The following is a 230,686-nucleotide window of genomic DNA, read 5'->3' as shown; positions in this document are numbered from 1 at the left end:
CTTTATGTTTCTCCGCTATACATTGGGCAATGATCTTGAAAACATTCTGCACAACCCAACGATCAAGCGAAGTCATCAGGCCATAACGTTCCGCTGCCGGAATGAAACTGTCGGGCAATATCATGCGCCCGGCTTCGTCATGCAGGCGCAGCAGAATTTCAATATGCCCGCCCCCTTGTTCGACATGTCCAAGGGCCGCAATTTCCTGGGCGTACAGACAAAAACGGTCTTCCTCCAGCGCCATGTGCAGGCGCTGCACCCAAGCCATCTCACCGAAGCGCAGGGAGAGTTCCGAGTCGTCGGCGTGATAGACCTGAACCCGGTTGCGGCCTTTTTCCTTGGCCATGTAACACGCCATGTCAGCGGCGCGCAGCGATGTTTCGAGGGTGGTGGGCTGCTGAGTGATATGCACCAGCCCGATGCTCACGGTGGTCACGAACGGCCGGCCCTTCCAGACGAAATGCAGGTTCTGCACGGTCTGGCGCAGGCCCTCGGCGATTTTCTCTGCCGCTTCCGGCGAACAGTTCTCCAGCAGGATGCCAAACTCGTCGCCGCCCAGTCGCGCCAGGGTATCGCCCTCGCGCAAACCCGATTGCAACAGCGCACATATATGCCGCAGCAATTCGTCTCCCGCCGCGTGGCCGCAGGTATCGTTGACCAGCTTGAACTGATCCAGATCGAGGAACATCAGCGCATGACGCCCCGGCTGCCGCACTAGGTTATGCAGCACCTGCTCCAGGCGATATTCGAATTCGCGGCGGTTGGCGAGACCGGTCAAGGCATCATGGGTCGCCTGCCAGGACAAATTGGCGATGTATTGCCGCTCCTGGGTCATGTCGTGCAACACCAGCACGGTGCCGCTGACCTTGCCGGCATTGCGGATCGGCGCGCCGACCAGTGTGACCGACACCGTGCTGCCATCCAGGCGCTGAATCAATTTGGAATGTTCGCTGCCACCGCTGAGCTGACCACTGAGGATGTGTTCGATCAGCGTAAAGCCATCGGCCTGGGCGTTTTCGTCCAGCAGATTGAACAGCGCTGCCAGGGGCAAACCTGTCGCCTGCTCAGCCTTCCAGTGCGTCAACGCCTCGGCGGCCGGGTTCATGTAGGCAATTGCGCCGTCGACATTGGTGGTGATCACGCCATCGCCAATTGATTGCAGGGTGATTTGCGCACGTTCTTTTTCCAACTGAAGTGCATCGGCGAATGCATGGCGCTGCTTGAGCAGTTTGTGTGTGCGCATCAGGGCCAGGACAATCAAGCCCAGCGCGGTGGCGAGGTTGATCGCCAGCAACAGCCGCAGGATCATCCGCGAGCCTTCGCCCAAGGCATCGCTGAAGGCCTTCGCCGCCGGTGTCACACTTTCGTTGATGACGAATATCTGATCCTTCCAGCGCCTGATATCGGCATCGGTGGCCTGGTCGGTGGTGATGCGCTGACGCATTTCCTGAGCGATGTCATCGAGTTGCACCAGATACGCGTCGCCCACCCGCCAGAGGTCAATGGCTTTCTCGTGGTAACTGAAGTGCCGGAAATTCAGGTACAGCCAGATCACACTATTGATGTCATCCGGGTGGTTGCCGCCTTTGAGGATCGCCACGCGCGCGGCGTCTAATTTCGGCGGCTGATGATCCAGCGCCACACGCAATTCATGGCCCCCCTGAGGCACGGCAATCGCGTTCTTGTATTTGCTGAATATCGTCTCGTCGTGACTGTCCGCGTAGAGATTGAGGTAATAGATGGCGTCTTTCTGGCCCTTGGACCAGAGGCTTTCGCCGGCAACGTAGCCGCGCACCGCCGACAGAACGTACAGGCTGACACCGCCCAGCAGCGCCTGAAACAGCACGACGGCGATAAATGGCCAGACGATGCCCAACAACCGTGGCGTTCCGAGAGTACGCGCTTGATTCATGAGGTCCCTTGTTTTAGCACAGCCAGATCATCATCCAACGTGATCGCTACAGCTAGACTAGGGTGCGTTCTCGATCCCGGCAAGCGGGAAGCCCTTTCTATGGGCAAGTGCCAGTAAATAACGGTTTTCATTGAGAGGCAGACACACCGCGCGACACAGTTCCTGGAGCAAAACCGCCATCACCTAACTATGTACCGCTCTCTACTGTTTGTTTTCACTTGAAATCGGCCAACGACGCCATCCCATCAGAGCGATGTGCAAATCAACCGACAACCAAGAGAAGCGATTACATGCAATCGAACACTTCAAACCCGCCGTCACCCTCCGAGGCTGAGTTACATGCAGGCCAACTGGAGGATTACGAACTTCTGCTCGCAACCCTGCGCGAAACACCGGTAAATATCCTTTGGCCCGTTTTGTCACTAAAACCTTTTTCACCAATCACCAAGGTGAGCGCAGACGGATTAAAAGCGTTATGGCAAGTGCTGCGCGATCGGGATTACATCGATATGTGCACAAGGCTTGAAATAAAACACGGTGATCTATCCGTCGCGTTCACGGAAGGCAAGTATGTCTACCAGACTTGGAAAAACACAGGACATAAAGTCACGCTGGAGTTGACCGAACACGCCAAATGGCAGCCTCTGAAACTGCGGATTGAGCGGGCAGCAGCATTACTGGGCGGAGTGTTGAATTCAAACCGCACCATTGGCTTCGAAAGAATGTGCGTCTTTTACGGCATTGCATTGACTTCGAGAGATCCGCAAAAAGTTCAGGCCACGATAAAGGTCGTTCGAGACAGAATCTCCAGCCATCGTTTGAGACTGGAGGACGAGTTTGAAGCCCTTGATCTGAAGTCCCTTCCCACAGAAAAGGATCCGGAAACGTTCGCGACTATCCAACAAGCTGACACTCCAGTCGATACGCAGTTACTCCATAGAGGCCGGGCCAGCTCCGAAATAGTCGATGCGGTTAATCAATTTCTGCCGGAGAACGTTACTTCACCGTTGGCGTACCTTGCCAAGGACGTTCTTTCTAACGCAACGATTGAACAAGTACGCGCAACGCCGAGTGTGTATCTCGAAAAAATACTGCAGAGCGCGGAGGCTCAAAAACTGGGAAACACCTTACTGACGACAATGGATTGGTACGGCGGAAGAACCGGTGAAGAGACTTCTCCTTACATTCGCACCAGACTGATAGCCAACGCGCTGCAGCATTGGCTTTGTGCACAAACCCTGGATTCCAGCGACTTGATCGCTGGTTACGACTGGCAAACTCACGTGAATTGGGGAAAGAGCTACCAGGCTATCCGCGAGGCATTTGAAGCCCATTTATTCACGTCAAAACTGGCATCGTCGGACAAAGAGGCCGTGGTCATTTCGCGGTTGTTTTTGTCCCGATTCCCCTTTGAATTTCGTGTCCGCGATATTCAGGCGGATCTTGCCTACCGGAGCACGGCTGTCTGGGTCAATTTCCTCAATGGAGTCAATTTCGTCAAAGCCGTAGCCCCCGAATTGCTGGACAGGCTGAGCTTCCAGCAGTTGGTCAACTTGCCCATGTACCGGGCCGAAGTGGCAACGACGGAAGAATTGAACCTCCTCAGTCGCACCAGGCTGCTTCCAACACTGGATTGGGCCGTCACCCATGGTTTCATCCCGCAAAAAAAACTCGAAGGTTACACGCAAGCCGACATCGAACGAGCCTGCTCCGAACTGGAAAAACACTCGAACGAGGTCAATCAAGCGGTTATCCGGATCAATGAAGAGCCCCCCAAACGGCTGTCCATTGCCAAGGCTGAAGTACAAACACTGTTCGGAACCGAAGCCTTCAATACCGACGGACGCAAACTGGCCAGGTATGACGAGTTGGCTTCGATCGGCTTTCGCGACACACCGCCACTCAGGGATAAGGAATACAAGTATTACTCGTTCGCCGATGTCTTGGCGTCCGGTATGTTCGACGATCAGAAAATATGGATTGTGACTGAAGCCGACGGCGAGACCTTAAGTCCGAAATGGATCAGGATGGACAAGGACCGGTACTTAATAGCCGATCGGCCGTGGCCGGTTCCCGGCCCTAGCGTTGAAGGTCGTCAAAAAGTCCTGTCACCGTTTACCGAAATCCCCGATGTCCCTGCGCTGTTTGACGACGCCTTCAAGCGGTATCTGGAAAAGATAACAACGGCCTACCAGACATTGATCAGAACGCTGTTAACTTCACTTCCGCATGCCGACCGCCTGGCGCTGGAGGTGGGTGAAGTCAAGATTTACAGCCTGCGCAAAGAAACCCGCAAAGTCGCCGCCAAGGACGAGACGCCCAACATTACGTTGCCGCTCAGAGCGCGCAATGGCGTGATACTGCAAGCGACCCAAACAAACGAGCCCACCGGGGACGAAGCCGCCGTTTCCGTCAGCACTTTTTACGAGCTTTTTCCGAAAGCCGGGGTGATACGTCGACTCGAAAATTTTGATGCGACGTTGTTGATTCCCCGGATCGGAGCGATGGCAACCACCTCCAATGGGGCCTATGTTGATGTCATCCGCGACAGGCATTTACCCTTCGACTGGGACGCGCATTCGAACGGCACCCTGCCCAAGGCAACGGCCTTCTGCGAGGCCATCATCGATCAGCTGCCACCGTCTCTCAGCGCCAGTTCCGAGATCACAGACCAACATCGGCGCGCCCCATTAACCCTGTCGTCCAGCCGTTCAATGGATATCAGCCGTCACATAGCAACCGAACTCCTGTTCGTTGACCCGCAAAAGTTGCGCACGCTTGCGAAGGGACAGACCAAGTTTGAACTCGAAGAAGCTCGACGTAGAAAGACACTCCAGCTCGCAAAGAAGTTTGTACCGTTCTGGGGCCCTGTCGAAGACCTGATGTCAGGCGACAAGAACCGCATCGCGCTGGGTATAGTCGGCCTGTTTTTTGACGTGATTTCGTTCGCGATCCCCATTGGCAAATTCGTCACGGGTTCGGTCAGACTGATCAACAACGCAGGCCGGCTGGCCACACACGCAACGCTTCCTTCATTTGCAACGCTGACAAAAACGCTGCTGGTATCGACGCTGCAAGCCTTGAACCCGCTTGAGATTATTCCGGCGCTGCTCAAAGGACTGGGAAAAGCAGTGCGGTACATTTACAAAGCCGTCACGGTCAACTTCAACGATTTCATGGGAACAATCCGCTACTACGAGTATGTGCGCAGCTTGCCGCAGTTGTATGATGCCGGACGCTGGAAGCCTGCAACGCTGGGAGATCAGTTAGCCAGCATCAAAGACATAGACGATGTGCAAATACGCAACATCGGCGCCTCTGGCAAGACCGACTGGCGTCTGGTCGATCCATTGTCCTCCAAGCCCTATGGTCCTCCGTTAACAACTCGCGCCAGTGACTTCTCACCCGGACAATCGCACTACCGCCCCCTGGAAGGCCGCAACCAGCAATCGGTTGTGGAGCTAGCCAAGACTCGCCATGTACGCGAAGTGCTTGAAGTGGACGGCCGGACAACGCTGTTTATCGATGACGTACCGTACCGGCTGGAGGGTGACACGCTACGCCGCGCTGACTTGATTGACATGAGTGATTCGCTGAAGTCGATACCTTGCCGGCCACGGCGCGCACCGGGAGCAGACGTGTGCACGACCAGTTATGTGACGCGAGACCCTGCCCCGACACCCGCAGTCGGTACGTTCGATGAAACCAAGGGATGGGCCACCTGGTTTGGCGACAGAATTTACACACCAGGCGCTGCCGATGCACCCCTGACAAAATTTTCGTTGGCCACTCACACAACACTCGACGCGACGATGGAGTTTCGCAAAGGCATTTACGGGCGTGTCAAAGTCAACGTGACCGAAAAAGGTGTCACCGATACCTTCCACTCCGGAGCCATCATCGTGGACTCCATAGACGGTTCGAAACGGTATGTTTTCACACGTCTTGATGCGGGGGATTTTTACGTTGCCGAACTGGCAAATGGGCAAAGCCTGCGTAACGCACTGACCTTCAAGCAAGCGTCAACCTTGCCCGCCGAACTGCGTCGCGAGTTGATGGTGGTGTACACCGGGTCGTTGAATGCCAACAATATGGCGAGGATTTATGGTGTGGGTCGGGTTGAGCGCGCTCTACAAGCGATGGACAACATCGCCATTCCCATCGGAGGCCCTGCCAATCCGCCTGATACGCTCAAGTTGATCAAGGTCGATACCAGCCCCGGCGAGGCCGTGCTGTTCGATCACTCGACCAGAATGATCGTCCGGCACTCCACCGATGGCGCAACGACCTGGTCAGCGTCCAGGAATGCTCCGGAAAGTGTCCGTGAAACGACAGCGCAAGTAATCAATACACTGTTTCAGAAAACCGTCATCACCCTGGAATCGTCGGTTCAGGGCGGGCCGAAGGCGTTGAAAATCGATGGCGTCATGTTGGAATTACAGCAACGCATCAGCGCCATTCATAGTAGTGAATTGGGCAAGCCGCGGAATGTTGCATTCGCGGAAATCAAGACAAGACAGGGCATTCGGGAGGTTTATGTCAGCGTTTCCGGCAGACAAGGTGACACCCATTACCTGCCATTGTTTTCCAGAAGCAGAGACTCGAACGAGGTGATCATCGACGGCACGAGCTATTTCAACATTGATCACGGTGCCCACTTCCCGCAGACATCGCTGAGCGTGTCCGCTTCCGGCAAGTTGCGAGCGATTCCGCACACGATCAAAGACGTCGAGAAATACACCCCCGAACTCACCCAACGCCCTACTTCACTGGACACCGAGAGCAAACTCATCGGCGTCATACGCCAGAAATATCCGGACTCTCAGGAGCTTGAGTCAATCACCATCGCCACCACCATGGCCCCGTGCGATTCGTGTTCAATCGTCATGAAGCAATTCGGTTATGACGGCAGTCCGGAGGCCTTGAACGTGATCTGGAAGTAGCCGCGCGGCACTGATCAGTGCTGCTGCAAATGCCCATACAGCTTGGCGTACAAACCCCCATCAGCAATCAGTTGCTGATGGTCGCCATCCTCGGCAATCTGCCCGCCATCGAACACCAGCACGCGGTCGGCCTGCTTCACTGCCGACAACCGATGGGCAATGATCAGCGTGGTGCGGTGGCTCAGGAACCGCGCCAACGCCTGGTGCAGGTTGTATTCGGTGGCGGCGTCCAGCGCCGAGGTGGCCTCGTCGAGGATCACCACTTTCGGTTCGGCCAGCACCATCCGTGCAATCGCCAGGCGCTGGCGCTGGCCGCCGGACAATCGCACGCCGGAACGCCCGACGATACTGTCCAGACCGTTGGCCAATTCCCGAACCGTGTTGTCCAGTTGCGCAATTTCCAGTGCCTGCCAGCAGGCTTCGTCGCTGCGCTCACGGCCCATGGTCAGGTTGGCGCGAATGGTGTCGTTGAACAGCGCCGGGTGTTGCAGAACCACGGCGACATTCTCACGAACCGTTTCCAGACCGATTTCCTGCTGGGTCGAACCGCCAAAACGAATCGTCCCGGCGAGTGGCGTGTACAGGCCCAGCAGCAATTGCACCAAGGTACTTTTACCACCGCCGCTGGCGCCGACAATCGCGACTTTTTCACCGGGAGCGATGGACAGGTTCATCTGGTTCAGCACCAGCTCGTCGCCATAACCGAAACTCAATCCCTGAACCTCGATGCCGACGGTTTCGCGACCGTTGAACGGGTCGACGCCGCCCGGATATTCCGGCTCATCGGCCCTTGCCAGTAGCTCGTTGATCCGCGATAGAGCACCACCGGCGGCGTAATAGGCGTATTGCAGATTCAGCAGCTGTTCCACCGGGCCGATCATGAACCACAGGTAGCTGAACACCGCGAGCATCTGGCCGATGGACAGGTCGGAGAACAACACCGTGAGCATGGCGGCGGCGCGGAAAATATCGATGCCGAACTGGAACAGCAAACCGCTGGCACGGTTCGAGGCATCGGTTTTCCACTGCGAAGTCACCGCGTAATCACGGACCTCTCGCGCCCGCTGGCCGAGGCGCCCGAGGAAGAAGCCCTGACGGTTGCCGGCGCGCACTTCCTGGATGGAATCGAGGGTTTCGGTTAACGCTTGAGTGAAGCGTGAGGTGCTGTCGTTCTCGAGTTTCTTCAGGTGTTTGACCCGCTTGCCCAACAACACCGTGGCGTAGATCACCAACGGGTTGAACAGCATGATCAGCAACGCCAGTTTCCAGTGCATCCAGATCAGAATGCTCGCCGTACCGACCAGCGTCAGCATGGCCACGAGGAAACGGCTGAGGGTTTCGCCGACGAATTTGTCCAGCGTATCGAGGTCAGTCACCAGGTGCGTGGTGACCATGCCGCTGCCCAGGCTTTCGTACTCGCCCAGCGAGATGCGCTTGAGCCGTTCGATCAGCCGTATGCGAATGCGGTAGACGATGTCTTTGGCCAGCGCCGCAAACAACTTCGCCTGCACCACGTTGAACAGCAAGGCGCCACAGCGAAGCAACAAGGTCACCAGCAGCATCAGGCCGATGTAGCCCGCCGCTTTCTGCCAGCCTTCGGGTAGCGCGAGGTTCATGACTTTCAGCGCGGCATCGCCATGACCCAGCAGCACTTCATCCACCAGCAACGGCAAAAGCAAGGGGATCGGCACGCTGCACAACGTTGCCAGCACGGCCACGCCGTTGGCGATCCACAGTGATTTCTTGTGATGCAGGGCCAGTCGGCGGATTTCCGCCCAGCTCAGGCGGTCGACACGTGTAGCGGTGGCGGTGTCGTCAGGCTGGTCATGCACAGGCAGCGCGCTCCAGCCAGCGGCCGAGCAGCGGTGAGAGGACGCTCAGAGGCTGATAGCCATTGGTCAACAACGCCAATTGACCATCACGCTCAGCTAGCAAGGTGGGGAAACCGGCGATGCCGAGGTCCTGCACCCAGGTAAAATCGGCCGCTGTCGCGGCATGTTGATCGGCACGGTCGAACGCAGCCGCGAACTCGATGCGCGGCAAACCGGCCTTTTCTGCCAGTTCCACCAGCACACTGGCGTGGGTGACATCACGGCCCTCTGCATAAAACGCATGCTGGATCAGACCGAGCAGTTTCCAGGCGCAATCCGGCGCCAGGCCACGCGCCGTCACCAACGCCCGACAGGCGGGTTCGGTGTCGTACACAAAGCCATCCGGCAATGCGCCTTCGATCTTGAACGGTTGACCGGTGGCCTCGGTGACCGCCTGCCAATGTTCAAGAATGTAGCGCCGTGTGGTCGGCTCCAGCGCCGAACCACTGCCGGTGCGCAAACCGCCCACCACCAGATGCACATCCACCCCCGCCGCTTGCGCCTGTTCGACCAGCGCGTTGGCCACCGGCGCAAAGCCCCAGCACCAGGAACACATCGGGTCCATCACATAGAGCAGGCGGCGAGCAGACATGGTTCAAGCCTCGGAAGGGGTTTGCTTGTAGTTGTAGCCGATCGGGTGAGGCATGTTGCGAGCCTTGGCCAGTTCTATCTGCTTTTGCCGATCGATGGCGCTGCGACGGGTCTTCTCGCTCAGCTTATCCCAGCAATGCGGGCAGCTGATGCCAGCCACGTAGTGCTCGGACGCGCGGTCTTCGACGCTCACCGGCGTACGACAGGCGTGACACTGATCGTAGTCACCTTCGCTGAGGTCATGGCGCACGGTCACGCGGTTATCGAAGACGAAGCAGTCGCCCTGCCACTTGGTTTCTTCCTGCGGCACCTCTTCGAGGTACTTCAGAATGCCGCCCTTGAGGTGATAGACCTCGTCGAAACCCTGGCTGAGCATGTAGCTCGAAGCCTTTTCGCAACGAATGCCGCCGGTGCAGAACATCGCGACTTTCTTGTGCACGGCAGGGTCGAAGTTGGCTTTGATGTAATCGGGGAATTCACGAAAACTGGTGGTCTTCGGATCGATGGCGCCTTCAAAGGTGCCGATCGAGACTTCGTAGTCGTTGCGGGTGTCGATCAACAGCACTTCAGGATCGCTGATCAGGGCGTTCCAGTTCTGCGGATCCACATAGGTGCCGACCTTTTTGTTCGGGTCTACGCCTTCGACGCCGAGGGTGACGATTTCTTTCTTGAGTTTGACTTTGGTGCGGTAGAACGGCTGCTCGTCGCAGTACGACTCTTTGTGGTCGATGTCGTCCATGCGCGGGTCGTTCTTGAGCCAGGCCATCAGCCCGTCGATGCCTTCGCGGCTGCCGGACACGGTGCCGTTGATGCCTTCTTCGGCGATCAGCAGCGTGCCTTTGATGCCGTTGTCGACCATCGCCTGCAGCAGGGGCTCGCGCAGGTCGACGTAGTTTTCCAGGGTGACGAACTTATACAGTGCCGCCACGACAATCTGTTGTGTCATGGGTGATTCTCCAGGTGGCTACCCTCGTAAGGGGTGAACCGGATGCGAAAAAAAACGCGCCGGGTAAGCGGCGCGTTGCGGATTCTAGCAAAAATATACGAATCCCTGTAGGAGCCGGCTTGCTGGCGATGGCGTCTGCGAAATAGCCATCGCCAGCAAGCCGGCTCTACAAGTTGCGTGGCATTAGTACTAGTGTCCGCCAGCACAGGTCGGCGAGGCCGGAGCCGCGTCGATCTGAGCCCATTCCTCAGGCGTGTAGGTATGCAGCGCCAACGCATGGAATTCGCCCATCAGCTCGCCGAGCGTGCCGTAGACTTTCTGGTGACGCTTGACGCGGTTGAGCCCTTCGAACTGCTGGCTGACCACCACCGCCTTGTAATGGGTTTGCAACCCACGACTGTGCATATGGCTTTCATCCAGCACTTGCAGGTGCTCGGGCTGTAACAGACCCAGCGTCGATTCGATGCGTTGTTGCATGGTCATACCCGGCTCCGCTTAAGGCTTTTTCTTGGCTGGAGCAGCGGCGTTAGCCTTGGGATCCAGCTCATTGGTCATGTCAGCCAGCAATTTGTTGACCACAGGCACCGCGCTTTCAAGCTTGGCTTGGGTCATCTGGGCCGATTGCTGAGTCAGCTGCGGCATTTTTTCCAGGACTTTCTTGCCCAGTGGCGACTGGTAGAACGCGACCAGGTCTTTCAGCTCGGATTCGCTGAAGTTGGTGGTGTACAGCTTGACCATGTCCGGCTTCAGCTTGTTCCAGCCAATGGCTGCGTCCAGAGCGGCGTTGGCCTTGGCCTGGTAGGTTTCCAGCAAAGCTTTTTTCGATTCAGGGGCTTTGGTCTGTTCAAAGCGCTGAGCGAACATTTGCTGCACTTGCATGTACACCGGAGTGCCCAACTTGTCAGCGTGCGCCAGGGTCAGGAAAGCTTCGGCACTGGCGTTGTGGCTGGCGGTATCGGCAAAAACAGGGCCGCTGGCGCAAACCAGTGCAACCGCGGTACAGATGGCACGAAGACGAGTCATCGAGTTTCCCTTTCTAGCAGGCGAGGTAAAACCCCAAGGGCGTCCATTCTGCGCCTAAAAAAGTGTGTCACTCAACCCCAAGCCTTGTCGGGCCTGAATTAGAGGGGTTGAATGGTCAAAATACTGACCGATGGAACCACGGCCGGGGATCACGGCCTAAACTGCGCTATCAGACTGACAGGAGTGTGCATGATGAGCCGTATCGAGACCGACAGCCTTGGCGAGGTGGAAGTGCCGGATGAGGCCTACTGGGGCGCTCAGACGCAACGCTCGCTGATTAACTTCGCCATTGGCAACGAGCGTATGCCGCTGGCGGTGCTGCATGGGCTGGCGTTGATCAAGAAGGCCGCAGCGCGGGTCAATGACCGCAATGGCGACCTGCCGGCCGACATCGCCCGACTGATCGAACAGGCCGCTGACGAAGTGCTCGACGGCAACCATGACGACCAGTTCCCGCTGGTGGTCTGGCAAACCGGCAGCGGGACCCAAAGCAACATGAACGTCAACGAAGTGATCGCCGGGCGTGCCAACGAACTGGCCGGCAACCCGCGCGGCGGCAAGTCGCCGGTGCACCCCAACGATCACGTCAACCGCTCGCAGAGCTCCAACGACTGCTTCCCCACCGCGATGCACATCGCCGCCGCTCAGGCGGTGCAGCAACATTTGCTGCCGGCGATCAGCGAGCTGTCGGGTGGCCTGGCCGAGTTGTCCGCGCGCCATATGAAACTGGTCAAGACCGGTCGCACGCACATGATGGACGCCACGCCGATCACCTTCGGCCAGGAACTCTCGGCGTTCATCGCGCAACTGGACTACGCCGAACGAGCGATCCGCAGCGCCTTGCCCGCCGTGTGTGAACTGGCCCAGGGCGGCACCGCGGTTGGCACCGGTCTGAACTCACCACACGGTTTTGGCGAAGCGATCGCCTCCGAGCTGGCCGCGCTCTCCGGCCTGCCGTTTGTCACCGCACCCAACAAATTCGCCGCACTGGCGGGCCATGAGCCGCTGACCACGTTGTCCGGGGCGCTGAAAACCCTGGCTGTGACCCTGATGAAAATCGCCAACGACCTGCGCCTGCTGGGTTCCGGGCCGCGTGCCGGTTTTGCCGAAGTGAAATTGCCGGCCAACGAACCCGGCAGCTCGATCATGCCCGGCAAGGTCAACCCGACCCAGTGCGAAGCGTTGTCGATGCTGGCGTGTCAGGTGTTGGGCAACGACGTTGCCATCGGTTTCGCTGCGAGCCAGGGGCATCTGCAACTGAACGTGTTCAAACCGGTGATCATCCACAACCTGCTGCAATCGATCCGCTTGCTGGGCGATGGCTGCAGCAACTTTCAGCAGCATTGCATCGCCGGCCTGGAACCGGATGCCGAGAAAATGGCTGAACATCTGGAACGCGGGTTGATGCTGGTGACGGCGCTGAACCCGCATATCGGGTATGACAAGTCGGCGGAGATTGCCAAGAAGGCCTACGCCGAAGGGCTGACCTTGCGGGAGGCGGCGTTGCAGTTGGGGTATCTGACGGATGAACAGTTCGATGCGTGGGTAAGGCCGGAAAATATGCTTGAGGCTGGGGCCAAGGGCTGAGTTTTTTAGTGCCTGAACGCCTCCCATCGCGAGCAAGCCCGCTCCCACGTTTAACCGAGTTCCCACAGAGGAATGCGGTCAAATGTGGGAGCGGGCTTGCTCGCGAAGAACGATGACGCGGATTACCCTGCCGCCATCCGAACCTTACGGGCCTTGAGCCCAGCGATGATTGACGGCCCCAACGCCACCAGCGCCGATCCCAGCACCACCAGCACCGCCCCGCCATATCCCAGACCATTGATCGTCTCGGCATGCACATAATCCGGCCACAACCAGGCCGCCATGGCGACGGCCGCAAACGTCACCAACGGCGTGATCGCCAACGTCGCACTCACCCGCGAGGCTTCCCAGTGCGCCAGCGCTTCGGCAAACGCACCATATGCAACCAGCGTGTTCATGCAGCACGCCAGCAACAGCCAGCCCTGCAGCGGAGTCAGTTGCAACGCTTCCAGCGGATGCACCCACGGCGTAAGCAACAGCCCGCAGAACAGATAGATCACCATCATCACCTGCAATGAATTCCACACCGTCAGCAATTGTTTCTGCCCCAGGGCGTAGAACGTCCAGACCGTGGACGCCAGCAACACCAGCAGCACACCCGCCGTGTAGTCAGTCAGCGAGGTGAGCAACTCGGCCAGACGCTGATTGAAAAACAGCCCGAAACCAATCAGCAGCACCAGCAGGCCAATGCCCTGCCCCACGCTGAAGCGCTCCTTGAACACAAACAGGCTGGCGATCAGCAACATGATCGGGCCCATCTGCACTACCAGTTGCGCGGTGCCGGGGCTGAGCAGGTTCAGGCCCATCAAATACAACACGTAGTTGCCCACCAGGCCGAGCACCGCCATCAGTACCAGCCAGCCACCGCGAGGCCCGAGCACCTTGCGGCTCGGCAGGCGTCCGGTGGCGGCCAGGTAAATGAACAAGCACCCGCCGGACACCATCAGCCGAAACCAGGTCACCGTGACCGGGTCCATCACCAGCAGCACTTGCTTGAGTTTGATCGGCAGGATTCCCCACAACAACGCGGTCAACAAGGCCAGGAACAGACCGTAAACCCAGCGACCGGATGAAATGTGCATGCGTACCCCAAAGCCAGATGGCAAGAATCGTCATTCTAGGCTCAGCGGCGTCTGGCACACAGGGACAGTTGGCGGGCAGACGCAAATGAAACTGTGTGGGTCGCAGCAATAAATTGGCGATATGCCGTCGATCGGTTGGCCAGGCGCTGTAAGCGGTTCATGCATAAGCTCATTGGATCTTCCCACCTTCAGGAGACCGCCATGTATGGCATGCGCGCCCAGGACAACGCCCCCGCCACGCACTTTCGCAGCGACCGGATGTGTCGGGTAAACGGGGAGTTGTATTTCAGCACCCGGGAAAACACGCTGGAGGGGCCGTTTGAAAACCCGGAGGCGGCTGCGCGGGAGATTGAGGCTTATATTGCGCGGATGCAGCTTTTGAGCGCCAGTCGATAGACCGAGGCGCTGCCTTCGCGAGCAAGTCGGATCGCCGCACCGCCGCTCTCACATTCGACCGTATTCCTATGGGAGAACTCGGTCGAATGTGGGAGCGGCGGTGCGGCGATCCGACTTGCTCGCGAAGGCGATATAACAATCACCACAAGCCCTTAAGGCTTAACGCACCGCTTCAAACAACCCGGTCGCCCCCATCCCGCCACCCACGCACATAGTGACGATGCCGTAACGCAAATTCCGCCGCTGCAATTCCCGCACAAGATGCCCGACCTGACGCGACCCGGTCATGCCGAACGGGTGACCGATGGAAATCGAGCCGCCATTGACGTTGTACTTCTCGTTATCGATCCCCAGCCGGTTGCGGCTGTACAGGCATTGCGAAGCGAATGCCTCGTTGAGCTCCCACAGGTCAATGTCGGCCACCTGCAAACCCTTGGCCTTGAGCAACTTCGGCACCGAGAACACCGGGCCGATGCCCATTTCATCCGGTTCACAACCTGCCACGGTGAAACCGCGAAAGAACGCCTTCGGCTTCAGTCCCAGTTCCAGCGCTTTTTCCAGGCTCATCACCAGCGTCATCGACGCACCATCGGACAGCTGCGACGAGTTGCCCGCCGTGACCGAACCGTCTTCGGCAAACACCGGTTTCAATCCTGCCAGGCTTTCCAGCGTAGTGTCGGGACGATTGCAGTCGTCGCGATCGACGACACCGTCAAGGATCTGCACCTGCCCGGTGGCTTTGTCTTCAACGCGATACTTCACCGCCATCGGCACGATTTCGTCGTCGAACAGCCCGGCGGTCTGCGCCTGAGCGGTACGTTGCTGACTTTGCAGGGCGTACAGGTCCTGTTCTTCACGGCTGACGCTGTAACGACGGGCGACGATCTCGGCGGTCTGGCCCATGGGGAAATAGATGCCCGGCACCTGCTCTTTCAGCAGCGGGTTGATCAGGTTGTCGGTGTTGACGCTTTTCATGGTCAGGCTGATGGACTCCACGCCACCGGCGACGATGATGTCGCTGCAACCGGAAGCGATCTGGTTGGCGGCAATCGCAATCGCCTGCAAGCCCGACGAGCAGAAGCGGTTGAGGGTCATGCCGGCAGTGCCGGTGCCCAGGCGCGACAGCACCGCGACGTTGCGGCCGATGTTGTAGCCTTGGGCGCCTTCGTTGGAGCCGGCACCGACGATGCAATCTTCAACGCTGGCCGGGTCGATGCCCGAGCGTGTCAGCAGTGCATTGACGCAGTGAGCCGCCATGTCGTCCGGACGGGTCTGGTTGAACTTGCCGCGAAAGGACTTGGCCAGGCCGGTCCGCACGCTGTCGACGATCACCACTTCACGCATGGCATACCTCATTGTTGTTATGGGTTGAGAGTGGACCGAGCATAAGTCCACCGGTAACCGGTCGCGACAATCATTCACCCCGCGTATGCGCAGCCATCGGCTCACCCCTTGAGTTTTTTCAGCTTCTTCTCTTGCTTGTCGGACTTTACGAACGCCTCTTCCAGCGCCTGGTTGAGGGTGCGCAAGACCTTGACCCGCGCCCAGCGCTTGTCGTTGGCCTCCACCAGGGTCCAGGGAGAAATCTCGGTACTGGTGCGGTCGACCATGTCGCTAACCGCAGCTCGGTAGGCATCCCACTTTTCCCGATTGCGCCAGTCATCTTCGGTAATCTTGAAGCGCTTGAAGGGAATCTGCTCGCGCTCCTCGAAGCGCTCCATTTGCGTTTCTTTATCGATGGCCAGCCAGAACTTGACCACGATCACCCCGGCGTCGGCGATCTGCTCTTCGAAGTCGTTGATCTCACTGTAGGCGCGCAGCCAGTCCGCCGGGCTGCAAAAGCCTTCGACACGCTCCACCAGCACCCGGCCATACCAGGAACGGTCAAACACCGTGAATTTGGACCGCGCCGGAATATGCCGCCAGAAACGCCACATGTACGGGTGTGCCCGCTCCTCCTCGGTGGGTGCGGCAATCGGCACAATGCTGTACTGGCGCGGGTCAAGTGCCGCTGCAACCCGGCGTATCGCCCCGCCTTTGCCGGCGGCATCGTTGCCTTCGAACACCGCAATCAAGGCGTGGCGGCGCATGCGTTTGTCGCGCATCAATCCCGATAACCGCGCCTGTTCGGTGATCAGTTGCTCTTCGTAATCGTCCTTGTCCAGATGCAGGGTCAAGTCGAGGCTGTCGAGCAGGTTGACCTGATCCACGCTGCTGGCCAAGGGCGCGGCGCTGACTTTATCCGGGTGAATCGTCGGTCTTTTCAAGGCGCCTTGCAGGCCTTCGAGCAGAATCTTGCCGACCGCCAGGCTCCGATAGCGCGGGTCCATTCCGGCGATCACATGCCACGGTGCGTAGTCACGGCTGGTGCGGCGCAAGATGCGTTCGCCGTATTTCACGAACTTGTCGTAGGTCTGCGATTGCTGCCAGTCCAGCGGGCTGATGCGCCAGCTGTGCAGAGGATCGTCGGCCAGGGCCTTGAGGCGGTCCTTCATTTGCTTTTTCGAGAGGTGAAACCAGAACTTGAAGATCAGCGCGCCTTCGTCACACAACATCTTTTCCAGGCGTTCGGCACCGTTGATGCTCTGATCGAGCCTGGGTTCCTTGATCACGCCATGAACCCGGGCCTGCAGCATCTGGCTGTACCAGTTGCCGAAAAAAATCCCCATGCGCCCCTGGGCCGGGAGCATCCGCCAGTAACGCCAGGCCGGTGGCCGCGCCAGTTCTTCGTCGGTCTGCTGATCGAAGGTGCGGACCTCGATCAGCCGTGGGTCCATCCACTCATTGAGCAGCTTCACCGTCTCGCCCTTGCCGGCACCTTCGATGCCGTTGATCAAAATGATCACCGGAAAACGCTTTTGCTGCTGAAGTTCGAACTGCGCCTCGAGCAGCGCCTCACGCAGCGCCGGCACCTCGGCTTCATAGGTTTCTTTGTCGATGACGTGACCGATTTCAGCAGATTCGAACATGGAGTGCTCCCTTTCCAGATTGTGGCAAGACTAGCGGATTGGGCCATAGCCAGCAGAGAAAAATCCCTGTTTTTCCGGCCTGTGTGGCAAGGCTGTATTCCGCGCCCTGTGGGAGCGAGCTTGCTCGCGATGGACGTAAACGATAACGCGTGCTTTCTGAACAAGCGCACTGCTCCTGAGTCCATCGCGAGCAAGCTCGTTCTACAGGCCCAACGGCGACTATTCTCCCCGCCCTTCCCGACCTGGTACTTGCCATGGATCAAGCAGCGACTCGGCGATCGGCTAGAATGGCCGACTTGCCGTTGCCGAGCCTGCCATGAAACCTGTATTGCCCCACGCCCAGCTCGACTGGGACGACCAAGGGCTCCCGCGTTCGCGGGTGTTCGATGATGTGTATTTTTCCGACCTGTCCGGGCTGGATGAAACCCGTTACGTCTTCCTCGAACAGAACGCACTGCGTGAACGTTTTGCCGCATTGCCGGTGGGCGGGAGGCTGGTCATTGGCGAGACCGGTTTCGGCACCGGGCTGAATTTTCTGTGTGCCTGGCAGTTGTTCGAACACCACGCAGTGGCCGGTGCGCGGCTGCATTTTGTCAGTGTCGAAAAGTACCCGTTGAGTGCGCCTGATCTGCAACGGGCACTGGCCTTATGGCCAGAGCTCAAGCCGTTTGCCGATCAGTTGCTCGCACAGTATGTGGCGATCCATCAAGGCTTCCAGCGGCTGGTACTGGATAACGGTCGCGTGACGTTGACCCTGTTGATCGGCGATGCGCTGGAACAGCTGCCGCAACTGGACGCACAGATCGACGCCTGGTTTCTCGACGGTTTCGCCCCGGCGAAAAACCCCGACATGTGGACCGCCGAACTGTTTGCCGAGCTTGCCCGGCTGGCGGCGCCCGGTTCGACCATCAGCACCTTCACCAGCACCGGTTGGGTGCGTCGTCTGCTGAACGCGGCAGGCTTCAAGATGAAGCGCACGCCCGGCATCGGCCACAAATGGGAGATCCTGCGGGGCACGTTCCTGGGCTGGCATGAAGAAGTCCCTGCGCCCGCTGCGGCCAAGCCATGGTTTGCGCGCCCGACAACGCTGACTGGCGAACGCAGGGCTCTGGTGATCGGTGCCGGCCTGGCCGGTTGCGCGACGGCCGCCAGCCTCGCGGCGCGGGGGTGGCAAGTCAGCCTGCTGGAGCGCCACGCTGCGCTCGCGCAGGAAGCCTCGGGCAATCCTCAAGGCGTGCTTTATCTCAAACTCTCGGCCCATGGCACGGCCTTGTCGCAATTGATCGTCAGTGGATTCGGTTACACCCGACGCGTGCTTGAACAGTTGCAGCGAGGTATCGACTGGGACGGATGCGGTGTGCTGCAACTGGCCTTCAACGCCAAGGAGGCCGAGCGTCAGGCGCAGCTGGCACAGGCGTTTCCCGAAGACTTGCTGCACACACTCGATAGAGAACAGGCTGAAGCGCGTGCGGGTATCGGTCTGCAATGGGGCGGGTTGTATTACCCCGAAGGCGGATGGGTGCATCCGCCGGCGTTGTGCCAATGGCAAGCGAAGCACCCCGACATCCGGATTCTGACGCATCACGATGTACTGGAACTGCGTCGAACGGAAGGACACTGGCAAGCCTGGGAAGGCGATACGTTGCTGGCCGATGCGCCGGTGGTGATCCTGGCCGGCGCCGCCGAGATCAAGCGTTTTCCTTACAGCAGCGAGTTGCCGCTCAAGCGCATTCGCGGGCAGATCACTCGCCTGCCCCTGACACGTGAGAGCCAACACCTGAGCACCGTGGTCTGCGCCGAAGGTTATGTCTCCCCGGCACGATTGGGTGAACATACGCTGGGTGCCAGTTTCGATTTCAACAACGACGACCTGACACCGACCGCCGCCGAGCATGCCGGCAATCTGCAGATGCTCGAAGAAATCTCCGCAGACCTGCTCACCCGGCTCGGCGCGGACACATTGCAGCCCGAAGCGCTCGAAGGTCGCGCGGCGTTTCGCTGCACCAGCCCGGATTACCTGCCGATTGTCGGGCCGCTGGCCGATGCTCAGGCGTTCGCCGACGCCTACAGCGCCCTGAGCAAGGATGCCCGGCAAACGCCGGACATCCCTTGCCCCTGGCTGGATGGCTTGTACGTCAACAGCGGCCACGGCTCGCGCGGCCTGATCACCGCGCCGTTGTCAGGCGAATTGCTTGCTGCGTGGCTGGATGACGAACCGCTGCCATTGCCCAGAGCCGTGGCGGAGGCGTGTCATCCGAACCGCTTCGCGTTGCGGCGTCTGATCCGCGGGAAATGAATCCGCTCAACGCTGGGGAAGCTCGCACACTCCAACGTCGGCGGCTCTCAAGACCTCCTGGGTCAAGCGCTCGAAAACGCTGTTTTCCGCCACGTCTTTCTCGGTCTTGATCGCCGTAACCTGACTGAGATAGTCGGCAGTCGTCAGACTGTCGGCCTTCTCGAACACTGCTTGCAGCTTTGCCGGATAAATCTGGTTGAGCTCATCAAATTGTTGCGGGTAGCTGCGAATCAGGAAATCCGTCCAGAACGGCTGGCGATTCAAAAACCTCAAGAACGCCGGTGACAGTTCCGCCGTAATGATTTTTTGCGCCGCCGCATCGAGCATGGTTGGCGTCACACCACTCAACGAGGCATAACGCATATGCCTGGGTTGTCCTGGCAGTTTGAGGGTTTCTGCCAGTCCGGTCCGAAACGCCAGGCTGACTTCCAGCGGATCGGCCTTGGGATCCTGCGCGACCCGGTTCAGGGCGATCTGCTCCAGCTGATCGAGTCGAAACAACCCCCTCCCCAGGGTCAACAACGGGTCCTTCGCGGAATGCCCGAAGGCCGGGTTGATGACTTTGTCCACTTCCACCGCGACCTCCAGGTGGCTGAAATTCAGCGCCGCCGAATCGGTGCAGTTAATCGGGTTGGCGGCCAGCTCGAACACTTGCTCGCGCAAAGGCGTATCGAGCCGAGCAGCCTCCAGTACGCTCCAGACTCGCCGGGTCATGTCCTCACGCACATACGTGGTATCGGCAGTGTTACCCAACTCAGCCAACAATCGAAACAGGCCATCGGAGGCGGGATCGTCCTTGATCGCCGTCCAGGAGGCGGTCCGTGCGGGCGACGTCCACTCTTGCGGCAACCACAGCTCGCGTGCCCGTTGTTCATTCAACCGTTCGATGTCGTCATCGAGGAAGCCCATGCCGATCCCGACCCGATCGCGATAGCTTTTGAGTTGGATGCGGCTGGCATTGACCAGCGGGTTGTGGCGCAGATTAACGGTTTCACTGAATCTGCGGGGGGTGTTGAACAACCAGTCCGGCAACACCTTGATGTCGTTATCGCGCAAATCGATCCGGTCAAGATTGGGCGGCCGCGACAGGTTTTTCGGCAGTTCGGTAGCGCGGGTGTCACGCAGGGACAGGTAGCGCAGATCAAACTGTTTGCCGACGTCCAGCGTCGCGCCGAGGCGACGGTTACCGCTCAAGTCGAGGGTCTCCAGCGTACGCATCGCAGACAGCTTTTTCAGCGTCTGTTCAGTCAGTTGCAGATCATTATTCGCCAGGTTCAGGTGTTTGAGCCGGGGCATCAAAGAAAGCACTTCCGGCAACTGGGTCAGCTTATTGTCATTGAGCTCCAGCGATTCAAGATTTTTAAATGCCTTGAGGAAATAGGCCGCGTCGTTATCCAGGTCCATATTCTTGAGTGACAGTGTCAGCACATGATCGAAGCTCACCTGAAGTGGCAGCGTTGGAAGCTTGCCTGCCCGCATCGCGTCAAGCTTCAAGCCTGGCACCGTCCCCCCCTTTTCTTCGGGCAGGAAAGACAAGCGTCGCCAGCTGTTTTCGATCAAATCGGACATTTGTCGACGACTCTGGCGGCGTTCACTTTTTTCTGCCGCCGAGCTCAGGCCTGTCTCATCTTTGCTCCAGACGTCGAGCACGTTTCGCAGAGCCTTCAATGCCTGCTGTCGAGTTCTGACCTCGCTCGCACGCACCAGAGGGTCACTGCCCAATCCGTCGAGAAACGCCTGCGCCTGGGCATCGGAAAACAATGGGTAGAGTTTTTTGACCTTGCGCATCAGCGCCCGAGGATGGGTCGAGACAGGTACAGGGGAATCGGCTTGCGGGCAATCAGCCGGCGAGACCGACTCATCCGCCGTTTCGCCTAACAGCGCCCGCTCGGCGTGGCCCCGATCATCGAGGCCTTTGCTCAACAAATCACTGCGCAGGCGTCCGCCATCGCTTTCGCCGATTCCGGTAATGCCCATGGCGGTGCGCCGATCCGACGGTATGGCGCGCACAATGGCGTGGTACAGACCGTTTGATCCCGCCCCCGCCGTGCCAAGGGTCTGACCGTCACTGTCAAACGCTTCGTAGCCAGTCGCCTTGTTGACGATGATTCGTTTGAGCGCCGCGTCTTCCTTGCCGACACTGACCGATAACGGTCCGGTCAGCGAGCCTTCATGCAGCTCGATGCGCAGACCATCGCTCCAGCCACTCAACCGGGGCAACAGTTTCAAGGCGAGCTTTCGCGTATCGGCCTCGGCGATCTCGGGCAAATACAAGCCTGTCAATGCTCTGTCCAGCCGTAAATCCGCCAGCGACTGCCGGACCTTTTGCGCCAATCCCATGGGAACACGTCCATGGGCGCGCAGGTGCAGGCGTTCCACACTGGAGGCGTGCGCGATCAACTCCCGGGCCAGGTCAACAGGCATCTCGGGGAAAACATCGCGTATTTTTTGTACATCACCGCTGCTGCTCTGGTCGTATCGCTGATAAAGGTCCTTGAACGCTGACCGGCGATCGGCCTTGATGGCGGCGCCAAGCTTTTTCGCCAATACGCTGCTTTGCGTACTGCCAGCGACTTTTGCGCCTAGCAGCGTATCGACTTCGCCTGGGTAAAGGCCGGCTACGACGGCTTCAAGCAACTCACCTTTGCGCAGTTGCTCTTCAGTAACCTGGACACTCAGATCTTCATCGGCCACCAAGGTCGATGGCGGGTACATCGCGGTGATTTTACGCTCGCTATCGAGTACCTCGATGTAGCGTTCAGCAGGCCAACCGGGCAATAAAGGCAAGGCGTGCAGCTGCGTTTGCGCGTGATCGGCGCCTCGCCAATGGCCGCTTTCCATGCTCGTAATGAAGCCACTCAGCTGCTGCTCGATGCGCAATCGCTCGATGCAATCCTTCAACCGGGCGGGTAGCACCAGGTTCTCTTCACCCAGATGGTTCAATTGACTGACAGAGCTGCCGGTGATTTTGCGAAGGTTTTCCAAGCGCCCGTCGTCGAGGGCGGCCAGGCGCGGATCAATGCGCTTCAATGCGTAGAGGCCGCTACTCCATTCCTGCGGTTGCTCATGCGCAAAGCGCCAGCCCCCCTCGTTGTTGTGCTCGACAACCGGCGAAAAGGCATTGCTGCGGGCAGGGTGTCTGACGCGCCACTTCCCCAGTGCGGTATCGAATGCAATTTCATAGCGGGCGCCGTCAATGTTGACCCATCGTTGCGCACCGACCTGATAAATCCCCTTGGCATCGGCGACTCCCCCCGCCGCCGGGATTCGCCGGTAAGGCGCTACCTCTGTCAGCCAGAGCCGCGGTTCCCCCGCCGTATTGTTGACAGCAACGAACCGACCGAAAAAATCCGGATGCGCCGCCACAGTCCGCTTGATCAATGAACCGGCCACTTTGGTCCCTGCCGCAAATGCCGCCATCATCGCCATGTTTTCCGCCACATTGAGCAGATGAGCCATGGCGCCGGCCTTGTCATCATGGCGCCAGTCTTCGATGCCATCGTAAACCTCACCCAGCAGCTGCCCCACAGCAACGCCCATCATCAGTTGCCCGAGTACAGGAACAAACAGACCGGCGAGGTTGGCGATCAGCAGGCCTGTTTCCTCGTAAGCCAACAGGCGTTTCTGACGAGCATCGGCATCTACTTCCGCCGTCGGCACGGCAAATACCCGTGCATCGCTTTTCATCTTTGTGACATGGCTTTGATACAGAAAACCGAACAGGGTCGAAGGGATGTCCAGCGTCTGGAGCGCCCAGGCCTGCTGTTTCGCAACAGCGGTCAAAAAATCGGTTCTGTTGGCTTCATCGAGATAAGCAGTAAAAAATTCAGCGTACGTGCTGACTTTCAATTGTTTGTTCAAGTACCACTGGAACAACACAAAAGTGGTGTATTCAAAAAGCGGCCGGTCGGGCTCGTTCGGCATGTACACCACACAGGCATCCACCGGATGTTCCTTGAGTGAACGCTTTGAAAAAATAACCACGCCCCACAGACAGGTTCCATACAACTCCAATCCTTGCAACTGAACCGGGTCGTTTTCGTAGAGGACCGGCTTGATGCCGGAGGCCTGACCAGAACCGCTGTTCAACGCCAGCCCCTGTAACATTTGAAACGCCAATTCGCCAATGTGCCCTTTCAAGTAAGCAGTATGTGCATCAACCTTCAGCGCGCTCATCTTGAGCCGGGCAATGTCGAGATCATTCGCGGCAGGTTTGAAGATGGCCTCGAAATGCGTCTGGTAACGCCTGCCCAGATCCAGGTCTCGGCAGATTTCGGCAAACGCGCTGGGCGTCAATCCGGGCACGCCATCGGGCGTTGATGCCACACGCACAACGCTGCCCTCGGGAAAGCCATCGTCTTGTGTTTCGCCCTCGGTGAAGTTATGCATCGCCGCCCGCAACAGGCTGTGCCTGGCGATCACTTTCTGTTTGACAACATCTCCCGGCGAGGTGGAACCAGAGCAACCACACTCGAAACCGGGCAGCTCCACCCCGTCCTGCTCAACATCGAATGCCACGCTGTAACGCCGCGTCAGCGCTTCTGTCAGTTCAACGCGACAAAACTCATCCAGCGGTTTCAGCCGATCAAGTGTCGGTTGGACTTTGCTCTGACAGGCCTGGAGCTCGCGCATGGCCTCTGCCAACGCGGCAATTTTTTCCGGCGTCGCATCGGTGAGCCACACGGGCAGTGTCTTTTGTAGAGATTCGGCGGTGTCCAGATCGCCGGTCATCTGCATGAGGGCAGACAACTGATCTGTAGTTGTAAACGGCTTGATCGCCGCAATGACGGGGTCCTTGGCTGACATACGCAACGTTCCTTATTGCATGCAAGTGAGCCCCTGACGTTAACGTCTTCACCCACTGTTGAATAACGTAAAATTCCAATATTTTCAGTTACTTAAACAACACAATTATCAATCTTTAACCTAACTATGTACCGCACGCCGGCACGTTTTTCGACGTACAGACGCCCGGCCTCAATCGATGCCTTATTACTTATCGATCTAAAACTCCCACGATCCCGGCGGGTCAGTTTCTGAGTACCCGCGGTTTTGGCCCGGTATCGATTCACCCTCCCCAACGGAAAAACCGGTAAGGAATTTATGTGCGGATTAGCTGGCGAGTTACGCTTCGATCATCAACCTGCGGACCTTGCAGCCGTTGAACGAATCACCCATCACCTGGCACCTCGCGGACCTGACGCGTGGGGTTTTTTCAGTCAGGGGCCGATTGCCCTGGGCCATCGTCGCCTGAAAATCATGGACCTGTCGGACGGCTCGGCGCAGCCGATGGTCGACAATCGACTGGGCTTGTCCCTGGCGTTCAATGGCGCGATCTACAACTTCCCGGAACTGCGCGCCGAACTGGAAAGCCTCGGTTATGCCTTCTATTCCGGTGGCGACACCGAAGTGCTGCTCAAGGGCTACCACGCCTGGGGCGAGGCGCTGCTGCCGAAACTCAACGGCATGTTCGCCTTCGCCATTTGGGAGCGTGATGCCAAGCGCCTGTTCATTGCCCGCGACCGCCTCGGCGTAAAGCCGCTGTACCTGTCACGCACCGGCCAGCGCCTGCGCTTTGCTTCTGCTCTGCCGGCACTGCTCAAGGGCGGTGACATCAACCCGATCCTCGATCCGGTGGCGCTCAATCATTATCTGAACTTCCACGCGGTGGTCCCGGCGCCACGCACCTTGCTGGCCGGCATCGAAAAACTGCCGCCAGCCAGCTGGATGCGTATCGAAGCGGACGGCAGCACCGAGCAGAAAACCTGGTGGACCCTGCCCTACGGCCCCCACGCCGACGAGATGAACCTGACACTGGAAGACTGGCGCGATCGCGTGCTCGATAGCACCCGCGATGCCGTGGCAATCCGTCAACGGGCAGCGGTGGATGTCGGCGTGCTGCTGTCGGGCGGTGTCGACTCGAGCATGCTCGTCGGTCTGTTACGCGAAGTCGGCGTGGAAAACCTGTCGACCTTCTCCATCGGCTTCCAGGATGCCGGCGGCGAACGTGGCGACGAGTTCCAGTATTCGGACTTGATCGCCAAACACTACAACACGCAACACCATCAACTGCGCATCGACGAAAAAGAGATCATCGAGCAACTGCCGGCGGCGTTCCGCGCCATGAGCGAGCCGATGGTCAGTCATGACTGCATCGCTTTCTATCTGTTGTCCCGGGAAGTGGCCAAGCATTGCAAAGTGGTGCAGAGCGGCCAGGGTGCGGACGAGTTGTTCGCCGGTTATCACTGGTATCCGCAGGTCGATGGCGCGGCCGATCCCTATGCGGCTTATCGCGATGCGTTCTTCGACCGCAGCTACGAGGACTACGCCGCCACTGTGCAGCCTGAATGGCTGACCGCGAATGACGCCGCCGGCGACTTCGTGAAGGAACATTTCGCCCAACCCGGCGCTGATGCAGCGGTGGACAAGGCCTTGCGTCTGGACAGCACCGTGATGCTGGTGGATGACCCGGTGAAACGCGTCGACAACATGACCATGGCCTGGGGCCTGGAAGCGCGCACACCGTTTCTCGACTATCGCCTGGTGGAATTGTCGGCCCGGGTGCCGGGTAAATTCAAACTGCCGGACGGCGGCAAGCAAGTGTTGAAAGAGGCGGCGCGGCTGGTGATTCCGAGCGAAGTCATCGACCGCAAGAAAGGTTACTTCCCGGTGCCGGGCCTCAAGCATTTGCAAGGCGATACGCTGAACTGGGTACGCGAACTGCTGCTGGATCCGAGTCAGGATCGCGGCCTGTTCAACCCGGCGATGCTCGACCGTCTGCTGACCGATCCACAAGGCCAGTTGACCCCGTTGCGCGGCTCCAAGCTGTGGCAATTGGCGGCGCTGAACCTGTGGCTAAGCGAACAAGGAATCTGATCGATGAAACCTCACGCCACGGCGTATAGCCAACGCCTGTTGCGCGGTCAGGCGCCCTCTTATGAACGCTTGCAGGCGCGTCTGGCCGAAGACGGCAGCGAATTGGGCGCCGCGCCGATTGCCGTGCATTGCGGCTGGGGCCGGCTGCTGATCGGCCACACGTTCCCCGATCCGGCGAGCCTCGCCCAGGAGTTGCTGAATGAGCAGCCGGGTGAGCGCGACATTGCCCTGTATGTCGCCGCGCCCCAGCAAGTGTTGGGACTGGAGCCGGCGCAGCTGTTTCTCGACCCGTCTGACACCTTGCGCTTGTGGTTCAGCGATTACCGACAGGCGACCCGCGTGTTCCGCGGCTTTCGCATTCGTCGCGCGCAAAGCGATGCGGACTGGCAGGCGATCAATCAGCTGTATCAGACACGTGGAATGCTGCCGATCGATGCCAGTCTGCTGACCCCGCGTCATCTCGGCGGCCCGGTGTATTGGCTGGCCGAAGACGAAGACAGCGGCGCGATCATCGGCAGCGTCATGGGCCTCAATCACCACAAGGCGTTCAACGATCCGGAAAACGGCAGCAGCCTCTGGTGCCTGGCCGTCGATCCGCATTGTTCGCGTCCCGGCGTCGGCGAAGTGCTGGTGCGGCATTTGATCGAGCACTTCATGAGCCGTGGGCTGAGTTACCTCGATCTGTCAGTGCTGCATGACAACCGCCAGGCGAAAAGTCTTTACGCCAAACTCGGCTTTCGCAACCTGTCGACTTTTGCGATCAAGCGCAAGAACGGGATCAATCAGCCGTTGTTTCTGGGCCCTGGCCCCGAAGCCGAGTTCAATCCATATGCCCGAATCATCGTAGAAGAAGCCCATCGGCGCGGCATTGAAGTGCAAGTCGATGACGCCGAATCGGGACTGTTCACCCTGATCCATGGCAGTCGGCGGGTCCGTTGCCGTGAGTCACTGAGCGACCTGACCAGTGCCATCAGCATGACGTTGTGCCAGGACAAGAGCCTGACCCACAAGGTCCTGAAAAATGCCGGCCTGAACCTGCCCGCGCAACAGCTTGCGGGCAACGCCGACGACAACCTGGCTTTTCTCGACGAGCACGAGCGGGTGGTGGTCAAACCACTGGATGGCGAGCAGGGCCAAGGTGTGGCGGTTGATTTGCGGACGATCGAAGAGGTGCAGCAAGCCATCGAATCCGCCCGCCGGTTCGACAGCCGCGTGTTGCTGGAAAGCTTCCACGAAGGCCTCGACCTGCGGATTCTGGTCATCGGTTTTGAAGTGGTCGCCGCGGCGATTCGCCGCCCGGCGGAAGTGGTGGGTGATGGGCAGCATTGTATCGGTGCGCTGATCGAAGCCCAAAGTCGGCGACGGCAGGCGGCCACCAGCGGCGAAAGCAAGATCCCGCTGGACGCTGAAACCCAGCGAACGTTGAAAGCGGCCGGGTACGACTACAGCAGCATTCTGCCGGCGGGCGAACATCTGTTCGTGCGGCGTACGGCGAATCTTCATACCGGTGGTGTGCTTGAAGATGTCACGGCGATCCTGCATCCGACCCTGGTGGATGCAGCCGTGCGCGCGGCGCGGGCGCTGGACATTCCGATGGTCGGGCTGGACCTGATGGTGCCGGCGGCGGATCAACCGGAGTATGTGTTTATCGAAGCCAATGAGCGCGCCGGGTTGGCCAATCATGAGCCGCAACCGACGGCCGAGCGATTTGTGGATTTATTGTTTCCGCGTAGTCAGCCGGCGATCTCTTAGTGATGTAGTGCCCGGACGGGCCCCTTCGCGAGCAAGCCCGCTCCCACATTTTGATCGCGTTCCATTGTGGGAGCGGGCTTGCTCGCGAAGGCGTCAGTTCAGGCGACACAAATCTTCCTCATCGAAACCATCGATGCGCTCAACTCATCAGGAGTTTCCATGACCAGCAAAATCCCCGAACCAGATCTCAACTACCTGCAAAAAGTCCTGCTGGAAATGCTCGCCATTCCCAGCCCCACCGGGTTTACCGACACCATCGTGCGCTATGTTGCCGAACGCCTTGAAGAGCTGGGCATTCCGTTCGAGATGACCCGCCGCGGCACGATCCGCGCCACGCTCAAGGGCAAGAAAAACAGCCCGGACCGCGCCGTTTCCGCTCACCTCGACACCATCGGCGCTGCCGTTCGCGCCGTCAAAGACAATGGCCGCCTGACGCTGGCGCCGGTCGGCTGCTGGTCGAGCCGTTTTGCCGAAGGCAGTCGTGTCAGCCTGTTTACCGACAATGGCGTCATCCGGGGCAGTGTGTTGCCGCTGATGGCCTCCGGGCACGCGTTCAACACCGCGGTGGATGAAATGCCGATCAGTTGGGATCACATCGAACTGCGCCTGGACGCCTATTGCGCCACCCGCGCCGATTGCGATTCCCTGGGGATCAGCGTCGGCGATTTCGTGGCTTTCGACCCCTTGCCGGAATTTACCGAAAGCGGCCACATCAGTGCTCGTCACCTCGACGACAAGGCCGGTGTTGCCGCATTGCTGGCGGCACTGAAAGCCATTGTCGACAGCGGCGAAGAATTGATGATCGACTGCCATCCGCTGTTCACCATCACTGAAGAAACCGGCAGCGGCGCGGCGGCGGCGTTACCCTGGGACGTCAGCGAATTCGTCGGCATCGACATCGCGCCGGTCGCGCCCGGCCAGCATTCCAGCGAACACGCGGTCAGCGTGGCCATGCAGGATTCCGGCGGACCTTATGACTATCACTTGTCCCGGCACTTGCTGCGACTGGCCAGCGACAACGAGTTGCCGGTGCGCCGCGACCTGTTCCGCTATTACTTCAGCGACGCACATTCGGCGGTCACCGCCGGCCATGACATCCGCACCGCCCTGCTTGCCTTCGGCTGCGACGCGACTCACGGCTACGAACGCACGCACATCGACAGCCTCGCCGCCCTTAGCCGCCTGCTCGGCGCCTACATTCTCAGCCCGCCGGTGTTCGCCAGCGATGCACAGCCTGCGAAGGGGTCGCTGGACCGCTTCAGTCATCAGATCGAACATGACACGCAGATGGAGAGCGATACGCGGGTGCCGTCGGTGGATAGCCTGGTGGGGCAGCGGTCCGAGAGCTGATCCTGGATTGTCGTCGCCTGACAGATTGCCATCGCGAGCAAGCCCGCTCCCCCCAGTTGACCGAGTTCCTGCAGGAGAAACGCATTCAACTGTGGGAGCGGGCTTGCTCGCGATGGCGGTAGACCAGGCAACAGACGAACCCAGGCTAGCCGCAACCCATCATTCGCCGTAGCATCGCGCCCATTGTTTAGCCGAGGTGCCTATGCTGATTCCCCACGACCAACTTGAAGTCGACACCCTGACCCGCCTGATCGAAGATTTCGTGACCCGTGACGGCACCGACAACGGCGATGACACGCCGCTGGAAACCCGCGTATTGCGGGTTCGCCAGGCGTTGACCAAGGGCCAGGCACTGATTGTCTTCGATCCGGAAAGCGAGCAGTGCCAGTTGATGCTCAAACACGACGTGCCCAAGCACCTGTTTGACTGACGCCTTCAACGTGCCTTTGTTTTCCCCAGTTTGACCTGAATGCGCTCGTAGACCTCGGCCCGGTGCACGTTGACGTTCTGCGGCGCCTCGACGCCGAAGCGCACGCTGTTTCCATTGACGGCCAGAACCCGCACGGAAATGGTGTCACCGATGGAGATCATTTCCCCCACAACGCGGCTGAGTACAAGCATGGCATTCGTCCTTCAGGGTTATCGAACCCTGAAGATGCCCGGTGCGCGGTGGGCCTTCAATGCAGCGGGAGCAAATCAGTCCCGCCCTACAGTTGCAACCGAACGTCTCCTTAGGAAACGTCCGACAACCCGTGGGAACGAAGCGTCAGGAAGCGGAAAAACGCGGGCCGAACAGAATGACACTCGCACCGATCACACACAGCGCCACGCCGATCCAGTCCGAACCCAGCGGACGAATCCGCTCGACCACCGCCAGCCAGCCAATCGACGTAATGATGTAGATGCCACCGTAGGCGGCATAGGCGCGCCCGGCGTAGGTCGCCTCGACACGGGTCAGCAGCAGCGCGAACAACGTCAGGCTGAGCAGCGCCGGCACGACCCACCAGACGCTTTTACCCTGGCGCAACCACATCCAGAAGGCAAAGCAGCCGGCGATTTCGAACAGAGCGGCGAGAAAAAACCACAGGTAATTGAGCATGCAAAACGTCTCGCGAGGATGACCGTGGCGGCCACCCTAACGACGACGTTGTCGACGGGCAAGCTCAGCCTGCGGTCTGTTTGGCCTTGGCGCGCATTTTATCGGCCATGACGGTCATTTCATCGTAGAGCAGTTGCGGATTCTTCTGCTTCAGCGCCCAGGCCATGCGCCCCTGTTCGTGGGGCAGGATCATGAATTCGCCGGCGGCCACATGCTGATAGATGTAGTCGGCAATATCGGTCGCGGTGATCGGCGAGCTTTCCAGCAATTTTCCGACCTGGGCTTTCATGGCCGGCGTCGGGCCGCGGAAGGAGTCCAGCAGGTTGGTCTGGAAGAACGAAGGGCACACCACATGCACGCCGATTTCCTGCTGCGCCAGTTCGATCAGCAGGCTTTCCGACAATGCCACTACGCCGGCCTTGGCCACGTTGTAGTTGCTCATGGCCGGGCCTTGCATCAACGCAGCCATCGACGCGATGTTGATGATCTTGCCTTTGCTTTTTTCCAGCAGCGGCAAAAATGCCTTGCAGCCTTTGACCACGCCCATCAGGTTGATCGCGATCTGCCAGTCCCAGTCCTCGAGGGACAGTTCGCTGAAGAACCCTCCCGAGGCGACGCCGGCGTTGTTGACGATGACATCGATGCCGCCGAGTTTCACTTCGCAGGCCTGGGCGAAAGCGGTGAGCTGACTGTAATCGCGGACATCGCAGCGCTGGATAAAACCATCGCCGCCAGCTTCGCGGACCAGTTTCAGGGTTTCCTGCAGACCGGCCTCGCTGACATCCGACAAGGCCAGTTGCCAGCCTTCACGCGCCCAGCGCAGCGCGATTTCGCGACCCAGGCCCGAGCCCGCGCCAGTGATCATCATGCGATTTTGCATAGCAAACAGCCTTGTTGTTCCGGGGAAGATGCGCCGAGTGTAGCGAAGGACATCGCCCAACCCACGCTCCATCAGATTGCTGAATGGCCTGAGCAAACCGCGCACGCGGGCGGATCAACTTAATCCCTCTAAAACGAAATAATCCTTTCTTCAAAAAACATTAAAAAAACTTGGAATTTTCTTTCATCCGCGACAGTCGGATTTTGTAAGCAGCTTGGTTTTTTTGAAGTCCAGCTGAACGTTAAACACCAAGTAATTCCAGAACACTTCCAACAAGGAAATCGACATGGGCACAATTTTAATCATTATTCTTATCCTCCTCCTGGTAGGCGGCCTGCCGGTCTTCCCACACTCCAGAAGTTGGGGTTATGGCCCGTCGGGTATCATCGGCGTGGTGTTGGTGGTGCTATTGATCCTGCTGTTACTCGGCAAGATATAAAAAGTTAACAGGCAAAAAAAAAGAGGCCCTTCAAGGGCCTCTTTTTTATTGCGCCGAAAACTCAGTCCGGCTTGCCGTCAACCACACCGGCAGTGTTGTCGATCAGGCTTTTGGTCGCTGTCTGGATGAACGACTCGAGTTTCTGCTTAAGGGCCGCTTCGTCAGCGGACGCCGGAATCAGTTCACCTTTCGGATTGGCGCCGAGTTCGTATTGATACAGCTTCGGCGGCATTTCTTTCGGCAGTACCAACACACGGTCTGCGGTCAGCAACGCTACGGTCTGATCGCTACCCGACGGCTTGATCACGCCGAAACCCTTGTCGCCTTCCGGCAGGTTCAGCAAGTCACGGCCCCAGCACTGGTGGACCACGTCGCCACCGACACGGCCCATGATGGTCGGCACGATGTCGATCTGGGTGCCCACGGTGTGGTCGACCTGGCCGAACTTGTCCTGGACACCCGGCCCGATCAGCAACATCGGCACGTTGAAACGGCCCAGGTCCATTTCAGTGATCTGCTGTTCATTGCCGAAACCGTGGTCGCCGACGATCACGAACAGGGTTTCCTTGAAGTAAGGCTCCTTGCGCGCCTTCTCGAAGAACTGACCGAGCGCCCAGTCGGAGTAACGCATGGCGGTCAAATGTTCGTTGAGGCTGCCACGGTCGGTCACGCGCTCGACCGGCAACGGTGTCGGCAAAGCGTATGGCGTGTGGTTGGACAAGGTTTGCAGCAAGGCATAGAACGGTTTTTTGTCCTTGCCGTCGCGGGCCTTCAACTCTTCCAGGCCACGGTTGAACATGTCCTGGTCGGACACACCCCACGTCGGGTCGGAGAACACCGGGTTAACGAAGTCGTTACGCCCGATGAAGTTGGTCATGCCCTGGTTGCTGAAGAAACCCGACTGGTTGTCCCAGGCGAAGTCGCCGTTGTAGACATACACGTCGTCGTAGTCACGGGCGCTGAGCAACTGCGGCAGGCCAGACAGCTTGTGGCTGCCTTCCGGCGTTTGCATCAGGTACTCGAAACCCGGCAGGTTCGGGAAGCAGGCCATGGTGGCGAACATCCCTTGGTGGGTGTGCGTGCCGTTGGAGAAGAAACGGTCGAACAACAGGCCTTCCTTCGACAGTTTGTCGAAGTATGGCGTGACGTTGCCCGGACGCCCCAGCGCGCCCACCGAGTGACCAGCGAAGCTTTCCATCAGGATCACGACGACGTTCTTGATCGGCAGGGTCTTGTCGGCATTCGGGGTGTAGTTGCGGCGAACAGCGGCCGTTTCCGGATCGACCAGTTTGTCGCTGGGTGTCAGCAACATGTCACGCACGTTCTGCTGGGCCAGCGGTTGCTCCAGTGTGGCTTTCCAGATGTTGTCGCGTTCTTCGGACATCCGGCTCTTGGCTGCCGCGATCAGCGACAGGGTGCCGTTGAGCCCCAACTGGTTGGCGAAGTTCGAGTCGGTGGTGTAGACGTCACCCCAGCGCAGTGGCGGACCCTGGCGCAGGGTGCCGCGAGCAGCGACCACGCAGACCAGCAAACACACCACAAACACTGTGATGCGCGCGTACCACGGGGCGACCTGGCGAGTGCCGATGCTGCCGCCGCTGAACGGACCGCGAGGACGGGTTGCACGGTCGGCGCCCTTGAACGCCAGGGTCAGGATCAAGGTGCCCACGGCCCAGGCCAGCAGGTAGCGAACTACCGGGAAACCGTACCAGAGCATGCTCATCACGGTTTTCGGGTCTTCCTTCACATACTGGAAGACCAGGCCGTTGAGGCGCTGGTGGAACTCGCGGTAGAAGTCCATCTCCATCAGGCCGAGGAACAACGCGATGCTCGAAGCGATGGTCAGCCAGAAACGGAAGAACCCGCGGGCCGCCATGGCCCGGGCGCTGAACAGAGCCAACAACAGCGGAATGCTGAGGTAGACCACCAGGCGCAGGTCGAAACGCAAGCCGTTGGCGAACGCTTCGAAAAAGGTCGAGGCCGGGGTTTCGAGGATCATCTCGCGGTTGTAGACCAGCAGCGCCACGCGCAGCAGGCTGAACATGACCATCATGACCAGGGCACACAGCAACGTGTAGGCCAGATGCGATTTGACGGTCGGTTGCAGCAGGCGACTAGAAGCTCGCTGCTGACTCAGGGCGTCCGGGATTGCCATGTCGTTTTAGGACCCATTGGAAGTTGAAGTTTCAAAAATACAGCTGCGCCCTGCCCTCTGTCGGCCATTTCTCGGCCCCGGGGTTTGCGCGGTGCGCAAATGTTGCACGATCAATCGCGGCATTGCCATTGATTACTGACCAGCACGATAGGCGCGGGCGAATTGTCTTGGAGGCTTTGTGAAAATTTTGTGCAACGTATATTCGGAAACATAAAAAAGGTCAGCGATTGGCTGGATCTTTGGCGAGGGAGGTGCTTTTGACTGGGGGCATATCCGTTTCTGCGGTAACGGCGGCTAATGGTTTCGCCCTTACGGCGAGTTACTTGGAAGAGCGCCAAGTAACCAAGCGCTTTTGCCCCTTTCGTTCGGTGGCTCGCCTAGGCTCGGCACCGTACGTCAGGGGCGAGAGCGTTTGGTTACTTTGCGCTTTTCAAAGTGACCCGCCGTAAGGGCGGAACCTTAAGTAGCCTTTACCGCAGCAACGGATATGCCCACCAATCCCAAGTAACCGTTACGGAGCAATTACTTCTCAGCCCGCTCCTTCAGCGCCTTCAAAGTATTAAACGGCGCATCGACCACAAACTTGTTGGCCACCATCGACGGAATGCTCCCACCCGGCTCAGTGTGAACCTGATAGGTCACTTCAACCTGATCACCCTTAGGCACCAACTTCCAGAACCCATCAATCTTGGTGACCCGCACGAAACCCTTTTCTTCAGGAATGTACTTCGGCACGCCTTCCAGTTTGCGCGTCAGGCTACCGTCGGCACCTTCGGTGGTCGTGATATGCAACACCGAATCACGCGCGGTCACCGGCCATGGGGTATTAAACTGGGTGTAGGTCCAGCTCTGGTCGCCTTCATACTTGAGCAGCTTCTGCGTTTTGCACTCATGAATCCAGGCGCAGGCGCCTACCACGTCGTCCTGGAGTGCGCGCAGTTTGGCCACGGTGGTTTTCATCAGGGTAACGCCCTGATAAGCCTTGTAGTCGGAGCCGGCCACTTCGCTCAAGGACACCTTGATGCCGTCTTCATTCTTGGCCACCTTCCAGTCTTCGGCCTGTGCGGCGGAAGTCGCCAAGACAACCGTCAAACCACACAGAACAGCCATACGATGCAACGAACCCATAGTCTTATTCCTTGTTATTGAAGTTCCGTTCATAGAACACATCACGCAGCCGTCATTTGCTCCCACCAGCCCAGCAATCTGATCGCTTCGTGGCTGCTACTTCCACAGACTTCGACATCGGCTTCGAACGCCGAACACACAGCAGGACGCTCCGGTTGGCCGAAAATACTGCACAGGTTTTCGACAGAGAGTTGTACGCAACGTTCTCCGGCGGCTTTGCCATTGGGCATGCCGGGAATCGGCGAACTGATGGAAGGGGCAATGCAACAGGCGCCACAGCCTTCACGGCATTTCATGACGACGAGCTCCTCGCGAAGGGCGATGTGTTAAAGGACGGGGCACAGAGTAACCGCTAAAACAGTTGTTTTAAATTACCGGAGGCCGGGTTTTTACGCTTAACCGAACGTGACTGACCAGTCTCCGACAAAGCGTCTGGCGAACAGGTCACAGTGGGGAAGGAGTTATCGCTTGAACTCGAATTCCAGCGCGGCGCCTTCAACATCACGGCGCTCTTCGTTACGCAGTTGCAACTTCATTTCGTTGCTGATCAGTCGTCCATTAAGCTGGAAGGGAGAGCTGCCGGCCTTGTCGCCGAACATTTGTGGCAACACGGCGTCGTGCAGGGGCAACGGGACTGTACCGATCGGCTTTAACTCTTCGGCCATCTCCTCGGGCAGACTCAAATCCAGGTCAACCGAAGGCAGTTGGGTTTTCACAACCTCGCTGGCCGGTTTGGACTTGGACGCAATCGGTGGACGTTTCTTCACCTTGGCCACGTTCTTTTTGGCCGGTGCGGCTTTCTTGACCGGTGCTGTTTTTTTCGAGGCCGTGCCAGCGGCGGGTTTTTCCTGAACGGAAGCCGCCATGATGCTTTCCGCTTGGAAGGTCATCAACAGGCAGATCGACAGCCAGACGGCGGAAAAAATCGGTTTCATGGACCCAACGAAGCTAACGGCACTATCGGCAGAGGGCCATATGCTCGCTTGTTGGGCGCGACATGACAAGCTCGGGCGGGAATTACCCGCCCGCCCTTTCAAAGGCCGCCAGCCATCTCTTGGCAAAGTTGCGTGGCGAGCATGCCCAGGGTCATCAAGGCACGCTCGGCTTCACGGTTCCAGGGCGTTCCGCAGTTAAGCCGAATGCAGTGATTGAACTGCTCGGTGTTACTGAAAATCAGCCCCGGCGCAATGCTGATGCCTTGTTGCAGCGCACGCACGTGCAACTCTTGCGTGTTGACCCGGCCTGGCAGACTCACCCACAGAATGAAACCGCCGGTCGGCCGGGTCATCTGCGTGCCTTCAGGAAAATACTGCTGCACTGCGAGCTGGAAAGCGCTGAGGTTCTTGCGGTATTCCTGACGGATGTAGCGCAGATGCCGGTCGTAACCGCCATTTTCCAGATAAGCAGCAATGCCCATCTGCGTGACGCTGCAGGCGGAATGCGTGCTGAAAGTCTGCAGGCGCTGGATTTCCTGCTGGTACTTGCCGGCGATCATCCAGCCGATCCGCACCCCCGGAGACAGGGTCTTGGAGAAACTCGAGCAATAGATCACCCGATCCAGCCGGTCGTAGGCCTTGAGCGACTTGGTGCGGCCCTGCTCGAACATCAGTTCGCCGTAGATATCGTCTTCGACCACCTGAATATCGAAATCCGAAGCCAGACGCAGCAGTTGTTTCTGACGCTCTTCGGGCATGGTGCCGCCCAGCGGATTGCTAAGGCGCGTGGTCAGCACCAGCGCTTTGATCGACCATTGATTGGCCGCCAGTTGCAGGGCTTCAAGGCTCATGCCCGTGGCCGGATCGCTGGGGATCTCGATGACCTTGAGGCCCAGCAGGTCGGCCAGTTGCAACAAACCGTAATAGGTCGGCGACTCGGCGGCGATCAAGTCCCCCGGCCGGGTCAGTACGCGCAGAGACATCTGCAAGGCATCGACGCAGCCGTGGGTGATCACCACTTCGGACGGATCGACCACCACACCGGCGTCGCGCATGCGAATGGCCACCTGGCGACGCAGCGGCTCGAAACCGGGGCTGAACATGTAGCTGAAAGCACGTGGGCTATGGAAACGGGTGACCTTGGCCAGTTGCTGATGCAGCGCCCGTACCGGCAGGTAATCGACACTGGGCACCGCCGCGCCCAAAGGGAACACGCCCTCACGCCGGGATTCGACCAACACTTGTTGAATGATGCTGCTGCGAGTGACCAGACCGGGACGCTCTACCCGGGCGATGTCCGGGGTCGGCGCAGTCAGGGCCGGGGTCTGGTGCACGTAGTAACCCGACTGCGGCCGGGCACGGATCAGCCCCTGATCTTCGAGATTGGCGTAAGCCTGCAACACCGTGGCATGGCTGACGTTGAGCTGCGAGCTCATCTTGCGCACCGAAGGCACGCGCTCCCCCGGTTGATAGACACCCCGACGGATGTCTTCGGCCAGTTGCTGAGCAATACGTTGGTAGAGCAAGAGATTGGTCATGACGCAGCACTCGATTTCACGGGCATTTTATTCTTGTGTGAAACAATACCGGAACAGTTTAGAAGTGTACGGGGACAGTTGCCACAATAGTCGACGGTACAGTGCAGTGTCAGCAAAAACTGTACTGTTTTGTGAGTTGATTAGCAGGCGTAAAAAAACCCGGCGCTGACAAGCAGGCCGGGTTTGCAGAAGCCGGCTTGCTGACGATGACATCACTGCGGTTGATCTGAAACACCGCGTTGATGCCCTCGCCAGCAAGCCGGCTTCTATGGGAGTGCGTAGATTTACCAGGAGGCGCCCATTAGCGGGCGGCGCCGAGCTGGCCTTTTTCGTCGGAGAACACAATTTCCACCCGCCGGTTCTGTGCACGCCCCCGTTCGGAGGCGTTCGCGTCCACCGGGTATTCGTCGCCATACCCTTCGACCTGGATACGTTTATCGTCGATGCCCAGGTCCATCAGCACATTGGCCACCGATTGCGCACGGTCACGGGACAGCTTCAGGTTTTCCTGCTTGCCACCGGTACTGTCGGCGTAGCCTTCGATGCGTACGACGCGCTTGGGGTTGAGCTGCAGGAACTGCACGATTTTCAACACCACGCGGTTCGCCGAGTTTTTCAACTCCGCTTCGCCGGTATCGAACAGCACGTCGCCCAGGGTCATCACCAGGCCACGATCGGTCTGGGTGGTGGCGAGCGCGACAATCTGTTCTTCGAGCCATTTGCCCTGCTGCTGCACGCTGAGCAACTTGGACTCGCGCAAGGCCAGTTGCAGGCGCTGACGCTCCAGCTCGAGCTTCGCCGCGCGCTCTTCATTGAGCACCTGATTGGTGTGCTCCCGAGCGATTTCGCTGTAGCGCTTGCTCAGGTAGGCGTAATGGACAACGTCCGAACCGCTGCCCCAATAACTGGACAGGCGATCGGCGCGGGCCAGGGACTCACCGGCGCGAATCACGTCTTTCGGCGCGATACGCAGCACGTTGGAATCTTCCTTGACCTTCTGGAAGTCGGCACTGGCATCTTGCAACGCGGTTTCGCTGTGCTGACCGGCGCAGCCATACAGGCTGGCGCAACCTGCGAGGATCAATCCGCCGATGGCGCTGGACTTGAGGCTCATTGGGCATCTCCCACTTGCTTGCGCAGACGGGTGATGCGGGTATTGAGCACGTTCAACTGCTCCTCGCTCTTAAGGGTCAGGACCCTCGCCTCGGCCAGGCGCGCATCCAGCTCAGCCTGTTCGGCCCGCATCCGCGCATGCTTGTAGGACTGGTCCGCCATGTCGCCCTGGGCACGGCTGAACTTGTCTTCGGCCAGTTTCAGTTCCGGCACCTCGTCAGCGGTGGCGCCCACGGCTTTGGCTTGTATCAGTGCCTGATCGGTCAGGCGTATTTGTTCATTCGGCGCCGGATCGGCTGCACAACCCGCCAGAGCCAGAACGGCCAGGGCAGCGAAAAGAGGTCGAATACTCACTAAAAATCCCTACTGTTTTGGGGTACTGGCGGGTTGTTGCTGTTGCTTTTGAGAGAGTTGAATTTTCCAGCGCTCGATGTTGCGCAGCAGCACGGCTTCCGTCAGTCCGGACGCGGGCAATTCTGTCATCTTTTTGGCCAGCTGTCCGCGCAACCACGGATCGTTGCAGGCGGAGTTATGGGAAACCGCGAGGAACAAGCCAGGTTTATCGACCGGTTGTGGGCGCGCCACCAGATCATTGGCCATGCTCAGTGCCTGTGCCGCTGCCATGCCGGAGTAGCGTCCCGCGAGGACAAATTCCACTTCGCCCAAGAGCAATTTCTGAAAGGCCTGGGTCAGGTTTGGCGTACGTACGAGGGTCAATTGCTGCTCGGCGAACTTACCAAATTCCGGGGTTATTCGAGACTTTTCCGACAACGCGCCGGGGTGACCGTGGAGGTCCTGTGCTTCGTTGTAGACCAGAGACGAGTCTTTTCGGGTCCAGACCAGGTAATCGTTTTCAAGCAACGCCGGATGGATGTAATCCAGGGTTTCCAGCTCGCTGACCGTCAACGGCGCATCCGCCAGCATGTCCATGCGCCCACTGCGCACTTCCTCCAGCGCCTGGGCGCGTTTGCCGGCATAGAGCATCTCGACTTTGATGCCCAACTGCTCTGCTACTTGTTGCAGCAGGTCGGCACTGGCACCGATCAGGTGCTTGGGGTTTTGCGGGTCTTGCCACAAATACGGCGGCGCATCCGGGCTGCCGGTGACCACCAGGCGTTCGCACTTGCCCGCCGCGATAGACAGCGTCGAAAACACCGTCAAACCCAGCAGCAATGACCAGCCACACACGCGGCGCAAATCCATGGCAACACACTCCACTCAAACCCGGTTATATCCCCCGCAGGCGCCAGCAAGCCGGCTCCTACAGAAGAGCAAAAAAAAGCCCGACCAAAAGGTCGGGCTCTTTATAGGTCAAGCCGCTGGATTAGACCAGCTTCTCGAACTCAGGGATGGCTTCGAACAGGTCCGCTACCAGGCCGTAATCGGCCACCTGGAAGATCGGCGCTTCTTCGTCCTTGTTGATCGCAACGATCACTTTGGAGTCTTTCATGCCGGCCAGGTGCTGGATCGCGCCGGAGATACCGACCGCGATGTACAGCTGTGGAGCAACGATCTTGCCGGTCTGACCGACCTGCATGTCGTTGGGTACGAAACCTGCGTCGACCGCGGCGCGGGAAGCACCGACGGCAGCGCCCAGCTTGTCGGCCAGGGCGTACAGGTGTTTGAAGTTGTCGCCGTTCTGCATGCCGCGACCGCCGGAAACGACGATTTTGGCAGCGGTCAGTTCCGGACGATCGGACTTGGCCAGTTCTTCACCGACGAAGCTGGAAGTGCCAGCGTTGTGCGCAGCAGCAACCGCTTCAACAGCAGCGGAACCACCTTCAGCAGCAACCGGGTCGAAACCGGTGGCACGTACGGTGATCACTTTGACCGAAGCGTTCGACTGAACGGTGGCGATGGCGTTACCGGCGTAGATCGGGCGCTTGAAGGTGTCAGCACTTTCAACCGAGATGATCTCGGAGATCTGGTCAACGTCCAGCTGAGCGGCAACGCGCGGCAGGATGTTTTTGCCATTGGAAGTCGCGGCAGCCAGGATGTGGCTGTAGCCTTTGCCCAATTCGGCCACCAGCGGCGCGACGTTTTCCGGCAGTTGGTGAGCGTAGGCGGCGTTATCGGCCACCAGCACTTTCGCTACGCCAGCGATTTTCGCAGCGGCTTCAGCCACGGCGCCAGCGCCCTGACCAGCAACCAGTACGTGGATGTCACCGCCGATTTTGGCGGCAGCGGCCACGGTGTTCAGCGTGGCCGGGGCCAGCACTTTGTTGTCGTGTTCAGCAATAACCAAGATAGTCATTTAGATTACCTTCGCTTCGTTTTTCAGTTTCTCGACCAGTTCAGCCACCGACTTGACCTTGATACCCGCGCTGCGTGCAGCTGGCGCTTCGACTTTCACGGTCTTGTTGGTGGAGGCGGTGGAAACGCCCAAAGCGTCCGGAGTCAGCACTTCGAGAGGCTTCTTCTTGGCTTTCATGATGTTTGGCAGGGACGCGTAGCGCGGCTCGTTCAAACGCAGGTCGGTGGTGACGATGGCTGGCAGTTTCAGGGAAACTGTCTGCGCGCCGCCGTCGATTTCGCGGGTCACGGCAACGCTGTCGCCGGACACTTCGACTTTCGAAGCGAAGGTGCCCTGACCGTAACCGCTCAATGCAGCGAGCATCTGGCCAGTCTGGTTGTTGTCGCTGTCGATGGCTTGCTTGCCAAGGATCACCAGCTGAGGCTGTTCCTTGTCGACAACAGCTTTCAACAGTTTGGCAACCGCCAGGGAAGTCAGATCTTCAGCGGATTCGACGAGGATGGCGCGGTCGGCACCCAGAGCCAGCGCGGTGCGCAGTTGCTCTTGAGCGGTGGACGGGCCGACGGAAACGACGACGATTTCAGTCGCAACACCTTTCTCTTTCAGGCGTACGGCTTCTTCCACGGCGATTTCGCAGAATGGGTTCATCGACATCTTCACGTTAGCGAGGTCGACGCCGGAATTGTCCGCCTTGACGCGAACCTTGACGTTGTAATCCACAACGCGTTTGACAGCTACAAGAACCTTCATGGATTCCTCGTTACTCTCCGGTGAAAAGAAAGTCGCCTAGGCGAACCTGGCGGTTGATGCTCATCGGGCGCAAGGGCACCTCTAAAAACGCCGGCATACGTATCAAGTGACCCTCGCTCAAGAAGTTGATGACCGTTCGTCAGTGGTGACCAACAAGTCATTCAATATCGTGGCGTGTAAACTGCGCGCCAACACCGCGCCGCGCATCACCTTGTACTGCCATCGCCCTGTCTTTAGAGGTGCTCTTGAAACCAACAGTCAGCCTACGGCGAGCGCAAAACCGACCGTATCTTGACCGGAACGCCTATTCCGGTCAATACGGCAAAATAGCCGTTCATAAGCCGCGTGACTTTGATTTCTCTGGCTTTGAGCCAATTCAAACAAACGTTTGTATTGGACGCTAGGAGTGGTGTAGATATAATGCGCCACCCAAAGAGAAAGGTGGTTCATCGATTGTCCTCTTCCCCGCTTGCGCAGGGATTCATGGATGCGACACCAAACCTCCAATTAGAAAAAAAACTGTTGAGCCTTGAGTAGGAGATAACCTGTGGAACGCGAATACATGGAATTCGACGTGGTCATCGTCGGTGCCGGCCCCGCTGGTCTTTCCGCCGCCTGCCGCTTGAAGCAGAAGGCCGCCGAAGCCGGTAAGGAAATCAGCGTCTGCGTGGTCGAAAAAGGCTCCGAAGTCGGTGCTCACATCCTGTCTGGCGCCGTGTTCGAACCACGCGCCCTGAACGAATTGTTCCCGGACTGGAAAGAACTCGGCGCCCCGCTCAACACGCCGGTCACCCGCGACGACATCTTCGTTCTCAAGAACGCCGACAGCGCGCAGAAAATTCCTGACCTCTTTGTGCCCAAGACCATGCACAACGAAGGTAACTACATCATCTCCCTGGGCAACTTGTGCCGTTGGCTGGCTCAGCAGGCCGAAAACCTGGGCGTGGAAATCTACCCCGGCTTCGCCGCCCAGGAAGCACTGTTCGACGAGAACGGCGTGGTTCGCGGGATCATCACCGGTGATCTGGGCGTTGACCGCGAAGGCCATCCGAAAGAAGGCCTGTACACCCCGGGCATGGAACTGCGTGGCAAATACACGCTGTTCGCCGAAGGTTGCCGCGGCCACATCGGCAAACAGTTGATCAAGCGTTTCAACCTCGACAGCGAAGCCGACGCCCAGCATTACGGCATCGGCCTGAAAGAAATCTGGGAAATCGACCCGGCCAAGCATCAGCCAGGCCTGGTGGTGCACACCGCCGGCTGGCCGCTGGACATCATGGGCACCGAGAACACCGGCGGCTCCTTCCTCTATCACCTGGAAAACAACCAGGTGGTGGTCGGTCTGATCGTCGACCTTTCCTACAGCAACACCTACCTGTCGCCGTTCGACGAGTTCCAGCGCCTCAAGCATCACCCGGTGCTCAAGCAGTACCTGGAAGGCGGCAAGCGCATCAGCTACGGCGCCCGCGCCATCTGCAAAGGCGGCCTGAACTCGCTGCCGAAAATGGTCTTCAAGGGCGGTGCGCTGATCGGTTGCGACCTCGGCACCCTGAACTTCGCCAAGATCAAAGGCAGCCACACCGCGATGAAGTCCGGCATGCTCGCCGCTGAATCCGTGGCCGAGGCGCTGTTCGCCGAGAAGGACGGCACCGAAGAGCTGACCACTTACGTCGACGCGTTCAAGAAGAGCTGGCTCTACGACGAACTGTTCGCCAGCCGCAACTTCGGTCCGGCGATCCACAAGTTCGGCGCCATCGTTGGCGGTGGTTTCAACTGGCTGGACCAGAACATCTTCGGCGGCAAACTGCCGTTCACATTGCACGACACCAAGCCGGATTACGCTTGCCTGAAGCTCGCGGCCGACTGCAAGAAGATCGACTACCCGAAACCGGACGGCAAGATCAGTTTCGACAAGCTCAGCTCGGTGTTCATCTCCGGTACCAACCACGAAGAAGAACAGCCTTGCCACCTGAAGCTGACCGATCCAAGCATCCCGATCGCCAAGAACCTGCCGATGTACGATGAACCTGCCCAGCGCTACTGCCCGGCCGGCGTGTACGAAGTGGTGACCAAGGAAGACGGCGAGAAGCGCTTCCAGATCAACGCCCAAAACTGCGTTCACTGCAAGACCTGCGACATCAAGGACCCTGCACAGAACATCACCTGGGTGGCACCGGAAGGTGCTGGCGGCCCGACTTACCCGAACATGTAAGTCGTACGCCTGAACAACGAGGCTCCCGAATGGGGGCCTTTTTGTTGCCCAAAATTCATACCCCAACACGGTCCCTGTAGGAGCCGGCTTGCTGGCGATAGCGGTGTGTCAGTCAACTTGTTTATTGACTGAATGGACGCCATCGCCAGCAAGCCGGCTCCTACAGGGGATTTGCAGTGTGTCAGGCAGCGCGCTCATCTCCCGGATTACGCTCAAAGTAGCGCTTGTACTCGCGACTGAACTGAGACGTGCTCTGGTACCCGACCCGATGCGCCACCTGCGCCACGCCCAAACCTTCCGCCACCAGCAACGTCTGCGCCTTGAGCAACCGAAAGCGCTTCAGGTACTGCACCGGCGACAACAACGTGCTGCGCTTGAAATGCTCATGAAAGGTCGACGGACTCATGTTCGCGCAACTGGCCAGCGTCTCGACGTTCAACGGCTCGGTGTAGTGCGCATGCAAATGACTGATCGCCGCTGCGACACGGGCAAACTGCCCCTGCTGTTCCACCAGCGCACGCAACACATCGGACTGCGGCCCACGCAAGGCGACGAACAACAACTCGCGCAAGCGTGACGGCCCCATGATCTGGGCGTCCAGCGGATCGTGCAGGCAACGTAACAGTCGTTCCACGCAACCGCGCATGCCGTCGTCGAGCACTACCGAGGTCATCGACTCCGGCGTCTGCGCCGCAACGTGCCGATCCGGCGCGAGTCCCATGGCCAGCACCAGTTCCCCCAGCAATACCCGGTCGATGGCCACCGAAATCCCGAGCAGTGGTGCATTCGGCAACGCATAGGTTTCGCACTCGAACGGCACCGGCAACGCTTGAATCAGATAATGCCCGGCGCCGTACTCCAGCGTTCGCGGCCCCAGATACGCCAGTTTGCTGCCCTGGGCGATGATCATCAGGCTCGGCTCGTAAATATGCGGGCCACGGGCGACATCGCAACTCGCCCGCAGAACCTGCACGCCAGGCAACGCGGTCTGGTTGAAACCGTCGCGGGTCGCCAGTGGTTCAATCAGCGAAACCAGCGCGGCATTGGCATCGAGGTGACGGGTCAACAACATGGGAGCTCTTCACAAAAAAGTCGTGGAAAAAGGGATGAAAGCATCATCGCAGGTCTGATCGTCCATTTGACCAAACGAACGCCGATGCCGGAGGAATAGGCATGACACCCGGAGGAATCGCCATGGCCGCTGATCGGTGCGGCGCCCAGAATGCGCCGCCTCACCTGTCACTGCTTTTGCGAGGTTCACCATGTACACCGCCATCGGATACGCCGCCCAGTCGGCCACCACTCCCCTCGCCCCGATGAAATTCGAGCGCCGCAGCCCTCGGGCCGACGATGTCGCGATCGACATTCTTTACTGCGGCGTCTGCCATTCCGACATCCACCAGGCCCGCAACGAGTGGGGCATTGCCGTTTACCCGCTGATGCCCGGCCACGAGATCGTAGGCAAAGTGACCGCCGTCGGTGCGAATGTCACCCGACATAAAGTCGGCGATCTGGTCGGCGTCGGTTGCATGGTCGATTCCTGCCGCAGCTGCGAAGCTTGCCAGGCCAACCTTGAGCAATATTGCCTCCAAGGTCCGACCATGACGTATGCCACACCGGACCGCGTGGATGGCAGCAACACCATGGGCGGTTACTCCGACAGCATCGTGGTCAGCGAACACTTCGTCGTACGCATCCCGGAAAAACTCGCACTGGCCAGCGCCGCACCGATTCTCTGCGCCGGCATCACCACCTACTCGCCGCTCAAGCACTATGGCGTGAAGGCGGGCGACAAAGTCGGGATTCTCGGCATGGGCGGTCTCGGCCACATGGGCATCAAGTTCGCCAAGGCGATGGGCGCGGAAGTGACGCTGTTCACCCGCTCGGCGAGCAAGGCAGAAGAAGGTCGTCGCCAAGGCGCGGACCACGTGATCGTGTCCACCGATGCCGAGCAGATGAAGGCGGCGGCGGGTTACTTTGACTTCCTGCTGGACACCATTCCGGTGCAGCATGACCTTAATCCCTACCTCGACGCGTTGCGTTTTGACGGCGTGCACATTCTGGTCGGGTTGATCGAACCGGTCGATCCACCGATCCACGCCGGCAAACTGGTGATGAGCCGTCGCGTGCTGGCTGGCTCGCTGATCGGCGGCATCGCCGAAACCCAGGAAGTGCTGGATTTCTGCGCCGAGCACAACATCACCTGCGACATCGAGATGCTCGACATTCGCCAGATCAACGAGGCTTACGCCCGCATGATTGCCGGTGACGTGAAGTACCGTTTCGTCATCGACATGGCGACGCTGAAAGTCTGATCAGAGCTTGGCGCCAAGCTCTGCCGAGAGCCGGGCTGTGACCCCTTTGATCAGGGGGATCAGCTCGGCCATTTTTTCCAGCGGCATGTACGGCACGGTGCTGGCGATGCTGATGCCGGCAACGATGCGTTTGCTGGCATCGCGGATCGGCGCCGCCACGCAGCGGATCGACGGTTCGTTGTCTTCCAGATCGAAGGCGTAACCACCCGCCACGTACTCGACCATGCGTTGCTGAAACTGCTCCCAGGATTGCTCCGGGTGCTGCGGCCAGAACTGATTTTTCCCACCCGCCGGCAAGCTGACTTCGTACAGCCGTTGCCATTCTTCATGCGTGTCATCCAGCATCAGCGCCTTGCCGATCCCGGTGCGCGCCAAGGGCATGCGGTGGCCGACCCGGGAACGCATTTCCGGTCCGTTGCGTCCTGGATTCTTGTGCAGGTACAGCACCTCGTCGCCCTCGCGAATCGCCAGGTGGATGGTGTCGCCGGTCAACGCCGACAGCTCGTCCAGATACGGCCCGGCCAACGTGACCAGCGGCAATTCTTCACGCGCCTGAAAGCCCAATTCGATCAGCTTCGGCCCCAACAGATACCCGACTTGCGGCACCACGCGCAGATAACGCTCGTCCACCAGGCAACTGGCCAGACGATGGGTGGTGCTGCGTGTCGTGCCGATCAGCCGGGCGATTTCCTTGAGATCGCGGGCGCCACTGGCCACGGCCTGAACCACACCCAGACCGCGAAGCAGTGTCTGGGTGCCGGTCGGAGTAGCGTCCTTGGCGGTTTTTGGGGCGTCTTCCTGCATATCCAGCCTTTACCGTTGAGCGAGGGAACGGGCGGCATTATGGTCGCCCGATGGCTGCGACTACAACTTGATACGTTCGACCTTGCCCACCAACAGAATGTAGGAAAGTGCGCCAATCAACGCCAGAACCGAGATATAGGTAATCGCGGGGGCAAACGAATTACCGCTGGCGAGGAAGCCGATGACGATCGGTGTGGTAATCGCCGACAGGTTGCCGATGAAATTAAACACGCCGCCGGTCAGCCCCAACAAACGTGCCGGTGCCAACGTTGAAACCAGTGACCAGGTGATCGAGGCGAGCCCGTTACCGAAGAAGGCCAGCGCAAGGAAGGCAATCACCAGCGGCGTCGATTCGACGAAGTTGGCGCCGATGATCGAAGTGGAAATCAGCAAGCCGCCAATGATCGGCAGCTTGCGGGCGAAACCCACTGAGTAACCGCGGCGGATCAGGAAGTCGGAAAAGAACCCGGAACAAAGCACGCCGACGAAGGCCGCGAGAAACGGCAGCGACGCCAACAGGCCCGACTTGATAAAGTCCATGCCACGGTATTTCACCAGGTAGGTCGGGAACCACGTCAGGAAAAACCACAGCGTCGAGTTGAGGCAGAACTGACCGAGGTAGATGCCCCAGAGTTTGCGTTGGGTCAGGACGATGCCGAGGTCGGTCCAGCTGAATTTCGCCTTGGCCTTGGCGGTCTCGGCCTGGATATCCACCAACCCGCCACCCTCGCGGATCAAGTCGATTTCGGCGTCATTGGCGCCCTTGAAATCCCGCGGTTCGCGATACACCGCGTACCAGATCACCGCCCAGAGAATGCCCACCGCACCGGTGCTGACAAACACCATGTGCCAGCCAAATTCATGCTGCAACCAGGCGAGAACCGGCGTCAGGAATGCCAGGCCAACGAACTGGCCGGACGTGTAGAAACCGATGGCCGTGGCGCGTTCGCGTTCCGGAAACCATGTAGTCACCACACGGCTGTTGATCGGATACGCCGGGGCTTCAAGCGCACCAACCGCCATGCGCAGGACGAACAGCGCGATGAAGCTGGCGGCGAAGCCGAGCATCACCGTAGCGATCGACCACAGCAGCAATGCGACGCTATAGAGAATGCGCGGTGGGACGCGATCCACCAGCCAGCCGCCGGGGATTTGCATGGCGGCATAGGTCCAGCCGAACGCCGAGAAAATCAGCCCGACGTGGATCGGGTCGATGCCCAGATCGCTGGTCAACGCCGGGGCGGCAATAGAAAGATTGCTGCGGTCCAGGTAGTTGATCACCACGGTGATAAACAGCAGCACCATGATGAAAAAACGCTTGCGGCTGGGCGCCGCCAACGACGCCTGCCCGGTGAGGGTTTGCGGTTGCATGGGGATTGCCTCTTCTTATGTTTATTGAGGTCGTTCTGAAGACGTGCACGAACCCTGTAGGAGCCGGCTTGCTGGCGACGACGGTGTGAAAGCACCATCAATGTCGAATGATCTGCCGCTATCGCCAGCAAGCCGGCTCCTACAGGGGAATTGCGGTGGGTCAGCGAGAACTCACCACTCGGCAAAACTGCCATCGGCGTGGCGCCAGATCGGGTTGCGCCAGCGATGCCCGACCGCCGCGCGTTCGATCACGTATTCCTCGTTGATCTCGATGCCCAGGCCCGGGCCATTCGGAATCTTCACGAAGCCTTTGTCGTAATCGAACACCCGCGGATCCTTGACGTAATCCAGCAGGTCGTTGCTCTCGTTGTAGTGAATGCCCAGGCTCTGTTCCTGGATGAACGCGTTGTAGCAAACCGCGTCCAGTTGCAGGCACGCCGCGAGGGCAATCGGGCCCAGCGGGCAATGCAACGCCAACGCGACGTCGTAGGCTTCGGCCATGTTGGCAATCTTGCGGGTTTCGGTGATGCCGCCAGCGTGAGAAGCATCGGGCTGGATGATGTCGACGTAACCTTCGCTGAGCACGCGCTTGAAATCCCAGCGCGAGAACAACCGCTCGCCAAGGGCGATCGGCGTGCTGGTCAGCGGCGCCAGTTCCTTCAGCGCTTCGTAGTTTTCGCTGAGCACCGGCTCTTCGATGAACATCAGTTTGTACGGATCGAGTTCCTTCATCAGCACCTTGGCCATGGGCTTGTGCACCCGGCCATGGAAGTCCACGCCAATGCCGACGTTCGGCCCGACCGCGTCACGCACGGCAGCGACGTTGGCCAAAGCCAGGTCGACTTTTTCGAAAGAGTCGAGGAATTGCAGCTCTTCGGTGCCGTTCATTTTCACCGCGGTGAAACCACGGCTGACCGCTTCTTTCGCCGCCCGCGCGGTGTCGGCCGGCCGGTCGCCGCCGATCCACGAATACACGCGAATCTTGTCCCGTACCTGACCACCCAGCAGGTCGCTGACCGACACACCCAGAGCCTTGCCCTTGATGTCCCACAGCGCCTGGTCGATACCGGCCAGGGCACTCATATGGATCGCGCCGCCCCGGTAGAAGCCGCCGCGGTAAAGCACGGTCCAGATGTCTTCGATGTTGCGTGGGTCTTTGCCGATCAGGTAGTCGGACAATTCTTCAACGGCGGCTGCCACCGTGTGGGCGCGGCCTTCGACCACGGGCTCGCCCCATCCGGTCACGCCCTCGTCGGTTTCGACCTTGAGGAAACACCAGCGTGGCGGAACGATGAAGGTGGTCAGTTTGGTGATTTTCATCTCTTCTCTCTCTTGTTAGATGCAGCGCGCTCGGCGCCAGAAAAGTCTTAACGCAGAGCGTTCCATGCAGCGACATACGCCTTGGCGTTGACTGCCACTTCTTGCGCCGTCATGCCGGGTTTGAACAACCCGGACCCGAGGCCGAAGCCTTTGACGCCGGCGTCTATGAACACCTGCATGTTGTCCGGCGTGATCCCGCCCACCGGCGCCAGAATGGTTCCTGCCGGCAACACCGCGAGCCAGGCCTTGACGACGGCCGGGCCCATTTGCTCGGCCGGGAACATCTTCAGCACGTCCGCCCCTTCGGCCAATGCGGCGAAGGCCTCGGTCGGCGTCGCAACACCCGGCGACAGGAACAGCCCCGCCGCTTTTGCAGCGCGCAGCACTTTGGGATCGCTGTGGGGCATGACGATCACCTGCCCGCCTGCGGCTTTCACTTGCTCGACCTGTTCCGGCGTCAGCACCGTGCCGGCACCGATCAGGCAATCGGCGGGCAAGGTACTGCGCAGGATGCGGATGCTTTCGTACGGCTCGGGGGAATTGAGCGGCACTTCGATGACGCGAAATCCGGCTGCGTAAAGGACTTCTCCGATAGCCGCCGCTTCCTGCGGGCGCAGGCCACGCAGGATCGCGATCAGGCCGTTTTGCGCCAGGGCTTGCTTGAGCATGTCAGACCTCCAGTCAGGTTTAACGGGATGGATGTGGGGTGACGAGTCCGGCAGCGAGCGCCAACTGCCACAACCCGCGTTCGGTGGCGTTTTCGGCCAGCGTCACGCGAGTAAAACCACAGGCGTCGAGGGCCCGGCTGTAGCGGGCACACAGGTGTGAGTTACCGATGAGGATGATCGACGGCAGATGAGCGCTGTTGCGCCGACGCCGCTGAACAGTGGCCAGCGCCGACAGCTCATGACCGATCAACAGACCCGACAAATAGTCCGGTTGCGCGCTGCCGCTCAGCTCACCGGTCAGCCCGAGGCTGCGGGCGCTGAACAATGTCGACAACGGGCCGATTTCGCCCTCCGCCGACAGGGCCACTTGCACACCACGGTCAAACGCTTCGCCATCAAAGGATGCGCCGCGTTGTTGAGTGCGCCCCAGAATGCTGTGTTCGCTGAGCACGGCGAAGACTTCGCCGGTCATGAAGGTATCGAAATGCACGATGCAGCCGTCGGCCACTTCCACCCATTTCGAATGACTGCCCGGCAGGCCGATCAACAGATCTTCGCCCGCCCCGACCGGCAGATTTTGCAGCACGCCGAGGACCTGGGTTTCTTCGCCGCGCATCACGTTCGGCAGCGGCGAACGCTGAATGACGCCCGGCACGATGTGCACATCGACACCACGAAGACTGCGAATGGTTTGTAGGGAAGTTCCGAGATTGGCGACATTCGCCGGTGTATCGCAGTAGGCCGCTTCGCGCCAACCTTGAGCGCTGCCGACCATGCCGCAGGCAATCACCGGCAAGTCGGGTTGCGCGTCGAGCCAGTCGCCACAGGCGTCATCGAAGGCCAGTTCAAAACCATCGGTGCATTCCTGGCCTTTAATGATTCGCGGCGTCCGGGGCAGCTGCATGATCCCCGATGACAGCGAACGCTGTTCGAGCACTTGGCCACCCGCGGCAAGTTTGTAAGCACGTAATGAGGTTGTCCCCCAATCGAGCGCGATCAATTGCGCCAGCATCGCTTCACCTGTTTTGTTTATTGGCAGTGAGTGAGCTGGACTATAAACCCGGACGCGTCAAAATCTCAATATATAAATATCACTCCCATATATTGGGATAACACAAAAAAAGATCGCAGCCTTCGGCAGCTCCTACAGGTGTACGCCACCCAATGTAGGAGCTGCCGAAGGCTGCGATCTTTCAGGGATTCAATCGCCCGCGGCAAAATCCCTTAACACCGCACCATCCATTCGATACCGCACCCACTCTTCCTGCGGCTGCGCACCCAACGATTTGTAAAACTCGATGGCCGGCTTGTTCCAGTCCAGCACGCTCCACTCGAATCGTCCGCAATCATTGGCGCAGGCGATTTTCGCCAGGTGCCGCAACAAGGTTTTCCCCGCGCCGCCGCCACGTTGTTCAGGGGTGATGTAGAGGTCTTCGAGGTACAGGCAGTTACTGCCGAGCCAGGTGGAGTAGCTGAAGAAAAATACTGCAAAGCCAATGGGCAAACCGTCCCGCAGGCAGATCAGGCCGTGGGCCGTGGCGCCTTCACTGAACAGGCTGCGCTCGATGTCGGCAACGCTGGCGATGACTTCGTGGCGGGCACGTTCGTAATCGGCCAGTTCAGTGATGAACCCGAGGATTTGCGGTGCATCGCTGGGGGTCGCCGGGCGGATTTCGATCGTCATGGACGTGCCTTCGTCAAAAGTGGAAAACGCCATACTAAGTCGGCGCGCAACGCTCGTCACACTGGAAATTCAAAGCTGATCTATGGAGGATGTGGAGCCGCTGCTCCAACCGTTTTCACTTAACAGGACGTTTATGACGACTGATGCTTTCGCGCCGCTGCCAATCCTCGCCGCCAGGCTGCTGCCCCACGCACTGGAACCCTCGGAAGACGGCGCCCACGATCTGTCGCACTTGCAGCGGGTCTGGCACAACGTGCGCACTCTTCATGCCGAGGAAGGTGGCGATGTTGAAGTGCTGCTGGCAGCGGTGCTTTTGCATGATTGCGTGTCGGTGGAGAAGAACTCGCCGTTGCGTTCGCAAGCATCGCGGCTGGCAGCCGAGAAGGCCTCTGCAGTGTTGACCGACATGCACTGGCCCAGCGCAAAAATCAGCGCCGTTGGACACGCCATCGAGGCCCACAGCTTTTCTGCAAACATCACCCCAAGTTCCCTCGAAGCGAAAATCATGCAGGACGCCGACCGTCTCGATTCCCTTGGCATGCTCGGCGTTGCGCGCACTTTTTACATCGCCGGTCGCATGGGCAGCGCGCTGTATGACCCACAAGACCCGGAAGCGAATGCGCGGGAATACGATGACAAACGCTTTTGCCTCGATCATTTCCAGACCAAGCTGCTGCACTTGGCAGACGGCTTCCAGACCCTCACCGGTCAACGCCTGGCCCGCATCCGGCATGAACGTTTGAAAAATTTCATGGAGCTGTTCAAGGAAGAAATCGGCATCGGCTGAGTGCATTACTCCGCCCACCACTAACCCTGGAATCGATAACCTCAGACCTAACATCGGCGCCTTGCATGATAGATAGATGACACTCTCCGTTATCGGGTCAAGGAAGCGCGTCATGTCTACTGCTCCACCTCAGGTCTCCAGCAAACTGTTCGGCCTGTTTTGCCTCGCCAGTTATTTGCTGTCGCTGTCCTACGGCTCGACGTTTTTGCTGTCGCTGTTGATCGGCTCACGCGGCGGCAACGAACACGATGCCGGGAGCGTGATTTCGGCGGCGATGCTCAGCACGTTTGCGGCGGTGATCGTTTCCGGGCACTTGTCCGACTGGCTTGGCGCGGCGCGTTCGATTGCGCTGTTCGGCGTGCTGCTGGTGACGGCCAGCCTGGGTTTTGCACTGACGCCGGGCTTCGGTCATCTGCTGCTGTTTTTCGGCTTGCTGCTGGGTTTGGGCTGGGGCGTTTTCTACACACTCGGGCCGATCATCGTCGCAAGCCTTGTGACGCCTGCCCAACGGGCCAGATATTTCGCGCTACTGTCGGGCAGCATGATGACCGGGATCGGCAGCGGTCCGTTGCTGGGCCGCGCGGCCAGTGCGCTGGGCTATCCCGTAACGGCGGCGTTTTACCTCGCGGCGCTGGCCAGCCTGATCGGCGTGTTGCTGTTCTGGCGCCTGGATGCGCAGCTGAAAAAAGCGCCCTCGCCGACCGCTGCGGTCGCACGCATTTCCTGGCGCGCAACCCGGCAGATTTTGTCGTCCCGCGCAGTGTTCCCGATCCTCATGGTAGGCCTCGGCGGCTGCGTCTTCGGTGGTCTGTCGAGTTTCCAGACCAGCTATGCGGCGTCTCGTTCGCTGGATTACTCGCTGTTCTTTTTCGGCTTCATGGGCGCGGCAATCAGCAGCCGGATGGTGATTGCCGGATTCGTGGTCAAGCGCGATCCGTTCCTCGCATCCTGCCTGTTGTCGGGGCTGATGATGGTTTCGATTGTGATGTTCGGTTTCGTGGTCGACAGCGGCTTGAGCTACGTGCTCGCGGCGATGATGCTCGGGGTCGGTTACGGGCTGACGTATTCGGTGATCAATGGCCTGGCGGCGAATGAAACGCCGCACGGCACCACCGCGCAAGCGTTGCTGCTGTTCAGCCTGTCGTACTTCATTGGTGTGTTCGGCTTTCCGTTGCTGGCCGGGAAGATCATCGTCGAACACGGGATGGCGACACTGTTGCTCACCGTTCTCGCCGTGGCGCTGTTGAACTGGCTGATCACCGTGGGCCGCCTGATCTGGCGCCGCTACACGGTCAAAACGTTGCAACAGGCCTGAACCGTTCGTCGTTCATCAGTATCCATGAACGTCGATAAAAACCGATCAAGCTATGTGCGGCTGGGGTTGAGGCGGCGTGCAAGTTGGACGTGTAAACCTTTGAGGGCCTATCGCCGGCAAGCCAGCTCCTACAGGAATTACGCGATCCCTTGTAGGAGCTGGCTTGCCAGCGATGGCGTCCCGTCAGGCGCCGAAAGTCTTGCTGATCAACGCATCAACCTCATCCGCCCCAGGCGAAGTCGCCGGCCCCCACCGCGTCACCGCCAGCGCCGCAGCCGCATTCGCCCGCCGCGCCGCTTCACCCGCCGACAACCCTCGCGCCAACCCGGCCACAAACACCCCGGCATGGGCATCCCCGGCGCCGTTGCTGTCCACCGCCTCAACCTTGAAACCCGGCACGTGCTGACGCTCGCCATGCTGATGAATCCAGCACCCTTGCGGACCGTCGCGAACCACCATCAACACCCTCGACGGCAGATGATCGGCCAGTCGATCCAGCGCCTCGGCAATGTCCGACGCCCCGGTAAAACGCAGTGCCTCGACGCTGTTGCTGGTCCACACATCGATACGCGGCAACAACGCCTGCATCAACGGCGCATCGGGTGATTCCACCAGCGGGCCCGGGTCGAACACCACGTTGACCGCACTCGGCAACGCCAACACCCAATCCACCAGCGCCTGAGCCTTGCCGACATGCAGCAGGCTGTAGCCGCTGACGTAGACATAGTCGCCCGCCTGCGCCGCTACGCTGTTCAAATCCTCTGCGGACACTTCACCTTCGGCGCCGATATAGGAGACGAAGCTGCGCTCGGCGGAAGCATCCGTGATTGCCACGCACAACCCCGTGTCTCGCTCAGCACTGTGAGCAATGCCGATGCGAATGCCTTCAGCCTTCATCGCCTCACGCGCCAGGTCGCCGAAACGACCGTTGCCGTGACGGCCCAGGTAAACCACCGGCAAGCCATTACGCTGAGCGGCGGCCATCACATTGAACCCGCCACCGGCTTCGAAACTGGCGGATTGCGCCAGTACGTCGCCGCCGGGTTGAGGCAGTTTATCCACGGCCATGACCAGGTCGATGATGACCTGGCCGGTGTGCAACATTTTAGGCATGAGCATTCTCGAGCGACGCGGCGCGGCGATCCCTGGCCCCGCCGAGTACAAAATAAATCCCGCCGGCGACCAGGAACGTCACGATCCAGCCAAGGCCGTTATGCCCCAGCCACGAATCGGAGAGGAAGCCGCGGAACCAGACGGTTTGTTCGGTGGTGCCGATGGTGGTGAAGCTGAAACCCAACACGATCGCCAGCGCCCATGCACCGAAGGCGCGCCATTCCACGCCGCCGCGATACCAGTAGGCGCTGCTCGGGCTGACGTCCAGCAGGTCTTTCGGACTGTAGTAATGGCGGTGAATCAGGTCGACGACGAAGATCCCGACCCACGCAGTGATCGGCACGGCCAGCAAGGAAATGAAGGTAATGAACGGGCCGTAGAAACTGTCGGCGATCAGCATGAAGTAGATCGAACCGGCGAAGATCGCAACGATGTCGACCACCACGGCGTAGACGCGTTTGACCTTGAGGCCCAGGGTCAATGTGGTCAAACCGGCGGAATACACCGACAGGTTATTCGACAGCAGCAAGCCGCCGAATGCGGTGATCAGGTACGGCACGGCCATCCAGGTCGGCAGCATGTCGCGGATCGCGATGATCGGGTCAGTGGCCGACGCCAGGTCGTTGTTGCCCACCGACAGCAGGCCGCCGAGGGTGATCAGCAACACCAGCGGGATACCCGCACCGAATGCGGCCGAGGCCACCAGACGCGCAGCCTTGACGCTGCGGTGCTGGTAGCGCGACATGTCGGCGCCAGCATTGGCCCAACCGATCCCGGTGCCGGCGGCCATGGTACCGACGCCGATGATCATCGCGCTCAACGGCGCAGGCGTGGCGTTGAACACGGCGCTCCAGTCGATGGTGGCGCAAAGGAAACCGCCGACCAGAATGTTCAGCGCGCCGAACACGTAGGTCGCCCACTTCTGGATCACCAGCAACGTCGCGTGACCGAGACCGGACACCGACAGGGTCAGCAGCACGAAAATCGCGATGAAGATCAGGGTCAACACCGGTGCACTTTTGGCTTCCACCGGAGAGCCAAACAGAATCGAACACAGCGACAACAGCACGAACGCGGCAGTGGTGGTGTTGACGGTTTCCCAACCCAGGCGCGACATCAGCGAGACCAGTGTCGGGCCGATATTGCCGCGCACACCGAAGATCGCCCGCGACAGCGTCAGGCTCGGTGCGCGACCACGGCGACCGGCGATGGAAATGATCCCGACCACCGCGAAGGAACCGGCAGCGCCGAGGATGGCAACGATGATCGCCTGCCAGATCGCCAAGCCGCGAAACGCCACCAGCGTGGCGCCCAGTGGCAGGCCGAGGATGGAAATGTTGGCGGCGAACCAGACCCAGAACAGTTGCAGCGGATGACCGTTGCACTCCGCTTCCGGCACCGGTTCGATGCCACGGGTTTCCAGTTGCCCGGCGCTTTGCCCGGCGTTCGATGAACTCATGTGAAATGCTCCTGTTGCCTTTGTTGTGGTTATGGGCAATGACGGAAGACGAAAACTACAGCCCGGCTGTCCTGGCCAAGTCAGTGCGATCCATTGCGGGGTTATCAATTGAAATAGGTGGTGCACCCATCGCGAGCAAGCCCGCTCCCACAGGGTTTGTGAACGCCGCAGATCACTGTGGGAGCGGGCTTGCTCGCGAAGGCGTCAGCGCAGTCAACGCAGTCAACGCAAAGCCAACAGCCCCTGCACCAACGGTTCCAACGCCAGCGAGTTAACGGCTTTAACCTGGTCGATCATCGCAACAGGCCAACTCTCAAGCCCCAGGCAGGCCCCAAGCATGGCCCCCAGAATCGCCGCGATGGTGTCAGTGTCACCGCCTAAACCTGCGGCCATGCAAACCGCTTCGAAGGCATTCATCTCACCGATGGCCACTTGTTGCGCCAGGGCAAACGAAACCACCACCGACTCCTGTGACGCCACCGAAGTGCCGATCACGTCATACATCAAGTCCGCCAGCAACGCCTTGTCACTGTCGACGCTGATCGTCCGTGCCCAACTGATGCGCGAGGCAATGCGTCCGCCCGCAACCCAGTGGCCGTGGCTTTCCGCTTGCAGAGCGATCTGCTGGCCGAGATTCAACGCTTCACCCAGGTCCATGCCGTTGATGCCGGCCGACACCACCGCGGCCACCGCCGCTGCGCTGGAAATACCCAGCGTAGTGTTATGAGTGACTTGGCAGGCCTGAACCACGGCGTTGATGAAACGCTCGGGATCGCTGACATCCGCCGAAATCCCGACCGGCGTGATACGCATCGCCGCGCCGTTGGTGGTGCCATAGCGCCCCGCCTCTTCCGGCGACTGGCCGGCGAGAATCATCTCGATCGCACGTTTGGTCGACGGCCCGAGCAAATCCTGCGAGTCCTTGGCCTGCATCGCCGCTTCCCATTCGATCAGCCGCTGGGCCAGCACCGAAGGGTCGATCTTGCCTTCGCCTTCGATCAACAACTGGCCGACCAGAATCGCCTGCTCGGTGTCGTCGGTGATCGAGCCCTTGGGCATGTTGGCCGCAATGGGTTGATCCGGGCCAGCGTCTTGCAGATCGATGATTTCACCGAAACGTGCCTTGATTTCAGCGCGGCTCAGGGATTGGGTCGGCATGCCCAGCGCATCGCCCAGGGCCAGTCCGTAAAACGCGCCCAGTGCACGATTGAGCGCGGTCATTGTTGATGTCCAAATTGCAGATGCAGGCGAAAGTGCACGGGATCGAGCAGGCTTTCGACTTGCTCCATGAAACGGTTTTGTCGGTCGTACGTGGTGCGCAGGGCTTTGAGGAACACTGTGCCGACCGGACGACCGAGCAGCTCGGCGTCTTCGGCATTCAAGGGTTCGGCGCCGATCCATTGATCGCCACGCTCGCCGATGTAGCCGTAGGCGGCCAGGGTGATGGTCAGGGAATTGTCGATCAGGCCGACACGCGGCAGGCTTTCCAGGCCTCCGGTGGCGGGCATCAATGAGCGTTCGAGGGAAACCAGCTTGCCGTCGGTGGAACGGCGGCGGCGGTCGAGGGTGATGAACTGGTCAGTGCCGAAACGCGGCAGCAGGTCAGGACGGGTCACCGCCTCCAGCCGCAGCACTTCGGTATTGATCAGCGCCCCGCTGTCGGCCAGGGCCTGCGCCCAGCCGCTGCGCTGATCGAGCACCACACCGTCGAAGGTGACGATGGAACCCACACCGCTTTGCGTCGCGATGTAGTTGCGCCGTTTCAATTCGGCCAGGGCTTCACGCAGCGTACCTCGGCTGACTTTGAATTCTTGAGCCAACTGATGCTCGCCCGGCAACAGAAAGCCGTCCTCCATGAGGCCGCTTTCGATGCGCCGGATGAGTTCGTCGACCACCCGTTGTTTCTTGTCAAATCGTACCTGTCTAATCATGTACAAAGTGATAACCGAAACCGGTTGTAGCGGGCAAGAAATATTTAGGGGAAGTGACGGAAGGAAGCGGTCGTTTGCAGGAGCGGGATTAATCAGTCAGACCGCCATCGCTGGCAAGCCAGCTCCCACAGAGCCTGTGTCGTTCACACATGATGCAACCGACACAGAACCTGTGGGAGCGGGCTTGCCCGCGATGGCGTCAGCAGGATCGCCGTTGGAATCAGCGTTGTTTGAGGCGATCGATCACCACCGCCAGCAACAGGATCGAACCACGGATCACGTACTGATAAAACGTGTCGATGTTCTTCAGGTTCATCGCATTCTCGATGATCGCCAGAATCAGCACCCCGGCGATCACATGCCGGATCATGCCTATCCCGCCGCTCAGCGACACCCCGCCGAGCACGCAGGCCGAGATCACCGTCAGCTCGAAACCCTGGCCGATCATCGGCTGTCCCGAGGTCATCCGCGAAGCCAGGATCACCCCGGCCAACGCCCCGATCACACCATGCACGGCGAAGATGATGATCTTGGTCCGGTCAACGTTGACCCCGGCCAACAGCGCGGCTTCCTGATTGCCACCGATGGCCATGGTGTTGCGCCCGTAGGTGGTGTAATTCAGCAGCCAGCCGAAAAACAGGAAGCAGACGATGGTGATCAGAATCGGCACCGGCACGCCAAACAACTGACCGTTGCCGAAGACGAAGAACGACTCCTGCGACACGCCCACCGCTTTGCCATTGGCAAAGATGTAAGCCAGACCGCGAACGATCTGCATGGTCGCCAGCGTGGTGATCAACGCATTGACCCGCAGCTTGGCAATCACGATCCCGTTGATCAGCCCGACGATCAGCCCCATTACCAGCGCCGCACTCACGCCGAGAAAAACGCTGTCGGTGTCCCGCATCACGACCGCCGCGACCACACCGGCACAAGCAATCACCGACCCCACCGACAAGTCGAAATGCCCGGACGCCAGGCAATACAACATGGTGCACGCCGCTATCCCGGTGGTCGAAATCGCCAGGCCCAGGCCGCGCATGTTCAGCGGCGAAAGGAAGTTATCGATCAGCAAGGTGCAGAGCACAAAGATCCCGACGGCCGCCAGCAGCATGACCCAGTCATCGAGAAAGCGCCGCAGGTCCAGAGGTTTGCGCGGGGTGGGCAGAGCGTTGTTTTGGGTTGTCATCATAGTCACCTCTCAGTTCGCCACGCCGTCAGCGCGTTGGCGCGGCAAAGCCAGTTGCAGCAGGTTGGATTCGTTGGCCTCGTCACGGGACAGTTCGCCGCGCATCGCCCCTTCGCAGAGCACCAGGATGCGGTCGGAAATGCCCATGACTTCCATCAGGTCGCTGGACACCACGATCACCGCGATCCCGCTTTCCGCCAGGTTGTGGATGATCTGGTAGATCTCGGCTTTCGCACCGATGTCGATGCCGCGAGTGGGTTCGTCGAGCAGCAGGACTTTCATCGGCATCGACAGCCAGCGACCGAGAATCGCCTTCTGCTGATTGCCGCCGGACAGGTACATGATTTTCTGCGCCGCGTTGGGCGTCTTCACTTTCAGCGCCTTGATCTGCTTGTCGGCGTTGCCCTTCTCCCACAGGCCACGCAACAGGCAACCGAAGGTGGAATGGGCGCCGCGTGCGCTGATGTTGATGTTCTCGGCGACGCTGGAGAGCGGCATGATGCCCTCCTTCTTGCGGTCTTCGGGGCACAGCAGAATCCCTGCCGCAATGGCATCCCGGGGGGAGCGCAGTTTCAGTTCATGCCCGCGCAATTCCAGGCGCCCGGCGGTGTTGCGCTCGAGGCCGCTGAGTATGCGGAACAGCTCGGTACGACCGGCACCGACCAGACCGAACAATCCCAGGATCTCGCCCTTGTGCGCGTCGAAACTCACCGGCTCACGCAAACCCGGCCCGAGCAGACCGTTGACCCTCAACGCCACCGCGCCACGCTTGCGCGGGCGGTAATCGTAGATGTCCTGAATGTCGCGCCCGACCATGCACGTGACCAATTGATCATGGGTCAGCTCGCTCATGTCCTCGAAGGTGCGCACGTAGCGGCCGTCCTTGAACACCGTCACCGCGTTGCAGATGCGGAACACTTCCTCCATGCGGTGGGAGACGTAGAGCACCACTTTGCCCTCGTCGCGCAGGCGTCCGATGATCGTCATCAAGCGATCGATTTCCCGCGCCGAGAGGCTGCTGGTCGGTTCGTCGAACGCGATCACATGCGCGCCACGGGACAACGCCTTGGCGATTTCCACCAGTTGCCGTTGACCGAGGGACAGGCGCCCGACTTTCTCCTGCGGATCGATTTCATCGGCCAGGCCCTTGAGGCAGGCCAGCGCTTGTTGCCGCAGTGCGTTGCGATTGATCAGGCCGAAACTGGCGGGCAGATGACCGAGGAACAGATTTTCCGCCACGGTCATTTCCGGGACCAGGTGCAGCTCCTGATGGATCACTGCCACCTTGTTGCCGATGCTGTCGGCGGTGGATTTGAAGACCATCGTTCGCTCGCCGATCTGCAGGTCTCCGCTGCTCGGCGTGTAGGCACCACCGAGGATTTTCAGCAACGTCGATTTGCCAGCACCGTTCTCGCCCATCAAGGCATGAACCTGGCCCGGATGGGCGACGAAGCTGATGCCGTCCAGCGCCTTCACCCCGGGAAAGGTCTTGCCGATCCCGTTGAAGCGCAGGCTCCCGCCGACGCTGTCGTGTTGTGTCTGTACTTGCGCGTGCATAAGCCACCTCATCAACAGATCAGGCAGCCCCGTCGCCAGGGCCGCCGATGAAATCAACCGTGCCTCAGTTCCAGAGGCCGATCTTTTCCAGTTCCTGCTTGAAGTTGTCGCGCGTGATCAGGGTCACGTCGTCCATGGCGGTGTATTTCGGCGGTTCTTTGCCGGTGGTGACCCACTCGTACATCATGCTGGCGGTGTTGTAGCCCTCGATGTGCGGGCTCGGCAGCATCGAGCCGAAGAAGCCGCTGTTGGGTTTCTTCAGTTCGCCAATGGCGTCGGTGCCGTTGATGCCAATGCCGATCACGTTGGCCGCGGCAAAACCGGCGCTCTCGGTGGCGCGCACGCCGCCCAGTACGGTGTTGTCGTTCATGCCGCCGATGATCAGGTTTTTCGCCGCGCTCGGAAGCTTCACCAGCGCCGAGTTGGTGGCGTCCATGCTGCCCGGCACGTCGAGGGTTTTCAGCGCCGAGAACAGGATGTGGTCTTTCGGCATGCCGGCGTCTTCCAGCGCTTTGACCGAACCGTCGGTGCGCTTCTTGCCGGTGTCGAGTTCGTTGTAGGTGTTGATGACCGCGTAGGTGTCTTTCCAGTCCCAGCCGCGTTTTTTCGCTTCGGTGGCCATGGCCGCGCCCTGCTTCTGGCCGACTTCGAACGCCGCCATGCCGAGGTACGGAACGTCTTCCATGAACTTGCCGCTGGCATCGACAAAGCGGTCATCCACCGCAATCACTTTCAAACCGTTCAGCTTGGCTTTGGCCATGATGGCCGGGCCGAGGGATACGTCCGGCGGGCAGATCACGAAACCCTTGGCGCCGTTGGCGGCCAGGCTGTCGATGGCGGAAAGGGTCTTCTCGCCGTCCGGTACCGCGATCTTGATGACTTTGAAGCCTTTCTCTTTGCCGGCCTTTTCGGCGAAGGCCCATTCGGTCTGGAACCAGGGCTCTTCCGCCTGCTTGACCAGAAAACCGATCTTCACTTCCTCGGCCGCCAGCAACGTACTGCTCAGGCTGACCGCGGTGACCGCCAAAGCGGCACAGCACAGGGAACGGATCCCACGACGACGATTCATAAGATGACTCCTTGTTATTTTTTTTGAGCGTTATTTTGAAAGCCGGTGCAGCAAATAGTCATATCGTATGATGATTGAATTTCAGACGGAGTTCCGCGCCTGAAACCCCGGTTATTCAGTCGTGATACATCACCGAGCGACCACCATCGATGGTGATGCACGATGCGTTGATAAATGGCGCTTCGTCGCTGGCGAGGAAAACGGCCGTCATCGCCACTTCAATCGGCTGGCCGATGCGCCGCGGTGGATGCAGATCGAAAGCCCGCTGGCGTTCGGCGTGCGGGTCGGCAAAACCGTTCCAGTAATCAATGTTCAGTTGGGTTTCGATGTAGCCCGGTGCGATGGCGTTGACGCGAATGCCCTTGGGCGCGTATTCGATGCCCAGCGCGCGGGTCAGGCCCAGCAGACCGTGCTTGGCCACCGGGTACGGGAAGCAGCCCGGAATGATGTGAGTGGAATGGGTCGAGGCGATGTTGATGATGCTGCCGATGCCCTGCTCGATCATCTGCGGCAGCACTGCTTTACAGCCAAACCAGGCGCCGTCCAGGTCAATGGCGAAGCAGCGACGCCAGTCTTCCTCGGTCATTTCCAGCGGATCGCGGAACACGTTGACCCCGGCGCAGTTGACCAGCACGTCGATGCGACCGTGGCGCTCCATCGCCAGATCGGCCATAGCGTCGAGATCCTGCTGCCGGGAGACATCAGCCGTAATCGCATGAACGTTGAAGCCTTGATTACGCCACCGCGCCGCGAGTTTTTCGACCTTCTCGCCCTGGATATCACTGATGATCAGTTTGGCCTGTTGGTGGGCGAAGGCCGCGACAATCGCCTCGCCGATGCCCTGGGCGGCACCGGTCAACAGCACGACCTTATCTTTCAGACGGTTGCCCTTGGGCGGTTCGGCCAGCGGCGGCAAGGAGAGTCGTTCAGCCATGCCTCAAACTCCCTTTTCCAGGCACGACAAAAACCGGGCATCTGTCGATGTCCGGCCAAAAAGCTTTTTGGAAAATCGCTGCATCACTTCACCTGTTTTGTTTTTTTAAGTGTGAGTGCGTGTAACTGATGGGGCCGACTATAAACCCGACCACCAAATAATCTCAATATATAATTTAACATCCCATATTTTGGGATTCATCCAGCAAACCTCGTACAGGGTTTTCCGGGCACATCAACCTGAAGGGACAACACCGCCCCATCCAGCGGATGGTTGAGCGGGCTCGCGGCGCTGGTGATGTAGAGGGTTTTCAGGTCTGCACCGCCGAACACGCAGCTGGTGGGACGGCTGACCGGCAGTTCGATCACGCGATCGAGATGACCGTCCGGCGTCAGCCTGAGCAGGCAACTGCCGTCCCAGCGTGCGTTCCAGAAGTAACCCTCGACATCCATCGCCGAGCCATCGGGGCCGCCGCGTTCATGGGGGCCGAACCAGACTTGCGCGGGTTCGAGGCCGCCGTCGGTGCGGATGAAATGCTGGTAGAGCGTGCCATCCAGGCTGTCGGCGAAATAAAGCGTGGTGGCGTCTTCACTCCACAGCAACGTGTTGGGAATGCCCAATCCACGAAGCAGCGGCGTGACCCGGGCATCACGGTCGATACGAAACAAGCCGCCGGAACGCCGCACGATGGGCAGGTCTTCGCCGTTCTCACCGATGTTGTTCTGCATGGTGCCGAGCCAGAGCCGGCCCTGCGCATCGCAACGAGCTTCGTTGGCGCGATTGTCAGGTTGCGGGTCGGCGACGCAGAACAAGGTCAGTCGTGGCTCAAGCCCCGGTGAATCGAGATCGAGCCGGTACACGCCGCTGCTCAATGTCACCAGCGCATCGCCGTTTTCGCAGGGAATGAAGGCTGACACGTGCTCGGGCATCTGCCAGATCTGCACGTTGGCGCCGATCAGGCGCAGTGCCTGTTTGCCGGCGATATCCACCCAGTACAGCGCCTGCGTCGGCGCATCCCAGAACGGGCCTTCGCCGAGGTGTGCACGGTGCTGGGTAACTGCGTTCCACTCCATGAAACCTCCTGCATTGTTCTTGTTTTATGGGGGAGCGGGTTTACTCGCGAAGGCAGAGCGTCAGTCGACATCAATGCTGAATGTGACGGCCTCTTCACGAGCAAGCTCGCTCCCACAAGGGTCCTGTATTTTTAGCCGGCTTTTTTGTCGGCCATGACTTTTGGGTAGAAGCGCTTGATGGCCAGGTCCGCGTTGTCGATCAGGGTCATGCAGGCCCACACACCGCGCGCGGCATCGCGAGCGGCGATGGCGTCGGCCATGTCTTTGTGAATCGGTAATGTGCGGCGCAGTTCGTCGGGGTCGGCGGCGGAGACTTCGAAAGACACCGCCAGCAACGCGCCAAGGGCCGGAACCATTTGTTCGATGAATTGATTGTGGCTGGCCGCCAGAATGCACTCGTGGAAGAACTGGTCGGCGCGGTTGTAATCAATGCCGCTGTCGACCGCCCGCTCCAGCGCGTTGTAGGCCTGAAGCACCGCTTGCACCTGTTCGACGGTCGCTCGCTCGCACGCCCAGCGCACGGCCATCGGCTCGATGGTGCGGCGCAGATCGAGCAGGTCGTCGACGAAATTTTCCGGCAAGCCGCTGCGGGAAAGCCAGCCAACGACTTGCGGATCGAAGAGGTTCCAGCGCCGCACCGGCAACACACGCGTGCCAACCTTGGGCCCGACTTCAAGCATGCCTTTGGCGACCAGGGTTTTGATGGCTTCGCGGATGACCGTGCGACTGACGCCAAGTTGCTCGCCCAGATCGGCTTCAACCTTAAGGGTTTCGCCGGGTTTCACCTGACCGGTGGCAATCCAGCAACCCAGCCAATCGACCGTCGATGCGTGAAAACTGCTGGACATGGGCACCTCGAGGCAGGGACGGCACAAAACCGTTCGCGATGGTTGCCCACGCTAATCATCATATGATTGGGTGTCAATTTGATTTTTCGAAATATTGCAGAGATCAAATGTGGGAGCGGGCTTGCTCGCGAAAGCGGTGTATCAGTCAATATCGCTGCTGAATGACACACCGCTTTCGCGAGCAAGCCCGCTCATACTTTGATCCGGTCAAGGCTCTAAACCGATGCGAAAGAACTCACCGCCGCTCCACACACCGAGCCAGCGCTGCCCTTCAATCTCGCGGGTGACCGCCAGTTCCACCAATTGGTAAAACACATTGCGGTGAATCAGCGCTTCAAGGTTGGTGCGCACATGCACGTAAGGCGCAGGCTCTTGTGTCACTGGCTCAATCACCACGCGGATCGCATGCTCGGCACCGGCCTCGGCGGTTTCATCGACGTTGGTGGTGAAGCGCAGGACCTGGGCTTCACCCTCGCCTTCCACCTCGACGGCGATCGCCACAAACGGTGCATCATCGACCTTGATGCCGACTTTCTCGACAGGGGTGATAAGGAAATAATCATCGCCGTCGCGGCGAATGATGGTGGAGAACAATTTGACCATCGGCTTGCGCCCGATCGGCGTGCCCAGGTAATACCAGGTGCCGTCGCGGGCGATGCGCATGTCGATGTCGCCGCAGAAGTCGGGGTTCCACAAGTGGACCGGTGGCAAGCCTTTGGTCTTGGGGATTTGCCCCAACAGGTCGTTGGCTTTTTGCGGGCCACTCATGGCGTTCTCCTTGGAATTACTGGTCGCTGAGCCCCAGCAGGCTACGCGCGTATTGTTCCAGCGGCGGGCCCATCAGGTCTTCTGGCTTTTTGTCGTGGAACGTCAGTAAACCGCCACGACTCTTGATACGTGCAGTATCGATCAAATACTGGGTGCTGGTCTCGATCAACATGATCTGAATCACGCCGGTGTCGATACCGAGGCGATCCACGGCCTCCTGATCGAGCCATTCGTCCGAGTTGCCGATGCGATCATCAGACTTGGCGAAACGGGTATAGAGCAGGTAATGCGCACCGACCGCACGGGCTTCGCCCAGGGCCTGGTCGAGGCCTTCCGGCGCACGCGCACGGCGGACCATCGGGAAGTATTCGATAAAGCCATCGAAGGCGACTTCGGCGATCACGTTAGGTCGCGGATAAACCGAGCTGCCCGGCGGTGCAAAGGCACCCTGGGCGATATAGACGAACGAGTCCGGCTGAATGCGCAGGTTGTTCACCCGGCGGCTGTCGCTGTGGTCGAGCAGACCCGCGTCGCTCATGTGGTAGCGAGTCCCTTCAGCCATATCGCTGACATTCATGCAGCCACCAAGCGCCAAAACGGCCAGCAGCAAAACCAGGCTACGCATCCTACCCTCCAGAGGCCGGTGACGGAAAACCGGCGAATGGCCATGGGATGCAGCTTCCGCGCCAGTCTTCAGGAGCGCGAACAATTGGGCGAGGGGATTTATCCCCTCGCCACAGCTGGATCAGCCACCGATAATTTTCATGACGGTAGCACCACCGGAAAACGCCACTTCCTGCTTGTCACCCAAGGCCTTCACCAACAGTCTCTGCAAGGCCGGTAACGCCTGATGGCGCGGCTTGTCGAGCAGATCACCGACATAGTGCCGGTTGCTCGACGACAGGCAGCCATGCAGCCAACCCGTCGACGACAAGCGCAGTCGCGAGCAGGTGCGGCAGAAAGGAACGCTTTCATTGGCAATTACGCCGAAGTAGCCCTGCCCCGGAATTTCATAGCGCACCGCCGTCGCGTCGACGGGAGCATCCGCCTGAAGATACTCATAGCGATCACCGATCAGGCCCAGCAATTGCTGAAGGCTGACGAACTGTTGCAGGAAAGCGTTGTTGTCACTGGCCAGGTGCCCCATGCGCATCAGCTCGATGAAACGCAGCTCATAGCCACGTTCCAGGCAATAATCGAGCAGCGGCATCACCTGATCGAGGTTCTGCCCTCGCAACGGCACCATATTGACCTTGATCTTCATGCCGGCGGCGCTGGCCTGGTCCATGCCGTCGAGCACTGTCGCCAGATCACCGCCACGAGCAATGCTGCGGAATGCACCGGCATCCAGGGTATCGAGGGAAACATTGATGCGGCGGATGCCGGCGTCGACCAGCAGGGGCAGTTTTTTCGCCAGCAGTTGACCATTGGTGGTCAGGCTGATGTCTTGCAGGCCCATCTGCCCGACGGCAGTCATGAAGGCTTCGAGTTTGGGACTGACCAGCGGCTCACCCCCGGTGATGCGCAAACGCTCGATGCCGGCGGCTTCGATCAGATACGCCACACCGCGCGCCATGGCTTCGGCCGACAGTTCATCCTGCGCAGCGACCAACCGCTTGCCGTTGGGCACGCAGTAGGTACACGCGTAATTGCAGGCTGAGGTCAGGCTGATTCGCAGATTTCGGAAACGCCTGCCTTGACGGTCAACGATCATGGTCACTCCGGCACAAGGAAATCGGACGGCGTAAAACTTGACTTACAAATCAAGTTTTAGCAAGTCCCATGCCTGAGTATATTCCTGAGGTACTGCGCCATGTAGCTAAATAATGGCGCAATAAGGCAACTGAATGGCTCAGCTGCTCGGGGTGTCGGTGTCGCGCTTGCGCTTGTTGCCCATGCGCACGCCGATGTCCATCAGGAACTGGAAGAAACCTTCCTGATCTTCCAGCACATTGCTCCAGAACGGCGAGTGATACAGCGCCACGGCGCCGTGCACCAGCGCCCAGGACGCGCAGTAATGGAAGTAAGGCGGCACGTCTTCGAGCTTGCCTTCGCTGATGCGCCCCTTGATGAGCAGGGTCAGGCGTTCGAAATTCGAGGCGCGGATCTTGTGCAGCTCCTCGATCATCTCCGGCACCTGGTTGCCCTTGACCACCTTTTCTTCCAGGCGATCGAACAAGCGATAGCGTTGCGGATCGCGCATGCGGAATTCGAAGTAGGCCCGGGACAGGGCTTCCTTGTCCTTGTCGACGTCTGCCGAATGCAACAGCTCGTTCAAATCGCGCTCGTAATCGAGCATCAGGCGCAGATAGATCTCCGCTTTCGATTTGAAGTGCTTGTAAATCGTGCCTTTGCCGATACCGACGGCATCAGCAATCATCTCGACGGTGACACTGTCTTCACCTTGGTCGAGGAACAGCTTGAGCGCGGTATCGAGAATTTCTTGCTCACGGCGACGAAATTCACGGACCTTACGAGGTTCTTTATGCATAAGAAAAGGTCTGTCGGGGTCAAAATTCGAAGCCGCGTATTATGCCTAACTTGCGGCAAAATGCACGGATCATCCATCCATATCTGTGTTTCTTGATGAATTCTGGCAACGCCGCCATTTAATGAGAACGCTTCCGAAGCGCACGTATTCCAAAATTGTTTAAAAACCTCGACCGGTAAACTGGACTCGGCGCAATACTGATCAATACTTCAACTGTCGGCGGGGCATCTCCCCCAAGTGCTGCGTCGATATTGGTACCAACGGACCGCGTACCATTGTTTTACTCCTAATGGTCTTAACCCGGATTCACCCCCCAGAACCCGGGTTTTTTTTGCCTGCGATTCAGCGGCCAAAGTCCCGCAGGAGCCGCCGAAGGCTGCGATTTTTTGTCCCAGCGCTACGCCGACGTCCTGACATGCGCCAACGGAAACAGCCGCTTGAAATTCTCAGTGGTCTGCTCAGCAAACCGCTCGTAGGACTCACCGCGCAACATCGCCAGGAACTCTGCCACTTCCCGCACATACTGCGGCAGGTTCGGCTTGCCGCGATAAGGGATCGGCGCCAGGTACGGCGAGTCGGTTTCCACCAGCAAGCGGTCAGCAGGCACTTTGCTGGCCACGTCACGCAGTGCGTCGGCATTGCGGAAAGTGACGATGCCGGACAAGGAGATGTAATAGCCCATGTCCAGCGCCGCTTTGGCCATGTCCCAATCTTCGGTGAAGCAGTGCAGGACGCCAGCCTGGGGTAGCGCGGCTTCGCGCAACAGGTTCAAGGTGTCGGCACGGGCGCCACGGGTGTGAATGATCACTGGCTTGCCGGTTTGCTGCGCGGCTTGCAGGTGCAGGCGAAACGACTCCTGCTGCAACTCGGCCGCTTCAGGTTCGTAGTGATAATCCAGGCCGGTTTCACCGATCGCAACCACACGCGGGTGGTTGAGCTCCTGCAACAACCAGTCGAGCGCCGGGGCAGCGCCCGGCTGCACGTCCAGCGGATGCACGCCGACGGAACAGTCGACATCGTCGTAACGTTCGGCCAGGGCTTTGACGTCGGCCGCGTTGTCGACGCTGACGCCGATACACAGAAAGTGCCCTACCCCGCGCTGCCGGGCCGCATCGAGTGCGGCATCCAGAGAGCCGTCATGGGCGGCGAGGTCGAGACGATCAAGGTGACAATGGGAATCTACGAGCATAAAAGGGCTGCAACTTACATCGTATGGGTGGGACGGTCGGACTTCAGGGCTCCGGCCAGATGGGTTTCGATTCGACTGCGGGCGGTGTCGTCGCCGTCGTTGAACTGCACGCCGACGCCGGCGGCGCGGTTGCCTTGCGCGCCTTTGGGCGTGATCCAGGCGACCTTGCCGGCCACCGGAATCTTCTCCGGCTCGTCCATCAGGTTCAGCAGCATGAATACCTCATCGCCCAACTTGTAGCTTTTATTGGTCGGGATAAACAGGCCACCGTTCTTGATGAATGGCATATAGGCCGCGTATAGCACGGACTTGTCCTTGATGGTCAGGGACAGAATACCGTTGCGCGGCCCAGGATTGACGGCTTCATTCATGCTGACCTCCACTGCTGATGTTCAGAGGATAGGCCCTGTCGGTCACTTCTGGGTAGGCAATGACGCCCATTGCACCAGCAACGCTTCCAGCAACAGCACCCGATTGAGGTTGGCCTTGCTCATGACTTTCTGGCGCTGGGCGAGGATCCAGTCCTGAATGCCCAGCACTTTGTCCTGAGCGGATTTTTGCGCAAGGTACTGAATCACCTTGCGCATATCGGCCAGTCCGAGCCCTTCTTCATCCTGTGTCAGCTGATAGCGCAGGATCAGGCTCGACCAATCGCAGAACCAGTCGAACAGCAACAACAGCGGAATCGCGTTCCAGCCTTCGGCCAGTTGCGTCGGCGATTGCTGTTGCTTGAGCAACTTCTTCACACCGTCAACCACCAACGCCCGCTGCTCGCGCACGCCCTGGGCCTGCAAGTTGACGGTGGCCAGCGGCGAACCGGCGGCGAGGGTCAGCAACTCGATGCGCTCTTCTTCGGAACAGTCCGGCAGCGCCTTCGCCAGCCACGCCAGGCTCATTGCCTCGCTCGGCAGCGGGCAGGCCTGCTGCACGCAACGGCTCTTGATGGTCGGCAACAAACGGCTGGTCTGATGGCTGACCAGCAACAACACCGTATCGCCGGACGGCTCTTCAAGGCTTTTGAGCAAGGCATTGGCCGCGTTGACGTTCATCGCCTCGACCGGCTCGATCAGCACCACTTTGCGCCCGCCCATCTGCGAGGTCTGCACCACAAAGCTGACCAGATCACGCACCTGATCAACCTTGATCGCCTTGTCGGCTTCTTCCGGTTCCAGAATGTAGTTGTCGGGATGGCTACCGGCCTTGAGCAACAGGCAGGATTTGCATTCACCGCAGGCGTCCTGGGCTGTCGGACGCTGGCACAGCAAACTGGCCATCAAGCGTTCGGCCAACGCGCGTTTGCCGATCCCGGCCGGACCATGCAGCAGATACGCGTGAGCATGTTGCTTGCGACCCGCCAGTTGCTGCCAGAGGCTGTCCTGCCACGGATAGGCTTCAGCCACGGGTCAGCTCCAGCAAACGAGGGAGCAAGGCGTCCAGCGACTGCTGAACCTGCGCCAGCGGCTGGGCGGCATCGACCAATACATAACGCGCCGGATCGGCTTCAGCACGCTTGAGGAACGCACTGCGCACTGCATCGAAAAACGCCCGGCCTTCCAGCTCGAATCGATCCAGGCGACCGCGAGCACTGGCACGCGCCAGGCCAACTTCCACAGGAAGATCGAAAATCAGTGTCAGGTCCGGGCGCAGATTGCCCTGGACGAACGTTTCCAGCGTCGCGATGCGCTCCAGCGACAAGCCGCGACCGCCGCCCTGATAGGCATAGGTCGAATCGGTAAAGCGATCACACAACACCACCGCACCACGAGCCAGCGCCGGGCGGATCACGCCAGCCAGGTGCTGGGCGCGCGCGGCAAACACCAGCAACAACTCGGTGTCCGGGTCCATGGCTTCATCGACCGGTGCCAACAGCACCTCGCGAATTTTCTCGGCCAAAGGTGTGCCACCCGGCTCGCGGGTCAGCACCACCTCGATACCGGCGGCGCGCAGGCGCTCGGCCAGGTACTCACGGTTGGTGCTCTTGCCGGCGCCTTCAGGGCCTTCCAGGGTAATAAACAAGCCAGTCACAGGCAGTCCTTATTCAGAATCATTGCGGGCTTTGCGGCGCGGTTGCATTGGGCTCGGGCGCAGGCGCTGCAGCGGGCTCGTTGGCAGGTTCTTCAACCGGTTCTTGCGTTGCCTCTTGAGTCGGCGCTTGTTGAACCGGCTCTTGCGGCGTCACTGGCGGCAAAGCCTCGGGGGCTGTGTCGGGCGAAGCCGCCGGGATCGGCGCCGACTCATCCGTCGCCTCTGGGGCGGTGACCGGTGCCGGGCTGGAACGGTAATCGGCGCGGCGCTTGAGCTGGAATTCACGCACCGCGTTGTTATGGGCGTCCAGATCATCCGAGAACACATGGCTGCCATCGCCGCGTGCGACAAAATACAGGCTGTTGCCAGCCACCGGATTCAACGCAGCGTGGATCGCCTCGCGGCCGACCATCGCAATCGGAGTCGGCGGCAGGCCGGCGATCACGTAGGTATTGTAAGGGGTAGGTTCCTTGAGATGGGCGCGGGTCAACTTGCCGTTGTAACGATCACCCAGGCCGTAGATCACGGTCGGATCAGTCTGCAGCAGCATGCCCATTTCCATTCGCCGCACGAATACGCCGGCGATCTGCCCACGCTCCTGCGGTACGCCGGTTTCCTTTTCCACCAGCGAGGCCATGATCAGCGCTTGATAGGGCTCGGTATACGGCACGTCCGCCGCGCGCTGCCCCCACTCCTTGGCAAGGACTTCATCCAGGCGATCGTAAGCTTTTTTCAGCAGCTCGGCGTCCGTCATGCCCCGCACGAACCGGTAGGTGTCCGGGAAGAATCGCCCTTCCGGAAAGATCCCGGGGTGACCGATTTTGTCCATCACTTCGCTATCGCTCAAGCCGTTCAACGTCTGCTCGAGCTTTTCATCCTTGGCCAGGGCCAGACGGACCTGATGGAAATTCCAGCCTTCGACCAGCGTCAGGCTGTATTGAACCATTTCTCCGCGCTTCCACAGGTCGATCAGGTTTTCAACGGTCATGCCGGGCTGCATGCGGTACTCACCTTTGTGCAGCGGTTGCCCGGCCAGATTGAAGCGCCAGTACACGCGTAACCAGAAAGCGTCCTTGATGACGCCATCGGCTTCGAGTCGATAGAAAGTGCGGGTGGGCGTCGTGCCTTTGGGCACGTCCAGCAGTTTTTCCTGGGTAATGTTCAGCGGCTGTTCCAGCGCCGAATGGATTTTCCAGGCCGAAGCGCCCAGACATAGCCCTGCCAGAACCAGGCCGGTTTCCAGCAACAGCAAGAATTTACGTCTCACGTATCAAGCATCCAGTAGCGCGCGGGCAATGGTTTGGAGTTTACGGGTGAGCGGCCCAACCGACCAGCTCAGTGCTGCATAGGCGCGCACCGGCCAAACGCCATACACGCTGTTGCAGACGAAGACTTCATCAGCCCATTGCAGCTGTTCAAGGGTAATGTCGGTGATTTGCGTGGGTATCCCCAGCGACTCGGCTTGAAACAATAATTCGGCACGCATCACGCCGGCGACACCGCAGCGTTTGAGATCGGCGGTGATCAACACGCCATCTCGGACCAGGAACAGATTGCTGAACACGCCTTCGATCACGCGACCGGCCAGATCAAGCATCAAGCCTTCGGCATGCTCAGTGTCTTGCCATTCGGAGCGAGCGATGACTTGCTCCAGACGGTTCAGATGTTTAAGCCCGGCGAGCAAGGGTTGTATGGACAATCGCGTGGTACAGGGAAAGAGGCGAATGCCCTGCTCCCCATGAACCGCTGGATAAGCAGCAGGAGGATTACCTTGCAGAATACGTCGGGCCTGGGCCGCAGGATCGGGAGCATAACCGCGCAAGCTGTCGCCGCGAGTGAGGATGAGTTTAAGCACACCTTCACCCAGAGCTGCGGAGTAGGCCAGCAGTTCACTGCGGATCAGCGCGTGATCGGTCGTGATTGCCAGGCGCGAACAGCCATCGGCCAGACGCGACAAATGCCGGTCCAGCAATAGCGGCTGGCCGCCGCGCACGGCAATGGTCTCGAACAGACCATCACCGTAGGCCAGGCCGCGATCCTTCAGCGACAGAGCGTCAGCCGGCTGACCGTCGACCCAGCTGTCCATCAGTCAGCGAACCGGCGGAACACCAGCGAGCCGTTGGTACCGCCAAAACCGAAGGAGTTGGACAGCACCACGTCGATATCCATATTGCGCGCGGTGTGCGGCACGAAATCGAGATCACAGCCTTCGTCCGGCTCATCGAGGTTGATGGTCGGCGGTGCCACCTGGCTGTTGATCGCCAGCACACTGAAGATCGCTTCGACCGCGCCTGCCGCACCCAGCAGGTGACCGGTCATGGATTTGGTCGAACTGACCGCCAGCTTATAGGCGTGATCGCCGAACACCGATTTGATCGCACAGGCTTCGGCGAGGTCGCCGGCAGAAGTCGATGTGCCGTGGGCGTTGATGTACTGGACTTGATCGCTGTTGATCTTCGCGTCGCGCAGGGCATTGGTAATGCAACGCGCAGCGCCTGCACCGTCCGCTGGTGGCGAAGTCATGTGGTAGGCATCGCCACTGGTGCCAAAGCCGATCAGCTCGGCGTAGATGGTCGCGCCGCGAGCCTTCGCGTGCTCCAGCTCCTCAAGCACAAGCGCACCGGCACCGTCGGACAGGACAAAGCCATCACGGCCTTTGTCCCACGGGCGGCTGGCGCGGGTCGGCTCGTCGTTGCGGGTCGACAGCGCGCGGGAGGCACCGAAGCCCCCCATGCCCAGACCGCAAGCGGCCATCTCGGCACCGCCGGCAATCATCACGTCGGCTTCGTCGTACATGATGTTGCGAGCCGCCATGCCGATGCAGTGCGTACCGGTGGTACACGCGGTGGCGATGGCGTAGTTAGGCCCCTGTGCACCCAGGTGGATCGACAGGAAACCGGAAATCATATTGATGATCGAGCCTGGCACGAAAAACGGAGAGATCCGTCGTGGGCCGGAATCATGCAGCGTGCGGCTGGTTTCTTCGATATTGGTCAGACCGCCAATACCCGAACCCATGGCCACGCCGATGCGTTCACGGTTGGCGTCGGTGACTTCAAGACCGGCATTACGCACAGCCTGGAAACCGGCGGCGAGACCGTACTGAATGAACAGGTCGAGCTTGCGAGCTTCCTTGACCGACAGGTATTCCTCGACATTGAAGCCCTTTACCGAGCCGCCAAAACGGGTGGAATAGGCAGAAAGGTCGGTGTGTTCGATCAGACCAATGCCACTGCGGCCAGCCAGAATGCCCTGCCAACTGCTCGGCACATCCGTGCCCAGTGGCGACAACATACCCATACCGGTGACTACGACGCGTCTACGCGACACAGCACTCTCCTTTTTTCAAATGACGACTTTGCATCAGGCCTAAAGAAAAAACCGCACGCCAAGATGGCAGTGCGGTTTTTCCATGACAGCAAGCAACGATTACAAGCTATTAAGCCTGGTGGTTAGTAACGTAATCGATTGCAGCTTGTACAGTAGTGATCTTCTCAGCTTCTTCGTCAGGGATTTCGGTCTCGAATTCCTCTTCCAGAGCCATCACCAGCTCAACGGTGTCAAGGGAGTCGGCACCCAGGTCTTCAACGAAGGAAGCAGTGTTGACCACTTCTTCTTCTTTAACGCCCAGTTGCTCGGCAACGATTTTCTTGACGCGCTCTTCGATGGTGCTCATACCTTGTTTTCACTCCTAATGGACAAATTCAGGCAGCTGGCCAGTGGGTAAGTGTATAGAAAGACTTTTCAGTTTTTCAACTGAAAGCTTCACTCCTCAAACCCTGCAGCCCTCTGCCTATAAATAGATTGCAGCTTTATAACGGATTTTAGACAGCTCGTATGACATTTTTTTGAAGCAATCCGTCACATTTAACTCATGTACATCCCGCCGTTCACCGGGATTGTAGCCCCAGTAACGTAAGCCGCACCGTCGGACGCAAGAAAAGCGACCACAGACGCGATCTCTTGAGCTTGCCCCAGACGGCCCAGCGGAATTTGCGTCTGCAAGGCTTCACGCTGTGCCTCGGGCAGTTCGCGGGTCATATCAGTGTCAATGAACCCAGGGGCCACCGAGTTTACCGTAATCGAACGCGAACCGACTTCACGCGCCAAGGCGCGACTGAAACCTTCCAGGCCTGCCTTGGCGGCAGCGTAGTTTACTTGGCCTGCGTTGCCCATGGCACCCACTACCGAGCCAATACTGATAATTCGTCCCCAACGGGCTTTGGTCATGCCGCGCAAAACGCCCTTGGACAGGCGGAACAGACTGTTCAGGTTGGTATCGACGACATCATGCCATTCGTCATCTTTCATGCGCATCATCAGGTTATCGCGGGTGATACCGGCATTGTTGACCAGGATCGCCGGCGCACCGAACTGCTCCTGGATGCTCGCCAGCACCGCCGCAACGGATTCGTCGCTGGTGACATTGAGTTCCAGGCCAGTGCCTTGAATACCGTTTTCCTTCAGGGTAGCGGCGATGCGCTCGGCGCCCGAAGCGGATGTCGCGGTACCCACAACGATGGCACCCTGACGACCCAGTTCCAGGGCGATGGCTTGGCCGATACCGCGGCTCGCACCGGTGACCAGTGCAACTTTACCTTGCAGACTCATGCAAGCTTCTCCTGATTCAGGCCAGCGCTGCGCGGGCGGCAGCAAAGGCGTCTGGGGTATTGAGGTTGGATGTCGACACGCCTTCGGCGCAGCGTTTGTTCAAGCCGGCCAGCACCTTGCCAGGACCGCATTCGACCAGTTGGGTCGCGCCCTTGGCAGCCAATGCCTGGACCGACTCGACCCAGCGCACAGGCTTGTAGAGCTGTTCAAGCAGATCGCGCTTGAGGGTTTCGAGATCGGCCGGCACGTTCGCGCTGACGTTCTGTACCACAGGAATCTGTGGTTCCTGCCAGTCGATCGCAGCGATCGACTCGGCAAAACGTTCGGCCGCCGGACGCATCAGCTCGCAGTGAGACGGCACGCTGACCGGCAACGGCATGGCGCGCTTGGCACCACGCGCCTTGCAACCTTCGATGGCGCGTTCGACCGCAGCCTTGGCACCGGCGATAACCACCTGGCCTGGCGAGTTGAAATTCACCGCGCTGACCACTTCGCCTTGCGCCGCTTCGGCGCAGGCTGCCAGTACGTCAGCATCGTCCAGGCCGAGGATGGCAGCCATGCCGCCCTGCCCGGCCGGAACCGCTTCCTGCATCAGCTGGCCACGACGCTCTACCAGCTTCACCGCGTCGCCCAGACTCAGGCTGCCCGCAGCGACCAGGGCGCTGTATTCGCCCAGGCTATGACCGGCAACATAAGCCGGACGCGCGCCGCCTTCAGCCAGCCACAGCCGCCACAAGGCGATCGAGGCGGTCAGAATCGCCGGCTGGGTTTTATCGGTTTGATTGAGCTGCTCTTCCGGCCCCTGCTGGGTCAGTGCCCACAGGTCGTAACCGAGAGCGGCGGATGCTTCTTTGAATGTTTCGAGGACCACCGGATGTTGCGCGCCCAACTCGGCCAGCATGCCGAGGGACTGCGAACCCTGTCCTGGAAAGACGAATGCGAGGGAAGCAGACATGTAACAAGCCCCTAATGATCTTGTCGTCGGAGAATTGACGTCCCGCTAGAGGGACACAAGAAACTGACAGTTGGATGGCAAATTGAACTGAGCGGTCACATTTAAGCATTGTCCGACGAAAACGCCTAAAGCAACAAATCCTCCAGGCGACCGTGAATCCGTTCCGGCAGGTTTTCCTGAATTTCGATCAAGGCTCGCGAGATGGCGCTCTGGAAACCCTGAACCCCTGCAGAACCGTGACTTTTCACCACAATTCCCTGCAAACCCAGGAAGCTTGCCCCGTTATGCCGCGCGGGCGCCAGGTCCGCTTGCAGGCGTTTCATCAGCGGCAGCGCCATTGCGCCGATTACTTTTGATGCAAAGTTTTTTTTGAACAGGGCTTCGATGCGCCCCGAGATCATGGTCGCCAACCCTTCGCTCGATTTGAGCAGGATATTGCCAACGAAGCCGTCGCACACAACCACATCCGCCTCGCCCCGGTACAAGCCGTCACCTTCGACAAAACCGATGTAATTGATGCCGCGAGCACTTTGCAACAACGTCGCCGCCAGCTTGACCTGCTGATTGCCCTTGATGTCTTCGGTGCCGATGTTCAGCAACGCAACACGTGGGCGAACGATACCAAGGGTTTCTGCAGCGACCGAGCCCATCACCGCGAACTGCAGGAGATGCTCGGCACTGCAGTCGACATTGGCGCCCAGATCGAGCAACTGACAAAAGCCCTTCTGCGTAGGAATCGCCGCGACCATGGCCGGCCGATCAATGCCCGGCAAGGTCTTGAGCACAAACCGCGACAACGCCATCAGCGCACCGGTATTGCCAGCGCTGACACAGGCCTGAACCTTGCCGTCACGCAGCAACTCGAGCGCCACGCGCATTGACGAATCGGGTTTGCCGCGCAAAGCCTGGGCAGGCTTTTCGTCCATGGTGATGACTTCGGATGCCGGTGCAATCGACAGGCGCGAGCGATCCACAGCCGATTGGCCAGCGATCAATTCTTCAAGAAGGGAGGGTTGACCGACAAGGGTCAGGTGTAGCGAGGGCGTAGCATTCAGACAAGCAAGGCTGGCCTGAACAATGCTGCGGGGACCGAAGTCCCCGCCCATTGCGTCAATCGCGATGACTTGAGCGGACAAGTGATTACTCGTCAGCGCCCTTGTCGATCACTTTACGGCCACGGTATACGCCTTCTGGCGATACGTGGTGACGCAGGTGAACTTCACCGGTGGTTTTTTCTACAGACAGGGTGCTAGCCTCGAGAGCGTCGTGCGAACGACGCATGTCACGGGCAGAGCGGGATTTTTTGTTCTGCTGAACAGCCATAATTGATTAACTCCTAAACGTTTGGGTCACGCTTTAACTGCGCCAATACACTGAACGGGTTGGACCGCGTTACCTCGTCCTCGCTCGGTTCGGCCTCTTCGAGACCCCCCGGCTGCTGGCATTCTTCCGGATGATGAGCAGGCACAATGGGCAAGGCGAGCAGAAGCTCCTCCTCGATCAGTGACTGCAGATCCAATGGATCTTCGCCCAGTTCCAGCACGTCATAACCTTTCGGCAACGACTGGGTATTCGCACCCTCCTTCACCACAGCATAACTGCATTCGCTATGGATCGGCAGGGTGACCAGCTCAAGACAACGCTGGCAAACCATTTTGACTTCGGTGTCGATAAAGCTGTGGATTACCACAGACTTACGTTCATCTCGTTCAAAAACGAATTTAGCCTGCACCGTACCGACAGTGTCGGAAAGCGGGTCGCAGAGTCTCTCCAAATCGGCCAGCAGCAGTTCACCTTGAAGGGTGGTGCCACGGTCAGCCAATTTGCGCGGGTCAACGTGAGGTGGAATCGGGTCATTCAACATAGGCGCAGCATTATAGGGATGCACCCGGCCATGTCAAAGGAAATTCAGCCCTGTCCGTCACCTGGAAGCCTCGCTAGAATTCGCGCCTGTCTTCTGGAGATGCGCATGCTGCCTTTATTACTCGCTTCAAGCTCGGTGTATCGCCGGGAATTACTGGCCCGCTTGCAGCTGCCATTCACCTGCAGCTCGCCGGATATCGATGAAAGTCATCGGCCGAATGAAGCCGCCGTCGAACTGGTCAAGCGCCTCGCCGAAGAAAAAGCCCGGGCTCTTGCCGGCAGCCACCCCGCCCATCTGATTATCGGCTCCGATCAGGTCGCGGTGCTCGGCGAGCGCATTATCGGCAAACCCCATACCTTCGAAAAGGCTCGCGAGCAGTTGCTGGCATCAAGCGGCGCAAGCGTAACCTTTCTGACCGGCCTGGCCCTGCTCAATAGCCAGACCGGACGCTGCCAGGTCGACTGCGTGCCATTCACCGTGCACATGCGCACACTCGACACCGCGCGCATCGAACGCTACCTGCACACCGAACAGCCCTACGATTGCGCTGGGAGCTTCAAGGCCGAAGGTTTGGGGGTGAGCCTGTTTCAAAGCACCGAAGGTCCAGACGCCACCAGCCTGATCGGCCTGCCGCTGATTCGCCTGACCGACATGCTGCTCGCTGAAGGCGTGCAAATACCCTGACGCTGTAGGAGCCGGCTTGCTGGCGATGGCGGCGAATCTGATGCACCACACAGCCCGCATCGTCAGCAAGCCGGCTCCTACAGGATGTGAGCGCAAAAAAAACCGGCCACTGGGGCCGGTTTTTTTATGTAGCCGGAAGATCAGCGCAGCGACGGACCGTGAAAGCCCATCCACATCGCCAACTGCTCAGCCACGGCGGCACCAAGCTTCTTCGAGAAGCGATCGAACGGCGATTCCTGAACAGTGAAGTCCACGAGTTCCTTCTCGCCAATCACGTCACGCGCCACCGAACTGGCATTACCCAGACCATCGATCAGCCCCAAGGGCAGCGCCTGCTCACCGGACCAGACCAACCCGGAGAACAGCTCCGGATGCTCCTTGTCCTTGAGGCGATCGCCACGCCCCTTCTTGACGCTGTTGATGAACTGCTGGTGCGTCGTATCGAGTACGCCCTGCCAGAACCGAGTCTCCTCAGGCTTTTGCGGCTGGAACGGATCAAGGAACGACTTGTGCTCGCCGGACGTGTAAGTGCGACGCTCGACACCCAGTTTTTCCATGGTGCCGACAAACCCGTAACCCGCCGCCGTCACACCGATGGAACCCACCAGACTCGCCTTGTCGGCGTAGATCTGATCCGCCGCACTGGCAATGTAGTAAGCACCGGACGCACCCAGATCGGAGATCACCGCATAAACCTTGGTGTCCGGGTGCAAGCCACGCAACCGGCGGATTTCGTCATAAACGTAACCCGACTGCACCGGACTGCCGCCCGGACTGTTGATGCGCAGAATCACGCCCTTGACCTTTTCATCCTCGAAAGCCGCACGCAGACTGCCGACGATGTTGTCAGCGCTGGCAGGCTCCTTGTCGGCGATCATGCCCGTCACGTCGATCAGCGCGGTGTAATTGGCGCTGCGGGTGGCGGCTTTTTCCATGTCCATCAGCGGCGTGAACAGGACCAGCGCGCCAAACAGATACACAAAGGTCAGCAGCTTGAAGAAAATCCCCCAGCGCCGCGACCGGCGTTGTTCCTGCACACTGGCCAGCAGGGTCTTCTCCAATAGCTTCCAGCTCTTCTCGTCACCGCTCTCTGCGCTCGCCTTGGCGGGTGCCTTCCATTCGTCGGTCATGACATCTACCCCAGCAAAAATCCATTAGGCCCGCTGATTCAGCCAGGCATGCAATTCTGAAAAACGATCGATGGCCAATGCAGGCTCGAACAGCTTCAGCGCTTCGATCGATTGCGCGCCATAACTGACCGCCACCGAGTCCATGCCGGCATTGCGCGCCATCTGCAGGTCGAAGGACGAATCGCCGACCATCAACGCTTGCTCCGGGCGAACCTCGCAATGGGCGAGGATCTGCTCAAGCATCAGCGGATGGGGCTTGCTGGCGGTTTCGTCGGCCGCACGGGTGATATCGAAATAATCTTCCCAACCATGCGCCTTCAACACGCGATCCAGCCCGCGACGTGCCTTGCCGGTCGCAACCGCCAAGTGATAACCCTCGGCGCGAAACGCCTCCATCGACTCGACTACCCCTTCAAACAACGGCGAAGGTACGGCTTCCGAAGCGATGTAGTGGTCGGCATAGTGCTCACGGAACGCCACCAATTCGTTGTCACCGATTTCCGGATACAACGTACGAATGGCCTCCGGAAGGCCCAGGCCGATGATGCCTTTGACAGCAAAATCATCGCGCAACTGGAAGCCGGAACGCTCGGACGCAACGTGCATCGCCTCGACAATCCGACCAATGGAGTCGGCGAGAGTGCCGTCCCAATCGAAAATCAGCAGCTTGTAATCAGAGGGGTGCACTCAGGCGCTCCACGGTTTTGGCCCACATGTCGTCAACGGGCGCCTGCAACTTCAGCTCGCTGCCATCGGGCAACGGCACGGTCAGCATGTAGGCATGCAGAAACAGGCGCTTGCCGCCCAGATCGCGGATTTCCTTGCTGAAATCGTCGTCGCCGTACTTGGTATCGCCAGCGATGCAATGTCCGGCGTGCAGGGTGTGAACGCGGATCTGGTGAGTGCGGCCAGTGATCGGTTTGGCTTCGATCAGGGTGGCAAAGTCGCCGAATCGACGCAGGACCTTGAACACGGTCACGGATTCCTTGCCCTCCTCCTCATCGACTTCGACCATGCGCTCGCCGGAGCGCAGGTTGCTCTTGCCGAGCGACGCACGAACCTGCTTGATCGAGGCCGCCCAGTTACCGCGGACCAGCGCCATATAGCGCTTATCGACGCCATCGCCGCGCAATGCCGTGTGCAAGTGACGCAGCATGCTGCGCTTCTTGGCGATCATCAGCAGGCCGGAGGTGTCACGGTCGAGACGGTGAACCAGTTCGAGCTCCTTGCAGTCGGGGCGCAACTGACGAAAGGCTTCGATCACGCCGTAAGTCAGGCCGCTGCCACCGTGAACAGCGATGCCGCAAGGCTTGTTGATCACGATCAGCGCTTTGTCCTCAAAGACAATCGAGGCTTCGAGGCGTTGCAGCAGACCCTGGGCCAGCGGCACCGGCTCGTCGCGCTCCGGCACGCGAACCGGCGGCACGCGCACGATATCGCCCGCCTGCAGCTTGTATTCGGGCTTGATCCGACCTTTGTTCACCCGCACTTCGCCCTTGCGCAAAATGCGGTAAATCAAGGTCTTGGGCACGCCTTTGAGCCGAGCGAGAAGGAAGTTATCAATACGTTGGCCGGCATATTCCGGCGAGACCTCAAGCAGTTGTACGGCTGGGGTCGAGGGGGCAGTAGTCGTCATGGCGCGGATGATATCAATTTTTTATGGAATTGAAGCACTTAATCATTACTGCTATAGTCGCGAACGCCGCCAAAAGCGGCCTGGACAGCGGACAAACGGTCAAAAACCGGCCCTGACCAATGCAATTCACCAGGACGCGAGGCCGTCCTACGGGGCTTTCGCTACGTAACGGTGGAGTTTGCAGGTGTAACGAGCGCAGGTGACATAAGGCCTGAATCACGCCGCAAAGCAGAGCTTTCACTCGCTTCGCGAGCCAATATTCACGGCCAGTTCACAAAGTGCAGTCAGCTGCGAATGACCCCGAGCGGACGCTTCGGAAACAACGCCTAAATTAGCCATGATGCGTGACCTCCCCTTTCGGAGCTCACGGTAAATGCCAACCCGCTGCGGATTCTGCGCGCGGCAGCACCCGAATTATCAGGGATACGTGTAGGGTGGAGATGCACAACCGCTGGACTGTGTAGCAATAGGCTTTATCAAGACGCTTCATCTCGTCCACAGCCGCCGGTTGATTCCTCCTCCTGACTGAGTGCTTAAGTAGCCACAGCAAGCAGGACGCGTACGTCGCGACGAAGGCCCACATTGGCCGGACTTCGCTGGACACGGGAATGGCCAACCACTCCCGACGCACCTGACACCGACCATGAGAAGTCGTGTGTGCCGAACGCCGTTTCCGGCAGCCCGGAAACCGACGGTACTACATGAAAAGAATGCTGATTAACGCAACTCAACCCGAAGAGTTGCGTGTTGCACTGGTAGATGGCCAACGCCTCTACGACCTGGACATCGAATCCGGTGCACGCGAGCAGAAGAAGGCCAACATCTATAAAGGCCGGATTACTCGCATCGAACCAAGCCTTGAGGCTGCCTTTGTCGATTTCGGCTCCGAGCGCCACGGCTTCCTGCCCCTCAAAGAAATCTCCCGCGAATACTTCAAGAAAGCGCCTGAAGGCCGCGTCAACATCAAGGACGTCCTGAGCGAAGGCCAGGAAGTCATCGTTCAGGTCGAAAAAGAAGAACGTGGCAACAAGGGCGCCGCCCTGACCACTTTCATCAGCCTGGCCGGTCGTTATCTGGTACTGATGCCGAACAACCCGCGTGCCGGCGGTATCTCCCGTCGCATCGAAGGTGAAGAGCGCAACGAACTGCGTGAAGCCCTGAATGGTCTGGTTGCCCCGGCCGACATGGGTCTGATCGTGCGCACTGCCGGCCTGGGCCGCAGCAGCGAAGAAATGCAGTGGGACCTCGATTACCTGCTGCAACTCTGGACCGCCATCAAAGAAGCCTCGCTGGATCGCTCCGCACCATTCCTGATCTACCAGGAAAGCAACGTGATCATCCGCGCCATCCGCGATTACCTGCGCCAGGACATCGGCGAAGTGCTGATCGACAGCGTTGAAGCCCAGGACGAAGCCCTGACCTTCATCCGCCAGGTGATGCCGCAGTACGCCAGCAAGATCAAGCTGTACGAAGACAGCGTTCCGCTGTTCAACCGTTTCCAGATCGAAAGCCAGATCGAGACCGCTTTCCAGCGCGTCGTTGAACTGCCTTCCGGCGGCTCCATCGTTATCGATCCGACCGAAGCCCTGGTGTCCATCGACATCAACTCGGCGCGCGCCACCAAAGGCAGCGACATCGAAGAAACCGCCCTGCAGACCAACCTTGAAGCCGCCGAAGAAATCGCCCGTCAGTTGCGCTTGCGCGACATCGGCGGCCTGATCGTCATCGACTTCATCGACATGACCCCTGCCAAGAACCAGCGCGCCGTGGAAGAGAAAGTCCGCGAATGCCTGGAAGCCGACCGCGCTCGCGTGCAAGTCGGTCGCATCTCGCGCTTCGGCCTGCTGGAAATGTCCCGTCAACGCCTGCGTCCATCGCTCGGCGAAAGCAGCGGCATCGTTTGCCCGCGTTGCAACGGCACCGGCATCATCCGTGACGTTGAATCGCTGTCGCTGGCGATCCTGCGCCTGATCGAAGAAGAAGCCCTGAAAGACCGCACCGCCGAAGTTCGCGCACAAGTGCCTATTCCGGTTGCAGCCTTCCTGCTCAACGAAAAACGCAACTCGATCACCAAGATCGAACTGCGCACCCGTGCCCGCATCGTCATTCTGCCGAACGATCACCTCGAAACGCCGCACTTCGAAGTTCAGCGTCTGCGTGATGACAGCCCGGAAGCCAGCATCAACCAGTCCAGCTACGAAATCGCTGCTGCCGCTGCCGAAGTCGAAGAAGTCCAGCCAGCCGCTGCGACCCGCACCCTGGTTCGCCAGGAAGCCGCGGTCAAGACTGCACCGGCCCGCGCCAACGCTCCGGTTCCGACCGAAGTCGTCGCTGCCGCACCTGTTGCCGCACCGGCCGCCGCGCCAGAACCAAGCCTGTTCAAAGGCCTGGTGAAATCGCTGGTCAGCCTGTTCGCGACCAAAGAAGAGCCTGCCGCTCCGGTTGTGGTTGAAAAACCGGCGACCACCGAGCGTCCGGCCCGCAACGAAGAGCGTCGCAACGGTCGCCAGCAGAGCCGCAACCGCAACGGTCGCCGCGATGAAGAGCGCAAGCCTCGTGAGGAACGTGCACCGCGTGAAGAACGCGCACCACGTGAGCCACGCGAAGCCCGCGAAGAAACCCCGGCAGTCGCTCGCGAAGAACGCGCTCCACGTGAAGAGCGCGCACCGCGTGCCCCTCGTGAAGAACGTGCACCGCGCGCACCTCGCGAAGATCGCAAGCCACGCGGCGAGCGTGAAGAGCGGGTTCGTGAACTGCGTGAACCGCTGGACGCCACTGCTCCGGCTGCTGCTGCAACCGCTGAAGAGCGTCCAGCCCGTCAACCACGTGAAGAGCGTGCTCCGCGTCCTCCGCGTGAAGAGCGTCAACCACGTGCAGAGCAAGCCGCTGCCGCTGTTGCCGAAGAAGAACTGACCGGCAACGAAGAGCAACTGCAGGAAGAGGGTCAGGAAGGCGCCGAAGGCGATCGTCCACGCCGCCGCTCCCGTGGCCAGCGTCGTCGCAGCAACCGTCGCGAGCGTCAACGCGATGCCAACGGCAACGTGATCGAAGGTTCGGAAGAATCGGAATCCGCCGAAGGTAGCGAAGCTGGCGAAAGCCGCGAAGCGCCAAGCGCTGCCGATCTGGCCGCCGGCCTGGCTGTCACCGCAGCCGTTGCCAGCAGCGTGATCAGCGCTCCGGCCGAAGCACAAGCCAACGAGCAAGCCGAACGCGCCACTGCTGCCACACTGGAAACTGCTCCGGAAGCGCCAGTCGTTGAAGCAACTACACCTGTAGAAGCAACTTCCGCTCCGGAAATCGAAGTGGCACAGGCTCAAGAAGCACAGCCTCAGGTTGAAGCTGCCGCTGAACCGGCCTTCGCTGCTCAAGCGCCTGCCGTGGTTGCAGAACCGGTTGTTGAAACCGTTGCTGAAACCGTGACCGAAACGGTTCGTGAAGTTCGCGAAGAGCAAACCGCGTTCAACTGGGTTGCCGAGCCAGCTGTTGCCGAAACGCCAGCTCCAGCTCCAGCGCCAGTCGCTGAGAGCGAAACGACTGAAGCCATGGTTTCCGAGCCAGTAGTGGCTGCCGCCGAACCTGCTCCAGTGGTTGAAGCGCCGGTTGTCGCTGAAGTGGCTGCAACCGCCGTTGAAGCCGCTCCTGTCAGCGCCCTGACACCAAGTGGCCGCGCGCCGAACGACCCGCGTGAAGTGCGTCGTCGCAAGCGTGAAGAAGAGCGCCTGCAGAAGGAAGCCGAACTGGCTGCCGCTGCGGCTCCGGTCGCTGTCGAAGTGGCACCGGTTGTGGCTGAAGTCGTCGAGGCTGCTCCTGCCCCGGTTGCTGAAGTCACTGCCGAGCCAGTTGAATCCGTGATCGACGAAGCACCGCGCTCCGTTCAGGAAGCGGTAGAGCAACACGAGCAAGCCCTGGAAAAAGAGCACGAGCCTAAACCCCTCGTCTGATTCCATCGGCCACTAAAAAGCCCCGCCTGGTAATCCAGGCGGGGCTTTTTTTATGTCTTGAATATCACCAAGAACGAATGTGGGAGCGGGCTTGCTCGCGAATGCGGTGGATCAGCGTGCATCAATGTTGAATGTTGAACCGGATTCGCGAGCAAGCCCGCTCCCACATTTGAGCTGCGCCACGCCTACTTGAAGACCAACGCAGCGGGCACATCCACATCCCACAACACCCCGGGATCGTCCACCGCGACCTCGACCATCCTCGCCGACGCAAACAATGGCTTGGCCCCGTGATCTCCGGACAACGCCATCAATCCCGGTCCAAACGAACGCCCAAAACCCACTGGGTGCCCATACTTCCCTTGATGTACCGGCACACTGACAGAGTCATCAGCAACCCCCGCTACCACCCGCTCAATACTCGACGGCAAAATAAACGGCATATCCCCCAACACAATCAACCACCCACCGAGCTGCGGGCACACCGCCACCCCAGCCGCGATGCTGTCACCCATGCCGGTCGATTCGATCAGCACAATCTCGAAACCATACGCCTGAGCCATACGAGCCACTTGTGGGCGATCTTCAGTCGTCACCAGCACGCGCTTCGTCAAAGTGGCCGGCAAACTGACCAGCACCTGCTCGATCACCGAATGAACGGCGCCATCGCGTCCCGTACAGTCCGCCAACAACTTATCCTTATCGGCTCCCGCCACCTGCCGAAACCGGTTGCCCTGCCCCGCTGCCAACACGATGACGCCAATGGGCTCACTCATGCCTCCTCCCGCAACGGCTTCTTCTGTTTCAGCTCGACGCCGTTCTTGATCGCCACGATTTCAGCCAGCAGCGACAAGGCGATTTCCGCCGGGGAATGGCTGCCGATGTGCAGGCCGATCGGCCCATGCAAGCGCTCGATGGCCTCTTGCGACAAGCCTAGCTGAGCCAGGTTATCCCGGCGCTTCAGGCTGTTGACCCGCGAGCCCAGCGCACCGACATAAAAGGCCCGGGAATCGAGGGCCGTGAGCAGCGCCATGTCATCCAGGCGCGGATCGTGGGTCAGCGCGACGATGGCCGTTCGTTCGTCGGTCTGGATGTTCAACACCGCTTCGTCCGGCATGCCCGGGACAAAGCGACCGTGCTGCTCTTCCCAGCCGTAGACAAATTCGGTGCGTGGATCGCAGATCAGCACTTCGAAATCCAGCAATCGCGCCATCTCGGCGACATACCGGGACAGTTGCCCCGCACCGATCAGCAACAACCGCCAGCGCGGACCGTAGATCGCACGCAACGTGTGACCGTCGAAACTCAGCACATCGCTCTTGTTCGCCGGCTGTAACACCACCTCGCCGGTCGCAATATCCAGCGAGCGCGCGACGATTTCATGGCCTTCGCAACGCGCCAGCAATTCGGCGACCCAGGCCGGGTCACCGACGCGCTCCTCGGTCAGGCGCAAAGTGCCGCCGCACGGCAAACCGAAGCGTGCGGCCTCCTCGCGGGTAACGCCGTACGTGATCAGTTGCACCGGCGGACCGTCAGCCGGGATGCGGCCATCGTGCAGCCGGGCAATCAAGTCATCCTCGACACAACCGCCGGATACCGAACCGATCACCACGCCGTCTTCACGCAAGGCCAACATGGCGCCAGGTGCCCGGGGCGCGGTGCCCCAGGTCTGGACCACGCTGTACAACACCACCCGCTGACCGGCGCGACGCCATTCCAGCACGCTGCGCAGGACGTTCAGATCGACGCTGTCCATCAGGCTTCAGCCTTCTGCCAACCCTGCAACTGATAGCGAACCGGCAGGTTGCGGATACGTTTGCCGGTGGCGGCAAAGATGGCATTGCACAGCGCGGGTGCTATCGGCGGCACGCCCGGTTCACCGACGCCGCCCAGCGGCACGCTGCCCGGTGGCGTCACCAGATGCACGGCAACTTCCTTCGGCGCCAGGGACATGCGCGCCACTTCGTACATGTGGAAGTTGTCCTGCTGGACCTTGCCGTCCTTGAAGCTGATTTCCCCCAGTACCGCGTTGCCCAGGCCCATCACGCAGGCACCCTCGAACTGCGAGCGAATCCGCTCCGGGTTGATCTGCGGACCGCAATCCACTGCAATATCGGCCTTGTGCACGATCAATGTGCCATCGTCTTTGACTTCGACCTCGATCACCGCCGCCACATAGGTGACGAAGCTGTAGTGCACCGCCAGTCCCAAGCCTCGGCCCTTGGGCAGATCACGCCCCCAACCCGCCGCTTTGGCAGCGGTTTCCAGCACCGTGCGCATCCGCCCGGTGTCGATCGGATAGCGCTCGGGCGACTCGCCGTAGTTCCACTCTTCACTCAAGGTGCGCGGATCGATCTGACGATCCGGGCCGAGCAACTTGATCTGGTACTTCAGCGGATCTTCGCCGGCCTTGTGCGCCAGTTCATCGACAAAGCTCTGGATCGCAAAGCCGTGGGGAATGTTCGACACCGAGCGATACCAGCCGACCCGCGTATGAATCGCCGCTTCCGGGTTCTCCAGGCGCACGTTAGGAATCGCGTAGGCCATGTTGGTGAAACCCATGCCCAACTCGAAGGCCGCCTCGTGGTTCATGCCCGGTGCGAACAGCGCGGTGATACTCGGTGCCACCGTGCGGTGCAGCCAGCCGGACGGCAGGCCGTCCTTGTTCAATCCGGCTTTCAGGTATTCGGCCGACACGGTGTGGAAGTAGGAGCAATGGATGTCGTCTTCACGCGTCCACTGCACCCGCACCGCCTTGCCGGGGAATTCCTTGGCGAGGATCGCCGCTTCGATGATGAAGTCCGGCTTGGACTTGCGACCGAAACCGCCGCCGAGCAGGGTGACGTTAAAGGTGACGTTATCGAACGGAATGCCCAGGCGTTCGCCGATCCGTTCACGGGTGACTTGCGGCGCCTGGCTCGGGGCCCAGGCTTCGCACACACCCTCCTTGAAACGGGCGATGGCGACCATCGGTTCCATCGGCGATTGCGCCAGGTGCGGCAGATAGTAGGAGGCTTCGAGGGTGCTGCTGGCGCTGCTCATGGCCTCGTCAATATTGCCGGTGTTGCGTACGACTTTGCCGGGTTTGAGCGACGCGGCTTCAATTTCCTTGCGGTAGGCGATCGAGTCGTAACTGGCATTGGGGCCGTCGTCCCATTCGATTTTCAGCGCGTCGCGGCCCTTGATTGCCGCCCAGGTGTTGCTGGCTACCACGGCCACGCCGCCCAACGGCTGAAACTCCGAGGGCAGCGGACGGCCTTCGATCCGGATGACTTTGATCACCCCCGGGACTTTCAGCGCGGCGCTGTCATCCACGGATTTGACCTTGCCGCCGTACACCGCCGGACGCGCGATGGTGGCGTAAAGCATGCCGTCGAAATGCACGTCGGCGCCGTAGATGGCGCGACCGTTAACGATGTCCGCACCGTCGATGGCTTTGGTGCCTTCCTTGCCGATATAGCGGAACTCTGAAGGCTCCTTGAGCCGCACACTGTCGCGCGCCGGCACCGCCAACGCACCGGCAGCCGCGGCCAACGCGCCGTAGCCCAGCTCTCGCCCGGTCGGTTTATGGATGACTTTGTGCAGTTGTGCATGGCATTCGTCGACCGGGACTTTCCACTGCTCGGCGGCCGCTTGTTCAAGCATGGTCCGCGCGGCAGCGCCGCAACGGCGCATCGGTTCGTACCAGTGGCGCATGCTGCGCGAACCGTCGGTGTCCTGGTTGCCGAAACGCACCTCGTCACCCGGCGCCTGTTGCACTTTTACCAGCGCCCAGTCGGCGTCCAGCTCATCGGCCACCACCATGGTCAAACTGGTCCGAACGCCCTGGCCCATTTCCGAACGGTTGCAGACCACCGTCACCGTGCCATCAGCCGCGATACTGACGTAAACCTTCGGATCATCGATCCAGCCGTTGGGCATGCCGTCAGCGCCGAATTTCTTTTCTTTCTCGGCAGCAAAAGCGTCCTGCCAGCCCCAACTCGCAGCAATGACCAGCGCACTGGTGGCACCGACGCCTTTGAGGAAACCACGGCGACTGAGGTTGCTCAGGGCGAAATCATTCGGTAACTGGCTCATGCCTTGGCCTCCTTCAGGTGGCTGGATGCCTGGCGGATGGCGGTCTTGATGCGGTTGTAAGTGCCGCAACGGCAGATATTGCCGACCATCGCCTCTTCGATCTGTTCGTCACTCGGGTTCGGGTTGGTCTTGAGCAGCGCAGTGGCGGACATGATCTGCCCGCCCTGGCAGTAACCGCACTGGGCGACGGCGGTGTCGAGCCAGGCTTGCTGGACGATTTGCCCGACGGGATCGGCGTGCAGGTTGTCGATGGTGGTGACGTTCTGACCGATCACCGAACCGATTGGCGTGATGCAGCTGCGCGCCGGGGCGCCTTCGATATGAATGGTGCAGGCGCCGCACAGGCCCATGCCGCAGCCGAATTTGGTGCCGTTATAACCGGCCACGTCGCGGATAGCCCAGAGCAGCGGCATGTCCTCGGTGACATCGAGTTGATGGTCTTGGCCATTAAGTTTCAGGGTAATCATGGGCACGCCCGCATATGTCTGGAGGTTATGGGGTCGAGCAATCTGCCGCTGGGGACTAGCGGTTGGCATCACGCAGATCGACTCAGGCTAATTGAGGCTCTCTTATGCGAACAGGAACGTCTGCATCGGGCCTTTGGTGGAGCAAATGCTTGCATCGTTAGGTGGCTAAGTTAACCCAGCATTAACAAAAAAGCCCTGCACAATCGAAGATGTGCAGGGCTTTGAGATCAGTCTTGAAAGCGTAGCCTCAATACCGATTGGGCTCCATTTCCAGGTCGACGTGGAAACGTTCGGAAATGTCTTTTTGGATACGCTGCGCCAAAGACAGCAACTGCAGGCCTGTCGCGCCTCCGTAGTTGACCAGCACCAGCGCCTGCAATTTATGCACGCCTGCGTCGGCCTCGCGGAAACCCTTCCAGCCCGCTCGCTCGATCAGCCAGCCCGCGGCCAGTTTCATCTGCCCATCGGGTTGCGCGTAAGCCACCAGGTCCGGGTACTCGCCTTTGAGCTGAGCGACCAGCGCGGCCGAGACCAAGGGATTCTTGAAGAAGCTGCCGGCATTACCGAGCACCGCCGGGTCCGGGAGTTTTTCATTGCGGATGCTGCAGATCGCCTGGCTGACGTCGGTAGCCGTCGGCTGATCGATGCCTTGCTCGGTCAGGCGCTGACGCACCGGGCCGTATTCCAGATGCAGATGCGCGGCGCGATCCAGGGCGAACCGAACCCGCAGGATCAACCAGCGTCCCGGCTCCTGTTTGAACAGGCTGTCACGGTAAGCGAAGTTACACTCGGCCAGCGTGAAGTCCCGCAACTCGCCCGTCTGGCGATCCAGAGCGGTCAGGCCGGCGAACACGTCCTTGATCTCCACCCCGTAGGCACCGATGTTCTGCATCGGTGCCGCGCCGACGGTGCCGGGGATCAGGCTGAGGTTTTCCAGCCCCGACAGCCCCTGCGCCAGCGTGTGTTGAACGAACGGATGCCAAGGCTCGCCGGCCTCGGCTTCGATCACGACTTTGTTGCCGTCGTCGCTCAGGATACGAATCCCGCGTGTCGCCATGCGCAGCACCAGCGACTGGATATCAGCGGTCAGCAGCAGATTGCTGCCACCGCCAATCACCAGCAGCGGCACGTCATGTTCCGCCGCATAGGCCAGCGCTTCACGCACGTCGGCATCGCTGTGGGCTTCGGCAAACAAACGCGCCTGAACGTCCACGCCAAAGGTATTGAACGGTTTTAGCGAAACCCGGGGTTGAACCTGCAAACTCATATCCGGCCCTTCAATTCGATCACCAGCAAGTCTGTCGCGCGCTCGATGAGGTCCAGCACGTACTCGAACCCTTGGTCACCGTCGTGGTACGGGTCAGGCACTTCATCGACATCCGACTGGTAGCGACGCAGGAACAGGTCCAGCTCAGCCTTGCCTTTGGCCGGTTGCATCGACTTGAGGTTGCGCAGGTTGCTGTGGTCCATCGCCAGGATCAGGTCGTACGTGGCGAAATCGGCGCGGGTCACTTGCTGGGCGCGCTGCATGGACAGGTCGTAACCGCGCAGTTTGGCCGCCGCCTGGCTGCGCTGGTCCGGCGCCCTGCCGACATGCCAGTCACCGGTGCCGGCGGAGGCCACTTCGACCTGATCGGCCAGCCCCGCTTCCCGCAGTTTATGTCTCAGCACGCCTTCGGCCGTCGGCGAACGGCAAATGTTGCCCAGACAGACGAACAAAACCCGCATCAGGCCTCCAGCAGGCGACGAACGCGCTCAAGGTCTTCGACGGTGTCGACGCCGGTGGGCGGTGCGATCAATGCGTCGGCGACGTGAATTCGCACGCCGTGCCACAGGGCACGCAACTGTTCCAGGGATTCGGTGTTTTCCAGCCAGCATGGGCCCCAGCTGACGAAGTCATGCAGGAAACCGGCGCGGTAGGCATAAATGCCGATGTGGCGACGGTACGGCACGCCTTCCGGCAGCACTTCGCGATTTTTCGCGAACGCGTCCCGGGCCCACGGCAACGTCGCGCGACTGAACGTCAGCGCCAGGCCATTGAGGTCGCTGACGACCTTGACCACGTTGGGGTTGAACAGGGTTTCAACGTCCTCGATCGGCTCGGCCAATGTGGCCATGCGCGCTTCGGTGTGGGCGGCCAGGTTGGCGGCAACCTGATCGATCACGCTCGGCGGGATCAGCGGTTCATCCCCCTGAACGTTGACTACGATGGCGTCAGGCGCCAAACCGAGTTTCGCGGCGACTTCGGCCAGGCGATCAGTGCCGGAGTTGTGATCTTCGCGGGTCAGCACCACTTCGGCGCCAAACGCGTTGCATGCCTCGACAATGCGCGTGTCATCAGTGGCAACCACCACGCGCTCGGCGCTGCTTTTGCTCGCCTGTTCCCAGACGTGCTGGATCATCGGCTTGCCGGCGATCAGCAACAGCGGTTTACCCGGCAGGCGGGTGGAGGCGTAGCGCGATGGAATGACAACGGTGAAGGCTGTGGTCATTTATCCAGACGCTCGTCAGTGGTCAGGGTGCGGGCCTCTGTTTCGAGCATTACCGGGATGCCGTCGCGAATCGGGTACGCCAGGCCGGCGCCCTTGCTGATCAGCTCGGTTTTGTCGGCGCTGAGCTTGAGCGGGCCTTTGCAGACCGGGCAAGCGAGGATGTCGAGCAATTTGGTGTCCATGAGCATTCCCTGGATAAAGCGGTTTAAGGCAAAAGACGAGCCGGCAACAGGCGCATCAGCTGCGTATCGAACCAGGCCACGAAGGCCGGTGATGGCGCAGCATCGACCGCCAGGTACCACCAATCGGCGGCGGCGAAGGCACGGCACTTCACCGCATCCTTTTCGGTCATCACCAACGGCAATGACGGTGTGAAATTCAAGGCCTGCACGCTGTACTCGGCGTGGTCGGCAAATGCATGCGGAACTGGCTGCCAGTGTAGCGTTTCGAGGGTCGTGAAGAAACGCTGCGGATTGCCGATTCCGGCCACGGCGTGCAGCGCCTGGCCTGGGGGGAAGTGATCGAGGGGACGGCGTTCGCCGCTGCGCAGATTGACCAGTTCGGTGGGTTGCAGCTGGAAGGCAAAACCGCTGTCGCGATCCTCCGAGGCGCCGTTGTACAGCACCGCGTCAACGCTTTGCAGGCGTTCGACCGGCTCGCGCAACGGTCCGGCAGGCAGGCAACGCTGGTTGCCCAGGCCTCGGGCAGCGTCGATCAACACCAGTTCAAGGTCCCGCGCCAACCGGTAATGCTGCATGCCGTCGTCGGACAGGATCAGGTCCAGCGGCTCGCTCGCCAGCAACGCTTTCACGGCGCTGCTGCGGTCCGGGTCAATCATCAACGGAACGCCGGTGCGCTGGACGATCAACAGCGGCTCATCGCCCGCCACATCGGCGCTTTGATCGGCTTCGACGCGCCATGGCAGTTGCGGCGGTTTGGCGCCATAGCCGCGGCTGACCACGCCCACCCGCAAACCGCTGCGCTGGCAATGCTGGATCATCCACAGGATCAGCGGTGTCTTGCCCGTACCGCCCACGGTGATATTGCCGACGACGACCAGCGGCACCGGCGGCTGATAAATATCGCCCTCACCCGCCAGAAAGCGTTTGCGCTTGGCCGTAACCACACGGCGATACAGCCACTCCAGTGGCTGCAACAGCCTCAGGGCCGGATGACCGTCGTACCACGCTGCGAGCAAGCGATCGGACATGGCCATCAGGGCGCGGGCGGCGCCGCCTCGACTGTGGTCATGCGCAGGTGACTGAAGCCGAGTTTGCCGGCGGCGTCCATGGCGGTGATGACCGACTGATGCTGGGTCTTGCCATCCGCGCTGATGGACAACGGCAGGTTGGTGTCGCCGCTGGATTCTTTCTGCAACGCTTCCATGAGCGTGGTCAGGTCGTTCTTCTGCAAGACCTGATTGTTCACCGAGAACACGCCTTCGGCACTGATGGCGACGTCCAGGTGTTTGACCTGCTGGTCTTCGGCAGGCGAACCACTGACCGCTTCCGGCAGATCGACGCGTAACTGGGTTTCCCGGGTGAAGGTGGTGGTCACGACGAAAAACAGCAGCAGGATAAACACCACGTCGATCAACGACGCGAGGTTGATGTCCACCGTTTCCCGCGGTTTGCGGCGGAATTTCACGCTTTTTTGCCCTCAGCCAGGTCTACGTCACGATCCCCCTGCACCACCTCGACCAGCTTGATCGCTTCCTGCTCCATGCCCACCACCAGTTCATCGATGCGGCGTTGCAGGAAACGGTGGAAGAACACCGCCGGGATACCGACCATCAGGCCGGCAGCCGTGGTGATCAAGGCCTTGGAAATACCACCGGCCAGCACGGCGGCGTTGGTGCCCATGCCCGTGCCCATGAACGCGCTGAAAATATCGATCATGCCCAGCACCGTGCCCAACAGCCCCAGCAACGGCGCCATCGCGGCGATGGTGCCGAGGGCGTTGATGTAGCGCTCGAGCTCGTGAATCACTCGTGCAGCGGCCTCTTCGATGCACTCCTTCATGATCTCGCGACCATGCTTGGAGTTGGCCAGGCCCGCCGCCAGAATCTCGCCCAACGGCGAGTTGGCACGCAGTTCCTTGAGTTTTTCTTTATTGAGCTGCTTGTCCTTGATCCACACCCAGACCTGTCCGAGCAGATGCTCCGGGGTCACACGGCTGGCACGCAGGGTCCAGAGACGCTCGGCGACGATCGCCATGGCCGCGATGGAACTCAGAATGATCGGCAGCATCATCCAGCCGCCGGATTTGACCAATTCCCACACAGTGACAGTCCCCTCGAAAAAGTGCGCCACTCTAACATAGGGGGGTGGCGCACCGAAGACCGTGATGTCGCATCCGGTCGGGCTTTAATAACGCGCGGTTATGGCGCGGCACGCCAGAAGCGCCGTTCCTGACGCATCGCCCACGCCGGCTCGAAGCGTCCGAGGTGCAGACGAATGGCACCCTGCTCGGCACTGTCATGGATCGCCATGCCGCGTTTCATATAACGGGCCATGACGGTGGGATGCGGGTGACCGAAGGAATTGCCATTACCACGCGAGATCAGCACCGCCGTGGGCTGCAACGCGGCGAGCAGTGCCATTGACGACGAACTGCGGCTGCCGTGGTGCGGCGCCTGCAACCAGTTGGTGGGCACGGCCAGCGGACTCTCGAGCAAGGCTCGTTCGGCGGCGCTGTCGATATCCCCCGTCAGCAGCAAGCGCTCGCCGTTGGCCTCGATCTGCAGGACACAGGATTGTTGATTGCTGTCCGAGGCGGAAGGCCATTGCCAGAGCTGAAACCTCACATCGTCCCACGTCCATTGCCGGCCACTCTCGCAGGCCTCGGCGTGCAGTTCGAGGGGCAACGCCTCAGGATCGCCGCTGAGCACTCGCGTCACCGGCAAGCCATGGGCAACCGCACGCGCGCCGCCAGCGTGATCGGCGTCGGCGTGACTGAGCAACATCAGGTCGAGTCCGCTCACGCCCAGTTTGCGCAAGGTGGGCAGCACCACTCGCTCGCCGAGGTCAAAGTCGCCGAAGCGCGGGCCGGTGTCATACAACAGCGTGTGATGGCGGGTTCGCACCAGGATCGCCAGCCCCTGGCCGACATCCAGTTGCCAGACTTCGGCGATTCCCTCCGGCAACAGTGGCCGAGGAGGAAAAACTAGCAACAGCAACAGCGGCCAACCCAGCGGGCGCAGTGGTACACCGCGCGGCATCAATAGCAGAAACGCGCCGAGAGTGCCTAGCGCCCATGCCCACAATGGAATCGCCACGGGTACCCACGCGGGCAATTGACCGGCCATCAACCCAAGGCCCTTGAACAGCCAGTCGATCAGCCCACCCGCCAACCAAAGCAACCCCTCGCCCACATAAGGCAGCGGCAACAACAGGGGTCCCAGCAAGGCCGGCGGCAATACCAGCAAACTGATCCAGGGCACCGCCAGCAGATTGGCGACCGGCCCGCTGAGACTGATCGGCAATCCGAGCACCAGCAGCAACGGGCCCAGGCCGATTGCGATCAGCCATTGGGCGCGGGTCCAGGTTTGCCACCATCGCCAAGGGCCGAGGCGCCCGCCGAAGGTGAAGATCAACACCGCCACCGCCGCGAAGGACAACCAGAAACCCGGTTGCAGACTCGCCAGCGGATCCAGCAACAACACCCCGTTGAGCGCCAGCAACAGCGGCCACCAGGCACCGAGGTGGCGAAATCGCAGGCGCCACAACAGCACCAGCCCGATCATCACGCAGGCTCGCCGCACCGGCACTTCGAATCCTGCCAGCAGTCCGTAACCGAGGGCAGCAGCGAATGCCAGTCCGCACGCCCATGGCAGCCACGGCAAGCGATTCGGCCACATACCGTAGCGAGCCAGCCCGGCGATCAGCAGATACACAACGCCAGCCAGAAGACCGACGTGCTGCCCGGAAATCACCAACAGGTGCACGGTGCCGGTGTCTTGCAGCACCTGCCAATCCTTGCGACTGAGCCCGGCGCCATCCCCCAGCACCAGCGCGGTCAACGCACCGGTTCGCCCCTGAGCGTCCACGGCTTGCAAGCGTTGTCGGATGCCGTCGCGCCAGGCCCAGCCGGCTTCAGCAAGGCGATGACCATCCTTGACGGTTCCGGTTGCACCGATGCGTTGCGCCAGCAGCCAGGCGTCATAATCGAAAGCATGGGGATTGAGCAGCCCGGCAGGACGCTTCAGTTTCACTGCCAGCCGCCAGCGTTCACCACTGTTGACCGGTGGTCCGTCGTACCAGGCCAGGCGCATCAGTGACGGCACCTTTGCCTGTCGCGACCGGGCATCTGTCAGTTCGAAACGCACAACCCCATCATTGTTCTGGGGCAATCCTGTCACCTGGCCTTCGACCCAACGGGTTTCGCCATCGAGATTCGCCGACAGTCGATCATCCAGCGCCCACTGCGCATTCGCGCCAGCCCAACTGAAGCCGAACAGGAAAAACGCCAATGGATAAGTCCTGAACGGCAGCAACATCAAACCCGTTACGGGCAACACCAGCCATAACCAGACCGGCGGTAATACCGGCAAAAAACGCAGGGCCAGCAGACCCAACGCCAGCGCCATCATCCCTGTGCGCATAAGCCCGTCCTTGAGAGTCCCCTCCTAGGCATAGCCGGCTCACGGCACGTGCATCGTTATTAATTGTCACAAAGTCTGAATGGGCGGCTCATAGAATCCAGACATACTTGCCGCCTTAACCGACCGAGAAGCCCTATGCCCCGGCGCTTATTCAAACGTTACATGCCAGACCCGATCAGCATCAGGGAACACAAATCCTTACGCTTTCTCGGCACGCTGCTGCATGACCCGAACCTCTGGCACCTCAACCGTCACTCGGTTGCGCGGGCCATGGCTGTGGGTTTGTTTGCGGCGTTTCTGCCAATTCCGTTGCAGATGCTGGTGGCGGCCATTCTCGCCATCGTCGTGCGGGGCAACATGCCGATTGCTGTCAGCCTGGTGTGGCTGACCAATCCGATCACCATGCCTGCGGTGTTTTTTTGTACGTATCAGACTGGGGCGTGGCTGATGGATGTGCCGGCTCGCCATCTGCCGGATGAGTTGACCTGGGAGTGGATCAGCGGCGAGCTCTCTACGCTGTGGCAGCCGTTTTTGCTGGGTTCGGTGGTGGTGGGGCTGGTGTTGGGTGCCCTCGCCTATTGTTTGGTGATGATGTATTGGCGGTGGTGGGTGAGTCGGCAGTGGGCTCGGCGGAAGAAAAAACGGATGTTGTGAATGTTAAAAAGGCCTCCTTGTCGGGAGGCCTTTTTTTCTGTGGGCTGGGGTACATATCCGTTACCGCGAAAACGGATATGTACACTTAAGTACGCATCCCCCGCCCACTCACCAACAACCGCGCACACCCGATATACAACACCACCGTCGCCACCAGCATGAACGTAATCGCCACACTGATCCGGATATCCGAAACCCCAAGAATCCCGTACCGGAACGCATTGACCATATGCAACACCGGGTTTGCCAACGACACCGTCTGCCAAAACGGCGGCAACAACGAGATCGAGTAAAACACCCCGCCCAGGTAAGTCAGCGGCGTCAGCACAAACGTCGGAATGATCGAAATATCATCAAAGTTGCGCGCAAACACCGCATTGATGAAACCCAGCAGCGAGAAGATCGTCGCCGTCAGCACCACCACCAGAATGGTCACGCCCAGGTGATGCACCTGCAATTGAGTGAAGAACAGCGACAACAGCGTCACGATGAGCCCGACCATCAACCCGCGCAGCACGCCGCCCAGGGTGTAGCCGATCAGAATCGTGTGCGGCGACACCGGCGACACCATCAACTCTTCGATGGAACGCTGGAACTTGCTGCCGAAGAAACTCGACACCACGTTGCCATAAGAGTTGGTGATCACCGACATCATGATCAGCCCCGGCACGATGTATTCCATATAGGTGAAACCACCCATGTCACCGATCTGCCGGCCAATCAGATTACCGAAAATCACGAAGTACAGAACCATCGTGATCGCCGGCGGCAGCAGTGTCTGCGGCCAGATCCGGGTGAAGCGCTTGACCTCACGGTAAACGATGGTATTGAGGGCGACGAGGTTAGGTTGCAGCTCCGAACTCATACCGCCACCTTCGACAGATTTTTCTCCACCAGGGACACGAACAACTCCTCGAGGCGATTGGTTTTGTTACGCAGGCTCAGCACTTCGATGTTTTGCTGCGCCAATTGGGTGAACAACGCAGTGATGCCCATGGACTTGTCGACCTGGACCTCAAGGGTATGACCGTCGAGCAACCGGGTCGGGTAACCCAGCAACTGCGGCGCAACGCTCAGCGTGTTTTTCGTGTCGAGCAGGAAGGTTTCCACATGCAGCTGGCCGAGCAGCTGTTTCATGCTGGTGTTCTCGACGATGGTGCCGTGATCGATGATGCCGATATTGCGGCACAACTGCTCAGCCTCTTCCAGATAGTGCGTGGTGAGGATGATGGTGATGCCTTTCTGGTTCAGCTCTGTCAGGAACGTCCACATCGAACGACGCAGTTCGATATCCACCCCCGCCGTCGGTTCGTCGAGGATCAGCAGGCGCGGTTCGTGAACCAGTGCGCGGGCGATCATCAGCCGACGCTTCATGCCGCCGGACAACGAACGCGAGGGCACATCGCGCTTGTCCCACAGACCGAGCTGGGTCAGGTACTGCTCGGCGCGTTCCTTGGCGATTTTCGGCGGGATGCCGTAGTAACCCGCCTGGGTCACGACGATGTCGAAGGTCTTTTCGAACTGATTGAAGTTGAATTCCTGGGGCACCACGCCGATGCAACGCTTGAGCGCCGCCGGCTCCTTGTCCAGGTCATGACCGAAGACGTTCACCGTGCCGCTGGTCTTGTTCACCAGGGTCGAGAGAATGCCGATGGTCGTTGATTTGCCGGCGCCGTTCGGGCCGAGCAAGGCGAAAAAGTCACCTTCGGCGACGTCCAGATCGATACCACTCAGGGCCTGGAAACCGTTGCCGTAGGTTTTGGTTAGCTGCCGGATGGACAGAGCGGAACTCATATCGGATTTATGCACCAAGAAGGGAAGAAAGGGATCAATGAGGGCGGGCGGCGAACAATACAACCGCGGCACATGAGCGCAATGGTGCTTGTCGCCGCCACACAAGTACAGTCAAGTGTGTCGATAGTGAGTATTAAGTCAACGCGGTCATGACGGCTTTCCTGTACGCCGGGCGCTGCTTCAGTCGCGCATACCAGGCTTGCAGATGAGGCTGCGGCGCACGCTCGATCGGCATCTCGAACCAGGCATAGATAAAGCTGCCGAGGGGGATGTCACCCATGCCGATTTCATCGCCGGACAAATACGGTTTGGCCGCCAGTGCCTGATCGGCCATCGCCAGCAAACCCTCGCACTCTTTGATCGCGGCGTTGATTGACGGCCAGTCCTGCTGGTCTTCCGGCGTGCGCAAGACTCCCCAGAACACAGTGCGGAACGGGCCGGCAAAACTTGAAGTGGTCCAGTCCATCCATTTGTCGGCTGTAGCGCGCGCTTGCAGGTTTTCCGGGTACCAGGCAGTGCCGCTGGCGTGGAGGGCCATCAGGTAACGCACGATGGCGTTGGATTCCCACAGCACGAAGCCGTCGTCCTCAATGACCGGTACGCGGCCGTTGGGATTCATTGCGCGGTACTCCGGCGTGTCGACGACTCCAAAGGCACCGCCCGCATCGATGGCCTCATAGGCCAGGCCCAGTTCCTCGGCGGCCCACAAAGGTTTTCTGACATTCGACGAGTTTTTCCGACCCCAGATCTTCAGCATGACCGCCTCTTTATGGATGAATGCGCAGGCAGCATACGCCGGATCAGGCGCGACTCAAATCGCTCTGCATGTCACCCAACAGCGGCGGCAGTTGTTCGCTGAACAGATGCGGGTAGCACTTTTCCAGGTGTCCGAAAAAAAACGTTTCCGGCACGTCGGTGAACTGGCCGTGGTCGATCAGGTATTCCATCAATTGCTCGCCGTCGCGATTGAAAGGGTGGAAAACACTGTCGTTGATCCCGTCGAATTCCAGCGGTGCAACGTTGAACAGTTCGCAGAGTTTCTGGTTGAACGCCGGTGTGGCTTTGACCCAGCGATCGTTCAGGTACAGCTCTGTATAACCATGCATGGCGAACACGTCGCTCTTGAGCAATTCCAGCAAACGCGGGGTCGACAAATGATTGCGCACATCCGCCAGACCGATCCGCGCGGGAATCCCGCAATGCCGGGCCGCGCCGGCCAGCAATGTGGCTTTGGGCACGCAATAACTTTCCCCGGCCGCCAGCGCATAACTGCCGCGCAAGGTGTCTGGATCGCGGCTGAACGTATAGGGGTTGTAACGCACGGCCTCGCGTACCGCGTAATAAAGATTGATCGCCTGCTCGAGCGGGTCGCGGTGACTGCCACGATGTTTTTCGGCGAACTCCACCACCGACGGGTGGTCACTATCGATGAAGCGGCCGGGACGCAGATACTCGTGCATGAGAATAATCTCCTGAGGAAGCCACGAGTCTAACGACAGGTTCAGCACAGAGATAACGACGTTTCGGCCAAACATGGACGCTTAGCCGCCCGCCCAACAAACGATCTGGCCGGTACCAACCGGTCCTGCGAAGCTCGTCGAAGTTTCCCACGATTTCAATCACATCGCTCTGACCACCCTGTTTTGCGGATGCCGTCTAAGCTCTGAAGGTTGTTTTTGCCCTTGTTTCACGGAGGATTAAATATGCTGCTGTTGTGGATACTGGTTCTGGTTGTCGGGATTGCGTATTTAGCCCACCGCCGTATCGCCCCGCTGCCCGCCCTGTGCATCGTTGCCGTTTATGTGGTGGCGATGGGCGCCTTCAGTCGCGCACCAGGCGGGTTGCTTCTGGTGCTGTGGGTGCTGATCGCGGCTGTCGCGGCGCCTTTGTTGCTGCCCGACCTGCGCCGTAAATACTTCAGCGCGCCGCTGTTCAGCTGGTTCCAGAAAACCCTGCCGCCGATGTCGCAAACCGAGCGCGATGCCATCGACGCCGGCACGGTGTGGTGGGACGGTGAACTGTTCAGCGGCCGGCCGGACTGGGACAAACTGCTGTCCTACCCGAAAGCTCAATTGACCGAAGAGGAACAGGCCTTCATCGATGGCCCGACCGACGAACTCTGCGCGATGGTCAGCGACTGGCAGATCGGGCAAGACATGGACCTGCCTGCCGAAGCCTGGGCCCACATCAAGGAAAACGGCTTCTTCGCTCTGATCATTCCCAAGGAATACGGCGGCAAGGGCTTTTCTGCCTATGCCCACTCCCAGGTGGCCATGAAACTGGCGACCCGCAGCGGTGACCTCGCGTCCACCGTGATGGTCCCCAACTCCCTCGGCCCGGCCGAGTTGTTGCTGCATTACGGCACCGACGAACAACGCAACCATTACCTGCCACGCCTGGCACGCGGCGATGACATTCCGTGCTTTGCCTTGACCGGGCCACTGGCCGGCTCCGATGCCGGCTCGATGCCCGACACCGGGGTCATCTGCAAAGGCGAATGGGAAGGCAAGGAAACCCTCGGCCTGCGGCTGAACTGGGAAAAGCGTTACATCACGCTCGGGCCGGTCGCCACCCTCCTCGGCCTGGCGTTCAAGGCGTATGACCCGGATCACCTGCTGGGCGATGAAGAAGACTTGGGCATCAGCCTGGCGCTGATCCCGACCGACACTGCCGGTGTTGAAATCGGCCGTCGCCATCTGCCATTGGGCGCTGCGTTCATGAACGGCCCGAACTCCGGCAAGGACGTGTTCATTCCGCTGGACTTCCTCATCGGCGGCCAGGACATGCTCGGCAAAGGCTGGATGATGCTGATGAACTGCCTGTCGGTCGGGCGCTCGATTTCGTTGCCTGCCGTCGGCACCGGCGCGGCCAAGTTCACCAGCCTGGTGACCGGCCAGTACGCGCAGATTCGCGAGCAGTTCAACGTGCCGTTGTCGGCGTTCGAGGGTATTCAGGAAGCCATGGCCCGTATTGGCGGCAATGCCTGGATGATGGACGCGGCGCGGATGCTCACTGCCAACGCAGTGGACCTCGGTGAAAAACCTTCGGTGCTGTCGGCGATTCTCAAGTATCACCTCACCGAACGCGGCCGCGAGTGCATCAGCCACGCCATGGACGTTCATGGCGGCAAGGCGATCATCATGGGGCCGAACAATTACCTCGGTCGCAGCTGGAATGGCGCGCCGATCTTCATCACCGTGGAAGGTGCGAACATCCTCTCGCGCAACCTGATGATCTTCGGCCAGGGGGCGATTCGCTGCCATCCCTTCGTCCTGAAAGAAATGGCCCTCGCCGGTCGTGAAGACAAGGATCAGGCGCTCACCGAGTTCGATGGCCTGCTGCTCAAACACATCGGCTTTGCCGTGAGCAATGCTGCCAGCACACTGGTGCTGAACCTTGGATTCGGTCACTTCGAACATGCACCGGGAGACAAGCTAAGCCAGGGTTACTTCCGTGCGCTCAACCGTCAGGCGGCTGCGTTCGCCATGCTCGCCGACTTGAGCATGATGCTGCTCGGCGGTGAACTGAAACGTCGTGAACGCCTGTCGGCGCGTCTGGGGGATGTGCTCAGCAACCTGTACCTCGCTTCCGCCGCGCTCAAGCGTTATCACGACCTTGATTCACCCGGGCACATGGCGCCACTGTTCAACTGGGCCATGGAAGAAAGCCTGGGTCAGTCGGAACGTGCGCTGGATGAATTGCTCACCAACTTCCCGAACAAGGTGCTGGGTTGCCTGCTGCGGGTGATCGTGTTTCCGTTCGGTCGCCGGCACAAAGGGCCATCGGACAAACTCGGTGCCGAAGTGGCCGCGGTGATAGGACGGGCCAAAGGCGATCCAACCCTCGAGGAGTTGCTGGGTGGTTGCTTCCGTCCGCAATCGGCCGATGACGCCGTGGGCGCCCTGCAACACGCCTGCGACTTGCTGGAGGCGACGCAGGCCGTGCGGAAAAAACTGCAGGTGGCGCTCAAAAGCGGTCAGGTCAAACCGGTTGCCGGGGAAAACGTCATCGATGCCGCGCTGGAAGCCGGGGTGTTGCAGCCGGCGGAAGCGCAGAAACTGCGTGATGCCGAAGTGGCGCGGCGCAAGGTGATCGATGTCGATGATTTCGACAAAGAAGAGCTGACGCTGGCGGCAGGAAAAGTCCGCTGATCCAGCCAGTCATGTAAAAAGGTGCGCGGGAGCTTTATACTCCCGCGCCCGTTTTGCTCTTGAGGACTTATCTCGTGTCCAACGTCGTTGCCGATCATCTCGTCTTGCTTGACCACTTGCGCAGCATCCTGGTCGCCGTGGGTGAGGCCGAACAGGTTCCCGAAGAAAGCCATGCCTTGTTCCTGGAGCGCTTCGATGAACTGCGTGCGTTGCTGCCGGTCGACCCGATCGAAAGCCAATACCTGGGCCAGGACATTCTGTGCCAGGTGATCACCCGTTACCCGCAAATCGCCCACCTGGTCCCGCGCGACCTGTTGTGGTACTTCGCCGGTGACTGCCTGCATTACATGCCCGATGATGAAATCGACTTGTATCAGGCGCTGGAAGAACGTCGCTTCGAAGCTGAACAGAACGATGAACCGTTTGACTGGAATCAGGAAAAACAGCTGCTGGCGATGTCGAACGATGACAGCAAGCACTGATTACTGATCAGAAATGCAAAAGGCCCGCATGATTATTCATGCGGGCCTTTTTTATGGCATTGCCAAGTGATGTGGCGGTTGTGACGCCGCCTTCGCGAACAAGCCCGCTCCCAGATTCGATCGGCGGCGTTCACACATCAAATGTGCGAGCGGGCTTGCTCGCGAAGGGGCCAGTCAAAGCAACCCATCACTCTCGGGCAACTCATACTCCGCCGCAACCTTACCCAGCGCACCGGGCTTCCCTGGCTTGCTCAGCGTCGGCTCCTTCTCCAGACACTCCACCAGATAATCGATCAACACCCGCAGCTTCGGCGGCAGATAACGGGTCGGAGAATGCAGCAGCCATGCACCGCCGTGGTACGACGCCAGAAACGTCCAGTCCGGCAGCACCTGCACAATCAGCCCCTGTTCCAGCGCATAACGCGCCGTGAAGTACGGCAAACTGCCAATCCCGATGTGCTGCAACACCGCCCCCAATCGCACACCGGTGTGATTGGCGGCATAACGCCCGCGCACACCGACGGTGACAGCCTTGGTGCCTTTCTTGAATTTCCATCGCGCATCGCTCGGCGTTTCGCCCAGGTAAATGCAGCTGTGATTGAGCAAGTCGTGGGGATGAGTCGGCGTGCCGTGCTCGGCGAGGTACTGCGGCGTTGCGCAGAGCAAATGGTCGATGGTCAGCAATTGCCGTCCCACCAGCCCGGCCGGAGGACGGTCGGTAATGCGAATCGCCAGATCGACGTTGTCATCGATCAAATCCACCTGACGGTCTTCGAGTAACAGCTCCACATCCACTTTGGGATAACGCCGCAGAAATTCCGGCATATGCGGATGAATCACGAATCGTCCTACGGCTTTGGGCACGCTGACTCGCACCAGCCCTTCCGCCTCATGGGTGAACTGGCCACTGATTTCCATCACTGATTTGGCCGCGCTCACCATCTCCTGGCAGCGCTTGAATACTTCCTCGCCACCATCGCTCAGCCGCAGCTTGCGCGTGGTGCGTTGCAGCAGGCTTGTGGCGAGCGCCTTCTCCAGACGCGAAATGCTGCGACTGACGGCCGAAGGTGAAGAGCCCAATTGACGCGCCGCTTCGGAGAAGCTTCCAGTCTCGACAACTTTGACGAAAATCGCCATTTCACCCAGCAACGGCAGTGGAAGATTTGTGCTCACGGTGCAACAGTCCTTTGATGTTTGAACGGATTATCACGCAATTCCACGATTCATATAATAAAAAACAGAATCTTTAATGAGGACATGGAATATGACGCTTCGCCTCTTTTTCCATAGTGATGACCTCAAGGCCAACGTGGAAGTACTGGAATGCACGCCTCACGAGAACGAGTTCGCCGTGGAGCTGCGCGCAACACTGTTTCACCCTCAGGGCGGCGGACAACCGTTTGACACCGGCTGGATAGGCGAAAGCCAAGTGCTGCGTGTGGTGCAGGATCCGGACCGGATCATCCATTTCGTCGATCGCCCGGTAAATCCCGGCATGATCCAGATTCGCATCGATGAGCCACGTCGTCAGTTCAATACGCGGATGCATTCCGCTGGCCATCTGATCGGCCATTTCGTACAAGCCATGGGCTGGATGCCGATCAAGGCTCATCACTGGCCGGGCGAAGGACGCGTGCAGTTCAAACCGACGGACTCCGCACAGGAAGTCGATGCCCCAACCGTCGGGTTCGGCATTGAACAGTGGATCGCCCATGACCTGCCGCGCCTGACATCGCTGCGCGAAGGCGCCCGGGAAATCGGTTTCGGTGAGCTGCCCGCCTACGGCTGTGGCGGCACCCATGTACGTAGCCTGAAGGATTTGGGCACGGTCACGATCGCTTCCGTTTCGCAGAAGAAAGGAACGCTGTCAGTCCACTACAGCGTGGATTGAGCAAGTAGGCGATGCCGATTCCGGCCTCGCCTTGCGCTGGGGAGCCTGCACTCGCGGGTTCCGTTGACTATCCGATAGATGGACCTTAACCATGATGCTTGACGTCGAGCGTCTCGATGAGACGTGCATAAAAAAACTGGCCAACGAAGAAGTCCTCGCCATCCGGGTCAAAGGCTTCCTGCCCCCGCCGCTGGCGATTCAGATCGGCGACAAGATTCTCGCACCCGGCTTTGAAGGCTATATCAACGCGCCGAGCATCGGTCGAATCGGCATGGCGTTTTATGAAGCGGAAAACCAGCCACTGCTGATCGAGGATTATTTCGAGCGCGCCACGCGCAACATCGCGGAATTACGCAATCGTTGCGCGCCCTATTCGTCCCCGGTCGACACCTTGCGTTGCATGCTCGATGAGTCCTGGCCCGCGGGTGCACATCTGGAAAACCTCTACGGTCGCAAGATGTATGTCGGACTGTCCCGGGTGGTGAAACCGGGCGTGTGTTTTCTGGCCCACCACGACATTTTCGCCAAGGACGCCCCGGACAGTTTTCAGGCGAAAAGCCTCGATGCGCAGTTCGCCTGCAATGTGTACCTCAACATGCCCACCGAGGGCGGCGCTCTGCAGATGTGGGACCACGACATTTCCCCGAACCAGTTCGACGAAATGCGCGGCGACAGTTACGGCATCGATCCCGCGCTGCTCGGCACTCCGGCCCTGGAAGTCTGTCCGGAGCCTGGTGATTTCATCATGTTCAATTCGCGCTGCATGCACTCGGTGACACCGGGTGTGGCCGATCCGCGCTTGAGCCTTTCATTCTTTGTCGGCTATCGCGGCAATGCTTCACCCCTTACGTTCTGGAGTTGAGATGCAGTATTCGAATTACCTGGGCGAGTTCCTGGCGCTGGCGACGATCCACTTCCTGGCCGTAGTCGCCCCAGGGCCGGACTTTGCGGTCACCATCCGCCAGAGCGTGCGTTTCGGTCGAGGGGTGGGGATTTGTACGGCGCTGGGCATCGGTGCGGGCATTTCCGTGCATGTGCTTTACACCCTGCTCGGCGTCGGCGCATTGATGCACACCACGCCCTGGCTGTTGACGGTGGCCAAGGTCGTGGGCGGCGCCTACATCCTGTACCTCGGCGTCAGCCTGTTGCGCAGCCAACCCAAATCGGTACTGGAGGGTGAAAAGGAAGCGGATGAACCGATGGTCAAGCAAACGCTGCTGAAGGCGTTCACCACCGGGTTCCTGACGAATGCCACCAATCCCAAGGCCACGCTGTTTTTCCTGGCGATCTTCACCACCCTCATCAGCGCCACGACGCCGCTCAACATTCAGGCGCTCTACGGCGTCTGGATGTGCTTCGTGAACGCGTTGTGGTTTGTGATCGTCGCGCTGTTCTTCTCCAGCAACCGGGTCCGCGTGCTATTCATGCGCATGGGGCACTGGTTTGAACGCACCATGGGGGTGATTCTGATTCTGTTCGCGGGGCGCCTGATCCTGTCGATGTAAAATAGCGCCCATGAAAAAGGCCCGCTCAGTCTGACTGTCGGGCCTTTTTGCTGGCTCGGATACAAATCACGCGCAAACAAAAACGCCGCTCAATGAGCGGCGTTTTTGTGAATTTGGAGCGGGAAACGAGACTCGAACTCGCGACCCCGACCTTGGCAAGGTCGTGCTCTACCAACTGAGCTATTCCCGCAAATGGCGTCCCCTAGGGGACTCGAACCCCTGTTACCGCCGTGAAAGGGCGGTGTCCTAGGCCACTAGACGAAGGGGACACGCTGCCCGGAACACATGGTGTGTGTTTCGGTGCCCAGAGCCGCATCCGAAGACTTGGTTCTGGTTTCACTCAGCCCTGCCCGAAAGCAACGCTGTTTAAAATTGGAGCGGGAAACGAGACTCGAACTCGCGACCCCGACCTTGGCAAGGTCGTGCTCTACCAACTGAGCTATTCCCGCATATTGGCGTCCCCTAGGGGACTCGAACCCCTGTTACCGCCGTGAAAGGGCGGTGTCCTAGGCCACTAGACGAAGGGGACACACGTACAACATTCACTCCCTACCGCGTTTCGCTGTGTGCTTTACGCTGTAAGTGGCGCGCATTCTATGGATGGATTGAGGGGTCGTCAACCCCCAGATATAAATTTATTTAAATCAATGACTTCGCCCTGCTTTGAGCGGTGAATACGGCTTTTTGGTCGTCCGGGGTTTGACGCCTATATTCTGACACCCGCCAAGACGTTATAGTCCACCCACGTAGCAGATGATGGCAATGTGCACCTCACACGCTATTACTTATATAAGCAGCGTTGCGGTCGATACAGACTGAAGGATGTTCGATCCAACCCGTCGAGCGGCCCTATGCGCTCCCATGCCAAGCCACTACACTCGCACGCGAATCCCATAAAGAGGTCTTACCGGTGACACCACTCATGATCACCCTGCTAGTCGTAGCCGGGATCGCACTATTGATCGCCATTGGGTACATGAACCATGTGGTGGAAAACAATAAACTGGAAAGGGCCCGCACCAAGGTTGAACTCAACGACCGACTGCGTCGCTGCGGCGAAATCACCGAAACTTTTCCTGGCCAGTTGATGACACCAGCTCTCAAGCTGCTGCTGACCCGTCTGGAACTGAACGTCTGCCAGCGCCTGTTGAACCTCGAAAAATCCAGCGCCAACCTCAAGGTGCGAATCAGTGAACTGAACACCCTGGTTGGCCAGGGCGAGTCGATCCCGATCAACAACCCGCCGGCACCGATACAGACCGAAGCCAAAGCCAAGGACGTACGCTTCCTGCTCGAAGCCCTGCACGGCCAGATCACCCGCGCGGCACAGGATGGCTTCCTGCCGACCAACGAAGCCAAACGCTGGATCCGCGAAGTTCGCCACATCCTGGTCCTGCTGCACATCGAGTTCTTCAACAACCTCGGCCAGCACTCCCTGCAACAGAACCAGCCTGGCCAGGCTCGCCTGGCATTCGAACGCGGCGTGCAGTACCTGCGTAAACAGCAGGAACCTCAGATCTACGCCGAACAGCTCGAATACCTGGAAAAACTCCTGGCCCGTGCAAACGCACAAGTCATGGACAACATTGCGCCAGTTGAAGGCGAAGTAAACCAGTTGACCGAAGGCCTCAAAGACGTCGAGGCGGATGCGGACTGGAAGAAGAAAGTGATTTACGACTGATCAGCACCGTTGAGAAGAAACCACCTGAAAAGGTGGTTTTTTTTGCGCTGAGTTTGATGGGCAATTAACTCCGAAAAAATGGTCGGCTGTCAGGCCGCCATCGCCAGCAAGCCGGCTCCTACAAGGTCAGCGTATGTCGGCGAGAACAGGTTGGCTGGCAGACCGTCTTCGCGAGCAAGCCCGCTCCCACAAGATCAGCGTATGTCGGCGAGAACAGGTCGGCTGGCAGGCCGTCTTCGCCAGCAAGCCGGCTCCTACAGGGGGCAGGGGCATTAGCGGAAATCGGGTCGGCTGTCAGGCCGCCATCGCCAGCAAGCCGGCGCCTACAAAAGCAGATCGGCGTACACCCGCTTCTCACCACTCATCAGGCCGAGCGTTAGCTCGCCTGCAGCTCTTGATCTTGATCCACCCGCCCCTTCGGGAGGCTGAGTGGAGGTGTTCATCCGGGGAGTGGCGCGCAGCGCCGTTCGACGCAGTCGAACTCATCGCATGTAGGTGCCAGCGAAGCCAACCGGAGGGCGATGCCCCCGGATGAATACCGGAGCGAAGGAACGCCGAGCCTCAGCGAGGGGCCGGACGCTCGGGGCGAGACCTTTTGGTTCCTTTTGGGGCGTTTGCCAAAAGGGACTCGCCGTAAGGGCGAAACCGCCAGCCGCCGCTACCGCAGAAATGGATATGCACACGAACAGAAAGAACCTGGTCGGCTACCAGGCCGCCAAGGTCTAAAACGTCAGAGCCTGAAATGCCCGACCATCCCCTTCAACTCAACCCCCAACTGCGCCAGCTCAATACTCGAAGCCGCATTCCCCTGCATCGCCAACGAAGACTGATCCGCACTGGCCCGAATACTGGTCACACTGCGGTTGATCTCCTCAGCCACCGAACTCTGCTCCTCCGCAGCCGCCGCGATCTGCTGGTTCATCTGCTGAATCAACGACACCGCCGCCGCAATGCTCCCCAGCGCACTCTCGGTCTGAAGCGCATCACTGACCGCCAGCTTAACCAACTCACCACTGCTCTGAATCTGCTGCACCGACGACTGCGCCGCCGACCGCAAGGCGCTGACCAGTCGCTCGATTTCCTCAGTCGATTGCTGGGTCCGCCTGGCCAGAGCCCGCACCTCATCGGCAACCACCGCAAACCCCCTGCCCTGCTCGCCGGCGCGTGCCGCCTCGATGGCCGCGTTCAGCGCCAACAGATTGGTCTGCTCGGCCACACTTTTGATAACACCGAGCACTGTGCCGATATTCTGGATTTCCGCACTCAAGCTTTCGATGCTCGAACTGGCCGATGATGCCGAATCCGCCAGTTGCTCGATCCGCGCCATGCTCTGGCGCACCACCGCCTGGCCACTTTCGACCTTGCCGTCCGCCGTCTGTGCGGCTTGGGCAGCCTCTTCCGCGTTACGCGCAACGTCGTGCACCGTAGCGGTCATCTGATTCATGGCCGTAGCGACCTGCTCGGTTTCTTCCTTCTGACTGCTGACCTCAAGATTGGTCTGCTCAGTCACCGCCGACAGCGACTGAGCCGAACTCGCCAACTGTTCGATACCCGCCTGCAAACCGCTGACAATACTGCTGAGCCCCGCCCCCATCTGCTGCATGGCCTGCATCAATTGGCCGATCTCATCACGACGAGTCACTTCAATCGTCGAACTCAAATCGCCCGCGGCAATCTGCTGGGCAACGCGAATCACACTGCGCAGCGGCCCGACGATCAATCGGGTAATCACCCACGCCGCGATCAGCCCGACCAGCAAGGCCAGGGCCGACGAGCCGATAATCAGCACCGAGTTCTTTTTCAACTCGGTCTGCATCGACTGGTCTTCGGCCACATAGGCCTGGTCTACCCGCTCCACCACCTGCGCGGCGCGCTGATGCAACTGCTCGTAGACGGTTTTTTCCTGAGCCAGCAGGCCAGTGTATTCCGCCAGTTTTTCGCTGAAACCGCCGATATGCCCGACCACTTCATTGAGAACGGTCAGGTAGCCCTCATCCTTGACCGTGGTTTTCAATTGCTCGGCCTGAGTCAGCGCCTGGTCGGCCTGCTCGATCTTGCCTTGGGCGCTGTCGTCACCCTTGCGGCTCTGGTCGAGGCGCACACGTGCTTCGTTCATGGCTTGCAGCATCAGCCGCGATACCTGGCTGACCTGATTGGCCTGCTCGATAAACTGGGAACCGTCCTTGCCTTCGGATTCCTTCAAGGCATAGGCGCCATCATCGGCAAGCCCGGCCTGCAGCACGTCGAGATTATTGGCCACGCTGGAGACCGACCAACTGGCCATTTCCAGCGCCAGGTCCTTGGCCTGACTCAGCGAGACGAATTCGTCAAACGCTTTGCGGTAAGCCCCCAACGACTGCTCGACGTCACTCATCACAGGAACGTTGGCCGGCGATTGCGCCTTCAGCTGATTCGCCAGGACGATCAGACCATCGACCCCCTCGTGCAAGGCCGTGACAACTTTCGGGTTGCCGTGCAAGGCGTACTCCTGCTCGAGCAGGCGCACCTTGAGCAAGCCACTGTTGAGCGACGACATCTGTTTGAGCCCGTCGAAGCGATGGCTGATGGTTTGCAGGGACCACACGCCGATGGCCGCCACCAGAGCTGTCAACAACAGCACCAGTAAAAACCCGACACCCAGTTTTTTTGCCATACCGAGGTTGGCAAAACGTCCTTGCACGGCCGAAATCATTGCACTTAGTCCCCTGACATAGTCTGTTGACGCAGATTCGCAACGGGCCTGTGTCAACACAAGTCTCTGGCGTCGGAATAATGGCAAAAAGCTACGCCCACGTCGTTTTCAGAACGCTTGAGGTCGATCCGGAGCGGTGGCCTGAAAAAACGCCCGGGCTCGCGAATCACAGGCGCAGGCCACATTGATACGCTGCCAGTCACTGGCCTCACTGGCAGGACTGAATGCCGTCGCGGAAGACAGCAGGACGCCGAAGCGCCTTGCCTGTGTTCGCACGTGAGCGTAGTCGGACTTGCGCGATCGCGCCCAGATGAACAAACCGCCAGCGGGTTTACCGAAAACCTCCCACTCGGCATCCTCCAGTACCTGCAGCGCGGCCTCTCGGTCATGTCTGAGACGCTGTCGCAGCCGCAATACCAACTTGCGATAGGCACCGCTGGCCAACAGACAGGCAAGCACCGATTCGCAAAACCCGGAAGCGCCCAGACTGCTGATCCGCTTGACCTCGGTCAGTCGCGAAATAACGGCGGTACCGGCCACTACAAAGCCGACCCGCAATGAACTGCTGAGGGTTTTGGAGAAGCTGCCGACGTAGATGACGTTGTCATCAGTATCCAGCGCAGCGAGCCGCGTACCGGGGCCACTGTGAAAGTCCGCGTAGACGTCGTCTTCAATCACCAACACGTCATGGTTTTTGGCCAGATGCAGAATCCGCTGCGCCACCCCCGGCGCGAGGTTGCTGCCCGTCGGGTTGTGATAGAAGCTGTTGATGAACAACGCTCGGGGCTTTTTCTCAAGCAGCAGTGCCTCGAGCACCTCGATGTCAGGTCCGCGCGGGGTGCGCGGCACTTCGATCATCGAGACGCCATGCAGCCTGAGCAACTCGAACAGCAAGGAATAACCGGGACTTTCGACCACGACGCAATCACCCGGTTTGAGCAAGGTACGCACGATCAGGTCGAGCCCCTGACTGGCCCCGGCTGTCGTCATGACCCGGTTTTCTTCTGCGTCGATGTCAAGCTGGCTCAGGCGCTTGATGATTTGTTGACGTAACGCAAGCAGCCCCAGCGGCGTGCTGTAATTGAACAGGCCAGCCATGTCGGTACGGCTGACCTCCCGGATTGCGTAAGTCAGATCATCTGTCTCACGCCAGCTTTCGGGGAGCCCGCCGCCCCCCAGTTTCAACGTGCTCGCGGCGTCGACTGTCTGTAACTCCGAGCCCTCTAACCAGGGTGAATCTGCAGCGACCAACGTTGGGGCAGCGACTATGAATCCGGCGCCATGACGCGACGCCAGCACCCCTTGAGCCACCAGCCGATCGCAGGCTTCAACGACGCTGGACTGGCTGAGTAAATTGGTCCGTGCGATTTGCCGCGCAGACGGCAAACGCGTCCCTGGTTCTATGCCGCTCTGACGCAGCCAGTACGCAAGCGCGTCGACGACTTGCTGTACGACCGGCACCAAGGCCTGTCGATCGATTCTCAATTCCATGAGCAAGCAAACTCCTGTTCGTTTGACGGCATGAGTTAATCACAGGCGCGCTCGATGGGCTGTGCGACAACGCCGTCAAAACTTGCGGTTCTAACCATTTGAAACACATTGCTGAGATGTTCACGAAGGGGGAAAAAGCGGGGGGGGGGGTGAGGCTGGGCGTACCTATCCGTTGCTGTAGTAAAGGCTGATATGGGGTCCGCCCATATCAGCCATCACCGAAGAAACAGATACATCCGAAGAACCGCGGCGAATCAAAACGCCGTAACCCCCCCATCCACCGCCAGCGAATGCCCCGTAGTGAACGCAGCACCATCGCTGCACAGATACAGCACTGCACTGGCAATTTCTTCAACCTTGCCGATACGACCCACCGGGTGCATGGCGTTGGCGAACTCGCCCTTCTTCGGGTCCGCTTCGTAGGCGCGGCGGAACATGTCGGTATCGATGACTGCCGGGCACACCGCATTCACGCGGATTTTTTTCTTGGCGTATTCGATGGCCGCCGATTTGGTCAGGCCGATCACCGCGTGTTTCGACGCTGCATAGATGCTCATCTTCGGCGCAGCGCCAAGACCTGCGACCGAAGCGGTGTTGACGATTGCGCCACCGCCCTGTGCCAGCAACAGCGGCAACTGGTACTTCATGCACAGCCAGACGCCTTTGACGTTAACGCCCATGATCGCGTCAAACTCGTCGACCGTACCCTCGGCCAATTTGCCTTTTTCAATCTCGATGCCAGCGTTGTTGAAGGCGTAGTCGAGACGGCCGTAGGTATTCACCACCTCGTCCATCAGATTTTTTACATCGCTTTCCACGGTGACGTTGCAACGCACGAAGGTCGCTTCGCCGCCTGCCGTGCGAATCAGCGCCACGGTGCCCTCGCCACCGGCCGTGTCCATGTCGGCCACCACCACTTTCAACCCTTCCGCGGCGAACGCCTGGGCGGTCGCGCGACCGATACCGTTGGCGGCGCCCGTTACGACGGCGACCTGGCCGGAAAACGTCATGCTCATTGTTTTGTCCTCGAAGAGAAGAATGCGGGGGTTCGCGTGGGCCCAGTCTAGCCATTGGCGCTACCGCCACGGCAGCACTATCAGAAGGCCGGTTGAGCGCCCATGAGTTGCAGTGATAGAACGACCGGCCTGACTATCACTGCACTGGATCAGGCTGCATTCGCCGCATCAGCCAAACTTGCGGCGGCGACCATGAAGGTCTATCAACAAGGCTTCATTCATCTTGAGTGCCTGTCATGACTACCCAGACCAATCGCCAGTTCCTGCTCGCCAAACGTCCGGTGGGCGCGGCTACCCGCGAGACGTTCACCTATCAGGAAGTGCCGGTCGGAGAACCGGCCGCGGGTCAGATCCTGGTCAAAAACGAATATTTGTCCCTCGACCCGGCCATGCGAGGCTGGATGAACGAGGGCAAGTCCTACATCCCGCCGGTCGGTATCGGCGAGGTCATGCGCGCATTGGGCGTAGGCAAAGTCGTGGCGTCGAACAATCCAGGCTTTGCGGTCGGTGACTACGTCAACGGCGCCCTGGGCGTGCAGGATTACTTCCTTGGCGAGCCGCGCGGTTTCTACAAGGTCGATCCGAAACTGGCACCGTTGCCGGTTTATCTGTCCGCGCTGGGCATGACCGGGATGACCGCCTACTTCGCCCTGCTCGATGTCGGTGCACCGAAAGAAGGTGACACCGTGGTGCTCTCCGGTGCGGCCGGGGCGGTCGGCAGCATTGCCGGGCAGATTGCCAAGATCAAAGGCTGCCGTGTGGTCGGCATCGCGGGCGGCGCGGACAAGTGCAAGTTCCTGATCGACGAACTGGGCTTTGACGGCGCCATCGATTACAAGAGCGAAGATGTCGTCGCGGGCCTCAAGCGTGAATGCCCGAAAGGCGTCGACGTTTATTTCGATAACGTCGGCGGCGACATCCTCGACGCGGTGCTGAGCCGCCTGAACATGAAGGCTCGGGTGGTGATCTGCGGCGCCATCAGCCAGTACAACAACAAGGAAGCGGTCAAAGGGCCAGCCAACTACCTGTCGCTGTTGGTGAACCGCGCGCGAATGGAAGGCTTTGTGGTGATGGACTACGCCGCGCAGTTCGCCGCTGCCGGGCAGGAAATGGCCGGCTGGATGGCCAAGGGGCAGCTCAAGAGCAAGGAAGACATTGTTGAAGGACTGGAGACATTCCCGGAGACGCTGATGAAGTTGTTCAGCGGGGAGAATTTCGGGAAGTTGGTGCTGAAAGTCTGACCCGAAATTTAAATTCACCGCAAAACCAATGTGGGAGCGGGCTTGCTCGCGAAAGCGGTGTGTCAGTCGACATCAACGTTGACTGACATACCGCTTTCGCGAGCAAGCCCGCTCCCACATTTGATCTTCAGCGTCTGGTCAGGCGATTTCAGCGACTACGTCCGCCAACGCCTTGGCCGGATCCGCCGCCTGGCTGATCGGACGGCCAATCACCAGATAATCGGAACCGGCATCCAGCGCCTGACGCGGGGTCAGGATGCGGCGTTGATCGTCCTGGGCGCTGCCTGCCGGACGAATCCCCGGGGTCACCAGTTGCAACGACGGGTGAGCCGATTTCAGGGCCTGGGCTTCCAGCGCCGAGCACACCAGACCGTCCATCCCGGCTTTTTCCGCGAGTGCCGCCAGGCGCAGCACCTGCTCCTGCGGCTCAATGTCCAGACCGATGCCGGCCAGGTCTTCACGCTCCATGCTGGTCAGCACGGTCACACCGATCAGCAGTGGTTTCGGCCCGGTGCGCTGGTCCAGCACTTCACGGCAAGCAGCCATCATGCGCAGACCGCCGGAGCAATGGACGTTGACCATCCACACGCCCATTTCTGCCGCAGCCTTGACCGCCATGGCGGTGGTGTTCGGAATGTCGTGGAACTTGAGGTCCAGGAACACTTCGAAACCCTTGTCGCGCAAGGTGCCAACGATTTCCGAAGCGCAACTGGTGAACAGTTCCTTGCCGACTTTGACCCGGCACAGTTTCGGGTCCAACTGGTCGGCCAGCTTCAGTGCGGCGTCACGGGTGGGGAAATCCAGGGCGACGATGATAGGAGTCTGGCAGACGGACATGTGCGGGCTCTCAGGCAGGACGAAATCGGCGCGCATTGTAGCGGAACCTGCGCGGCTGCGGGACCCGATGATCGGTAAATCGTCGTCGGCGCTCAGCCAAGACTAGCCCTTTCGCCGATTGTGTCGAGACCGATACATACACGACACGCCTGCAACACCCTTGCCCGCTACCCTCGGCAGCCGCAACACGTCCTTACAGCACTTCCCGCCTCCGGGCCGGACGCCTATGCTGAAGCCACAACCTCGCAGCCTATCTTTGTGGTTGGCAGCCTACCTGGCAGATGAACGCACGCATGCACAGCACCCAAGCCCCCTTGAATGACGATCAAAAAGCGCCTGGCGACGACAAGCGCTGGAGCATTCGCGCGCTGATCGTCGACGATGATGTCCCGATCCGCGAGCTGATGATCGATTACCTGGCCCGGTTCAACATCCACGCCAGCGGTGTCACCGATGGCGCTGCCATGCGTCTGGCGCTGCAAGCCGAGCATTTCGACGTGGTGGTGCTCGACCTGATGCTGCCCGGTGAAGACGGTCTGTCGCTATGCCGCTGGTTGCGCGCCGAGTCGGACATTCCGATCCTGATGCTCACCGCGCGCTGCGAACCCACCGACCGGATCATCGGCCTGGAACTGGGCGCCGACGACTACATGGCCAAGCCGTTCGAACCGCGAGAACTGGTCGCGCGGATTCAGACCATTCTGCGGCGAGTGCGCGACGACCGCACCGAACAGCGTGCGAACATTCGCTTCGACAGCTGGCGCCTGAACAGCGTGCTGCGCCAATTGATCGCGGCGGATGGCCTGGTGGTTCCGCTGTCCAACGCCGAATTCCGTTTGCTGTGGGTGTTCATCGAGCGTCCGCGCCGAGTGCTCAGCCGCGAACATTTGCTGGATGCGGCGCGCGGTCGCTCGATCGAAGCCTTTGATCGCAGCATCGACCTGCTGGTCTCGCGCCTGCGCCAGAAACTCGGCGACGACCCGAAAGCCCCGCAGTTGATCAAGACGGTACGCGGTGAGGGTTACCTGTTCGACGCCCGAGACATCGGCTGATGCGTGCGCGCTTCGATACGCTGTTCGGCCGCCTGTTTGGCGTGCTGCTGGTGGCGATCATCCTGGCGCATCTGCTCGCGTTTGCCTGGTTTCATCATTACGGTCCACCGCCACCGCCTCCGCCGCCCGAGTTCTTCAAAGGTCTGGAAGGGCAGCGCCCGCCGATGGACCCACGTTTCGAAAACCGGCCACCACGGCCGTGGTTCGGTGGGCCGCTGGTGCCGCTGACGTTCCAGTTGATCTCGCTGATCATTGCAGCCTGGTACGGCGCAAAACTACTGAGCCGGCCGATCCAGCGCCTGAGTGACGCCGCCGAGCGCCTGAGCGAAAACCTCGATAGCCCGCCGCTGGACGAGTCAGGCCCACGGGAAGCCCGGCAAGCGGCCTACACCTTCAACCTGATGCAAAAACGCATCATCGAACAAATGCAGCAGCGTTCGCGGATGCTTGGTGCAGTCTCCCACGACCTGCGCACGCCGCTGTCCCGGCTCAAGCTGCGGCTTGAGCAGATCGACGACAACAAGCTGCAAGGCCAGATGCGCCAGGATCTGGACGACATGATCAGCATGCTCGACGCCACCCTCACCTACCTGCACGAGCAGCGCACCAGCGAGGCCCCGCAGTGGATGGACGTGCAGGCGCTGGTCGAATCCCTGAGTGAAAACGCCCAGGACCAGGGTTCCGATGTCCAGGCCACCGGCCACTGCGCACCGTTGCAGGTGCAGCCGATGGCGCTGCGTTCATGCATCAACAACTTGCTGGATAACGCCCTGCGTTATGCCGGGCAGGCGCAGATCGCGCTTGAAGACCATCGCGAACACCTGGTGATTCGGGTGATCGACCACGGACCGGGGATCGCAGAGGATAAACGCGAAGCTGTGTTCGAACCTTTCTTTCGCCTGGAAGGTTCGCGCAATCGCAACTCCGGAGGTGTCGGGCTGGGCATGACCATAGCTCGCGAGGCGGCTGAACGGTTGGGGGGAGATTTGAATCTGGAAGAAACCCCCGGTGGTGGCCTGACCGCCGTCATTTGGCTGCCTCGCACTTGAGCCACACATCGATCTAATGTGGGAGCGAGCAAGTCGAATCGTCGCACCGCCGCTCCCACAGGGATCTGTGTCTGAGCGGAGATCTGTGTGTACCACTCGGTACAAACCCCACATACCCACAACAACTAGTTCCTTGAGGCTGCAAAAGCCGGTGCACCCGCCGGCTTTCCAATCCAGGGAGTGAGCCCAATGATCGGTAGCGTCAGCAACTACACGAGCTATAACAGCACCGCCAGCAGCACCACCAGCAATGCCCGCAGCCAGCAATTCCAGAAAGAACTGCTCTCAAAACTCGACACCAACAGCGATGGTTCGGTGGATCAGGACGAGCTCAAGAACGCCCTGTCACAGAAATCCGATGACGGTCTGCTGGTCAGTCTGAGCAAAAACTTCGCCGACCTGGACGGTGACGACAGCGGCAGCCTGAGCAGCGCAGAAATGGCCGCGATGGCGCCTCCTCCGCCACTGTCGCGTGATCAAGCGCCGGACACCGAATTGGCCGACGCGTTGATCAGTGCTCTGGATGCCGACGGTGACGGTGCCATCAGCGGCGACGAACTGAGCAACGGTCTGAGCAGCGCCGGCAGCAGCGCTGACAGCACGGAAATCTTCTCGGCCCTGGACAAGAACGAAGATGGTGTCGTCAGCAAGGACGAGCTGGCCGCCAGCCTCGCCCCGCCACCGCCTCCACCTCGGCAGGTGTCCGGCGAAGCGCTGTTCAGCCAGCTCGATGCGGACAGCGATGGCAGTGTCAGCGCCACCGAACTGGGCAGCGCGTTGCAGGCGAGCGACAGCACCTCATCGACCAGCACCGACACCAGTGCTGCGTTGCTCAAAGTATTGGATAGCGACAGCAGTGGCGGAGTCAGCAGCGACGAGTTGAAAGCTGCGCTGCAGGTCGGTCGCGAGAAGAACAGCGAAAGCTCCACCGATCAGGCGAACGTGGCAGAGGCGCTGAACAAAATGATCGCCAACCTGAGCAAGCAGTACTCGCTCGACAAGGTAGCGACGGTGGGCAAGTACCTGAACGTGGCGACCTGACCAGGACGCTCACGAAACCAATTGTAGGAGCCGGCTTGCTGGCGATGGCATCATCGCGGTTTACCTGCAACACCGCGGTGATGCCATCGCCAGCAAGCCGGCTCCTACAAATTTTGTGAAGGCAGTCAGGGCCGGCGATCTTCCACCCGCGCCTGACTCTTGCTCCAGTCGGTCAACAGGCTATACGCCACGGCCAACAACGTCGGCCCGATAAAGAGGCCGATAAAACCGAACGCAATCAGTCCGCCAAACACCCCCAGCAGCACGATCACCAATGGCAAATTCCCGCCGCGACTGATCAGGTAAGGCTTGAGCACATTGTCGACTCCGCTGATGATGAACGTGCCCCAGATCCCGAGGAAGACCGCCATCCCGTACTCGCCCTTCCAGGCCAGCCAGGCAGTTGCCGGTATCCACACCAACGGCGGCCCCATGGGAATCAGGCTGAGCATGAAGGTGACAATGCCAAGCACCAGCGCCCCAGGAACTCCGGCAATCAGGAACCCGATCAACGCCAGCACCGCCTGGGCTGCGGCCGTCCCGATCACGCCGTTCACCACGCGCTGAACCGTACCCGCCACCAGTTCGATGTAGTAACCGGCGCGATCACCGATCAATCGTTGCAGCAGGCCGTGGACAAACGCCGCCAGGCGCGGCCCGTCCCGGTAGAAAAAGAACACGAACACGATGCTCAGCGTCAGCTCGAGAATGCCGCCGCCAATCTGTGCACTGCGCGCCAGCAGCCAGTTACCGACCTGCCCCAGATAAGGTTTGAGCGACACCATCATCGCCGCGCCTTGCTGATCGATACTGTTCCAGATCACCACCAGCCGTTCACCGACAAGAGGGACACTGCCCAGCCAGGTCGGCGCTTCCGGCAAACCATCCATCTGCACATCCTTGATGAACGCCGTGGCATCGCGCACATGGTCCGCCAGGTTGAAACCCAGCCACACCAGCGGCACCGCCACTACCAACATCCAGCCAAGGGTCAGCAATGCCGCCGCCAGGGACTCGCGACCGTTGAGCCAATGCGTCAGCAAGCGCATCAGCGGCCAACTGGCAAAGGCCAGCACCGCCCCCCAGAACAACGCCGACCAGAACGGCGCCATCACCCAGAAGCTCGCGCCAAACAACACCAGGAGCAGGATTTGCACCAACAGCCGATCGTTATTGATCATCTGAATCTCGAAAAAAAGTCAGTTCGCAAAAGAGTAGGCGAACGCGGCCAGCGCGCCCGCCTGATCCAGCTTATCGCAATAGCTCGATGTGCAGGCCAGAGCCTTCGACGCTGCCCGTCTCCATCCGCGCCGATCGTACCCCCTGGCTGATTAATGCCTGACGCCAGGCTTCGGCATTGGGTCCTGAAACGGTCACCCGCAAGGTCGTGTCCAGGTTCAGGCCGCGCGAGAGCAAGCGCAACCAGGTCTCGTCGGGCGCGTTGGTCAGTTTCGGGAAATCGAGTTCACCGGTGCTTTTGAGCTCTCGCAACAAGGTCGCGGAGGTGGGCAGCAGATCACCCAACGGTGCGGCAGCATCGAACTGTTCAACGTGCAGATAGGCTTTGCGATTGCCGCGAGTGATACTGTACAGCGCCACCAGCGTGTTGTCCTTTGGTGCCGCCAACCGCAACAGCAGATAGGCCTGCTGATCGTCAGCGCCATAAAGCTTGGCATTGCCAAAGACTTCATTGGCCCACAGGCTGCTTTCACCGCAATCACGGGCCTGGCACCAGAACAGCAATTCGGCACCCTGCTTCTGCAAGGCTTCGCGAGCGACGGTAAACGCTTCGGTAGACGAATGCTCCGGAGGCAACTCGTAGGTCACCGAAGTGGTTTGTCCACGGGCGCTGACCTGACCGTCGAAGCGCAATTGGCCGCTGATCTTGCGGATCGAACCCAGCGGATAGATCCGCTCAAGTTCGACCGCCGGGCGATAGTCGACGATCTGCGAATCGGTCACCCGCGGCACGATCGGCAGGTCCTGACTGCCCGGCACATCGGCGGCAAACACCAGAGGACTGAAACAACACAGCGCCAGCAGACTGATTGAACGCATGGATAAGCTCATCGGATCAGCATGGCCTGGGCACCCTTGATGACGCTGGCGTCGTCGATGCGTTCGGGCACCAGCAACCCACGCTGCACCGCCGGACGCGCTTCCATATTCGCCATCCAGCGTTGCAGGGCCGTCAAGCCGTCAACGTCGACACCTGACCACTCGTGGCCGCGCACCCACGGATAAGTGGCGATGTCGGCAATGCTGTAATCGCCGGCGAGGAATTCCACGTCCTGCAGGCGCGTGTCGAGCACTTCATACAGGCGACGGGTTTCATGCTGATAGCGGTCGATGGCACCCTGGAGTTTTTCCGGAAAATAACGGAAAAACACGTTGGCCTGGCCCTGCATCGGGCCGATTCCTCCCATCTGGAACATCAGCCACTGCAATACCACCGAACGCCCCTTCGGGTCCCGGGGCAACAGTTTTCCGGTCATTTCAGCGAGGTAAATCAGGATGGCGCCCGATTCGAACACGGCAAAATCGCCGTTGGCGCGGTCGACAATCGCCGGTATCCGGCCATTGGGGTTGATCTTGAGGAAGTCCGCGGACTTCTGTTCCTTCTTGTCGAAACTCAAGGCGTGCACCGTGTAGGGCAGGCCGAGTTCCTCGAGCACGATAGAGACCTTGTGGCCATTCGGGGTCGCAGCGGTGTAGAGATCTATCATGGTTGTCTCCCATTTCAACCCGCCCAGCCTCGACAGTTGCCCGGCGCAAGTCAAGGAACGGCGAAGAACCGATTGAAACAGTCTGCGACAAGGTCGGCACCGGGTTCGTCATTCAGGTGCAAATGATGACCGCCAGGCAGCTGTTCACGGCTAAAGGGTAGACGCTCCAGCAACTCGGGATGTTTGGCGAGCATGCCGTCAGCCGCGACGACCAGCAGCGCAGGACAACTGACCCGCTGGACGAAGGCCATGGCCTGTTCGGTGGTCAGACGCAACGGCGACGGCAGCGTCAGGCGGTTGTCGGTACGCCAGGTGTAGCCGCCCGGCACCGGCATCAAGCCACGCTGGGCCAGCAGTTCGGCGGCTTCGCGGCTGACGGCCACCAGACCTTTCATACGCGCTTCGATGGCGCGGTCGAGGGTGTTGTAGACCGGTTTGCTTTTCTCCCGCAGATCCAGCTGCGCTTGCAGGGCCATGCCCATGCGCTCAGCCGCATTTTCGCCTTTGTCTGTAGGAGGAATGATGCCGTCGATCAAGGCCAGATGGGTGACACGTTCCGGCAGCGAACCGGCAATGATCAACGAAGCGATCGCGCCCATGGAATGGCCCATCAGCGCAAAACGCTTCAAGCCAAGTTGTTCGGCGACTTGCAGCACGTCATGGGCGTAGTCCCACATCGCGTAACCGGCACCCGCGGGACGATGCCCGGAATGACCGTGTCCGGCCATGTCCAGCGCAATGATGCGCAGCCCTTTGAGTTTCGGCGCCAACCGGGCAAAGCTGTTGGCGTTATCCAGCCAGCCGTGCAAGGCGATCACCGGCAAACCGTCCTCGGGACCGAACAGGTGCGCTGCCAGCTCGATGTGCGGCAGGCTCAGGCGGACTTCTTCGACGACATGGCTCATGCACATTCCTGCTGATGGCGACCGTCCCAGCGGCTGAACAGGTTTTTCAGCAGCAAGGCCGTGTCCTGGGGACGTTCAAGTGGAAACATGTGCCCGCCCGGCATGGTCAGGGATTCGCCCAACGGCATGCGACCGACAGCACTGGCGTGATGACGCATCACCACGCGGCTCTTGTGCCCACGCACCACCGCCAGCGGCACCTTCAACTGCCGAGCGCGGCCGGGGCTGGTGTCCGGCACACCACGGTAGATGCTGATTTCCGTGGCCGGGTCGAAACGCAGGCGCAGTTTGTCGCCAACCTTGCACAAACCGTGTTGCAGGTAGGCGTCGAAACATTCCGGATCGAAGCTGCGAAACAGGGTTTTGCCAGCGAAATAGCGGCGGGCACTTTCGAGGTCGGCGAACTCTTCCCGACGCCCCAGCGTGCGGCCCGCCGGAGTCAGGCGGTCGATAAAACCAAAGCGTTTGGCGGCACGAATCACCCACTGATCGGCGCGGGTCAGCACCGGTGAATCGAGCATCACCACGCCGCGGTACAGCTCGGGACAGCGCAACGCGGCGTGCAGGTGCAGCACACCGCCGAAGGAATGGCCGACGCCCCATACCGGCTCCGCTTGCTGTTTGAGGTGATGAATCAGCTCGTCCACCAGGTTGTGCCAGTTGTCGTCCGCCGGGAAACGCGGATCGTGGGCGTGCTGCTCCAGATGCGTCACCTGATACTCGGGCGCCAGCGCCGCGAACAGCTTGCCGTAGGTCCCCGAAGGAAAACCGTTGGCGTGGGCGAAAAATATCTGCTGCGACATACCAGTCGTTCCATCAACCAAAAACAGAACCCGATTGTCCGCAAGCCCACCGTGATTCGCAATGACCGTAACTGCCAGGAATGATGACAGTCGTGCCGTGGCTATGAGCGGCAAGGGTCGGACCTGTTATTTATGACAGTTGACAGCCAATCCTCAGGACGCGGATAAGAACACTGCCGCCAAACCTCGGGCAACGCCTGTCATGACTCACGTCAACACGCCTGCTATTGCAGTGATCGACTCCCGGGGACTGGGTGTGCGTGGTGTGGCATATCACCGCCGCGACGATTCTGCAGCTGAAACCTGCATCACACAGCAGGTACACGATGTTGCCGGGCGTGCGGTGTTGAGCCGCGACCCACGGTTGTTTCTTTTGCATCAGGCAGGCCAGAGCGCCGCCAATCAAATCAATGTATTCAGCCTGTCGGGCGCCGTGCTTTTATCCGAAAACGGCGACGCTGGTTGGCGCCTGGGGTTGCTCGGCGAGGATGGGCAAGGCGTCGAAGGTTGGGATCAGAAACTCAGCCATAGCTGCGTGCGTTATGACGGGCAACGGCGGCCGATCGCCGCATTCGAGTGTGCTCACGATGGAGCGGAACACTGCATCGCGCGGTTTTCCTATGCAGATGTCAGAGCCGATGAAACCCACAACCGGCGCGGACAATTGATTCGGCATGACGACACCGCAGGCTCTTTGCGCTTCATCGAATTCGGCCTCGCCGGCACGCCGCTGGAGCACAGCCGTACCTTTGTAGAAGATCCGCAATGGTCCGTGAACTGGCCCGAAGCCGAGACCGAGCGCGATGGTTTACTGGAGGATGAACCCGCTATCACCCGCATTCACTGCAACGCGGTGGGTGAGCCCATCAGGCAGATCGATGCAAAAGGCAATGTCCAGAGATCCATTCTGACCCGTGCTGCCGAGCTGAAAGAAGTTCGCCTGACACTTGCCGGGCAGACCGAGGAAAAAATCCTGGTCAGTGACATCCAGCACAACGCCTTCGGCCAGGTCGAACGACAACGTGCGGGAAACGGCGTGATTTCGTGTGCGACGTTTCGCCCTGAAGACGGGCGACTGGAGCAGCTGAAGGCCTACGTACCGGGGCAGCCAGCACTGCAGGATCTGATTTACGACTATGACCCGGCAGGCAATATCACATGCCTGACCGACAGCGCCGATCCTGTTCATTACCATCGCAATCAACGAATCGAACCGACCCATCGTTACCGATACGACAGCCTTTACCGACTGATAAAAGCCAGCGGCCGACAGCTTCGCAACGCCCCTGGTGGTCCGCAATTGCCAGCGTTCCAGTCCGCCCCCGATCCCGGACAACTGGAAAACTACACGCGCATTTACACCTACGACAAGGCCGGCAACCTGGAGGTCATGCAGCACCAGGCAGACAATGCAAACCGCACCGAACGCACAGCCATCGCCCGCCTCAACAACCGCAGCCTGCCCGAAAAAACCAATGGCGAGTTACCCGACGAGAACGAAATTGCCGCCGGTTATGACGCCAACGGGAACCGCAACACCCTTCAACCGGGACAAGGCTTGCTATGGGATCTGCGCAATCAGTTGCGTCAGGTCGAACAGGTAGTGCGTGAGGATGAACCCAACGATATCGAGTTTTACCTCTACGACGGCAGCGGCCAACGTCTGCGAAAGATCCGCCGCGCCTACACCGGAACCCTGACCCGCAGTCACGAAACACGCTACTTGCCGGGTGTGGAAATTCGCACCTGCGCTGACGAAATCCTCCACGTCATAACAGTGAAGGCCGGACGCGGAACAGTTCAGGTTCTGCATTGGGAGAAAAAGCCAGCATCAGACATTCCCCAGGATCAGCGTCGCTACGGCTTCACCGATCATTTGAACTCCAGCACCGTCGAGGTGGATGAAGACGCCAAACTGATCTCATGGGAAAGCTACTACCCGTACGGTGGAACCTGTTGGTGGGCCGGGAGAAACAAGCTGGAAGCCAGCTACAAAACGATTCGCTACTCGGGGCAGGAACGGGATGCCACGGGGTTGTATTGCTACGGGTTTCGCTACTACATACCTTGGTGTCAGCGATGGTTGAGTGCCGATCCGGCAGGGACCTCGGACGGGTTGAATCTCTATGCGATGGTTCACGGGAATCCGGCGGGGCATGTAGATATCGCCGGACTGATAGATGACCACACGGTACAAAGCAGAAACCTTCGCGATGCGTCTTCATCAGCCTTTATGCGCGATTTCGTTTCCAGAGGTTTGTCTGGCCTTGTACAAATGTCGACCATTGCGGCGCTGAACACCTTGCCACCCAGTCGTGCTACTAACGCTGCACTGGCCACAACCGCCGGCCTGCTTGAGGGGATTTCCGTCGGGATTGTCGGTGGCGGTTTGGCTGCACGGTTTCATCGTAACGCAATGGTATTGGGTGCCATCGGCGGCCTTATGATAGGAGTTTTACCGGCGGCGTTGAGTCACGACAGTGATTCAACGGACGAATCAGAGGTAGAACTGAACCAGACAGCCATCAACCGAATAGGCGCGGCAGCAGGCGCAATCACTCGAGAAATCTCACAACAGATCCTCAGGGGGCATGGTGCAAACTTTCCCTGGGGCAATGTCAGCCTGGGTAATCGGATGCCGACCTTTTATCGAACAGGCTCGGTCTATGCAGTTACCAATGCGCTCAACGGCGCGTTCGGTCGATATGTCCCAGAGTCCATTCGCAGTTGGTTAGGTCCTTTAGTAGAGGGGACGGATGGGTTTGTCGGAACATGGTTGCGGGGAAATCATCCAGAAACAACCTATGCAACCGGCACTTCGCCGATTCAGAGACCACCGTTCTTCGATACAGCCTTCGGAGCAAGCGGCAGGATTACCTCCGGCCTGTTCATTTACGGCGTAGGCACCGCGGTTGAAGCCGCGACGGCCAGCATCACCGGCCTGGGTGCCTCCGAGCGCGGTGATTCGGTGAACATGATAAGTGGAGCCGTCACCGGTGCCTTCACCGCGCTCAGTGGCCATCGAGCTCTGATCATGGAAACCGCTCTGAACGGATACCGTGGAATGAATCCGCAGGTAGCAGATCGCATTAGTCCAGACGTCCAGTCAGCGGTACCTAGATCATCAAGCAGCCGATTCGTCGTCCGACGCCATAGCGCTCACGTCTGAAGCCGTCTGTCGAGACCCGATTCAAAAGGATTATCGAGCCGGCGGATTCTCTCCCAACGGCACAACCGCCATGGTCAGCCGCGACACACAACTGGCCTTGCCCTCATCGCTGGTCAGCCGAATATCCCAGACATGGGTGGTGCGCCCGATGTGAATCGGCTTGGCCACCGCCGTTACCCGACCGCTACGCAGTCCACGCAAATGGTTGGCGTTGATTTCCAGCCCCACGCAGTAGAACTTGCTGGCATCGATGCACAAATAGCTGGCCATGGAGCCGACAGTTTCCGCCAGCACCACGGACGCACCGCCATGCAGCAGACCATAAGGCTGGTGCGTTCGATGGTCGATGACCATGCTGGCGGTCAGGGACTCTTCGTCGAAGGCTTCGAAGCGGATATCCAGCACTTCACCGATGGTGTTTTTCTGAATCGCGTTCAACTGCTCGATGTTGGGAGTGGTGCGCCACAAACTCATTGCAGACATCCTTTGTTGGTTTTGTCGTGACTCAATCCTGCCACAGCACCGCTTCGCTGCGCTCGCTCCATTCTTCGAACCGGGCACCATAAGCCGCTTCGATCACGTTGCGCTTGATCTTCAGGGTCGGCGTCAGAAAACCGTTTTCCACCGCCCAGCTGTCTTTGACCACCACGAGCCGGCGCAGGCGCTCATGCTTGTCGAGGGCGTCGTTGACCTCCTCCAGCAGTTTTTCCAGGCTTGAATGCAGACCGGCGCGCGCGGTTCCGCCCGCGTCCTGCTGCCCCACCGCCGAGAGTACGCACAGTCCCAGCGGCGCGCTCAAACCGTCGCCGACCACACACACCTGTTCAATCCGCGAATGCACGGCCAGGCGGTTTTCGATCGGTGCAGGGGCGACATACTTGCCTTTGCTGGTCTTGAAAATTTCCTTCAGCCGTCCGGTCAGGCGCAGGTTGCCTTCGGCGTCTTGCTCGCCCTTGTCGCCGGTGCGCAGGAAACCGTCCTCGGTCATCGTCTCGGCGGTTTTTTCCGGATCCTTGAAATACCCGAGCATGTTCGCCCCGCTGCGCACCATGACCTCGCCCGATTCGGCGATCCGCACTTCAACCTCCGGGCAAGGCTTGCCGATCCAGCCGGGTTTATTCTCGCCGGACCGGCCGATGTGGGAATAACCGCAACTTTCGGTCATGCCGTACACCTCCAGCACATCCAGCCCGAGCTTTTGATACCACAGCAACAAAGTCTGCGGCACCGGCGCTGCGCCGGACAATGCCACGCGCAAGGCATCCAACCCGAGCGCGGCGAGCACTTTGTGCCCTACCCGCTTGCCGATGAAGGGTAACCCGAGCAGGAAGTCGAGGCGTTTCGCCGGGATCTTGCTGTACACGCCCATCTGGAACTTGGTCCAGATGCGTGGCACGCCGAACAGCGCGGTAGGCCGCGCACGCTGCAAATCGGTCAGGAAAGTATCGAGGCTCTCGGCAAAGAATACGGTTTGCCCGGTGTAGATCGAGGCCAGTTCAACGAACATTCGTTCGGCGACATGGCACAGCGGCAGGTAGGACAGCAGCCGATCCGATTCATTGAGGCCGAACAGTTGCGTGCCGTGGGTGGTAGCGAATCCCAGCGTGCCAAAGCTGTGCATCACGCCTTTGGGCATGCCGGTGGTGCCGGAGGTGTAAATGATGGTCGCCAGTTGATCGGCGGCAGGTTTGGGGTCGTCCTGGATCGGTGAACACGCTTGCAGGTCGGCCCAGCTGAAATCGAAGCTGCCCGGCGGATGCAGTGGCAGGCTGATGGTCGGCAGGTCGGGGCGAACCCCGCGGGACATGCCGGACCAGTCATCGAGCTTGCCGATGAACGCCAGCGCCGCTTCGGAGTGCTCGAGGACTTGCGCGACGGATTCGGCAGTGAGGTTCGGGTATAACGGCACCGAAACGTGCCCGGCCATCCAGATCGCCAGGTCGGCGATGATCCAGTGCGCGCAGTTTTTCGAGATCAGGGCGATGTGACTGCCTTGCGGCAATTCCCGGGCCCGCAGCCAGTGCGCGGCGCAACGGGCCTGATGGCCGACGTCTTCCCAGGTCAGGGTTTCGACCTGGCCGCCACCCACCGGTTGAACCAGAAAACGCTGACGGGGATGACGTGCCTCGCGCTCGTAAAAGACGTCCAGTGGCAAATGAAAAGCAGCAGACATGCGACTCGCTCCTTTATTTTTGGTCTGGAGCAAGCGTAGTCAACCAAGCGGTTGCTTGGTTAATTATTTGTCTGCAAAAAAGATCGCAGCCTTCGGCAGCTCCTACATGGATTGTGTACATCCTGTAGGAGCTGCCGAAGGCTGCGATCTTTTGCGGTTACGGGTGCTTGATGCTGTTGAGCTTCATCGCCCCGGCCAATGGCAAATCCCCTTCCAGCTCTGCGAGACCGGCAGTGCCAACCCTTTCCGGGTCCTGTACATGGCCATGCTGCAGATACCCCAGCAAGTTGCCCACCAACGGGTTATGACTGACCAGCAATGCGCGATCCACGGAGACCAGTTGTTCCGAAACCACTTGTGGGCTGTAGTCGGGGGTCAACCATTCGACGGTGCGGATTTCCGGTGCGAACCCCAGCGTGTCGCGTACCAGTTGCGCGGTCTCCTGCGCACGGCGGTAGGGGCTGGCATAAATGGCTGTAAGCTTTTTATCCATCAGTTCCGCAGCCGCGCGCAACACCTCCTCACGACCGTGTGCCGTCAATGCCCGCTCGGAATCAGGACGTTTGCCGTGTGGCTCGGCCTCACCATGACGCAATACCCAGAGTTTCATAGCTTGGGTTCCTCATCTCGGGCCGGATGCGGCGCAGGCGCCACGACGTGCGGCGCTTCACCTTCCGGTGTACGCGGCGTCGGCCAGTCGGCGAACGGCCAGGGTTTCTGGTCGCTGTGGAACGTGCCGAAACGACCGATCTGCGCCAGAAACTGGCTCAGGCTGTCGCCGAAATTCATCAGGCTGGCGCTCGGGGCGCCATAAATCAAACGATAGACCAGTTGCACCAGCACCACGGCGCCGAGGATGAATTGCGCCACCTGCCAGACCAGCAGGAAGACGATCATCCACAACACCCGCAGCAGGATGGATTCGTAGCCGGCTTCTACTTTCGGATCGTTCATATGCAAGTCCCTGCCTGTTTTAAAAGCGTGATCAGTTGAAACCACTGGTGGAAATAAAGTCGACGTCGGTTTTCGGTTCGCCGCGCATCAACGCTTCAATCACCTGATTGAGCGTGCGCCCTTCGAACAGAATCGCGTGCAGCCCGGCGACCAGCGGCATGTACACGCCCACCTCCTGGGCCTTGGCCTTGAGCACTTTCAAGGTATTCACACCTTCCGCGACTTCGCCAAGCCGCGTCACCGCTTCTTCCAGGCTCAAGCCTTGGCCGAGGGCGAATCCGACCTGATAATTGCGGCTTTTCGGCGACGAACAGGTCACGATCAAATCCCCCACACCCGCAAGCCCCAGGAACGTCATCGGGTTGGCCCCCTGATTCACGGCAAAGCGGGTCATTTCCGCCAGCGCCCGGGTGATCAGCATGCTCTTGGTGTTTTCGCCCATGCCCAGCGCCACCGCCATGCCGGCGATGATCGCGTAGACGTTTTTCAGCGCCCCGCCCAACTCCACGCCGAAGCGGTCGGCGCTGGCGTACACGCGAAAGGTGCGGCCGTGCAGCGCTTCCTGAACACGTTGGCAGAGTTCTTCGTCTTCGCTGGCGACCACGGTGGCGGTCAGTGCGTGTTCGGCGATTTCACGGGCCAGGTTCGGCCCGGACAGCACGCCAATGCGCGCTTGCGGGGCGATTTCTTCGAGGATCTCGCTCATCAGTTTGAATGTGTGGGCTTCGATGCCTTTGGTCAGGCTGACCAGCAGCTTGCCGCTCAATCGTTCGGCGTGCGGGGCCAGTACCGAGCGCAGGGCGCTGGACGGCAGCGCAACGAAGCACAGGTCGCAAGCCTCCAGTGTGGCTTGCAGGTCTGTGACCGCTTCCACTCCTGGGAGAATCTTGATGCCTTTGAGGTAACGCGGGTTCTCGCGATTGACCCGAATGGCTTCTGCCTGTTCAGGGTCACGCATCCACTGCCGGACCTGAAGCCCGTTCTCGGCCAGCAGGTTAGCCACGGCGGTACCAAAACTTCCGCCTCCCAGGACCGCAATCGGGCGCTGTTCAGTCATATGCAATCCGTTAATCCAATACCAGTGGCGATGCCGGCATTATACGGAGCGGCCCAGTGGCGGCCAGCCCCCGCGTCAATTACCGGTACTTGTATGAAGAAGACCAACAAATCCGAGGAAAATGCCGCCATCGTGACTGGAAAAGTCGACGAGCTCGGTTAACATGCGCGCCAGTAAAATCGCTATCAAGGATGTGTTGTGTCGTTTGGCCCTGCTTCACCCCGCTCGCCGCTGGTTCTGGCGCTGATTTTCAGCCCGCCGTTGCTGGCGGACGACCTGTTTCTCGACAGCGAGCCACTGCCGCACGTGCTGACGGCTACGCGCCTGAAACAGTCGCCGGCCGCGGTGCCGGGGAGCATGACGGTGATCGACAGCGAACTGATCAACGCCAGCGGTGCCCGGGACATCAGCGAGTTGTTGCGCCTGGTGCCTGGAATGATGGTCGGCAACATCACTGGCAATCAGGCCGCGGTGAATTATCACGGCACCAACGCCAGCGAAGCCCGGCGCATGCAGGTGCTGATCGACGGCCGTTCGGTGTACCGCGCCGGCCTGGCCACGGTGGACTGGAGTGACATTCCGGTGGCCATGGAAGACATCGAGCGCATCGAAGTCTTCCGCGGCCCGAACACTGTCAGCTATGGTGCCAATGCGCTGATGGCGGTGGTCAACATCATCACCCGCAATCCGGCCGACAGCCACGGCACGCGGATGAAGGTCACCCACGGCCAGCGCGGCATCGACGATTTCTACGCCAGTCAGGGCGTGGGCTGGGACGGTGGCGACTTGCGTCTGTCGCTGTCCGGCCAGCAGGACGACGGCTTCGACTCGGACCGCAAGGGCGCCGACTATCGCGACAGCCGCCGCCTGAATCGCTTCAACCTCGCCGTCAGCCAGACGCTCAACGAACAGCAAAGCATCGACTGGCAATTAAATGCCAAGGACGGGAGCAATCAGCGCCCTTATACCTACCGTCCAGTGTTCTCGGGTATTACTGCCGCCGGGAACAATTCCGACGTCGTCGCCAAAGACTACGCCGGCTCCTTGCGCTGGAACCTCGACCTCAATCCCGATCACAGCCTTTATATTCAAGGCTCGGCCCAGCACTGGGATCGGCAGCAAACCTGGCGTGCCTGCGACGCCGAAGTCTCGTTCAGCCCCGAACTGACCGAGCTCTGGCAGCTCAATCCGAATTACACCGAACGTCTGGCGCGCAACATCGAGCGCTACCTCGTTCCCGGCGCACCGGCCGGCACGGCGGCGGAGCAAGCCCTGGCCAGTCAAGTGCTGGACCAGTGGCGAAACGGTGCCCGGCGAACCCTCTGCGGTGACATTGACCAGAGCACCCGGGAATCGCGCTACGACCTCGAGTTGCAGGACACCCTCAGCCTGTCCGACAGTCTGCGACTGGTCAGCGGCTTGAACTATCGTTACGACCGGGCCGATTCCGAGACCTATTTCAACGGCACGCTCGATGACACGACCTGGCGCGCATTCGGCCAACTCGAGTGGCGAGCGACCGAACACTGGTTGTTACAGGGCGGTGCGATGTTCGAAGACACGCAATTGAGCGGCAGTTCGCTGACCCCGCGGGTGGCGGTGAACTATCTGATCACTCCGCGCCACGGTTTGCGCGCAGTGTATTCGGAGGCCATCCGTTCGCCGGACATGTTCGAAAACAACGTCAACTGGAGTTACCGGGTGACTAACCTGCAACCCGCTGCCTACGGCCAGAACAGCGCCCGTTATTTCGTCAAGACCCGCGGGCCCGGCAACCTCGAGCAGGAACACATGCGCTCCAGAGAACTGGGCTACAACGGTTTCTTCGCCGAGTGGGGACTGGCGGTGGACGTGAAGGTGTTCCACGACGAGATCACCGGCATGATCAGCGAACCATTGCGCAACAATCAGTACATCGCCAGCAACGCCAACAGTTCGCGCTTCACCGGGGCAGAAACCCAACTCGACTGGCACCTTGGCAGTGCCGACCGGCTGCGCCTGACCTATGCCTGCGTCGATGCTCAGGCGAGCAATCCGCTGGATGCGCGACAGACCGCACGCAACAGTGGCTCCGCCGGCTGGTTGCGCAACTGGGGCCACGGCTGGAACAGCGCGCTCTTCTATTATGGTGACGACGCGCTCAACGGCTATCGTTTCGAGCGGATCGACACACGCATCGCCAAACGCATCGGCCTGGGCAAGGGCAGCCTGGAACTGGCCGGCGTGCTCCAGCAACGTCTCGACAATCAACCCACCACGTTCGTCGATAACAACTACGACGAGCGACGGGTGATGTACTTCAGCGCGGAGCTGGTGTTCTAGATGCTGAAGTGTCCGTCACGCAAGACGCCAATCCTTGGCCGCCTGCTGGCCGGGTTGTGCCTGGTGTTGACCGGCTGGCTGTTGAGCCTGTCGGTCAGCGCCGAGGATATTTTGCTGACCGGTGCCGACGACAGCCCCGGCATGCAGGCTTTCGCGACAGCCCTTGGCGAATTGCGCCCTGACGACACGGTGCGTTTCCAGCCATTGTCCCGTCTGCCGGCACCGAGCAAATTGCCGACCGGCATTCGTTTGATCCTGCTGGACCTGCCCAGCCTCGACTGGCGCCTGCAAGATACCCAGGGCCCAGCGACGCTGGTGCTGCGCATCAGTCGCCTGCAAGCACGTCAGCGCCTGGGCACTGCCCTGCCCGCCCATTTGAGCCTGCTCTGGAGCGATCCGCCGCCTGATCGACAATTGCGCCTGGCCCGAATCCTGCTCCCCCAGGCCAGACGGGTCGGCGTGCTGTACGACACACACAGCGAGTTTCTTCTGAATGAACTGCGCCAGGCCGCTCAACCGCTTGGCCTCGAAATCGTCACCGAACGCTGGGACAACACCAATGACAGCCGCCCCTTGCAAAACCTGCTGAAAAACAGCGACGTGCTGCTGGGCCTCGATGATCCCGACCTGTATAACCCCAAAACCGCGAAAAACCTGCTGCTCAGCAGCTACGCACGACAAACCGCGCTGATCGGCCCGAACGCCGGCTTCGTCAAGGCCGGAAGCCTGACCAGCAGCTACAGCGACCAGAGCGACTGGCTGGCGATTCTCGACGAACTGCTCGACCAGCCACCGGCCACCTGGCCACGCACGCATTACGCCAATCGCTTCAAAGTCTTGAGTAACCCACAAGTGGCTCGTTCATTAGGCATTGAACAGATCAATGAAGCGTTGGTCGCAGCACAGTTGGCCGAAGGAGAAAGCCGCCCATGACTTTTCATCGTCGTTGGGACATCAATACCCGCACCCAGATCATCAGCCTCGGCCCTGCCCTGCTGCTGACCTTGCTGCTGATCAGCTTCTTCACCTTCGTGCGGATCCAGGACCTGCGTCAGGAGCTCAACCACACCGGTCAACTGATTGCCAACCAACTGGCGCCGGCCGCCGAATACGGGGTTATTTCGGGCAACAATGAAGTGCTCGAAAGCCTGCTCAAGGCCACCCTGGCCACGCCCAATGTGCGCTTTCTGGAAGTGCAGGACAGCGCCAACCGGATTCTGGTGTACGTCGAGCACCCGTCGGAAACCCACACGCGCTCGCAACAGGTCGAAGTGTTCCAGGCGCCGGTGCGCTTGCAACGGATCGCGCTGCACAATGATTTCTTCCAGGGCAGCAACGTTGCCACCACCGCTCCCCCCGAGGACTACCTGGGTCGGGTGATCGTCGGTCTGTCGAATGACGCCTTCAGCAAGCGCCAACAGGAAATCCTGTTCAAGGCCGGAATTCTCGCGCTGTTCGCCCTGCTGTTTACCTTCCTGATCGCCCGGCGTCTGGCCGGGAGCCTGTCGCAGCCGATCCGCGATATCGGCAACGCGGTCAAGTCGATCCAGCGCGGCGACTACAAGACACCGCTGCCGATTGTCGATGACACCGAACTGGGCGCGCTGTCGCAACACATCAACAACCTTGCCAGCGGTCTCGAGCAGGCCAGCCGTGAACAGCATCAGGCCATGGCGCAGTTGATCCAGACCCGCGAAGAAGCGGAAAAGGCCAACAACGCCAAATCCGATTTCCTGGCGATGATGAGCCACGAACTGCGCACACCGATGAATGGCGTGCTCGGCATGCTGCAACTGCTGGAAACCACCGAGATGACCGAGGAGCAGGTCGAGTACGCGGCGCTGGCCTCGGAGTCCACCGAACACCTGCTCAAAGTCATCAACGACATTCTCGACTTCTCGCGCATCGAACGTTCGGAGCTGGAGCTGGAGCACATTCCGTTCAATCTGGCGGACCTGATCAGCAGTTGCGCCCAGTCGTTCCAGCACAGCGCTTTGCAACGCGGGCTCGATCTGGCGCTGCTGATCCCCGAAGACATGCGTGCGCTGCAGGTTCAGGGCGACCCGACGCGGATCCGGCAGATCCTGGTGAACCTGGTGGGCAATGCGCTGAAGTTCACCGAGCAGGGCCGCGTCACCATCGAACCGCAATGGCAGTCGCTGGATCACGAATTGTTGTGGTTCACCTGCACCGTGCGCGACAGCGGGATTGGCATCCCGGCCGAAAGCCTGGAATTGATGTTCAACGCGTTCCAGCAGGCCGACAGTTCTATTTCAAGGCGTTACGGCGGCACCGGGCTGGGACTACCGATTGCCCGCACCCTGGCGGAACGCATGGGCGGCACCTTGCGCGCCCAGAGCGAGGAAGGTCGCGGCTCGGCATTCACCCTGGAAATCCCGCTGGCGCTCTATAAACAGACGCTGCCGGTGCGCACCCCGCGCGCGCAGACCGGCAGTGGTGATGGCGAAGGCCGCAATGTGCTGCTGGTCGAGGACAACCCGGTCAACCAGACCGTCGTCGAAGCCATGTTGCGCAGCCTGGGCTTTACTGTCAGCGTCGCCACCGACGGCGCTCAGGCGGTACGCAGCGCAGAAAGCCTGATCTTCGAAGCCATTCTGATGGACTGCCGACTGCCGATCATCGATGGCTACGAAGCCACCCGACAGATTCGCCAACTGCCCGGTTGCACCGACCTTCCGATCATTGCACTGACTGCCAACGCCTTGCAGGGCGACCGTGAAGCCTGTTTATCGGCAGGAATGAACGATTACCTGGCCAAGCCGTTCAAACGCACTGATTTGCAGCAAATTCTGCAGCGATGGGTGCAGTAGTGCAGGCCTTTCGGCTATCTGTGACTGGCGTGAAAGGCGAAAGTGCGGCAGTCTTAGGCACCCGAACAGGCCCGAAAAGGGGCTTGAATAAAAATTTCAGTGCACAAGTGTACATTCATGTCCTTGGTGCTGTGACTTTCACCACAACGCAATAGTCTATGAGTAGGCTGCTGACTCGAGGCATGAACGCTTCGATCGGCCGGGAAGATTTGCCCCACCTGCCGCATGGGACTATTGAGGAGCTCGCATGACCAAACAAAACGCCTTTACTCGGGAAGACCTGCTGCGCTGCAGTCGCGGTGAGCTGTTCGGCCCAGGTAACGCGCAACTGCCCGCCCCGAACATGCTGATGGTGGACCGCATCACCCTGATCAGCGAAGAAGGCGGCAAGTACGGCAAGGGTGAATTGGTCGCCGAGCTGGATATCACTCCGGATCTGTGGTTTTTCGCCTGTCACTTCGAAGGTGACCCGGTGATGCCAGGCTGCCTGGGCCTCGACGCCATGTGGCAACTGGTCGGCTTCTTCCTCGGCTGGCAAGGCCTGCCAGGCCGCGGCCGCGCCCTGGGTTCGGGCGAAGTGAAGTTCTTTGGTCAGGTTCTGCCGACCGCGAAGAAAGTGACCTATAACATTCATATCAAGCGCGTCCTCAAAGGCAAGCTGAACCTGGCCATCGCCGATGGTTCGGTGACTGTCGACGGTCGCGAGATCTACACCGCCGAAGGCCTTCGGGTCGGCGTTTTCACCTCCACTGACAACTTCTAAGGGTTATCCGCATGCGCCGCGTCGTTATCACTGGTCTGGGCATCGTTTCGTGCCTGGGCAATGACAAAGAGACCGTCTCCGCTAACCTGCGTGCAAGCCGCCCTGGCATCCGGTTCAACCCGGAATATGCCGAAATGGGTCTGCGTAGCCAGGTTTCCGGCTCCATCGACCTTCCCCTCGAAGAACTGATCGATCGCAAGATCTATCGCTTCGTCGGCCACGCAGCGGCTTACGCCTACCTGGCCATGAAAGACGCCATCACCGACTCCGGTCTGACCGATGAGCAAGTCTCCAACCCGCGTACCGGCCTGATCGCCGGTTCCGGTGGCGCCTCCACGCTGAACCAGATGGAAGCGCTGGACATCCTGCGCGAGAAAGGCGTGAAACGCGTTGGCCCATACCGCGTCACGCGGACCATGAGCAGCACCGTTTCCGCTTGCCTGGCCACCCCGTTCAAGATCAAGGGCCTGAACTACTCCATCGCTTCTGCCTGCGCCACCAGTGCTCACTGCATCGGTACCGCCATGGAACAGATCCAGATGGGCAAGCAGGACATCGTGTTCGCCGGCGGCGGTGAAGAAGAGCATTGGAGCCAGTCGTTCCTGTTCGACGCCATGGGCGCACTGTCCAGCCAGTACAACGAAACCCCGGAAAAAGCTTCCCGTGCCTACGACGCCAAGCGTGACGGTTTCGTCATCGCCGGCGGTGGCGGCATGGTCGTGGTCGAAGAGCTGGAACACGCTCTGGCCCGCGGCGCGAAGATCTACGCGGAAATCGTTGGCTACGGCGCGACCTCCGACGGCTACGACATGGTCGCCCCAAGCGGCGAAGGCGCCATCCGCTGCATGCAGATGGCCATGTCCACCGTTGATGCACCGATCGACTACCTGAACACCCACGGCACTTCGACTCCGGTCGGCGACGTCGCGGAAATGAAAGGTGTGCGTGAAGTGTTCGGCGACAAGGCCCCGGCCATCAGCTCCACCAAGAGCCTGTCCGGTCACTCCCTGGGCGCCGCCGGCGTTCACGAAGCGATCTACTGCATGCTGATGATGGAAGGCAACTTCATGGCGGGTTCCGCCAACATCGAAGAACTGGACCCGGAAGTGGCAGACATGCCGATCCTGACCAAGACTCGTGAAGACGTCGCTTTCAACACCGTGATGAGCAACAGCTTCGGTTTTGGTGGCACCAACGCGACCTTGGTACTGCAGCGCTGGCAGGGTAAGTAACACTCCGCCTGCACAGCACACAAAAACGCCCCGACTGGTTCGGGGCGTTTTTGTGTGTCTGGAAATAATGTAGTCAGGGCAAGCATGAAACCTGTGGGAGCTGGCTTGCCAGCGATAGTGGTGTGTCAGGCAACATTGATGTCTGGAGTGCCGACGTCATCGCAGGCAAGCCAGCTCCCACAGGTTCTGAGGAGTTCAATCCATCTAGGCTCCAACCGCGGTTTTGCTCGTCGCCAACATGAAGCTTTTGTCATAAAACTCAACGCCCTGCGACCGAATACCGCGTGTTTGGCGGGCTGCAGGACTTTTGCCGATTTCGCAAAAATGGGTGACCGAACTCAGTCGTTTACTTAGCAGGCTAACCAAATATATAACGAAGTCCTGCACACGCCTTGCTGCAGATATCACAGAGATTGGAGCTAGCAGATGACTGTAAAAGTAACTGAACGCGACGATTCACATAAGTCCCACGAAGGCGTAGCCGCCGGTATACGGATCTGGGACGTGCACCAACAAGGCATGTTGGTGGGGATGTTCCACTCCGAAACCGACGCACACGGCTACAAGGCCGAACTGGAAAAACTGGAACAGCAGCGAGCGCTGCAATCCGCATAAGCAATGACAGCATTGAAAACGACAAACCCCGCCATGAGCGGGGTTTGTCGTTGTTGCAACCTAAGGGCTTACCACATCAGATCATCAGGGATCTGATAGGCCGCGTACGGATCATCCTCGGCTGCCGCTTCTTCAGTCTGCACATTCAGCTGCACGATGCGCTGTGGATCGCGCTCCTGGATCTTCAGGGCCGCTTCACGGGGAATCACTTCGTAACCGCCTGCATGGTGCACGATCGCCAGCGAACCGTTGCTCAGCTTGTTGCGCATCAGCGTGTTGACGGAGAGGCGCTTGACCTTCTTGTCGTCGACGAAGTTGTAGTAATCCTCGGTGGTCAGCTTCGGCAGACGCGAGACTTCGATCAATTGCTTGACCTGCGCGGCGCGGGCCTTGGCCTCGGCCTTCTCCTGCTGCTGACGGTTCAGCTCCTGGTCGCGCTTGACCTTTTCGGCCATGGCTTCCTGGGCTGCACGCTGCTGGGAATCATCGAGCTCGATCTGGCCTTTATGGGCCAGGCGCTGCTGTTTCTGCTTCTCTTTGCCGACCTGTTTGGCCTGCTTTTGGTTGACCAGCCCTGCCTTTAGCAACTGGTCGCGAAGGGAAATGCTCATGGTGCTTATTTCTCACTTAGGCCACTGCTCAACCGCAGCTGGGCAAATTCTTTTCCTGACGTTTGGCTTCGCCCCACAAGGCGTCCAACTCTTCGAGGGTGCAATCTTCCATGGGACGGTGGGTGTCGCGCAATGCCTGTTCGATAAAACGGAAGCGCCTTTCGAATTTGCTGTTGGCGCCGCGCAAGGCGGTTTCCGGATCGACCTTGAGATGACGCGCCAGGTTGACCACGGAAAACAGCAAGTCGCCGACCTCATCGGCAATTGCTACCGAGTCGTTCTCGGCCATCGCTTCGAGCACTTCATCGAGTTCTTCGCGGACCTTGTCCAGCACCGGCAAGGCGTCCGGCCAGTCGAAACCGACCTGCCCTGCGCGCTTCTGCAACTTGGCTGAACGGGATAACGCCGGCAGCGCGGCAGGCACATCATCGAGCAAGGACAGTTGTTCCGGCGCCGCGGACTTCTCAGCGCGTTCTTCAGCCTTGATCTCTTCCCAACGCTGCTTGACCTGTTCTTCACTCAGACGCGGAACATCCAGCGGCGCGTACAGATCACCGGTGGGGAACACGTGAGGATGACGACGGATCAGCTTGCGGGTGATGCTGTCGATGACCCCGGCGAATTCGAATCGCCCTTCTTCCCGCGCCAGCTGACTGTAATAAACCACCTGGAACAGCAAATCGCCCAGCTCACCCTGCAAGTGATCGAAGTCGCCGCGCTCGATGGCGTCGGCGACTTCGTAGGCTTCCTCGAGGGTGTGCGGGACGATGGTGGCGTAGGTTTGCTTGATGTCCCATGGGCAACCGAACTGCGGGTCACGCAGACGGTTCATCAGGTGTAGCAAATCTTCAAGTGAATACATCAATCAGTCTCACCGCAAAATCCTTGTGGGAGCGGGCTTGCTCGCGAAGAGGGAGTGCCAGTCAACATCTGTGTTGTCTGACCCACCGCTTTCGCGAGCAAGCCCGCTCCCACATTAAATCGGCCCGGCCATCATGGCGTACGGTTACGCCGGGTTTCGATGATGTTCGGCAACTGGGATATGCGCCCCAGCAACCGTCCAAGCGCATCCAGCCCCGGAATCTCGATGGTCAGGGACATCAACGCGGTGTTGTCCTCTTTGTTCGAGCGGGTGTTGACCGCCAGCACGTTGATCCGTTCGTTGAGCAGCACTTGCGAAACGTCACGCAGCAAACCGGACCGGTCGTAGGCACGAATGATGATGTCCACCGGGTAAGTGAGCACCGGCACCGGCCCCCAGCTGACCTGGATGATCCGCTCCGGCTCGCGTCCGGCCAGTTGCAGCACCGAGGCGCAGTCCTGACGGTGAATGCTCACGCCGCGGCCCTGGGTGATGTAACCGACGATCGCATCACCCGGCAACGGCTGGCAGCAGCCCGCCATTTGGGTCATGAGGTTGCCGACACCCTGGATCTGGATATCGCCGCGCTTGCCCGGCTTGTAGCCGGTGGCCTTGCGTGGAATCAGCTCCAGCTGTTCGTTGCCGCGTTCCGGCTCGACCAGTTGCTGCGCCAGGTTCACCAGTTGCGCCAAACGCAAATCGCCTGCGCCCAACGCGGCGTACATGTCCTCGGCGGTTTTCATGTTGGCCTTGTCGGCCAGCTTGTCGAAGTCCACCGCGGGCAAGCCAAGGCGACTGAGTTCGCGTTCAAGCAAGGTCTTGCCGGCCGCGACGTTCTGGTCCCGGGCCTGCAATTTGAACCAGTGAACGATCTTCGCCCGCGCCCGGGATGTAGTGATGTAACCCAGGTTCGGGTTCAGCCAGTCGCGGCTCGGGGTGCCGTGCTTGCTGGTGATGATCTCGACCTGTTCACCGGTCTGCAGGCTGTAGTTGAGCGGTACGATGCGCCCATTGATCTTCGCGCCACGGCAGTTGTGGCCGATTTCAGTGTGCACCCGGTAGGCGAAGTCCAGCGGCGTCGCGCCTTTCGGCAAGTCGATAGCGTGACCGTCCGGGGTGAAGATGTACACCCGGTCCGGTTCGATATCGACCCGCAGTTGTTCAGCCAGGCCTCCAATGTCGCCCAGCTCTTCATGCCACTCGAGCACCTGACGCAGCCAGGAGATTTTCTCTTCGTAGTGGTTGGAGCCGGATTTGACGTCGGTGCCCTTGTAGCGCCAGTGCGCGCAAACACCCAGCTCGGCTTCTTCGTGCATGGCGTGGGTGCGGATCTGCACTTCCAGCACCTTGCCCTCGGGCCCGATCACCGCGGTGTGCAGCGAGCGGTAGCCGTTCTCTTTCGGGTTGGCGATGTAGTCGTCGAATTCCTTCGGGATGTGCCGCCACAAGGTGTGGACGATGCCGAGCGCGGTGTAGCAGTCGCGCATTTCCGGCACCAGCACGCGCACGGCACGCACGTCGTAGATCTGGCTGAACTCCAGACCCTTGCGCTGCATTTTGCGCCAGATCGAATAGATGTGTTTGGCCCGGCCGCTGATGTCGGCCTCGACGCCGGTAGCCTGCAATTCGACTTTCAGCTGGTTCATCACATCGGCGATGAAGCGCTCGCGATCCAGACGCCGCTCGTGAAGCAACTTGGCGATCTGCTTGTATTGATCGGGCTCGAGGTAACGGAAGGACAAGTCCTCCAGTTCCCACTTGATGTGACCGATGCCGAGACGGTGGGCGAGCGGCGCGTAGATGTCGAAGACTTCACGGGCGACGCGGTTGCGCTTCTCGTCGTCTGCCGTTTTCACCGCACGGATCGCGCAGGTGCGCTCGGCCAGTTTGATCAGTGCGACGCGCACGTCGTCGACCATGGCCACGAGCATTTTGCGCAGGTTTTCCACCTGGCCCTGAGTGCCCAGCACCAACGATTGACGGGGGCTCAGGCTGGCGCTGATCGCCGCCATGCGCAACACGCCATCGATGAGTTTGGCGACCACCGGACCGAAGCGCTGGCTGACCGCCGGCAGTTCGATCTGGCCTTCGCGCACGCCACGGTACAAGACCGCGGCGACCAACGAATCCTGATCGAGTTTGAGGTCGGCGAGAATCTCGGCGATCTCAAGGCCCGTGCGGAAACTCGAGGTCCCTTCGGACCATAGATTCTTCGCCGCATTGGCTTGTTGTTCGGCGGTGCGAGCGAACTCGCACGCGTCCTTCAAGGCTTCGCGATCCAGTGCCAGATCGACACTGACCGCATGATCGAGCCAAGCCTCGAGGTTGATGCTGCCGTCAGTGTTGATCGGCTGGTGTGCTCTCACCTGTACCATCTTGCTTTACCTTCCCTACGACGCAGTTCAATGCGTCAAATCACTGACCTTCGTTGCCGGGGTGCACTCGCGGGGCCAGGGCGAGTGCTGCACGGGCGGGTCAGTCGGACCAGACGAGCCGTCCTAGCTCGCTTCAAATAACGCCATGGCCTCGACATGTGCCGTCTGAGGAAACATATCGAGAATCCCGGCACGTTTTAACCGGTAGCCCTGCTTGATCAATTCGACCGTGTCGCGCGCCAGCGTTGCAGGGTTGCACGACACATACACCAATCGTTCGGCGCCCAGGGCCTTGAGCTTGCGCACCACCTCGAAAGCACCGTCACGCGGTGGGTCCAAGAGTACCGCACAAAAGCCTTCACGCGCCCATTCGGCATCGGTCAAAGGCTGGGATAAATCGGCCTGAAAAAACGTCGCATTATGCAGATTGTTGCTAGCGGCGTTTGCGGCTGCCCGCTCGACCATCGTCTGCACACCTTCGACCGCCACCACCTCGCGAACGGCCTTGGCCAGCGGCAAGGCAAAGTTACCCAAACCACAGAATAGATCGAGAACACGTTCATCCGCTGTCGGCTTCAGCCAGTCCAGCGCCTGGGCGACCATCGCTTCGTTGACCGCCGCGTTGACCTGGATGAAATCTCCCGGCCGGTACGCCAGGTTCAAATCCCACTGTTCAAGGCGATAGCCCAACGACTGATCGGCCTCGACCGGTTGCGGCTCGCCCTCGCCATGCAGCCACAATTGAGCTTCATGGAACGCGCAGAAATCCTTGAGGATCGTCATATCGGCGTCGGACAACGGCGCCATATGCCGCAACAACACCGCCAACGATGAACCGCTGAACAATTCCACGTGCCCCAGCGCCTGAGGTTTGCTCAAGCGCCGCAACATCTCCGGCAAGCGGGTCATGATCGGTTGCAAGGGCTGTACCAGCACCGGGCATTCGTTGATTGCAACAATGTCCTGACTGCCCGCCGCGCGGAAACCGACTTCGAGTTTTTTCGCTTTCATGTCCCAGCGCACCGCTACACGGGCGCGACGGCGGTAAGCGAACTCCGGACCGCTCAAGGGTGCGGCCCATTCTTCGGGTTCGACACCGGCGACCTTGGACAATTGCTCGGCGAGCATGCGCTGTTTCAGGGCAAGTTGTTCGCTGTGAGGCAAATGCTGAACACTGCAGCCACCGCAGCGACCCGCATGCGGACACGGCGCCGGGCGACGCAATTCGCTGGCCTGGAACACGCGCTCGGTGCGTGCCTCGACGACTTTGCCGTGGGCACCCAACACGCGCGCCTCGACTTCTTCACCGGCCAATGCGCCGAGGACGAACCAGGTGCGACCTTCGAAAAACGCGATGCCGCGACCGTCATTGGCCAGGCGCTCGATGGTCAGGCGCTGCTTTTTGCCGGTCGGAATTTGCGGGGCCTTGCTGCCGCCGGTGGGCTGGAAGCGCAGGCCTCTCTCGTGCTTGGCCATCAGTTGGGCGCGTCGAAAATGCCGGTCGACAAGTAACGGTCGCCACGGTCGCAGATGATCGCGACGATCACCGCGTTTTCAACTTCTTTGGACAGACGCAGCATGGCCGCGACAGCACCACCCGAGGACACGCCGCAGAAGATGCCTTCTTCGCGGGCCAGACGACGGGTTACGTCCTCCGCTTCGCTTTGCGCCATGTCGACGATGCGGTCCACGCGATCGGCCTGGTAAATCTTCGGCAGGTATTCTTGCGGCCAGCGACGGATACCCGGAATCGCCGAGCCTTCCATGGGTTGCAGGCCGATGATCTGTACGTTCTCGTTCTGCTCTTTCAAGTAGCGCGAAACGCCCATGATGGTGCCAGTGGTGCCCATCGAGCTGACGAAATGCGTGATGGTGCCCTCGGTCTGACGCCAGATTTCCGGGCCGGTGGTGGTGTAGTGCGCTTCCGGGTTGTCACCGTTGGCGAACTGGTCCAGCACCTTGCCACGGCCTTCGGCTTCCATTCGCTGGGCGAGGTCGCGGGCGCCTTCCATGCCTTCTTCCTGGGTGACCAGGATCAGCTCGGCGCCATAGGCCGTCATCGCGGCTTTACGTTCGGCGCTGGAGTTGTCCGGCATGATCAGGATCATCTTGTAACCCTTGATCGCGGCGGCCATGGCCAGGGCGATCCCGGTGTTGCCCGAGGTCGCTTCGATCAGCGTGTCGCCGACGTGGATCTGCCCGCGCAACTCGGCGCGGGTGATCATCGACAGCGCCGGACGGTCCTTGACCGAACCCGCCGGGTTGTTCCCTTCGAGCTTGAGCAAAAGGGTATTGCTGGTGGCGCCGGGCAGGCGCTGCAAACGGACCAGCGGAGTGTTGCCGACGCAATCGGCGATGGTTGGGTACTGCAAGGTCATGGCGTATTCGCAATCCAGACTGCGGGGGCGCCTATCATACCGGCAAACGTTCGCAGGCCATATCACGCAAAGTGCGGTGCTTATGGCTTATGGGAATAAGCGAGTCGTTCAGCACTCTTCTGCTTGTGCGACATTCAATGCATAGAACTCATGCAGCTTGGCCTGCAATAACTGCTTGTCCGGTAGCTGGACCTGATACTCAGCGATGAGCGCTGGCGAGAGACTGCGGTTAAGGGCGTACTCGACCACTTCGTCATCCTTGCTGGCACAGAGCAGTACACCAATGGCTGGGTTTTCGTGGGACTTACGTTCACCACGATCCAGCGCTTCCAGATAAAAATTCAGCTTGCCCAGGTACTCCGGTTCAAAACGACCGACCTTCAGCTCAATGGCCACCAGGCAGTTAAGCCCACGGTGGAAGAACAACAGGTCCAAGGCGAAATCCCGGCCGCCAACTTGCAGAGGGTATTCGGAACCGACAAAGCAGAAGTCGCGGCCAAGCTCGATCAGAAACTCCTTGAGGCGTGCCAGCAAGCCCTGATGCAGATCAGTTTCGGCGTGGGCGCCGGGAAGGTCGAGAAACTCGATCATGTAGGCATCGCGGAATATCTCAAGCGCCGAAGGGTGGGTTTGTTTCAGCACGGCGGAGACTTTTGCCGGTTGGGTGACGCTTCTCTCAAACAGGGCAGCCTTGAACTGTCGTTCAAGCTCGCGCTTCGACCATTTTTCCTGCACGGCCATGCGCAGGTAGAACTCACGTTCTTCCGGGTGTTTGCTCTGGCTTAGGACGATCATGTTATGAGTCCAAGGTAATTGTCTCACCAGTGGTGAGACTTTTACGTCGTCCCGATAAGTCTCGTAGAACTGGCGCATGCGGAACAGATTTGGCCGGGTAAAGCCACGCAATCCTGGTTGCGTCTGAGCCAGATGCTCAGCCAACTGAGTCACTACGGAATCGCCCCATTCAGCCAGTTCCAGCTTGCGACTGATGTAACCACCGACCTGCCAGTACAGCTCGATCAACCGGGTATTCACCGCCTGTATCGCCTGTTGCCGGGCACCGTGAATCAGCGCAAGCACTTCATTGAAACGGTCATCGGTTGTGTTGCCGGAAATGTGAGGTGCAGTCATGCCTGATTCCTTGAACATGAGTTAAAGCGTGAGCTTAAACCGTCAAGGAAGCTTGAAATGACCGTTGATACCCTTTGGGAAATGTCGTACAGATTCCAGGGAACGCTCCGGCAAAAACAGATCGGCGGTGGTTGGTGGGCCATCGCGAGCAGGCTCGCGCCCACAGGAGATAGCGCTACTCACACAACTTGTGGCCGACACACATCCACTGCAGGAGCGGGCTTGCTCGCGATGACATCATCACTGACAACCCCATCATCGGCCAATAGCCACATATTCAACCGCAACCCGGAACCCGTGTTCTCCGCCCAAAGCCGCCCGCCCTGCCGCTGCACTGCATTCCTGGCAATGCTCAACCCCAACCCGAACCCACCATTTCCGGGCCGCGAACCATCAAGCCGCGTGAAGGGCGAGAAGATCCGCTCCAGATCCTCCTCTGCCACCCCGCCCCCCTCGTCCTCGAGCCACAAGTGCCAGTAATCACCCTCGCGTCGCCCATCCAGTCGCACAACGCCGCCCTTCGGCGAATGACGAATGGCATTGCGCAGGATGTTTTCCAACGCCTGAGCCAGGGTGTTGAGATTGCCGCGCACCCAACAGGATGAATCCACTGCACATTGCAATTGGCCCACCGGGCAGCCACTTTCATAGCAGGCGTTTTCCGTGAGCATTTCCCACAGCGCCTGAATCTGGATCGCTTCGCCGGGCAAGGGTGAACGCTCGGTGTCGAGCCAGGCCAGTTGCAGCGTGTCTTCGACCAGGCGCTGCATGCCATCGACTTCGCGGCCAATGCGTTCGCGCAGTTGCGTCAGGCTTTGCTCACCCTCGCTGGCCACCCGCAAACGGCTCAAAGGCGTGCGCAGCTCATGGGACAGGTCACGCAGCAGCTGTTGTTGCAGGGCCACCGTGCTTTGCAGGCGTTCGGACATGTGATCGAACGCACGGCCCAGCTCACCCAGTTCGTCTGAACGATTGGTGGTGCGATGTGACAGCCGCACGCCCAACTGATCCGCACGCCAGGCATTGGCCTGCTCGCGCAGTTGATTGAGAGGAACCACCAGCAGTCGATACAACCCGACGCACAGCAGCAACGTGAACAGCCCTGGAATCACACCGTTGGTGATCACGCGCCAGAACACTCGGTAACGCCCGGGCATGAAACGCTGGGGCAGCTCGATCACCAGACTGCCGGCAGACGAGTCGCCGGGAAACGGTACGCGCAGCCATGGCATTCGCTTTCTGTGGATGGGCCAGTCCAGACCTCGCAGAAAAGTCAGGCGCTCGATTTCCCGGTCCGTCAGCGGTTGACTGCTCAACGACTGCAAATCGCCGCCGATGACGCCTGACCAGCCTTTTTCACGCTGACGCATCAGCTGCAGCCAGGCATCGACGCCTTCACTTTGCCCCTGCTGCCACGCCTGTTCGGCTTCGGCGGCATAGCGCGTCAGAGTACTTCGGGCCTCATCCGACAGAAACTGGTTGCGCTCTTCCATGTAGCGCCCCCAGGACCAGCTCAACCAGATCATCAGCAGACAGAACGCCACCAGCAGACAGGCGAGTTTCCAGAACAGCGAATGCCGGCCCGGCAGGTCAGACCATTTCATCGGCAGCACTCAAGACATAACCCTTGCCCCAGACCGTGCGCACTTCCCGCTCGGTGTAGCCGATGGCCTTGAGCTTTCTGCGGATCTGGCTGATGTGCATGTCGAGGCTGCGGTCGTGGGCCGCATAACCCCGTTGCAACACGTGCTGATAAAGGAAGGCCTTGCTCAACACTTCATCGCCGTTGCGGTTGAGCGTGTCCAGCAAGCGGTACTCGCTGCGGGTCAGGCCGGCGGCCTGCTCGCCAAAGAACACCTCGAAACGTTCATCGTCGAAATGCAGACTGTCCACCGCCAGGGCAATCGGTTCTACGGCAGGCCGACGGTCCAGCGCGACGCGCCGCAGGATCGCTTCGATGCGCACGCGTAATTCGGCCATGCTGAAGGGCTTGGGCAAGTAGTCATCGGCGCCGAGGCGGAAACCGCTGATGCGATCCGCCTCGGCCCCCAGCGCCGACATCAGCACTACCGGGGTGGAATGGCTCTGTCGCAATTGGGTCAGCACATTCAGACCGTTCATGCCCGGGAGCAGAATGTCCATCAGCACGACATCGAAGGCTTGTTCGCGGGCCATCGCCAGACCTTCCTGACCGTCCTGGCACCAGGTCACCTGGAAACCGCTACGGCCCAGTTGCTCGTGAACATAAGCACCGAGCACGAGATCATCTTCGATGGAAAGAATGCGGGGATGGCCGACAGAGATGGGAGTCATGAGTATCTGCAAATAATTCTCAGTTGCCGATTATTCAAGATTGCCTCACCGAGGGCAACCCAAGGGTGTGCCCACGACCCGAAAGCATTCAATGACCCGACGAATGACGACATCAATTTTACGAAGATTGCCCGCAAGCAAATCGCTACACTGCGCAAGTGGCGCGTGCCGGATGTACGCGCAGGTTCCTAAATGGCTGGATGCAGGAGAGATGCGTGCTCAAGAAACTGGGAATTAAAGGCCGCGTGCTGTTGCTGACCTTGCTTCCTACCAGCCTGATGGCTCTGGTACTGGGCGGCTATTTCACCTGGATGCAGCAATCCGACCTGCAGACCCAACTCATGCAGCGCGGCGAAATGATCGCCGAACAGCTCGCGCCTCTCGTGGCCCCGGCCATGGGTCACAAGGACACCGAACTGCTGGAACGCATCGCCACCCAGTCCCTGGAAACCGCCGACGTGCGCGCGGTGACCTTCCTCGCCCCGGATCGCTCGCTGCTCGCCCATGCCGGCCCGACCATGCTCAATCAGGCGCCTTTGGGCAATGGCTCGCAGATGCTGCGCCGCAGTGGCAACGATGCGACGCGTTACCTGCTGCCAGTGTTCGGCAAGCACCGCAATCTGGCCGGCGACCTGATTCCCGATGAAGCCGACCGCCTGCTGGGCTGGGTCGAACTCGAACTGTCCCACAACGGCATGCTGCTGCGCGGTTATCGCAGCCTGTTCGCCAGCCTTTTGTTGATCGGCGCAGGCCTCGCCGGTGCAGCGCTGCTGGCGTTGCGCATGGGCCGGACGATCAACCGGCCGCTGAGCCAGATCAAGCAAGCGGTGGCGCAACTCAAGGACGGTCATCTGGAAACCCGCTTGCCGCCCCTCGGCAGTCAGGAGCTGGATGAGCTCGCGTCCGGCATCAACCGCATGGCCGGCACCCTGCAAAATGCCCAGGAAGAATTGCAGCACAGCATCGACCAGGCCACCGAAGACGTGCGCCAGAATCTGGAAACCATCGAAATCCAGAACATCGAACTGGACCTGGCGCGTAAAGAGGCCTTGGAAGCGAGCCGGATCAAATCCGAGTTCCTGGCCAACATGAGCCATGAAATCCGCACGCCGCTCAACGGCATTCTCGGTTTCACCCACCTGCTGCAAAAAAGCGAGCTGACCCCGCGCCAGCTCGATTACCTGGGCACCATCGAGAAATCCGCCGACAGCCTGCTGGGGATCATCAACGAGATCCTCGACTTCTCGAAAATCGAGGCCGGCAAACTGGTGCTCGACCACATTCCGTTCAACCTGCGCGATTTGCTCCAGGACACCCTGACCATCCTCGCTCCCGCCGCCCACGCCAAACAGCTGGAGTTGGTGAGCCTGGTCTATCGCGACACGCCGCTGTCGCTGGTCGGCGATCCGCTGCGACTCAAGCAGATCCTCACCAACCTGGTGAGCAACGCGATCAAGTTCACCCGCGAAGGCACCATCGTCGCCCGCGCCATGCTCGAAGAGGAGCATGAAGACAGCGTGCAGCTGCGAATCAGCATTCAGGACACCGGCATCGGTCTGTCGAACGAGGACGTGCGGGCGCTGTTCCAGGCCTTCAGCCAGGCCGACAACTCGCTGTCCCGGCAACCCGGCGGCACCGGTTTGGGATTGGTGATTTCCAAGCGTTTGATCGAACAGATGGGCGGCGAGATCGGCGTCGACAGCACGCCGGGCGAAGGCTCGGAATTCTGGGTCAGCCTGAGCCTGCCCAAAACTCGCGACGACGCTGAAGACCTGCCCGGTCCGCCGCTGCTCGGGCGTCGCGTCGCCGTGCTGGAGAACCACGAACTGGCCCGTCAGGCGTTGCAGCATCAACTGGAAGACTGCGGCCTGGAAGTGACGCCGTTCAACACCCTGGAAAGCCTGACCAATGGCGTGACCGGCGCGCACCAGACCGAACAGGCCATCGATCTCGCCGTGCTCGGCATCACCAGCAACGACATGCCGCCGGAACGCCTGAACCAGCACATCTGGGACCTCGAACACCTCGGCTGCAAAGTGCTGGTGCTGTGCCCGACCACCGAGCAGACGCTGTTTCACCTTTCGGTACCCAACCCGCACAGTCAGCTTCAAGCCAAACCGGCCTGCACCCGCAAGCTGCGCCGGGCCTTGTCCGATCTGGTCAATCCGCGCCAGCAACGCAGCGATCCCGGCGAACCGGTGTCCAGCCGTGCGCCGAAGGTGCTGTGTGTGGACGACAACCCGGCCAATCTGTTGCTGGTGCAAACGCTGCTTGAAGACCTGGGCGCCAAGGTGCTCGCGGTGGAAAGCGGTTACGCCGCGGTCAAGGCGGTGCAGACCGAGACCTTCGACCTGGTGCTGATGGACGTGCAGATGCCCGGCATGGACGGGCGCCAGAGCACCGAAACCATTCGCCAGTGGGAAAGCGAACGCCATTGCACCCCTCTGCCGATCGTGGCCCTCACCGCCCATGCCATGGCCAACGAAAAACGCGCGCTGCTGCAAAGCGGCATGGACGATTACCTGACCAAGCCGATCAGTGAACGGCAACTGGCGCAGGTGGTGTTGAAGTGGACCGGCCTGGCGCTGCGCAATCAAGGGCCGGATCGTTCCAGCGACAGCCATGGTGGCAGCCACGAGTTGCAGGTGCTGGACCACGAAGAAGGGTTGCGCCTGGCTGCCGGCAAGGCGGATCTGGCGGCGGACATGCTGGCGATGTTGCTGGCATCCCTGGAAGCCGACCGCGAAGCGATCCGCGTGGCCCGGGAGACCAACGACCACAATGCCCTGATCGAACGGGTGCACCGCCTGCATGGCGCAACCCGTTATTGCGGCGTGCCGCAACTGCGCGCGGCCTGCCAGCGCAGTGAAACCCTGCTCAAGCAACAGGACCCGAAAGCACCCGGCGCACTGGAAGACCTCGACCGCGCGATCAATCGCCTGGCGGCCCATGCCCGTATAAATGCTTGATGCAGCGCAGTGGCGTTGATCACTATCAGCGCTAGGCTCACCGCAATCCTGTAGGAGCCGGCTTGCTGGCGATAGCGGTGTGTCAGTTGGCATTTATGCTGCCTGATACACCGCTATCGCCAGCAAGCCGGCTCCTACAGAAAGATCGGGACATGGAGGACAAGATGCGCACAATTCTTTTCAGCAGCCAGACCTACGACCGCGACAGTTTTCTCGGCGCCGACCTCCCCGCCGGTATCGAGCTGCACTTTCAATCGGCGCGACTGAGCCTGGACACGGCAGCGCTGGCGGAACATCACGACGTCGTCTGCGCCTTCATCAATGATGACCTCAGTGCCCCGGTGCTCGAACGCCTGGCCGCCGGCGGCACACGCCTGATCGCCCTGCGTTCGGCCGGTTACAACCATGTCGATCTCGCGGCGGCGAAGCGGCTGGGGTTGTCGATCGTTCGGGTTCCGGCCTACTCGCCCCATGCCGTGGCCGAGCATGCGGTGGCGTTGATCCTGGCGCTCAACCGGCGTCTGCATCGCGCCTACAACCGCACCCGCGAAGGGGATTTCAGCCTGCATGGGCTGACCGGATTTGACCTGGTGGGCAAGACGGTCGGTGTGGTCGGCACCGGACAGATCGGCGCGACTTTCGCGAAAATCATGAACGGTTTCGGCTGTCGGCTACTGGCTTACGACCCTTACCCCAATCCGCAGGTCGAAGCGCTCGGCGCTCGTTATCTGAGCTTGCCGCAGCTGCTGGCCGAGTCGCAGATCATCAGCCTGCATTGCCCGCTCAACGAACAGAGCAAACACCTGATCAACCGCGAATCACTGGCCCACATGCAACCCGGCGCCATGTTGATCAACACCGGGCGTGGTGGTCTGGTGGACACGCCGGCACTGATCGACGCGTTGAAGGATGGCCAACTGGGTTATCTGGGGCTGGACGTGTATGAGGAGGAAGCGCAGCTGTTCTTCGAGGACCGATCCGATTTGCCGTTGCAGGACGATGTGCTGGCACGCCTGCTGACCTTCCCGAACGTGATCGTCACCGCGCACCAGGCCTTCCTGACCCATGAAGCTTTGGGCGCCATTGCCGCGACAACGTTGCAGAACATTGCAGCCTGGGCGGCGGGCACTCTGCAAAATCAGGTCGATGCCGGCTGAACCGGATCGAAGGTCACTTCCCTGCGCGGTACGGCGTCGATGTCCGTGCTAGCATGCCGCGCATATTTGGAGGACCCATGGTCGAACACGATTTCCGCTATAGCCTGATGAACCCGCAACACACCCTCACCGAATGCCGCGCCCTCGTGCCGGGGCGTTATCAAGTCACCGGCAACGGCGGCTCGATTCGTAACAATGACGTGCTGGTCGTGACCCTCAAAGGCGCCAAGGACTTGTCCATGCGCCTGACCGTCGAAACGGTTCGCCACCTGATCAACCCGCCCGGCCAATGGGTCGCGGTGGCCAGCGGCCCGGTGTTCGGCGAACTGGCGATCCACACCTGGCAAGTCAATTGCGACAGCTGCGCCAAAGAGCTCAGCTTCGAGTTCGCGGTCGATGCCAAACTGGGCAACAAGGCCGAAAAGCCTGCCGCTACTGCGCGAATTGCGGAGTTGGGCTGGAAGTCCGTCGGCGAGAAACACCTGTGCCCGAAATGCCAGGAGCCCGCGTGATGAAACGCCTTGCTCTGACCGCGATGGTCGGCGCCAGCCTGCTGGGCTGCGCCGCCGAGCCGGTGAAATTGCAGCAGAACCGCAGCTACATTCTGGAATGGATCGGCGAACGTCCGCTGATGGATTACAGCCACCTGACCGTCACCCTCGGTGAAGACGGTCGCGCCTACGGCAATGGCGGCTGCAACCACTGGTTCGCGCCGTACACGCTCGACGGCAACAAGCTGAGCTTCGGCAAGGTCGGCAGTACACGCAAGCTGTGCGCGCCGGCGTTGATGGAACAGGAAAAGCGTTTCCTCCAGGCCCTGGAAAACGTACAGCGCTGGGATGTTTCGCCGATCGACCAGATGCGCTTCTGGCCAGCAGAAGGCAAACCGCTACGCTGGTGGCTTGAAGAGGGTTAACACTTTGTAGGAGCCGGCTTGCTGGCGATAGCGGTGTGTCAGTTGGCATTTATGCTGCCTGATACACCGCTATCGCCAGCAAGCCGGCTCCTACAAGGGATCGCAGTTCGTCAGATGGAATCAGTTAGTCGCCTGCAACGCCTCAAGTTTCGCCATCACCCCCGCCGCCGTCTGCTCGCCCATCAACTGTTCCCGCACCTTGCCTTTGTTATCGATGATGTACGTCACCGGCAACGCTTCGCTGCGCGGCAATTCAAACAGCTCTGCCGGATCCGACGCCAATACGGTGAACTTGATCCCCAGTTTCTCACTGGCACTTTTCAGCTCTTCACCCTGCACATTGTCGAAGTTGACCCCGAACACGCCGATCTTCCTGTCCTTCAACTGATCGGCCAGCCTGTTCAATTCCGGGATCTCCGTCCGGCAAGGGCCGCACCACTCGGCCCAGTAATTGAGCACAAGCCATTGTTTGTCCAGACGTTCGGCGGCGACTTTATGGCCATTCTGATCGATGCCGTAGTCGTTGCCGCAGCCCCCCAGCATCAGCGTCCCGAAGATCGCCAGTGCCGCTGCCAGTCGCCTTGTCATGTCGTGATCCTTGTTCAAAATTGAATGCGCCTGCGACCCATCGCCTCCCAAGGTTCTGGATTACGCGCTGCACAGTTAGAATAGCCGCCACCTTACGCAAGATGCGACCCGCACATGACCGATCTGACGCTTTATCACAACCCGCGCTGCTCGAAATCCCGCGGTGCGCTCGAACTGCTCGAAGCCCGTGGCCTGACGCCGACCGTGGTGCGCTACCTCGAGACCCCGCTGGACGCCGCGCAACTGCAGGGCCTGCTGAAAAAGCTCGGCCTCAGCGCACGGCAACTGCTGCGCACCGGTGAGGACGAGTACAAAACCCTCAACCTCGCCGACGCCAGCCTGAGCGAGGCGCAATTGATCGCCGCCATCGCCGCGCACCCGAATCTCATGGAGCGGCCGATTCTCGAAGTTGGCGACAAAGCCATCATCGGCCGTCCGCCGGAGAACGTGCTGGAGTTGCTGCCGTGAGCGCGCCGTACATTCTGGTTCTGTATTACAGCCGCAGCGGCTCGACCAATGAAATGGCCCGGCAGATTGCCCGCGGTGTCGAGCAGTCCGGGATGGAAGCGCGCCTGCGCACCGTGCCGGCGATCTCCACCGAGTGCGAAGCCGTGTCGCCGGACATTCCGGACGAAGGCGCGCTGTACGCCAGCCTCGACGACTTGAAGAACTGCGCGGGCCTGGCCCTCGGCAGCCCGACGCGCTTCGGCAACATGGCGGCGCCGCTCAAGTACTTCCTCGACGGCACCAGCAACCTGTGGCTGACCGGCGCCCTCGTCGGCAAACCGGCCGGGGTGTTCACCTCCACCGCGAGCCTGCATGGCGGCCAGGAAACCACGCTGTTGTCGATGATGCTGCCGTTGCTGCACCACGGCATGCTGATTACCGGTCTGCCGTACAGCGAATCCGCGCTGCTGGAAACCCGTGGCGGCGGCACGCCGTACGGCGCCAGTCATCACGCCGGGGCCGATGGCAAAAGCGGTTTGAATGAACATGAAGTGGCGCTGTGCCGGGCCTTGGGTCTGCGCTTGGCGAAGACCGCACAAAAGTTGGTGAGCTGAGATGGCGAAAAAGCCGAAGATCCTGCCTTCCATTGAATGGCTCGAACCACGGGTTCGGGCGATGCGCGTCATCAGTCTGCTGTGCTACTTCGGCCTGGTGGGATTGCTCTGCGTTTATTACCTGGTGATCGCCGACCTGCACGGCGCGCGGCCGTGGGTGATTTTGCTGATCGAGCTGGTGCCGCTGCTGTTGCTGGCGCCGGGGATGATCATCGGCAGTGCGCGCGGGCATTCGTGGATGTGCTTTGTGGTGAATCTGTATTTCATCAAGGGCGCACTGGCGGCGTACGACCCCAACCGGCAGCTGTTTGGTTTGCTGGAGATGGGCGCGAGCCTGGCGGTGTTTTGTTCGGCGCTGTTGTATGTGCGGTGGCGGTTTCAGTTGAATCGCAAACTGGCTGGCGAGGGCGAAATCTCAGCCGCCTGACCGGACGCCATCGCGAGCAAGCCCGCGCCCACATTAGACCGAATTCCTTCAGTTGGAATGCGCTCAAATGTGGGAGCGGGCTTGCTCGCGATGGGGGCGACTCGATTTTAATGATTGGCGGTGTACGCCAGCATCATCGAGATCTGGCTCATCGGCCGTCCGCCGCTTTCCTCATACCACTGATTGAACACACCCTGCACCGTCGCCAGGTCCCGCAGACTGGTCGGCACCTTGTCGACGACTTTCTGCGCATTCAACGCCGCCACCACGTCATAACTCGGCACAAACGTGTCCTTGCCGACCATGCGCAGGAATCGCGGTGCCGACAGCCCGCCCAGTTGATGCCCGCGTTTTTTCAGGTACGTCCACAACCCGACGATATCCGTCACAGGCCAATCAGCGATCAACTCACCAAAGCTGCCTTTCTCATGCGCCACGTCCAGCACGAACTGCGCATTGCGCGGCACGCTCTTGAGCTTGCCCAGGTGGCGGATAATTCGCGCGTCCTGCATCAGGCGCTCCAGGTGTTCGGCGCTCATCAACACGACTTTTTCCGGGTCGAACTTGAAGAATACTTCTTCGAAGGCCGGCCACTTGGCGTCCACCAGGCTGTGCTTGAGGCCGGCGCGGAATACACGCAGCGCCATGGTCGAGAGGTAGCGGTCGTCGCTGATCTTGCGCAATTGCGCCGCGGTTTTGGGAACGGGCAGATGGGCTTCCAGTTCAGCTGCTGAACCGAAGCGGTTCAGACAGTATTCGTGCAGCCACTTGTAATCGCGCATGCCCTCTCCTATTGAATGAAACAAAAACCAATGTGGGAGCGGGCTTGCTCGCGAAAGCGGTGTGTCATTCAGCACCTATGTCGACTGACACTACGCATTCGCGGGCATGCCCGCTCCCACATTTTTAACGGTGTTTACAGGTTTACAACGTTAACGAAGCGCGAAGCCGCCGTCTCGTCGATCTTGAGGCTGGTGAAGTCGAACAGATTGCGATCCGCCAGTTGCGACGGTTGCACATTCTGCAAGCTGCGGAAAATGCTTTCGGTACGGCCCGGCGTCTTGCGCTCCCAGTCCTGAAGCATCTCCTTGACCACCTGACGCTGCAGGTTTTCCTGAGAACCGCAGAGGTTGCACGGGATGATCGGGAACTGCTTGAAGTCCGAGTAGGCCTGGATGTCTTTTTCGTTGCAGTAGGCCAGTGGGCGGATCACCACATTGCGGCCGTCGTCGGCACGCAGCTTCGGTGGCATGGCCTTGAGCGAGCCGTTGAAAAACATATTGAGGAAGAACGTCTCGACGATGTCGTCGCGGTGATGACCGAGGGCCATTTTGGTCGCGCCGATTTCATCAGCGAAGGTATAGAGCGTGCCACGACGCAGGCGCGAGCACAGCGAGCAGGTGGTCTTGCCTTCCGGAATAAGCTCCTTGACCACCGAGTAAGTGTCTTTCTCGACGATGTGGTATTCGATACCCAGGGTCTTGAGGTACGCCGGCAGCACGTCTTCAGGGAAACCCGGCTGCTTCTGGTCCATGTTCACGGCCACGATCTCGAACTTGATCGGGGCAACTTTCTGCAAATGCATCAGCACGTCGAGCATGGTGTAGCTGTCCTTGCCACCGGACAGGCAGACCATGACCTTGTCGCCGTCTTCAATCATGTTGAAATCGGCAACAGCCTCACCGGCCTGACGGCGAAGGCGCTTTTGCAGTTTGTTCTGGTTGACCGTGAGAGTGCCCATGACGCGAAATCCGTGAGGTGTGACGAAAGGCCGGCATTTTACGCAAAAACCCTACGCTGGCGAAGACCTGGGAACTGCACTTTATCTGAGTGAAGGATACCCCTGTGGCGAGGGGGCTTGTCGGAGAGACGCATCGTCCCGTTCGGCTGCGAAGCAGTCGCAAAACTGCTCCCAAGTTCTGCCAGTTGGCTGAATTGGGGAGCGCTTCGCACTCCAATGGGGGCAAGCCCCCTCGCCACAGGGTTTGTGCAAGTCCCAGTAGCGATTAACAGATGTGTTTACAGCGCGATTTGCTCTAACGGCCCCGCACTATTGCAAGTAACTCCTTTCTATACTGCGACATAAGGTCGCATACATATCCAGACCTTTACTTACTTGGCCACATTGGCCTGTATGCGCTCCACTGGGGGGCGACGGTAAAAACAAGAGGAGTGACTGGCATGATCCATCACGTAGTGGGGCTCTTCACCCACCCCGACCAGGAATGGAAAGAAATCCGTGGCGACCAGGAGGAAAGCATCAGCCACATGTACCTGACCCACACGTTGATTCTGGCGGCGATCCCCGCCGTGTCGGCGTTTATCGGCACCACACAGGTCGGCTGGGTCATCGGCAATCGAGCGCCGGTGATGTTGACGACAGAAAGTGCGCTATGGATGACGATCATGTCGTACCTGGCGATGCTCGGCGGCGTTGCAGTGATGGGCGCGTTCATCCACTGGATGGCTCGCACCTATGACGCCAACCCGAGCCTGGCCCGTTGTGTTGCATTTGCGACCTATACCGCGACCCCGCTGTTCATTGGCGGCCTCGCGGCGCTGTACCCACACATGTGGCTGGGGATGATCGTCGGGACGGCGGCCATCTGCTACACGGTGTATCTACTGTATGTGGGGCTACCCACTTTCATGAACATTCCATCAGACGAGGGATTCCTGTTTTCAAGTTCGGTGCTCGCCGTAGGGCTGGTGGTGCTGGTGGCCATTATGGCGTTCACGGTGATTGTCTGGGGACTCGGCGTGGGGCCGGTCTATACGAATTAGCAACACACCACCCAAAAACAAGATCTGCCAACACAGGCCGCCGCAAGGCGGCCTTCTACTCTCTAGTACAAAGCAGAGGGGTAACGACCACTCGGCACCTGAGCGATTCGCAAGCCACCAAGGTTGCGGCATACTCGACGTCTCTGGAGATCCATCAAGCATGCCCGAGCAACTCAATACCCGCGTCGAAGACTGTTACCAGCAAGCCGAATCCTTTTTCAAACGAACTTTCAAACGCCCCGTGGTGAGCCTCAAGCTGCGCGGGCAAAAAGCCGGTGTCGCGCATCTGCACGAGAACCTGCTGCGCTTCAATCCGCAGTTGTACCGGGAAAACACCGAAGACTTCCTCAAACAGACCGTGGCCCATGAAGTGGCGCACCTGATCGCTCATCAGCTGTTTGGCGATCGCATTCAGCCCCACGGCGAAGAGTGGCAATTGATCATGCGCGGCGTGTATGAATTGCCCCCCAATCGTTGCCACACCTATGACGTCAAGCGTCGCAGCGTGACCCGCTATATCTACAGGTGCCCGTGCGCCGACAGCGATTTCCCGTTTTCGGCACAACGGCACAGCCTGGTGCGGCAGGGACGGCGGTATTTGTGTCGCAGATGCCGGAGCACTTTGGTGTTCAGTGGGGAAATGCGGGTCGAGTAGTGAGATTTGTGGTGTTTGGGCCGACCTCTTCGCGAGCAAGCCCGCTCCCACAGTCAATCGCATTTCCCTAAAAGTACTCGATCGAATGTGGGAGCGGGCTTGCTCGCGATAAGGCCCGGACAGGCACTAGAGAACCACTTTGGCACGCCGCAACCCGGCAATCCGCTCAGCACCAAACCCCAATTCCCCCAACACCTGATCCGTATGCTGTCCCAGCGCCGCACCAATATGCCGAGGCTTGGGCAACCCGTCCGAGAACTTCAATGGACACGCCATCTGCGCCTGGCTCGTCCCGTCCCCCCGCGGCACGTCGGTCACCACTTCCCGAGCCTTTAACTGCGGATGCTGAATCGCCTCGCCCAAACTCAGCACCGGTTCCACGCAGGCATCCAGTTCGGAAAACAGCGCACACAACTCGGCAAAATCGTGTTTCTCGAATTCAATCTTCAGCGCATCCTTGAGCTTCTTTTGCTGGGCAGGTTGCGGCGACAAGCCCAGTGCCGCCAGCTCCTCAAGCCCCAACGCCGTGCACAGTTGTTTCATGAAGGCCGGCTCCAGGCTGCCCACCGATAACCAGCGGCCATCCCGCGAACGGTAATAATCGTAAAAGCTGCCGCCATTGAGCATCTGATCTTCCCTGCCAGGCTCCTCGCCGCAGGCCAGATAACCCGCACCGGCCATGGCGTTCAGGCTGAACGCGCAGTCGGTCATGCTCACATCCAGATGCTGCCCCAACCCGGTCTGCTGCCGGGCGATCACCGCTGCCAGCAGGCCTATCACCCCGTGCAACGAGCCACCGGCGACATCCGCCACTTGCATGCCCAAGGGCAACGGCCCGCTCTCGGTACGGCCGGTGTAGCTCGCCAGCCCCGCCAGTGCCAGGTAATTGATGTCGTGGCCGGCGCGGTCCTTGTAGGGGCCGGTCTGGCCGTAACCGGTGATCGACACGTAGATCAGCTTCGGGTTGATCGCCTTCAACGCTTCATAACCCAGGCCCAGGCGCTCCATTACGCCGGGGCGGAACTGTTCCAGGACAATGTCGTGGTCCTGCAGCAACTGCTTGATGATCTCCAGCGCCTCGGGCTGCTTGAGGTCCAGCGCGAGGCTGCGCTTGTTGCGATTGAGGTAGGCATGGCTGGCCGACACGCCCTGATCATGGGGCGGCAGCACCCGCAGCAGGTCCATGCGGGTCGGCGATTCGATGCGCAACACCTCGGCGCCCATGTCGGCCAGTAACAGCGAGGCAAACGGCCCCGGCAGCAGCGTCGAGAAATCCAGAACCTTGAGTGATGCCAGTGGGCCGAGCATGAGCGATCTCCGTGAACGATGCTTCCAGCCTAGGCAGGCAACACGATTGCAGCAATCACCTGATGTGTCAGCAACTGTGACCGTTACGCTCAAATCGCCGGCATGAAAAAACCCGCCGAAGCGGGTTTTTTCATGACAACGCGTGTTACTTGACGTTGCTTGGGGTTGGGCCTTCGGCCACACCCAGGTCATCTACTTCACGTTCGTCGGAGATACCGCGACCGCCGGAAGCCAGCTCGACTTGCAGCTTGTCTTCGTCCAGCTCTTTCACCCACTTGGCCACGACCAGGGTCGCAACGGCATTACCAACGAGGTTGGTCAGCGCACGGGCTTCGGACATGAAGCGGTCGATACCGAGGATCAGCGCCAGGCCGGCAACCGGCAGGTGGCCAACGGCGGACAGGGTGGCGGCCAGCACGATGAAGCCGCTGCCGGTTACGCCCGCAGCACCTTTGGAGGACAGCAACAGCACCAGCAACAGGGTGATCTGGTGGGTGATGTCCATTTGGGTGTCGGTCGCCTGAGCGATGAACACAGCGGCCATGGTCAGGTAGATCGAAGTACCGTCGAGGTTGAACGAATAACCCGTAGGAATCACCAGACCCACAACGGATTTCTGTGCACCCAGGCGTTCCATCTTGATCAGCATGCGAGGCAAAGCCGATTCTGAAGACGAAGTACCCAGCACGATCAGCAGTTCTTCACGGATGTAGCGAATCAATTTGATCACGCTGAAGCCGTGTGCGCGGCAGATGCCACCCAGTACGACGAGCACGAACAGGATGCAGGTGATGTAGAAGCAGATCATCAGTTGACCAAGCTGTACCAGCGAGCCAACACCGTAGGCACCAATGGTGAAGGCCATGGCACCGAAGGCACCGACCGGCGCGAGCTTCATGATCATGTTGATGATGTTGAACATCACGTGAGCGAAGCGATCGATAAAGTCCAGGACCGGCTTGCCGTACGCACCCAGGCGATGCAGGGCGAAACCGAAGATCACCGAGAACATCAGAACTTGCAGGATATCGCCGTTGGCGAAAGCGCCGACGATGGTGTTCGGGATCACATTGAGGATAAAGGCGACGATGCTCTGGTCTTTACCGGCCGAGATGAAGCCAGCGATTTTGCTGGTGTCCAGAGTCGTTACGTCGATGTGCATGCCGGCGCCCGGTTGCACGACGTTGACCACGACCAGACCGATCAGCAAGGCGATAGTGGAAACGATTTCGAAGTACAACAGCGCATAACCGCCGGTCTTGCCGACCGATTTCATGTTCTGCATGCCGGCGATACCGCTGACGACCGTACAGAAGATGATTGGCGCGATGACCATTTTGATCAGTTTGATGAACCCGTCACCCAGCGGCTTGAGGGCCACACCGGTCTGCGGGTAGAAGTGACCAAGCAGGATGCCGATGGCGATGGCAACGATCACCTGGAAATACAGGGATTTGTACAGTGGCTGACGAGTCGTCATTGCAAAGTTCCTCAAGAGTGTCCCGCGACAACATCCATCTGTTGTCAACGAGCCCTCATTTGCGAACCCTCCTGCACTGGAGGGATTTGTTTTGTCGAGCTGCGCAACGGCAGGCATCTGCTCGTTGTATCGCAAGTGGCGTGCCACCTTCGCCAAAACACCCGCAAGCCTTTGACATCAGGGGTTACAGGATCAACGCGTTATGGATTCGTAAAACAACGGTGGCGGATTTCCGCCCATCCGCCAAACCTCGTCCTGCAATTTGGCGGATATCCGCCTTGTTCATCCTCTGGCAGCGCGGCTACCATCCGTCGTTCACTGAGGGACCTGCCTGTTATGCGCGAACGCACCATCGCCAGTCATTTCGCCCGTGCCGCCCTCGGTGGCGCGCGCCGCCTCGGTCATGACTGTTCAGAACTGTTGCAACAACTCGGCATCAGCCCTGAGCTGCTGGATGAGCCGCGTGCGCGAATCGCGCCTGAACAGTTCACCCGATTGATCCAGGGATTGTGGCTGGCACTCGACGACGAGTACCTCGGCTTCGGGCCGGTCCCGAGTAAAACCGGCAGCTTCGCGATGATGTGCCACGCAGTGATTCACTGCCGCAATCTCGATAAGGCACTGCATCGCGGCTTACTGTTCTACAGCCTCTTCCCCGGCGGCCCGCGTTTGACCCTGACCCGCGAAGACGAAATGATCCGCCTGAGCCTGGACGACTCGAAGTTTCAGGATCCGGACCACTTCCTCACCGAGAGCCAGCTGATGGTCTGGCATCGCCTCGGCAGCTGGCTGATCGGCCAGCGCATCCGGCTGGAGCAGGCGACGTTCAGCTATCCGCGTCCCGCGCACGGCGCCGAATACGATTTGTTGTTCCCCTGCCCGATGGCGTTTTCGGCGCCGCAAAGCAGCCTGCTGTTTCACAGCCGCTACCTGAACATGCCGTTGTTGCAGGATGAACGCACCCTCAAGCATTTCCTCGAACGCTCACCCGCCGACCTGTTGTCGCGCCCGGACGACGGCGACAGCCTGAGCAGCCAGTTACGCCGCTTGCTCAGCCGCGACAGTGCGCGCTGGCCGGACCTGGAAACAGTGGCTGCGCACCTGCACATCAGCCCGCAGACGTTGCGTCGGCATCTGCGTGAAGAGGGCTCGAGTTTTCAGGAGTTGAAGGATCAGTTGCGTCGGGACATCGCGATTTATCACTTGGGGCGTGCGGATCTGTCGTTGCAACAGATTGCCGAGCAACTGGGGTTTTCCGAGCCTTCGGCGTTTCATCGGGCGTTCAAGAAGTGGACCGGGCTTACACCGGGGGCTTATCGCGCGCAGGAGAACTGAACCTGCAGGAGCCGGCTTGCTGGCGATGGCGATGGCGGTGGGACAGTCGACATATTTATCGTCTGACAGGACGCTATCGCCAGCAAGCCGGCTCCTGCAGGTCGCGGTGTTTCGGCTATCACACCACCGGGAAATGAATCCGGAACACCGCGCCGCCCATGGGTGAATCCCCCAAGGTCAATTTGGCGTTGTAGCTCTCGATGATGTCCTTGACCACCGCCAACCCGATCCCCTGCCCCGGATGCTGACGGTCCAGCCGTTCGCCACGCTGCAGAATCCGCGCACGTTGATCCGGCGGCACACCCGGGCCGTCGTCCTCGACGCACAACTCGATCCCGCTCAAGGTTTCGCGCACGCTGATGCGCACTTCGCCGAGGCACAGGCGATAGGCGTTTTCCAGCAGGTTGCCGAGCATTTCCAGCAAGGCGCCCTGCTCGATCGGCACATAACACTGTTCCGGCAGATCGAAAACCACCCGCACCCGCTTGTCGCGGTAGACCTTGTCCAGCGTATCGCAGAGGCTTTGCAGCACCGGCCGCAGCCGCACCTGATGGCGTACCAGACCGCTTTTGCGCAGGCTGGCGCGCTGCAATTGATAGCTGATCTGCTGGCTCATGCGCTCGATCTGGGTTTGCAGCACCCAGGCCTGATCACGATCCTCCGGGCGCTGCGCCATGTCCTCGCTGACCCCTTGCAACACGGTCAACGGGGTTTTCAGGCTGTGAGCCAGGTCGTCGAGGGAGTCGCGATAACGGCTGCGTTGTTCACGCTCACTGTGCAGCAAGCGGTTGAGGGAGCCGGTCAGGCGCAGCAGTTCTCGCGGGTGCTGTTCGCTGAGGCTTTCGCGGGTGCCGCTTTCGATTTCGTCGAGTTCCTGGCTGAGCCGACGCAACGCCTGCAAACCCCAGGTCAGGCCGATCCACAGCAACGCGAGCAGCACCAGCAGCGCAGCGCCGAAGCCGAGGTAAAGGTTTTCCCGCAGACCTTCGAGGGTCACTTCGTATTCGCGCACCGGTTGCAGCGCGACAATGCTGAACGCGGCGCTTTTACCGCCGAGCAGTTTGACTTCAACGTCATAGACGAAGAATTCCTGACCGTTGGCTTCGCTGATCCTCGCGAACTCATTACCACGCCCGTCGTAACGCGGTTTGTAATTGATGTTCTCTTCGCGGGTGCCTTTCGAGCGCCACACCAGATGGCCTTCGCGGTCATAGATGTAGCCGAGCAAACGGCTATCGGTGAGGTTGAAGCGCTCATCGGGCAACTGCGCCGGCATCTGCAGGTGGTTGCCCTCGACCCGGGCGGCGGAGATCAGCGTGGTGACGTCCGACGCCAGGCGTTGCTCGATGGAATCCTGCAACGCGAGGCTGAACGCGCCTTGCATCGCCGGCAACAACGCCAGCATGAACAACACCGCCAACAGGGTGGCGGCGAGCATCAATCGGACACGAAGAGAACGAATCAAGTGCAGCGCTCATTGAACAGATAGCCGAGGCCACGCACGGTGTCGATCGGCTTGAACCCGGCCGGCCCTTCGAGTTTGCGGCGCAAACGGCCGACCAGCACTTCGATCACGTTCGGATCGCGCTCGTCGTCGTCCGGGTAGAGCTGCTCCATCAAGCGGTCCTTGGCCACCACTTGCTGGTGATGGCGCATCAGGTACTCGAGAATCCGGTACTCATATGCGGTCAGCGCCAGCGGCTGTTCGTCGAGGGACGCCTGTTTGCGATTGAGGTCGAGCAGCAGCGGACCGGCGACGATGGTCGACTGGGTGAAACCGCTGGAGCGACGCAGCAAGGCATTCAGGCGCGCATCCAGCTCTTCGAACTGGAACGGCTTGACCACGTAATCGTCGGCACCGGCGGCGAGGCCTTCGACTTTGTCCTGCCAGTTGCCGCGCGCGGTGAGGATCAGGATCGGGAAGGTCTTGCCTCGTGAACGCAATTGGCGGATCAAATCGAGCCCGCCCATGCCTGGTAACCCGAGGTCGATCACCGCCAGGTCATGGTTGAACTGCTCGGTCTGGTACAGCGCCTCTTCGGCGTTGGCCACGGACTCGACCACGTGGCCACTGTCCGTCAGGCGGGTGTGCAGGTGATGGCGCAACAGCGCTTCATCTTCGACGACCAGCAGTTTCATGACGCTCTCCTACGCAAATCGATATCTCCAGCAACACAGTTTCGCACCTCTATGCCTGACAAGGCGCAGAACCTGTGGGATCGCCGCACCGCCGCTCCCACAGGTTTTTCGCACATGCCCGCGACCTGTTTAGAAAGCGTAGTTGGCGGACAGGTATGTCTGGGCGCTGCTGGTCAGGTCCAGCGAACCCTGTTTGCTGCCGCCGCGCTCGCTCATCTCGGTGCTGGCATTGCTGCGCAGGTAACGGTAACCCAGTTCAACCGAGGTGTTTTGCGAAACCTGCTGCAACACACCCAACTGGCCGCCGACGGCGTAACCAATGTCGCTGTCGCGGCTGAAACCTGGGGAGTCCTGGGTCAGTTTGGTCAGACCGGCCGTGGCGCCGCCAAACAGTTTAGTGCTGCCGCCCACCGGATAGAACAGATCGTAGCTGCCCAGCAGGTTTTCCTGGCGCAGTTTAATGCCATTGTGCGAGCCCGACACGTTGTCGTAAGTCGCGTAGTAGCGGCCCTGGCTGTTTTGCTGGCCCAGACGCAATCCCCAGGTGTTGTCCTTGTCGATCACGCCGTCGGCGTTCGGGTTGTTGAGGTTGGTGTTCAGGGCGTTGGACTTTTTGACCTTGTCGCTGGTCTGTCCAAAAGTAAGGCTGGCAAAGTTATCGTCCGCCGCGTGGGCGGCTACGCTTGCACCCATGACGGTGAAAGCCAGAAGCAGTTTCTTGAAGGTAGTCATTGGGGAATTTCCTCATGAGCCATGTGCTTTTCGGGTATGGCGCAAGGTTACTCACCTGCCCCTGAACTCCCCCTGAACGCACTCTGAACCTGAGCTGAACCGAATCGCACCGGCTGTTTTAACGACTTTTTGCAGGAGATCCGACCATGCGCGTATTCCTCGCTTCGCTGTTGCTGGCCTTGAGTGGGCTCAGTCAGGCTGCCATCAAGACTCAGGAAATTCCTTATCAGAGCCCCGACGGTACGACGCTGATCGGTTACTACGCCTACGACGACGCGATCAAAGGCCCACGCCCGGGCGTGGTGGTGGTGCATGAGTGGTGGGGGCTCAACGACTACACCAAGCGTCGCGCCCGTGACCTCGCCGGTCTGGGTTACAGCGCGCTGGCCATCGACATGTACGGCGACGGCAAGAACACCGAGCATCCCAAGGACGCCATGGCCTTCATGCAGGCCGCGTTGAAAGACAGCGCTGCGTCCAGTGCCCGCTTCCAGGCGGGGCTCGATCTGTTGAAGAAACAGGCGCAAACCGACCCGGACAAGGTGGCGGCCATCGGTTATTGCTTTGGCGGCGCGGTGGTACTGAACGCGGCGCGCCAGGGCGTACCGCTGGCGGGCGTCGTGAGTTTCCACGGGGCGCTGGCGACAAAAGCACCTGCGACGCCGGGCAGCGTGAAGGCGAAAATCCTGGTCGAGCACGGTGCGCTGGACAGCATGGTCACGGCGGAAAACGTGGCGGCGTTCAAGGCCGAGATGGACAAGGCCGGGGCCGATTATCAGTTCGTCAGCCTTGAGGGCGCCAAGCACGGGTTCAGCAATCCGGACGCGGATCGCCTGGGCCATGGCGATCATGGCGGTCCGGATATCGGTTACAACAAGGCAGCGGATGAAAAGTCGTGGGCGGACATGCAGGCCTTCTTCAAGAAGATTTTTAGCTGAACAGGTAGACCGCGGCGAAGTCTTTCGCGGGCAAGCCTTGCTCCTACAGGTTTTGTGTCGTTCAGCCATTTCGTGATCGACATAAAACCTGTAGGAGCAAGGCTTGCCCGCGAAGAACGATAACGCGGTCTAACGTCAGGGCTACCCAGCCCGAAGGCAACCCGGCAAAATGCCCGACATGAATGCCCTCCCCGCCCTGCCCGTTTGCTGCACCCCGCTCGATGCCCATTGGCCGCTGCCGTTTGTGCTGCCCGATACGGTGCTGCTGAGCACGCAATTCGATACCTCGCAACTGGCCATCGATGATTTCCAGCGCAGCGCCATCGAGCCCCCCGCGACTATTCAGCGCTCCGTCGCCAAGCGTCAGGCAGAATTCCTGGCCGGGCGGATTTGCGCGCGGGCCGCACTGCAACAGCTGCAAGGGCTGAATGTGGTCCCGGCCATCGGCGAAGACCGAGCGCCGGTCTGGCCTGCGCACATCAGCGGCTCGATCACCCACACCACCGGCCGGGCGGCAGCGATTGTCGCGCAGAAAACCCACTGGCGCGGCTTGGGCATGGACCTGGAAAACCTGCTCAACCCCGAACGGGCGGAACGCCTGGCCGGGGAAATACTTACGCCAGCGGAATTGCAGCGCATGGCCGCCGGGCCTCTCGATCAACTGGCGATGCTGGTGACGCTGACGTTTTCGGTGAAAGAGAGTTTGTTCAAGGCGCTCTACCCAATCGTTCAGCAGCGGTTTTATTTTGAACATGCCGAAGTGCTGGAGTGGAGCGAGGGGGGTGAGGTGCGGTTGCGGTTGCTGACCGACCTGTCCAGTGAGTGGCGAAATGGCACAGAGCTGGATGCGCAGTTCGGGATGATGGATGGGCAGTTGTTGAGTCTGGTCAGTATCAAGGCCTGAAGGTATTCGGCGTTTTTCAGAGCGCCATCGCCAGCAAGCCGGCTCCTACAGGTCCGAGCGAATCTGTAGGAGCCGGCTTGCTGGCGATGGCGGCGGAACATTCACCGCAAGACTCAACGCTTCTCCTGATTCCTCGGCCAACTCAAGCTAAAGCAAGCCCCGCCCAGACTCTTGCTCTTGCTGATCAACGCCCGCCCGTCATGCCAATGGATGATCCGCCGCACGATCGACAAACCCAACCCATGCCCGCCCGACGCGCGGGTCCTGCTGTCATCCAGTCGCAGGAACGGTGTAAATATTTTCTCCCACGCCGATTCGGGAACGCCCGGCCCGTCGTCCTCTATATCGACCCGACACCGCTGCTGCCCCACCTGATAACTCACGGTCACCCGCGACTGAGCATGGCGCATGGCATTGCTTACCAGGTTCTGAATCGCCCGGTGCAAATAGCGAGGCTCGGCTTCGACCCAGGCGTCGTCACAATCGGCCGCCGACAGGCACAACCCGCGCTGCACCGTGACATCGGCGCGCAGTGGCGCCAACTCTTCGATCACTTGATTGACCAGCGCATCCAGATCGATTCGCTGGAAATTCAGCGCCGGCGAACCCTGTTCCAACCGCGCGTAGGTCAGCATCTCGTCCACCAGCCGGTCGAGATCCTCGATGTCGTGATCCATGCCTTCGCAATATTTCTCCAAGGCCTGAGGCGTAGTGGCCGAGCCGATCATCTCCAGGCCAAACCGCAGGCGCGCCACCGGCGTGCGCAATTCGTGTGACACAGCGCGCACCAGCTCCCGCTGAACCGCCAGCAACTGTTGCAGGTGCTCGGCCATGCCGTTGAACGCCGACGCCAGGCGCCCGACCGAGTCTGCGCCACGTGCCGGCACGCGGGTTTCCAGGCTGCCTTTGGCGATGCGCGTGGCGGCCGCTTCGAGGCCACGCAAACGGCGCTCCAATTGACGCACCAGCAAATAGACGATCAAACCGATCAAGCTCAAACCGAGTGCCGCGATCAGCACCAGCCATTCTGGCGGGTAAGGATTCATCTGGTACAGCGGACCGATTTCCAGCACCCACGGCGTGCCGACCATGCCGGCAAACACCCGGATCGAATCGCCCTCCTTGCCCAGCGCCATCACCGTGTCGCCTTCGGCCACACGGCGGCTCTGGTCTTCATCCATGTCGGCCTCACCGACCGTGACCAGCCGCAGATCGAAACCGAAACCCTTCTCTTCCTTTATCTGCGCCAGGCGCTTGGGCTGCTCGGCCACCGGCACCCGTACCAGCTCATCGGCAAGCAGATAAATCGTCGCCCTGGCCAGTTGTTCGCTGATCTGCTGCACCTCGCCGGTGAGCACCAACTGTTCCCGGTCGCTGACCAGTCGATACACCTTCGCCGCATGGGGGCCGGTCTGTTCCACCAGCGCCTGGCCGCGCAGTACGCGGGTGCGCTGGGTCATATCGAGGTCAGTCTGGGCGAAGGTTTTCAGCGCCAGGGGAATACCCAGCAGCCGTTCCCACACCAGCAAGGCGCGGTGACGCTGGGTTTCGTTCATGGGTTGCAGGTTGTCGGCCATCAGCGAGAACGTGCCGTGGGCCAGGCGCTCGCGGTACTGCTCGCTGCGCACCTGGTTGAGCATGTGCAGGGCCAGCACGCCGAGCACGGCCACCAGAATCAGCGCCGCGCACATGCCTCCATAGATGCGCAGGAAGATCGAATTCACAGCGAGGGATCTACGCAGGCTTCAGGCACGAACAGATAACCTTTGCTGCGAATGGTCTTGATCAGACGCGGATGGTCCGGGTCGTCGCCGATCTTCGGCCGGATGCGCGAGATGCGCACGTCGATGGAACGGTCCTGGCCGTCATAACCGATGCCGCGCAGGGCGGTGAAAATCTCTTCGCGAGACAGGATGCGTCCGGCGTTGGCCACCAGCAACCACAGCAGATCGAACTCGGCGCTGGTCAATTCGATGCCGTTGTCATGCAGCCAGGCTTCACGCAGCGCGTTATCGACCACCAGCGGGCCGAATTGCAGACGCCGTTGTTTTTCCGGGACCGGCTCAGGTGTTTCACTGCGGCGCAGCAACGCCTGGATGCGCGCCAGCAGCAAGCGCGGGCGCACTGGTTTGCACACGTAGTCGTCGGCGCCCAGGTCGAGACCGAGAATCTGATCGGTGTCGTCGGTACGGGCGGTGAGCATCAGGATCGGGCCATCGAACTTGTCGCGGACCTTGCGGCAAATGCTCAGGCCATCTTCGCCCGGCAGCATCAGGTCGAGGATCACCAGGTCCGGTTTCTCCTTGATGATGCGGGCTGCGGCCAGGGCGCCATTACCCTCGATCGACACGCGCAGGCCGTTGGCTTCCAGGTAATCGCGGGTCAGTTCGGCCAGACGCTGGTCGTCTTCCACAATCAATACCTGCCAGGCTTCTTGCTCCACGGTGACCTCTGCTTGCCAACAACACTTATAAAGGAAGGATCCGCCCGTCTTTTTGTAATGATTGGGGAGGATAAGAATGCGTATGTACCGGCCGATTGTATAAACGTCACTCGTGCAGAACACAAGTCGGCAAATGCGTTCGGACACACCGTTTTTTTGTGATAGGGTTCGCGCCCTTAAAAATCCGAATGACTGTTTTCAGTCGCTGGAAATCAGTGAAAAACGGTCCGCTCCAGCTAGGTCGCGGCCTACACGCCGGTTCCCTCTTTCACACACAATTTACGCACAGGTTTATCCACAGGTAGTACGTTGCAACACCCTCCAAAACGCATTATCTTGTACCCCGGCGCCAAAAAAACCCTACATGTAGGGTTTTATGCCAAAAACCAAACACAAATCGGACACCGATTTCAAGCGCTTTTATTGCCTCTGTCCGGTTGAACCAAACGTATTTTCGAAAGACCAAACCGCGCGTGCGGATGGCTACTGTTTTTGAGCCGAAAACGGCGTTAACGGTACGGGTGTTGCAGTCAATTACTGTCACCCAAAAGGATTCCGGTTTCAGGCTCAAGGCTTGGGACCAAAGACTTCGGCATGGAAGCGGCGCCCCAATAGCCCCCTTCCTGATCTGTCCCGAAGTTGGTATGCCCGGCCCCGCCGGTTGTAGTGCTTCAGGACAGAACGGTGGGCACCATGATGGTGCCCAAACAAACATAGAGAATGTGGAGACAACCCCCCATGCAAACCGACACAACTCGCGAGAACCCGCAAGGCACCTTGCCGCAGGCCGCTGATTCGACTTCGGATCTGTCCGCCACCGCGCCTGGCCAGCTGCGCGTGATCAAGCGTAACGGCACTGTCGTTCCTTATACCGATGACAAAATCACCGTCGCGATCACCAAAGCGTTTCTCGCAGTTGAGGGTGGCACCGCTGCCGCTTCGTCGCGAATCCATGACACCGTTGCCCGCCTGACCGAACAGGTCACCGCGACCTTCAAGCGTCGCATGCCGTCGGGCGGCACCATCCACATCGAAGAAATCCAGGACCAGGTCGAACTGGCCCTGATGCGTGCCGGCGAGCAGAAAGTGGCTCGCGACTACGTGATCTACCGCGACGGTCGTTCGAAACAACGCGCTGCCCACGCTCCGGCAGAAGAAACGGTCAACGCTCACCCGTCGATCCGAATCACCCGCGCCGATGGCACTTTTGCACCGCTGGACATGGGTCGCCTGAACACCATCGTCACCGAAGCGTGCGAAGGCCTGGAAGAAGTCGACGGCGACCTGATCCAGCGCGAAACCCTGAAAAACCTGTACGACGGCGTGGCCCTGACCGACGTCAACACTGCCCTGGTGATGACCGCCCGTACCCTGGTCGAGCGTGAGCCGAACTACTCGTTCGTGACTGCTCGCCTGCTGATGGACACCCTGCGTGCCGAAGGCCTGGGCTTCCTTGGCGTCGCCGACAGCGCGACCCACCACGAAATGGTCGACCTGTACGCCAAGGCGCTGCCTGCGTACATCGCCAAGGGTATCGAATTCGAATTGCTGAACCCGGTCCTGGCCACCTTCGACCTGGAAAAACTCGGCAAGGCGATCAACCACGAGCGCGATCAGCAGTTCACTTACCTGGGCCTGCAAACCCTGTACGACCGTTACTTCATCCACAAGGACGGTATCCGCTTCGAACTGCCGCAAATCTTCTTCATGCGCGTGGCCATGGGCCTGGCGATCGAAGAGAAGCAGAAAGAAGACCGTGCGATCGAGTTCTACAACCTGTTGTCGTCCTTCGACTACATGTCCTCGACTCCGACCCTGTTCAACGCCGGCACCCTGCGTCCACAGCTGTCGAGCTGCTACCTGACCACCGTGCCGGATGACCTGTCGGGCATCTACCACGCGATCCACGACAACGCCATGTTGTCGAAATTCGCTGGCGGCCTGGGCAACGACTGGACACCGGTTCGTGCGCTGGGTTCGTACATCAAGGGCACCAACGGCAAATCCCAGGGCGTGGTTCCGTTCCTGAAAGTAGTGAACGACACCGCCGTCGCCGTTAACCAGGGTGGCAAGCGCAAAGGCGCTGTCTGTGCCTACCTGGAAACCTGGCACATGGACATCGAAGAGTTCATCGAACTGCGCAAGAACACCGGTGATGATCGTCGTCGTACCCACGACATGAACACCGCCAACTGGATCCCTGACCTGTTCATGAAGCGTGTCTTCGATGACGGCAAGTGGACCCTGTTCTCGCCGTCCGAAGTACCGGACCTGCACGACCTGACCGGCAAGGCCTTCGAAGAGCGTTACGAGTACTACGAAGCCCTGACCGAGTACCCGGGCAAGGTCAAGCTGTTCAAGACCATCCAGGCCAAAGACCTGTGGCGCAAAATGCTGTCCATGCTGTTTGAAACCGGCCACCCATGGCTGACCTTCAAAGACCCGTGCAACCTGCGCAGCCCGCAGCAGCACGTCGGCGTGGTCCACAGCTCGAACCTGTGCACCGAGATCACCTTGAACACCAACAAGGACGAGATCGCCGTTTGCAACCTGGGCTCGATCAACCTGCCGAACCACATCGTCAACGGCAAGCTGGACACCGCCAAGCTGGAACGCACCGTGAACACCGCCGTTCGCATGCTCGATAACGTAATCGACATCAACTACTACTCGGTGCCACAAGCGAAGAACTCCAACTTCAAGCACCGTCCGGTCGGTCTGGGCATCATGGGCTTCCAGGACGCTTTGTACCTGCAGCACATTCCTTACGGTTCCGATGCGGCCGTCGAGTTCGCCGACAAGTCGATGGAAGCCGTCAGCTACTACGCCATCCAGGCGTCCTGCGACCTGGCCGACGAGCGCGGCGCTTACGAGACGTTCCAGGGTTCGCTGTGGTCCAAAGGCATCCTGCCGCTGGATTCGCAACAGATCCTGATCGAGCAACGCGGCCAGAAGTACATCGACGTTGACCTGAACGAATCCCTGGACTGGGCACCGGTTCGCGCCCGTGTACAGAAAGGCATTCGTAACTCCAACATCATGGCCATCGCACCGACCGCGACCATCGCCAACATCACTGGCGTCTCGCAGTCGATCGAACCGACCTACCAGAACCTCTACGTGAAATCGAACCTGTCGGGCGAATTCACCGTGATCAACCCGTACCTGGTTCGCGACCTGAAGGCTCGCGGTCTGTGGGACGCCGTCATGATCAACGACCTGAAGTACTACGACGGTTCGGTGCAACAGATCGAGCGCATCCCGCAAGAACTCAAAGAGCTCTACGCGACTGCCTTCGAAGTGGACACCAAGTGGATCGTCGACGCGGCAAGCCGCCGTCAGAAGTGGATCGACCAGGCTCAGTCGCTGAACCTGTACATCGCTGGCGCTTCGGGCAAGAAGCTGGACGTGACCTACCGCATGGCCTGGTACCGTGGCCTGAAAACCACTTACTACCTCCGTGCCCTGGCCGCAACCAGCACCGAGAAGTCGACCATCAACACCGGCAAGCTGAACGCTGTTTCCAGCGGCGGCAACCACGGTGAAGATTCGGTCCTGGCTGCTCCTGCCGGTCCTGCTCCAGTGCCGAAGGCTTGCGCCATCGACGAGCCGGATTGCGAAGCTTGCCAATAAGCTGAGCCGGTAGGCGCCGCGAGGCGCTTACTCGACAACCCCCGATCGGTCCTCTGGATTGATCGGGGGTTTTCTTTTGCCTGAAGGAAAGTGGCGACTGTGCTGACGCCTTCGCGGGCAAGCCCGCTCCCACAGGGTTTTGTGTCGTTCAGTAGTTTTGTGAACAACACGAATCCTGTGGGAGCGGGCTTGCCCGCGAAGGGGCCATCACAGACAACCAAAAACCTCAGCTCCCGATAAAAATCCCGCCCATAAAAAACCCCTCTTGCGAGGGGTTCTTTGTGCAGCAATCAGCCAACCAACATCAAGTCATCTGAATGATGGTCTGCATGATGGTGCTTTGAGTCGAAATGGTCTTGGCGTTCGCCTGGTAGTTGCTCTGCGCCTTGATCAGGTCGACCAGTTCGCTGGTCAGGTTGACGTTGGACTCTTCCAGGGAGTTGGAATGGATCTCGCCCAAGGTACCGGTGTTCGGTGCATCGTAGCCCGGGATGCCCGACGCGTAGGTTTCTTTCCAGCTGGTGCCGCCTACTGGCTGCAGACCTTGTTCGTTGGTGAAGCTGGCGAGCGAGATCTGGCCGATGGCCTTGGTCTGGCTGTTGCTGAAGTTGGCCAGCATCACACCGCTGCCATCGATGGTCAGGTTGGTGATCTGGCCAGTGGCGTAGCCGTTCTGCGAAGGAATCGAACGTGCGGTGTCGGCGTTGTACTGCGATGTTTTGGCCATGGAGATTGTAACGACGCCGGAAGTAGCGCCGTTCGCTGTCCACACGCCATTGGTCACGGTACCGGGAACCCAGCCAGTGAGCTTCAGGTCAGGACTGACGATCGGCACCGGAACGGCCGGCGTGGTGACCGAAACCAGATTGCCCGAGGTATCGAACACCATGGTCGAAGCGACCGGCGCGTTCAACGGAACCGCGGTAGGACTAGGGTCGGTGCCATTCGGGTTGCGACCATCAACCAGGGTGTAGGTTTTCCAGGTGTTCGAGCCAGTCTTCACCATGAACTGATCCATGATGTGCTCGTTACCTTGAGTGTCATAAATTTTGGTACTGAACTGCTTGGTGAAGGATGCTTCTTTCGTCGGGTCGAACGGGGTCGCAACCTGATCGATAACCGGTGCGGTGGAGTTCAGGTTGATCGTCGACGACACCGTGGAGGTGTTTTTTGGCGCCAGGTTCGAAGTATCGATACGCAGGTCGGTCAGCACGCCGTTGATGATCTTGCCGTTGGCGTCCACGCCGTAACCTTGCAGACGCGCAGTGCCGTCGGTGTTGGTGACGTAACCGTCCTTGTCGACCTTGAACGTACCGGCACGGGTGTAGGACAGCGAGCCGTTGTCGCTCAGTACGAAGAAGCCGGAACCGTTGATGCCCATGTCCAGCACGTTGCCGGTGTTGTTGACGTCGCCCTGGGTGAACTGCTGGGAAACGTTGGCCAGGCGCACGCCGTTACCAATGGTTTTGCTGCCGGAACCCAGCTTGGTGGCCGAGTAAACGTCCGAGAATTCCGCACGGGACGATTTGAAACCTGTGGTCGCGACGTTGGCGATGTTGTTGCCGGTTACGTCCAGTTGTTTGTTGGCTGCATAGAGACCGCTAAGGCCGATATTGAAAGACATATTCCACTCCTTTGTGCCGTGTTAGTCGGCTCTACATACCAATGGTTTGTACTTTGGACAGGGCAATGCTGCCCAGCCCGGCGAGATTGAGCATCAACTCACCGCCGGTCTGGCTGATGGTCACGCTGTTGACGGTTGCCGGCAGGTACGTCACCAGCGAGGTCGCCTTGCCGTCGTAGGTCGCAGTAGCGCCGAAGTTATAGGTACCCGCCTTGGCCACTTCGCCCGCATCGTTCTTGCCGTCCCAGATGAAACTGGAAGTACCGGCTTTCTGGCTGCCCAGGTCGATGGTGCGGATGACCTTGCCATCGGCATCGGTGATCTTGACCTTGACCGGGTCCACAGACGCCGGCACGGCAATAGTGCCGGTGAAACTCTTGGAGGTATCGACCACAGCCTTGTCGGCCGGGGCAATGACCGAACGCCCGACCAGCGACGAAGCCTGCAGGGCCTGGGACGAGTTGTAGTTGCTGGCCAGCCCGCTCACGGTGGTGTTGAGCGTGGTGATGCCTTCCAGGCTGCTGAACTGCGCCAACTGGGCAACGAACTCGCCGTTGTCCTGCGGCTCCAGCGGGTTCTGGTTCTTCAGCTGTGTCACCAGCAGTTGCAGGAACGCGTCCTTGCCCAGGGCCTTCTTGCCGGTGGCGCTGTTCGTCGCGGACGCCAGGCCGTCGGCACTGGTGTTGGTCTTGATCGAAGAGTTGGCCAGGATGTCTTTGAGGCTAAGGCCGCTGGTGGTATCGGTAACACTCATCTGAGTCGCCCCTTATCACTGACCGAGGGTCAGGACCTTCTGCATCATGGTTTTGGCGGTGTTCATCATTTCGGCGTTGGTCTGGAACGAACGACTCGCGGAAATCATGTCGGCCATTTCTTCCACCACGTTCACGTTCGGGTAGTAGACATAGCCCTTGGCATCGGCCGCCGGATGGTTCGGTTCATAGCGGGCGTCCAGGTTGCTCTGGTCTTCGACCACGCCCAGCACTTGCACACCCTGACCTGCAGCGTCCTGGTTCTGGAACAGCGAATCGCTGCCGCCGCTCTGGCCACCCTGGAACATGGTGGCGAACACCGGGTGACGGGCGCGGTAGGTCTGGTCGATGCTCGACGAGACGGTTTCGGCGTTGGCGATGTTACTGGCGACGGTGTTCAGGCGAGTGGTCTGGGCACTCATGCCGCTACCGGCGATATTGAAAACACTGGCTAGAGACATGACTTACTCTCCTCGCAGGGCGGATATCAGCCCTTTGAATTTGCTGTTGAGCAGGGTGAAGCTGGCCTGGAAGTTGACCGCGTTTTCTGCGTACGCTGATTGTTCAAGCTGAGCGTCCACGGTGTTCTGGTCGATCGACGGTTGCATCGGCGTGCGATACATCAGCGACTCGTCGCCGTTGCCCAGACCTTCGGCTTCGATATGCCGGTTGTTGGTCATGTTCAAGGCAAAGGTGCCGTTTCTGGTTTTCTCGCTCTGCTCGGCGAGCACTTTCGAGAAGTCCAGATCCCGAGCCTTGTAGTTCGGGGTGTCGGCGTTGGTGATGTTGTTGGCCAGGACTTCGGCACGCTGAGCGCGGAAGCCCAGGGCTTGTTCGTGGATACCGAGCGCTTTATCGAAGCTGATGCTCATGTCGGGAAACCTTCGGGTGACCTGATTTTTCGTACGATGAACATAGCAAGCGGCGTGCCAATTCAGAAAACCCCATAAACCGGGGCTTTGCGGGCAGGGACAAGGCGGCAATGCCAGAAAAGCGGCAACGGGTTTCCGCCGTCTGCCGCTTTTCTGCCGCTTTGCCATGGGCAACGACTTTCTCCTGTGGGAGCGGGCTTGCTCGCGAAAGCGGTGTGTCAGCCAACGCCGATGTCGACTGACACGACGCCTTCGCGAGCAAGCCCGCCCCCACATTGGGTTTGTGGTGTCTTTGGGAAGTCGGCAGGCATAAAAAAACGGGAGCCCCTGAGGACTCCCGTTTTATGACACCGCCAACCCATCACTTCGCCTGGTAAATAATCCCCGGGCTGCACTGAACCATCTGGTAATGATCCGGCAAGCCGTTCAGCGCTTCGGACGCGCCGAGGAACAGATAACCACCCGGCTTCAGCGTGCTGTGAATACGCAACAGAATGTCCTTCTTCACCTCGGCGGAGAAGTAGATCAGGACGTTGCGGCAGAACACGATGTCGAACTTGCCGAGGCTCGCGTAGCTGTCCAGCAGGTTGAACGAGCGAAATTCCACCCGGCTCTTGATCGGCGCCTTGATCGCCCAGCGTCCCGGCCCTTTCGGGTCGAAGTAACGCTGCAGGCGCTCGGGCGACAGACCGCGGCCGATGGCCAGGCTGTCATATTCGCCGGTCTTGCAGTTGGTCAGCATGGTGCTGGACAAATCAGTGGCGACGATCTGCACGCCCATCTTCAACTGGCCCATGTTGACCCGTTCGAACTCGTCGATGGACATCGACAGCGAATACGGTTCCTGCCCCGACGAGCACGCCGCCGACCAGATCCGCAGACGCTGGCCCGGAGCTGCCTTGATTGCTTCGGGCAGTACCTTGTTCTTCAAGACTTCAAACGGATAGGTGTCACGAAACCACAGGGTTTCGTTGGTCGTCATGGCATCGACCACCAACTCGCGCAAACCGCTGCGCGGCTGAGTCTGGATGCGCTGGACCAGCTCACCCAGGGACTTGATGCCTTGCTGCTCCATCAGTTTGTTGAGACGGCTCGAGACCAGGTACTGCTTGTTTTCACCGAGCAAAATGCCACAGGCTTTTTCCAGGAAGACCCGGAACTGTTCGAAATCCAAATTACCCGTAGACAAAGATGCCGCCTCTTAAATCGTGTTAACCGCCAGGGGCAGAAGGCCCCTAGCTGATGTCTGCTGCTTTGATCCGGTCGACTACCCGGGATGCCAGGTCATCAGGACGGAATTTGGCCAGGAAGTCATCGGCACCGACTTTCTTGACCATCGCCTGATTGAACACACCCGACAACGAAGTATGCAGGATGATATGAAGCTTTTGCATGCGAGGGTCGTTGCGGATTTCGGCCGTCAAGGTGTACCCGTCCATTTCCGGCATCTCGATGTCGGAAATCATCATCAGGAACTCTTCCTCTGGCTTCTTGCCCTCGTCGGCCAGCTTGCGCAGGTAATCCAGCGCTTGCCGTCCGTCGTTCAACGCCACCACTTCAACACCGACCGTCTGCAGGCAACGCGTGACCTGCTTGCGTGCCACCGACGAGTCATCGACCGTCAGCACCCGCAGCGACAGCGCCTTGTGCTGGGTCTCGACATCGACCACACCGACGGAAATCGCTTCCGGCGTCGGCGCCACTTCCGCCAGGATCTTCTCGACGTCGATGATTTCGACTAACTGATTGTCGACCCGAGTCACAGCCGTCAGGTAATGATCGCGTCCGGTGCCCTTGGGAGGCGGATGAATCTCCTCCCAGTTCATGTTGACGATGCGTTCCACCGAGCGCACCAGGAAACCCTGCGTCTTGGTGTTGTACTCCGTGATGATCACGAAGGGATTGCTTTGATCTTTCAACGCTCCGGAACCGGTCGCCATTGCCAGATCAAGGATCGGAATGGTCGCCCCCCGGATATTTGCCACACCGCACACGACAGGACTGGACTTGGGCATCAGGGTCAGCTTGGGGCATTGCAGCACCTCACGAACCTTGAACACGTTGATCCCGTACAGTTGCTGGCCGTCAAGACGGAACAACAACAGCTCCAGGCGATTCTGCCCTACCAGTTGCGTGCGCTGGTTTACCGAATCCATTACACCAGCCATGCCCAGACTCCTACACCAACGCTAAGTGTGTTGCGACGCACATTCATCACTAAACGGCACGGCGCTTGCTTTTTAACTCTTATGAACACAGAACCGACATTTTTCCGACGCCTGACATCACCTTTCCGCAGATTGCTCTGTGCAATGTCGGCCGTTTGCCTGTTCAACGCTGGCAGCCCTGCCCTTGCTGACGCGGTTACCTTGCCTGACATGCTTATCGGCGTCACCCAGGGCTTTCTTGAATTCACCGTAGAAGACTATCTGGCGACCAGTCAAATGGAAGGTCGCTACGAAATCCAGGTCAACCAGCTCGATCCGCGGCTGCGCATGCCCATGTGCGACAAGGAATTGACAGCCAGCCTCGAGAGCCCGGCCAAGCCGCTGGGCCGCGTTACGGTCAAGGTTCGCTGTGAGGGAACCTCCCCCTGGACGGTGTTCGTACCCGCTCAAGTCCGCCTGTTTCGCGACGTCGTGACCACCACCCGCCCGCTGCGCCGCGCCGACATTGTCGAACCTGCTGACGTGCTCCTGCGCGAACGCGATATCAGCCTGATCAACCAGGGCTACCTGACGACCCTCGACCAGGCGATCGGCCAGCGACTTACCCGACCAATGGTCGCCGACCAGGTGATTACCCTCGTTCACCTCGAGCAGGCGGAAGTCATTCGTAAAGGCGACCAGGTGGTGATTACCGCCCGCAGTGGTACGCTCAGCGTGCGAATGCCCGGCGAAGCCCTGTCCAATGGCGGCATGAGCGAACAGATTCGCGTGAAAAACCTCAACTCCAAGCGGGTCATCAAGGCGCAAGTCACCGCGCCGGGCCAGGTGGAAGTGTCTATGTAGGCACCCTTTCCTGAAGAAGTGGCGTTGCCCGAGGCTGTTCCCTAAACTGTGCCGCATGCAGAGAAGTGCTGGCGCATGCAGGCTCATTGATAAATGGGTCTAAAGTTTTCACAGGGAGAGCCGAAAACATGGCAAGCGTCCAAATACTCAGAGGTTTTTTACCATGGTCATCGATTTCAGCCGTTTGAACAGCTCCTCGCCACTTACGGGCAGTACACGTACCAGCGTTGCCAAGGAAACTGCCGAAGCCGGCAAATCCGCGCCGCTGAATACCCCGGCCGAACAGGCCAGCACCGTCAAAAGCGGGGAATCGGTACACCTCAGCAATGAGGCTCAACAGTTGCAACAGGTCACTGACAAGCTGCGCGATCAGCCTGCCGTCGACAAAGCCCGTGTGGCCGAGTTGAAAGCAGCGATTGCCGATGGCAGCTACAAAGTCGACAGCAACCGTGTAGCCAGCAAACTGCTCAACTTCGAAGCCCAGCGCTAGGCTACGGCCGCGCCAGGCTTTTGGACGCTTAAAACCCAAGGCCAGCCATGCACGACACTAACTTACTGCAACTGATCACCGACGACTTTGCTCCAGCGCAACGATTGCTGGAGTTACTGCAAGCCGAGTCCCTCGCCTTGCACGGTCGCGACATGCCACTGCTCGAAGACATTCTGGCGCAGAAGCAGGCATTGATCATTCTGCTCGAACAGCATGGCCGCAAGCGCAGTGAAATCCTCGCCAGCCTCAATCTGCCGGTCAATCGCAGCGGCCTGGAGCAACTGGCCAGCCATTCGAGCATCGGCGAAGAGTTGCTGGCGCAGAGCGATGTGCTGACCGACCTTCTGGCTCAATGCCAGGCAGCGAACGCCAATAATGGCCAGTCGATCCTGGTCCAGCAAGCCACCACAGCCAACCAGCTGAAAATCCTCACCGGCGGCGAACCGCCTGCCCTTTATGATGCTCGCGGATCAACCGCCAAGCTTGCGAAGCCACGCCCGCTCAGTCAGGCTTGAGCCTTCAAATGACCACGCCCTATCAAGACTTGCAACATGCTGGCAATATACTGGCCAGCCGTAGTCATATTTTGTCTGGAGATTGATGAACCGTGTCCAATGCCTTAAACGCGGAAGATGCCCCGCAGCCACCCAAGGTGCTTACCACGCCTTTGGAAATCTCCGGCAACCTGCGCCAACTGCAAGAAAGCCATGATCCGCTGATCATCACGTTCCATGAGCGCACTCAGCGCTTCCAGAGCTATCTGGTCGACGTGGACCGCGAAAGCCGCACCATCGCGCTCGACGAGATGATCCCGCGTGACGGCGAACGCTTCATGCTGGCGGGCGAACCGTTCAAGGTCGAAGGCTTTCACGACGGCGTGCGCATCGCTTGGGAAAGCAACGGTCAACTGACCATCGACGAATCCGGTGACAGTCGCTGCTATCGCGGCCCGCTGCCCGATGAAGTGGTCTATCACCAGCGCCGCAATGCCTTTCGCGCGGCATTGAAGCTGGCACAACTGGTCAACGTCGATCTGGACGGTGAAAAGCTCAAGGCGCCGATCAGCGGCAAGCTGCTGGACATTTCCGCCACCGGTTGCAAGTTGCGCTTCGACGGCGACATTACCGGCAGCCTGCAACTGGGCCAGGTCTACGACCGCTTTGCCGCCGCCCTGCCCTTCGGCAAAATGACGGCACCGGTCGAACTGCGCTACCTGCACTTCGAAGAAAAAATCTCCACCACCTTCGCCGGCATCCGTTTTCACAACATGAGCGGCCTGGTGCAGCGTCAGGTCGAGCGCTTCGTCTATCAGCTTCAGCGCGAAGCACGACGCTTCGACAAAGACGACATGTAATTCGAAGCGGCATGAAAAACGGGCAGTCCCTTGCGGTGACTGCCCGTTTTTTTTTTGCGCCATTCGTTTGGTCTGCGCGGCTCCTACAGGTGGTGCGATTCAGGGTCTGGCCTCGGTGAAGCTTTGCTCGCGGCCAGCGTCCGGATCCTCGGGCGGATCGGTTTCTGGCGCGGGCTCAGGCTCGGGAGTTGGCTCGGGATTGACCGGACTCTGCATCTGGTCCTGCACCACTTGCTCATCGACCCGCGGATCAAGGCAAGCCACCAGCGGCGAACTCGACATGCTGTCCGGCATGGCGACGTGATGCAACGGCGCATCGTCCACCTGGTGCAGGTTGGTCACCGCTTTCGGGCGGATCCGCCACACCAGCACCAACGCGAAGAAACTGAAGAAGGCGTAAAGCATCTGGCTGCCGAACATCTTCATCAGCACCCCGGCGACCAGCGGCCCGATACTGGCGCCGACACCGTAGGTCACCAGCAACATCGCGGTCAGGGAAACACGACGATCACCCTCGACGTGGTCATTGGAGAACGCCACCGCCAGCGGATACAGGCAGAACATCACCAGCGAACAGAAGAACCCGGCGACAAACAAAACCTCCAGCGGCACCTGTTGCATGATGGCCAGCGGCAACGCAGTCAGGGCCAGCACCACCGCAAAACAGCGGATCAACAACGCCCGGTCATAACGGTCGGACAACCAGCCCAACGGCCACTGCACCAGCAGGCCGGCAAAAATGCAGCTACCCATGAACAGACCGACCTGCTCCGTGGACAACCCTTGCTGCGAGGCATACAGCGGCGCCAGACCGTAGAACGAGCCAATGATCAAGCCCGCCCCCAGCACTGTACTCAACGACTGCGGTACGCGTTTGATGAAGAATCGCGGTTCCATCGGCGCCGGGTGCAGAGGCGCCGGGTGAATCCGCCGGGTCAGGGCGACCGGCACCAGGCACAGGGCAAAGCACAGGGCGACCAGCATCAACAGCTCCAGACCGAGCGCCGGGTGCATGACCAGAATCAGTTGCCCCAGCACCAGGCCCAGATACGACGCGATCATGTATCCGCTGAACACCGTCCCGCGTTGTGAGGCTTCAGCCTGCTCATTGAGCCAGCTTTCGATGACCATGTACTGGCACATCATGCCGAGGCCGACGATGACCCGCAGGAATATCCAGGCAGGCAGCCAGTCCACCAGGCCGTGGCCCAGCACTGCCGCGCCGACGATCCCGGCGCAGGCCGAATAGGCGCGGATATGCCCGACACGGGCAATCAACCGGTGACCGATCTTGCCCCCCAGCACCAGGCCGAAATAGTTGGCGGCCATCAACGCACCGACCCACAGGCTGTCGACATGGTCGGCCGCCAGGCGCAAGCCCAGGTAAGTACTCAGCAGGCCCGAGCCGATCAACATCATCAGCGAGGCAAAATACAGCGCTCGAAAGGGTTTCCAGATTTGGCGCATCGGCGTTCCGAGCGGCTCCTTGCGGTGAGAAACGGGCTATCCGAAAGATAGCCCGAAGACGAAGGTTCGTCAGGCCTGGGCGGCCAGGACACGGCGCTCCCAGGGCGTAATTTCATCAAAGAAGCTGGTCAACTCCAGGGTCTTCGAAGCGACGTAGCCTTCGATGAACTCCTTGCCAAACAGTTCCTTCGCCAATTGGCTACGTTTCAGACGTTCGAGAGCGGCATGCAAGGTACACGGCAACGAAAGATTATCCGGCACCTCGAACTCACCCTGGATCGCTGCGCTCGGCTCCAGCTCTTTTTCAATACCGTACAGCCCCGCCGCCAGGCTGGCGGCGATCGCCAGATACGGATTGGCATCCGCCCCCGGCAAGCGGTTCTCGACCCGACGAGCGGCCGGCGAACTCGCCGGAATACGCAAACCGGCCGCGCGATTGTCGTGGGACCAGCAGGCATTGTTCGGTGACGCGAACGGATGACACAAGCGCTGATAGGAGTTTACGTTCGGCGCAAACAGTGCGGTGAAATCCGCCATGCCCGCCTGCTGACCGCCGATGAAGTGACGGAAGGTCGCAGTCGGTTCACCGGCCGCGTCGCTGAACACGTTACGCCCGCTGCCGATCTCGACGATGCTCTGGTGAATGTGCATCGAACTGCCCGGCGTATGCGCCAGCGGCTTGGCCATACAGACCACGGTCAGGCCGTGCTTGAGCGCAACTTCCTTGAGCAGATGCTTGAACAGGAACGTCTGGTCGGCCAGCAGCAGCGGATCGCCGTGCAGCAGATTGATCTCGAACTGGCTGACGCCCATTTCATGCATGAACGTATCGCGGGGCAAACCGAGTGCCGCCATGCATTCGTAGACTTCACTGAAAAACGGGCGCAAGCCGTTGTTGGAGCTGACGCTGAACGCCGAACAACCGTCCTCGCGACGACCATCCAGGCCCAGCGGCGGCTGGAAGGGTTGCGTCGGGTCGGTGTTGGGCGCGAAGACAAAGAATTCCAGTTCGGTCGCCACCACGGGCGCCAGACCCAGTGCCGCATAACGCGCGACGACGGCCTTGAGTTGGCCACGGGTCGACAGGTTCGAGCTCTCGCCGGTCAGCTCGTCGGCATCACAAATGGCGAAGGCGCGTGGCTGCTTGCTCCAGGGCAAGCGGTGAATCTGCGCAGGATCGGGCACCAGCGCCAGGTCACCGTCGTCACTGCCGTAAAAACGCGCTGGCGGGTATCCGCCCATGATGCATTGCAGCAGCACACCCCGCGCCATCTGCAACCGCCGTCCTTCGAGAAACCCCTCGGCTGTCATGACCTTGCCACGGGGCACGCCGTTCAAGTCAGGCGTAACACATTCAATCTCATCAATGCCCGTCAGTCGCTGTGCGAGTGAGCGCTGGCCATCGGTAGTCATGACGCAATCCTTTGTTTGTGGTGCAAGCCGCGAACGGCGACCGTACAAAATAGGCTCCGCCTGTTCGGAATATCAAGCATTGCACACAAATACTCCCGACCGCCCCCCCTTCCTGTCGGAGCCGGCTTGCTGGCGATGAGGCATTTGGATTCTGCGGCGTTCTTTCGGACGCCATCGCCAGCAAGCCGGCGCCTACAAGAGGTCGCGGTATTTCAGGGAAGATAAAGGCTGAATACGCCGCCGCCCAACGGGCCGCCATTGCTGATTTCGGTGCGTCCGCCGATGCCGTTGCGCTGATGCAACGCGGCAATCCGCCCGGCGAAATACAGACCCAGGCCAGTGCTTCCGCTGCTGTGGTTGATGCCCTGCACGTATTCGGCCTGACGTTCGATCATCTGGGCCGGGTAGCCGTCGCCGTCATCGTTGATCGTCAGCACCAGCTGTCCAGCCTCATCGCTGACGCTGATCAATACCGAATGACGGGCATAACGGATGGCGTTGTTGATGCAATTGCCCAGCACTGATGCAATCAGCTCCCGGTCGAAGAAACCCAGCGGGCTCAGCGGGTCCACTTCGTAGGTCGCCATGATGCCGCGGCTGGCGAACACGTCCTGGTGGCAGGCCAGTTGTGCTTCGATGAAGTCATCGAGTTCGTGGTAGGCCGGTTGCAACGGCATCTGATTGACCCCGAGTTTGTACAGCCCCAGCAACTGCACGAGCATGTCGTTGAGGTGGGCGAACTCGAAATCGATCACGCCCTGCTCCGGGGTGTGCCGCGCCGGGTCGGGCAAACGCGCCAGCCATTGGCTGTGGGCCTGCATCAACATTGCCAGCGAGTTCTTCATGTCGTGCACGGTGGAAGCAATCACCGTGGAGAAATCCAGTGCCGGGTTGTCTTGGCTCATCCGCTGAACGCCTTGATTTTCAGTTTCTGATAACGCGCATACCGCGCGTCGGTGTCGGGCATCAGGCCGACCGTTTTCAGGCAGGCCCGACATTCTTCAAGCTCCGCCGAAGGCACGCTGGTGTCAGTGCCGTGCAGCAGCGACTGCGCCATGTTCAGCGCGATACTGATGTTTTTCGGTTGCATCGCCAGGGCTTTGCGGAACGCCGCCCGCGCCTCCACCAGGTTGCCGGTCTTGTACACCCGCACGCCTTGACGGTTGAGCTCCGCCGCATCGTTGCCGGAGTTGAGGATGGTCGGGTCGTCGGTCAGCTTGGCGATGCTTTTCATCACGGTCGGATCGTCGCCGTAGATTTCCACGCAGTTTTTCAGCATCGAGGCGCCGGCATCGGCCTGACCGAGCATTTGCAACTGCTTGGCCACCAACAGCGCCGCTTCGGCACTCATGAACTGCTCCATGCCATCGAGGCGCAACATGGCTTGCTCGGTGAGCTTTTCTGCGGTTTCGGCATCGTTGAGCAGCAGGCTGGTGGCCTTCATCAACCGCGCACGAATCTGCAGGCCCGGGTCGGAAGGGTTTTCCTTGGCCACGGCACTCAGCGTGGTGTTGATCTCCAGCCGCGTGCGGGTATCCAGGCCTTTTTCGCTGCCCTTGCTGATCAAGGCGTGGGCCAGGCCGAGGTTGCTTTCCGCATCCTTGAAGCGTGACTGGGCGCCTTGGCTGACCGCCTGTCGATAAGCCTTGGACGCCGTGTCGAAATCTTCGTTGGCCATCGCCAGTTTGCCCAGCAATGCCTGCCGGCGCACGGCCAGCGGCGACAAGCGAATTGCCTCTTCCAACACCTGTTGCGCGGCTTTGGTATCGCCTTCGGCGACCAGCACATCCGCCATGCCATCGTAGAGCGCCGGCATCATCGGAAACACTTTCAGGGCTTTTTCGTAGACGCCCTTGGCCTGGCTGACCTGACCGCGCTTGAACAGCAACTGGCCCAATCCGGCGAACGCCCACGGCAAAGGCCGATCGGCAATGATGCTGTCGTAGAGTCGCTCCAGCGCTTCGTTCTGATTCAAGTCACGCAAGGCGTCGGCGCGGTAGCGCAGGCACAGCGGCGAATAGCGGATGTCCTGTTTGCACAGCGCGATGCAGGCATTGAGCACTTCAACCGGTTTGCCGCGATCCAGCGCCTGCAGGATCGGCTTGAGCAACGTCTTGCGCTGCTCCAGACGCTCCAGGCGCTGGGCCAGGCCCGAGCGGTTGAACGGCTTGGTCAGGTAAGCATCAGGCTCATGCTCCAGCGCACTGAGCACCATCGCCTGGCTGGTCTCGGCGGTGACCATGACAAACACGGCCTCATGGCTGATCAGCTTCTCGACCATCAGGTCTTCGAGCACCTGCTGGCCATTCTTCTTGCCGTCGCCGAGGTGAAAATCCTGCAGGATGAAATCGTAGGACTTCTGCGAACACATGCGCAGCGCCTGCTCGCCGGTGTCGGCGGTATCCACGTCCTTGACGCCCAGCTCACGCAGCATGGAACGGACCGAACTGCGGAAATCGGAGAAATCATCGACGATCAGAAAACGCTTTTGGTGATACGACAGCATCGAAGATTTCCAGGCAATTTTAAGAAGAAGATCATGACTGTCCGGGTTATCGGCCAGCAGGGCCATTCACTTGAAGAAATGAGAACTCATTTGCGTCGTTGGAGTGCAAATTTCAAAGGGCTGCGATTGCCGGCTAAATATTTGAAGGTGTTATTGAAAAACGGGATTATCCTGATTTATTGCAACGCGTCTGCTGCCCGTTTCAGATCAAGACGCTTCCTTCGTTGGCTAAGGCAGAAGTTATGACCACCACCCCCAATCGCTCCGTAACTTCTGATGAGCGAAAGGCCCCGCGCCCCAGCACACTGGACTTTCCGGTGGTGGGCATCGGTGCCTCGGCGGGCGGGCTGCAGGCGATAAAACTGTTCTTCGAAAACATGCCGCAAGATAACGGCATGGCGTTCGTGATCATTCTGCATCTGTCCCCTGACCACCAGAGCATCGCCGACAGGATCATCCAGGAATCGACCCAGATGCCGGTGCAACAGGTCACCGAAACGGTGTCCATCGAGAAAAACCACGTGTACGTCATTTCACCGGCGCAACGCCTGTCGATGAACGATGGTTTTCTTGAAGTCAGCCCCTGCCAGACGCGGGAAACCCGTCACGCTTCGATTGATCTGTTCTTCCGCGACCTGGCGGATGTGCACCGGGAACGGGCTTTCTGCGTGGTGCTGTCAGGCACCGGTTCCGACGGGGCTGTCGGCCTGTCGCGAATCAAGGAACAGGGCGGCGTCACGCTGGCCCAGGCACCGGAAGACGCCGAGTTTGACGGCATGCCCCGCGCCGCCATCGACACCGGTATGGTTGACCTGGTCCTGCCGGTCGTTGAAATGCCGCAAAAGCTGCTGGAGCTGTGGCGCAATTCCCAGGAAATCAGCTTGCCCACTGCCAGCGACTCCGAATTACAGAGCATTGCCGCCATTTCCGAACGTGAATCGCTGCTAGCCGAACAATTGCTGCACGATGTTCTCATCCAGTTGCGCACCGGCACCGGTCATGATTTCAAGCATTACAAACGCGCCACGGTGTTGCGTCGGATCGAACGGCGGATGCAGGTCACGGCCCAGCCGGACCTGGCGGCCTACTATCGTTATCTGCAAGACAATCCGGAAGAAACCAAGGCCCTGCTCGGCGACATGCTGATCGGCGTGACCAACTTCTTCCGCGACCGGGAAGCCTTCGAAGCACTGGAACGCGATGTGGTGCCACAACTGGTCAGCGCAGCCGTGTCAGCGCAACCCGGGAAGGAAGAAATCCGGGTCTGGTCCGCAGGCTGTTCCACTGGTGAGGAGGCCTACAGCCTGGCCATGTTGATCAGTGATCAACTGCAAGTGGACGCCAGCGCAGCGTCGATGCAGCTGTTTGCCACCGACATCGATGAGCGCGCCATCAGCGTAGGCCGCGCCGGACTGTATCCGCTGGCCATCGTGACCGACGTACCGCCCTCGCGCCTGCGGCATTACTTCCTCAAGGAAGACGACCACTATCGGATCCGCAAGGAAATCCGCGAAAAGGTCCTGTTCGCCAAACACAGCCTGTTGTCCGATCCGCCGTTCTCGCAGATCGACCTGATCGTGTGCCGCAACCTGCTGATCTACCTCGATCGCGAGGTGCAGCGCGAAATCCTGCAGATGTTCCACTTTGCCCTGCGCCCTGGCGGCTTCCTGTTTCTCGGCTCCTCTGAAAGTGCCGATGCATGCCACGAACTGTTCGCCCCTGTGGACAAGCGCAACCGGATCTTCCGCGCCAAGACCGGCACGGCCAACAGCCGTCGTACCCCGACCATGCCCCGCAGTGGCTATGTGCGCACCAACATTTCCCAACAGCCTGCGCAAAGCCACGTGCAACGCAAACTGTCTTTCGCTGATATCCATCAACGCGCCATAGAGCAGTCTGCGCCACCGAGCGTGATCGTCGATGCCAACGCCGACATTCTGCACATGAGCGAAAGTGCCGGGCGTTTCCTGCGGCATGTCGGGGGTGAGCTGTCGCGCAACCTGCTGACGCTGATCCTGCCGGAACTGCGCCTGGAGTTGCGCACCACGCTGTTCCAGGTCCAGCAAAGTGCGCTGCCGGTCAAATCCCGTGAAGTGCCGATCAAGCGTGATGACCGGCGTTACCTGATCGATCTGGTCGCTCATCCCTACAAGGATGAAGGCTCGGACAGCGAGTACGTGCTGGTGATTTTCGAGGAGGTCGAAGTCGACCCTTCGGAACTGGCGGCAACCACCGTGCTGCAGACGGAAAGCCAGGTGCTGTCCAACCTTGAGCGCGAACTGCAGCGCACCAAGCTGCACTTGCAGGACACCATCGAACAATCGGAAGTCTCCAGCGAAGAGCTCAAGGCGTCCAACGAGGAAATGCAGGCGATCAACGAAGAACTGCGCTCGGCCACCGAAGAACTGGAAACCAGCAAGGAAGAGCTGCAGTCGATCAACGAAGAGTTGCTGACGGTCAATTTCGAGCTGAAAACCAAGGTCGAAGAAACCGACAAGATCAACGATTACCTGACCAACCTGATCGCCTCCACCGACATTGCCACCGTGTTTGTCGACCGCGCCATGCGCATCAAGTGGTTTACCCCGCGCGCCACCGACATCTTCAACATGTTACCGGTGGACACCGGGCGCTCCCTGCTCGACATCACCCATCGCCTGGATTACGACAACCTGGCCGGTGACGCGGCGCTGGTGTTCGAATCGCTGAACATGATCGAGCGCGAAGTCAGCAGCAACGACAACCGCTGGTACATCGCCCGCCTGCTGCCCTATCGCTCCAGCGAAGACCACATCGACGGCACCGTGCTGACCTTTATCGACATCACCAAGCGTCGGGCGGCCGAAGAAGAGTTGCGCCTGGGCGAAGAGCGCATGCGCCTGGTCGCCGAAAGCACCCGCGACTACGCGATCATCACCCTCGATGAACAGGGCGTGATCACCAGCTGGAACAAAGGCGCGGAGTTGATTTTCGGCTACAGCAAGACCGAGGCCGAGGGCACTTACTACGACTTCATTTTCTCCCCCGAGGACCGTGCGGCGGGCGTGCCCGAGAACGAATTGCTGACGGTGCGTACCCACGGCCGCAGCGACGATGAACGCTGGCATCTGCACAAGGATGGCAGCCGGTTTTTTTGCAGCGGCGAAGTGACCCTGCTCAGCGGCGACAACCTCAAGGGCTACGTGAAAATCGCCCGAGACCTCACGGGTCACAAACGCGAGCACGAAGCACAGAGCCAGGAATTGGCCGAAACCCGTAACACCAATTACCTCAAGGATGAGTTCTTCGCGGTCATGTCCCACGAGCTCAAGCATCCGCTGAACCTGATCCAGCTCAACGCCGAATTGCTGCGACGCTTGCCGGTGACCAAGTCGCTGGCTCCGGCGGCCAAGGCGGTGAACACCATTTGCGATGCGGTCAACAGCCAGGCGCGGATCATCGACGACCTGCTGGACGTCGCCCGGGTCCGCACGGGCAAGCTCAAGCTGCAACCGGTCAACGTCGACCTCGCCAGCGTGCTGCGCGACATCTACACCGTCGTGCTCAATGACCAGCATGACGTCAAGATTGAACTGCTGGTGCCGTCCGACCCGCTAATGGTCCACGCCGATCCGACACGGCTGGAGCAAATCATCTGGAACCTGGTGAACAACGCCCTGAAGTTCACCCCACCCAAAGGCCGCGTGCAATTGATCGCCAGCCAGTCCGGGGACATGGCGCGGCTCGACATCAAAGACAACGGCGCCGGCATCGCCCCGGAAAACCTCGAGCACGTGTTTGACCTGTTCAGCCAGGCTGAAAAACAACACATCACTCACAACCGTGAAGGACTGGGGATTGGCCTGTCGCTGGTGCGCCAGTTGACCGAGGCACACCGCGGCACGGTCGAGGTGAGTTCTGCCGGCATGGGCACAGGCTGCACGTTCACCGTCTACCTGCCATTGGCCACGACCCTTGGCGAAGCACAGCCCGTCGCGTGTGCCGAGGATATTTCCGGAAGACTGAGCGGGTTGACGATCCTGTTGGTGGACGACTCCGCAGACGTACTGGAAACCCTGAAAATTCTGCTGGAAATGGAAGATGCGCAAGTGATTGCCTTTGACCGGCCGGCGGCCGCGCTGGACGCGGCGAAAAGCACCCGGTTCGACCTGATCATCTCAGACCTCGGCATGCCGAACATGAACGGTCACGAGCTGATGAGTGCACTGCGTCAGTTGCCGCTCGCGAAGGATGTCCCGGCCATCGCCCTGACCGGCTACGGCGCCAACAGCGACATTCAGAAAACGCGGCAATCGGGCTTTGACCAGCACATCGGCAAACCGGTGTCCTACGATGACCTGATCAGCACCATCGAGACGTTGCGACGCCAGCGTTGAGTCGCGCTCAGTTCAGATAGTCGCGCTGCACACAGGCGCGCCGGTCGATGGCCTGCCGGAGCCGCTCCTTGTGATCGGCCCAGACCGCGGGATCGACCTTGGTGGAGCGCATCAATACAAGCATGGCCTCCTTGGCGGCCAGATACTCCGACCAGGCATCAGCGGACCTGAGCTTCAAACGCTCACGCTCAGTCATCTCCATCCGCCGCAACGCAATGACCGACTCATCGGTGATGACCGGCCCAAACGTCAGTTGCACCCGGTGCGGTGCAACGAACGCCTGAGTGTCCGCGACAATTTCCCTCGCCCGCTGGGTGCCCCACGTCAATGCTGCACAATAATGCTCTCCGACGTTGCGTTCATGATGCTCCTCGCTGATCGGCCAGCCATCAGCGCCATAGACACCGAGAAAAACCTGAGTAACCCCTTCAACACTGGTCCGCGCATGCACCTCGATCTGCACACCATTGCCAAGCACTTCTTCGTGGGTGTGCAGAGGTAGTCTCGTGTTGGTCCATAACCAGAACTGGGCGCCTCTGCGTCGCATCGATTTCCCTCCTTGTTGGTCTGTGGAGTAAGGCACAGCAATGAGCGTCTTTCCAATGTCGATCGTCGGGTGATGTACCGACGGCCTGTGGCCTGGGGTCAGCTGCATGAGGTGTCGGAGGAGGCCTGGCTTTACTAAGTGGTCTCGGATGCATGATTGTTGACGATCAGCTTCATAGACGCCGCCCACCGCGCAGCTTGAAAGCAGAATGGATACCGACCGTAGGCTATTGAAATGCGCAGGAAGAACAGCGCGATATCAGCCATTTTTTGATGCATCGCGACAACTGGATTCGGCCTCACCAATTCAACGATGGGTTGGCGCCAGCACGAGCCGAGGAAAAACTTAACGTCGTGTTCGGGATTAGTTGACCACTACAGTAAACGATGCGTGCTTTCTCGCCATCCCCCCCTGAAAGTAACCTTCCTTTTCGCACAAAAAAGCCCCGCTAGGTAAACCGTAGCGAGGCTTTTAGATTCCTCCTGCTGTCACCCGTGCTGTCACGAGAAAAACCGTTCAACACAAGAATGGCCGGAGAGGCGCTAAATATATGGTGTCCCAGGGCAGGTTCGAACTGCCAACCTTCCCCTTAGGAGGGGGATGCTCTATCCAATTGAGCTACTGAGACACAAGTCGTTCGCGAGAAAACGCGGTGCGATGGACGGCGTGCATGTTAACGGGCGGGTCCGCGTTTGTCATGTCGTCCTTAGCGCTTTTTAAGTGTAGGCAGGCGCCCTTCGACAGCGAGGGATTTGTTTACCGTGCAAATTGCATCACCGCAAAAAGCCATCATTGCAAATTGCAATGCAAGCACTTCTCGGGAATAACCTAATTTATTGTTTTTAAAGGATTTAATAGGCGGTAGACTCTTGGCACGTCGGCTGCTTTAGCTGTTCTCAAGAACAACGGAGGCCAGCCTCATGAACAGCGCCCTTTTACTCTCGAACGCAATCGCTCTGGCGGTCTTGCTGGGTTTTCACTTTTCCCCCGAGAGCGGCGCCGAGCCGGTCGCCCAACGCATGCCCCACTACCTTCAAGTACAGAGGGCGCCGCAATTGGCGCTGCTGAGTGATCAGCGCGGCTTTGTCAGTCAGGAAGTGAGCCAGGAAAACATCCTGCTGCCGGCGCCGTCTTCAGAACGCCTGGTATTTTGAACACCCCCTCAGGAGCACAGCATGTCCAAATCAGCCGCAGGATTTTTCATCCTAGCCCTACTGAGCGGCATTCTTCATTTGTCACTGGTCCAGGACTCGGTTGTCACCCTGCCCCTGATTGCCTGCGGTGTTTTCAGCGCGCTGTTCGTGCTGGCACTGGTCGCTGGCCGCAAGATCAAGTTTGACCCGGTCCTGCGCTGACCTTTCAGCAGGTTTCAAGAGATGGGTGGCACAGCGCAAGCCGTCCTCATCAACATCCGCCGCGCCACACTTCTCACCATTTAGCCTGCAGATGCCAGCGAAAACCTCAATGAGACTGTCCTTGCGGACCTGAAAAGCGCCTCAGGTAAATCATATTGCCATCCATCCTGAAATAGCCTCCGTGCAGTGGATGCCACTAGTAAATCGGCAATTTGCCACTATCCTGTACAAGGCAAGGAATCGTGATCGACCGCATGGCATGTACCTTCAGGTGTCTTCAGATATTACCTGTCGGGTATCAGGACGCGGCCAGCGATACGGACGGGACAGACTTTTCAAACCAGTCCGCATTTCTGATAATTGGTGCTGGCATAACGCCGGCATCCAGTTCAATATTTGTCACAGAATTGACGCCAATGAACTGGCTTCTTTGAGGCATGATGCGAGCCTCTATCAATTCAGGTTGAACATTTGGCCAGAGTCCTTGTCCTATCAGACATCGTGCGGCCAATCCCGAGAACCGCTCCCCTGAACTAACCGGTTAAATATATGCGCCCATTGAAACAGGCAATTTATTCCAGCCGTACGGCTGACAAGTTCGTCGTACGTCTGCCAGACGGAATGCGTGAACGCATTGCCGAGGTGGCTCGCAATCATCATCGCAGCATGAACTCCGAAATCATTGCGCGCCTTGAGCAGAGTCTTATTCAGGAAGGCGCACTGGGCGAAGAGTTGAGCATGCGCCTGGACAGCCCAGAGCTGTCATTGCACGAACGCGAACTGTTGCAACGCTTCCGCCAGCTTTCTCATCGTCAGCAAAACGCACTTGTTTCGCTGATTGCCCATGACGCCGAAATGGCCGCAGACGCCTCCTGACTCAACCGAAAGCTCAAGCCAGCTGATTGCTGGCTTTTTTTTGCCTGAAATTCAGGCAAAAAAAACCCGCCGATGGCGGGTTTTTTTACGTCTGGAAATCAGAGCAGGAAGATGGTCGCCAGCCCCAGGAAGATGAAGAAACCTCCGCTGTCGGTCATGGCGGTGATCATCACACTGGCACCCATCGCCGGATCGCGCCCCATCTTCGCCAGGGTCATGGGAATCAACACGCCCATCAACGCTGCCAGCAACAGGTTAAGCGTCATGGCGGCGGTCATCACCACGCCAAGCGACCAGCTGCCGTACAACATGTAGGCGACAACACCAATCACGCCACCCCACACCAGGCCATTGATCAGGCCTACGGCCAATTCCTTGCGCATCAGGCGTGACGTGTTGCCGGTGCTCACCTGATCCAGCGCCATGGCGCGAACGATCATGGTGATGGTCTGGTTACCGGAGTTGCCACCAATACCCGCTACGATCGGCATCAATGCCGCCAGCGCCACCAGCTTCTCGATCGAGCCTTCGAACAAACCGATCACGCGGGAGGCAATGAACGCGGTGATCAGGTTCACCGCCAGCCAGGCCCAGCGGTTACGCAGGGATTTCCAGACCGACGCGAAAATATCTTCTTCTTCCCTCAGACCCGCCATGTTGAGAACTTCGTTTTCGCTCTCTTCACGAATCAGGTCGACCATTTCATCGATGGTCAGACGGCCGATCAGCTTGCCGTTCTTGTCGACCACGGGCGCCGAGATCAAGTCGTAACGTTCGAACGCCTGTGCGGCATCGTACGCATCCTCGTCCGGGTGAAAACTCACCGGATCGCTGGCCATGACTTCCGAAACCTGTTTTTCCGGGTCGTTGACCAACAGACGCTTGATCGGCAACACGCCCTTGAGCACGCCGTCGTAATCGACCACAAACAGTTTGTCCGTGTGGCCTGGCAGTTCCTTGAGGCGGCGCAGGTAACGCAATACCACTTCGAGACTGACATCCTCACGGATCGTCACCATCTCGAAGTCCATCAGCGCACCGACCTGCTCCTCGTCATAGGACAACGCGGAGCGAACGCGCTCACGCTGTTGACCATCGAGGGTTTCCATCAGCTCATGGACGACGTCGCGCGGCAGTTCGGAAGCCAGGTCAGCGAGTTCGTCGGCGTCCATGTCCCTGGCCGCAGCCAGGAGCTCGTGATCGTCCATGTCGGCGATCAGGGTTTCACGAACCGAATCGGAGACTTCGAGCAGGATGTCGCCGTCGCGATCAGCCTTGACCAATTGCCACAGCGTCAGACGATCGTCCAGCGGCAAGGCTTCAAGGATGTAGGCGACGTCGGCGGAGTGCAGGTCATCGAGCTTGCGTTGCAGCTCGACCAGGTTTTGCCGGTGAACCAGGTTCTCGACCCGGTCGTGATGCGGGCCTTCCTGACGATGAGTCAGGTCTTCGACCACCCGCTGACGCTGCAACAGCTCAACGACTTGAGCCAGGCGGTCCTGCAGGCTTTCTTGCGTTTTCTTTACTTCAACTTCGGACATAGGCGAACTCCACTCCCAGCAGCGGGGCACGCCGGAAGGATCAATCAGTCAATTCATGATTGGAAAAACGGTTTACTGAGTTACTACTGGGTAAGTCCATGGAGGTATTCCACAAGCCCCGGCGGGGCTGACGGGCGCAATGATACACCGCCCGACGGTTTTAAACGTTAAAAAATCTCGGCTGAAACAAGCGCTTGCGAGACAAACCTGAGCGCCATCCTGATCCATGAAAATGCGACGACTCATTCTGAAAAGAAAACACACCGCCGCTGAAAAATGTAACGGCTACCCTTGAGTCAGACCGTCATGGAGGACGTTTGATGCTTTTGAATGCACAGTATTTTTTGCTGATCGCCCTGCTCTGCCTGCCGCTCAAGGCCCTTGCTGCAACCGTTCACCGATGTGAGGCTGCCAACGGCCGCATTACCTTCACCACATTGAGCTGTGCGGCGGGTGACAGCCTTTCACTCCAGGATGTGCGCACCTTTACACCCGGCAGTACGGTAGCCCTCATGCCTGAAGCGGACACGCTCGAAACATCACGTATGAAATTCAAAAGGAGGGAGCCGACGGTCGTCGGCCAGACCGAGGACAAATGCGGGAACGTGATTGACGCGCGGGAGCGACGGGAAGCGATCATCAATCAACGGGTGGTTGCCGGCATGAGTCAGCAGGATGTCGAAAGCGCACTCGGCAAACCTGACAAGATCACGGTGCGCAATTCGACAACAAGCTACCGTTACGACACCAAGCGGGGTCGCAGTGCTCACGTCGAGTTCGATGAGAAAGGATGTACCCGGGGAAAAGCCAAATCCCAGACGGCAAAAAGCCCGCGTTAAACGCGGGCTTTTTGGTGTTTGGTGCACTCGACAGGATTCGAACCTGTGACCGCTCGGTTCGTAGCCGAGTACTCTATCCAGCTGAGCTACGAGTGCAATTTGTGTTTTTAGACCAGATCACAACTGGTTGAAGCAGAGTAGCTCACATTACTGCAAACAACTCTTAAATGGTGCACTCGACAGGATTCGAACCTGTGACCGCTCGGTTCGTAGCCGAGTACTCTATCCAGCTGAGCTACGAGTGCATTTGTTGCCGCGCATTATAGGCCGTCGAATCTTTTTGTAAAGCGCTTTTTTCTAGTAATTTCAACAACTTACCGAAGAAGCCAGATTACAACGTACTACGCAAATAATGGCGGAGAACGGGGGATTCGAACCCCCGACACCCTTTTGAGGTGTACTCCCTTAGCAGGGGAGCGCCTTCGGCCACTCGGCCAGCTCTCCGCAACACGGGGCGTATATTAACCAGCTTCTTCCCCGTTTGCAAACATAAAAAACGATAAAAATTAATGGCTTGGTTCTTCGTCCTTCTCTTTCTTTATACGCAGGTAAATTTCCTCACGGTGGACCGCAACCTCTTTCGGGGCGTTGACACCGATACGCACTTGATTTCCTTTAACGCCGAGCACGGTCACGGTGATTTCGCCATCACCAATAATCAGGCTTTCTGCGCACCGACGAGTCAGAATCAGCATACCTTTCTCCTCACGCATTTCATTTCAGGGACAACAGTCTGCAAAAAAAAGGCACTCGACCTACAACCTGAACGGTCGCAGCCCTACATGCCTGAGTATTGACTAGCGCGGGCAAAAGAACAGCTTCGGGCCACACCATTCAAAAAAACAAAAGGGCGCGGTCAGACCGCGCCCTTCGGCTAACGCATCACTCGCCCTGTCGGGCCGGCGCGTCCAGTTCGAAAGCCGTGTGCAGAGCGCGCACAGCCAGTTCCAGGTACTTCTCTTCGATCACCACGGAGACTTTGATTTCCGAGGTCGAGATCATCTGGATGTTGATGCTTTCTTTCGCCAGGGATTCGAACATGCGGCTGGCTACGCCTGCGTGGGAGCGCATGCCGACACCGACGATCGAGACCTTGGCGATCTTGATGTCGCCAACGACTTCACGGGCACCGATCTCGCGAGCAGTGTTTTCCAGCACGGTTTGCGCGGCCTGGAAGTCATTGCGGTGCACGGTGAAGGTGAAGTCGGTGGTGTTATCGTGCGCAACGTTCTGCACGATCATGTCGACTTCGATGTTCGCGGCGCTGATCGGGCCGAGAATCTTGAATGCAACGCCCGGGGTGTCTGGCACGCCACGGATGGTCAGCTTGGCTTCATCGCGGTTGAAAGCGATGCCGGAAATGATCGGCTGTTCCATGGTTTCCTCTTCATCAATAGTAATGAGGGTGCCCGGACCCTCCTTGAAGCTGTGCAGTACGCGCAGCGGAACGTTGTACTTGCCGGCGAATTCCACCGCACGGATCTGCAACACCTTGGAACCGAGGCTGGCCATTTCCAGCATCTCTTCGAAGGTGATCTTGTCCAGGCGCTGAGCCACGGACACCACACGCGGGTCGGTGGTGTAGACGCCGTCGACATCGGTGTAGATCTGGCATTCGTCAGCCTTCAAGGCCGCCGCCAGCGCCACGCCGGTGGTGTCGGAACCGCCACGACCGAGGGTGGTGATGTTGCCGTGCTCGTCGACGCCCTGGAAACCGGCGACAACCACCACACGACCTGCTTTCAGATCACCACGAATCTTCTGGTCATCAATCTGCAAGATACGCGCTTTATTGTGTGCGCTGTCCGTCAGAATCCGCACCTGGTTGCCGGTGTAGGACACCGCTGGCACACCGCGCTTGATCAGCGCCATGGCCAGCAGGGCAATCGTCACCTGCTCACCAGTGGAGACAATCACATCCAGCTCACGCGGAACCGGTTGGCCGTCGCCACTGATTTGCTTGGCCAGATCGATCAGACGGTTGGTTTCGCCGCTCATTGCAGACAGCACAACCACCAGGTCATCGCCGGCATCGCGGAATTTCTTAACCTTGTCGGCGACCTGCTCGATTCTCTCGACAGTGCCGACCGAGGTGCCTCCAAATTTCTGTACGATCAAAGCCATTTCAAAGCCGCCTCTGCCCATGAAGGGCGCCCAAATTATCACTCAAACAGCGTTCCGGCCCGCCACTAGACCGCGAGCCGGACACACTGCCTTATAAACCCTGCTCTACAAATGGAACGGTCAGGGCCAATGCGGCATCCAGTGCGCCAGCGTCAGTACCACCGCCCTGCGCCATGTCCGGACGACCACCGCCCTTCCCGCCCACTGCCGCAGCGGCTTGCTTCATCAAATCACCGGCTTTGAGTTGGCCAGTCAGGTCTTTGGTTACGCCTGCAACCAGAACGACCTTTTCCTCATGGACACTGCCGAGCAGGATCACTGCGCGGCCGAGTTTGTTTTTCAGTTGATCGACCAGCGCCAGCAGCGCCTTGGCGTCCTGACCGTCCAGACGCACGGCCAGCACTTTCACGCCTTTGACGTCCAGGGCAGAGGCCGACAGATCGTCGCCCGCCGCGCTGGCCGCCTTGGCTTGCAACTGCTCGAGTTGCTTCTCCAGCAGACGGTTGCGCTCCAGCACAGCCGACAGCTTGTCGATCAGGTTGTCGCGACTGCCCTTGACCAGGTTGGCCGCTTCCTTGAGTTGTTCTTCGGCAGCGTTCAAGTATGCCAGCGCGGCCGCGCCGGTGACCGCTTCGATACGACGCACACCGGAAGCCACGCCGCCTTCGCTGATGATTTTCAGCAGGCCGATGTCGCCGGTACGGTTGGCGTGGATGCCGCCACACAGTTCGACGGAGAAATCGCCGCCCATGCTCAGCACGCGCACATTGTCGCCGTACTTCTCGCCAAACAGCGCCATCGCGCCTTTCTTCTTGGCGGTTTCGATGTCGGTTTCTTCGGTTTCAACGGCGGAGTTCTTGCGAATCTCGGCGTTGACGATGTCTTCCAGCGCTTTCAGTTGTTCAGGCTTGATGGCCTCGAAGTGGCTGAAGTCGAAGCGCAGGCGCTGACTGTCGACCAGTGAGCCTTTCTGCTGAACGTGGTCGCCCAGCACTTTACGCAGCGCGGCGTGCAGCAGGTGAGTGGCCGAGTGGTTCAGCGACGTCGCGTGACGTACGTCGGCTTCAACGTGGGTTTCCACCGGAGCGCCGATCAGCAGGCTGCCCGAAGCCAGTACGCCGTGGTGCAGGAATGCGCCGCCGGTTTTGGTGGTGTCACGCACGTCGAAACGGCCGCTGCTCGATTGCAGATAACCGCAATCGCCGATCTGACCGCCGGACTCAGCGTAGAACGGGGTCTGATCGAGAACGACCACGCCCTCTTCGCCTTCGCTCAGGACGTCGACCGACTGCCCGTCTTTATAGAGAGCAACGACTTTCGCCGAACCGCTGGTGGCTTTGTAACCGGTGAATTCGGTGGCCACGTCAACCTTGACCAGGCTGTTGTAGTCCATGCCGAAGGAACTGGCGGAACGGGCACGGACGCGCTGGGCTTCCATTTCGCGCTCGAAGCCTTCTTCGTCGATGGTCAGGCTGCGCTCGCGCGCGATGTCGCCGGTCAGGTCCATCGGGAAACCGTAGGTGTCGTAGAGTTTGAACACCACGTCGCCCGGCACCACGTCGCCTTTGAGCTCGGCCAGATCCTGCTCGAGAATCTTCAGGCCATGTTCCAGGGTCTTGGAGAACTGCTCTTCTTCGGCTTTCAGCACGCGCTCGATGTGCGCTTGCTGGGATTTCAGCTCAGGGAACGCTTCGCCCATTTCGGCGACCAGGGCCGCAACGATCTGGTAGAAGAAGCTGCCCTTGGCGCCCAGTTTGTTGCCGTGACGGCAGGCGCGACGGATGATCCGGCGCAGCACGTAGCCGCGGCCTTCGTTGGAAGGCAGCACACCGTCGGCAATCAGGAAACCGCAGGAACGAATGTGGTCGGCCACGACTTTCAGGGAAGCCTGAGCGTCGTTGGTGCAGCCGATGGCCTTGGCCGATGCGTTCAGCAGGCTCTGGAACAGGTCGATTTCATAGTTCGAGTGAACGTGCTGCAACACGGCACTGATCCGCTCCAGGCCCATGCCGGTGTCGACCGACGGTGCTGGCAGCGGGTGCAACACGCCGTCGGCGGTGCGGTTGAACTGCATGAACACGTTGTTCCAGATTTCGATGTAGCGGTCGCCGTCTTCTTCCGGCGAGCCTGGTGGGCCGCCCCAGATGTCGGCGCCGTGATCGTAGAAAATCTCGGTGCAAGGACCGCACGGGCCGGTATCGCCCATGGTCCAGAAGTTGTCGGACGCGTAAGGCGCGCCTTTGTTGTCGCCGATGCGAACCATGCGCTCGGCTGGAACGCCGATTTCCTTGGTCCAGATGTCGTAAGCCTCGTCATCGCTGGCGTAGACGGTGACCCAGAGCTTTTCTTTCGGCAGGTTCAGCCACTTGTCGGAGGTCAGGAAGTTCCAGGCGTAGGTGATCGCATCACGCTTGAAGTAATCACCGAAGCTGAAGTTGCCCAGCATTTCGAAGAAAGTGTGGTGACGGGCGGTATAACCGACGTTTTCCAGGTCGTTGTGCTTGCCGCCGGCGCGCACGCATTTCTGGCTGGAGACGGCGCGGGTGTACGCGCGCTTTTCCTGGCCCAGGAAGCAGTCCTTGAACTGGTTCATCCCCGCGTTAGTGAACAGCAGGGTTGGGTCGTTGCCCGGAATCAAAGAGCTGGAGGCTACACGGGTGTGGCCTTGCTCTTCGAAGAAGCGAAGGAAGGCTTCACGGATTTCTGCGCTTTTCATTAGGTTCTTCCACGGAGGCTGCGGCCAAAGGCCTGTGCGAAACGTCAACAGACGAAGCGACGGCAAAGGGCCGCATTATATCGGCCCTGCGCGCGGGGTACAGCGTGTTTATACGATAGAAACGGTCAATTGGACGGCTAACGCGGTCAGTTGCGCGAAAACTCGACGAATGTCGCGACGACTTTCTCGATTTGCGCGCGACTGACGTCCATATGCGTGACCATTCTAAGGCGACTGGCAGCGCTCAACTTGATCCCGCGCTCGGCGGCAAAGGCTTTGATCGCCTCGGCCTTATCGCCCATTTGCACATAAACCATGTTGGTCTGCACCGGCTCGACGCTGTAACCGGCCTTGCGTAACCCATCGGCCAAAAACTGTGCATTGGCGTGGTCATCGGCCAGACGGTGAATGTTTTTATCCAGGGCATACAAAGCTGCCGCTGCCAGAATACCGGCCTGGCGCATGCCGCCGCCGACCATCTTGCGCAGGCGTCGTGCCTTGCCGATCAGCTCCACCGAGCCGCACAGCACCGAACCGATCGGCGCGCCCAGGCCTTTGGACAGGCAGACCGAGACCGAATCGAAATACTGCGTGATTTCACGGGCATCGACACCCAGTTTGACGGCGGCGTTATACAGCCGAGCGCCGTCCAGGTGCAGGGCCAGACCGTGTTCACGGGTGAAGTTGCGGGCCCGGGCCAGGTATTCCAGCGGCAGAACCTTGCCCTGCATGGTGTTTTCCAGCGCCAGCAAGCGGGTACGAGCGAAATGGAAGTCGTCCGGCTTGATCGCTGCGGCGACCTGCGAAAGATCCAGCGAGCCATCGGCCTGCACTTCCAGCGGCTGAGGCTGGATCGATCCGAGCACCGCCGCACCGCCACCTTCGTACTTATAGGTGTGGGCCTGCTGGCCGACGATGTACTCATCACCGCGTTCGCAGTGGGCCATCAGGCCCAGCAGGTTGCTCATGGTGCCTGTCGGAACGAACAGCGCCGCGGCAAAACCCAGTCGATTGGCAAGTTCGGCTTCCAGTCGATTGACGGTCGGATCTTCGCCGTAGACGTCGTCACCGGTGGCTGCGTTGGCCATCGCGTGGAGCATCCCTGAGGTCGGTTGGGTGACGGTGTCGCTGCGTAGATCGATAACGCTCATGAATCTGGCCTCGGTAAGCAGGGGGAAATCCCGTTCAGGATGGAATTACTGCGGTCATGGCGACGAATAATCAACCCTTGGACGAGGAAAATACGTCTAAATCCCTGTGGGAGCGGGCCTGCTCGCGAAGGTGATGTGTCATTCACAATCTTGTCGACTGACACACCACCTTCGCGAGCAAGCCCGCTCCCACAGGGTTTCGCGTCGACTTTGGCCATGCACGGCCAGGAAATATGTGTTAAAAACGCTGCGCCGCCAGACAATCTGACGGCAAAACGTTCTCAGGGCGGGGTGCAACTCCCCACCGGCGGTAATTGCGCGCAATGCGCATAGCCCGCGAGCGCTTGGCGACAGCACGGCTTCGGCGGTGACTGGCGACAAGGTCAGCAGACCCGGTGTGATCCCGGGGCCGACGGTCATAGTCCGGATGAAGAGAGAACGGGATTGGCGCCAAAGGGCCGTCCGCGGGCATTCGTGCGAGCGTGCGTACCCTTAAATCCCATTCGATTCATATGCCCTGTTTTTTACATAAACAGGAGTCAGAACATGCAACCCACCGCAATCGACAGCAAAAGCAAAAACCATCAGGGCGAGCGCGTTGCGTTCATCCAGGCCTGCTGGCACAAGGAAATCGTCGATCAGAGCCGTAAGGGCTTCGTCGCCGAAATGATTGCCCAGGGTTATCAGGAGTCGGAGATTGATTTCTTCGAAGTCGGCGGCGCCTTTGAAATTCCACTGCACGCCAAACTGCTGGCCAAATCCGGTCGTTATGCCGGCATTGTTGCCGCTGGCCTGGTGGTTGACGGCGGGATCTACCGTCACGAGTTCGTCGCCCAATCGGTGATCAGCGGCCTGATGCAGGTTCAGCTGGAAACCGAAGTGCCGGTGTTCTCGGTGGTGTTGACCCCGCACCACTTCCATGCCGGCGAAGAGCACCAGAAGTTCTTCTTCGAGCATTTCGTGCATAAGGGTCAGGAAGCGGCGAAGACGTGTGCGGATACGTTGCAGAAGATGCGTGTGTTGCGTCGCAGCGAACACCGCGCGGTAGCCGTCTAAACGCAAACCCTGTAGGAGCCGGCTTGCTGGCGATGGCGGCCGAACAGTCGCTGAAGATGTGACTGTTCGATGGCTATCGCCAGCAAGCCGGCGCCTACAAAGGTTTCATATTCAGGCGAGGTTTTCGTCGGTGGTCGGCACGATCAGGATCCCGGCACGCAGGCCATTTTTCACCTTGGGGTTCGGGAAGATGATCCGGGCGCCCTCTTCCTCGATGATCCAGCGAGTCTGGGCGATGTCTTCGGCCAGCAGATAACCCACTTCCAGTTCCGAAAAGTTTTCGATGTCCGCCGGCAGATTCAGGCGGAAGCTGTCGCTGTGCTTGATGATTTCCCGCGCCACGCTGAACAGCTGCAACCCATCCAGCGCCGCTTCGGTCAGTTCCGGCTCGGTGCCTTCGATGATCTGTTTAAGGCGGGTTTCCAGCAGGGAGACGTTGACGCCGTCGTTCTGCCCGAATGGCCGCGCCTTGCCCAACTCCAGGGTGAAAGACTCGGCGCCGAGCTTGTCGTAGGTGTAGGAACTGAAAACGATGGACGGCTTGTTTTGCAACAGCACCGCTTCCATACCGGCAGCACGCAGGCGAGCCAGTTCCTGACGGGAATGCTGGCGATCTTCTTTCCACGGATAAAGGGCAAATTGCTCGATTTTCGAGCCGCGAATCGCTGTGTGCAGGTCGTAGTGCAGGCGTTCACGATCCGGCAGGCTGAAGAAACTGGCCGCCAGCCGCTCCAGTTCACAGGCGCGCAGGGCTTCGGAACCGCTGGTTTGTTCGTGACGGCCGTTGAACAGCCGGTTGACGTCCTGCTCGACGAAGCGCTCGCCTTTGCGAATCGCCTCCGGGTTGCCGAACAGGAACAGAATGCGTGCGCGCGGCTTCAAATCACCGCGGGCGATGTCGTGCAACAGGCGATCAAGCAACTCGATCGGCGCTGTTTCGTTGCCATGGATGCCGGCTGACAGCAGCAGGTCCAGGCCGTTGTCCCGAGCTTCAGGTGGCCGGACTTCCAGCGCACCTTCGCTCAACCATCGCATCCGCACGCCTTCGACAGTCAGTTGAGTCTTCTCCGCCGGTTCGCGGCCGGCGAGGGTCAGTTCAAGCAATTTGCCGAGGGCGAGCATAGAGCGGTTTCCTTAGTGGTCGTGTGCGCAATCCGGGCCGTGCACGTGGTCTTCGTCACCGACTTCAGCCGGCTCCATTTCCAGTTGCAGACTTACCAGATTAGTCGCCAATGGGCGCAGCAGCAGGTTTGCGTATTCAGCGTCACCTTCTTCGACGTCCACGCCGATCAGCAGTTGGCCGCGGCCGTCGTGCTGAATCCACAGCTCTTTGCCTTGCCAAATGACCGCGACGCGGGTGCAGGACGTTTCCAGTTGCGTGCCGTCGGTGTCTTCAAGGATCAGCTGCAGGGTATCGCTCATGTGTTTACGCTCTCGGCTTTCAATTGATCTGGAATGGATAAACCGCGCCCAGTTTAAGGATTTGCGTCAGTTCATCCAGTGCCGTCCGGCACTCAAGCAGCAATTGCGGGTCCGCGAGATCGTTTTCGGTCATGCGGTCGCGGTAGTGCTTGTCGACCCATTCGGTCAGCGTGCCGTACAACGGTGCCGTCATGATAACCCCTGGGTTGACGGCCGCCAGTTCGGTTTCGTTGAGGGCGACGCGCAAACGCAGGCATGCCGGGCCACCGCCGTTCTGCATGCTTTGCTTCAAATCAAACACTTTGACTTCGCGGATCAGGCCGCCAGAACTGGTCAGGCTTTGCAGGTACTGCCAGACGCGATCGTTGCCACGGCATTCTTCCGGCACGATCAACAGCATCGAGCCATCAGGACGCGACAGCAGCTGGCTGTTGAACAGGTAGGAACGCACCGCGTCTTCCACGGTGACCGCAGAACGCGGAACGCAGATCGACTGGAATTTCCCGCCGACCTTGGCGAGCTTGCCTTGCAGCTCGGCCAGCATCTGGTCGGTGTCGAGGAACGCGTCCTCGTGATAGAACAGCACTTCGCCGTTACCCACCGCGATCACGTCGTTGTGGAACACGCCCTGATCGATCACCAACGGGTTCTGCTGGGCAAAGACCACGCCGTCATCGCTCAGGCCGTGCAGACGGGCAACGGCTTGCGAGGCTTCGAGGGTCTGGCGCGCCGGGTATTTCTGCGGTGCCGGGTAGCGGGTGTCGAACGCGCTGCGACCGAACACAAAGAACTCGACGCCGGCTTCACCGTATTCACGGCAGAAACGGGTGTGGTTGGCCGCGCCTTCATCACCGAACTGCGCCACGGCCGGCAACGCGGCATGGTGAGCGAAGTGTTTCTGGTCAGCGAACATCGCGCCCAGCACGCGACTGGTGGTCGGGTGCTCGATGCTGCGGTGGTATTTGCAGTTGAGATTGGCGGCGGTGAAATGCACGCGACCATCGGCGGTGTCGGCACTCGGGCTGACCGTGGCGGCATTGGCCACCCACATGCTCGAGGCCGAGCAGCTGGCGACCAGCAACGGCATCGCGTCTTTGGCGGCTCGCTCGATCACTTGCGCGTCGGTGCCGCTGAAACCCAGTCGACGCAAGGCAGCGACATCAGGACGCTCTTGCGGGGCCAGCACGCCTTGCTGAAAGCCCATTTCCATCAGCGCTTTCATTTTCGCCAGGCCTTGCAGCGCGGCTTCCTTCGGGTTCGAAGACTGCTGGCTGTTGCTCTGGGACGCGACGTTGCCGTAGGACAGGCCGCCGTAGTTATGGGTCGGCCCCACTAGACCGTCAAAATTGACTTCATAGGATTTCATCAGCGAGGCTCCACGAGAATCTGTTGTTATAGGCATCAGTAACTAACTGTTCAGTGCGACCGAGTCGCAGCCATCGCGGGCAAGCCCGGCTCACACAGGTTCGGAGGTGTTCATACACTTTGTGTCCGATGCAAATCCTGTGGGAGCGGCGGTGCGACGATTCGACTTGCCCGCGATTGGGCATCACGCCATCTTCACGCCAGGCGTAAGGGCCGCTGGCAACGTCAGACTCGGCGTTTCCAGCGAAGCCACCGGGTACGCGCAGTAATCTGCCGCGTAATAGGCGCTGGCGCGATGGTTGCCCGAGGCGCCGATGCCGCCGAACGGTGCGCTGCTCGCTGCACCGGTCAGCTGTTTGTTCCAGTTGACGATACCGGCACGGCTTTCCAGCCAGAACTGCTGATAACGCGCTTGGGAATCGGACAACAAACCGGCTGCCAGACCATATTGGGTGTCGTTGGCTTCTGCGATCGCCGCCTCAAAGTCAGCGTAGCGGATCACTTGCAGCAATGGACCGAACAGCTCTTCATCAGGGCGATCGACCACGGCCGTCACGTCCAGGATGCCGGGGGTCAGCAACGCGGCTTGTGCCTGAGGCTGAGTCATTTCCAGCAGCGCTACGGCGCCATTGGCCAGCAACTGCTCCTGCGCATCCATCAGGGCTTTGGCAGCGCCCAAGGAAATCACCGAGCCCATGAATGGTACCGGTTGCTTATCGAAGGCTCCGACTTCAATGGTCGAACTGACCTCCACCAGGCGTTCCAGCAACGTGTCGCCCCAGGCGCCTTGCGGCACCAGCAAGCGGCGGGCACAGGTGCAACGCTGACCGGCGGAGATGAACGCCGACTGAATGATGGTGTAAACCGCAGCATCAAGATCAGCCACTTCGTCGACCACCAGCGGATTGTTACCGCCCATCTCCAGCGCGAGGATCTTGTCCGGATGACCGGCGAACTGCTGGTGCAGATGATTGCCGGTGCGGCTCGAACCGGTGAAGAACAAACCGTCGATGCCCGGATTCGCCGCCAGGGCGATACCGGTTTCGCGAGCGCCTTGCAGCAGGTTCAACACGCCTGCCGGCAGACCGGCTTCGATCCAGCACTTGACCGTCAGCTCGGCGACTTTCGGGGTCAGCTCACTCGGCTTGAACAGCACGCTGTTACCGGCCAGCAGTGCCGGCACGATGTGGCCGTTGGGCAAGTGGCCCGGGAAGTTGTAAGGACCGAACACCGCGACCACGCCGTGTGGCTTGTGGCGCAACACGGCGGTGGCGTCGCCCAGCGGGCCGCTCTTCTCGCCGGTGCGTTCACGGTAGCTCTGCACCGAGATCGCAATCTTGTTGACCATGCTGGTCACTTCAGTCGCCGATTCCCACAGCGGTTTACCGGTTTCTTCACCGATGCAACGCGCCAGCTCGTCAGCGTTGTTTTTCAGCGCTGCGGCAAAAGCCTCCAGCACGGTGATGCGTTCATCCAGGGTGCGACGGGCCCAGGCCGGAAACGCCTGACGCGCAGCTTGCACGGCCGATTCAACCTGAGCGGCGGTAGCGCCCTCGCCGGCCCACAGCACTTGCTGGGTCACCGGGTTCAGCGACTGGAAGGCTTCGCCCTGACCGGCCAGCCATTCACCTGCGATGTATAGCGAATTCATTATTTCGACTCCCGAGCAGCAGACAACGGAACGGCGCGAACCTGATCGCCGGCGTTGAGTTGAAGACGTTTGGCGGTCAGCGGATCGACCACCAGCGTACCGGCGGCAAGACGTGCGGGAGCGGCAGTGATCCGGCAGTCTTCGCGCTTGCGGTTGTGAATGATGAATGGCGTGGCGTCGTCACCCGGCGTGCCAACGGCCAACACCAGCGCCTGACTGTCTCGCACAGCGCGGATCTTGCCGGTTTCGCATTCGATGGCCGGGCCGGCGTCGAAAATGTCGACGTAGCCCTGATAGCTGAAACCTTCGCTCTTGAGCATGGCCAGCGCCGGCTCGGTGTCCGGGTGAACCTGACCGATCACGTTACGCGCATCCGGCGACAGGAAGCAGGTGTACAGCGGAAATTTCGGCATCAGTTCGGCGATGAACGCCTTGTTGCCCACGCCCGTCAGGTAATCGGCCTGGCTGAATTCCATTTTGAAAAAGTGTCGGCCCAGGCTTTCCCAGAACGGCGAACGCCCTGCTTCGTCGGAGACACCGCGCATTTCGGCAATGATCTTGTTGCCGAACAATTGCGGGAACTCGGCGATGAACAGCATTCGCGCCTTGGACAACATGCGGCCGTTGAGGCCCGTGCGGTAATCGGCGTGCAGGAACAGCGAGCACAATTCAGAGTTGCCGGTCAGGTCGTTGGCCAGGAACAGCGTCGGGATTTCGCGATAGATGTTCAGCTCTTGCGAAGCGCTGACCGTGAGGCCGACCCGGAAGTTGTACCAAGGCTCACGCAAGCCAACGGCGCCGGCAATGGCGGAAATCCCCACCACGCGGCCGTCGTCGTCTTCGAGCACGAACAGGTAATCCGCGTCGCCCCGCCCGGCTTCGCCGCGAAAGGTCTTCTCGGCCCAGCCGACCCGATGGGCCAGACGTTCTTCGTTGGCCGGCAAGGTGGTCAGGCCGGTGCCGGTGCTGCGGGCCAGGTCGATCAGAGCGGGTAAATCGCTGCTGCGTACGGGACGAACGATCATGCTATCTCCTCAAACGGGCCGCTTGCGCCACCCGCGAAACTCTCTGCTTTTCAAGCATTAAAAGCAGTCGTTAAACCGCCACCAGGCGCACGCTCGCACCTTCACCGACGCCCAGGGCTTCGGCTGCTTCCAGGTCCAGGGTCACGGGTTTGCCCGGCGCGTAATCGAGCTCGAGCAACACGGCGCGGTAATCCTGCAACTGGGCGTTGGCCACCAAGTACTGACGACCGGCGCCCTTGACCGGCTCGCCGATTTTCACCGGGACTACACGGCTCTGGGCGATCGAACGGATCCCCGAAACACGCGCATGCAGGGTCGGGCCACCGTCGAAAATGTCGATGTAGTGATCGGTCTCGAAGCCTTCGCGCATCAGTATGTCGAAAGTGATCTGCGCCCGAGGGTGCACCTGGCCCATCGCCTCTTGCGCGGAGTCCGGCAGCAGCGGCACGTAGATCGGGTAATGCGGCATCAGCTCGGCGAGAAACGTCCGGCTCTTCAGACCGCACAGGCGCTCGGCTTCAGCGTAGTTAAGGTCGAAGAAGTTGCGACCAATGGCGTCCCAGAACGGCGAGTCGCCATTTTCGTCGCTGTAACCGACGATCTCGGTCACCACGGAATCGGCAAAGCGCTCCGGATGGCTGGCCACGAACAGCAAGCGGCCACGGGAATTGAGCTCGGCCCAAGGCGATCCCACCAGCTCGCGCTGCACGTAGAAACTGGTCAGCAAGCTGTTGCCGGTCAGGTCGTGGCACTGGGAGAGCACGTGAATCTTGTTATGAATCTTCAGTTCACGGGAAGCGTGCACGAAGGTTTCATTGCGGAAACTGTAGAACGGCTCCGAATAACCGGCCGACGCCACGATGGCCGAACAGCCCACCAGTTTTCCGGTGGCGGTGTCTTCGAGGACGAAGAAATAACTCTCCTCACCGTTGAAGCTCACTTCAGCGGCGAACGAGGCTTCGCTCGCGGCAATCTTGTCGCTCAGGCGTTCAACGTCATCCGGCAAGGAAGTGACACCAATCGGGCTGTCCGCAGCCAGACGCTGTACCTCGCCCAGATCAGCCATTTGCGCGGGGCGCATCACCAGCATGGTGTCACTCCTTAATCAGAAACAAGTCGACCCGTTTGGTCGACGTGGGAAAAAAACCGGGTTGGCGCTGAAACACCTTTGTAGGAGCCGGCTTGCTGGCGATGCGACCGGTTGATCGCCGCAAGGCTTTCGGGCCTCATCGCCAGCAAGCCGGCTCCTACAGGGGGAATGCGTCAGGGCGAACCCGGCATAAAAATTGGGTTCGACGCCTGAAATCATCAGGCGTCGAAGGGTCTATCAGGCTTGTGTCAGTTTCGCCGCAGCGCGTTCGAAACGGTCCAGACCTTCGTCGATGTCCGCATCTTCCACCACCAGGCTTGGCGCAAAACGCACCACGTCCGGGCCGGCTTGCAGCACCATCAGGCCTTCACGTTCGGCAGCGTTGAAGATGTCCTTGGCCTTGCCTTTCCAGGCATCGCTCAGCACACAACCGATCAACAGGCCCATGCCGCGGACCTTGGTGAACAGGCCGTATTTTTCGCCGATCTGTTCCAGGCGCGCCTTGAACTTGTCGTGCTTGGCCTTGACGCCAGCCAGCACTTCAGGGGTGTTGATCACGTCAATTACCGCTTCGGCGACTGCACACGCCAGCGGGTTGCCGCCGTACGTGGTGCCGTGGGTGCCGACGACCAAGTGCTTGGCCAGGTCTTCGGTGGTCAGCATCGCCGCGATCGGGAAACCGCCGCCCAGGCTCTTCGCGCTGGTCAGGATGTCCGGGACCACGCCGTATTGCTGGTAGGCGAACAACTTGCCGGTACGGCCCATGCCAGTCTGCACTTCGTCGAAGATCAGCAGCGCGTTGTGCGCGGTGCAGAGGTCACGGGCGCCTTGCAGGTATTGGAGCTCGGCCGGGATCACACCGCTCTCGCCCTGGATCGGTTCCAGGACCACAGCGCAGGTCTTGTCGGAAATGGCGGCTTTGAGCGCGGCCAGATCGTTGTAGGGCACATGGGTGATGCCAGTGATTTTCGGACCGAAACCGTCGGAATACTTCGACTGGCCACCGACGTTCACGGTGAACAGGGTACGGCCGTGGAAGCTGTTGAGCGCGGCGATGATTTCATACTTCTCGCTGCCGAACCGATCGAAACCGACACGACGGGCCAGCTTGAAAGCGGCCTCGTTGGCTTCGGCGCCGGAGTTGCAGAAGAACGCACGCTCGGCAAAGGTCGCGTTGATCAGCTTATGCGCCAGGCGCAGGGCCGGCTCATTGGTGAACACGTTGGAAACGTGCCACAGCTTGTTTGCCTGTTCGGTCAAGGCAGCGACCAGCGCAGGGTGTGCATGACCCAATACGTTTACGGCAATCCCGCCGGCGAAGTCGATCAGCTCGCGACCAGACTGGTCCCAAACGCGGGAACCGGCGCCACGCACAGGAATGAAAGCGGCTGGCGAATAGTTGGGAACCATTACCTGGTCGAAATCGGCGCGTTCTACCGCAGCGTGCTCAACGGACATCGGAGTCTCCTGAAGAGGAACACTCGCCTGAAACTGGCGAGCTTGGTGAGGATTGTAAGGACAGTTTTCAGCCCGGCCTTGCCGCCAAGCGACAACTTCTTATAGCGCAAACCCCGGATTTTCCCGGGTTTACGGCAATGCGACATATACCGTCGCAAAGGCGCAGTTTAAACCGGCGGCACAGGTTACAGGCAGGCTTGTCGACCGGTGCGGTAAATATGTACCGCACGTCATGCGTCATCGTCTGTTTTCCTTGGCTTCCATCCAGACGCTAAGGGACTAGCGCAATGATTCAGCATGAACCCGAGCTTATTGCTCAGCCAGACGCGCATTTCCAGCATGCGTTCAACAATCTGCCCGATTGGGTCTTGAAAGCATCACCCGCAACACGCATGGCACTGAAAAGCGCCCGCATTGAAGTACCTGACTGGCACGCTACGGCGACCCGCCAGCAACACCTGGCACTAAAAACCGCCAGCGCGACACACCTTGTCCAGCGCAATCGACTGGAATCAATGCTGGATAACCTGCAGAACGCCCAGGAGTTTGCCGAACCGCTTCTGCGTGACGCGCTGAAAACCCGCTTCGGCCTGGACCTGGACGTCAAGACGACCTTCCTGCGCCTGTACATCCCGCAAACGATCCCATGGTTCCCGATCAAAACCGGTGCTGCGCGCACCTGGACGGTTTCACTGCTCGACGCGGCGCTGCACAATTTTCAGGATTCGGAGACCGAGGCGAATGCTTATGAGTCAGCCTCGACGTTCATCACCCAACCTTCGCCCACGGGACAGTTCGATACATTGCCGGCGATCAAGCGCCGACTCTCCATTCAGGGCTTCACAAGGTTGTGCAGGGAACTGGATATCGGCGCTCAGTACGAGACTTACCTCAAAGACAATCTGGGGTTTACCAATCCGGTCGCAGGCGCGGTGTTGAAGGCGGGCGTCATTGCGACGCACAAGGCTGCCCTTCGATCCGCACTGCAACTGGCTCTTGCCCGCAAAGATGTGCCGATCGATGCGTATCGCTCGATTCTCGACATCGTCGAGGGCCACGAAAACGTGTGGCTGGACAACTGGCGGCTGCACTGTAATGACTTGAGCATGATGTCCTCATTGCTGACCGGCATCGTCATTTTCGCGCCGAAGCTTGAACTCAGATCGCAAGCATCGCGGATCATTGTTTACATTCCCGACGATCCGGAACATCCGCTCAAACAGTACCCCGACACCCTGTCGTTCATGACAGACCTGACCCGCAAACTGCGCTCGCCCGCCTACCAGACATTCTTCAGCCGCTTCGTCGACCACCCGCAAAGGGGTTACTTTTTCGCCGACCTCAACCGCCGGCTCAGTACCGTGACCTGGCATGAACACCAGCATGGCGATCCACTGCCGAGCTGGCGCGACACGCCCATCGACAAGCCCAACCTGCAGTTCGCGGTGACTCCGATAAAAGCCGGCCTGTGGACTTACCTCTATCAACAGCAACTGAACAAGATCCTCAATGACGCGCGCTCCGTCGCGGTCTCGACCGCCAGTGCCGACCGAACCGCGCGATGGGCGGCGTGGGACGCCTTCAGTCGTGTCGCCAAAACGATTCTTGAAGTGGCGTCGTTCGTGGCCCTGCCTTTTGTTCCGTTCCTGGGTGAATTGATGCTGGCCTACATGGCCTACCAAGTGCTCGACGAAACCTTCGAAGGCATCATCGATTGGGCCGAAGGCCTGAAAACAGAAGCCTTCGAACAGCTGATGTCGATCGTCGAGACCGTGGTTCAGCTCGGAACCTTCGCCGTGGGCGGTGCCATGGCGGCCGGTGCGTTCAACCGCCTCCTGTCGCGCGAAACGCTGGAGTTGATCGCGCCATTGAAAGCCATCCAGCCAACCGTGGGCAAAACCCGATACTGGAGACCGGATCTCGCGCCTTACGAGCAATCCGTCGCGTTGCCTCCGCAAGCCAGACCCGATCATCTGGGCCTGTATCAACATGAGGGCAAAACGCTGCTGCGCCTCGAAGACACGCTCTATCGCGTCAAACCGGATAGCGAGACCGGTCAATTCCAGATCGAGCATCCGAAGCGCGATGATGCTTACCAGCCTCCCCTGCGACACAACCAGCATGGCGCCTGGCAGACCGCATTGGACCAGCCCCTGATGTGGGACCGGGAAACCGTGCTGCGCCGCCTCGGCTACAGCGTCGAATCATTCAGCGGTGCCGAGCGCGAGCAAATCCTGCAGATCAGTGGCTTCCACGACAATGTGTTGCGCGAAATGCACGTCGAGAACCTCCGCCCGCCCTCGCTGCTGACCGACACGATCAAACGTTTCAAAATCGACCGGGACATTCAGGCCCTGGTCGAGCAAACCGGCAGCGACCATCCCGAACGCTATCAAGCCTTGAACCAGCGCAAGTCGCTGTTCGAATCGCGCTACCGCGAACAGGAAAAAACCGATGATCCGCAGGTTCAACTCCTGCTCGGCGAAGCACCCGGCTTACCGACAGACATTGCGCAAGAACTGGTGAGCAACACCACCGGCACCGAGCTGATGCAACTGCACGACGGCCGCGTGCCTCAGCGTCTCAAGGACGTGGCACTCAAAGCCATGGAGGCGGTACGCGTCGCCAGAGCTTACGAAGGGTTTTACATCGAGGACATGGACACGACAGACACCCATCGTCTGGCACTGCACAGCCTAGAGTCGCTGCCCGGCTGGCCTGCTGATTTGCGCATCGAGGTCAGGGAGTATTCCCATGACGGGACCTTGCGCGACAGCATTGGCCAGACCGACGCGCCCACTCTCAGGACAGTGGTGCACGCGCAGGACGGCACTTATCAGGTCTACGAGAATGCGGCATTGGCTGGCGACTTTTATCGAGCCATCCTCACGGCGTTACCGGACGCCGAACGGAACGCGCTGGGTCTTTCAATCGACGACGGCCCGACATTCAAACAACGGATTGCCGAGCACGCGCTGAGCAAACCGGAGTTGCGCACACTGCTTGTAAAACATCCCCATCGGAAACCGTTCTATGATCCGACGACCATGCGCCTGCCCGGAGGTACGCAGGGGTACAGTCGCAATGCCGGCCCGATGCCGACCCTCAATGACAGGGTTCGCGAGGTGTATCCGAGCCTGAACACCGAGGAACTCCAGTCCGTCGTCGCGCATTTGCAACGCCACCCAGATGGCGCTCGCGTAGAGCTTTCCCGTCTCAGCCGGGAACTCGAGCGCCTGCATGTAGAGCTGGAAGCCTGGGTAAATGCCTCCCCCCAACTGCACCCCGAGACCGGGCTTCCACTGAGCGACCTGCAACGCCAGGCCCAACAGCACAATCGTCGCCTGTTGGCTCAGGAAATCCAGCGCAGCTGGCGTCGTCAATCCCCCCGGGACCTGGACTTTCCTGGAAGCAATGAACGTTATGTACTGAGGTTCGAGGAGCCGATTCTCGGCGAGCTGCCCGTTCTGAGCGCCGACTTCAGCCACGTCTCAATGCTTGCCCTCGAAGGCCATCATGCGGAACAAGGCATTCACGGTTTTCTGTCACGCTTCACGCATCTGCGTCGCCTCGACTTGCGCCGTTTCTCCCTGACCACACTGCCCGACGCCATCCCGACAATGACAAACCTGGATGCATTGGTGCTCAACGAATGCCGCATCAGGTTTGACGCCGTCGCCTGGTCAAAACTGTCCTCATTGAAAAAACTGGTGATGCTGGACCTGTTTCGCAATCCTTTCGAAACAGCCCCCGATATCGACTCACTCCCTGAGCTCGTGCACCTGGATTTGAGCGAAACCGGCCTGACGGGAATTCCCGGTACCGCCCTGCACCACCCGACGCTCGACACCCTCATGCTGACAAACAACAACATCACCGAACTGTCTCCCGAGCTGTTCGAGAGTCCGATATGTGACAAACGAGGCGTGCACCTTTCGCACAACCCGCTGACCGCAAGCGCACGGCAACTCGTCAAACTTCACTACCTCGAAACCTCCTACGATTTGGGCGTCTATGCCCCCGAGGCGGATATCGAGCGAGTCAGGGCGCTCTATCCGCATATGGAAATCGAGCAGGCCAGCGAGTTCGTCTACGAACTGCCTGGCACTCTGGAAAATGGCCGGGCAGAGCTGACCTTGCTGGAAGCAGAACTTGCCCGGTTGAGCAATGATCTGTCTGCCTGGACAGCCGATTTGCCGCCGCTTCATCCGGTGACGGGCGAACCGTTCAATGCTTTCCAATTGTTTGCCGAGCAAGCAAACCGCGACGCGTTCAAGGATGCGCTGGAGCGGTGCTGGCGACACGAGACCGAACTGGATGATTTCAATGATGCACTTGAGCCAACGTTTGAACTGGCCATCAATTACCCCATCAATGGGGAACTGCCGACAATCAGCGCCGACTTCAGTCATGTGTCAGCGCTAGAGCTGCAAAGTGTTGGTGGCGTTACGCGCATCGGGCGTTTCCTGGAGTCCTTCCCCAACCTGAAGAGCCTGAGGCTGCGTGACTACTACCTCGGCAATATTCCGCAAGCGGTGTTCAAGATGGGTCGACTGAGGTCTCTGTCGCTTCCCAACTGCCGCGTCAGTTTGTCAGCAGAATCGGTCAGCGCGCTGGCCGGAATGGAACTGCTCGACTATCTCGACCTGGGGTACAACGCTCTCGGATACACGCCCGATCTGAGTCAGATGCCGGGCCTGGCCACGGTTCTGCTCAATGACACCGGTCTCACAGAAATACCCAATGGCCTGCTGCAACTGACGGACCTGGACTGGGCTGACCTGAGCACCAATGCAATCACCGAAGTGCCCAGCGACCTGATGGAGTTACCCGTGGAGGTAGCAGAAAACATCACGCTGAGAAACAACCCGCTCTCGGAGGAAAGCCTGTCGAGGCTGATCAGCTACTACGAACGCTCGCGCGTGGACTTTAGCGTGGAAGAGGTGATCAACCAGGGTCAAATGGAGCTTTCCACCTCTGAAAGCTCCGAGATCGAGGCATAAATCAGTGTTTGGTTGCGGGCGTGGAAGGCTTATTCACCCACGCTCGGACGGCACCGACGACAACTCGAACGGACTGCTGCTGCGCCGCTGGTTGCGATCTTCCCGCGGCGTGGCGCCGAAGAAGTTGCGATAGGCGCTGGAGAAATGCGGCCCCGAAGAGAAGCCACACGACAGGCCGATCTGGATGATCGACTTGCTGGTTTGCATCAACATCTGCCGGGCCTTGTTCAGGCGCAGTTCCAGGTAGTACTGGCTCGGCACGCGGTTGAGGTATTGCTTGAAGATGCGCTCCAGCTGCCGACGGGACACGCACACATGTTGGGCGATTTCGTCGGTGGTCAGCGGCTCTTCGATGTTGGCTTCCATCAGCAACACCGCCTGGGTGAGCTTCGGATGGCTGGAACCGAGGCGATTCTGCAGCGGAATGCGCTGGCGTTCACCGCCTTCACGGATGCGTTCGACCACCAGTTCTTCGGACACGGCGCCGGCGAGTTCAGCACCGTGATCACGGGCCAGCACGGCCAGCAACAGATCGAGTACCGACAAGCCGCCGCACGCGGTCAGGCGATCGCGATCCCAATCGAACAGATGACTGGTGGCGATGACTTTCGGGAAACGCTCGGCGAAATCGTCCTGCCAGCGCCAATGCACGGCGGCGCGATAACCATCGAGCAAACCGAGCTGCGCCAACGGGTAGACACCGGCCGACAGACCGCCAATCACGCAACCGGCACGCACCAGTTGTTTCAACGCACTGCTGAGCGCCGGCGCGAGCGTGGTCGGCGGCTCATCGGCGAGCAGGAACAGTTTCTGGAAGTTTTCGAGCTTGCCGGCCCAGGGTTCACCCGGCAATTGCCAGGCGCCTTCGGCCGGCGGTTCGGCCTGCAAGAACGACAGTTCGTAGACCACGTCCGGATGCACACGCTGGGCAACACGCAAGGCCTCCTCAGCCAGCGTAAGCGTCAGTGCTTTAGTGCTGGGCCAAATCAGGAAACCAATTCGATGGGCAGTCATGGGCGAGCGATCCGAAGCGAAGAACAGTGATGAAGGCATGGGCCAATGCTAGCCCGGAAACGAACACAAATCTCAAAACCTGTAGGAGCCGGCTTGCTGGCGATAGCGGCGGGCCAGTTTGCATATCCGGCACAGACATACCGTCATCGCCAGCAAGCCGGCTCCTACAGGGATAGGGGCCAGCCTTTAGGTTGCGAAGCATGCACTATCCCGGTGCGCAACGGGAGTTCGGTTTTACTTGAGGCTGCCCGAGAGGAATTGTTGCAAACGCTCGGACTGCGGATTGACCAGCACTTCACGCGGGTTGCCGCTTTCTTCGACGACACCTTTGTGTAGGAACACCAGCTGGTTCGACACTTCACGGGCGAAGCCCATTTCGTGCGTGACCACCACCATGGTCCGGCCTTCCAGCGCCAGGGCCTGCATCACCTTCAGCACGTCGCCGACCAGTTCCGGGTCGAGGGCCGAGGTCGGTTCGTCGAACAGCATCACCTCAGGTTCCATCGCCAGCGCACGGGCAATCGCCACGCGCTGCTGCTCACCGCCGGACATGTGGCCCGGGTAAGCATCTTTACGATGCGCCACGCCGACTTTGTTCAGGTAGTGCTCGGCCTTCTCGCGGGCTTCAGCCTTGGACATGCCGAGCACGTGGACCGGCGCTTCCATGATGTTTTCCAGCGCAGTCATGTGCGACCACAGGTTGAAATGCTGGAACACCATCGACAGGCGCGAACGCATGCGTTGCAGCTGTTTCGGGTCGGCGGCCTTCAGCGCACCGTCCTTGTTCGCCACCAGCTTCAACTCTTCGTTGTTGAGCAGAATCCTGCCGGCGTGCGGCTGCTCCAGCAGGTTGATGCAGCGCAGAAAGGTACTTTTGCCGGAGCCACTGGAGCCGATGATGCTGATCACATCGCCAGCCGCCGCTTTCAGGGACACGCCCTTGAGCACTTCGTGACTGCCATAGCGTTTATGCAGGTCTTGGACTTCAAGTTTGTACATGCGGTCGGTTCTCACAAAAACAGTCAGTCAGTCGTTGAGCAAGCGCCCGTGACGCAGCGCTTCGCGCCCCGCCACCTTGGCCAGCCAGAAACCGGGTTGGGCATAACGCAGCCGTTCAATGGCAAACAGCACCCCGGACGTACCAGCACACACCGTGCTGACCCGATCCGATAACGGATCGATCACTTCGAAAATCTCATCGCCGGCTTCGATCCACTCGCCGGGTTTACGCAAGAAACTGATCACGCCCGGATGCGGCGCAAACAGCAATTCGGTGCCTTCGAACGGCATGCCTTCGCAAGCTTCTTGCGCAGGCTTGGGCCATTCGCCACTGATCAGGCCTTGCTCGGCAAGAAACGCGAGAATGCCTTCAGCGTAAGCGCAGGCGTCAGCGCGACCGGTGTCGGCCTGCCCCCCTAATTCAATGGTAGTCGCCAGACACGCCAGTGGAATCTGCGCTTCCGGGAACTGACGCGACAAACGCAGCCACGGCAGCGAGCACGCTTCGTCGAAAGAGCTGCCGCCGGAATCTTCCGCCAGCAAACCCACCTTCACATTCAGGTGCGCAGCGAGCGAACGCCATTGCGGCCAGTGTTGCGGCAAGGCGTACATGTGCAGCGCTGCTTCGGCGTCGCAATGCAGATCAAGCACGACGTCGGCGGTGCAGGCATGGCTGAGCAGTACGCGCTGCATGCCTTGCAACTGGCTGCTGGCCTCCGGCAATGCCGCCAGGTGATCGCTCATGGCCTGACGGATCAAGCGGATATTGGCGTGCGGATCATCGCCCAGGTGCCCTTCCAGCTCGGCGGCCACTGGTGCGCTCAGCTCGACGAAGTCCCGGTTGAAGTTCTTGCCGCTACCGGCTTCGAAACGACCTTGGTGATTGCCTTGAAGCAGTTGACCGAGGCCCAGTGGATTGGCCACCGGCACCAGCTCGATCACACCGTTGAGCAAGCCTTGGGCTTCGAGCTCGGTCAGGCGCTTTTTCAGCTCCCAGGCCGTGCGCATCCCCGGCAATTCATCGGCGTGCAGGCTGGCCTGGATATAGGCCTTGCGCCCGCCACTGCGCTCCCTGTTGCCAAAACAGAACACCGAAATCTGGCGTTCGCTGCCCAGGTGGCTCCACGGCAATGCATGATCGATACGTTCCATATCAGTGCTTCCGCGGGGCCAGGTAGCCCAGCCAGCGGCGCTCGGCCAGTTTGAACAGCTTCACCAGAATGAAGGTCAGGCACAGGTAGAACACGCCGGCGGTGATGTAGGCTTCGAACGGCAGGTAGAACTGAGCGTTGACCGTGCGCGCGGCGCCGGTGATGTCGATCAGGGTCACGATGGACGCCAGACTGGTGGTCTGCAACATCATGATCACTTCGTTGCTGTACTGCGGCAGCGCGCGGCGCAGGGCCGATGGCAGCAGAATCCGCTTGTACATCTTGAAGCGCGACATGCCCATCGCCTTGGCCGCTTCGATCTCACCGTTCGGCGTAGCGCGCAGGCTGCCGGCGATGATTTCCGCGGTGTAGGCGCTGGTGTTGATCGCGAAGGCCAGGCACGCACAGAACGTCGCGCTGGACAGCCACGGCCACAGGAAGCTTTCACGTACCGCTTCGAATTGCGCCAGCCCGTAGTAGATCAAAAACAGCTGCACCAGCATCGGCGTGCCGCGGATCACGTAGGTGAAGAGCCAGGCCGTCATGTTGACGACTGCGTTCTTCGAGACGCGCATCAGCCCCAGCGGCAAGGCCGCCAGCAGACCGAAAAACAGCGACAGCGCGAGCAATTTGAGGGTGGTTACCAGGCCGCCGAAGTACAGCGGCAAGGCCTCCCAAATGACGTTGTAGTCGAAGATCATAGATCAGCCGCCCTTACGCCTACCGAGTAGCGCTTCTCAAGGTGACGCAATGCCAGCAACGAGACACTGGTGATCACCAGGTACATCGCCGCCACTGCGAGGAAGAAGGTGAAAGGCTCGCGGGTGGCATCTGCCGCCTGCTTGGCCTTGAACATCATGTCTTGCAGACCCACCACCGAAATCAGCGCGGTAGCCTTGGTCAGTACCAGCCAGTTGTTGGTGAAGCCCGGAATCGCCAGACGAATCATCTGCGGCACCAACACCCGGAAGAACACCTGAAAACTGCTCATGCCGTACGCCATGCCGGCTTCGGCCTGCCCCTTCGGAATCGCCATGAAGGCACCACGGAAGGTTTCCGACAGGTACGCACCGAAGATGAAGCCCAGGGTGCCGATACCGGCGGCCAACGGGTTCAGGTCGATGTAATCGTCATAGCCCAGCATCGGTGCGACGCGGTTGAGCAGGTCCTGACCACCGTAGAAAATCAGCAGGATCAGCACCAGGTCGGGAATCCCGCGGATCACCGTGGAATACAGGTCGCCCAGCCAGGCCAGCCAGCGCACCGGGGAAAGACGCAGCGCAACGCCGATCAGCCCCAGAAGGATGGCCAGGGCCATGGACGACAAGGCGAGCTGAAGCGTCAGCCATGCGCCATCGAGGATGACAGCCCCGTAGCCTTTCAACATGATTCAGGTCCTCGAAAGTTGGGATGAAAAAATGGCGCAAACCTCAGAGATCCTGCTGCTTGCGCCATTTCGGACTTGTCGCCGGGACGTGTTACTTGCCGTAGATATCGAAGGCGAAGTACTTGTCCTGGATTTGCTTGTATTTGCCGTTCTCGCGAATGGCGGTGATCGCGGTGTTGATCTTGTCTTTCAGCGCGTCACCCTTGCGAACCGCGATGCCTACGCCGTCGCCGAAGTATTTGACGTCGGTGAAGGCCGGGCCCACGAAAGCAAAGCCCTTGCCAGCGTCGGTTTTCAGGAAACCGTCATTGAGCAGCGTAGCGTCTGCCACGGTGCCGTCGAGGCGACCGGCAGCCACGTCGAGGTAGATTTCGTTCTGCGAACCGTACGGCTTGACCTCGGCACCCAGCGGGGCCAGGACTTCGCGGGCGAAACGCTCGTGGATCGAACCACGTTGCACGCCGATGTTCTTGCCCTTCAGCTCGGTCAGGCCTTCGCTGACTTGAGTACCTTCCTTCATGACCAGGCGAGCCGGGGTGTTGTAGTACTTGTTGGTGAAGTCCACGGACTTCTTGCGGTCTTCAGTGATCGACATGGACGACAGGATCGCGTCGATCTTGCGCACTTTGAGTGCCGGGATCAGACCGTCGAACTCTTGCTCGACCCACGTGCACTTGACCTTCATCTCTTCGCACAGAGCGTTGCCGATGTCGTAGTCGAAACCAACGATGCTGCCGTCCGGTGCTTTGGAAGCGAACGGAGGGTAAGCCGCTTCGATGCCAATTTTCAGAGGCTTTTCATCGGCGAAGGTTGGCAGGGACAGCACGGACAGTGCCAGGGCGCCAAGCAGCACGAGTTTCTTCATCTTGGGACTCCATCGGTAAAGGGCTAAAACGGCAGAGTGAGCGACAGCCCAATATGCGAATGAGTAAAACCGGAAAGCGGTTGCTGCGTCCTGGGAAACCGGCGTTGTTTTCAACGCGAGCAACGACGAGCGAGTGATCGGCATTCTAACGACAGGCCCGAAGCCGATATTTCTTCAATGCGACAACAAATTACAGAAGCACCGAGAAAGCCGTTTAGGCACGTTGACAGCCTTGCAATTTCATGCAAGAGCAAAAGACAGTGAACCGATCTATATTGCAAATTGCGGGCCTATTATTGGCAAAGCCTTCTAATCCGGCAAGCCTAGCGTGGGTTCTTATTTTTTTGCCGGGCTGAAATGCATTGATGCGGGGTTAAGGCGTTTCGCAATGCCCCGTATCGGCGCGGGCGGTTACACATTCAGTTACTTGAAGGGGGATGGGTAACAGTGGGAAATGGACTACGGGGGAAGCCGATAATTATTGGCTGGTGTTTATGGGGTGTCTGACAGATCGCCTTCGCGAGCAAGCCCGCTCCCACTGTGGATCTCCGCCGAATACGGGATTTGTGCCCGACTCAAACCCACTGTGGGAGCGGGCTTGCTCGCGAAGAGGCCCGAACGACCAACACAAACCCCTCAGGCATAAAAAAACCCCACCAGGCTCAACACCTGGCAGGGCTTCGATGACGCCGAACGCTACTTATGCAACGTTCATCGTCTTATGCGTATCAATCAAATGCTGCACCACACCCGGATCCGCCAGGGTCGAGATATCCCCCAAGCCATCATATTCAGCGGTCGCAATCTTGCGCAGAATCCGCCGCATGATCTTGCCCGAGCGAGTCTTCGGCAGGCCCGGCGCCCACTGAATCACATCCGGCGAAGCAATCGGGCCGATCTCTTTGCGCACCCAGTTCTTCAATTCCAGACGCAGTTGCTCGCTCGTCTCCTCGCCAGCGTTCAGGGTGACGTAGACATAAATGCCCTGCCCCTTGATGTCGTGCGGAACGCCGACCACGGCCGCCTCGGCGACTTTCGGGTGAGCGACCATCGCGCTTTCGATTTCGGCGGTACCCATACGGTGGCCGGATACGTTGAGCACGTCATCCACGCGACCGGTGATCCAGTAGTAACCGTCTTCGTCACGACGCGCACCGTCACCGGTGAAGTACATGCCACGGAAGGTCTTGAAGTAGGTATCGACAAAACGATCATGGTCGCCATACAGCGTGCGCGCCTGGCCTGGCCACGAATCGAGAATCACCAGGTTGCCCTCGGCGACGCCTTCGATGATGTTGCCCAGGTTGTCGACCAGCGCCGGCACCACGCCGAAGAACGGACGGGCTGCTGAACCAGGTTTCAGCGCGTGAGCGCCCGGCAGCGGGCTCATCATGTTGCCGCCGGTTTCGGTCTGCCACCAGGTATCGACGATCGGGCAACGGGACTTGCCCACATTCTTGTAGTACCAGTCCCACGCTTCCGGGTTGATCGGCTCACCCACAGAACCGAGCAGGCGCAAACTGCTGCCATCAGCACCTTCGACCGCGGCTTGCCCCGAGGCCATCATCGCGCGAATGGCGGTTGGCGCCGTGTAGAGGATGTTGACCTTGTGCTTGTCGACGATCTTCGCCACCCGGGTGATGTCCGGGTAGTTCGGCACGCCTTCGAACAGCAGCGTGGTCGCGCCGTTGGCCAATGGGCCGTAGACGATATAGCTGTGGCCGGTGACCCAGCCGACGTCGGCGGTGCACCAGTAGATTTCGCCCGGGCGGTAGTCGAACACGCGCTCGTGGGTCATGGCCGCGTAAAGCAGGTAGCCGCCGGTGGTGTGCTGCACGCCTTTAGGCTTGCCGGTGGAACCGGAGGTGTAAAGGATGAACAGCGCTTCTTCGGCGCCCATCTCTTTCGGCGCGCAGACACTGCCCGCCACTTTCATCAGGTCTTCAAACCAGATGTCGCGATGCTGGTTCCACTTGATGCTGCCACCGGTGCGCTTGCACACGATGACTTTCTGAATGCTGCTGGTTTCCGGGTTGGTCAGCGCGTCGTCGACGTTGGACTTGAGCGGGATTTTCTTGCCGGCACGAATGCCTTCGTCAGCGGTGATCACCACCTTGGATTTGCAGTCGATGATGCGACCGGCCAGGGCTTCCGGCGAGAAACCACCGAACACCACCGAGTGAATCGCGCCGATCCGGGTGCAGGCCAACATGGCGACCACGGCTTCGGGAATCATCGGCATATAGATAGTCACCACGTCGCCGCGGTGCACATCCTGGCCGCGCAAGGCGTTGGCGAACTTGCAGACTTGTTCGTGCAGCTCGCGGTAGGTGATGTTGCGGCTTTCGGAAGGGTCATCCCCTTCCCAAATGATCGCGACTTGATCGCCGCGCTCGGCCAGATGACGGTCGAGGCAGTTGTAGGAAACGTTCAGGGTGCCGTCGGCGAACCATTTGATATCGACATGGTGATCGTCGAAGGAAGTCTGCTTCACCGTGGTGAATGGCTTGATCCAGTCGAGACGCTTGGCTTGCTCGCGCCAGAAACCATCCGGGTTGACGACCGACTGCTGGTACATCGCCTTGTAGGTCGCCTCGTCAGTTAGCGTGTTGGCCAGAACCTCGGGACGAACGGGATACAGGGAAGCCGCACTCATCTTTCTTACCTCGGTGAAATAGTTGTTTTTGTATGACTCCGTTGTAGCCGGGCCGGGCCTATAGAACCATTCGACGATGGTAGTAACAAGCCCCTACAAATTATCGTGATAAGCCCGCTCAGATACACGCGCCCCCTGTAGGAGCCGGCTTGCTGGCGATGGTCGTCAACGATAACGCACCCATCCTGACACCCCGTGGCGCTCTCGGATTAATCGCCAGCAAGCCGGCTCCTACAAGGTGATGGTCGTTCCGCCAACAGGTTATTCGGTGATTGTTACGAAATCTGTCAAAGGTGTTTATCAAAACCCCACCTATATGAACGCAACCCTCACGCCTAAAATCAGCCTCGCCAACAAGGCAAACCTGATTAACCAAGTTGCAGCCCCCACGAAGGCAGTTAATCAAAAAACACCAGTCATCAAGTTCCACACGCAACCCCAAAAAGGTTGCGTGACCCCACTCGACCTCTAAAAGGTAAAAACGAAATGAAAGCTTTATTAGTTCTGGCCCTCTCCAGCCTGTGCGCAACCGCCATGGCAGACGAGGTCCCGACTGATGTCGCACAGCAACAACCGATCATCGAGGAATACACTTACTCCACTCACCTGGACATCGCCAAAGTTGTCTCCATGAGTGAAATCCCCAATGTGTGCGAAGTGGTCCCCATGAAAATGGAATACGACGACTCCAAAGGCCAACGCCACATTCTGCGCTACAGCGTCATGGGTAACGGCTGCACCAACGGCTGATCACCCGCACGTCCCTAAACGGTTCGACCCAATGCCCGATCATCACACCACCCTGTAGGAGCCGGCTTGCTGGCGATAGCAGTCGACACGATGTTTGAGCTATTGAAGCGCCGAACCGTACAAATCGATTTATTCGATAATTTTAAGCACTAATTTGCGCTTTTTAATCGAATTAATCGGCGTAGTATGAATTCCACACCAAGGCACACAACGCCAACGAACCTGGAGCAACGACATGAAAACCAAACTGATCCTCGCCCTGACCCTGTCTGTACTGGCCGCCAACACCTTCGCCGCCGACGGTTATGACCGCACGGGTTCGGCCACTTTCACCACCGAAGCAGCTGTCGCTTCTGACGGTTACGACCACACCGGCTCGGCCAAAGTCGCCGCTGATGGTGCCGATCACGTCGGTGCAGGCAAACTGGCTTCCGATGGTTTTGATCACACCGGCGCCGCCAAAGTCGCTGCCGACGGTGCCGATCACGTTGGCGCCGCCAGGTTCGCCGCCGATGGCGCAGACCACGTCGGTGCAGCTCGCCTGAGCTGATCATCGAGCGTGACTTTACAGCCCGGCTTCGGTCGGGCTTAGTTGTGTCTGGGGTCACCGAAAATCGGCTCAAAACACAACATGTAGTGAAAAACCCGTTTTTCTGGCTATTTTTTGAACAAAAAAGTAGTGCGTCAAAATTTAGAAAAAAAAATCTGCGCCCGCGATCTCCAGCCAAAGCCCTGTAAACCCTCGCTCCGACCGAAAAACCCGCCTTCTCGACCGCTCCATGCGCGGATTCGCCCCACCACGGCCGCAAAAATTTCCCTATAATGCCGGCTTAAACGGGCCTGCAATATTCCCTTACAGGGATAACAGCCAGTCTGAAGCCCACGCCGAAGTCCTCACCGATTTCTGCGCCCGTCAGAGGCTCTCGGACCCCGTACAAAATTATGTTTATTTGCCTGCGTGTACCGCTGCAAAAAACGCTATCCAACGCGGCCAGTACGGCCGTGTGAAAAACCAACCGATCAGTTTTCACACGGGCATCTGGCCCTCACGCAGGAGACGACACGTCATGCTGAGCTGGGACGAATTCGACAAAGAAGACAGCGGCGAGACCGTGGTAAAAGGCGCCAACGCCGGCCACGCGACTGAAGCCAACATGGACCGACTCGACACCGCTGGTGGTGTCGCCGCTCAAGAAGCTCGCGCCGTAACCGCGACCGACTCTGCCGCTATCGCCCGTGCCAAAGCAGCCCTGGACAACCTCGACATCGCTGAAGGCCTCGCCGAACTCGAAGGCGCCTCCGCCCGCGTCGCCGTTGACGAAAAGCGCATGATCAACTGCCGCGCCGACCTCAACCAACTCGTGCCTTTCAAGTACGACTGGGCCTGGCAGAAGTATCTGGACGGTTGCGCAAACCACTGGATGCCGCAAGAAGTCAACATGACCGCCGACATCGCCCTCTGGAAAGACCCGGAAGGCCTGACCGACGACGAGCGCCGCATCGTCATGCGCAACCTCGGCTTCTTCTCCACCGCCGACTCCCTGGTTGCCAACAACCTGGTCCTGGCCGTGTACCGCCTGATCACCAACCCGGAATGCCGCCAGTACATCCTGCGCCAGGCTTTCGAAGAAGCGATCCACACCCACGCCTACCAGTACTGTATCGAATCGTTGGCCATGGATGAAGGCGAGATCTTCAACATGTACCACGAGATCCCATCGGTCGCGAAAAAAGCCACCTGGGGCCTGAAGTACACCCGTTCGATCTCCGATCCGAAGTTCGAAACCGGCACCGTCGAAACCGATAAAGAACTGCTGCGCAACCTGATCGCCTACTACTGCGTTCTGGAAGGCATCTTCTTCTACTGCGGCTTCACCCAGATCCTCTCCATGGGCCGCCGCAACAAAATGACCGGCGTCGCCGAGCAGTTCCAGTACATCCTGCGCGACGAATCCATGCACCTGAACTTCGGCATCGACGTGATCAACCAGATCAAAATCGAAAACCCGCACCTGTGGGATGCCGAGATGAAGGAAGAAGCTTCGCAGATGATTCTGCAGGGCACTCAGCTGGAAATCGAATACGCGCGGGACACCATGCCTCGCGGCGTGCTGGGCATGAATGCGGCGATGATGGAGGACTACCTCAAGTTTATTGCTAACCGTCGTCTGTCGCAGATTGGGTTGAAGGAAGAGTATCCAGGGACGACTAACCCGTTCCCTTGGATGAGCGAGATTATGGACTTGAAGAAAGAGAAGAATTTCTTTGAGACTCGGGTTATTGAATACCAAACCGGTGGTGCGCTTAGCTGGGATTGATTTCAACATAAACTCATAAAGGCTGCCGTTAGGTGGCCTTTTTTTTATCAAAAAAATTGAGATACTATTTAAACAGTAGAATCACCACAAGGGATTGTCCGCATGGAAAGCGCAACACAAATATTAATACGAACACAACTTACCGAAATACAGGAAAAAGCCGCAGCTCAATGGGTAGATCATGAGCAACACGCAGTGATTGCTATTGTTCGGGCACTTGAAATTGCAGCTGGGGTCGGCCAGTGTGAATATTCATTAATGAACGAAGACCGACTTTATGCCGGATATGGGGCAACAACGGCATTAAAACCATTCTTGGCAAAAATAAAGGATCTACCTGGGCCGATTCCGTGGATGCCCTCCTCGCCAGAAACCAGCAAATTCGCATTCACATACCTCATAACTTGCGGAAAACTATCATATGTATACAGACTCGCTTCACTTGAGCGCTTCGGGTTATCCAAAACACATTCAACTCCAGATGGATCAACAATTGAAGTAGAGGCAGACACTATTGAACTAGCACAAACAACAGCTATAAAATTAGCAGCAATACGACCCACCCCAAACATCCACGACGGTGAAATCACAAAGCGCCAGAACAAAATATTAAGCAAAAAATGTATCAATATGTTGAATCGCCCCTAGTTTCGTAGACACCTCCAAGCCTTAAAATGAGGCCCATTAGGAGGTGCCATGAGCAACCAGCGTTATCCCGAAGAATTCAAA

The 230,686-nt window shown here is 59.6% G+C and carries 202 protein-coding genes, 8 tRNA genes, 2 pseudogenes and 1 riboswitch (1 of these 213 cut by a window edge); of the genes and pseudogenes, 64 read left to right on the top strand and 148 right to left on the bottom strand.

Annotation, left to right across the window (positions count from 1 at the left end):
- Window positions 1-1,912 carry the 5' portion of an EAL domain-containing protein gene (locus FBY04_RS08195; RefSeq protein ID WP_145314941.1) on the bottom strand. Its footprint begins 548 nt before the window's first position, so the window shows 1,912 of its 2,460 coding nt (coding positions 1-1,912); it begins with the start codon at window positions 1,910-1,912; its stop codon lies off the left edge, out of view.
- Between the two features lie 290 nt (window positions 1,913-2,202).
- On the opposite strand from FBY04_RS08195, the gene FBY04_RS08190 reads away from it, so the two are divergent.
- Window positions 2,203-6,855 carry a deaminase domain-containing protein gene (locus FBY04_RS08190; RefSeq protein ID WP_145314940.1) on the top strand — a complete coding sequence of 1,551 codons (4,653 nt, stop codon included), beginning with the start codon at window positions 2,203-2,205 and terminating at the stop codon, window positions 6,853-6,855.
- Window positions 6,856-6,869: 14 nt separating this feature from the next.
- On the opposite strand, the gene FBY04_RS08185 is transcribed toward FBY04_RS08190, so the two are convergent.
- The 5 genes from FBY04_RS08185 to FBY04_RS08165 form a co-directional block, all read right to left on the bottom strand.
- Complete coding sequence (locus FBY04_RS08185; RefSeq protein WP_145314939.1) at window positions 6,870-8,687, bottom strand: ABC transporter ATP-binding protein; 1,818 nt, start codon at window positions 8,685-8,687, stop codon at window positions 6,870-6,872.
- Window positions 8,680-9,318: a DsbA family protein gene (locus FBY04_RS08180; RefSeq protein ID WP_084321087.1), complete on the bottom strand. Its 639-nt coding sequence runs from the start codon at window positions 9,316-9,318 to the stop codon at window positions 8,680-8,682. Before FBY04_RS08180 ends, FBY04_RS08185 begins: the two co-directional genes overlap by 8 nt.
- Window positions 9,319-9,321: 3 nt before the next feature.
- Window positions 9,322-10,263, bottom strand: coding sequence for a rhodanese-related sulfurtransferase (locus FBY04_RS08175; RefSeq protein WP_084321086.1), 942 nt, complete (start codon window positions 10,261-10,263; stop codon window positions 9,322-9,324).
- 189 nt (window positions 10,264-10,452) lie between these two features.
- Window positions 10,453-10,746, bottom strand: coding sequence for a BolA family transcriptional regulator (locus FBY04_RS08170; RefSeq protein WP_084321085.1), 294 nt, complete (start codon window positions 10,744-10,746; stop codon window positions 10,453-10,455).
- Between the two features lie 12 nt (window positions 10,747-10,758).
- Window positions 10,759-11,286, bottom strand: a complete 528-nt coding sequence (locus FBY04_RS08165; RefSeq protein WP_084321084.1) for a DUF2059 domain-containing protein — start codon at window positions 11,284-11,286, stop codon at window positions 10,759-10,761.
- Window positions 11,287-11,478: 192 nt separating this feature from the next.
- Between FBY04_RS08165 and FBY04_RS08160 the strand changes: the two genes are divergently transcribed.
- Complete coding sequence (locus FBY04_RS08160; RefSeq protein ID WP_084321083.1) at window positions 11,479-12,873, top strand: class II fumarate hydratase; 1,395 nt, start codon at window positions 11,479-11,481, stop codon at window positions 12,871-12,873.
- A 122-nt stretch (window positions 12,874-12,995) separates the two neighbouring features.
- Here the strand turns inward: FBY04_RS08160 and FBY04_RS08155 are convergent, their stop codons facing one another.
- A complete protein-coding gene (locus FBY04_RS08155) occupies window positions 12,996-13,955 on the bottom strand; it encodes a DMT family transporter (protein ID WP_145314938.1) in 960 nt (319 codons plus the stop codon).
- Window positions 13,956-14,156: 201 nt separating this feature from the next.
- Between FBY04_RS08155 and FBY04_RS08150 the strand changes: the two genes are divergently transcribed.
- Window positions 14,157-14,351, top strand: a complete 195-nt coding sequence (locus FBY04_RS08150) for a DUF6316 family protein (protein ID WP_145314937.1) — start codon at window positions 14,157-14,159, stop codon at window positions 14,349-14,351.
- A 159-nt stretch (window positions 14,352-14,510) separates the two neighbouring features.
- Here the strand turns inward: FBY04_RS08150 and FBY04_RS08145 are convergent, their stop codons facing one another.
- Together FBY04_RS08145 and pap are read right to left on the bottom strand one after the other, a co-directional pair.
- Entirely contained in the window at window positions 14,511-15,695 is a 1,185-nt protein-coding gene (locus tag FBY04_RS08145) for a thiolase family protein (RefSeq protein ID WP_145314936.1), read from the bottom strand.
- Between the two features lie 101 nt (window positions 15,696-15,796).
- A complete protein-coding gene (gene pap, locus FBY04_RS08140) occupies window positions 15,797-17,320 on the bottom strand; it encodes a polyphosphate:AMP phosphotransferase (RefSeq protein WP_145314935.1) in 1,524 nt (507 codons plus the stop codon).
- 316 nt (window positions 17,321-17,636) lie between these two features.
- On the opposite strand from pap, the gene mnmC reads away from it, so the two are divergent.
- Entirely contained in the window at window positions 17,637-19,616 is a 1,980-nt protein-coding gene (gene mnmC, locus FBY04_RS08130) for a bifunctional tRNA (5-methylaminomethyl-2-thiouridine)(34)-methyltransferase MnmD/FAD-dependent 5-carboxymethylaminomethyl-2-thiouridine(34) oxidoreductase MnmC (RefSeq protein ID WP_145314933.1), read from the top strand.
- A 6-nt stretch (window positions 19,617-19,622) separates the two neighbouring features.
- On the opposite strand, the gene FBY04_RS08125 is transcribed toward mnmC, so the two are convergent.
- Window positions 19,623-24,422, bottom strand: a complete 4,800-nt coding sequence (locus FBY04_RS08125) for an NEL-type E3 ubiquitin ligase domain-containing protein (protein WP_145314932.1) — start codon at window positions 24,420-24,422, stop codon at window positions 19,623-19,625.
- Window positions 24,423-24,719: 297 nt separating this feature from the next.
- Between FBY04_RS08125 and FBY04_RS08120 the strand changes: the two genes are divergently transcribed.
- From FBY04_RS08120 to FBY04_RS08105, 4 genes are all read left to right on the top strand, one after another.
- On the top strand, window positions 24,720-26,492 hold the full coding sequence (locus tag FBY04_RS08120) for an N-acetylglutaminylglutamine amidotransferase (RefSeq protein WP_084323726.1): 1,773 nt from the start codon (window positions 24,720-24,722) through the stop codon (window positions 26,490-26,492).
- Between the two features lie 3 nt (window positions 26,493-26,495).
- Window positions 26,496-28,244, top strand: coding sequence for an N-acetylglutaminylglutamine synthetase (gene ngg, locus FBY04_RS08115; protein ID WP_145314931.1), 1,749 nt, complete (start codon window positions 26,496-26,498; stop codon window positions 28,242-28,244).
- A 159-nt stretch (window positions 28,245-28,403) separates the two neighbouring features.
- Window positions 28,404-29,594: an osmoprotectant NAGGN system M42 family peptidase gene (locus FBY04_RS08110; protein ID WP_084323728.1), complete on the top strand. Its 1,191-nt coding sequence runs from the start codon at window positions 28,404-28,406 to the stop codon at window positions 29,592-29,594.
- A gap of 202 nt (window positions 29,595-29,796) precedes the next feature.
- Window positions 29,797-30,024: a YheU family protein gene (locus tag FBY04_RS08105; RefSeq protein WP_003199186.1), complete on the top strand. Its 228-nt coding sequence runs from the start codon at window positions 29,797-29,799 to the stop codon at window positions 30,022-30,024.
- 5 nt (window positions 30,025-30,029) lie between these two features.
- On the opposite strand, the gene csrA (FBY04_RS08100) is transcribed toward FBY04_RS08105, so the two are convergent.
- The 3 genes from csrA (FBY04_RS08100) to FBY04_RS08090 all read right to left on the bottom strand — a co-directional run bounded on the left by csrA (FBY04_RS08100) (window position 30,030) and on the right by FBY04_RS08090 (window position 31,573).
- Window positions 30,030-30,215 (bottom strand): carbon storage regulator CsrA, encoded by a 186-nt coding sequence (csrA, locus tag FBY04_RS08100; protein ID WP_084323729.1) that lies wholly within the window; start codon window positions 30,213-30,215, stop codon window positions 30,030-30,032.
- A 145-nt stretch (window positions 30,216-30,360) separates the two neighbouring features.
- Window positions 30,361-30,693, bottom strand: coding sequence for a YnfA family protein (locus FBY04_RS08095; protein WP_145314930.1), 333 nt, complete (start codon window positions 30,691-30,693; stop codon window positions 30,361-30,363).
- Between the two features lie 64 nt (window positions 30,694-30,757).
- The gene (locus tag FBY04_RS08090) at window positions 30,758-31,573 is read right to left on the bottom strand and encodes an SDR family oxidoreductase (protein ID WP_084323731.1); all 816 of its coding nucleotides are present in this window, start codon (window positions 31,571-31,573) and stop codon (window positions 30,758-30,760) included.
- A gap of 280 nt (window positions 31,574-31,853) precedes the next feature.
- Between FBY04_RS08090 and FBY04_RS08085 the strand changes: the two genes are divergently transcribed.
- On the top strand, window positions 31,854-32,012 hold the full coding sequence (locus FBY04_RS08085) for a DUF3309 family protein (protein WP_174602692.1): 159 nt from the start codon (window positions 31,854-31,856) through the stop codon (window positions 32,010-32,012).
- 61 nt (window positions 32,013-32,073) lie between these two features.
- Here the strand turns inward: FBY04_RS08085 and FBY04_RS08080 are convergent, their stop codons facing one another.
- From FBY04_RS08080 to FBY04_RS08035, 10 genes are all read right to left on the bottom strand, one after another.
- A complete protein-coding gene (locus FBY04_RS08080; RefSeq protein WP_084323732.1) occupies window positions 32,074-34,167 on the bottom strand; it encodes an LTA synthase family protein in 2,094 nt (697 codons plus the stop codon).
- 522 nt (window positions 34,168-34,689) lie between these two features.
- Window positions 34,690-35,295 (bottom strand): START domain-containing protein, encoded by a 606-nt coding sequence (locus FBY04_RS08075; RefSeq protein WP_145314929.1) that lies wholly within the window; start codon window positions 35,293-35,295, stop codon window positions 34,690-34,692.
- A gap of 41 nt (window positions 35,296-35,336) precedes the next feature.
- Window positions 35,337-35,591 carry a YkgJ family cysteine cluster protein gene (locus FBY04_RS08070; RefSeq protein ID WP_084323011.1) on the bottom strand — a complete coding sequence of 85 codons (255 nt, stop codon included), beginning with the start codon at window positions 35,589-35,591 and terminating at the stop codon, window positions 35,337-35,339.
- A 165-nt stretch (window positions 35,592-35,756) separates the two neighbouring features.
- Window positions 35,757-36,230, bottom strand: a complete 474-nt coding sequence (locus tag FBY04_RS08065; protein ID WP_145314928.1) for a translation initiation factor 2 — start codon at window positions 36,228-36,230, stop codon at window positions 35,757-35,759.
- A gap of 98 nt (window positions 36,231-36,328) precedes the next feature.
- A complete protein-coding gene (locus tag FBY04_RS08060) occupies window positions 36,329-37,768 on the bottom strand; it encodes a PLP-dependent aminotransferase family protein (RefSeq protein ID WP_084323009.1) in 1,440 nt (479 codons plus the stop codon).
- Window positions 37,769-38,069: 301 nt separating this feature from the next.
- Window positions 38,070-38,882, bottom strand: coding sequence for an OmpA family protein (locus tag FBY04_RS08055; RefSeq protein WP_084323008.1), 813 nt, complete (start codon window positions 38,880-38,882; stop codon window positions 38,070-38,072).
- Window positions 38,879-39,235: a DUF4398 domain-containing protein gene (locus FBY04_RS08050; protein ID WP_145314927.1), complete on the bottom strand. Its 357-nt coding sequence runs from the start codon at window positions 39,233-39,235 to the stop codon at window positions 38,879-38,881. The genes FBY04_RS08055 and FBY04_RS08050 overlap by 4 nt, the downstream gene beginning before the upstream one ends.
- Before the next feature lie 9 nt (window positions 39,236-39,244).
- Window positions 39,245-40,084 (bottom strand): ABC transporter substrate-binding protein, encoded by an 840-nt coding sequence (locus FBY04_RS08045; protein WP_084323006.1) that lies wholly within the window; start codon window positions 40,082-40,084, stop codon window positions 39,245-39,247.
- A gap of 121 nt (window positions 40,085-40,205) precedes the next feature.
- On the bottom strand, window positions 40,206-41,135 hold the full coding sequence (locus FBY04_RS08040) for an electron transfer flavoprotein subunit alpha/FixB family protein (protein ID WP_084323005.1): 930 nt from the start codon (window positions 41,133-41,135) through the stop codon (window positions 40,206-40,208).
- The gene (locus FBY04_RS08035; protein WP_017340080.1) at window positions 41,136-41,885 is read right to left on the bottom strand and encodes an electron transfer flavoprotein subunit beta/FixA family protein; all 750 of its coding nucleotides are present in this window, start codon (window positions 41,883-41,885) and stop codon (window positions 41,136-41,138) included.
- A 547-nt stretch (window positions 41,886-42,432) separates the two neighbouring features.
- Between FBY04_RS08035 and FBY04_RS08030 the strand changes: the two genes are divergently transcribed.
- Window positions 42,433-44,097, top strand: a complete 1,665-nt coding sequence (locus FBY04_RS08030) for an electron transfer flavoprotein-ubiquinone oxidoreductase (protein WP_084323004.1) — start codon at window positions 42,433-42,435, stop codon at window positions 44,095-44,097.
- A gap of 181 nt (window positions 44,098-44,278) precedes the next feature.
- Here FBY04_RS08030 and FBY04_RS08025 read toward each other — a convergent pair whose 3' ends face one another.
- On the bottom strand, window positions 44,279-45,169 hold the full coding sequence (locus FBY04_RS08025) for an AraC family transcriptional regulator (protein ID WP_145314926.1): 891 nt from the start codon (window positions 45,167-45,169) through the stop codon (window positions 44,279-44,281).
- A gap of 190 nt (window positions 45,170-45,359) precedes the next feature.
- Here FBY04_RS08025 and FBY04_RS08020 point away from each other — a divergent pair, with 190 nt between their 5' ends.
- On the top strand, window positions 45,360-46,412 hold the full coding sequence (locus tag FBY04_RS08020; protein WP_145314925.1) for an NAD(P)-dependent alcohol dehydrogenase: 1,053 nt from the start codon (window positions 45,360-45,362) through the stop codon (window positions 46,410-46,412).
- Here FBY04_RS08020 and FBY04_RS08015 read toward each other — a convergent pair whose 3' ends face one another.
- The 6 genes from FBY04_RS08015 to FBY04_RS07990 form a co-directional block, all read right to left on the bottom strand.
- Entirely contained in the window at window positions 46,413-47,216 is an 804-nt protein-coding gene (locus tag FBY04_RS08015) for an IclR family transcriptional regulator (RefSeq protein ID WP_145314924.1), read from the bottom strand. It abuts the gene before it with no gap.
- 60 nt (window positions 47,217-47,276) lie between these two features.
- Window positions 47,277-48,587, bottom strand: coding sequence for an MFS transporter (locus FBY04_RS08010; RefSeq protein ID WP_145314923.1), 1,311 nt, complete (start codon window positions 48,585-48,587; stop codon window positions 47,277-47,279).
- Window positions 48,588-48,758: 171 nt separating this feature from the next.
- A complete protein-coding gene (gene dgoD, locus FBY04_RS08005) occupies window positions 48,759-49,907 on the bottom strand; it encodes a galactonate dehydratase (protein ID WP_007903915.1) in 1,149 nt (382 codons plus the stop codon).
- Window positions 49,908-49,954: 47 nt separating this feature from the next.
- Complete coding sequence (locus FBY04_RS08000) at window positions 49,955-50,575, bottom strand: 2-dehydro-3-deoxy-6-phosphogalactonate aldolase (RefSeq protein WP_084323000.1); 621 nt, start codon at window positions 50,573-50,575, stop codon at window positions 49,955-49,957.
- A gap of 19 nt (window positions 50,576-50,594) precedes the next feature.
- Window positions 50,595-51,587 (bottom strand): 2-dehydro-3-deoxygalactonokinase, encoded by a 993-nt coding sequence (locus tag FBY04_RS07995; RefSeq protein ID WP_145314922.1) that lies wholly within the window; start codon window positions 51,585-51,587, stop codon window positions 50,595-50,597.
- A gap of 189 nt (window positions 51,588-51,776) precedes the next feature.
- Window positions 51,777-52,259 carry a GNAT family N-acetyltransferase gene (locus tag FBY04_RS07990; RefSeq protein WP_084323014.1) on the bottom strand — a complete coding sequence of 161 codons (483 nt, stop codon included), beginning with the start codon at window positions 52,257-52,259 and terminating at the stop codon, window positions 51,777-51,779.
- A 133-nt stretch (window positions 52,260-52,392) separates the two neighbouring features.
- Here FBY04_RS07990 and FBY04_RS07985 point away from each other — a divergent pair, with 133 nt between their 5' ends.
- Together FBY04_RS07985 and FBY04_RS07980 are read left to right on the top strand one after the other, a co-directional pair.
- A complete protein-coding gene (locus FBY04_RS07985; protein WP_084322998.1) occupies window positions 52,393-53,046 on the top strand; it encodes an HD domain-containing protein in 654 nt (217 codons plus the stop codon).
- A gap of 112 nt (window positions 53,047-53,158) precedes the next feature.
- Window positions 53,159-54,361, top strand: a complete 1,203-nt coding sequence (locus FBY04_RS07980) for an MFS transporter (protein ID WP_145314921.1) — start codon at window positions 53,159-53,161, stop codon at window positions 54,359-54,361.
- 183 nt (window positions 54,362-54,544) lie between these two features.
- On the opposite strand, the gene FBY04_RS07975 is transcribed toward FBY04_RS07980, so the two are convergent.
- From FBY04_RS07975 to FBY04_RS07845, 27 genes are all read right to left on the bottom strand, one after another.
- The gene (locus FBY04_RS07975) at window positions 54,545-55,474 is read right to left on the bottom strand and encodes a PfkB family carbohydrate kinase (protein ID WP_145314920.1); all 930 of its coding nucleotides are present in this window, start codon (window positions 55,472-55,474) and stop codon (window positions 54,545-54,547) included.
- On the bottom strand, window positions 55,467-56,933 hold the full coding sequence (locus FBY04_RS07970; protein ID WP_008031640.1) for a cytosine permease: 1,467 nt from the start codon (window positions 56,931-56,933) through the stop codon (window positions 55,467-55,469). Before FBY04_RS07970 ends, FBY04_RS07975 begins: the two co-directional genes overlap by 8 nt.
- Before the next feature lie 222 nt (window positions 56,934-57,155).
- Window positions 57,156-58,154, bottom strand: a complete 999-nt coding sequence (locus FBY04_RS07965) for an ADP-ribosylglycohydrolase family protein (protein ID WP_084322995.1) — start codon at window positions 58,152-58,154, stop codon at window positions 57,156-57,158.
- Window positions 58,151-58,864, bottom strand: a complete 714-nt coding sequence (locus tag FBY04_RS07960) for a GntR family transcriptional regulator (protein ID WP_084322994.1) — start codon at window positions 58,862-58,864, stop codon at window positions 58,151-58,153. Before FBY04_RS07960 ends, FBY04_RS07965 begins: the two co-directional genes overlap by 4 nt.
- A 220-nt stretch (window positions 58,865-59,084) precedes the next feature.
- Window positions 59,085-60,053, bottom strand: coding sequence for an L-arabinose ABC transporter permease AraH (gene araH / locus FBY04_RS07955; protein WP_084323013.1), 969 nt, complete (start codon window positions 60,051-60,053; stop codon window positions 59,085-59,087).
- 12 nt (window positions 60,054-60,065) lie between these two features.
- Complete coding sequence (gene araG / locus FBY04_RS07950; protein ID WP_145314919.1) at window positions 60,066-61,610, bottom strand: L-arabinose ABC transporter ATP-binding protein AraG; 1,545 nt, start codon at window positions 61,608-61,610, stop codon at window positions 60,066-60,068.
- A gap of 64 nt (window positions 61,611-61,674) precedes the next feature.
- The gene (locus FBY04_RS07945) at window positions 61,675-62,679 is read right to left on the bottom strand and encodes a substrate-binding domain-containing protein (RefSeq protein ID WP_084322992.1); all 1,005 of its coding nucleotides are present in this window, start codon (window positions 62,677-62,679) and stop codon (window positions 61,675-61,677) included.
- A 115-nt stretch (window positions 62,680-62,794) separates the two neighbouring features.
- Window positions 62,795-63,613, bottom strand: a complete 819-nt coding sequence (locus FBY04_RS07940; RefSeq protein WP_145314918.1) for an SDR family oxidoreductase — start codon at window positions 63,611-63,613, stop codon at window positions 62,795-62,797.
- 197 nt (window positions 63,614-63,810) lie between these two features.
- Window positions 63,811-64,686: an SMP-30/gluconolactonase/LRE family protein gene (locus tag FBY04_RS07935; RefSeq protein WP_145314917.1), complete on the bottom strand. Its 876-nt coding sequence runs from the start codon at window positions 64,684-64,686 to the stop codon at window positions 63,811-63,813.
- Window positions 64,687-64,817: 131 nt separating this feature from the next.
- A complete protein-coding gene (locus FBY04_RS07930; RefSeq protein WP_017340101.1) occupies window positions 64,818-65,534 on the bottom strand; it encodes a FadR/GntR family transcriptional regulator in 717 nt (238 codons plus the stop codon).
- Window positions 65,535-65,741: 207 nt separating this feature from the next.
- A complete protein-coding gene (locus FBY04_RS07925) occupies window positions 65,742-66,302 on the bottom strand; it encodes a DUF1285 domain-containing protein (RefSeq protein WP_145314916.1) in 561 nt (186 codons plus the stop codon).
- Between the two features lie 16 nt (window positions 66,303-66,318).
- Window positions 66,319-66,927, bottom strand: coding sequence for a DUF4823 domain-containing protein (locus FBY04_RS07920; protein WP_145314915.1), 609 nt, complete (start codon window positions 66,925-66,927; stop codon window positions 66,319-66,321).
- A 120-nt stretch (window positions 66,928-67,047) separates the two neighbouring features.
- Entirely contained in the window at window positions 67,048-68,016 is a 969-nt protein-coding gene (locus tag FBY04_RS07915; RefSeq protein ID WP_145314914.1) for a GTP 3',8-cyclase MoaA, read from the bottom strand.
- A gap of 138 nt (window positions 68,017-68,154) precedes the next feature.
- Window positions 68,155-68,793 carry a TetR/AcrR family transcriptional regulator gene (locus FBY04_RS07910; RefSeq protein ID WP_008031613.1) on the bottom strand — a complete coding sequence of 213 codons (639 nt, stop codon included), beginning with the start codon at window positions 68,791-68,793 and terminating at the stop codon, window positions 68,155-68,157.
- A gap of 397 nt (window positions 68,794-69,190) precedes the next feature.
- Complete coding sequence (locus FBY04_RS07905; RefSeq protein ID WP_145314913.1) at window positions 69,191-69,982, bottom strand: TatD family hydrolase; 792 nt, start codon at window positions 69,980-69,982, stop codon at window positions 69,191-69,193.
- A 14-nt stretch (window positions 69,983-69,996) separates the two neighbouring features.
- Complete coding sequence (locus tag FBY04_RS07900) at window positions 69,997-70,353, bottom strand: PilZ domain-containing protein (RefSeq protein WP_084322986.1); 357 nt, start codon at window positions 70,351-70,353, stop codon at window positions 69,997-69,999.
- 42 nt (window positions 70,354-70,395) lie between these two features.
- Window positions 70,396-71,382, bottom strand: a complete 987-nt coding sequence (locus FBY04_RS07895) for a DNA polymerase III subunit delta' (protein WP_145314912.1) — start codon at window positions 71,380-71,382, stop codon at window positions 70,396-70,398.
- A complete protein-coding gene (tmk, locus tag FBY04_RS07890) occupies window positions 71,375-72,007 on the bottom strand; it encodes a dTMP kinase (RefSeq protein ID WP_084322984.1) in 633 nt (210 codons plus the stop codon). The genes FBY04_RS07895 and tmk overlap by 8 nt, the downstream gene beginning before the upstream one ends.
- A 19-nt stretch (window positions 72,008-72,026) precedes the next feature.
- The gene (mltG, locus tag FBY04_RS07885; RefSeq protein WP_145314911.1) at window positions 72,027-73,274 is read right to left on the bottom strand and encodes an endolytic transglycosylase MltG; all 1,248 of its coding nucleotides are present in this window, start codon (window positions 73,272-73,274) and stop codon (window positions 72,027-72,029) included.
- Window positions 73,275-73,277: 3 nt separating this feature from the next.
- Complete coding sequence (pabC, locus tag FBY04_RS07880; RefSeq protein ID WP_145314910.1) at window positions 73,278-74,093, bottom strand: aminodeoxychorismate lyase; 816 nt, start codon at window positions 74,091-74,093, stop codon at window positions 73,278-73,280.
- Window positions 74,093-75,337, bottom strand: coding sequence for a beta-ketoacyl-ACP synthase II (fabF, locus tag FBY04_RS07875; protein ID WP_084322981.1), 1,245 nt, complete (start codon window positions 75,335-75,337; stop codon window positions 74,093-74,095). Before fabF ends, pabC begins: the two co-directional genes overlap by 1 nt.
- Window positions 75,338-75,446: 109 nt before the next feature.
- Window positions 75,447-75,683 (bottom strand): acyl carrier protein, encoded by a 237-nt coding sequence (gene acpP, locus FBY04_RS07870; RefSeq protein WP_003442511.1) that lies wholly within the window; start codon window positions 75,681-75,683, stop codon window positions 75,447-75,449.
- Window positions 75,684-75,874: 191 nt separating this feature from the next.
- Complete coding sequence (fabG, locus tag FBY04_RS07865; protein ID WP_007942004.1) at window positions 75,875-76,618, bottom strand: 3-oxoacyl-ACP reductase FabG; 744 nt, start codon at window positions 76,616-76,618, stop codon at window positions 75,875-75,877.
- A 16-nt stretch (window positions 76,619-76,634) separates the two neighbouring features.
- Window positions 76,635-77,573, bottom strand: coding sequence for an ACP S-malonyltransferase (gene fabD, locus FBY04_RS07860; protein WP_084322980.1), 939 nt, complete (start codon window positions 77,571-77,573; stop codon window positions 76,635-76,637).
- Between the two features lie 125 nt (window positions 77,574-77,698).
- Window positions 77,699-78,709, bottom strand: a complete 1,011-nt coding sequence (gene plsX, locus FBY04_RS07855; protein ID WP_084322979.1) for a phosphate acyltransferase PlsX — start codon at window positions 78,707-78,709, stop codon at window positions 77,699-77,701.
- A gap of 4 nt (window positions 78,710-78,713) precedes the next feature.
- A complete protein-coding gene (gene rpmF, locus FBY04_RS07850) occupies window positions 78,714-78,896 on the bottom strand; it encodes a 50S ribosomal protein L32 (RefSeq protein ID WP_003179396.1) in 183 nt (60 codons plus the stop codon).
- A 13-nt stretch (window positions 78,897-78,909) separates the two neighbouring features.
- Window positions 78,910-79,437, bottom strand: a complete 528-nt coding sequence (locus tag FBY04_RS07845) for a YceD family protein (protein WP_017340114.1) — start codon at window positions 79,435-79,437, stop codon at window positions 78,910-78,912.
- Window positions 79,438-79,542: 105 nt separating this feature from the next.
- On the opposite strand from FBY04_RS07845, the gene FBY04_RS07840 reads away from it, so the two are divergent.
- Window positions 79,543-80,121: a nucleoside triphosphate pyrophosphatase gene (locus FBY04_RS07840; protein ID WP_145314909.1), complete on the top strand. Its 579-nt coding sequence runs from the start codon at window positions 79,543-79,545 to the stop codon at window positions 80,119-80,121.
- Window positions 80,122-80,261: 140 nt separating this feature from the next.
- Here the strand turns inward: FBY04_RS07840 and sppA are convergent, their stop codons facing one another.
- From sppA to rluC, 3 genes are read right to left on the bottom strand one after another with little or no spacing between them, the layout of a single operon-like run.
- Window positions 80,262-81,251, bottom strand: coding sequence for a signal peptide peptidase SppA (gene sppA / locus FBY04_RS07835; protein WP_084322977.1), 990 nt, complete (start codon window positions 81,249-81,251; stop codon window positions 80,262-80,264).
- Between the two features lie 24 nt (window positions 81,252-81,275).
- A complete protein-coding gene (locus tag FBY04_RS07830) occupies window positions 81,276-81,938 on the bottom strand; it encodes an HAD-IA family hydrolase (protein ID WP_084322976.1) in 663 nt (220 codons plus the stop codon).
- Window positions 81,925-82,887, bottom strand: coding sequence for a 23S rRNA pseudouridine(955/2504/2580) synthase RluC (rluC, locus tag FBY04_RS07825; protein ID WP_084322975.1), 963 nt, complete (start codon window positions 82,885-82,887; stop codon window positions 81,925-81,927). Before rluC ends, FBY04_RS07830 begins: the two co-directional genes overlap by 14 nt.
- Window positions 82,888-83,588: 701 nt before the next feature.
- On the opposite strand from rluC, the gene rne reads away from it, so the two are divergent.
- Window positions 83,589-86,828: a ribonuclease E gene (gene rne / locus FBY04_RS07815; protein WP_145314908.1), complete on the top strand. Its 3,240-nt coding sequence runs from the start codon at window positions 83,589-83,591 to the stop codon at window positions 86,826-86,828.
- A gap of 185 nt (window positions 86,829-87,013) precedes the next feature.
- Here the strand turns inward: rne and FBY04_RS07810 are convergent, their stop codons facing one another.
- The 12 genes from FBY04_RS07810 to FBY04_RS07755 all read right to left on the bottom strand — a co-directional run bounded on the left by FBY04_RS07810 (window position 87,014) and on the right by FBY04_RS07755 (window position 98,467).
- The gene (locus tag FBY04_RS07810; RefSeq protein ID WP_084323827.1) at window positions 87,014-87,604 is read right to left on the bottom strand and encodes an NTP transferase domain-containing protein; all 591 of its coding nucleotides are present in this window, start codon (window positions 87,602-87,604) and stop codon (window positions 87,014-87,016) included.
- A complete protein-coding gene (locus tag FBY04_RS07805) occupies window positions 87,601-88,584 on the bottom strand; it encodes an XdhC family protein (protein ID WP_145314907.1) in 984 nt (327 codons plus the stop codon). Before FBY04_RS07805 ends, FBY04_RS07810 begins: the two co-directional genes overlap by 4 nt.
- Window positions 88,584-90,905: a xanthine dehydrogenase family protein molybdopterin-binding subunit gene (locus FBY04_RS07800; protein WP_084323825.1), complete on the bottom strand. Its 2,322-nt coding sequence runs from the start codon at window positions 90,903-90,905 to the stop codon at window positions 88,584-88,586. The genes FBY04_RS07805 and FBY04_RS07800 overlap by 1 nt, the downstream gene beginning before the upstream one ends.
- A complete protein-coding gene (locus tag FBY04_RS07795; RefSeq protein WP_145314906.1) occupies window positions 90,902-91,372 on the bottom strand; it encodes a (2Fe-2S)-binding protein in 471 nt (156 codons plus the stop codon). Before FBY04_RS07795 ends, FBY04_RS07800 begins: the two co-directional genes overlap by 4 nt.
- A gap of 247 nt (window positions 91,373-91,619) precedes the next feature.
- Window positions 91,620-92,639 (bottom strand): UDP-N-acetylmuramate dehydrogenase, encoded by a 1,020-nt coding sequence (murB, locus tag FBY04_RS07790; protein WP_145314905.1) that lies wholly within the window; start codon window positions 92,637-92,639, stop codon window positions 91,620-91,622.
- On the bottom strand, window positions 92,636-93,100 hold the full coding sequence (locus tag FBY04_RS07785) for a low molecular weight protein-tyrosine-phosphatase (RefSeq protein ID WP_084323822.1): 465 nt from the start codon (window positions 93,098-93,100) through the stop codon (window positions 92,636-92,638). Before FBY04_RS07785 ends, murB begins: the two co-directional genes overlap by 4 nt.
- Complete coding sequence (gene kdsB / locus FBY04_RS07780; protein ID WP_145314904.1) at window positions 93,100-93,864, bottom strand: 3-deoxy-manno-octulosonate cytidylyltransferase; 765 nt, start codon at window positions 93,862-93,864, stop codon at window positions 93,100-93,102. The genes FBY04_RS07785 and kdsB overlap by 1 nt, the downstream gene beginning before the upstream one ends.
- Window positions 93,861-94,046, bottom strand: a complete 186-nt coding sequence (locus FBY04_RS07775) for a Trm112 family protein (protein WP_007945752.1) — start codon at window positions 94,044-94,046, stop codon at window positions 93,861-93,863. The genes kdsB and FBY04_RS07775 overlap by 4 nt, the downstream gene beginning before the upstream one ends.
- A 23-nt stretch (window positions 94,047-94,069) precedes the next feature.
- Window positions 94,070-95,080, bottom strand: a complete 1,011-nt coding sequence (gene lpxK / locus FBY04_RS07770) for a tetraacyldisaccharide 4'-kinase (protein ID WP_145314903.1) — start codon at window positions 95,078-95,080, stop codon at window positions 94,070-94,072.
- On the bottom strand, window positions 95,080-95,511 hold the full coding sequence (locus FBY04_RS07765) for a biopolymer transporter ExbD (RefSeq protein WP_084323819.1): 432 nt from the start codon (window positions 95,509-95,511) through the stop codon (window positions 95,080-95,082). Before FBY04_RS07765 ends, lpxK begins: the two co-directional genes overlap by 1 nt.
- Window positions 95,508-96,146, bottom strand: coding sequence for a MotA/TolQ/ExbB proton channel family protein (locus tag FBY04_RS07760; protein WP_167362937.1), 639 nt, complete (start codon window positions 96,144-96,146; stop codon window positions 95,508-95,510). The genes FBY04_RS07765 and FBY04_RS07760 overlap by 4 nt, the downstream gene beginning before the upstream one ends.
- Before the next feature lie 98 nt (window positions 96,147-96,244).
- Window positions 96,245-98,467, bottom strand: coding sequence for a DNA internalization-related competence protein ComEC/Rec2 (locus tag FBY04_RS07755; RefSeq protein WP_145314902.1), 2,223 nt, complete (start codon window positions 98,465-98,467; stop codon window positions 96,245-96,247).
- A 135-nt stretch (window positions 98,468-98,602) separates the two neighbouring features.
- Here FBY04_RS07755 and FBY04_RS07750 point away from each other — a divergent pair, with 135 nt between their 5' ends.
- Window positions 98,603-99,121 carry a DUF2062 domain-containing protein gene (locus FBY04_RS07750; RefSeq protein ID WP_084323816.1) on the top strand — a complete coding sequence of 173 codons (519 nt, stop codon included), beginning with the start codon at window positions 98,603-98,605 and terminating at the stop codon, window positions 99,119-99,121.
- A gap of 85 nt (window positions 99,122-99,206) precedes the next feature.
- Here FBY04_RS07750 and FBY04_RS07745 read toward each other — a convergent pair whose 3' ends face one another.
- The 4 genes from FBY04_RS07745 to FBY04_RS07730 all read right to left on the bottom strand — a co-directional run bounded on the left by FBY04_RS07745 (window position 99,207) and on the right by FBY04_RS07730 (window position 102,375).
- Window positions 99,207-99,986 carry an ABC transporter permease gene (locus FBY04_RS07745; protein WP_008152390.1) on the bottom strand — a complete coding sequence of 260 codons (780 nt, stop codon included), beginning with the start codon at window positions 99,984-99,986 and terminating at the stop codon, window positions 99,207-99,209.
- Window positions 99,983-100,915: an ABC transporter ATP-binding protein gene (locus FBY04_RS07740; protein WP_084323828.1), complete on the bottom strand. Its 933-nt coding sequence runs from the start codon at window positions 100,913-100,915 to the stop codon at window positions 99,983-99,985. Before FBY04_RS07740 ends, FBY04_RS07745 begins: the two co-directional genes overlap by 4 nt.
- A 133-nt stretch (window positions 100,916-101,048) precedes the next feature.
- Complete coding sequence (locus FBY04_RS07735) at window positions 101,049-101,672, bottom strand: glutathione S-transferase family protein (RefSeq protein ID WP_084323829.1); 624 nt, start codon at window positions 101,670-101,672, stop codon at window positions 101,049-101,051.
- Between the two features lie 43 nt (window positions 101,673-101,715).
- Entirely contained in the window at window positions 101,716-102,375 is a 660-nt protein-coding gene (locus FBY04_RS07730; protein ID WP_145314901.1) for a transglutaminase family protein, read from the bottom strand.
- Window positions 102,376-102,618: 243 nt separating this feature from the next.
- Here FBY04_RS07730 and FBY04_RS07725 point away from each other — a divergent pair, with 243 nt between their 5' ends.
- Together FBY04_RS07725 and FBY04_RS07720 are read left to right on the top strand one after the other, a co-directional pair.
- A complete protein-coding gene (locus tag FBY04_RS07725) occupies window positions 102,619-105,066 on the top strand; it encodes an acyl-CoA dehydrogenase (protein WP_084323831.1) in 2,448 nt (815 codons plus the stop codon).
- Window positions 105,067-105,140: 74 nt separating this feature from the next.
- On the top strand, window positions 105,141-105,548 hold the full coding sequence (locus tag FBY04_RS07720) for a PA2817 family protein (protein WP_027924016.1): 408 nt from the start codon (window positions 105,141-105,143) through the stop codon (window positions 105,546-105,548).
- A gap of 174 nt (window positions 105,549-105,722) precedes the next feature.
- Here FBY04_RS07720 and FBY04_RS07715 read toward each other — a convergent pair whose 3' ends face one another.
- A complete protein-coding gene (locus FBY04_RS07715; RefSeq protein WP_145314900.1) occupies window positions 105,723-106,721 on the bottom strand; it encodes a LysR family transcriptional regulator in 999 nt (332 codons plus the stop codon).
- 91 nt (window positions 106,722-106,812) lie between these two features.
- Between FBY04_RS07715 and FBY04_RS07710 the strand changes: the two genes are divergently transcribed.
- The 3 genes from FBY04_RS07710 (at window position 106,813) to FBY04_RS07700 (ending at window position 108,944) form a co-directional block, all read left to right on the top strand.
- Window positions 106,813-107,439, top strand: coding sequence for an alanyl-tRNA editing protein (locus tag FBY04_RS07710; RefSeq protein WP_145314899.1), 627 nt, complete (start codon window positions 106,813-106,815; stop codon window positions 107,437-107,439).
- Between the two features lie 91 nt (window positions 107,440-107,530).
- Window positions 107,531-108,301 (top strand): 2OG-Fe(II) oxygenase, encoded by a 771-nt coding sequence (locus FBY04_RS07705; RefSeq protein ID WP_084323833.1) that lies wholly within the window; start codon window positions 107,531-107,533, stop codon window positions 108,299-108,301.
- A 1-nt stretch (window position 108,302) separates the two neighbouring features.
- The gene (locus FBY04_RS07700) at window positions 108,303-108,944 is read left to right on the top strand and encodes a LysE family translocator (protein ID WP_084323834.1); all 642 of its coding nucleotides are present in this window, start codon (window positions 108,303-108,305) and stop codon (window positions 108,942-108,944) included.
- Between the two features lie 114 nt (window positions 108,945-109,058).
- Here FBY04_RS07700 and FBY04_RS07695 read toward each other — a convergent pair.
- The 4 genes from FBY04_RS07695 to FBY04_RS07680 all read right to left on the bottom strand — a co-directional run bounded on the left by FBY04_RS07695 (window position 109,059) and on the right by FBY04_RS07680 (window position 109,473).
- Window positions 109,059-109,134, bottom strand: a tRNA-Gly gene (locus FBY04_RS07695).
- 3 nt (window positions 109,135-109,137) lie between these two features.
- A tRNA-Glu gene (locus FBY04_RS07690) sits at window positions 109,138-109,213 on the bottom strand.
- Window positions 109,214-109,317: 104 nt separating this feature from the next.
- Window positions 109,318-109,393 (bottom strand) — tRNA-Gly (locus tag FBY04_RS07685).
- 4 nt (window positions 109,394-109,397) lie between these two features.
- Window positions 109,398-109,473, bottom strand: a tRNA-Glu gene (locus FBY04_RS07680).
- Between the two features lie 393 nt (window positions 109,474-109,866).
- Here FBY04_RS07680 and FBY04_RS07675 point away from each other — a divergent pair.
- Window positions 109,867-110,625, top strand: coding sequence for a hypothetical protein (locus tag FBY04_RS07675; protein WP_174602694.1), 759 nt, complete (start codon window positions 109,867-109,869; stop codon window positions 110,623-110,625).
- A 730-nt stretch (window positions 110,626-111,355) separates the two neighbouring features.
- Here the strand turns inward: FBY04_RS07675 and FBY04_RS33170 are convergent.
- The 4 genes and pseudogenes from FBY04_RS33170 to FBY04_RS07660 form a co-directional block, all read right to left on the bottom strand.
- Window positions 111,356-112,060, bottom strand: coding sequence for a methyl-accepting chemotaxis protein (locus FBY04_RS33170; RefSeq protein ID WP_371850932.1), 705 nt, complete (start codon window positions 112,058-112,060; stop codon window positions 111,356-111,358).
- Window positions 112,061-112,264: 204 nt separating this feature from the next.
- A pseudogene (locus tag FBY04_RS33165) lies at window positions 112,265-112,441 on the bottom strand (HAMP domain-containing protein); the annotation flags it as partial.
- Between the two features lie 984 nt (window positions 112,442-113,425).
- Complete coding sequence (locus FBY04_RS07665) at window positions 113,426-114,808, bottom strand: PLP-dependent aminotransferase family protein (RefSeq protein ID WP_145314897.1); 1,383 nt, start codon at window positions 114,806-114,808, stop codon at window positions 113,426-113,428.
- 254 nt (window positions 114,809-115,062) lie between these two features.
- Entirely contained in the window at window positions 115,063-115,824 is a 762-nt protein-coding gene (locus tag FBY04_RS07660; protein ID WP_084322014.1) for an SDR family oxidoreductase, read from the bottom strand.
- 102 nt (window positions 115,825-115,926) lie between these two features.
- Between FBY04_RS07660 and FBY04_RS32315 the strand changes: the two genes are divergently transcribed.
- Together FBY04_RS32315 and FBY04_RS07655 are read left to right on the top strand one after the other, a co-directional pair.
- The gene (locus tag FBY04_RS32315) at window positions 115,927-116,064 is read left to right on the top strand and encodes a hypothetical protein (RefSeq protein WP_159439541.1); all 138 of its coding nucleotides are present in this window, start codon (window positions 115,927-115,929) and stop codon (window positions 116,062-116,064) included.
- Complete coding sequence (locus tag FBY04_RS07655; protein ID WP_084322013.1) at window positions 116,061-117,065, top strand: NADP-dependent oxidoreductase; 1,005 nt, start codon at window positions 116,061-116,063, stop codon at window positions 117,063-117,065. Before FBY04_RS32315 ends, FBY04_RS07655 begins: the two co-directional genes overlap by 4 nt.
- A 138-nt stretch (window positions 117,066-117,203) precedes the next feature.
- Here the strand turns inward: FBY04_RS07655 and pyrF are convergent, their stop codons facing one another.
- Window positions 117,204-117,902 carry an orotidine-5'-phosphate decarboxylase gene (pyrF, locus tag FBY04_RS07645; RefSeq protein ID WP_167362965.1) on the bottom strand — a complete coding sequence of 233 codons (699 nt, stop codon included), beginning with the start codon at window positions 117,900-117,902 and terminating at the stop codon, window positions 117,204-117,206.
- A 293-nt stretch (window positions 117,903-118,195) separates the two neighbouring features.
- On the opposite strand from pyrF, the gene FBY04_RS07640 reads away from it, so the two are divergent.
- The 3 genes from FBY04_RS07640 (at window position 118,196) to xopAW (ending at window position 121,044) form a co-directional block, all read left to right on the top strand.
- Window positions 118,196-118,954: a response regulator gene (locus tag FBY04_RS07640; RefSeq protein ID WP_145314896.1), complete on the top strand. Its 759-nt coding sequence runs from the start codon at window positions 118,196-118,198 to the stop codon at window positions 118,952-118,954.
- Complete coding sequence (locus tag FBY04_RS07635) at window positions 118,954-120,003, top strand: HAMP domain-containing sensor histidine kinase (RefSeq protein WP_145314895.1); 1,050 nt, start codon at window positions 118,954-118,956, stop codon at window positions 120,001-120,003. Before FBY04_RS07640 ends, FBY04_RS07635 begins: the two co-directional genes overlap by 1 nt.
- 189 nt (window positions 120,004-120,192) lie before the next feature.
- On the top strand, window positions 120,193-121,044 hold the full coding sequence (gene xopAW, locus FBY04_RS07630) for a XopAW family type III secretion system calcium-binding effector (protein WP_145314894.1): 852 nt from the start codon (window positions 120,193-120,195) through the stop codon (window positions 121,042-121,044).
- A 125-nt stretch (window positions 121,045-121,169) separates the two neighbouring features.
- Here the strand turns inward: xopAW and FBY04_RS07625 are convergent, their stop codons facing one another.
- The 5 genes from FBY04_RS07625 to FBY04_RS07605 all read right to left on the bottom strand — a co-directional run bounded on the left by FBY04_RS07625 (window position 121,170) and on the right by FBY04_RS07605 (window position 125,478).
- On the bottom strand, window positions 121,170-122,225 hold the full coding sequence (locus tag FBY04_RS07625) for an AI-2E family transporter (RefSeq protein ID WP_084322008.1): 1,056 nt from the start codon (window positions 122,223-122,225) through the stop codon (window positions 121,170-121,172).
- Between the two features lie 70 nt (window positions 122,226-122,295).
- Window positions 122,296-123,102 (bottom strand): DUF4892 domain-containing protein, encoded by an 807-nt coding sequence (locus FBY04_RS07620; protein ID WP_084322007.1) that lies wholly within the window; start codon window positions 123,100-123,102, stop codon window positions 122,296-122,298.
- 8 nt (window positions 123,103-123,110) lie between these two features.
- On the bottom strand, window positions 123,111-123,770 hold the full coding sequence (locus FBY04_RS07615) for a glutathione S-transferase family protein (RefSeq protein WP_084322006.1): 660 nt from the start codon (window positions 123,768-123,770) through the stop codon (window positions 123,111-123,113).
- Window positions 123,771-123,820: 50 nt separating this feature from the next.
- Window positions 123,821-124,675: an alpha/beta hydrolase gene (locus FBY04_RS07610; protein ID WP_084322005.1), complete on the bottom strand. Its 855-nt coding sequence runs from the start codon at window positions 124,673-124,675 to the stop codon at window positions 123,821-123,823.
- A complete protein-coding gene (locus FBY04_RS07605) occupies window positions 124,672-125,478 on the bottom strand; it encodes an alpha/beta fold hydrolase (RefSeq protein ID WP_084322004.1) in 807 nt (268 codons plus the stop codon). Before FBY04_RS07605 ends, FBY04_RS07610 begins: the two co-directional genes overlap by 4 nt.
- A gap of 202 nt (window positions 125,479-125,680) precedes the next feature.
- On the opposite strand from FBY04_RS07605, the gene FBY04_RS07600 reads away from it, so the two are divergent.
- Complete coding sequence (locus FBY04_RS07600) at window positions 125,681-128,647, top strand: RHS repeat-associated core domain-containing protein (protein ID WP_145314893.1); 2,967 nt, start codon at window positions 125,681-125,683, stop codon at window positions 128,645-128,647.
- Window positions 128,648-128,677: 30 nt separating this feature from the next.
- Here FBY04_RS07600 and FBY04_RS07595 read toward each other — a convergent pair whose 3' ends face one another.
- The 5 genes from FBY04_RS07595 to FBY04_RS07575 all read right to left on the bottom strand — a co-directional run bounded on the left by FBY04_RS07595 (window position 128,678) and on the right by FBY04_RS07575 (window position 132,831).
- Complete coding sequence (locus tag FBY04_RS07595; RefSeq protein WP_056853110.1) at window positions 128,678-129,121, bottom strand: hotdog fold thioesterase; 444 nt, start codon at window positions 129,119-129,121, stop codon at window positions 128,678-128,680.
- 31 nt (window positions 129,122-129,152) lie between these two features.
- Complete coding sequence (locus FBY04_RS07590) at window positions 129,153-130,820, bottom strand: AMP-binding protein (protein WP_145314892.1); 1,668 nt, start codon at window positions 130,818-130,820, stop codon at window positions 129,153-129,155.
- A gap of 157 nt (window positions 130,821-130,977) precedes the next feature.
- Window positions 130,978-131,430, bottom strand: coding sequence for a phosphohistidine phosphatase SixA (gene sixA, locus FBY04_RS07585; RefSeq protein ID WP_084322001.1), 453 nt, complete (start codon window positions 131,428-131,430; stop codon window positions 130,978-130,980).
- Complete coding sequence (locus FBY04_RS07580; RefSeq protein WP_084322000.1) at window positions 131,427-131,774, bottom strand: DUF4389 domain-containing protein; 348 nt, start codon at window positions 131,772-131,774, stop codon at window positions 131,427-131,429. Before FBY04_RS07580 ends, sixA begins: the two co-directional genes overlap by 4 nt.
- Before the next feature lie 31 nt (window positions 131,775-131,805).
- The gene (locus FBY04_RS07575; protein ID WP_084321999.1) at window positions 131,806-132,831 is read right to left on the bottom strand and encodes an NAD(P)H-dependent glycerol-3-phosphate dehydrogenase; all 1,026 of its coding nucleotides are present in this window, start codon (window positions 132,829-132,831) and stop codon (window positions 131,806-131,808) included.
- 198 nt (window positions 132,832-133,029) lie between these two features.
- Between FBY04_RS07575 and FBY04_RS07570 the strand changes: the two genes are divergently transcribed.
- The 6 genes from FBY04_RS07570 (at window position 133,030) to FBY04_RS07540 (ending at window position 140,594) form a co-directional block, all read left to right on the top strand.
- Window positions 133,030-135,153, top strand: a complete 2,124-nt coding sequence (locus FBY04_RS07570) for a TonB-dependent siderophore receptor (RefSeq protein WP_145314891.1) — start codon at window positions 133,030-133,032, stop codon at window positions 135,151-135,153.
- Window positions 135,154-136,086 (top strand): ABC transporter substrate-binding protein, encoded by a 933-nt coding sequence (locus FBY04_RS07565; RefSeq protein WP_145314890.1) that lies wholly within the window; start codon window positions 135,154-135,156, stop codon window positions 136,084-136,086.
- Window positions 136,083-137,984 carry an ATP-binding protein gene (locus FBY04_RS07560; RefSeq protein ID WP_145314889.1) on the top strand — a complete coding sequence of 634 codons (1,902 nt, stop codon included), beginning with the start codon at window positions 136,083-136,085 and terminating at the stop codon, window positions 137,982-137,984. Before FBY04_RS07565 ends, FBY04_RS07560 begins: the two co-directional genes overlap by 4 nt.
- A 247-nt stretch (window positions 137,985-138,231) precedes the next feature.
- Window positions 138,232-138,747, top strand: a complete 516-nt coding sequence (fabA, locus tag FBY04_RS07555) for a 3-hydroxyacyl-[acyl-carrier-protein] dehydratase FabA (protein WP_003179264.1) — start codon at window positions 138,232-138,234, stop codon at window positions 138,745-138,747.
- Window positions 138,748-138,758: 11 nt separating this feature from the next.
- Complete coding sequence (fabB, locus tag FBY04_RS07550; protein WP_084321995.1) at window positions 138,759-139,979, top strand: beta-ketoacyl-ACP synthase I; 1,221 nt, start codon at window positions 138,759-138,761, stop codon at window positions 139,977-139,979.
- Between the two features lie 426 nt (window positions 139,980-140,405).
- Window positions 140,406-140,594, top strand: a complete 189-nt coding sequence (locus tag FBY04_RS07540) for a hypothetical protein (RefSeq protein ID WP_084321994.1) — start codon at window positions 140,406-140,408, stop codon at window positions 140,592-140,594.
- 68 nt (window positions 140,595-140,662) lie between these two features.
- Here FBY04_RS07540 and FBY04_RS07535 read toward each other — a convergent pair whose 3' ends face one another.
- From FBY04_RS07535 to FBY04_RS07495, 8 genes are all read right to left on the bottom strand, one after another.
- Window positions 140,663-141,205 (bottom strand): DUF2058 domain-containing protein, encoded by a 543-nt coding sequence (locus FBY04_RS07535; protein WP_084321993.1) that lies wholly within the window; start codon window positions 141,203-141,205, stop codon window positions 140,663-140,665.
- Between the two features lie 28 nt (window positions 141,206-141,233).
- Entirely contained in the window at window positions 141,234-142,067 is an 834-nt protein-coding gene (gene mazG / locus FBY04_RS07530; RefSeq protein WP_084321992.1) for a nucleoside triphosphate pyrophosphohydrolase, read from the bottom strand.
- 131 nt (window positions 142,068-142,198) lie between these two features.
- Window positions 142,199-144,442 carry a GTP diphosphokinase gene (relA, locus tag FBY04_RS07520; RefSeq protein ID WP_017340169.1) on the bottom strand — a complete coding sequence of 748 codons (2,244 nt, stop codon included), beginning with the start codon at window positions 144,440-144,442 and terminating at the stop codon, window positions 142,199-142,201.
- Between the two features lie 123 nt (window positions 144,443-144,565).
- Window positions 144,566-145,918 carry a 23S rRNA (uracil(1939)-C(5))-methyltransferase RlmD gene (gene rlmD / locus FBY04_RS07515; RefSeq protein WP_145314887.1) on the bottom strand — a complete coding sequence of 451 codons (1,353 nt, stop codon included), beginning with the start codon at window positions 145,916-145,918 and terminating at the stop codon, window positions 144,566-144,568.
- Window positions 145,918-146,820: a cysteine synthase CysM gene (gene cysM, locus FBY04_RS07510; protein WP_084321990.1), complete on the bottom strand. Its 903-nt coding sequence runs from the start codon at window positions 146,818-146,820 to the stop codon at window positions 145,918-145,920. Before cysM ends, rlmD begins: the two co-directional genes overlap by 1 nt.
- Before the next feature lie 108 nt (window positions 146,821-146,928).
- Window positions 146,929-147,951: a YhcG family protein gene (locus FBY04_RS07505; protein WP_145314886.1), complete on the bottom strand. Its 1,023-nt coding sequence runs from the start codon at window positions 147,949-147,951 to the stop codon at window positions 146,929-146,931.
- Between the two features lie 179 nt (window positions 147,952-148,130).
- Window positions 148,131-149,555, bottom strand: coding sequence for a sensor histidine kinase (locus FBY04_RS07500; RefSeq protein ID WP_084321988.1), 1,425 nt, complete (start codon window positions 149,553-149,555; stop codon window positions 148,131-148,133).
- The gene (locus FBY04_RS07495) at window positions 149,542-150,264 is read right to left on the bottom strand and encodes a response regulator transcription factor (RefSeq protein ID WP_145314885.1); all 723 of its coding nucleotides are present in this window, start codon (window positions 150,262-150,264) and stop codon (window positions 149,542-149,544) included. Before FBY04_RS07495 ends, FBY04_RS07500 begins: the two co-directional genes overlap by 14 nt.
- 215 nt (window positions 150,265-150,479) lie before the next feature.
- Here FBY04_RS07495 and FBY04_RS07490 point away from each other — a divergent pair, with 215 nt between their 5' ends.
- The 4 genes from FBY04_RS07490 (at window position 150,480) to FBY04_RS07475 (ending at window position 155,306) form a co-directional block, all read left to right on the top strand.
- The gene (locus tag FBY04_RS07490; protein WP_145314884.1) at window positions 150,480-153,233 is read left to right on the top strand and encodes a response regulator; all 2,754 of its coding nucleotides are present in this window, start codon (window positions 150,480-150,482) and stop codon (window positions 153,231-153,233) included.
- A gap of 164 nt (window positions 153,234-153,397) precedes the next feature.
- The gene (locus tag FBY04_RS07485) at window positions 153,398-154,390 is read left to right on the top strand and encodes a 2-hydroxyacid dehydrogenase (RefSeq protein ID WP_084322017.1); all 993 of its coding nucleotides are present in this window, start codon (window positions 153,398-153,400) and stop codon (window positions 154,388-154,390) included.
- 77 nt (window positions 154,391-154,467) lie between these two features.
- On the top strand, window positions 154,468-154,902 hold the full coding sequence (locus FBY04_RS07480; protein WP_084321985.1) for a hypothetical protein: 435 nt from the start codon (window positions 154,468-154,470) through the stop codon (window positions 154,900-154,902).
- Window positions 154,902-155,306, top strand: coding sequence for an META domain-containing protein (locus tag FBY04_RS07475; RefSeq protein ID WP_084321984.1), 405 nt, complete (start codon window positions 154,902-154,904; stop codon window positions 155,304-155,306). Before FBY04_RS07480 ends, FBY04_RS07475 begins: the two co-directional genes overlap by 1 nt.
- Window positions 155,307-155,426: 120 nt before the next feature.
- Here the strand turns inward: FBY04_RS07475 and FBY04_RS07470 are convergent, their stop codons facing one another.
- Window positions 155,427-155,894: a TlpA disulfide reductase family protein gene (locus FBY04_RS07470; protein ID WP_084321983.1), complete on the bottom strand. Its 468-nt coding sequence runs from the start codon at window positions 155,892-155,894 to the stop codon at window positions 155,427-155,429.
- Between the two features lie 114 nt (window positions 155,895-156,008).
- Here FBY04_RS07470 and arsC point away from each other — a divergent pair, with 114 nt between their 5' ends.
- From arsC to FBY04_RS07455, 3 genes are read left to right on the top strand one after another with little or no spacing between them, the layout of a single operon-like run.
- Window positions 156,009-156,362: an arsenate reductase (glutaredoxin) gene (arsC, locus tag FBY04_RS07465; protein ID WP_145314883.1), complete on the top strand. Its 354-nt coding sequence runs from the start codon at window positions 156,009-156,011 to the stop codon at window positions 156,360-156,362.
- On the top strand, window positions 156,359-156,955 hold the full coding sequence (gene wrbA, locus FBY04_RS07460) for an NAD(P)H:quinone oxidoreductase (protein ID WP_008011647.1): 597 nt from the start codon (window positions 156,359-156,361) through the stop codon (window positions 156,953-156,955). The genes arsC and wrbA overlap by 4 nt, the downstream gene beginning before the upstream one ends.
- Window position 156,956: 1 nt before the next feature.
- Window positions 156,957-157,382, top strand: coding sequence for a DUF2069 domain-containing protein (locus FBY04_RS07455; protein WP_084321981.1), 426 nt, complete (start codon window positions 156,957-156,959; stop codon window positions 157,380-157,382).
- Window positions 157,383-157,489: 107 nt separating this feature from the next.
- Here FBY04_RS07455 and FBY04_RS07450 read toward each other — a convergent pair whose 3' ends face one another.
- Window positions 157,490-158,164, bottom strand: coding sequence for a DNA-3-methyladenine glycosylase I (locus tag FBY04_RS07450; protein WP_145314882.1), 675 nt, complete (start codon window positions 158,162-158,164; stop codon window positions 157,490-157,492).
- Between the two features lie 134 nt (window positions 158,165-158,298).
- Complete coding sequence (ttcA, locus tag FBY04_RS07445; protein ID WP_084321979.1) at window positions 158,299-159,123, bottom strand: tRNA 2-thiocytidine(32) synthetase TtcA; 825 nt, start codon at window positions 159,121-159,123, stop codon at window positions 158,299-158,301.
- Window positions 159,124-159,563: 440 nt separating this feature from the next.
- Between ttcA and FBY04_RS07435 the strand changes: the two genes are divergently transcribed.
- On the top strand, window positions 159,564-160,166 hold the full coding sequence (locus FBY04_RS07435; RefSeq protein ID WP_017340184.1) for a Yip1 family protein: 603 nt from the start codon (window positions 159,564-159,566) through the stop codon (window positions 160,164-160,166).
- A gap of 160 nt (window positions 160,167-160,326) precedes the next feature.
- On the top strand, window positions 160,327-160,821 hold the full coding sequence (locus FBY04_RS07430) for a SprT family zinc-dependent metalloprotease (protein WP_084321977.1): 495 nt from the start codon (window positions 160,327-160,329) through the stop codon (window positions 160,819-160,821).
- A gap of 126 nt (window positions 160,822-160,947) precedes the next feature.
- Here the strand turns inward: FBY04_RS07430 and FBY04_RS07425 are convergent, their stop codons facing one another.
- Together FBY04_RS07425 and FBY04_RS07420 are read right to left on the bottom strand one after the other, a co-directional pair.
- Window positions 160,948-162,129, bottom strand: a complete 1,182-nt coding sequence (locus tag FBY04_RS07425) for a CaiB/BaiF CoA-transferase family protein (protein WP_084321976.1) — start codon at window positions 162,127-162,129, stop codon at window positions 160,948-160,950.
- Between the two features lie 145 nt (window positions 162,130-162,274).
- Window positions 162,275-163,609, bottom strand: a complete 1,335-nt coding sequence (locus FBY04_RS07420; RefSeq protein WP_084321975.1) for a dicarboxylate/amino acid:cation symporter — start codon at window positions 163,607-163,609, stop codon at window positions 162,275-162,277.
- Between the two features lie 336 nt (window positions 163,610-163,945).
- Between FBY04_RS07420 and FBY04_RS07415 the strand changes: the two genes are divergently transcribed.
- A complete protein-coding gene (locus FBY04_RS07415; protein WP_145314880.1) occupies window positions 163,946-164,944 on the top strand; it encodes an AraC family transcriptional regulator in 999 nt (332 codons plus the stop codon).
- A 118-nt stretch (window positions 164,945-165,062) separates the two neighbouring features.
- Here FBY04_RS07415 and FBY04_RS07410 read toward each other — a convergent pair whose 3' ends face one another.
- The 3 genes from FBY04_RS07410 to FBY04_RS07400 all read right to left on the bottom strand — a co-directional run bounded on the left by FBY04_RS07410 (window position 165,063) and on the right by FBY04_RS07400 (window position 167,815).
- The gene (locus FBY04_RS07410) at window positions 165,063-166,409 is read right to left on the bottom strand and encodes an ATP-binding protein (protein WP_084321973.1); all 1,347 of its coding nucleotides are present in this window, start codon (window positions 166,407-166,409) and stop codon (window positions 165,063-165,065) included.
- Window positions 166,406-167,083 (bottom strand): response regulator, encoded by a 678-nt coding sequence (locus FBY04_RS07405; RefSeq protein WP_084321972.1) that lies wholly within the window; start codon window positions 167,081-167,083, stop codon window positions 166,406-166,408. The genes FBY04_RS07410 and FBY04_RS07405 overlap by 4 nt, the downstream gene beginning before the upstream one ends.
- Before the next feature lie 129 nt (window positions 167,084-167,212).
- Window positions 167,213-167,815: a hypothetical protein gene (locus FBY04_RS07400; protein ID WP_084321971.1), complete on the bottom strand. Its 603-nt coding sequence runs from the start codon at window positions 167,813-167,815 to the stop codon at window positions 167,213-167,215.
- A 146-nt stretch (window positions 167,816-167,961) separates the two neighbouring features.
- Between FBY04_RS07400 and FBY04_RS07395 the strand changes: the two genes are divergently transcribed.
- The gene (locus tag FBY04_RS07395) at window positions 167,962-168,753 is read left to right on the top strand and encodes a dienelactone hydrolase family protein (RefSeq protein WP_084321970.1); all 792 of its coding nucleotides are present in this window, start codon (window positions 167,962-167,964) and stop codon (window positions 168,751-168,753) included.
- Window positions 168,754-168,931: 178 nt separating this feature from the next.
- Window positions 168,932-169,657, top strand: a complete 726-nt coding sequence (locus FBY04_RS07390) for a 4'-phosphopantetheinyl transferase (RefSeq protein WP_218571652.1) — start codon at window positions 168,932-168,934, stop codon at window positions 169,655-169,657.
- A gap of 113 nt (window positions 169,658-169,770) precedes the next feature.
- On the opposite strand, the gene FBY04_RS07385 is transcribed toward FBY04_RS07390, so the two are convergent.
- On the bottom strand, window positions 169,771-171,381 hold the full coding sequence (locus FBY04_RS07385; RefSeq protein WP_084321968.1) for an ATP-binding protein: 1,611 nt from the start codon (window positions 171,379-171,381) through the stop codon (window positions 169,771-169,773).
- On the bottom strand, window positions 171,378-172,100 hold the full coding sequence (locus FBY04_RS07380; protein WP_084321967.1) for a response regulator: 723 nt from the start codon (window positions 172,098-172,100) through the stop codon (window positions 171,378-171,380). The genes FBY04_RS07385 and FBY04_RS07380 overlap by 4 nt, the downstream gene beginning before the upstream one ends.
- A gap of 738 nt (window positions 172,101-172,838) precedes the next feature.
- Between FBY04_RS07380 and FBY04_RS07375 the strand changes: the two genes are divergently transcribed.
- Window positions 172,839-175,733, top strand: a complete 2,895-nt coding sequence (locus tag FBY04_RS07375; RefSeq protein ID WP_017340196.1) for a ribonucleoside-diphosphate reductase subunit alpha — start codon at window positions 172,839-172,841, stop codon at window positions 175,731-175,733.
- 304 nt (window positions 175,734-176,037) lie between these two features.
- Here FBY04_RS07375 and flgE read toward each other — a convergent pair whose 3' ends face one another.
- The 6 genes from flgE to FBY04_RS07340 all read right to left on the bottom strand — a co-directional run bounded on the left by flgE (window position 176,038) and on the right by FBY04_RS07340 (window position 181,149).
- Window positions 176,038-177,357, bottom strand: a complete 1,320-nt coding sequence (gene flgE / locus FBY04_RS07370; RefSeq protein ID WP_084321966.1) for a flagellar hook protein FlgE — start codon at window positions 177,355-177,357, stop codon at window positions 176,038-176,040.
- 31 nt (window positions 177,358-177,388) lie between these two features.
- The gene (flgD, locus tag FBY04_RS07365) at window positions 177,389-178,111 is read right to left on the bottom strand and encodes a flagellar hook assembly protein FlgD (RefSeq protein ID WP_084321965.1); all 723 of its coding nucleotides are present in this window, start codon (window positions 178,109-178,111) and stop codon (window positions 177,389-177,391) included.
- Between the two features lie 15 nt (window positions 178,112-178,126).
- Entirely contained in the window at window positions 178,127-178,570 is a 444-nt protein-coding gene (gene flgC / locus FBY04_RS07360; RefSeq protein ID WP_074879168.1) for a flagellar basal body rod protein FlgC, read from the bottom strand.
- 3 nt (window positions 178,571-178,573) lie between these two features.
- Window positions 178,574-178,981 (bottom strand): flagellar basal body rod protein FlgB, encoded by a 408-nt coding sequence (gene flgB, locus FBY04_RS07355; RefSeq protein ID WP_084321964.1) that lies wholly within the window; start codon window positions 178,979-178,981, stop codon window positions 178,574-178,576.
- 361 nt (window positions 178,982-179,342) lie between these two features.
- Window positions 179,343-180,170: a protein-glutamate O-methyltransferase CheR gene (gene cheR, locus FBY04_RS07345; protein WP_017340200.1), complete on the bottom strand. Its 828-nt coding sequence runs from the start codon at window positions 180,168-180,170 to the stop codon at window positions 179,343-179,345.
- Window positions 180,171-180,216: 46 nt separating this feature from the next.
- Complete coding sequence (locus FBY04_RS07340; protein WP_008033048.1) at window positions 180,217-181,149, bottom strand: chemotaxis protein CheV; 933 nt, start codon at window positions 181,147-181,149, stop codon at window positions 180,217-180,219.
- A gap of 81 nt (window positions 181,150-181,230) precedes the next feature.
- Between FBY04_RS07340 and flgA the strand changes: the two genes are divergently transcribed.
- The 4 genes from flgA (at window position 181,231) to FBY04_RS07320 (ending at window position 183,836) form a co-directional block, all read left to right on the top strand.
- Window positions 181,231-181,992, top strand: coding sequence for a flagellar basal body P-ring formation chaperone FlgA (flgA, locus tag FBY04_RS07335; protein ID WP_145314878.1), 762 nt, complete (start codon window positions 181,231-181,233; stop codon window positions 181,990-181,992).
- A 163-nt stretch (window positions 181,993-182,155) separates the two neighbouring features.
- The gene (flgM, locus tag FBY04_RS07330) at window positions 182,156-182,482 is read left to right on the top strand and encodes a flagellar biosynthesis anti-sigma factor FlgM (protein ID WP_084321961.1); all 327 of its coding nucleotides are present in this window, start codon (window positions 182,156-182,158) and stop codon (window positions 182,480-182,482) included.
- A gap of 47 nt (window positions 182,483-182,529) precedes the next feature.
- A complete protein-coding gene (locus tag FBY04_RS07325) occupies window positions 182,530-182,997 on the top strand; it encodes a flagella synthesis protein FlgN (protein WP_084321960.1) in 468 nt (155 codons plus the stop codon).
- Between the two features lie 92 nt (window positions 182,998-183,089).
- A complete protein-coding gene (locus tag FBY04_RS07320; RefSeq protein ID WP_145314877.1) occupies window positions 183,090-183,836 on the top strand; it encodes a flagellar brake protein in 747 nt (248 codons plus the stop codon).
- A 99-nt stretch (window positions 183,837-183,935) separates the two neighbouring features.
- Here FBY04_RS07320 and FBY04_RS07315 read toward each other — a convergent pair whose 3' ends face one another.
- The 4 genes from FBY04_RS07315 to FBY04_RS07295 form a co-directional block, all read right to left on the bottom strand.
- Window positions 183,936-185,303: an MFS transporter gene (locus FBY04_RS07315; RefSeq protein ID WP_084321958.1), complete on the bottom strand. Its 1,368-nt coding sequence runs from the start codon at window positions 185,301-185,303 to the stop codon at window positions 183,936-183,938.
- A gap of 69 nt (window positions 185,304-185,372) precedes the next feature.
- Window positions 185,373-186,614 carry a glutamine synthetase family protein gene (locus tag FBY04_RS07310; protein ID WP_174602681.1) on the bottom strand — a complete coding sequence of 414 codons (1,242 nt, stop codon included), beginning with the start codon at window positions 186,612-186,614 and terminating at the stop codon, window positions 185,373-185,375.
- A 314-nt stretch (window positions 186,615-186,928) separates the two neighbouring features.
- On the bottom strand, window positions 186,929-187,621 hold the full coding sequence (locus FBY04_RS07300; RefSeq protein WP_145314876.1) for a sensor histidine kinase KdpD: 693 nt from the start codon (window positions 187,619-187,621) through the stop codon (window positions 186,929-186,931).
- The gene (locus tag FBY04_RS07295; RefSeq protein WP_084321955.1) at window positions 187,618-189,222 is read right to left on the bottom strand and encodes a tetratricopeptide repeat-containing response regulator; all 1,605 of its coding nucleotides are present in this window, start codon (window positions 189,220-189,222) and stop codon (window positions 187,618-187,620) included. Before FBY04_RS07295 ends, FBY04_RS07300 begins: the two co-directional genes overlap by 4 nt.
- A gap of 242 nt (window positions 189,223-189,464) precedes the next feature.
- On the opposite strand from FBY04_RS07295, the gene FBY04_RS07290 reads away from it, so the two are divergent.
- Window positions 189,465-193,598, top strand: a complete 4,134-nt coding sequence (locus tag FBY04_RS07290) for a CheR family methyltransferase (protein ID WP_145314875.1) — start codon at window positions 189,465-189,467, stop codon at window positions 193,596-193,598.
- A gap of 7 nt (window positions 193,599-193,605) precedes the next feature.
- Here FBY04_RS07290 and FBY04_RS07285 read toward each other — a convergent pair whose 3' ends face one another.
- Window positions 193,606-194,145, bottom strand: coding sequence for a hypothetical protein (locus FBY04_RS07285; protein WP_145314874.1), 540 nt, complete (start codon window positions 194,143-194,145; stop codon window positions 193,606-193,608).
- Window positions 194,146-194,327: 182 nt separating this feature from the next.
- Between FBY04_RS07285 and FBY04_RS07280 the strand changes: the two are divergent.
- Window positions 194,328-194,516: pseudogene (locus tag FBY04_RS07280) on the top strand (IS3 family transposase); the annotation flags it as partial.
- Window positions 194,517-194,696: 180 nt separating this feature from the next.
- On the opposite strand, the gene FBY04_RS07275 reads toward FBY04_RS07280, so the two are convergent.
- Window positions 194,697-194,773 (bottom strand) — tRNA-Arg (locus tag FBY04_RS07275).
- Between the two features lie 292 nt (window positions 194,774-195,065).
- On the opposite strand from FBY04_RS07275, the gene FBY04_RS07270 reads away from it, so the two are divergent.
- The 3 genes from FBY04_RS07270 (at window position 195,066) to FBY04_RS07260 (ending at window position 196,376) form a co-directional block, all read left to right on the top strand.
- A complete protein-coding gene (locus tag FBY04_RS07270) occupies window positions 195,066-195,299 on the top strand; it encodes a hypothetical protein (RefSeq protein WP_145314873.1) in 234 nt (77 codons plus the stop codon).
- 21 nt (window positions 195,300-195,320) lie between these two features.
- The gene (locus tag FBY04_RS07265) at window positions 195,321-195,500 is read left to right on the top strand and encodes a PA3371 family protein (protein WP_084322783.1); all 180 of its coding nucleotides are present in this window, start codon (window positions 195,321-195,323) and stop codon (window positions 195,498-195,500) included.
- 549 nt (window positions 195,501-196,049) lie between these two features.
- Window positions 196,050-196,376 (top strand): Arc family DNA-binding protein, encoded by a 327-nt coding sequence (locus FBY04_RS07260; protein ID WP_003178899.1) that lies wholly within the window; start codon window positions 196,050-196,052, stop codon window positions 196,374-196,376.
- Window positions 196,377-196,474: 98 nt separating this feature from the next.
- Here FBY04_RS07260 and mgtE read toward each other — a convergent pair whose 3' ends face one another.
- The gene (mgtE, locus tag FBY04_RS07255) at window positions 196,475-197,917 is read right to left on the bottom strand and encodes a magnesium transporter (protein WP_017340213.1); all 1,443 of its coding nucleotides are present in this window, start codon (window positions 197,915-197,917) and stop codon (window positions 196,475-196,477) included.
- Between the two features lie 320 nt (window positions 197,918-198,237).
- On the opposite strand from mgtE, the gene FBY04_RS07250 reads away from it, so the two are divergent.
- Complete coding sequence (locus FBY04_RS07250; protein WP_084322782.1) at window positions 198,238-198,756, top strand: cell envelope protein SmpA; 519 nt, start codon at window positions 198,238-198,240, stop codon at window positions 198,754-198,756.
- Between the two features lie 19 nt (window positions 198,757-198,775).
- Here FBY04_RS07250 and FBY04_RS07245 read toward each other — a convergent pair.
- The 7 genes from FBY04_RS07245 to ltaE all read right to left on the bottom strand — a co-directional run bounded on the left by FBY04_RS07245 (window position 198,776) and on the right by ltaE (window position 204,747).
- A tRNA-Arg gene (locus FBY04_RS07245) sits at window positions 198,776-198,852 on the bottom strand.
- Between the two features lie 72 nt (window positions 198,853-198,924).
- Window positions 198,925-199,001, bottom strand: a tRNA-Arg gene (locus FBY04_RS07240).
- Window positions 199,002-199,109: 108 nt separating this feature from the next.
- Window positions 199,110-199,200 (bottom strand) — tRNA-Ser (locus FBY04_RS07235).
- A 62-nt stretch (window positions 199,201-199,262) separates the two neighbouring features.
- Window positions 199,263-199,451, bottom strand: a complete 189-nt coding sequence (gene csrA / locus FBY04_RS07230; protein WP_002554426.1) for a carbon storage regulator CsrA — start codon at window positions 199,449-199,451, stop codon at window positions 199,263-199,265.
- 187 nt (window positions 199,452-199,638) lie between these two features.
- Complete coding sequence (locus FBY04_RS07225; protein WP_031319071.1) at window positions 199,639-200,880, bottom strand: aspartate kinase; 1,242 nt, start codon at window positions 200,878-200,880, stop codon at window positions 199,639-199,641.
- 91 nt (window positions 200,881-200,971) lie between these two features.
- Entirely contained in the window at window positions 200,972-203,596 is a 2,625-nt protein-coding gene (alaS, locus tag FBY04_RS07220) for an alanine--tRNA ligase (protein WP_145314872.1), read from the bottom strand.
- Between the two features lie 146 nt (window positions 203,597-203,742).
- Window positions 203,743-204,747, bottom strand: a complete 1,005-nt coding sequence (gene ltaE / locus FBY04_RS07215) for a low-specificity L-threonine aldolase (RefSeq protein ID WP_145314871.1) — start codon at window positions 204,745-204,747, stop codon at window positions 203,743-203,745.
- Between the two features lie 273 nt (window positions 204,748-205,020).
- Window positions 205,021-205,191, top strand: a riboswitch (FMN riboswitch).
- A 102-nt stretch (window positions 205,192-205,293) separates the two neighbouring features.
- Between ltaE and FBY04_RS07210 the strand changes: the two genes are divergently transcribed.
- Window positions 205,294-205,803 carry a 6,7-dimethyl-8-ribityllumazine synthase gene (locus FBY04_RS07210; RefSeq protein WP_084322779.1) on the top strand — a complete coding sequence of 170 codons (510 nt, stop codon included), beginning with the start codon at window positions 205,294-205,296 and terminating at the stop codon, window positions 205,801-205,803.
- Window positions 205,804-205,914: 111 nt separating this feature from the next.
- Here the strand turns inward: FBY04_RS07210 and astE are convergent, their stop codons facing one another.
- The 7 genes from astE to FBY04_RS07175 form a co-directional block, all read right to left on the bottom strand.
- The gene (gene astE, locus FBY04_RS07205; protein ID WP_084322778.1) at window positions 205,915-206,925 is read right to left on the bottom strand and encodes a succinylglutamate desuccinylase; all 1,011 of its coding nucleotides are present in this window, start codon (window positions 206,923-206,925) and stop codon (window positions 205,915-205,917) included.
- A 12-nt stretch (window positions 206,926-206,937) separates the two neighbouring features.
- Window positions 206,938-207,225: a hypothetical protein gene (locus FBY04_RS07200; protein WP_008033108.1), complete on the bottom strand. Its 288-nt coding sequence runs from the start codon at window positions 207,223-207,225 to the stop codon at window positions 206,938-206,940.
- A 19-nt stretch (window positions 207,226-207,244) separates the two neighbouring features.
- On the bottom strand, window positions 207,245-208,591 hold the full coding sequence (gene astB, locus FBY04_RS07195) for an N-succinylarginine dihydrolase (protein WP_084322777.1): 1,347 nt from the start codon (window positions 208,589-208,591) through the stop codon (window positions 207,245-207,247).
- 183 nt (window positions 208,592-208,774) lie between these two features.
- Window positions 208,775-210,244 carry a succinylglutamate-semialdehyde dehydrogenase gene (gene astD / locus FBY04_RS07190; protein WP_178118265.1) on the bottom strand — a complete coding sequence of 490 codons (1,470 nt, stop codon included), beginning with the start codon at window positions 210,242-210,244 and terminating at the stop codon, window positions 208,775-208,777.
- Window positions 210,241-211,266 (bottom strand): arginine N-succinyltransferase, encoded by a 1,026-nt coding sequence (gene astA, locus FBY04_RS07185; protein ID WP_084322775.1) that lies wholly within the window; start codon window positions 211,264-211,266, stop codon window positions 210,241-210,243. Before astA ends, astD begins: the two co-directional genes overlap by 4 nt.
- Before the next feature lie 70 nt (window positions 211,267-211,336).
- Window positions 211,337-212,356, bottom strand: coding sequence for an arginine/ornithine succinyltransferase subunit alpha (gene aruF / locus FBY04_RS07180; protein ID WP_025112905.1), 1,020 nt, complete (start codon window positions 212,354-212,356; stop codon window positions 211,337-211,339).
- 237 nt (window positions 212,357-212,593) lie between these two features.
- The gene (locus tag FBY04_RS07175; RefSeq protein ID WP_084322774.1) at window positions 212,594-213,814 is read right to left on the bottom strand and encodes an aspartate aminotransferase family protein; all 1,221 of its coding nucleotides are present in this window, start codon (window positions 213,812-213,814) and stop codon (window positions 212,594-212,596) included.
- Between the two features lie 287 nt (window positions 213,815-214,101).
- Between FBY04_RS07175 and FBY04_RS07170 the strand changes: the two genes are divergently transcribed.
- Entirely contained in the window at window positions 214,102-218,817 is a 4,716-nt protein-coding gene (locus FBY04_RS07170; protein ID WP_145314869.1) for a dermonecrotic toxin domain-containing protein, read from the top strand.
- 33 nt (window positions 218,818-218,850) lie between these two features.
- Here the strand turns inward: FBY04_RS07170 and argR are convergent, their stop codons facing one another.
- The 7 genes from argR to acs all read right to left on the bottom strand — a co-directional run bounded on the left by argR (window position 218,851) and on the right by acs (window position 226,889).
- A complete protein-coding gene (argR, locus tag FBY04_RS07165) occupies window positions 218,851-219,831 on the bottom strand; it encodes a transcriptional regulator ArgR (RefSeq protein WP_145314868.1) in 981 nt (326 codons plus the stop codon).
- 234 nt (window positions 219,832-220,065) lie between these two features.
- The gene (locus FBY04_RS07160; protein WP_033056742.1) at window positions 220,066-220,830 is read right to left on the bottom strand and encodes an ABC transporter ATP-binding protein; all 765 of its coding nucleotides are present in this window, start codon (window positions 220,828-220,830) and stop codon (window positions 220,066-220,068) included.
- A 27-nt stretch (window positions 220,831-220,857) separates the two neighbouring features.
- A complete protein-coding gene (locus FBY04_RS07155; protein ID WP_145314867.1) occupies window positions 220,858-221,982 on the bottom strand; it encodes a M14 family metallopeptidase in 1,125 nt (374 codons plus the stop codon).
- A 1-nt stretch (window position 221,983) separates the two neighbouring features.
- Window positions 221,984-222,682: an ABC transporter permease gene (locus FBY04_RS07150; protein ID WP_084322770.1), complete on the bottom strand. Its 699-nt coding sequence runs from the start codon at window positions 222,680-222,682 to the stop codon at window positions 221,984-221,986.
- Window positions 222,679-223,368 carry an ABC transporter permease gene (locus tag FBY04_RS07145; RefSeq protein WP_017340229.1) on the bottom strand — a complete coding sequence of 230 codons (690 nt, stop codon included), beginning with the start codon at window positions 223,366-223,368 and terminating at the stop codon, window positions 222,679-222,681. The genes FBY04_RS07150 and FBY04_RS07145 overlap by 4 nt, the downstream gene beginning before the upstream one ends.
- A gap of 91 nt (window positions 223,369-223,459) precedes the next feature.
- A complete protein-coding gene (locus tag FBY04_RS07140) occupies window positions 223,460-224,233 on the bottom strand; it encodes an ABC transporter substrate-binding protein (RefSeq protein ID WP_084322769.1) in 774 nt (257 codons plus the stop codon).
- 700 nt (window positions 224,234-224,933) lie between these two features.
- Window positions 224,934-226,889, bottom strand: a complete 1,956-nt coding sequence (acs, locus tag FBY04_RS07135; RefSeq protein ID WP_145314866.1) for an acetate--CoA ligase — start codon at window positions 226,887-226,889, stop codon at window positions 224,934-224,936.
- Between the two features lie 238 nt (window positions 226,890-227,127).
- On the opposite strand from acs, the gene FBY04_RS07130 reads away from it, so the two are divergent.
- The 5 genes from FBY04_RS07130 (at window position 227,128) to FBY04_RS07110 (ending at window position 230,605) form a co-directional block, all read left to right on the top strand.
- Window positions 227,128-227,361 (top strand): hypothetical protein, encoded by a 234-nt coding sequence (locus FBY04_RS07130; protein WP_145314865.1) that lies wholly within the window; start codon window positions 227,128-227,130, stop codon window positions 227,359-227,361.
- A 14-nt stretch (window positions 227,362-227,375) separates the two neighbouring features.
- Window positions 227,376-227,639 (top strand): DUF2790 domain-containing protein, encoded by a 264-nt coding sequence (locus tag FBY04_RS07125; RefSeq protein ID WP_145314864.1) that lies wholly within the window; start codon window positions 227,376-227,378, stop codon window positions 227,637-227,639.
- A 235-nt stretch (window positions 227,640-227,874) separates the two neighbouring features.
- Window positions 227,875-228,189: a hypothetical protein gene (locus FBY04_RS07120; protein ID WP_084322766.1), complete on the top strand. Its 315-nt coding sequence runs from the start codon at window positions 227,875-227,877 to the stop codon at window positions 228,187-228,189.
- 517 nt (window positions 228,190-228,706) lie between these two features.
- A complete protein-coding gene (locus FBY04_RS07115; RefSeq protein WP_084322765.1) occupies window positions 228,707-229,957 on the top strand; it encodes a ribonucleotide-diphosphate reductase subunit beta in 1,251 nt (416 codons plus the stop codon).
- 102 nt (window positions 229,958-230,059) lie between these two features.
- On the top strand, window positions 230,060-230,605 hold the full coding sequence (locus FBY04_RS07110; protein ID WP_145314863.1) for a hypothetical protein: 546 nt from the start codon (window positions 230,060-230,062) through the stop codon (window positions 230,603-230,605).
- Window positions 230,606-230,686 lie beyond the last annotated feature (81 nt).

The organism is Pseudomonas sp. SJZ080, assembly GCF_007828295.1.
GTDB lineage: Bacteria > Pseudomonadota > Gammaproteobacteria > Pseudomonadales > Pseudomonadaceae > Aquipseudomonas > Aquipseudomonas migulae_A.
The sequence above is the reverse complement of the archived record's forward strand: the minus strand, read 5'-3'. Positions and strand labels throughout refer to the sequence as shown.

What these genes read in the sequence shown, in the direction of transcription:
- FBY04_RS08025 (WP_145314926.1), bottom strand. Translation starts at nt 45,169, where the DNA reads ATGTTGTTGACCCGTCACCTCGATGCCAATGCCGCGCTGGTTTCGCTG.
- ttcA (WP_084321979.1), bottom strand. Translation starts at nt 159,123, where the DNA reads ATGGGCACTCTCACGGTCAACCAGAACAAACTGCAAAAGCGCCTTCGC.
- FBY04_RS07225 (WP_031319071.1), bottom strand. Translation starts at nt 200,880, where the DNA reads ATGGCTTTGATCGTACAGAAATTTGGAGGCACCTCGGTCGGCACTGTC.
- FBY04_RS08105 (WP_003199186.1), top strand. Translation starts at nt 29,797, where the DNA reads ATGCTGATTCCCCACGACCAACTTGAAGTCGACACCCTGACCCGCCTG.
- FBY04_RS07580 (WP_084322000.1), bottom strand. Translation starts at nt 131,774, where the DNA reads ATGAACGATCCGAAAGTAGAAGCCGGCTACGAATCCATCCTGCTGCGG.
- FBY04_RS07995 (WP_145314922.1), bottom strand. Translation starts at nt 51,587, where the DNA reads ATGCTGGCGCAATTGATCGCGCTCGATTGGGGGACAACCTCATTACGT.
- flgE (WP_084321966.1), bottom strand. Translation starts at nt 177,357, where the DNA reads ATGTCTTTCAATATCGGCCTTAGCGGTCTCTATGCAGCCAACAAACAA.
- astB (WP_084322777.1), bottom strand. Translation starts at nt 208,591, where the DNA reads ATGAAATCCTATGAAGTCAATTTTGACGGTCTAGTGGGGCCGACCCAT.
- astA (WP_084322775.1), bottom strand. Translation starts at nt 211,266, where the DNA reads ATGATCGTTCGTCCCGTACGCAGCAGCGATTTACCCGCTCTGATCGAC.
- kdsB (WP_145314904.1), bottom strand. Translation starts at nt 93,864, where the DNA reads ATGACCACAGCCTTCACCGTTGTCATTCCATCGCGCTACGCCTCCACC.
- fabG (WP_007942004.1), bottom strand. Translation starts at nt 76,618, where the DNA reads ATGAGTCTGCAAGGTAAAGTTGCACTGGTCACCGGTGCGAGCCGCGGT.
- ltaE (WP_145314871.1), bottom strand. Translation starts at nt 204,747, where the DNA reads ATGAGCGTTATCGATCTACGCAGCGACACCGTCACCCAACCGACCTCA.
- rlmD (WP_145314887.1), bottom strand. Translation starts at nt 145,918, where the DNA reads ATGGCCAAGCACGAGAGAGGCCTGCGCTTCCAGCCCACCGGCGGCAGC.
- FBY04_RS07845 (WP_017340114.1), bottom strand. Translation starts at nt 79,437, where the DNA reads ATGTTGAATGACCCGATTCCACCTCACGTTGACCCGCGCAAATTGGCT.
- sixA (WP_084322001.1), bottom strand. Translation starts at nt 131,430, where the DNA reads ATGAAACTCTGGGTATTGCGTCATGGTGAGGCCGAGCCACACGGCAAA.
- FBY04_RS07940 (WP_145314918.1), bottom strand. Translation starts at nt 63,613, where the DNA reads ATGGCTGAACGACTCTCCTTGCCGCCGCTGGCCGAACCGCCCAAGGGC.
- FBY04_RS07750 (WP_084323816.1), top strand. Translation starts at nt 98,603, where the DNA reads ATGCCCCGGCGCTTATTCAAACGTTACATGCCAGACCCGATCAGCATC.
- FBY04_RS07290 (WP_145314875.1), top strand. Translation starts at nt 189,465, where the DNA reads ATGACCACCACCCCCAATCGCTCCGTAACTTCTGATGAGCGAAAGGCC.
- aruF (WP_025112905.1), bottom strand. Translation starts at nt 212,356, where the DNA reads ATGCTGGTGATGCGCCCCGCGCAAATGGCTGATCTGGGCGAGGTACAG.
- FBY04_RS07560 (WP_145314889.1), top strand. Translation starts at nt 136,083, where the DNA reads ATGACTTTTCATCGTCGTTGGGACATCAATACCCGCACCCAGATCATC.
- FBY04_RS07405 (WP_084321972.1), bottom strand. Translation starts at nt 167,083, where the DNA reads ATGAAACTGCTGGTCGTCGAAGATGAAGCGCTGTTGCGCCATCACCTG.
- FBY04_RS07565 (WP_145314890.1), top strand. Translation starts at nt 135,154, where the DNA reads ATGCTGAAGTGTCCGTCACGCAAGACGCCAATCCTTGGCCGCCTGCTG.
- FBY04_RS07540 (WP_084321994.1), top strand. Translation starts at nt 140,406, where the DNA reads ATGACTGTAAAAGTAACTGAACGCGACGATTCACATAAGTCCCACGAA.
- FBY04_RS07725 (WP_084323831.1), top strand. Translation starts at nt 102,619, where the DNA reads ATGCTGCTGTTGTGGATACTGGTTCTGGTTGTCGGGATTGCGTATTTA.
- araG (WP_145314919.1), bottom strand. Translation starts at nt 61,610, where the DNA reads ATGCACGCGCAAGTACAGACACAACACGACAGCGTCGGCGGGAGCCTG.
- FBY04_RS07395 (WP_084321970.1), top strand. Translation starts at nt 167,962, where the DNA reads ATGCGCGTATTCCTCGCTTCGCTGTTGCTGGCCTTGAGTGGGCTCAGT.
- fabD (WP_084322980.1), bottom strand. Translation starts at nt 77,573, where the DNA reads ATGTCTGCTTCCCTCGCATTCGTCTTTCCAGGACAGGGTTCGCAGTCC.
- FBY04_RS07120 (WP_084322766.1), top strand. Translation starts at nt 227,875, where the DNA reads ATGAAAACCAAACTGATCCTCGCCCTGACCCTGTCTGTACTGGCCGCC.
- FBY04_RS08120 (WP_084323726.1), top strand. Translation starts at nt 24,720, where the DNA reads ATGTGCGGATTAGCTGGCGAGTTACGCTTCGATCATCAACCTGCGGAC.
- FBY04_RS07960 (WP_084322994.1), bottom strand. Translation starts at nt 58,864, where the DNA reads ATGATTAGACAGGTACGATTTGACAAGAAACAACGGGTGGTCGACGAA.
- FBY04_RS07655 (WP_084322013.1), top strand. Translation starts at nt 116,061, where the DNA reads ATGACTACCCAGACCAATCGCCAGTTCCTGCTCGCCAAACGTCCGGTG.
- FBY04_RS07140 (WP_084322769.1), bottom strand. Translation starts at nt 224,233, where the DNA reads ATGAAGAAACTCGTGCTGCTTGGCGCCCTGGCACTGTCCGTGCTGTCC.
- FBY04_RS08080 (WP_084323732.1), bottom strand. Translation starts at nt 34,167, where the DNA reads ATGGCAATCCCGGACGCCCTGAGTCAGCAGCGAGCTTCTAGTCGCCTG.
- flgC (WP_074879168.1), bottom strand. Translation starts at nt 178,570, where the DNA reads ATGTCTCTAGCCAGTGTTTTCAATATCGCCGGTAGCGGCATGAGTGCC.
- fabA (WP_003179264.1), top strand. Translation starts at nt 138,232, where the DNA reads ATGACCAAACAAAACGCCTTTACTCGGGAAGACCTGCTGCGCTGCAGT.
- FBY04_RS07920 (WP_145314915.1), bottom strand. Translation starts at nt 66,927, where the DNA reads ATGCGTAGCCTGGTTTTGCTGCTGGCCGTTTTGGCGCTTGGTGGCTGC.
- FBY04_RS07390 (WP_218571652.1), top strand. Translation starts at nt 168,932, where the DNA reads ATGAATGCCCTCCCCGCCCTGCCCGTTTGCTGCACCCCGCTCGATGCC.
- rne (WP_145314908.1), top strand. Translation starts at nt 83,589, where the DNA reads ATGAAAAGAATGCTGATTAACGCAACTCAACCCGAAGAGTTGCGTGTT.
- ngg (WP_145314931.1), top strand. Translation starts at nt 26,496, where the DNA reads ATGAAACCTCACGCCACGGCGTATAGCCAACGCCTGTTGCGCGGTCAG.
- FBY04_RS07590 (WP_145314892.1), bottom strand. Translation starts at nt 130,820, where the DNA reads ATGTCTGCTGCTTTTCATTTGCCACTGGACGTCTTTTACGAGCGCGAG.
- FBY04_RS07470 (WP_084321983.1), bottom strand. Translation starts at nt 155,894, where the DNA reads ATGACAAGGCGACTGGCAGCGGCACTGGCGATCTTCGGGACGCTGATG.
- FBY04_RS08180 (WP_084321087.1), bottom strand. Translation starts at nt 9,318, where the DNA reads ATGTCTGCTCGCCGCCTGCTCTATGTGATGGACCCGATGTGTTCCTGG.
- FBY04_RS08010 (WP_145314923.1), bottom strand. Translation starts at nt 48,587, where the DNA reads ATGCAACCGCAAACCCTCACCGGGCAGGCGTCGTTGGCGGCGCCCAGC.
- FBY04_RS08090 (WP_084323731.1), bottom strand. Translation starts at nt 31,573, where the DNA reads ATGCAAAATCGCATGATGATCACTGGCGCGGGCTCGGGCCTGGGTCGC.
- FBY04_RS07500 (WP_084321988.1), bottom strand. Translation starts at nt 149,555, where the DNA reads ATGAAATGGTCTGACCTGCCGGGCCGGCATTCGCTGTTCTGGAAACTC.
- FBY04_RS32315 (WP_159439541.1), top strand. Translation starts at nt 115,927, where the DNA reads ATGAGTTGCAGTGATAGAACGACCGGCCTGACTATCACTGCACTGGAT.
- FBY04_RS08040 (WP_084323005.1), bottom strand. Translation starts at nt 41,135, where the DNA reads ATGACTATCTTGGTTATTGCTGAACACGACAACAAAGTGCTGGCCCCG.
- alaS (WP_145314872.1), bottom strand. Translation starts at nt 203,596, where the DNA reads ATGAAAAGCGCAGAAATCCGTGAAGCCTTCCTTCGCTTCTTCGAAGAG.
- mnmC (WP_145314933.1), top strand. Translation starts at nt 17,637, where the DNA reads ATGAAACCTGTATTGCCCCACGCCCAGCTCGACTGGGACGACCAAGGG.
- FBY04_RS07740 (WP_084323828.1), bottom strand. Translation starts at nt 100,915, where the DNA reads ATGAGTTCCGCTCTGTCCATCCGGCAGCTAACCAAAACCTACGGCAAC.
- FBY04_RS07145 (WP_017340229.1), bottom strand. Translation starts at nt 223,368, where the DNA reads ATGTTGAAAGGCTACGGGGCTGTCATCCTCGATGGCGCATGGCTGACG.
- relA (WP_017340169.1), bottom strand. Translation starts at nt 144,442, where the DNA reads ATGGTACAGGTGAGAGCACACCAGCCGATCAACACTGACGGCAGCATC.
- pap (WP_145314935.1), bottom strand. Translation starts at nt 17,320, where the DNA reads ATGTTCGAATCTGCTGAAATCGGTCACGTCATCGACAAAGAAACCTAT.
- xopAW (WP_145314894.1), top strand. Translation starts at nt 120,193, where the DNA reads ATGATCGGTAGCGTCAGCAACTACACGAGCTATAACAGCACCGCCAGC.
- murB (WP_145314905.1), bottom strand. Translation starts at nt 92,639, where the DNA reads ATGAGTTTGCAGGTTCAACCCCGGGTTTCGCTAAAACCGTTCAATACC.
- FBY04_RS08175 (WP_084321086.1), bottom strand. Translation starts at nt 10,263, where the DNA reads ATGACACAACAGATTGTCGTGGCGGCACTGTATAAGTTCGTCACCCTG.
- FBY04_RS07175 (WP_084322774.1), bottom strand. Translation starts at nt 213,814, where the DNA reads ATGTCCGTTGAGCACGCTGCGGTAGAACGCGCCGATTTCGACCAGGTA.
- FBY04_RS07475 (WP_084321984.1), top strand. Translation starts at nt 154,902, where the DNA reads ATGAAACGCCTTGCTCTGACCGCGATGGTCGGCGCCAGCCTGCTGGGC.
- FBY04_RS08160 (WP_084321083.1), top strand. Translation starts at nt 11,479, where the DNA reads ATGAGCCGTATCGAGACCGACAGCCTTGGCGAGGTGGAAGTGCCGGAT.
- FBY04_RS07730 (WP_145314901.1), bottom strand. Translation starts at nt 102,375, where the DNA reads ATGCACGAGTATCTGCGTCCCGGCCGCTTCATCGATAGTGACCACCCG.
- FBY04_RS07935 (WP_145314917.1), bottom strand. Translation starts at nt 64,686, where the DNA reads ATGGAGTGGAACGCAGTTACCCAGCACCGTGCACACCTCGGCGAAGGC.
- FBY04_RS07640 (WP_145314896.1), top strand. Translation starts at nt 118,196, where the DNA reads ATGCACAGCACCCAAGCCCCCTTGAATGACGATCAAAAAGCGCCTGGC.
- FBY04_RS07990 (WP_084323014.1), bottom strand. Translation starts at nt 52,259, where the DNA reads ATGACGATCGAAATCCGCCCGGCGACCCCCAGCGATGCACCGCAAATC.
- FBY04_RS07800 (WP_084323825.1), bottom strand. Translation starts at nt 90,905, where the DNA reads ATGAGCCAGTTACCGAATGATTTCGCCCTGAGCAACCTCAGTCGCCGT.
- FBY04_RS07745 (WP_008152390.1), bottom strand. Translation starts at nt 99,986, where the DNA reads ATGAGTTCGGAGCTGCAACCTAACCTCGTCGCCCTCAATACCATCGTT.
- FBY04_RS08075 (WP_145314929.1), bottom strand. Translation starts at nt 35,295, where the DNA reads ATGGGTTCGTTGCATCGTATGGCTGTTCTGTGTGGTTTGACGGTTGTC.
- FBY04_RS07285 (WP_145314874.1), bottom strand. Translation starts at nt 194,145, where the DNA reads ATGCGACGCAGAGGCGCCCAGTTCTGGTTATGGACCAACACGAGACTA.
- acs (WP_145314866.1), bottom strand. Translation starts at nt 226,889, where the DNA reads ATGAGTGCGGCTTCCCTGTATCCCGTTCGTCCCGAGGTTCTGGCCAAC.
- FBY04_RS07915 (WP_145314914.1), bottom strand. Translation starts at nt 68,016, where the DNA reads ATGATCGTTGACCGTCAAGGCAGGCGTTTCCGAAATCTGCGAATCAGC.
- FBY04_RS07615 (WP_084322006.1), bottom strand. Translation starts at nt 123,770, where the DNA reads ATGATAGATCTCTACACCGCTGCGACCCCGAATGGCCACAAGGTCTCT.
- dgoD (WP_007903915.1), bottom strand. Translation starts at nt 49,907, where the DNA reads ATGAAAATCACCAAACTGACCACCTTCATCGTTCCGCCACGCTGGTGT.
- mazG (WP_084321992.1), bottom strand. Translation starts at nt 142,067, where the DNA reads ATGTATTCACTTGAAGATTTGCTACACCTGATGAACCGTCTGCGTGAC.
- FBY04_RS07840 (WP_145314909.1), top strand. Translation starts at nt 79,543, where the DNA reads ATGCTGCCTTTATTACTCGCTTCAAGCTCGGTGTATCGCCGGGAATTA.
- FBY04_RS07340 (WP_008033048.1), bottom strand. Translation starts at nt 181,149, where the DNA reads ATGGCTGGTGTAATGGATTCGGTAAACCAGCGCACGCAACTGGTAGGG.
- FBY04_RS07735 (WP_084323829.1), bottom strand. Translation starts at nt 101,672, where the DNA reads ATGCTGAAGATCTGGGGTCGGAAAAACTCGTCGAATGTCAGAAAACCT.
- FBY04_RS07975 (WP_145314920.1), bottom strand. Translation starts at nt 55,474, where the DNA reads ATGCCTAAAATGTTGCACACCGGCCAGGTCATCATCGACCTGGTCATG.
- FBY04_RS07155 (WP_145314867.1), bottom strand. Translation starts at nt 221,982, where the DNA reads ATGGAACGTATCGATCATGCATTGCCGTGGAGCCACCTGGGCAGCGAA.
- FBY04_RS08045 (WP_084323006.1), bottom strand. Translation starts at nt 40,084, where the DNA reads ATGGATTTGCGCCGCGTGTGTGGCTGGTCATTGCTGCTGGGTTTGACG.
- FBY04_RS07425 (WP_084321976.1), bottom strand. Translation starts at nt 162,129, where the DNA reads ATGCTCGGCCCACTGGCATCACTCAAGGTTCTGGATTTCTCGACGCTG.
- FBY04_RS07480 (WP_084321985.1), top strand. Translation starts at nt 154,468, where the DNA reads ATGGTCGAACACGATTTCCGCTATAGCCTGATGAACCCGCAACACACC.
- lpxK (WP_145314903.1), bottom strand. Translation starts at nt 95,080, where the DNA reads ATGGCCATGTCCGATCGCTTGCTCGCAGCGTGGTACGACGGTCATCCG.
- FBY04_RS07900 (WP_084322986.1), bottom strand. Translation starts at nt 70,353, where the DNA reads ATGAATGAAGCCGTCAATCCTGGGCCGCGCAACGGTATTCTGTCCCTG.
- FBY04_RS07980 (WP_145314921.1), top strand. Translation starts at nt 53,159, where the DNA reads ATGTCTACTGCTCCACCTCAGGTCTCCAGCAAACTGTTCGGCCTGTTT.
- FBY04_RS07450 (WP_145314882.1), bottom strand. Translation starts at nt 158,164, where the DNA reads ATGCGCGATTACAAGTGGCTGCACGAATACTGTCTGAACCGCTTCGGT.
- FBY04_RS07675 (WP_174602694.1), top strand. Translation starts at nt 109,867, where the DNA reads ATGATCACCCTGCTAGTCGTAGCCGGGATCGCACTATTGATCGCCATT.
- FBY04_RS07925 (WP_145314916.1), bottom strand. Translation starts at nt 66,302, where the DNA reads ATGAGTGGCCCGCAAAAAGCCAACGACCTGTTGGGGCAAATCCCCAAG.
- FBY04_RS07250 (WP_084322782.1), top strand. Translation starts at nt 198,238, where the DNA reads ATGCTTTTGAATGCACAGTATTTTTTGCTGATCGCCCTGCTCTGCCTG.
- FBY04_RS07430 (WP_084321977.1), top strand. Translation starts at nt 160,327, where the DNA reads ATGCCCGAGCAACTCAATACCCGCGTCGAAGACTGTTACCAGCAAGCC.
- flgD (WP_084321965.1), bottom strand. Translation starts at nt 178,111, where the DNA reads ATGAGTGTTACCGATACCACCAGCGGCCTTAGCCTCAAAGACATCCTG.
- FBY04_RS08170 (WP_084321085.1), bottom strand. Translation starts at nt 10,746, where the DNA reads ATGACCATGCAACAACGCATCGAATCGACGCTGGGTCTGTTACAGCCC.
- FBY04_RS07295 (WP_084321955.1), bottom strand. Translation starts at nt 189,222, where the DNA reads ATGCTGTCGTATCACCAAAAGCGTTTTCTGATCGTCGATGATTTCTCC.
- FBY04_RS07400 (WP_084321971.1), bottom strand. Translation starts at nt 167,815, where the DNA reads ATGACTACCTTCAAGAAACTGCTTCTGGCTTTCACCGTCATGGGTGCA.
- sppA (WP_084322977.1), bottom strand. Translation starts at nt 81,251, where the DNA reads ATGACCGACGAATGGAAGGCACCCGCCAAGGCGAGCGCAGAGAGCGGT.
- FBY04_RS07620 (WP_084322007.1), bottom strand. Translation starts at nt 123,102, where the DNA reads ATGCGTTCAATCAGTCTGCTGGCGCTGTGTTGTTTCAGTCCTCTGGTG.
- FBY04_RS07810 (WP_084323827.1), bottom strand. Translation starts at nt 87,604, where the DNA reads ATGAGTGAGCCCATTGGCGTCATCGTGTTGGCAGCGGGGCAGGGCAAC.
- arsC (WP_145314883.1), top strand. Translation starts at nt 156,009, where the DNA reads ATGACCGATCTGACGCTTTATCACAACCCGCGCTGCTCGAAATCCCGC.
- FBY04_RS07945 (WP_084322992.1), bottom strand. Translation starts at nt 62,679, where the DNA reads ATGAATCGTCGTCGTGGGATCCGTTCCCTGTGCTGTGCCGCTTTGGCG.
- FBY04_RS07435 (WP_017340184.1), top strand. Translation starts at nt 159,564, where the DNA reads ATGATCCATCACGTAGTGGGGCTCTTCACCCACCCCGACCAGGAATGG.
- FBY04_RS07210 (WP_084322779.1), top strand. Translation starts at nt 205,294, where the DNA reads ATGCAACCCACCGCAATCGACAGCAAAAGCAAAAACCATCAGGGCGAG.
- FBY04_RS07325 (WP_084321960.1), top strand. Translation starts at nt 182,530, where the DNA reads ATGCACGACACTAACTTACTGCAACTGATCACCGACGACTTTGCTCCA.
- argR (WP_145314868.1), bottom strand. Translation starts at nt 219,831, where the DNA reads ATGACTGCCCATCGAATTGGTTTCCTGATTTGGCCCAGCACTAAAGCA.
- FBY04_RS08015 (WP_145314924.1), bottom strand. Translation starts at nt 47,216, where the DNA reads ATGCAGGAAGACGCCCCAAAAACCGCCAAGGACGCTACTCCGACCGGC.
- rpmF (WP_003179396.1), bottom strand. Translation starts at nt 78,896, where the DNA reads ATGGCTGTTCAGCAGAACAAAAAATCCCGCTCTGCCCGTGACATGCGT.
- FBY04_RS07610 (WP_084322005.1), bottom strand. Translation starts at nt 124,675, where the DNA reads ATGAGCCATGTCGTCGAAGAAGTCCGCCTGAGCCTGCCGCACATCGAG.
- FBY04_RS07965 (WP_084322995.1), bottom strand. Translation starts at nt 58,154, where the DNA reads ATGACCGCGCTCAATCGTGCACTGGGCGCGTTTTACGGACTGGCCCTG.
- FBY04_RS07125 (WP_145314864.1), top strand. Translation starts at nt 227,376, where the DNA reads ATGAAAGCTTTATTAGTTCTGGCCCTCTCCAGCCTGTGCGCAACCGCC.
- FBY04_RS07930 (WP_017340101.1), bottom strand. Translation starts at nt 65,534, where the DNA reads ATGTCCAGCAGTTTTCACGCATCGACGGTCGATTGGCTGGGTTGCTGG.
- FBY04_RS07910 (WP_008031613.1), bottom strand. Translation starts at nt 68,793, where the DNA reads ATGCATAAAGAACCTCGTAAGGTCCGTGAATTTCGTCGCCGTGAGCAA.
- rluC (WP_084322975.1), bottom strand. Translation starts at nt 82,887, where the DNA reads ATGACGACTACTGCCCCCTCGACCCCAGCCGTACAACTGCTTGAGGTC.
- FBY04_RS07505 (WP_145314886.1), bottom strand. Translation starts at nt 147,951, where the DNA reads ATGACTGCACCTCACATTTCCGGCAACACAACCGATGACCGTTTCAAT.
- FBY04_RS08060 (WP_084323009.1), bottom strand. Translation starts at nt 37,768, where the DNA reads ATGACCAATCTCTTGCTCTACCAACGTATTGCTCAGCAACTGGCCGAA.
- FBY04_RS07310 (WP_174602681.1), bottom strand. Translation starts at nt 186,614, where the DNA reads ATGACAGCCGAGGGGTTTCTCGAAGGACGGCGGTTGCAGATGGCGCGG.
- FBY04_RS07660 (WP_084322014.1), bottom strand. Translation starts at nt 115,824, where the DNA reads ATGAGCATGACGTTTTCCGGCCAGGTCGCCGTCGTAACGGGCGCCGCC.
- csrA (WP_084323729.1), bottom strand. Translation starts at nt 30,215, where the DNA reads ATGCTTGTACTCAGCCGCGTTGTGGGGGAAATGATCTCCATCGGTGAC.
- FBY04_RS07300 (WP_145314876.1), bottom strand. Translation starts at nt 187,621, where the DNA reads ATGAGCCAAGACAACCCGGCACTGGATTTCTCCACGGTGATTGCTTCC.
- cysM (WP_084321990.1), bottom strand. Translation starts at nt 146,820, where the DNA reads ATGACCTTGCAGTACCCAACCATCGCCGATTGCGTCGGCAACACTCCG.
- FBY04_RS07415 (WP_145314880.1), top strand. Translation starts at nt 163,946, where the DNA reads ATGCGCGAACGCACCATCGCCAGTCATTTCGCCCGTGCCGCCCTCGGT.
- FBY04_RS07700 (WP_084323834.1), top strand. Translation starts at nt 108,303, where the DNA reads ATGCAGTATTCGAATTACCTGGGCGAGTTCCTGGCGCTGGCGACGATC.
- FBY04_RS07110 (WP_145314863.1), top strand. Translation starts at nt 230,060, where the DNA reads ATGGAAAGCGCAACACAAATATTAATACGAACACAACTTACCGAAATA.
- mgtE (WP_017340213.1), bottom strand. Translation starts at nt 197,917, where the DNA reads ATGTCCGAAGTTGAAGTAAAGAAAACGCAAGAAAGCCTGCAGGACCGC.
- FBY04_RS07160 (WP_033056742.1), bottom strand. Translation starts at nt 220,830, where the DNA reads ATGTACAAACTTGAAGTCCAAGACCTGCATAAACGCTATGGCAGTCAC.
- pabC (WP_145314910.1), bottom strand. Translation starts at nt 74,093, where the DNA reads ATGGACAGCTGGGTCGACGGTCAGCCGGCTGACGCTCTGTCGCTGAAG.
- FBY04_RS08000 (WP_084323000.1), bottom strand. Translation starts at nt 50,575, where the DNA reads ATGCTCAAGCAAGCCCTGGCGCAAAACGGCCTGATCGCGATCCTGCGT.
- FBY04_RS07375 (WP_017340196.1), top strand. Translation starts at nt 172,839, where the DNA reads ATGCAAACCGACACAACTCGCGAGAACCCGCAAGGCACCTTGCCGCAG.
- FBY04_RS07595 (WP_056853110.1), bottom strand. Translation starts at nt 129,121, where the DNA reads ATGAGTTTGTGGCGCACCACTCCCAACATCGAGCAGTTGAACGCGATT.
- FBY04_RS07265 (WP_084322783.1), top strand. Translation starts at nt 195,321, where the DNA reads ATGTCCAAATCAGCCGCAGGATTTTTCATCCTAGCCCTACTGAGCGGC.
- FBY04_RS07260 (WP_003178899.1), top strand. Translation starts at nt 196,050, where the DNA reads ATGCGCCCATTGAAACAGGCAATTTATTCCAGCCGTACGGCTGACAAG.
- FBY04_RS07455 (WP_084321981.1), top strand. Translation starts at nt 156,957, where the DNA reads ATGGCGAAAAAGCCGAAGATCCTGCCTTCCATTGAATGGCTCGAACCA.
- FBY04_RS08095 (WP_145314930.1), bottom strand. Translation starts at nt 30,693, where the DNA reads ATGCTCAATTACCTGTGGTTTTTTCTCGCCGCTCTGTTCGAAATCGCC.
- flgB (WP_084321964.1), bottom strand. Translation starts at nt 178,981, where the DNA reads ATGAGCATCAGCTTCGATAAAGCGCTCGGTATCCACGAACAAGCCCTG.
- FBY04_RS07270 (WP_145314873.1), top strand. Translation starts at nt 195,066, where the DNA reads ATGAACAGCGCCCTTTTACTCTCGAACGCAATCGCTCTGGCGGTCTTG.
- FBY04_RS08065 (WP_145314928.1), bottom strand. Translation starts at nt 36,230, where the DNA reads ATGAAACCGATTTTTTCCGCCGTCTGGCTGTCGATCTGCCTGTTGATG.
- FBY04_RS07495 (WP_145314885.1), bottom strand. Translation starts at nt 150,264, where the DNA reads ATGACTCCCATCTCTGTCGGCCATCCCCGCATTCTTTCCATCGAAGAT.
- FBY04_RS07785 (WP_084323822.1), bottom strand. Translation starts at nt 93,100, where the DNA reads ATGCGGGTTTTGTTCGTCTGTCTGGGCAACATTTGCCGTTCGCCGACG.
- FBY04_RS33170 (WP_371850932.1), bottom strand. Translation starts at nt 112,060, where the DNA reads ATGACCGCTACGGTGCACGACGTTGCGCGTAACGCGGAAGAGGCTGCC.
- pyrF (WP_167362965.1), bottom strand. Translation starts at nt 117,902, where the DNA reads ATGTCCGTCTGCCAGACTCCTATCATCGTCGCCCTGGATTTCCCCACC.
- FBY04_RS08070 (WP_084323011.1), bottom strand. Translation starts at nt 35,591, where the DNA reads ATGAAATGCCGTGAAGGCTGTGGCGCCTGTTGCATTGCCCCTTCCATC.
- FBY04_RS07625 (WP_084322008.1), bottom strand. Translation starts at nt 122,225, where the DNA reads ATGATCAATAACGATCGGCTGTTGGTGCAAATCCTGCTCCTGGTGTTG.
- flgA (WP_145314878.1), top strand. Translation starts at nt 181,231, where the DNA reads ATGAACACAGAACCGACATTTTTCCGACGCCTGACATCACCTTTCCGC.
- FBY04_RS07600 (WP_145314893.1), top strand. Translation starts at nt 125,681, where the DNA reads ATGACTCACGTCAACACGCCTGCTATTGCAGTGATCGACTCCCGGGGA.
- FBY04_RS08020 (WP_145314925.1), top strand. Translation starts at nt 45,360, where the DNA reads ATGTACACCGCCATCGGATACGCCGCCCAGTCGGCCACCACTCCCCTC.
- FBY04_RS07575 (WP_084321999.1), bottom strand. Translation starts at nt 132,831, where the DNA reads ATGACTGAACAGCGCCCGATTGCGGTCCTGGGAGGCGGAAGTTTTGGT.
- FBY04_RS07170 (WP_145314869.1), top strand. Translation starts at nt 214,102, where the DNA reads ATGATTCAGCATGAACCCGAGCTTATTGCTCAGCCAGACGCGCATTTC.
- FBY04_RS07985 (WP_084322998.1), top strand. Translation starts at nt 52,393, where the DNA reads ATGACGACTGATGCTTTCGCGCCGCTGCCAATCCTCGCCGCCAGGCTG.
- FBY04_RS07665 (WP_145314897.1), bottom strand. Translation starts at nt 114,808, where the DNA reads ATGGAATTGAGAATCGATCGACAGGCCTTGGTGCCGGTCGTACAGCAA.
- FBY04_RS07635 (WP_145314895.1), top strand. Translation starts at nt 118,954, where the DNA reads ATGCGTGCGCGCTTCGATACGCTGTTCGGCCGCCTGTTTGGCGTGCTG.
- araH (WP_084323013.1), bottom strand. Translation starts at nt 60,053, where the DNA reads ATGACAACCCAAAACAACGCTCTGCCCACCCCGCGCAAACCTCTGGAC.
- FBY04_RS07150 (WP_084322770.1), bottom strand. Translation starts at nt 222,682, where the DNA reads ATGATCTTCGACTACAACGTCATTTGGGAGGCCTTGCCGCTGTACTTC.
- FBY04_RS07710 (WP_145314899.1), top strand. Translation starts at nt 106,813, where the DNA reads ATGACGCTTCGCCTCTTTTTCCATAGTGATGACCTCAAGGCCAACGTG.
- FBY04_RS07315 (WP_084321958.1), bottom strand. Translation starts at nt 185,303, where the DNA reads ATGCGCCAAATCTGGAAACCCTTTCGAGCGCTGTATTTTGCCTCGCTG.
- FBY04_RS07485 (WP_084322017.1), top strand. Translation starts at nt 153,398, where the DNA reads ATGCGCACAATTCTTTTCAGCAGCCAGACCTACGACCGCGACAGTTTT.
- FBY04_RS08055 (WP_084323008.1), bottom strand. Translation starts at nt 38,882, where the DNA reads ATGAGCCTCAAGTCCAGCGCCATCGGCGGATTGATCCTCGCAGGTTGC.
- FBY04_RS08110 (WP_084323728.1), top strand. Translation starts at nt 28,404, where the DNA reads ATGACCAGCAAAATCCCCGAACCAGATCTCAACTACCTGCAAAAAGTC.
- fabB (WP_084321995.1), top strand. Translation starts at nt 138,759, where the DNA reads ATGCGCCGCGTCGTTATCACTGGTCTGGGCATCGTTTCGTGCCTGGGC.
- FBY04_RS07535 (WP_084321993.1), bottom strand. Translation starts at nt 141,205, where the DNA reads ATGAGCATTTCCCTTCGCGACCAGTTGCTAAAGGCAGGGCTGGTCAAC.
- FBY04_RS08035 (WP_017340080.1), bottom strand. Translation starts at nt 41,885, where the DNA reads ATGAAGGTTCTTGTAGCTGTCAAACGCGTTGTGGATTACAACGTCAAG.
- FBY04_RS07115 (WP_084322765.1), top strand. Translation starts at nt 228,707, where the DNA reads ATGCTGAGCTGGGACGAATTCGACAAAGAAGACAGCGGCGAGACCGTG.
- FBY04_RS08150 (WP_145314937.1), top strand. Translation starts at nt 14,157, where the DNA reads ATGTATGGCATGCGCGCCCAGGACAACGCCCCCGCCACGCACTTTCGC.
- FBY04_RS07755 (WP_145314902.1), bottom strand. Translation starts at nt 98,467, where the DNA reads ATGCGCACAGGGATGATGGCGCTGGCGTTGGGTCTGCTGGCCCTGCGT.
- csrA (WP_002554426.1), bottom strand. Translation starts at nt 199,451, where the DNA reads ATGCTGATTCTGACTCGTCGGTGCGCAGAAAGCCTGATTATTGGTGAT.
- FBY04_RS08125 (WP_145314932.1), bottom strand. Translation starts at nt 24,422, where the DNA reads ATGTCAGCCAAGGACCCCGTCATTGCGGCGATCAAGCCGTTTACAACT.
- flgM (WP_084321961.1), top strand. Translation starts at nt 182,156, where the DNA reads ATGGTCATCGATTTCAGCCGTTTGAACAGCTCCTCGCCACTTACGGGC.
- FBY04_RS07705 (WP_084323833.1), top strand. Translation starts at nt 107,531, where the DNA reads ATGATGCTTGACGTCGAGCGTCTCGATGAGACGTGCATAAAAAAACTG.
- FBY04_RS07970 (WP_008031640.1), bottom strand. Translation starts at nt 56,933, where the DNA reads ATGAGTTCATCGAACGCCGGGCAAAGCGCCGGGCAACTGGAAACCCGT.
- FBY04_RS08145 (WP_145314936.1), bottom strand. Translation starts at nt 15,695, where the DNA reads ATGCGTGAAGTGGTGATCGTCGACAGCGTGCGGACCGGCCTGGCCAAG.
- acpP (WP_003442511.1), bottom strand. Translation starts at nt 75,683, where the DNA reads ATGAGCACCATCGAAGAGCGCGTCAAGAAAATCGTTGCCGAGCAACTG.
- FBY04_RS07605 (WP_084322004.1), bottom strand. Translation starts at nt 125,478, where the DNA reads ATGTCGCAGCAGATATTTTTCGCCCACGCCAACGGTTTTCCTTCGGGG.
- FBY04_RS08190 (WP_145314940.1), top strand. Translation starts at nt 2,203, where the DNA reads ATGCAATCGAACACTTCAAACCCGCCGTCACCCTCCGAGGCTGAGTTA.
- FBY04_RS07805 (WP_145314907.1), bottom strand. Translation starts at nt 88,584, where the DNA reads ATGGACAGCGTCGATCTGAACGTCCTGCGCAGCGTGCTGGAATGGCGT.
- FBY04_RS07200 (WP_008033108.1), bottom strand. Translation starts at nt 207,225, where the DNA reads ATGAGCGATACCCTGCAGCTGATCCTTGAAGACACCGACGGCACGCAA.
- FBY04_RS07420 (WP_084321975.1), bottom strand. Translation starts at nt 163,609, where the DNA reads ATGACGACTCGTCAGCCACTGTACAAATCCCTGTATTTCCAGGTGATC.
- astE (WP_084322778.1), bottom strand. Translation starts at nt 206,925, where the DNA reads ATGCTCGCCCTCGGCAAATTGCTTGAACTGACCCTCGCCGGCCGCGAA.
- FBY04_RS07905 (WP_145314913.1), bottom strand. Translation starts at nt 69,982, where the DNA reads ATGCTCGTAGATTCCCATTGTCACCTTGATCGTCTCGACCTCGCCGCC.
- FBY04_RS08165 (WP_084321084.1), bottom strand. Translation starts at nt 11,286, where the DNA reads ATGACTCGTCTTCGTGCCATCTGTACCGCGGTTGCACTGGTTTGCGCC.
- FBY04_RS08155 (WP_145314938.1), bottom strand. Translation starts at nt 13,955, where the DNA reads ATGCACATTTCATCCGGTCGCTGGGTTTACGGTCTGTTCCTGGCCTTG.
- FBY04_RS07775 (WP_007945752.1), bottom strand. Translation starts at nt 94,046, where the DNA reads ATGGACACCAAATTGCTCGACATCCTCGCTTGCCCGGTCTGCAAAGGC.
- FBY04_RS07795 (WP_145314906.1), bottom strand. Translation starts at nt 91,372, where the DNA reads ATGATTACCCTGAAACTTAATGGCCAAGACCATCAACTCGATGTCACC.